The following is a 223,405-nucleotide window of genomic DNA, read 5'->3' on the forward strand; positions in this document are numbered from 1 at the left end:
GGCTGCGGGCAGCGCCTTAACCGCGCGGCTTCGGGGTGCTTGCCCTCCCGCCGGATCGCGGCTATCGAGACGGCCGACGCTCCCTTCGTCTAGCGGTCTAGGACGCGGCCCTCTCAAGGCTGAAACACGGGTTCGATTCCCGTAGGGAGCGCCATTCCTCCGCTACGCTGCATTTGGACCCCGCGCCGCAGGTCGGCCGGCGATCCTCCCTCATTTCCCGTGTATTTCGGGGCCGAGGAACAGGTCGGGCACCCAGGTCGAAATCCACGGCACATAGGTCACCAGCATCAGGAAGGCCAGCAGCAGCGCCAGCCACGGCAGCGAGGCGCGCGCCACCGTCAGGATGTTCATGCCGGTGATGCCGGAGGTGACGAACAGGTTGAGCCCCACCGGCGGCGTGATCATGCCGATTTCCATGTTCACGACAAAGACGATGCCGAGGTGGATCGGATCGATGCCGAGCTGCGCCGCAACCGGCACGATGACCGGCGACAGGATGAGAATGATGGCGACCGGCTCCATGAAGTTGCCGGCGATCAGCAGCAGGACGTTCAGCAGGACGAGGAAAAGCCACGGCTCGAGATTGACCGAGATCAGTTTCATCGCCAGCGCTTCGGGAATCCGTTCCGACGTCAGCACATGCGCGAACAGGAACGCATTGCCGACGATGAACAGCAGCATCACCGTTACCTTGCCGGCTTCCAGCAGGACCTTCGGTGAATCCTTCAGCGGGCAGTCCTTGTAGACCCAGGTGGCGACGATGAAGGCGTAGACGGCGGAAACCGCCGCGGCCTCGGTCGGCGTGAACGCGCCGCCATAGATGCCGCCCATGATGATGAAGATCAGCAGGATACCCCAGATCGACTTGCGCGCCTGGACCATCAGCTCGCGCCACGACGCCTTAGGCAGCCGCGGCAGCCCGATCCAGCGCGCATAGATGTAGACCGTCACCATCAGCAGGACGCTGAGCAGGATGCCGGGGAAGAAACCCGCGAGGAACAGGCGGCCGACCGAGCTTTCGGTGGTCGCCGAATAGGCGATCATCGGAATCGACGGCGGAATCAGGATGCCGAGCGTACCGGCGCAGCAGATGACGCCCGCCGCGAATGTTGGCGGGTAGCCGGTGCGGATCATGCCGGCGATGACGATCGAGCCGATCGCCGCCACGGTAGCCGGCGACGAACCGGAAATCGCCGCGAACAGCATGCAGGCAAACACCGAGCCGACGGCGAGTCCACCCGGCACATGGCCCACGGCGGCGGTCGCGAAATCGATCAGCCGCCGCGCGATGCCGCCGCTCGTCATGTAGGCGCTGGCGAGGATGAAAAACGGCATCGACATCAGCGTGTAGTGCTCCATCGTCGCGAAGAACTTCAGCGCGATCGAGGCCAGCGATGTCGGCGTGAAAAGCAGGATGGTCAGAACGCTCGCGAGGCCGAGCGAGATCGCGATCGGCACGCCAAGCAGCAGCAACGCGAACAGGGACGTGATCAGGAAGATTGTGGTCATGAATGGCGCGCTCCCCGGCGCGAGCAAGTCCTGCGCGCAGGCATTACGACGTGCCCTTGTCCTGGTATTGCCGGATCGACTCTGCCGCCTCGTCGCCGAGCTTGAAGCCTGCTTCCTCGCCGCGCACGATGCGCCATGTCATCTGGATCAGGCGGTACAGCAGCAGCAGGAATCCGACCGGCAGGATGATGATGAGAATCCAGCGCTGGATCGGGATGTCTTCGCCGGTCACGCCGATGTCGTAGACCGTCTCGAAGTAGTTCCAGCTGCCGATCAGCATGAGGATGGCATAGACGATGCAGAGCAGGCCCGAGATCACGCCCGCGATTCGCTTGCCGTTCTTGGGGAGCGTATTGACCAGCGCGTCGACGCCGATGTGGGAGCCGACCTTGATCCCGTAGGAAATCCCGATCAGCACCAGCCAGCCGAACAGATAGGTCGTGGCTTCGATGCCCCACAGGATCGAGCTGTTGAAGACATAGCGCATGACCACCTGAACGACGGTGATCAGCGTCATCGCGGCAAGGAGGAAGGCGATCGCGCCTTCCTCCAGCCTGTCGATAATCCTTGGATTCATTGACGAGGTCCGCGCGCCGTCAGCCCGAATTGGCCTTGCGGGCGGCCTCGATCAGATCCTTGCCGATCGCCTTCTCGAACTTCGTCCAGACCGGCGACATCGCTTTCTGCCAGGCGTCGTGTTCCTTGTCGGACAGGGTGATGATCTGCGACTTGCCCGACTCGACGATCTTCTTCTTGTTGTCCTGGTGCATCTTGTTCGCCATGTTGTTGGCTTCGGCGGACGACTCCTTGATGGCGCGGGCGAGGCCCTCGCGGACATCCGGCGGCAGCTTGTCCCACCAGCGCGTCGAAACCGTCACCATGAAGCTCATCATGCCGTGGTTGCTTTCGACGATGTAGGGCTGCACCTCGTAGAACTTCATCGTGTAGATGCTGGTCCAGCTGTTTTCCTGGCCGTTGACCACGCCGGTCTGCAGCGCCTGGTAGACTTCGGAGAAGGCGAGCTTCTGCGGCACGGCGCCGACCGCCTGGTACTGCGCTTCGATAACCTTGGACGGCTGGATGCGGATGCGCAGGCCCTTTGCATCGACCGGCATGTGAATCTCGCGGTTGGCCGACATCTGCTTCATCCCGTTCTGGATGTAGCCGAGGCCGGTGTAGCCGCGGTTGCGGATCGAGTTGAGCAGTTCCTGGCCTTCCTTGCCCTGCTGGAAGCGGGTGACCGCGTCCACGTTCTTGAACAGGAACGGAAGATCGAACAGCTGCAGCTTGTCGGTGTAACGCTCGAATTTCGAGAGCGACGGCGCGATGATCTGCACGTCGTTCAGCAGCAACGCTTCCATTTCCTGTGCGTCGCCGAACAGCGTCGAGTTCGGGAAGACCTCGACCTTCACCTTGTTGCCGAGATACTTCTCCGCAAGCTCCTTGAATTTGAGCGCGGCCACGCCCTTGGGCGTGTTGTCGGTGTTCACATGGCTGTACTTGATGACGATCGGCTGCTGCGCCTGCGCAGGAGTCGACAAGATCATGAGGGCGCATGCTGACGCGAGAAGGAGGTGACGCATCGGTTTCCCCTTTTGGCATTGGGACAATGGGCCGGCGAAGGCATCAGCATGGTCCGAGGGTCGAACGGTTGTCAATAAAATTTCGAATATTTTGCGAAGCGCGACACTTGCAGAAAATATCGACGGCGAGGCGATTGCAGCGATCGCGCCGGCATTATGGGTCATCTCGTCGCATCGGCGGCCGCGATGTCGCGGCAGACGACAGCGCCGCTACGTTCGCGCCGGGTTCAAAGAGATTGCATTGCAACACGAACGGAACAGGCGCGCGGTCCACTAGGCGCGTGCCGGCCGGCGCCGCTAGACGTCGCGTCCCGCGATCCGCCACGTCGTCATCGGGAAATGGGTGTTGCCGACCGTGAACGGCGGGAACTGCGCCATGTCCGCACGCATCTCGGCCATCACCGGCGAGGCGAGCGCGGCAATGAGATCGGCCAGCGACGCGAACACCACCTTGTTCCGCTGCAGCGAGCCTGCGCGCGCGTAAGGCAGGCCGCTCGTCCATTCCATCGGGCGATAGGTTTCGACTTCGCGGATTCCCGGAAACCGCACCATGATCGGCGGGTGATGCTGGTCGTAGTGATCGAGCCACGCCTGCGGATCTTGCGCCGGGCCGCGATAGCTGACGAAGAATGTCAGGAACGGATCGACGGGCGGCGGCGCGCCGGTCGGGAACACGCGCGCTGTCATCAGTTCATGCGCGACGTTGTCCGGTGGCAGGTCTCGCAACACCGGCAGACGGGCAAGCGGACTGTCCGCCCGCAGCGCCGCCTGCGCCGCCGCGGGCGCGTCGAAGGTAAGCTGGAGCGCGAGATCGGGCCCGCTGCCGTCCTTGGCGAAAGGCTGGTCCGCCGGCGTGCGGTCCGGCGTCATCAGGCGGGCGCGGGTGAGGCCGGCGATACCGTCCAGCGCAGCGGCGATGCCGGCACGGTCGCTCGCGGTGACCGTCAATCCCGGCGCGCGGGAGAGGATAAAGAGCGTCGTGAGCGGGGAAGCGGTCATGCGGTTTCGCTGCGGTCAATGAGCGGTTCTCGACCCTAGCGGCCATGGGGCCGCCGCGAAAGCGCGAGCCGCCGCCCTTGTCATTTGCCCGGATTTTGCCGATCCTGAAAACGCTGCAAACAGACGCAGGCGTAAGCAGGTTTTGAAGCGATGGAATTGCTGACCACCTCGGAAGCGGCCGACTATCTCCGCCTCAAGGAGCGCAAGATCTACGAGATGGTCGCGGAAGGCAGCGTGCCCTGCACCAAGGTGACCGGGCGCTGGCTGTTTCCCAAGGACGAACTCGACCAGTGGCTCGCGGCCAGCGTGGTGCGGCCGGACGGCATGGCGCCGCGCCAGGCGCCGCCGATTGTCGGCGGCAGCCACGACCCGCTGCTTGAATGGGCGCTGCGCGAAAGCGGTTGCGGGCTTGCCTCCTTGCCGGTCGGCAGCGAAGCCGGCCTCGAACGGTTCGCCGGCGGCGGCGTGATGGCGGCCGGCATTCATCTGCATGCGCTCGACGATATCGAGGCCGACGCCAATGTGGCGGCGATCCGCGCGCAAGGGCGTTTCCATGACGCGGTGCTGATCGCATTCTGCCGGCGCGAGCAGGGGCTTCTGCTGGCGCGCGGCAACCCGCTGAAGATCAAGACCATCGACGATGCGGTCAAAGGCAACGCGCGCATGGCGGTGCGGCCGAAAGGCGCCGGCGCGCAGCTTCTGCTGCTCGGCCTGCTGCGGCGCGCCGGGATCGCCTTCGAGCGGCTGAACGCGGCCGACACGCCGGCCGCCACCGGCCCCGATCTCGCTCAGGTGGTCCGCGCCGGACGCGCCGATTGCGGCATTGCCACCCGCGCGGTCGCCGACGCGGCTGGGCTGCATTTCGTGCCGCTGATCTGGGAGCGGTTCGACCTTGTCATGCGGCAGCGCGATTATTTCGGCGTGCCGGTGCAGACGCTGATGGCGTTCCTGCGCTCGAGCGCCTTCGCCGCGCAGGCCGGCGAGATGGGCGGCTACGACATCGCCGGCAGCGGCGCGGTGCGTTTCGTGAACTAGGTGGAAGTGAAATGACGACGTCCGAACAGGCTTGGCCGACCGAATTGCGGCTGCACAAGGACCGCAAGACTTTGACGATCGCCTTCGACAACGGCGAGAGCTTCGACCTGCCGGCCGAATATCTGCGGGTGAAAAGCCCGAGCGCGGAAGTGCAGGGCCATTCGCCGGACGAGCGCAAGACCGTGCCCGGCAAGAAGAACGTGATGATCCTCGAGGTCATTCCGGTCGGCAATTACGCCGTGCGGCTCGGTTTCGACGACATGCATTCGACCGGCATTTTCGACTGGCCGTATCTGCGCGAGCTCGGCCGCAACCACGCTCAGTACTGGCAGGACTATCTCGACGAGCTTGCGTCGAAAAACCTCACGCGCGAAGCGCCGGCAATACGCCGCCACTAGTGGCGTTCAGAACGGCAGCGCGGCCGAGTTCTTGACCTCTTCCATCACCGCGAAGGTGTGCGTTTCGCGCACACCCGGCAGCGACAGCAGCACGTCGGCGAGGAAGGTGCGGTAGGCCGTCATGTCGGCGACGCGGGTCTTGACCAGATAGTCGAAGCCGCCGGCGACCATGTGGCACTCCATGACCTCCGGCGCGCGCACGACCGCGCGGGCGAACCGCTCGAACACATCGGGCGTGGTGCGGTCGAGCTTCACCTCGATGAAGACGAGCAACCCGCGCGCGAGCTTCTCCGGGTTCAGCCGCGCGTGATAGCCGAGGATGTAGTTGTCGCGGGTCAAGCGGCGCAACCGTTCGGTCGCCGCGGTCGGCGACAGGCCAAGTTTCTCCGCAAGGTCGACCACGGTGATGCGGCCGTCCTCCTGCAGCAGCGACAGCAGCCGTCGGTCCGTTTTATCGATAGTGATTTCAGCCATGAAAACTTCTATAGTAGTGGAATTCACTAATTTTATCACAAAAATATGGATGGTGTCACTATCGGGGTCGGCGTAACGGAGTGCTGCAACCAGGGAAAAATCCGATGCGGATGGATTTCGCGCCTCCGGACGACAAGCTTGCCGCCGAATTTCTCAAGAGCGGCGCTGGCCCAAGCGACCGCGCGCAGGCGGAAGCGGTCCGCCTGATCGAGGCGATCCGCGCCTCCGTGCATCTGGTGCCTGACGTCGAAGCCGTGCTGCACGCCTATTCGCTCTCGACCGACGAGGGCTTGGCGCTGATGTCGCTCGCCGAAGCGTTGCTGCGCGTGCCCGATGGCGCGACCTCCGACCTGCTGATTGCCGACAAGCTGCGCGCCGGCGACTGGACGCGCGACACGGAACATTCCTCCACGGTGCTGGCGGCGCTGTCATGGACGCTGGGCGCGACCGCCCGCGTGGTCGAAAGCGCCGACGAGCCGCACAGCATCGTCTCCGGCATGATCCGGCGGCTCGGCTTTCCGGCGGTGCGCGCCGCCGCGCGGCAGTTGATGCGGTTGCTCGGCGCGCATTTCGTGCTCGGCGAGACGATCGGGGATGCGCTGGCGCGGGCGGCCGATGCGCCGCGCTACCGCTATTCGTTCGACATGCTGGGCGAGGGGGCGCGCACGGCGGCGGACGCCGCGCGCTATTTCGACGCCTATGCGTCGGCCATCGCGGCGGTGGGCGCCGCCGCCGCACCGGGCGCGGCGACCGCGCGCGCCAGCGTGTCGGTGAAACTCTCCGCGCTGCATCCGCGCTACGAGCCGCTGTCGCGCGAGCGCGTGCTGCGCGAACTGACGCCGAAGGTGATCGAACTGGCGCAGCTTGCGAAGCGCCACGACATCAACCTGACCATCGACGCGGAGGAAGCCGACCGTCTCGAACTCTCGCTCGACGTGATCGGCGGCGTGCTGGCGGACTCCTCGCTTGCGGGCTGGGAGGGCTTCGGCCTCGCGGTGCAGGCCTATCAGAAGCGCGCGGTCGATGTGGTGGCCTGGGCCGACGAACAGGCGCGGGCCACAAACCGCAAGCTGTCCGTGCGCCTGGTGAAGGGCGCCTATTGGGATACCGAGATCAAGCGCGCGCAGGAACGCGGCCTTGCCGACTATCCGGTGTTCAGCCGCAAGGCGATGACGGATCTGTCTTATGAGGCCTGCGCGCACCGTTTGCTCGCGGCGCGGCCGCGGCTGTTTCCGCAATTCGCCACCCACAACGCGCTCACCGTTGCGACGGTCGCGGAGATGGCCGGCGGCTACGAGGGCTACGAATTCCAGCGGCTGCAGGGCATGGGCGAGGCGCTCTACGAGGCGCTGCTCGACGCGCACCGCGAAGCCGCGTGCCGCATCTATGCGCCGGTCGGCAGCCACAAGGATCTGCTCGCCTATCTGGTGCGCCGGCTGCTGGAGAACGGCGCGAATTCCTCTTTCGTCGCGCAGGTGTCGGACGCGGGCATTCCGCCCGCGCAGCTTGTGGTCCCGCCCCGCGAGATTATCCGTTCCGCCGGCGAGGCCCGCCATCCACGTCTGCCGATGCCGCGCGATCTTTATGCGCCGGCGCGCAAAGGCTCGCGCGGCGTCGAGTTCGGCGACCGCGCGGCGCTCGATGAACTGCTCGGCAGCGTTGCCGGCGCGGTGAAACCGGGCCTTGCTGCGCCATTGATCGGCGGCAAGGCGGAGACCGCGCGTCCAAGCCGCCCGGTGCTGTCGCCCATTGACGGCAAGGCGATCGGCACGGTGCATGAGGGCGATGACGAGACGGCCCGCCGCGCGGTTGCTGCGGCGCTTGCGGGCTTTGCCGCGTGGAACGCGACGCCGCTCAACCGGCGAGCCGCGATCCTCGAACGCGCCGCCGACGCCATCGAGGACGAACGCGCGCGGCTGATCGCGCTGTTGCAGGCGGAAGGCGGCAAGACGCTCGACGATGCGCTGGCCGAGGTGCGCGAGGCCGCCGACTTCTGCCGTTACTATGCGGTGCAGGCGCGCGAGACGCTGGCGCCGCGCGCACTGCCGGGGCCGACCGGCGAGGCCAACGAACTGCGCAGCCGCGGCCGCGGCGTGTTCGTCTGCATCAGCCCGTGGAATTTTCCGCTGGCGATCTTCACCGGGCAGGTCGCCGCGGCGCTGGTCGCCGGCAACGCGGTGATCGCGAAGCCCGCCGAACAGACACCGCTGATCGCCGCGGAGGTGGTCCCGCTGCTGCATCACTGCGGTATTCCTGTCTCGGCGCTTCATCTTGTGCCCGGTGACGGCAAGGTGGGCGCGGCGCTCACCGCCGATCCGCGCATCGCCGGCGTCGCTTTCACCGGCTCGACCGAGGTGGCGCAGGCCATTAACCGCGCGCTTGCGGCCAAGTCCGGACCTATCGTGCCGCTGATCGCAGAAACCGGCGGCATCAATGCGATGATCGTCGATGCCTCTGCGCTGCCGGAACAGGTGACCGACGATGTCATCATCTCGGCGTTCCGGTCGGCCGGACAGCGTTGCTCCGCGCTGCGATTGCTCTGCGTGCAGGATGACATCGCGGATCATGTCCTCGCGATGATCGCGGGCGCGGCCGCCGAGCTTGCCGTGGGCGATCCGCGCGACATCGGCACCCATGTCGGCCCGGTGATCGACCGCGAGGCCAAAGACAGGCTCGAGGCCTGGCTTGCCGCGATGGAGAAGGCGGGGCGGGTGCGTTTCCGCTGGGACGCCGCGCGCAAGCTGCCGCTCGCGGGAACCTATGTCGCGCCGGCGATTATCGAGCTTGGCGCAGCAGGCGATCTCACCGAAGAAGTGTTCGGCCCTATGCTCCATGTGGTGCGCTGGCGCGCGAACGAACTCGATGTCCTGCTCGACGGCATCGCCGCCAACGGCACGGCGCTCACGCTCGGCATCCAGTCGCGCATCGACCGGACGGCGGACCGCGTCGTCGCGCGCCTGGCCAACGGCAATGTCTATGTGAACCGCAACATGATCGGGGCGGTGGTCGGCACCCAGCCGTTCGGCGGCGCCGGCCTGTCCGGCACCGGCCCGAAAGCCGGCGGGCCGCATTACCTGCCGCGCTTTGCCGCCGAGCAGACGGTGACGACCAACACTGCCGCCGCCGGCGGCAATGCCAGCCTCTTGGTGCAGATCGCGTAAACTCAGCGGGCGAGGCGTTCGAGCGCAGCGGTCAGCTTGCCGTCGGGCCGCGCCAGCTCCTCCATGATCGAATAATGATCGTGGCCGTCGAGCGCCAGCAGCTCGGACGGCAGCCCCGCGGCGCGGCGTGCGGCGTGATAGTCGCGGGCCTGGCGCTGGAACTCCGGCAGCTCGCCAAGGCCATGCGCGACGATCAGCGGCGGCGAGTGGCGCGGCAGTTGCCGTTGCGGACTGAGTTGCTCGACGTCGCCGGCTGTCAGCTTCAGCGTATCGTTGACGTAGATCAGCCGGCACGGCTCCAACTCGTACAGTCCGCTGATCGAGAGGCCGGCGTCGGCACCGGTTTCCGTGAGCAGGAGCGATGCGAGATGCCCGCCCGCCGACCAGCCGGCGAGGATCGTTTTGCCGGTGGCAATGTTGTTGTCGCGCAGCCAGCGCATCGCGGCGCGGATCTCGTCGGCGATGTCGGCGAGCGAGGCCTGCGGGGCGAGCGTATAGCCGACCATCGCAACGTCGATGCCGCGCGCCAGTGGGCCTTCGGCCATGCAGCCGAACACCTCCTTGCTGTTGCGCATCCAGTAGCCGCCGTGGACGAACACCATCAGCGGCGCGCCGGGCCGGCCGCAGCGATAAATGTCGATCTTGTTGCGGGGTTTCGGCCCATAGGGCCGGTCGAGCAGGGTGGGATCGCTGTGCGCGCGCAACCGGGCCGTGCGGGCCTCCCAGCCGGCGAGCCGCTCCTCGCTGTCGGTAAAGGCCGCGCCATTATTATAAGCCGCGCCGAGCTGATCGCGCGTCATGCCGCCCCAGGCGACCCCGCCCATGATGTTGCTCCCGCCGTTCCGGCCCCGCTGACAAGCCTGTTTCGGTCGTTCATAATGCGCCGGGGGCAAATGTCACTCGAATCGCCATCGCCCGCCAGGGGCGACAGACAATCGACGGGTTTGCGGGCGCGACTCTTCACACGATTCGCGTTGCGGATGATTCCGGTGCCCCAGCGAGGCCGCCTGCGTATCGTCCTGCCTTCGGGCGAGGTCGTAGAGCGCGCCGGCGCGGCCGGCGGGCCGGAGACGGCGATCGAGGTTCATCGCTGGCGCGGCCTCTGGCGCATCCTGCGCGACGGCGAAACCGGCTTCATCGACGGCTATCTGGATGGCGACTGGTCGACGCCCGATCTCGTTCGCCTCTTCGAGTTTTTCATGGAGAACGAGGCGGCTTTTGCGGCGCAGGCGGCGCCGTCCTGGCTCTCCTTTGTCCGGTCGCGGCTGCAGCACTGGTCGCGCGCCAACACGCGCCGCGGCTCGCGGCGCAATATCGCCGCGCACTACGATCTCGGCAACGCGTTCTATCAGCAGTGGCTCGACCGCGGCATGAACTATTCGTCGGCACGTTTCGACGGCGCCAACAGCCTCGAAGCCGCGCAGGAGGCGAAACTCGCCCGCATCGTCGAACTGATGGAGCTTGCCGGCGGCGAAAAGGTGCTGGAGATCGGCTGCGGCTGGGGCGCGCTGGCCGAGCAGATGCTCAAGGTTGCGGATTGCAGCGTCGTCGGTCTGACGCTGTCGACCGAACAACTGGCCTATGCGCAGCAGCGCCTCGCCGCGGAAGCGCCGCGGGCGGATTTGCGTTTGCAGGATTATCGCGACGTGGGCGGCCGGTTCGACCGCATCGCGTCCATCGAGATGTTCGAGGCGGTCGGCGAGCGCTACTGGCCGGTCTATTTCGACAAGATCAAGTCGTCGCTGACCGAGACCGGCTCGGCGGTGCTGCAGATCATCACCATCGACGAAAAACGCTTTACGGCCTACCGCCGGACGCCGGACTTCATCCAGCGCTACATTTTCCCCGGCGGCATGCTGCCGACCCTCTCGATCATCGAGAAGGAGGTCCGCCGCGCCGGCCTCAGGCTCGTGCATTGCGAGTCGTTCGGCGACAGCTATGCCGAGACGCTGCGCGAATGGCGCAGCCGTTTCCTGCAGGCCTGGCCCAAAATCGAGCCGCTGGGCTTCGACCAGCACTTTCGCCGGATGTGGGAGTACTACCTGGCCTATTGCGAGGTCGGCTTCCGCTTCGGATCGATCAATGTGCGCCTCGTGAAGCTCGCGCCCTGACCTCCGGGCTGTCTAAATAAAATCAATGGGTTAGCTGGGCTGCCGTTTGGGCCGGCTGCGCTCGCGCGCCGGCGGCGAATATTTTTCCGGAATGAGGGAACTTTTTCCGCGCGGGCGTATTTGCACCTTTGCGGCCGATTGTGAGGGAAACGCGTCAAAAAAACGGCTGTGGGGCACCGGCATCTCTCAAAGACAAATGCCCGGCTTCTCGCGGGTGCGAGCCCGCCTTTTGACTGCGCAATGAGCGTTTGACTGGCAGCCGGCAGCGATCCGCCGAAGCAATCGGAGAGACCTATGCAGTCGTCGAAGGCGGTGGCCGGGCGCGCGAACGGGACGCGGGGGAAGAAGCCGCCGGCCCCGGTGGTGGACGAGGCCCTCAGGCAGCAACAGGACCTTCAGGATCTGCTGCGCAGCATGCAGGCGATGCGCGCCGGCGATTTTTCCGTGCGCATGGCAAGCGACCATGTCGGCCTGTTCGGCAAGATTGCGGATGCCTTCAACGACATCGTCTCGGCGAACCAGCGCATGGCCCACCAGCTCGAGCGGGTCGGCCAGACCGTCGGCCGCGAGGGCAAGACGCGCCAGCGCGTCAAGTTCGGCCTGTCGAGCGGGTCCTGGGATGAAATGGAAAGCTCGGTCAACACCCTGATCGACGATCTGGTGTGGCCGACCACGGAGGTGACGCGGGTGATCACCGCCGTCGCGCAGGGCGACCTGCGGGAAACGGTGCGGCTTGAAGTCGACGGCCGGCCGCTGCGCGGCGAGTTCCTGCGCTCCGCCGACATCGTCAACAAGATGATCAAGCAGCTCGGCGTCTTCACCTCGGAAGTGACGCGCGTGGCGCGCGAGGTCGGCACCGAAGGCAAGCTCGGCGGCCAGGCGAAGGTGCGCGAGGTCAGCGGCGTGTGGAAAGAGCTGACCGACAGCGTGAACTCGATGGCCAGCAACCTGACCGACCAGGTGCGCAACATCGCGGAGGTGACGATCGCGGTCGCCAACGGCGACCTGTCGAAGAAGATCACGGTCGACGTGCGCGGCGAAATTCTCCAGCTCAAGGAGGCCATCAACACGATGGTCGATCAGCTGCGCGCCTTCGCCTCCGAGGTGACGCGCGTGGCGCGCGAGGTGGGCACCGAGGGCAAGCTCGGCGGTCAGGCGATCGTGCCGGGCGTCGCGGGAACGTGGAAGGACCTGACCGACAACGTCAACTCGATGGCCAGCAATCTGACCGATCAGGTGCGCAGTATCGCGGAAGTCACGACCGCGGTGGCGCGCGGCGACCTGTCGCGCAAGATCACGGTCGACGTGCGCGGCGAAATTCTCGAGCTGAAGGACACCATCAATACGATGGTCGATCAGCTCAACGCCTTCGCCTGGGAGGTGACGCGCGTTGCGCGCGAAGTCGGCACCGAAGGCAAGCTCGGCGGTCAGGCACAGGTGCCGGGCGTCGCCGGAACGTGGAAAGACCTGACCGACAACGTCAACCTGATGGCGAGCAACCTGACCGGCCAGGTCCGCAACATCGCGGAGGTCGCGACCGCCATCGCCAATGGCGACCTGTCGAAGAAGATCACGGTGGACGTGCGCGGCGAGCTGCTGCTGCTGAAGGACACGCTCAATACGATGGTCGAGCAGTTGCGCTCCTTCGCGGCGGAAGTCACGCGCGTGGCGCGCGAGGTCGGCACCGACGGCAAGCTCGGCGGTCAGGCCCATGTGCCCGGCGTCGCCGGCACCTGGAAAGACCTGACCGACAACGTCAATCTGCTCGGCGCCAACCTCACCACGCAGGTGCGTAACATCGCGGAAGTGACGACGGCGGTGGCGCGCGGCGATCTGTCGCGCAAGATCACGGTCGACGTGAAGGGCGAAATTCTCGAGCTGAAAAACACCATCAATACGATGGTGGACCAGCTCAACGCCTTCGCCTCGGAAGTGACGCGCGTGGCGCGCGAGGTCGGCACCGACGGCAAGCTCGGCGGTCAGGCGCAGGTGCCTGGCGCCGGCGGCACATGGAAGGACTTGACCGACACCGTCAACGTCATGGCGGCGAACCTGACCGAGCAGGTCCGCGGCATCGTCAAGGTGGTGACCGCGGTCGCGAACGGCGACCTCAAACAAGAGTTGACGGTGCAGTCGAAGGGCGAGGTCGCGGCGCTTGCCGAAACCATCAACAACATGATGGAGACGCTCGCGACCTTCGCTGATCAGGTGACGACCGTGGCGCGCGAGGTCGGCGTGGAAGGCCGGCTTGGCGGCCAGGCCAACGTGCCGGGCGCGTCCGGCACCTGGAAGGATCTGACCGGCAACGTGAATCTGCTGGCGGCGAACCTCACGACGCAGGTCCGTGCCATCGCCGAGGTGGCGACCGCCGTCACCAAGGGCGATCTGACGCGCTCGATTCAGGTCGAGGCGCGCGGCGAGGTGGCCGAACTCAAAGACTACATCAATACTATGATCGGCAACCTGCGCCTGACGACCGAGCGCAACACCGAGCAGGATTGGCTCAAGACCAATCTCGCGAAGTTCACCACCATGCTGCAGGGACAGCGTGACTTCTCGACCGTCGGACGCTTGTTGCTGACCGAGCTGACGCCGCTGATCGGCGCGCAGCTCGGCGTCATTTATCGCGTCGACAATTCGGAAGCCGGCTGCCTCCGCTTCATGGCGAGCTATGCCGACGACGCCGAGAACAGCCACCCCGAAACGCTCAATTTCGGCGACGGCCTGATCGGGCAGTGCGCCATCGACAAGCGCCGGCTGCTGATCAGCGAATTGACTTCCGCCGGAACCGCGATCAGTTCGGCGCTGTTCACCGCGACCCCGAAGAACGTCATCATTCTGCCCGTCCTGTTCGAGAACCAGCTCCGCGCGGTGATCGAACTGTCGTCGCTCAACACGTTCAACACGCTGCAGATCGCCTTTCTGGAGCAACTCACCGACAGCTTCGGCACGGTGCTCAACAGCATCGCGGCGACGACTCAGACCGAGGGACTGCTCAAGCAGTCGCAGCAGCTCGCGGCGGAGCTGCAGTCCCAGCAGAGCGAATTGCAGCAGACCAACGACCAGCTCGAGCAGAAGGCACAGCAGCTGGCCGAAAGTAACGTCGAAATCGAGCAGGCGCGTCTCGCGCTGGAGGAGAAGGCGGGCGAACTGGCGCTGACGTCGAAGTACAAATCGGACTTCCTCGCCAACATGTCGCACGAGCTGCGCACGCCGCTGAATAGTATCCTGATCCTCAGTCAGCAGCTCGCCGACAACAGCGACGGCAATCTGGTTTCCAAGCAAGTCGAGTTTTCACGCACGATCCATGCGGCGGGCACCGACCTTTTGCATCTCATCACCGACATTCTCGACCTGTCGAAGATCGAGTCCGGAACCGTGACAGTCGAGGCCGAGGAGGTGCCGCTCGCCGGCGTCGTCGACGCGGTGTCGCGCCAGTTCCACCATGAATCGGAACGCCGTCATCTCGCATTCGACGTGACGATCGACCAGTCGGTTGGCCGCAACATCATCACGGATGCGAAGCGGTTGCAGCAGGTTCTGAAGAACCTGATGTCGAATGCGTTCAAGTTTACCGACGAGGGCAATGTCCGCCTGTCGGTCTATGCGGCGGTCGGCGGCTGGAATCCGCACAACGCCTCGCTCAATCAGGCGCCGATGGTAGTCGCCTTCGAGGTCAGCGACACCGGCATCGGCATCCCGGCCGAGAAGCAGCGCATCATCTTCGAAGCGTTCCAGCAGGCCGACGCCGGCACCAGCCGGAAATACGGCGGCACCGGTCTCGGCCTCGCCATCTGCCGCGAGCTTGCGAGCCTGCTGGGCGGCGAGTTGACGCTGAAGAGCGCGCCGGGCGAGGGCAGCGTCTTCACGCTTTATCTGCCGAACGCCTTCACGGGTCCGGCGACGACTCCGGGTCTCGCGCCTCCGATGGCGCCGCAGATCATCAGCCAGTTCGAAGTGAAGCGGATGCCGGACCGTTCGGTCGAACCGCCGCCGGACGACCGGTTGAAAATCCAGCCCGGCGACCCCGTTCTGCTGATCGCCGAGGACGACCCGCATTACGCGCGCATCCTGATGGATCTCGCCCGTGACGAGGGCTTCCGGGTGCTGGTCACTGCACGCGGCGCGGATGTCGCGGGGCTGGTGAGCCAGTATCAGCCGAGCGCCATTTCGCTCGATATCTTCCTGCAGGACTCGCTCGGCTGGAACGTTCTCAGCCAGCTCAAGCGCGATCCGGCGACGCGGCATATCCCGGTTCAGATCGTCACGGCGGACGAGGGGCACCAGCACGGGCTCGCGCGCGGCGCGTTCTCGTTCCTGACGAAGGGAGCGGATTCCGAGCGCCTGGAAGCGGCCTTCTCGCGCATTCATCACTACATCAAGAAGCCGAAAAAGCGCCTGCTGGTCGTCGAGGACAATGTCGGCGAACAGATGAGCATCCAGGCGCTGCTCGGCCACGACGACATCGAAATCGAAATGGCCTCGACCGGCGCCGAATGTCTCGCGCAGCTGCGCGACGAGGCGTTCGACTGCATCGTTCTCGACCTGCGTTTGCCGGACATGTCCGGCTTCGATCTCCTGAAGGACATCAGCGCCAACGACGATCTCTCCGGCATTCCGATCGTGGTCTTCACGGGACGCGAGTTGTCGGCGGAAGAACAGACCGGGCTGCAGTCGATCGCGCGCAGCATCGTGGTGAAGGGGGTCGAATCGCCGGAGCGGCTGCTGGACGAGACGGCGCTGTTCCTGCACCGCGTGATCGCGGACCTGCCCACCGAAAAACGGCGCATGCTGGAGAATCTGCACGATTCAAACGAGCAACTCGCCGGGCGCACCGTGCTGATCGTCGACGACGACGCGCGTAACGTGTTTGCGCTCAGCAGCGTGCTTGAGCGGCGCGGCATGAAGGTCAAGGCGGCGACCACGGGCACCGAGGCGATCCAGATGCTCGAATCCGGTCTCGAGCCGGCGATGGTGCTGATGGACATCATGATGCCGGGGATGGATGGCTATCAGGCGATGTCGTTGATCCGCAAGAAGCCGGAGTGGCGCCGCCTGCCGATCATCGCGCTGACTGCGAAGGCGATGAAGGGCGATCGCGAGAAGTGCCTCGATGCCGGCGCTTCGGACTATCTCGCCAAGCCCGTCGATACCGAGCAGTTGCTATCGACGCTGCGAAGCTGGCTGCACCGCTAGGCCGACATCGAGATGAACGAACAGCAGGTCAATGTTCTTCTGGTGGACGATCAGCCGGCCAAGCTGCTGACCTATGAGACCATCCTGAGCGAGCTTGGCGAGAACCTGATCACGGCAAGGAACGCCCGCGAGGCGCTCGAAATCCTGCTCAAGAACGAGATCGCGGTCGTTCTGATCGACGTCTACATGCCGGAAACGGACGGCTTCGAACTCGCCGCGATGATCCGCGATCATCCGCGCTTCGAGAAGATCGCGATCATCTTCATCTCGGCGATCCTGCTGACCGACGTCGACCGCCTGCGCGGCTACGAAATGGGCGCGGTCGACTATGTGCCGGTCCCTGTCGTTCCCGAGGTGCTACGCGCCAAGGTCCGGGTTTTCACCGAGCTCTATCGGAAGACGCGCGAACTCGAGCAGCTGAATCGCGAGCTTGAGGCCCGCGTCGAGGAACGCACTGCCGCGCTGGTCGCTTCGACCTCGCAACTGCGCTACAGCCAGCAATTGCAAAGCCTGGCGCTGGCCGCCGGAAAAATGGGGTCGTGGCGGTGGAACGCGGCGGATGACACGCTCGTCTGCGACGAAGGGCTGCGCGACATTTTCGGTGTCGACGCTGCCGACCCGCAGCCTTCGCGGGCGGCTCTCCAGGGCATGATGCATGCGAAGGACCGCGCGAAACTGATCGCCGAGTTGCGGCGGCTGTCGCCCGAGGCCAATACGTCGCAACTGGAATTCCGGATTCGCCGGCCGAACGGCGATATCCGCTGGTGCGCCGGCGCGGTGGCCGCGAGTTTCGGGGACGCCGGCGCGCTGGAGCGGCTGAGCGGCATCACGGTGGACCTGACCGAACGGAAAATGGCGGAAGAGCGCCAGATGCTGCTCGCGGGGGAGGTCGACCACCGTGCCCGCAACGTCGTCTCGGTGATCCAGTCGATCGTCCGCAGCACGCAGGCCGACAGCATCGCGGACTATGTCGCTGCGCTGGAAGGCCGCATCCAGGCATTGTCGACCGCGCACAAGCTGCTGGCGAAATCACGCTGGGAAGGCGCGGATTTGATGCGGCTCGCGGTCGAGGAATTCGCGCCCTATCTCGATACCAACCGCGAGCGGATTTCGATTTCCGGCGCCGACGTCATGCTGTCGCCGGCGATGGCGCAGACCATCGCGCTGGCGTTTCACGAGCTTGCGACCAACGCGGCGAAGTACGGATCGCTCGGTTCGGAAAACGGTCGCGTTGCGCTGAGCTGGCAGATCAAGTCGGAACGCCTCGCCATCGACTGGTCGGAGAGCGGCGGACCCGATGTCACGACGCCGACGCGGCAGGGTTACGGCACCCGTGTGCTGAAGGCCGGCATCGAGCGCCAACTGCAGGGGCGCGTGGACTTCGACTGGCACCGCAGCGGTTTGAAATGTAGGCTGGTCGTGCCGTACGACAACGTGCCGGGTTTCGTGACCCGAATTCCGAATGAAACGCAAATGATCGACGTTCCGCCTGACCTCTCGGATTCACAGAGTCGGAAATCCGACTCTGGCAACGCCATTCTGCTGGTCGAGGACGAGCCGTTGGTGTCGATGATGCTGGCCGACATGCTGTCGGATCTCGGCCACACCGTCGACGGCCCCTATAACCGCATCGGCGATGCGTTGCGGTCGGCGGAGAACAACGCGCTGCAGGCCGGCGTGCTGGATGTGAATGTCGGCGGCGAGAACATCTATGGTCTCGCGGGCGTTCTCACACGACGAAACATTCCGTTCGTGTTCGTCACCGGCTACAGCTCGACCAGCATCGATCCGCGCTTCACGCATGTTCCGATCGTTCAGAAACCGATCGAACCCACCTCGCTGCGCAACGCCTTGCTGGCGACAAAACGCAGCGAGTAATTTTCCGGTTGGCGGCCCACGAGCTGCTGCCGCGTCGAGGCGAACGGCGATGCGCGCCCGTTATAAACCGCTGCAATTAAACGATAAAATCCGCCATTAAAAATCGGCACGGCGGCACTTTTTTGTCGCCCGCCGAACTTTTTCCGATGCCGTGCGTTGTCAGGGGCAGAGGACGGATTGTTGCTCTCCGCAATTCGATCAGCGGCAGGGGAATTCATATGATGCCTTCGATTTCATCAAGCCTGCTCGGTGGTGTGGTTGTTTTTTCCGCAGTCGCCGGCCTCATCGGCGGTGTCGACCGCGGTGTCTCAAGCACCGTGTTCCTGCCGGCCGATACGGCAAGTTACTCCATCGCCGCTGCTCCGCTCGCGGATGCCGGGCGCGTCTCGGTCGCCGACCTGGCCTTTTCGGCCAGCCCGGCTGCTTCGCGCGCTGTCTTTTCGACTCCTCAGGGTACCGCCGAGCATTTTTCCGCCAAGGACGTGAGCAAGCTCTATTTCGATCCGAGCCCGCTCACCAATGTCGAATTGCCGGTGTGGAACGTTTTTCGGGTCGGGGCTCAATTTCAGCACGTGAGCAAATTCAAGAAGGCTCCGGCCCACGCTGTCGACAAGCCCACGGCGCCGTCGATCACCGAGAGGTTGCCGGTCGGCTGCGATCCGATGGTCAGCCCGGTCGCCAACCGCATGCTGGCGCGGATTCCGGTGAGCTGCGTTTCCTAGGGAGGTTTCGACCATGCGACGCGCCTTCAGCTATTGCATGCTGGATCCGGGCTACCGTTCGAAATATCTCATCGGCATGAGCGCGGCGGCGGCGTACACCGCGGCCGCTGTCGTGATCATTGCGATGGGCTACAGCGGACCATCGAAGGCAGCCGATCCCGACCAGACATTCGACCAGGCGATCGTGTCGTGGAACAGGGCGTGCCAGGATCAGGTCTGGCCCTATCTCGACGATAAATGCATGAAGGGCGCCAAGGTCGGAACGGTGCGCGTGATCGGCGGCCCGCGAATTCCGGTTGAGTTCTATCGGGATGCCGAAGGGCTGGAGCCCTCGAAGGCCGGAAAACCTTGCCTGCGCGCCGGCAAATCCTGCGTGACCTCGATCCCGAGCCGGCACAACGACCGGGTCTAGGCCTGCGCCTCCAGACATATCGGAACGAACGGTAATTTGTTCGCCAACCCCGGCCGATCAGCCGGTGACGTCCGACTGATATTCAATCAGGACGGCTTCCGGCGAGACGATTTCCCAAGACACGCCCGACGCCGCGAATTCGAGGCTTGCCTCTCCGTCGAGCGAACGCGCCACCATGTCCCGGATAATGCTGTGGCCAAAACCGGTGGTTTCCGGCTTCTGCACCGTCGGGCCGCCGCTTTCCCGCCAGGACATGTTGAACAGCCGCCGGCCGTCGGGCTGGTTGACGCTCCATTGAATGTCGACGCGGCCGGAGGCCGTGGATAAAGCGCCGTATTTGAGGGCGTTGGCGGTCAATTCGAAGATCGCCATGCTGAGCGCCTGCGCCGCCGCCGGCGCGGCGACGAGTGGCGGGCCGTCGAACGTGACGCGCGACGGCATATCCTCGAGCAGCGCCGAGATCTGCGAACGCACGATGTCGGAAATGGCCGCCCCCCGCCAGTTGCGCTCGATCAGCAAATCCTGATTGACCGACAGCGCGTAGAGACGGCGGCTGACGCGGCTGACAAGCTCGGACGGTTCGCACTTCTTGGCGGTCTGGCGGACGATGGCGTCGGCGATCGCCAGCACGTTCTTGGAGCGATGGTTGAGTTCGCGCATCAGGAGCATCTGCGTCTCCTGAGCGACCTTCCGTTCGGTGATATCGCGCGCGATCTTGGAGACGCCGACGATCTCGCCATTGTTGCCGCGGATCGGCGATATCGTCAGCGACACATTCAGAAGCCGGCCATCCTTGCAGCGGCGCACGGTGTCATAGTTGCGGATTATTTCGCCACGGCGCGTCATCGACAGGATTAGCGTTTCTTCGCCGTGCCGGTCGGGCGGGATCAGCGTCAGGATCGAGGTTCCAACCATTTCGTCGGCGGTATAGCCGAAGATGCGCTCGGCAGCCGCATTCCACGAGGTGATGATGCCGTTGAGGTCCTTGCTCACGATTGCGTCGTTGGAGGATTCAACGATCGCGGCGAGCCAGGATTTGGGATCATGTGGAACTGTCATGTTAAGGATTGCGCTTGACGAAATTTCGGTGCGCCGGCGGGCTTCTCACGATGGCTATGCCGCGTCGCCTTTGGGAACGGACGGCTGATCGTCCTGCTGGTCGACAGCCTCCATCGCCAGCGATTTGGCGAGTTGCGTCCTTGCGCGAAATACCCGGCTTTTGACCGTGCCGACCGCGCAGCCGCAGATTTGCGCCGCTTCCTCATAGGAGAACCCGGACGCGCCGATCAGAATGAGCGCATCGCGCTGGTCTTCCGGCAGCTTGGTCAGCGCCGTGCGGAACTCTTGCATCTCGACGCGGCCGGTCTGCTCCGGCAGTGCGACCAGACGTTCGGCGTGGACGCCGTTGACGTCCTCGACCTCGCGCCGGCGCTTGCGGTACTCGGAGCGGTAGAGGTTGCGCAGGATCGTGAAGAGCCAGGCCGGCATGTTGGTGCCGGGGTCGAACTTGTCGAGATGCGTCCAGGCGCGCAGCAGCGTTTCCTGCACCAGATCGTCTGCCCGGTCGACATTGCCAGCCAACGACACCGCGAAGGCGCGGAGCCTTGGGACCGTCGCCAGCATTTCCTCGCGAACGGATTCGGGCGCTTTCATTATTCTGGCTCGTTGCTCTTGTTTTTGGCTTGCCCCTCCGGCTGGCTTTTCTGCGCCTGGCCGTCGGGCATGTCGGGAGCGTTGTTCTTGGCCGGTCCTTCCAGCTGATTAATCAGCTTGGCAAAGCGGTCCGGAACGCCTTCGTCGACGATGTCGGAAAAGACGGCGCGCAGCTGCTGGCCAATTTTGTTTTGAATATCGGGCGTCATTGTCCAATTCTGTCGTGCCGTTCCACGCGACATGGTGTCCGTCGGCTTTTCTGACGGCTGCTTTTTGCTGCCGCCCTTTCCAGTGAATTTCGACAGGCCATTGTCCTGTCCGTCGTGATCGTCCATTTTCGGCCCCGCAGCCCAATTCCCGCGATGTCGTAGAGATATAAAACCCCGCATAAAATTTGGTTCCCGGCGATGGAACTTTATTTGTCAGGGCGCGTTAAACTGGCATAGATCGCGGTCGAAAGCGGACCGCGGAGGGGTAAAATATGGTTGTTTCACAAGAGGTTAGCACGGCTTTGCCGTCCCTGCGCCGCTATGCGCGCGCGCTGACGGGGAGCCAAGAATCCGGCGATGCCTATGTCGTTGCCGCGATCGAAACACTGATCAAGCAGCCCGACCTGCTGGATGGCGCCAGCGACATCCGGGTCGAACTGTTCCGGGTCTTTTCGAAGATCTGGAATTCGGTGTCGGCCAACCAAGCCGCCGATCAGCGCGATGCGCTGCCGATCGAGCGGCGGCTCAGTCAGATCGCGGCGATGCCGCGCCAGGCCTTCCTGCTGGTCTCGCTCGAGGCCTTCACCGAGGAGCAGGGCGCCTACATTCTCGATATCGATGTTTCGGAGTTGCGCCGCCTGATCGAATTGTGCGGCCGCGAAGTCGCCGACCAGATCGCGACCAACGTGCTGATCATCGAGGACGAATCCCTGATCGCGTTCGACTTGCAGTCGCTGGTCGAAGGCCTTGGTCACACGGTCCAGGGCGTCGCCCGCACCCGTACCGAGGCGATCGATCTGGCCAAGAAACGCAAGCCGGGTCTCGTGCTGGCCGACATCAAGCTGGCCGATGGCAGTTCGGGGCTCGACGCGGTCAACGACATCCTCAATTCTTTCGAGGTGCCGGTCATTTTCATCACCGCTTATCCGGAGCGCTTCCTCACCGGGACGCGGCCTGAGCCCGCCTTCCTCATCACCAAGCCCTATCAGCCGGCGACGGTGTCCGCGGTTCTGAGCCAGGCGCTGTTCTTCGAGCAGAAGGCCAGGCGAAAGGCCGACCAGGCCGCCGGTTAGCGCGCCCAAGCTGCGAGCGTTCCCACGACACTAAAAGGCGCCGTCCCTGTCCTGCGGGCGGCGCCTTTTCATGTGGCCTGTCTGATAAAAACAAGGGCTTACAAAATAAGGGGGCGCCGGCCAGGGAGGGGTGACCTGGCGGCGCCCGAAGACCGGTCGCGTTTGCGGGGGGCGGGGGACGCTCCCGGTTATGACCTGACAACGCGCCGCCGAGCGGTTTGGTTCAGCGCCGCCGATATTATTTTTAAGATTTGTGGCGGCGGAAAATCCGCGGCCCGCAAACGCTGTCGCAATCAAGGCAATTGCCCGCCTGCGAAAGACCCCTTAGGCTCGATCCTTGCAACGCGGGCAAATTTCACTTCGAAGGACGGAATTCGTGTCGATACGTCATGTTGCGGCCCTGGCTGCGATCGCGGCCTTGCTCGGCCCTGTCGGTCTCGCAAAAGCGCAAGTCGACAAAGAGCGGATGGAGATGCTGCGCGGCGGCGCGACCAAGAAAGGCGTCTACAACATCTTCGGCCTCGACGGCACCGGTCTCGGCCGCACCACGGTGAGCTATCAGAACAAGTACAAGCCGGGCACCATCGTCGTCGATACGGCGGCGCGGCGGCTCTATCTTATTCAGAACGGCAGTACGGCGCTGCAATACGGCATCGGCGTTGGGCGCGCCGGCTTCCAGTGGAAGGGCACGCACAAGATCACCGCGAAGAAAGTGAACCCGTCCTGGACGCCGCCGCCGGAGATGATCGCGCGGCAACCGGACGTGCCACGGCACATGAAGGGCGGCGATCCGGACAATCCGCTCGGCACGCATGCGATGTATCTCGGCAGCACGCTCTACCGGATTCACGGCTCGCCCGATGCGGACTCGGTCGGCGAAGCGGAGTCGTCAGGCTGCTTCCGGATGAGAAACACGGACGTCGCCGATCTCTATCAGCGCGTGCCGGTCGGCACGACCGTGGTGGTGAAGTAGCAGACGGCGAGATCAGGAATGGTGGGCGCGACAGGGATTGAACCTGTGACCCCTCCCGTGTGAAGGGAGTGCTCTCCCGCTGAGCTACGCGCCCGTCCAGGCCGATCATAAGACTGATCGGCAAACCGTCATCGGCGGATCGCGACGGCAAATCGATATCGAGGCGGATATAAAGAGCGGCCCGCTTGACCTGTCAAGCAAGGCCGCCATTTTGCTGTCCGGAAGCGGCGGAAATCAGTTGTGCGTCGAGGGTTCCTCGCCGCGCGGCACCCGCGAGGCGCGCGACTGCAGCGCGCGAATGCGGTCGGCGAGATTGCCGCCGGCCTCGCCCGGTTCGCCCATCTCGGCCGTGGCCGTTGCAACGCCCGCCACCTTGTCGCGCGCCGCCTCGGCGGCGAGGATGGCGTCGATCGGCGAATTCGGCCCTTCGAGCGCGGAGGCGAGCCGCGCGACTTCCGCGGCGACGTCGTTGATGCGTTCGCGCAGCAGCGAGTTTTCCACCCGCTCGGACGACCAGACCTGCTCGGTCTCGCGCTTCAATTCCGCAAGCTCGCGGGCGAGGCGCGATTTCTCGTCGTTGGCGCGGTCGAGATCGGCCTGAAGCTGCTGCTTCTCGGCTTTGAGCGTCTGAGTCGCGGAGCTGGAGCGGCCGTCGATCTCGGCGATCGCCTCGCGCAGATCGCCTTCGGTCTTCTTCGCGGTGTCGAGTTCCTTGCGGATGTGGTCGATCTCGACCTCGCTCTGCGTCAGCAGGCGGGACTGTTCGGTGAGGCGGGTTTCGAGGTCCTGCGCGCGGCGGCCGAGGATTTCGGCTTCGGTGGTCTGCGCGACGAGCTGCTGCTCGAGGTCGGAAACGCGGCGGCTCAGGCTTTCGATCTTGCCGCGCTCGCCGGCGAGTTCCTGCGTCGCGACCTTGAGTTCGGTGCGCGCGTCTTCCATGCGGTCTTCGGCAAGCTTGACGTCGTTCTCGGCGCCGATGAGACGGTCCTTCAGCGCGTCGATCTGCGTCGTCAGCGCGACGAGTTCGATCTTCTGGCTGTCGGCCAGCGTCGCCTGCTCGTCGAGCGCGCCGGTGACGCGGTTGAGTTCGGCTTCCTTGTCGGCCAGCGCGCGCTCGGCCTCATGCACGGCGGCGAGCTTGGCGGCGAATTCTTCCTCGCTCGCGCGCAACTGGTCGCGCAGCGCCTTGTCGCGCGCTTCCAGCGCAAAAATGGTGGCGGTCTTTTCGCCGAGTTCGGCTTTCAGCCGGTTGATGGCGTCGCTCTTCTTGCCGAGTTCGGCGAGTTGATTGGTGGTCTTGCCCTTGAGCTGCTCGACGCTCATCTCGAGGCGCCGCGTCGACATCGCGAATTCGGCGCGCAGCTGATCCTTGTCGGCCTGGATTTCCGCCATCGACAGCGGCGTCGCGGCTTCGAGCCGGCGCATCGTCAGGCGGACGGCGCGGTTATGAACCAGAGGAATGATGACGAGGGCGATCAGGCTCGCGACCAGAAAGCCGATCCCCGAATACATCAGCGGTTCGATCATGAACGACGTCTCCGATACGCAGGACGCGCAAGAATGTCTCAATAGACAATGACATGGCGCGCCAGCCCCGGCCAGCGTGACCCCGGATTAACCTAAACCTTTACTGATTTTCGCGACGGGCCGGCAGGCAAACCGGTCGGCAAGCCCGGATCAGAACGGGTTCCAGGTAGGCTTCGGCGTAAACTTGAGATAGCCGATATTGGCGCCGAGCCGGAAGCCGACGCCGGTGCGGATCGGCACCACGACGATGTCGCCGATCATCAGAGCCGTCATGCCGAAGCCGCCGATGAAATAGGCGGAACCGTCGACGCCGACGAAACGCTGGTAGATCGCGTCGGTGGCCGGCAGCTTGTAGACCAGCATCATGGTGCGGGCGCCGTCGCCGCCATAATCGATGCCGATCGAGGGGCCTTCCCAGAACACCCGGCGGTCGCCGGCGTTCTTGGTGTAGAGCGTGCCGTCGCCATAGCGCAGGCCGACGATGAAGGCGCCGCCGCCTTCCTGCCCGAGAATGTAGCCGTTCGGTTGCCCCCAGCGGCTGACCGCCCGCTCGATCAGCTGCGCCAGTTCCCGCGAGACCGTGCCGAAGAACTTGTGCCCGGTGCGGACCAGTTCGTCCGGCGAATAGGTGCTGGGGCGCGACGATTGCGCCGCGGCCGGCATGGCGGCGGCCGTCAGCAGGATCAGGATCGCGGCGGCGAGGCGGGAAACGAAGCGCATCAATGGCTCCATTTTGGGCTCCATCGTGAGGCGTTGTCGAAACGGCTTAACCGGATACTCACGCGGGCCCGATTAGGGTGGTGTTGGCGCGCGTATAGCGCGAATCGAGGCCAGTCTGATGACGACTATGTCCATTGCTGGGCGATTTCGGAAGGCATGGATGTGCGTCACAGTTCTGGTGGCGGCCCTTGGCTTCGGCCTGTCAGGTATTTTGTTACCTCAGGCCGGATGGGGCGCCACGACCGAACGGGTCGTCAGCGATCCGGCCTCGGGCCTCGCCATCAGCGGATTCGACCCGGTCGGCTATTTTACCGATGCGGCGGCCAAGTTCGGCCGGCCCGACATCGAGGAGCGCTACGCCGGCGCGGTGTGGCGCTTCCGCAATGCCGGCAACCGGGCGGCCTTCGTCGCGCATCCGGCTGTCTATATGCCGCAGTTCGGTGGCTACGACCCGGTCGGGATTGCCGCCGGCAAGTCCGTGGCCGGCCATCCCCTGCACTGGGCAATCAAGGATCAGCGGCTTTATCTGTTCTACGATGCACAGACGCGCGCGGCGTTCCTCGCCGACACTGCCCGGATCCTCGGCGATGCCGAACGGCGCTGGCCTGCGGTCGAAAAAACCCTGACGCCCTGAGCCATCAACCGGCGCGCGCCGGATCGCCCCAGGCAACAAACCCCGGCACGATGAAGCCATCGCCGGCGCGGCCGTAACGCAGTGGCGTGCCGTCCGGCGCGGTCACCGTACCGCCCGCGGCCGCGACCAGCGCGTGACCGGCGGCGACGTCCCACTCGCAGGTTGGCGAAAGGCGCGGATAGACGTCGGCGCCGCCTTCCGCGAGCAATGCGAATTTCAGCGCGGACCCCATCGGCCGCCGCTGGGCCAGATTGAGCCGGTCTAGAAATGCTTGCGTGCCGGGATCGAGATGGGAGTGGCTGATCGTGGCCACCGCATCGGCGTCCGGCCAGCGTCGGGTGTGGATCGGTTCTGCGGCGCCCAATGCGTCGTTGTCGATCCTCAGGCGCTCCGCGCCCTGGCCGACGATGCCGCGCCACAGCAGGTTGCGGGCCGGCGAGGCGATGATGCCGAGCACCGGCACGCCGTTCGCGATCAGCGCGAGATTGACTGCGAAGGTATCGCGGCCGGCCACATATTCGCGCGTGCCGTCGAGCGGATCGACCACGAAGAACCGGTCGCCGAGCCGCGGCGGCGCCTCGCGCGTCATCAGCTCTTCCGAGACGACGGGGATGTTCGGCGCCAGCGCCGCCAGTGCTTGGAGGATGACGCGTTCCGACGCTTCGTCGGCGGCAGTGACGGTGGTGTCGTCGGCCTTGATGCGGCGCGCGACGGTGTCGGCCGGCATGGCGCGGATTGCCGCAGCCGCCTTCGCGACAATCTCGCTCAGCGGCTGAAGCAGCGCGGAAAGTTCCGCGATCGCGCCGTCCGCCATCGCTATTGCGCTCCTCGAATGCAGGCCGGCGGCCGCCACAGTGTCCTTGGTCGCTTCTTGGCGGTCGGCCGGGTGCGGTGTATCACGCCCCGGTCCGGCATGTCGCGTGATTCGCCGGTTTTGCCGTCATCCTCGCGCAACGGAAGGCAGACACCATGTCCGGCCAGTCCATTCAGGCTCTCGATCTCGCCGCGCTGCTCTGCTCGCGCGTCTGTCACGACCTCATCAGCCCGGTCGGGGCGATCGTCAACGGGCTCGAAGTGCTCGAGGAGGACAAGGACGAGGAGACGCGGCAGTTTGCGCTCGACCTCATCAAGAAGAGCGCCGGCACCGCCTCGGCCAAGCTCCAGTTTTGCCGCATCGCCTTTGGCGCGGCGGGCTCGGCCGGCGCCCAGATCGACCTCGGCGACGCCGAGAAAATCTCGCGCGGCTTCCTGGAAGACGACAAGACAAAGATCGCCTGGAACCTGCCGCGGCTGCTGCTTGCCAAGAACCGGGTGAAGCTTCTGCTCAACATGCTGTTGATCGCCGGGCAGGTCATCCCGCGCGGCGGCCAGATGAAGGTCGATCCGATCGGCGAGGGCGATGCGCTGGGATTCAAGATCACGGTCACCGGCACCAACGCCAAAATTCCCGCCGCGATCCCGCCGCTGCTCGCCGCCGAGGGCGGGATCGAAGGCGTAGACGCCCACAAGATTCAGCCGTTCTACGCCGGCCTGCTGGCGCGGGATTGCGGGTTAACGGTCGGCATGGCAACCGCGGGCGATGCGGTGGTGGTCGCGACCGCCTGAGAGCCTGCGGCTCGCATTGGCGCGGAATTTCTGCGGTTAACGAACCGTTAATCGCGGGATTGTTGGGTAAATTCCGCAACCAAAATTAAACGCTTCACCGACACACTGGCACCTGCTCGCTGGCATGCGCGACGGGCGGCTTTTCGCCCGTCGGTGAAGGCATTTCCATGGACGATCTGCTCCGCGAATTCGTGACCGAAACCCACGAAAGCCTCAGCGTCGTTGACGCCGAGCTGGTGCGGTTTGAGCAGAACCCGACCAATACCGACCTGCTCGCCAGGATTTTCCGGCTCGTCCACACCATCAAGGGCACCTGCGGTTTCCTCGGCCTGCCGCGCCTCGAGGCGCTGGCGCATGCCGCCGAAACGCTGATGGGCAAGTTCCGCGACGGCGCGCAGCCGACCGCGGAGGCCGTCACCGTCATTCTCGCGTCCATCGACCGGATCAAGGGCATTCTCGACGCGCTCGACCGTGAACAGCGCGAGCCGGACGGCAGCGACCAGGATCTGATCGACAACCTCGGCAGGATCGTCGAGGGCCTCGCCCATTCCGCCGCCGCGCCGAAGATCGAGCAGGCCGCCGAGGTGATCGAAACCCTCGCCGAAGAAACGCCCGCCACCTTGGCCCCGTCTGAGCCGTCCGAGACCGAGGCCGCATCCGACCCGTCGGCCGACTCCAACCCCTCGCTGCACTCATCGTCGCGCGGCGATGAAGGCGCGCGCAGCGGCCAGACCATTCGCGTTTCCGTCGATACGCTCGAAAGCCTGATGACGATGGTTTCGGAGCTGGTGCTCACCCGCAACCAGCTGCTCGAAATCGTGCGCAGCCAAGATGAGTCCGAATTCAAGCAGCCGCTTCAGCGCCTGTCGAATGTCACCGCCGAGCTGCAGGACGGCGTGATGAAGACGCGCATGCAGCCGATCGGCAATGCGTGGCAGAAGCTGCCGCGGATCGTGCGCGACCTGTCGAACGAACTCGGCAAACTGATCGATCTGGAGATGCATGGCGCCGAGACCGAACTCGACCGTCAGGTGCTCGACGTCATCAAGGATCCGCTGACGCATATGGTGCGCAACGCGGCCGATCACGGGCTGGAAATGCCCGCCGAGCGGCGCGCCGCCGGCAAGCCGGAACGCGGCCAGATCAGGCTGTCCGCCTATCATGGCGGCGGTCAGATCGTGATCGAGGTGTCGGACGACGGCCGCGGCCTCGATATCGCGCGCATCAAGGCGAAGGCCGTCGCGCGCGGCCTGGTCGGCCCGGCCGAAATCGAGAAGATGCCGGCGTCGCAGATTTACCGCTTCATCTTCGTGCCCGGCTTCTCGACGGCCGATACCGTCACCAACATTTCGGGCCGCGGCGTCGGCATGGATGTCGTGCGCACCAATATCGACGAGATCGGCGGCACCATCGACGTGCGCTCGGTGCCCGGCGCCGGCGTGAGCTTCCTGATCCGGATTCCGCTGACGCTTGCCATCGTCTCGGCGCTGATCGTCGAGGTCGGCGATAACCGCTTCGCGATACCGCAGATGTCGGTGGTCGAGCTTGTCCGCGCGCGCGACCGCAGCGACAGCCGCATCGAGCGCATCAAGGACACGCCGGTACTGCGCCTGCGCAACAAGCTGCTGCCGATCATCCGGTTGTCGGACCTGCTCGGCATCGAGGCCGGCGAGAAGACGGCGTCAGGCAACGGTTACGTCGTTGTCATGCAATACGGCAGCCAGGTGTTCGGCGTCGTCGTCGACGCGGTCATCCACACCGAGGAAATCGTCGTCAAGCCACTGTCGAGCCGGCTGCGGTCGATTGCGATGTTCTCCGGCAACACGATTCTCGGCGACGGCTCGGTCATCATGATCGTCGACCCCAACGGCGTCGCGCGCGCGATCGGCAATTCGACGGTGAGCCGGATTGCGGCCGAGGAGGCTGCCGGCAACGTCAATCTGTCCCGCACCGGCGGCTTCGACGACGAAGGGATCACCTCGCTTCTCGTGTTCCGCGCCGGCTCGCCGCAGCCCAAGGCCGTGCCGCTGTCTTTGGTGACGCGGCTCGAGGAGATCGACGCAACGACGATCGAGCTCTCTAACGGCCGTCATATGGTTCAGTATCGCGGCACGCTGATGCCGCTGATCAACATGAACGACAAGGTGGCGATCCGGGGCGAAGGTTCGCAGCCGCTTCTCGTGTTCTCCGACGGCCGCCGCTCGGTCGCGCTGGTGGTCGACGAGATCATCGATATCGTCGAAGACCGGCTCGACATCCAGGTGCAGAGCGAGACGCCGGGCGTTCTCGGCTCGGCGGTGGTCAAGGGACAGGCGACCGAGATCGTCGATGTCGGACATTTCCTGCCGATCGCGGTTGCCGACTGGTTCCGCAGCAAGGAGACGGTCGCCGGCAAGGTGCCCGCCGTGCTGCTGGTCGACGACTCGCCGTTCTTCCTCGACATGCTGGCGCCAGTGCTGCAGGTCGCCGGCTTCAGCGTCGCGACGGCATCGAGCGCCGGACAGGCGCTCGACATGCTGCGGTCGGGTCTCCGGTTCGACGCCGTGGTGACGGATGTCGACATGCCGGTGATGGACGGCTTCCAGTTCGCGCAAACGATGGCGGCGGATCCGGCGCTGTCGCCGACGCCGGTGATCGCGCTGACCTCGATGGTGTCGCCCGACGCGGTGGAACGCGGCCGCGACGCCGGCTTCCATGACTTTGTCGCCAAATTCGACCGTGAGGGCCTGATCGCGGCGCTGCGCGAGCAGACCGATGTCGAGCGGGCGGCGTAGATGATGGAACAGGCAACCCACACGGACGCGAGCGAACTCGTCACCGCGACGATCGGCGGCCAGTTGTTCGGCCTGCCGATTCTGCAGGTGCAGGACGTCTTTGCGGTGACGCGGCTGACCCGCGTGCCGCTGGCGCCGCCGGAGATCGCCGGCCTTCTGAACCTGCGCGGTCGCGTCGTCACGCTGATCGACCTGCGCCGCCGGTTCGGTTTCGACACCGTGGCGGGCGGCGGCCAGCAGATGGCCGTCGGCATCGAATCGAAGGGCGAATCCTACGGGCTGCTGATCGACAGCATCGGCGAAGTCATGCGGTTCGATGCGAGCGAGCGCGAGCCGGTGCCGGTCAATCTCGATCCGCAGATCGCCGCGATTGCGGTCGGGATCTATCGTCTCGACGGGCGGCTGCTGGTGGTCGCCGACGTCGAGCGGATTCTCGACATTGGAAACTGGGAAATGGCGGCGTGACGCGCCATATGAGGTGATGACATGAGAACCTGTCTGGTGGTCGACGACTCAAGCGTGATCCGTAAGGTCGCGCGACGCATCCTCGAGACGCTGAATTTTCAAATTCTCGAAGCGGAAGACGGCGAGCAGGCGATCGAGGCATGCCGGCGCGAGCTGCCGGACGTGATCCTGCTCGACTGGAACATGCCGCGGATGGACGGCTACGAATTCCTGCGCGCGCTGCGGCGCATGCCGGGCGGCGACACCCCCAAGGTCGTGTTCTGCACGACGGAGAACGACGTCGCGCACATCGCGCGGGCGCTGCATGCGGGTGCGAACGAGTACATCATGAAGCCGTTCGACAAGGACATCGTGGAGGCCAAGTTCCAGGAAGTCGGCCTGATCTGACCGCCAGCAGACGCGCCGCCATTCCCGACCCGCGACCGACCCGCCACGCATGTCCGCCATCATGAATCCCGGCGCCGCCGGCAAGACAGCCGCTCAATCGATCCGCGTCATGATCGTCGATGACGCCGTGGTCGTGCGCGGCGTGCTCGGCCGCTGGATCGAAGCCGAGCCGGACATGCAGATCGTCGCCTCGCTGCGCAACGGGCGCGAGGCGGTCGACCATGTCGAGCGCGTGCGGCCCGATGTTGTCGTGCTCGACATCGACATGCCGGAACTCGACGGCCTTCATGCGCTGCCGCTGCTGCTTGCCCGCAAGCGCGACCTCGTCGTCATCATGGCCTCGACGCTGACGCGGCGAAACGCGGAGATCAGCCTGCGCGCGCTCACGCTCGGCGCCAAGGACTACATCGCCAAGCCCAATGCCTATGGCGACTTCGCCGGCGCCGACGAATTTCACCGCCAGTTGATCGAGAAAATCCGCCAGCTCAGCGCACGCTTTCACCGGCGCGTGCCGGCCGTCGGTGCTGCGCCGCCGCCGAAACCGCCTGCCGTCTGGCCCGCCAAACCGGCCGAGACCGCGGCCGCGCGGATCGAGACGCCGCCGCTCGCGCCCCACCACCCCGACGATATCGTGCTGCGGGCGTTTCCGGCCTGCGTGCCGAAGGTGCTGGTGATCGGCGCGTCGACCGGCGGGCCGCAGGCCCTGATGTCGGTGATCGGCAAGCTGAACGGTGTGTTCGATCGCGTGCCGATCCTCATCACGCAGCATATGCCGCCGACCTTTACCGCGATCATCGCTGAGCACCTGACGCAGGCGACCGGACGCAAGGCGCGCGAGGGGCGCGACGGCGAGCCGGTCACCGGCGGCCATGTTTATGTCGCGCCCGGCGGCAAGCACATGCGCGTCGTGCACCGCGACGGCGGTCCCGTGATCGAGATCAACGACCAGCCGCCGGTGAATTTCTGCAAGCCCGCGGTCGATCCGCTGTTCGAATCCGCCGCGCGGGTCTGGCCGCAGGGCGTCTGCGCGCTGGTGCTGACCGGCATGGGGTCCGACGGTCTGCGCGGCGGTCGCGCAATCGTCGCGGCTGGCGGCAGTGTCGTCGCGCAGGACGAAGCGACCAGCGTGGTCTGGGGAATGCCCGGACAAGTTGCGCATGCCGGTATCTGCTCGGCGGTGCTGCCGGTCCATGAAATCGCGCCGCGTCTCAACAGGTTGTTTTCCGGGGAGGGTGCATGACCCCGGACGATTTTGACTGGCTGCGCGGCTTCTTCAAGGAGCGTTCCGGTCTCGCGCTGTCCGCCGAGAAGCAGTATCTGGTGGACACGCGGCTCGCACCGATCGTTCGCGCGAAGGGGTTCGCAAACCTCGCCGCGCTGGTGCGCGCCGTGCGCAGCGACCCGCGCTCGGGTCTGGCGACGCTCGTTCTCGAAACCATGACGACCAACGAGTCGCTGTTCTTCCGCGACAAGGTGCCGTTCGAGAATTTCCGCGACGTGATCGCACCGGCGCTGCGGACCTCGCGCGCGAAGGAGCGGAAGGTGCGAATCTGGTGCGCCGCTTGCTCCGCGGGCCAGGAGCCTTATTCGCTGGCGATCGCGATCAAGGAATACCTGTTGTTTCCGGCCGACTGGACGATCGAGATCGTTGCTACCGATCTCTGCACCGCGGTGCTCGAGCGCGCGAGCCGCGGTCTCTACACCCAGTTCGAGGTGCAACGCGGGCTGCCTATTCAACTTCTGGTCAAATACTTCGCCAAGGTCGGCGAAAGCTGGCAGGTGAATTCCTTCATCCGCGATATGGTGACCTACAGCCGCTTCAATCTGCTCGAGCCTTACGGGCGGCTCGGCCGCTTCGACGTCATTTTCTGCCGCAACGTTCTGATCTATTTCGACCTCGCCACCAAGACCGGCGTGCTGGACCGGCTTGCCCGGCAGATCGCGCCGGACGGTTATCTTTCGCTCGGCGCCGCCGAAACCGTCATCGGTCTTACTCAGGCCTTCATGCCGCTGCCCGACCATCGCGGGCTCTACGTGCCGGCTCGCGGCGGGCGTCCGTTGCCGCAGGGCGCAACGGCGACGGTTGCCTCGCCGCCGCTCGCGCCGCGCGCTGTCTCGCCGGCCAAGATCGTCTCGCCGATCTAGTGTCCTGACGCGCAAAAGCCCCGGACCGAGGTCCGGGGCCCGCTTCGCATCCGCCCAGGGTGGCTCCAGAGAACGAATGCGAATTTCAAAATCGAATAATTCATCGCGTCGCGCAGCGACGTTTGGCGCCTTGACGCGATTGGATGCGATGTGGCGGATAGCGGCAATTGGAGAAAATTGGGATAAATCGAGATGAATTCGGCGTTCTGCCGGTATTCATCGAAAGCGCGTCAAATGACGCGATGGCAGGGGTGGCAACCATGACACTGCAGGACGAGGCGCCGATGCGCGCCGCGTCGCGCCGTAGCGCCAGCGCTGGGTTTTCCGCCGCTGAAGTGGCACGTTTGCGTGAGCATCAGAAATTCGCGGCGGCCTGCCGGCAGGGCGTTGTTTCCACCGTCGCGCTCTATGACGGCAACCGCCTGACCAATCTTCTGCTCGGCGATCGCGGCCGATCCACGATCAGCTTCTTCTGCCTCTATCTGCATGCGCTGCGCGATCCGAACGACGCGCGCTCCGGCCTTACGCTGACGCGTTTGAAGGCGGTGTGCGCCGACCAGAACGTCGCGAGCCCCGGCCGCATCGAAGCCTTCACGGTGCTGATGCGCGTACTGGGGTTCCTGCAGAAGTCGCCCGGCGATAATGACCGCAGGGTACGTCAATTGACGCCCACCGAGCGGATGTTCGCCGCCTATCGCAGCCGCTGGTCCGCTTTTATCGACGCGCTCTCGATCGTTCAGCCGCAGGCGGCGCGGCTGCATGAGGACTTCAAGGATCCGGCGTTCACGCGCGCTTTCCTGCGCAGCTCCGGCGACCGTTTTCTTTCCGGCTTCCGCCCGATCTCCGACCCGAAAGCGCGCGCGCTGTTCGGTGAGCGCAATGCCGGTCTCGTCATCGCGGGAAGCCTGCTGATGGCCGGGGCTGCGGATGATTTTCCGCCGCGGCATCCCGTCTCGGTATCGATCTCGGCGCTGGCGCGGCAGTTCGGCGTCTCGCGCGTGCACGTTCGCAAGCTGTTGCGCGACGCCGCGCAGGCCGGTTTCATCGCGCGGCCGGAGGGCGACAATGCCGGCATTGTGGTGCTGCCGCCTTTGACCGAGGCGATCTCCGATATGTTCGCCAATCTGTTTCTGGTGATGCTCCGCTCCGCGGAGGAGGCGCGCGCGGAAATCGGCGAGCCGCGCCGGGCGCATTCGGCCTGAGGCGGCGATCCGCCCAAAAATCCCCAATTGAGCGTGTGGCCCGTTTCGTTATTCACGGCACCTGACGGGTGGCTCCCCGCTGCCGGCAGCGTCCGGCCAATTTTTCGGAGGGCTTCGATGGTTCGTTTCGCTCAAGTCATTGTCGTGTTCGCCGGCATCGCCACTGCGGCATTGCTCGCGCCGGCCCCGGCGGCTGCGCAGGCGCAGTCCCCGGCCAAGACGAATGTCGCCAAACAGGTGCAGGACCGCATCGACAGGGTCGCGAAGAAGGTCCAGGCCGCCTGCAAGACCGACATTCAGCGCCGCTGCAAGAACGTGACGCCGGGCGAAGGGCGCATCCTGTATTGCATCCTCGCCTATGGCGACAAGCTGACGCCGACCTGCGCCGGCACCATGATCGAGGTCGGCCGCGATGTTTCGATGGCGATGAACGACGCCGCACGCACGGCGGACGCCTGTTACGACGACATCGAGAAGCTCTGCCCGAACGTGCCGGAAGGTGAGGGGCGGATCGCGCAGTGCCTGATCGACAACAAGCCGAAGCTCGCGTCGGCTTGCGCCGGTGAATTGGACAAGCTGCAGGCGCGGGTGAAGAAAAAATAAGCGGCCTCGCGCGCCGCTTTGCTGCCGTTACGACCCCCGGCCCGCCGGCCGGGGGTTGACCTTGCCGGGCGGTGCATCATGCTCGGCGCATGCCGAGCCACGAGCCTCCGCTGCCCGCCTTCCCGATGTCCCCGCACGAGACGACGCGGTTCAAGCTGCGGCCGGACCAGCTCGTCACCCGCATCACGCCGGCGGAGCACATCTACGTGCTGGCGCATTTCGGCATTCCGCAGATCGATGTAGCGAACTGGCGGCTGGAGGTCGGCGGCCTTGTCGCCAGGCCGCTGTCGCTGTCGCTCGACGACATCAAACGCTTTCCAAAGGTCGAGATCGAATCCTTCATCAAATGCGCCGGCTTTCCGCACGACAACACCATCAACACCCGCGCGGTGTCGAATGCGGTGTGGGGCGGGGCGCGGCTTGCCGACGTGCTCGACGCCGCCGGCCTCTCCGGCGAGGCACGCTATCTCTGGGCGCTTGCGCCCGACCACGGCACCTACGCGCGCTGGAGCGCGCCGCGCTACGCCAAGGATCTGACCGTGGAACGCGGCCGGGCGGGCGACGTATTGCTCGCCTATGAGGTCAATGGCGGTGCCTTGCCGGTCGCGCACGGCTTTCCGCTGCGGCTGTTCGTGCCGGGCTACTACGGCACCAACAGCGTGAAGTGGCTGTGCCGGATCGAGGCGGCGGATGCGCGCGTGCCGCATGTCTTCACCACCGAGCTTTACAACGATCCGGCCGGCGATGGCACGACCGCGCCGGTGTGGCAGGCCGCGCCCGAGGCGCTGATCGTGGAGCCAGCCGACCACGGCGAGATCGCCGCTGGCGACATCGATGTCTGGGGCTGGTGCTGGGGCGCCGACGCGATCGTCGCGGTCGATGTCAGCCTCGACGGCGGCAAGACCTGGCGCGCGGCCAGGGTCGCACCGCGCCGGCAGTGGGAGTGGCAATCCTTCGAGGTGGAATGCGAACTGCCGCCGGGTCAGCACGTCATCATGGCGCGGGCACGCGATGCGGCGGGCCGCGTCCAGCCGGAACGCGCGGCGCGCAACGCGATCCACAGCATCGGCGTGACGGCGGATTAGCTCCGCCGCCGGTTTGACTACATCCTTGCCTGGAACTCGCGGCGCGGCATGAGATCCGGCATCTCGGGGAGACCGGGCAGCCGGACGCGCTCGATCACGCCGCCGGTGACCTTGGCCCACGCCGACACGGCGGCGTCGCGCGTGCCGGTGACGATGCCGCGCACGGTGTCGCCGACGCCGTGCTTGCGCGGGGCGGCGGCAACGACAGGCATTGGCTGGAGCGGCGGCTGTGGCACGATGGTCTGGGTCAGGACCTGACCGGCCAGCACCTGCTGCGTCAGCGGCTGCGCGGTCTGGGCGAGCTTCGCCTCGGCGCGAGACTGCTCGGCGGCGAGCCGCATCGCGGTCGCGCGCGGTACCGGCAGCGGCACGGTCTCGGTTTGCGCGATCTGACGGCTGGCGGCGGCCTTCTCGGCAGCGGCGTCCATTTTCTGCGCCATGTCCTGTCCCTTGGCCTCGGCCTCCTGCTTGCGGGCCTGCTGGCGCAGGAAGTCGACGATCAGACCGTGCTCCTCGTGCACCAGCCGGACCATCTCCTCGCCGGCGGCGCTGTGGGCTGCGGGCTGCGGCTGATCGTTGCGGACCGCGTAGGTCAGCGCGAGCGCGCCGAGCAGGCTGGCGAACGCGACGGGCAGGGCGTCGTGGAAGAACTTCTTCGAGAACGAGGCAAGGAATTCGCGCGCGTGGCGCATGACGAAATCTCCAGAACGGGAGCGCTCAGAGACCAAGCCATCGCGGCAAAATAAGGCAGGAAAAACGGCAAAATCGGCGCGAAACCGGTGCGAAGTGACGTCGGCTGGCGCGCCGCTTCATGGGCTTCACGGTTGTGTTGTCCCCAGTGGCTTGCGTCACATCCGCGCGGCGCTCCGCAAAGGCATTCAATCGGTGTGGTCGATGCGTCAAAGATATCGTCATCGTTTTTCTGCGACGCATTTCGATTGCGAGGTTTTTGATGATGCGGTTTCGTTTCTGGTTGTCAGCCGCTCTGGTTCTGGGATTTGCAGCGCCCGATGCCGACGCACTCGCGGCCGAGCATCCGCTCACCTTGATGCAGCAGATTTATCGGCTTCCCGATCCCGACTTCGACGTGTTCTATGACAAGAAGCGGCGCCGGCAATTCTATACGGCGCGGATTGTTCGACTGATTGAAAAGAAGGAAGCCTGCTTCCGTCAAAAGTTCAAAATGGATGAACTTGACTTCAATTATATTGTACCGGGGCAGGACTACAAAATTCACTCACTGACGCTGTCGCTCATCGCGCACGATGAAGGATCGGCGCGTGTGCGCGTCGAATTGTCCGGACCGGATACCAAGGCGGGGCTTGATTATCGTCTTGAGAACGACGCAGGCCGCTGGCTGGTCGACGATGTCGTGATTGACGCCGACAATACATTGTCCAAGTCGCTCGATGGGCCGTGTTGAGACGGCGAAAATTTTTTCTTGAAACGATTTTGATCTCGTCGCCGCTGCGCGAACTGTTTCTCATGCTGCGTCATTTTGACACTTGAGAGTGCGACGCCGCATGTTGTTTCAAGGTTCATCGCCGGTTCAGTTGGGGGCTGATACCAGAAGAAATCATCCAAGGTGAAATGGGGGCGAATTGATGTTTACAAAAATTTTGATGTCCGCATCGATATTTTGCGTGATGGCTGCAGGCCCGGCTTATGCCGAACGATTTACGGTCTCGGTCAAGAAAAACGGAAAACAGAGTTGGGGCATGGGCGCTTCGGATCGCCGCGGCGGCGGCTGCGGCATGAACGGCAGGGTCGAGCCGTTTAGAGTCTGCGGGCGGACTTTCTATGCGTGCAGCAAGCACATCGGCAGACTTAGCAGGGAAATGCGCGGCGGCCATGTGGAGGTCCGTTCGGTGGACCGGCGCGGATTTCCGCGCGTCTGCTGAGTTCTTTCGGCCGGATGGCAGCTTTTCCGCCGGCCGTGAGACGCCGCAGTTCGCATCCAGCACATGACAAATCGTGGTTCACGCTTGTCCGGTATCGCCATCGCATTGACGGCCGCGTTTGGCCATGCGGCGGTCTTTGCCGCTGTTGCGTTGCTCTACGCCATGATCGTCGGCGAGCACGATACATGGCGCGGCGCGCCGGCGATTGCCATTGGCGCTTTCGTAAGCTGGCTTGTGCTGGCTGGTTCGCGGCTCGACGTGCCGGTCTGGCTGACCCTGATCGCCGGTTTCGTCACCATCGCGTTGAGTACCTTACTCGTCGTCCTGGCGACGGTGATGGTGTCGATGGGCCGCTTCGACGGCTGGCTCGCGTTTTCGATGGCGATGAACGTGCTTCCCTTCGCGCTGCTCGGCGGTGGCACGGTCGCTGCGATTGTTTCGCTGGTTTACGGGCTTGCGCTGCGGCGGTTCGCGGCGAAGCCGTAAACGGGTCGTTGGATTTGGAGGCTGCGTCATGATCCTGCGTACATCTATTTTGGCCCTGGCCAGCGTGCTCTCTCTGACATTTGGACACGTCGATGGGGCGCCTGCTCAATCGGTGGTCGAAGCATTCAAGGGCTGGACGGACAAATTCTGCGCGCGCGATCGGGCTTGCACGCGCTACACGCTGCGAAAGCAGGGCGGGACCTACCGCGCGTCAGGCGGCGAGTTCGTCAATGTCGCGCGCACCATTGTCGATGGTCCCAACGGTTATCTCATGATCGATGATGAGGGTAGCGGCGGTGGCAACGCCGTCACCGAAGCGGCGATCTTTCGTCCCGATGCAGGACCGGCGCTTTTCGTTGTGGCAAGGCGCAGCTACGAAGGCCCGAAACCCGTCGACGGGACGATCCGCGCCTTTTACTGGTTCGACGAAGGCAAGCTCACGGCGATCGAGAACGAGGCGCTCAAGATTGGGCCGCGCGATTTCGTGCCCGGCGCTGCGACGCAAGAGTCGTCAGGCTATTTCCGCAAGCCGGACGAGGCGGGGCCGGTCATTTTCCACCTGCCGCGCAAGGGAACGACGATCGCAGCCTATCTGCCGGCATTCGACCGGCGCGCATGCGTGAGCCAGGACTGGATGGGCGTCGAAGAAAGCCGGCGCGCGGCAGCCTGCGCGCAGGCAGCGCGCAGCCACAAAACCAGCCGATCGATTGTGTTCGACCGCGGCGAGGGACGTTTTATCGATGGCCCATGGGGCGAGCGGTCGCCGCCGACGTTGCGCTGACGGCGAGCCGGAAGGAAATACCCATGAGCGTGAGAAGATGCGCGGTATCGGCGGCTTTTGCAGGCGCCCTCGGTTTTGTTGCGTGGACGGCAGCGCATTCCGAGCCGTTGAAAACCGACGGCCTTCGTCCCTTCAGAACTGCCGATTGCCCTGGCTACTGCGAGAAGAGCAGCCCGGATGATGTCGAGAAATGCACGAACCGCTGCGTCAAGCGCATCAAGCGAATGAGGGCGTCGTGGCCCGATCGCTGCTGGAGGCTTTGTCCGCCGGACCGCCGTCGGCCGTCGGGCAAATCAAGAGGCCTGGATCATCAGGCAGACGATCTCGTGAAGAGAAAAAGGAGGTACCAATGACATTTCGTGCAATGATTTTTGCGCTCGGTTTTGCGTTGTCGGCTATGCTGGGCTTGTCCAGCGCACAAGCTGCCAATTTCGGGCCGTTGTCCCTGCTTGCGCAGGGGGCGCCGAGTCTCGTGGAGAAGGTGCGCTGCCGCACGGTCTCCGAGCCGCGGCGGACCTGCAAGCCTCGGCGTAACGGCATCATGGCGTGCGGCACAACCTATGTGCGCCGCACGGTCTGCACGCCACGCGCCCAGTGCCGCAGGGTGCGGACCTGTCACACGCGCTATTACGCCGGCAAGCGGAGCAGCCCGTACCGGGTTTGCAGCACCCGCCGCGTTTGCTGATCGATCGCGCGGCGCCGACGTGCCTTGGGGCCAATCGGCGCCGCGCTCGCGTTAAGATGCAAGCGCACGCACTAAAAAACCCCCGGTCTAACGACCGGGGGTTCAAGTTGGGAGGAGAGAGCCCGAGCAGGGTCAGCTCAGGCCATCAAGATGTACGCAGACGCTACGCGGGGGCCTCAACCCGCGGCCGCGGATGACACCGCGGCTAGCGCACTTACGTTTGGCGCGTGATCTGATCCGAAAACCGCTTCGCACTTTTCGGGATCACGCGCACGCGGGAATCCTTTCGCAGCCGGCGGTTACGCCGGAATTCTTTCATCGGCGTCGCTCGGCTCGCGCAGAACGTAACCGCGGCCCCACACCGTCTCGATGTAGTTCTTGCCCTGCGGCCAATCCTGCGCCTTGGAAGCGTTGGCGAGCTTCTTGCGCAGCTTGCAGATGAAGACGTCGATGATCTTCAGCTCCGGCTCGTCCATGCCGCCGTAGAGATGATTGAGAAACATCTCCTTGGTCAGCGTGGTGCCCTTGCGGAGCGAGAGCAGCTCGAGCATCTGATATTCCTTGCCCGTCAGGTGCACGCGCTGGCCGTCGACTTCGACCGTCTTGGTGTCGAGGTTGACGACGAGATCGCCGGTGTTGATGACCGACTGGGCGTGACCCTTGGAGCGGCGCACGATCGCGTGGATGCGCGCGATCAGCTCGTCCTTGTGGAAGGGCTTGGTCATGTAGTCGTCGGCGCCGAAGCCGAGACCGCGGACCTTGTCCTCGATGCCGGCAAGGCCGGAGAGGATCAGAATGGGGGTTTTGACCTTGGAAACCCGCAGGGAGCGCAGCACCTCGAAACCCGACATGTCGGGGAGGTTCAGGTCCAAGAGGATGATGTCGTAGTCGTAGAGCTTTCCGAGGTCGACGCCTTCCTCGCCCAGATCGGTGGTGTAGACGTTAAACGCCTCCGATTTGAGCATCAGCTCGATCGACTGTGCGGTCGCGCTGTCGTCTTCAATGAGCAATACGCGCATGCCAGTCCCTTTCCTCGCCGCGTCGGCCTCAATATCGGGCCAGCCCCAGTGGCGGCCTCAAGAAAACGCTTTGGGACAAACTGATTCGGACACTAGCCGCGTATGGTTAACAAAACCTGATTCCCGGTGGCAAGCACGGACTGGGCTTTCTGGCCCGAATCGTCCTAAACTGTTGCCCCGGAGTGGTTTTTTAGCCACGCGCAGGTTCATGTACCGCGTTAAGAGTCAGGCCTAACCGACTCCCACGACTCGCCACTCCGTCCTGGACCCGGCGAGCTCGGTCCCTTGTCCCAATCGTTCGGTTACTTGGACGCTACGCAATGATTAACGACGCGGGTAAACACGAGGTTAAAGCAACGCTTTATTCGGTAATCCTAAGCGCGGGTGAATTTTCGCTGCCCGTCAGGCTTATCGATCTGCGCCTTGCCATTATTTGGCCGTCTCACGGGCCTGACTTTTTATGAAAGCTCTCGCCGAACAGATAACCGACCTCGACGGCGTCGAGATCTACGGCCGGGTCATCGGCATCCGCGGCCTGATGGTCGAGATCGCAGGCCCCATCTACGCCATGCCGATGGGCGCGCGGCTCACCATCGAGACCGGCGGGGCGAAGGGCATCTCCTGCGAGGTCGTCGGCTTCTCCGGCGACAACGCGCTCGCCATGCCGTTCGGCTCGCTGGAGGGCGTGCGGCGGGGCTGCCGGGCGGTCGTCAGCTCGTCGGCGAGCGCGGTGCGCCCCTCCGACGGCTGGCTTGGCCGCGTCGTCAACGCGATGGGCGAGCCGATCGACGGCCTCGGGCCGCTGCCGCCGGGTCCGGCGCCTTATCCGTTCCGCAACGAGCCGCCGGCCGCGCATGCGCGCCAGCGCGTCGGCGCCGCGCTCGACCTCGGCGTGCGGGCGCTCAACACCTTCATCACCACCTGCCGCGGCCAGCGCATGGGCATCTTCGCCGGCTCCGGCGTCGGCAAGTCGGTGCTGTTGTCGATGCTCGCCCGCAACGTCGCCGCCGACGTGTCGGTCATTGGCCTTGTCGGCGAGCGCGGCCGCGAGGTGCAGGAATTCCTGCAGGACGATCTCGGCCCGGCCGGCCTCGCGCGCTCGGTCGTGGTGGTGTCGACCTCCGACGAGCCGGCGCTGATGCGCCGCCAGGCGGCTTACCTCACGCTCTCCATCGCCGAATATTTCCGCGACGACGGCAAGGACGTGCTGGTGCTGATGGACTCGGTGACTCGCTTTGCGATGGCGCAGCGCGAGATCGGCCTGTCGGCCGGTGAACCACCGACCGCCAAGGGCTACACGCCGACCGTCTTCACCGAACTGCCGCGGCTGCTGGAGCGCGCGGGGCCGGGGCCGGAGCAGGGCACCATCACCGGCATCTTCACGGTGCTCGTCGACGGCGACGATCACAACGAGCCGGTGGCCGACGCGGTGCGCGGCATTCTCGACGGCCATATCGTGATGGAGCGCGCGATCGCCGAGCGCGGACGTTTCCCCGCGATCAATATTCTCAAATCGATCTCGCGCACCATGCCGCGCTCGGCCGACCCGGCCTATCTGCCGGCGATCACCCATGCCAAGCAGGTGATGGCGACCTATGCCGACATGGAAGAGCTGATCCGGCTCGGCGCCTACCGCCCCGGCACCAGCGCCGAAGTGGACGCGGCGATCGGTTTCCACGAGCCGCTCGAGGACTTCCTGCGCCAGGGTAAGGAAGAAGCAACGAGTATGGCGGAGGGCTATGCCCGGTTGGCGGAGATTCTCGCCGCTAACGGCCAGTCCTGAGCCGGTTTGCGCGATTTGCCGCCGATGCGCCCACCCTTCCGCAATCTGGGGAAAGCGCACGACACCGCCCAATTTGGAAACCGAAAACTAACGTTATTGCGTCAGCTTGTCCCTGAAGGAAGGGTCTACCGCGCGCTCCTTTGCGCCCGCTGTATGTCGGGCCGCGGATCGCGTCATACGGACTTCGGGGGAGTATGAGTCGATGAAGTCACGCGAAACCTTGATCCGCCTGAAGAAATTTCAGGTCGACGAGAAACGGCGCAAGGTCGCCCAGATCGAGGCGATGATCGCCGAGTTCGATCGCATGTGCGCGGATCTCGATCGCGAGATCAAGACCGAGCAGGAGCGCGCCGGCATCCACGATCCGTCGCATTTCGCCTATCCGACCTATGCCAAGGCCGCGATCACCCGCCGCGACAATCTCCTGCGCTCGGCCGGCGAATTGAAGATGCAGCTCGACGACGCCCAGGCCGCGCTCGGCGAAGCTTTCGAGGAATTGAAGAAGGTCGAGATGCTCGAGCAGCGCGACCAGCAGCGCGAGCGCACCGAGCAGAACGCCCGCGAGCAGGCCGAACTGGATCGCATCGGCGCGCTCAACTATCAGCGCGCCCGCGCGTAAGTTTTTTTATCGCTGGATGGATTGCAAACGGCGCCTTCGCGGGCGCCGTTTTCATTTGCGGACCGTCTGCTCTGCTGCCGTTACCGCCCGGCGAAGACCGGCCGCCGCTTGCCGAGCCAGGCGGCGATGCCTTCCTGGAAATCGGCGGTCGGCACCATGCGGGCGAAGAAGCCTGCCTCGATGGCGAGCGCTTCGTCGATCGGCACGTTGATGCCGCGCGTCACGCTGCCGAGCGCGGCGGCGAGCGCGAGAGGTGATTTTTCGGCGATGCGCTCGGCGAGATCGAACGCCGCGTCGCGCAGCCTGTCGTGCGGCACCACCTCGTTGACGAGGCCGCAGTCGCGCGCCTGTTTGGCGCCAATCGGCTCGCCGGTGAGGATCATTGCGAGCGCCCGCTTGCGCCCGATCAGGCGCGGCAGCCGCTGCGTGCCGCCGAAGGGCGGCGCGAAGCCGAGATTGATCTCGGCCTTGGAGAAGCGCGCGCTTTCGCTGGCGAGCGCGATGTGGGTTGCCTCGGTGATTTCCGAGCCGCCGCCGAAGGCGAGGCCGTTCACCGCCGCGATCACCGGCTTCGAAAAATTCTCGATGCGCGCGGTCATGCGCTGGCCGGGACTGACGAAGTCGCGCAGTGCGACGGCCGCGCCCTGCGCGACGATGGGCGCGAAGTCGGCAATGTCGGCGCCGGCGGAAAAGGCGCGGCCCGCGCCGGTGAGGATGACGACGCGGACGGCGTCGTCGCGTTCGATGGCGTCGAGCCGGGCCATCATGCAGTCGATCATGTCCATGTTGATGGCGTTGAGCTTGTCGGGCCGATTCAGCGTCAGCAGCGCGACCGCGCCGCGGGTCTGGCACAGCACGGTGTCGGAGGCGGCGGGGTCGGCGGCGCGGCCGGGTTTTTTCGGGGCAGGTTTAGGCGCGGGCGAAGCGGGGGTCTCGCTGAGTTTCAGAACGGTCATGAGCGGGCTTTCCTGGCTGATGCGGCTTGCTCCGGGGCGCGGCCGCGGAGCGAAGCGATTGCCGCCATGCTGGGTTTGTCTCCGCCTTGTGTATACTCACTAGACAGTATACTTTGCGGCATGCCGCGCGACGCCGACGTGACCCGCCAACGCATCATCCAGGCCGCCCAGAAGCTCTATTACGGGCAGGGCATCCGCAGTGCGAGCGTCGACGCCATCGCCGCGCGGGCCGGTGTCACCAAGAAGACCTTCTATTATCACTTCCGCAGCAAGGACGATGTGATCGCGGTGTCGCTCGACTCGCGCGATCAGCCGACGCTCGACATCGTTTCCGGCTGGCTGAACGGCCCCGGCCCGCTGGCGCAGCGCCTTGTCGCGGTGTTTGACGGCATCGCGCCGCTCGCGGCCAATCCGCGCTGGAAGGGCTGCGGTTTCCTGCGCACGGTGGCCGAGCTTGCGAGCACGCCGGGCCATCCGGCGGTCAAGGCCGGAGCGGCGCACAAGAAAAGGATGGAGGCGATGTTCGCCGCAGCCTTCCGTGCCGAGGGTCTGTCGAAACCGGAAGAACGGGCGCTGCAGGTGATGATCCTGTTCGACGGCGCGCTGACCGAGATGTTCGTGCACCGCGACCCGGTCTACGCCAGGTCCGCCGGACGCATGGCGGCGATGCTGGCGAGCTGACGCCTATTTCTTCCCCGGCGCGGGCTTGGGCTTCATCAATGCCAATTCGTGTTCGAGCTTGGCGAGCGCCGATTTCAGCGCGGCGACTTCGGCGCGCGCCGCGGCAAGTTCACGGTTGGCGGTCTGCTGCTCGCGGGTGAGCTTCGTCAAAGCTTGCTGGAGAAACTGCGTGTTGGCCTGCAGGCAGCCGGTGCGCCGCTCCATCGACTTTTCGGCGGTGCAGACTTCGAGGCCGCGGATGTCCTGCGCGACGGTCACCGCGGCCGAGGCGGCCAGCAGCAGCAAGGCGGGCAAAAGGCGCTTGATCATGGGCAGACGCTCCGGTTTCGGCGCGCACTATAGCGCGAACCGGCGCGGCAAATCGCACCTCGCGGGTGCTTGTTTCCGGGGCGGAACGGGGCGATCCTTGACGCCAACCGCGCGAGAAGACGCGGCCCGAGGACACGCCCCGAGGATTTTTGATGTCGAACGCCGCGCCGAACCGCCGCTCGTTTCCGCTCAACGCCTGGTATGTCGCGGCGTGGAGCCGCGAGGTCACCCACGCGCTCGCGCCGCGCACGATCTGCGACAAGAAAATCGTGATGTACCGCACCGGCGAGGGCAAGCCGGTCGCGCTCGAAGACGCCTGCTGGCACCGCCTCGCGCCCTTGTCGAAGGGTTGGCTCGAGGGCGATCAGGTCGTGTGCGGCTATCACGGCCTCGTCTTCAACGCGCAGGGGCGCTGCACGCACATGCCCTCGCAGGAGACGATCAATCCGTCCGCCTGCGTGCGCGTGTTCCCGGCGGTCGAGAAACACGGCTTCATCTGGCTGTGGCCGGGCGAGCCGGCGCTGGCGGACCCGGCGACCATCCCCGACATGCACTGGGTCAACGATCCCGAATGGGCGGGCGAGGGCGTCGTCACGCCGATGGCCTGCAACTACCGGCTGATCGTCGACAACCTCATGGACCTCACGCACGAGACTTTCGTGCACAAGACATCCATTGGAAATTCGGCGGTCGCCGAAGCGCCGTTCGAGGTGACGCATGGCGAGCGCACCGCGCAGCTCACGCGCTGGATGCTCGGCATCGAGCCTCCGCCGTTCTGGGCGTTCCAACTCGGCAGCAGGCTCGGCATCGAGGGCAAGGTCAATGTCGACCGCTGGCAGTACATCAACTTCGAGGCGCCGGCGGCGGTGGTGCTCGACGTCGGCGTGGCGCTTGCCGGCACCGGCGCGCCGCAAGGCGATCGCTCCAAGGGCGTCAACCTGCGCATCTGCCATTTCATCACTCCGGAGACCGAGCGCACCTGTCATTTCTTCTGGGTGCTGCGGCGGAATTTCAAGCTCGACGACGCCGAGCTGACGGTCGCGACGCGTGAGCGCAACGCCGCCATCGTCGCCGAGGACAAGGACGTGCTGATCGCCCAGCAGCAGGCGATGGAGGCCGCGCCGGACGCGGTGTTCTACAACCTCAACATCGACGCCGGCGCGATGTGGGCGCGGCGCATTCAGGAGCGCATGATCGACGCCGAGGCGCCGCCTGTGCTGCGCGCGGCGGAGTAGCCTCATGCGGACGGTAGAGACTTGGACGCCGGCCATCGTGCGGGCCGTGACGCAACTGACGCCGACCATCAGGCTGATCGACCTCGTGCCGGAAGGTCTCTCCGTGCGCGGCTATCCGCTCGGCGGACACCTCAACGTGGGTGTGATGATCGGCGGCAAGCCCGATACGCGGTCCTATTCCATCGTCGGCGCGGACGGCTGCTACCGGATCGCGGTCAAGCGCGCGCCCGACAGCCGCGGCGGTTCGGAGTATATGTGGACGCTCGGCGAGGGATCGCGGCTCAGCGTGTCGAACGCGCGGTCGAGCTTCCCGCTCGATATCGGCTATCGCGGCTATCACCTGATCGCGGCCGGTATCGGCATCACGCCGATCCTCGGCATGGCGCTGGCACTCGCGGCGCGCGGCGAAAACCTGCGGCTCGCCTATGCGGCGCGCAGCGCGGACGAACTTGCTTTCGCAGATGAGCTGAAAGCGGCGCTGGGCGCGCGGCTGACGCCGCATATTTCAGGCGAGGGCCGGCGGCTCGATGTCGATGCATTTCTCGCGGCGGTGCCGCCCGGCGATCTGGTGATGATCTGCGGGCCGCTGCCGATGATCGACGCCGCGCGGCGGATATGGAAAGCAATGGGGCGACCCGCGACGGATCTGCGCTTCGAAACCTTCGGCTCCAGCGGCGCCCATGCGCCGGAACAATTCAAGGTGAAGCTGCCGCAGTTCGACACCGAGATCGTGGTTGCCGAAAACCAGTCGATGCTCGATGCGTTGAACGCCGCCGGCTACGAGGTCATCTCCGATTGCCGGCGCGGCGAATGCGGCGTCTGCGCGGTCAATATCCTTGGCGTCGAGGGCGAGGTCGACCATCGCGATGTGTTCTTCAGCGAGCACCAGCGCGGTGAAAACCGCAAGATGTGCGTCTGCGTCTCGCGCGCGGTCGGTACGGTCAGCATCGACGCGATGATCCGGCCGGACCCGGCGCGGATCTGAGCCCATCAATCAGTCATTCCGGGGCGTCCGCCCAACGGGTCCGCGTAAAGCGCGGCCCGATGGGCGTGACGAACCCGGAATCCAGCTTAGCCGATGGCCTTTGTGGTTCTGGATTCCGGATCGCCGCTGCGCGGCGTCCGGAATGACGCAGAGGGGTTTGACTATACCACCTTCGCCGCGCCCTTGCGCAGCGCGGCCTCGGCTTCCGTGACCATCGACGTGACGATCTTTGCCGCCGGCTCGCGGGCGTGGATGAGGCCGGTCGCTTCGCCGACCACCGTGAGCGCCATGTCGTAGTCGCCGCGCGCGCGCGCCTGCGCGTAAGCCTCTTTCAGCTTGCCGAATTGCGCGCGGGCTTCGGCGTCGCGGCCCTGCCATTCGCTGGCGAACCTGTTGCGCAACACCCGGAAGGAATATTCCGCCGGCCAGTCGACGCCGCGCAGCGGGTCGAGCGCGGCGGTGCGCACCGTCGCGTCGCCGTCGGCTTCGATGCCGCGCGCGACCGCGTCCGGATGGGTGAGGGCTTCCTCCGCCGCCCAGAAGCGCGAGCCGACCAGCACGCCGTCGGCGCCGAGCGTCAGCGCGGCGGCAAGGCCACGCCCGTCGCCGACGCCGCCGGCCGCGAGCAAGATGACGTCAGGCGCGTGTTTCGCGAGATAGTCGGCGGCTTCCGGCACGAAGGGCAGCGTCGAGCGCGCGCCGCCGTGGCCGCCGGCCTCGGCGCCCTGCGCGATCACGACCGCCGCGCCGGCATCGACCGCCGTGCGGACATCGGCCAGTGTTTGCGCCTGCGCGAACAGCGGCACGCCGGCGTCATGTGCCTGCCGCGCGAAGGGCTGGAGTTCGCCGAAGGACAGGAACAGGCAGGCCGGCTTCTTCGACAGCGCCCATTCGACCATCTGCGGCGCGTGATGCACGGCCCAGGAGATGAAGCCGATGCCGATCGGCGTGTTGCCGGCGGCGTGGTATTCCTCGTCGAGATCGGGTTCGCCGCCGTGGGTCCCGGCATAGCCGCCGCCGAGAATGCCGAGCCCGCCCGCCGCCGTTACGGCCGCCGCCAGTTTCCCGCCGGTCACCAGCGCCATCGGCGCGCAGACGATGGGATGCTGCAGCTTGAAGCGTTCGGTCAGGCGCGTCGCGATCATGGAAAACTCCCGGCGAGGATGCCGGCAAGTCTAGCAGGGCAAAGGCGACTGGTGCCGATGTGAGTGACGAAGTTTCAATTCGTGCGGCGCGAAACCAAAAACCGCCTTCGCCCAACTCTTTCTGTCATGCCTCCGCGTAGGCGGGGCATCCAGTAAACATTTGAATCGTTTGCGTGTACTGGATCGCCCGCCTTCGCGGGCGATGACGTTCGGAGACTGTTGCGGTTGTTTAGCCCGCGCGCCGATAGGGCAGATAACGCGGCGTCCACATCTTGGCGCGTACGGCGGCTTCGACGTCGCCGGTGTAGCCGGCAAGCCCCTCGGCCTGCGCCTGCTTGCCGACCGCGATGGCGACAGCGACGGCGACCTCGTGCAGTGCCGTCACCGGCGGCAGCAGATTGGCTTTCGGGTCGTGGCGCGATGGCGACAGCGCGGCGAGCGCCTTGGCGGCGGCCATGAACATCGCGTCGCTGATGCGGCGCGACTTCGTGGCGATTGCGCCGAGGCCGACGCCGGGGAAAATGTAGGAATTGTTGGTCTGGTCGACACGGAACGGCGCGCCGCCCCGCGTGATCGGCGGGAACGGGCTGCCGCAGCCGATCAGCGCGCGGCCCTCGCTCCAGCGCTCGACATCGGCGGGCTTGGCCTCCGCGCAGGAGATCGGGTTCGACAGCGGGAAGATGATCGGCCGCGCGTTGTGCTTCGCCATCGCGCGCACCGCGGTCTCGGTGAAGGCGCCGCTCTGCCCGGACACGCCGATCAGCGCGGTGGGCTTCGCGTTGTAGATGACTTCGAGCAGGCTGACACGGTCGCCGCCGCCGAGCGCCCAGCCCTCGAGCGCCGCGCGCGGCTGCGCGAACGGCCGCTGGAACGGCGCGAGGTCGTTCATGCCGTCGAGCAGCAGGCCGTCCTTGTCGACGAGATAGAAGCGCCGCGCGGCTTCCTTTGGGTCGACGCCGGCGTCGATCATCGCGGCCATCAGCAGCGAGGCGATGCCGCAGCCGGCCGAACCCGCGCCGAAGATCGCGATGCGCTGCTCGGAAAACGGCGCGCCGGTGACGTTGATGGCGGACAACAGCGTGCCGGTCGCGACCGCCGCAGTGCCCTGGATGTCGTCGTTGAAGGTGCAGAGCCGGTCGCGATAGCGGTCCAAGAGCCGCGTCGCGTTCGCCTTGGCGAAATCTTCCCATTGCAGCAGCACATGCGGCCAGCGTTCATGCGCCGCGCTGACGAATTCCTCGACGAAGCTGTCGTATTCTTCGCCCCGGCTGCGCCCGCGCCGCCAGCCGATATAGAGCGGGTCGTCGAGGCAGTCCGGATTGTCGGTGCCGACGTCGAGCAGCACCGGCAGCGTGGTCGCCGGGTCGATGCCGCCGCAGGCGGTGTAGAGCGCGAGCTTGCCGATCGGGATGCCCATGCCGCCGGCGCCCTGGTCGCCGAGGCCGAGGATGCGCTCGCCGTCGGTGACGACGATCACCTCGGTGCGGTCGAACAGCGGATTGGCGAGAATTTCGCGGATGCGCTGGCGATGCGGGATCGAGAGGAACAGACCGTGGGCGCGGCGGAACAGTCCGCTGAAATGCGCGCAGCCGGCGCCGACCGTCGGGGTGTAGACGATCGGCAGCAGTTCCTCGAGGTTCTGCTCGAGCATCGCGAAGAACAGCGTCTCGTTGGTGTCCTGCAGGTCGCGCAGGAAGGCGTAGCGCTCGAGGTCGCTGCCGAAGGCGCGGAACGCCTGCAGGCGGCGGCCGATCTGCTCCTCGATGGTGGTGACGCGCGGCGGCAGCAGGCCGTGCAGGCCGAAGGCGTCGCGCTCGGCGTCGGTGAAGGCGGTGCCTTTGTTGAGCCGTGCGTCGGACAGCAGATGATGGCCGGCAAGGCTCGGCGGAATGGCAATGGTGTGGTCGGAGGAGCTGGACAAGGAGGCCGCCGCGGCAGGTCGTTGGTGTCGATACGGCCGGTCTATAGCACGCCGGTTAAAATGCGTTGACCGCACTGAGCGCAGGACGCCGCAGCAAAAACACAAGCGTTTCGCTAAAAAAACGCGCCCCTTAAGGGCGCGCTGGAAGTCGGGGAGGTTCAATGCAGAGACGGGGAGTTCACTGCAAGGAATTCGAAAAAACCGGAACCTAGCGGATGGTCACCGGCATGTCGGCGGCGGCAAAGCCGGTCACCGGGGTCACGACGCTCGGCGCCTGCCGGGCGAAAATCTCGGGGCCGGGGTTCGACACCCGCAACGCCACCGCGAGGGTGGTAATGACGGTTGCGAGCGCGAGGCCGACAACCACAATCTTCAAATGAGTGACGCGATCCGCGGAATACAGCGTGGAATTCATGTTGCGCTCCCGAAATTCCTTCGACCGTTTGGTCCTTCGACCGTTGGTCGCCCGGCGGGGCAAACAGGTTCAAAGCTTCCTTCTGACAACAAACCTCGGCACGAGACGTTCCACTCACACGCAAAAATACGATTGAGCGGGGAGGGTAGGATCGCACCCGGCAGCCCCGATGACCGAAAATGGCCAAATCCGGGGTATTTCCGGGGTTTGAGTGCGGATTTTGCCGAAAAACCCTGATATTTCAGCGAGGGCTCAGGCAGCTCCGCGGCGGGGCCGCCCAATTGTGGCAGCCTCCCGGGGACCCGGCGGGCATCGCTTCTTCTAGATGCTGTCGACCGTCTTCAGGCGCGCCCGCGGATGGATTTCCGACTGGCTCATCACCGGTGTCTGCGCCCGGAACCGCTCGACGATGCTGCGCACGAAGGTGCGGATACCGGCCGAACAGACGAGGACCGGCGCTTCGCCCTCGCGGGCGGCCGCCTCGAATTTCTCACGCACCAGCGTGATGAATTCCGACAGCAGCGAGGGTTGCATGGCGAGATGGCGGTCGTCGCCCTGGCCGACGATCGAATCCATGAAGGCCTGCTCCCATTTCGCGGTCAGCGCGATGATCGGAAGCTGCCCGCTGGCCGAGGTGTGCTGCGCGCAGATCTGGCGCGCGAGCCGCGAGCGCACATGCTCGGCCAGCATCACCGGATTGCGCGAGAAGGCGAGGCCGTCGGCGATGCCTTCCAGGATGGTGGCGAGATCGCGGATCGAGACGCGCTCGCCGAGTAGCAGTTGCAGCACGCGCTGGATGCCGGAATTGGTGATCTGCGCCGGCACGATGTCCTTCAGCAGCTCGGCCTGATCCTTCGGCAGTTCCTTCAGGAGCTTCTGCACCTCGCCATAGGACAGGAGCTCCGCGGTGTTGCCCTTCAGCAATTCGGTGAGGTGCGTCGACAGCACGGTCGCGGCGTCGACGACGGTGTAACCCTTGAGCGAGGCTTCTTCCTTGAGCGCGGCATCGACCCAGGTGGCGGGCAGGCCGAAGGTCGGCTCGGTGGTGTGATGGCCCGGCATCTCGACCTGCGCGCCAGCCGGGTCCATGACCATGTACTGGTTCGGCCAGATGCGGCCGCCGCCGGCGTCCACTTCCTTGATCTTGATGACATACGCATTGGCTTCGAGCTGCACGTTGTCGAGAATGCGCACGGCGGGCATGACGAAGCCCATTTCGATGGCGAGCGAACGGCGCAGCGCCTTGATCTGCTCGGTCAGGCGGTCGTTGCCGTCCGGCGAGTTGACCAGCGGCAGCAGCGCGTAGCCGAGTTCGATCTTGAGGTCGTCGATCTTGAGCGCGGTCGAGATCGGCTCTTCCGCGGTCTGGGCTTTCGCGGCGACGGTCGCCTTCTGCTGCGCGGCGGCGACCTTGGCCGCCTTGACGCGCTTGTCGGCGTAATAAGCGAGCGCGCCGGCGCCGCCGCCGAGCGCGAGGAACGGGATCATCGGAATGCCGGGCAGCAGCGCGAGGCAGACCATGACCGCGCTCGACATGCCCAGCGCCTTCGGATAGCCGGACAGTTGCGTGACGAAGGCCTTGTCGGCGGCGCCGGAGACGCCGGCCTTCGAGACGAGAAGGCCCGCGGCGGTCGAGACCACCAGCGCCGGAATCTGCGTGACGAGGCCGTCGCCGACGGTGAGCAGCGTGTAGGAGCGGGCGGCTTCCGCGAAGCTCAGGTTCTGCTGCACGATGCCGATGATCATGCCGCCGATCACGTTGATGAAGACGACGAGCAGGCCGGCGATGGCGTCGCCGCGCACGAATTTCGAAGCGCCGTCCATCGCGCCGAAGAAGCCGCCCTCGGCTTCCAGCGTCAGGCGGCGGGCGCGGGCCTCCTTTTCGTCGATCAGTCCGGCGGACAGGTCGGCGTCGATCGCCATCTGCTTGCCGGGCATGGAGTCGAGGTGGAAGCGCGCCGCGACTTCGGCGATGCGGCCCGAACCCTTGGTGATGACGACGAAGTTGACGATGATCAGGATCGTGAAGACGATGATGCCGATCACGAAATTGCCGCTCATCACGAAGTTGCCGAACGCCTGAATGACGTGGCCGGCGGCGTCGGTGCCCTCGTGGCCGTGGCTGAGGATCAGCCGCGTCGAGGCGAGGTTGAGCGACAGCCGCAACATCGTCGAGATCAGCAGGATGGTCGGGAAGGCGGAGAATTCGAGCGGCGTGTGGATGAACAGCGCCGTCATCAGGATCAGCACCGAGAAGATGATCGAGATGGCGAGCGCGAAATCGAGCAGCAGCGGCGGCAGCGGCAGGATCAGGACGACGAGGATCGCCAGCACGCCGATCGCAAGCGTCAGATCGCCCTGTTTCAGGACGTCGCTGAGCTTGCCGAATTTGGGGAGCCTGAAGCCCGATGCCGTCGGCGCTGCCGCGCCGGCGGCCGGAGGCATCTCTCCAGCGGTGACGTCGCTCATAAAACCAGGTTGGTCGCCACCCCAGTCCCCCGGTGGCCCGGACGCGCCGCTACAAACGTCCGGCAGCCCGCCAGACCGGCAATTTTTGCCCGGTTTATGGTTAGCGTCGGGTTAACGCCCCGGAATCCGGCCTTTTTGACGCAGCCTCCGGCCCCTGTGACGCGAATTCAGGGCGCCCGCACATCCGCTGCACCGCCTCGGGCCGGCCAATGACCAGCGGATGCCGCCAGAACCGCAGGTCGGCGACCCCGGCGGCGGTCGCCTCCGGCACGAAACGCTCGAACGGCCGCCAGCCATCCTCGCCGTGCTGGCGAATGTCGCCGCCTGCCGCCTGCACCAGCGCGAGGCCGCCGGCGACGTCCCAGATGTTCGGTGCGTTGAAGCGGGCGACCCGCAGGATGCCGGCCGCTGTGAGCGCGCATTCGATGGCCGCCGAGCCGGTCTTGCGGCCATCCCAGCCGCCGTCGGACGGCTGGGCATCCGGTATGCCGGCGAGGCCGGTGCGCACCGCGGGGTTGATCCTGGGCGTGACGTCCTCGCCGTCGAAACGGAGCCGGCCGCCGTGCCTCGCATGATAGACGCCGCTGCGCAGCGCATGGCTCGCCGAGCACCACAGCGCGCCGGCAACCGGGCGTCCGCGATGCAGCACGCCGATCGAGGCCGCGAACATCGGAAAGCCGTTGATGAAATTGGAGGTGCCGTCGATCGGGTCGACCGCCCAGACGATGTCGTGGTCGCGGGCCGGCCGGTCGTCCATCTCCTCACCGATCACGTCATGAGCGGGAAAGCGCTCCGCCACGCGGGCGCGGATCAGCGTCTCGACGTTGTGGTCGACCTCGGACACCGGATCGCGCCAAAGCTCGTCGCCGGTCGCCGCCGTCTTGTAACGGATGGTGAGCAGGCCGCCGAGCGCGTTGACGATCTCCGCGCCGGCGAGCCGCGCCAGCTCCACCGCCAGATCCTCGACTTGCGCCAGGTCGCCGGCCGCTATCGTCGCTTCCGGTTTCGCCATGATTTGGAAACCGGCGACCGCGTCGATGGTTCCGGCGTGAGCCAGCATTTGAGGATCCGCACCGGTTCCGGCTCGAACGACAGATGCACGGTTTGTTCGTCGGTTTGCGCCGGCTTCAATTCGTCGTCGAGCCGCTGCGGCGCGGCGCGCCAGCGCAGCGAGACGTTGCGGCCGCGATAGACCGAGGCGGGCGGGGCGCCGCGCGGCGCCTCCACCCAGTCCATCATCGCCTTGCGTCGGCCGGCATCGAAGCAGACGACGTCGAACATCCGGTCGTCCGCCGCTGCGGCCGGCGCGAGTTTTAGCGCCGGGCCGGTATAGGCGATGTTCATGACCTCGACGCCGAGCACCGATTTCGTCACTCGTTTTCTGTCGACCGTGATGTCGACGCGAAACGGCTTTGCGGTTTTCAGAATTCGCCGCAGCACTTTCCGGCCATAGGCGAGGGCGGCGGCGCCGATCAGGCCGGTGCCGTCCTTGTCGCCGTCGCTCATCAGGCGCGGCATTGCGCCGAGGCCGAAGGTTTCGAGAAAGGTCGCGCTGCCCCAAAGACCTTCCGCCTTGCCGACGTCGAGCTTGAGCAGCTCGTGCGGATGCCAGCTTTCGCAGAGGACATGAGGCAGGCCCGCGGTGCCGAAGGCGCGGCCGATGTTGTTGGCGGTGCCGAGCGGTATCAGTGCGACCGGCACCGCGCGGTCCTTGAGCGCGCCGATCACCTTGCCGATGGTGCCGTCGCCGCCGGCGATCACCAGGATGTCGGCGTCGCGCGCCCTGAATTTTGCAAGATCGCGCGCGAAGGATTTCTTCCTGGTCGAATGATATTCGGTGTCATAGCCGGCGAGACGTAGCGCGTCCTTGATGGCTTTCTTGTCGTGACTGTCTTCGATTCCCGCGTCCGGGTTGTGGCAGATATAGGCGCGCATGGCTCACCATAACGTGGCCGTGCCTCCGTCGGTTCCCGGCCAAAGCGCCGCACGCGCAAGCCTCCCCCGGACAAGGCCCGGGGGAGGGTGCGCGTCAGCTCACGAGGAGCGGGGATTGGCGCGCGTCAGCCCGGCAGCAGCACGGTGTCGACGACATGGATGACGCCGTTCGACTGCTTGACGTTGGCGATGGTGACGGTGGCGACGTCGCCCTTCTCGTCGATCACCTCGATCTTGTCGCCCTTGAGCTTCGCGGTCAGCGTGCAGCCGCCGACGGTCTTGATCTTGTGCGCGCCGCCGTCATCCTTGATCATCTTCTTGATCGCGGAGGCCATCGCATCGGCGGCGACGACATGGCATGTCAGAATCTTGGTGAGCTTGTCCTTGTTTTCCGGCTTGAGCAGGGTCTCGACGGTGCCGGGCGGCAGTTTCTTGAAGGCCGCGTTGGTCGGCGCGAACACCGTGAACGGGCCTTTGCCCGACAGCGTGTCGACGAGGCCGGCCGCCTTCACGGCGGCGACCAGCGTGGTGTGGTCCTTCGAGTTCACCGCGTTCTGAATGATGTTCTTCGACGGATACATCGCCGCGCCGCCGACCATCTTGGTGTCTTCCGCGTAAGCGGCCGATGCGATGGCGCCGATCGCAAACGAAATCGCTACAGCTCCCGCGAGAGCCGTCTGGGATAGGCGTTTCATGGTGCTCCGTTTCCTCTGTGTGACCGTCTCTGACTGGAGACACGAGGTTTACGGAGCCTGCGCCGCGCTGGATCGTTCCAGCGCGTCACAAATTTGTGAGACGGTCTTGTGATCCGTTTGCGCGCGTGCTTTTCAGCGCACGATCTTCACCGAAAACCGGATTCCACTTTTCGGGACCGCGCGCTATTGCCGCTGCCAGCGTTCGGTGCCGATCTGCTTGCCGCCGGAATAGGTCCACACGCCCTGCCAGTTGCCGCCGTCGGAGCCGTAGAGCGCGAGGCCGCTCGAGTCGCCGGAGCGATAGGAGACCGCGATGAAGTTACGGTCGCCGATGCCGGTGCCGACATAGCGCGTGCTGCCGACGACCCAGACAACGCGATAGGTCTCGCCGGTTTTCTCGACCGTCACGGTGCCGGAATAGGCCGAGCCGTTGCCGGGATTGGTGCCCTGCACGGCGTAGCGGCCGGAAGGATCGGCGGCGAAGGCGGTGGTGAAGGTCAGCAGCATGAGAGCGGCGAATGCCGCGATGAAGCGCATGGATTGTCTCCCGATATGAATGTTGCGTCGATGCCGGACGGTCAGGCCGCGAGCGGGTCCGGCCCGTAACGATTGGTGCCGATGGTGCCGCGCAGGAAGCCGAGTTCGACGATGCCCCAGATCGACACCGCAAGGCCGACCAGCGACAGGATGAAGCCGAAGCTCCCCATGCCGTGGCTGATGGCGTTGAGTGCGAGCGGCAGCAGATAAAACAGCGCGAGCCACCAGCCGCTTCGGTCGCGGTCGTGCAGCCGCTTGATGCCGACCATCACGCCGGACACCATCAGCGGAATATAGACGACGAGCAGCACCACGAAGAACGCGCTGCCGAGCGCGAGCAGGAAAGCCAGCGCGGCAACGATAAGCATGGCGACGACGTAGATCGCGATCGCGGTCCAGTACGGCGCGCGGTTGAGCCGCCCCTGATACGTGAACAGGAGCGTCTTGAAATCGATGTTGTTCATGAGTTCGCCCCGCAATGTCTGTGACAGACGGGGACAAGCTTAGGGCTTTGCGGTGCGGCCGGTAAGGGGAGGCGGCCCTTTCTACAACGGCGGAAAGACGTGGCGGCCGTCCGGACCGAGCGGTAACGGTTCAACTTTGGTCACGGCCGCGAGCGTCAACGGCGCATAAAGATGCGGGAACAGCGCGCCGCCGCGCGACGGCTCCCATTTCAGCTTGTCGCCGAGTTTTGCCGTATCGACCGACACCAGCAGCAGGTCGCTCTGGCCGGCGAAGTGTTTCGCGGCCGTCTCGGCGGCCTGCGCGGCGGTCGAGAAGTGGATATAGCCGTCCGCGATATCGACCGGCGCGCCGGTGAAGACGCCGGCCTGCTCGGCCGCGCGCCACAGCGGCGCGGGGCAGATTTTGTAGATGGTCGCCACGCCGGCGGCGGTTACGCCGCGCCGCGCAGTTCCGGCCCGCCGTTCGAGGGCGGCGGGATCGGCGCGCCGTCGGCGGCGTATTCGTTGAGCTTGTTGCGCAGCGTGCGGATCGATATGCCGAGAATGTTCGCCGCGTGGGTGCGGTTGCCGAAGCAGTGCTTGAGCGTCTCGAGGATCAGGTCGCGCTCGACCTCGGCGACCGTGCGACCGACAAGGTTGCGGGTGACCTGCTCGGCGGCGAGTGCCGCCTGCGCGGCGACGCCCGAGCGCTGCTGGTCGAGCCGCGCGCCGTCCGGCGTGCGGATGTCTTCCGCGCCGATCTCCGCGCCGGTCGACAGCAGCACCGCGCGGTGCAGCGTGTTTTCCAGCTCGCGGACATTGCCCGGCCAGCGATTGGTGGTGAGCGCGCGCTGCGCCTCGGCCGAGAGCGGGCGCGCCGACAGGCCATTGCCGTCCGAATATTTCTTCACGAAATACTGCGCCAGTTCGATGATGTCGGCCGGACGTTCGCGCAGCGGCGGGATCTTCAGGTTCACGACGTTGAGGCGGAACAGGAGATCCTCGCGGAACGTGCCCTCGCGCACGGCGTCCGCCAGCACGCGGTTCGACGTCGCGATGATGCGGATATCGACGGCGACCGGCTTGGTGCCGCCGACGCGGTCGATCAGCCGTTCCTGGATGGCGCGCAGGAGCTTCGCCTGCAGCCGCACGTCCATCTCGGAGATTTCATCGAGCAGCAGCGTGCCGCCGTTGGCTTCCTCGAACTTGCCGATGCGGCGGGCGAGCGCGCCGGTGAAGGAGCCTTTCTCGTGGCCGAACAGCTCGGACTCGAGAAGGTTCTCGGGGATCGCCGCGCAATTGACCGAAATGAAAGGCTTCTTGGCACGGCTCGACTTGGCGTGAACGTAGCGCGCCAGCACTTCCTTGCCGGTGCCGCTTTCGCCGGTGATCAGGATGGAGGCTTCCGAGCCCGCGACCTGTTGGGCGAGCTTGACGACGCGGGCCATCGCGTCGTCGCGGAAGATCATGTCGCGCGCGTCGTCGGCGACGGCCGACAGCACTGCTGCGATCAGCTCGGCGTCCGGCGGCAGCGGGATGTACTCCTTGGCGCCGGCATGGATGGCGTCGACCGCGGCGCGGGCGTCGTTGGTGACGCCGCAGGCGACGATCGGCACATGGATGCGCTCGGCCTCGAGCTTCGCCAGCAGCGCGCGGATGTCGATCGCGACTTCGACCATCAGCAGGTCGGCGCCGCGTCCGGAGCGCAGCACCGCGAGCGCCTGGTCGATGGTGTCGGCCTGGGTGACGGCCGCGCCCTTGTCCATCGCGATCTTGGTCGCGACGGTCAACTGGCCCTTCAGGGTTCCGACGATCAGCAGTCGCATGGCTCTACTCCCTTATTTCTCGGCCTTGATGATTTCCGTCATCGTGACGCCGAGCTTGTCCTCAACCAGCACGACCTCGCCGCGCGCGACCAGCCGGTTGTTGACGTAGATATCGATCGCTTCGCCGACCTTGCGGTCGAGTTCGAGCACGGTGCCAGGCCCGAGCTTCAGCAGATTGCCGACGTCCATCCTGGCGCGGCCGAGCACGGCGGAAACCTGCACCGGAACGTCGAAGAGGGCTTCGAGGTCGGCGGCGCTGCGGTCGATGTCGTCGCCGCCCGGCGCCAACGGGCCGGCGTCGTCGACCTGCGTGACCTCCGCGCCCTGCTCGAGGTCCGGCAGCGGGACGCCTGCTTCGGGATTCTGCGTTTCTTGTTCGCTCATTGCTTGGACCTCCAAAACCTATTCCACGTCGGCGGCGCGCGCCGTGACGTAACGCTCGACCGCTTCGGCAATCGCGGCCTCGGTCGCCGCGCGATCGCGATTGACGCCGCCGTCCGCCCATTCGATCCGGCAGTCGCCGGCGGCGACCGCTGCATCCGACATCACCATGAGCCGGCCCGCGAAGCCGCGCGCCTGCGCGATGTCGTCGAGTTTGGCCTTGGCAGCGTCGAAAATCGTGTCGTTGACGCGCACACTGATGTGCGGCGTCGACGCGAGATGCTGGAAGCACTCGGTGGCAAGCGCGGTGATTTCCGTGAGCGGCTGCCGTGCGACCAGTTCCGGCGCGAGCTTGCGGGCGACCGCGACGGCGACCTCGACGGCCTCGATCTCGAGGCGGGCTTCGACGCCGTAAAGGCCGCGGCTCAGCCGTTCCAGCGTGTCGCCGACGACGCCGAGCGTGTTGGCGATCTGCTGCTCGATCTCGGTGCGTGCCTGCGCCTGGCCGGCGCCGAAGCCGTTGCGATAGGCGACCGCTTCCGCGTCGGCGCTGCGGCGCTCGTGCTCGACCACGGTCATGGTCGGCGTTTCGCCCTTGGCGAAGTCGGTCTCGAACAGGAATTTTGCTGCGGCTGCCATGATTATCCAATTGCTCGCATGAACTTTTCCGAAAACCGGTTCCCACTTTTCGGGTTCATGCTCAGTACACCAGCTCGTCGTCGCCGCGGCTCTTGGCGATGATGATTTCGCCCTTGGCGGCGAGGTCTTTGGCGAGATTGACCATGAGGCCCTGCGCCTCGTCGACGTCGCGCAGCCGCACCGGCCCCATCGCCTGCATGTCGTCGACCAGCATCTTGGCGGCGCGGCTCGACATCGCCTTGAAGAAGAATTCGCGGATCGTGTCGTTGGAGCCCTTGAGCGCGATCGCGAGCTTGTCCTTGTCGACATGGCGCATGAGGGTCTGCGCCGAGCCGGAATCGAGCTTCACGAGATCGTCGAAGGTGAACATCAGCGACTTGATGCGCTCGGCGGCGTCGCGGTTGTCGGATTCGAGCGCGGTGATGAAGCGGGTTTCGGTCTGGCGGTCGAAATTGTTGAAGATTTCCGCCATCACCTCGTGGGCGTCGCGGCGGCGCGTCTGCGACAGGTTCGACATGAATTCGGTACGCAGCGTCTGCTCGACGCGCTCGATGACTTCCTTCTGCACCGACTCCATCTTCAGCATGCGGTTGACGACGTCGAGCGCGAAGTCTTCGGGCATGATGCCGAGCACGCGCGCGGCGTGTTCCGGCCGCAGCTTGGAGAGCACGACGGCGACGGTCTGCGGGTATTCGTTCTTCAGGTAGTTGGCGAGCACCTCTTCCTGGACGTTTCCGAGCTTCTCCCACATGTTGCGTCCGGCCGGCCCGCGGATTTCGTCCATGATGCCGTGGACGCGCTCCGGCGGCAGATATTGCTGCAGCAGGCGTTCGGTGGCGTCGTAGTTGCCGAGCAGCGCGCCGGAGGCCGACATGCGGCCGACGAACTCGAGCAGCAGCTCCTCGACCATCTCGGCATCGACGGTGCCGAGCGTCGACATGATGATCGAAATCTCGCGCAGCTCGTCGTCGTCGAGCATGTTGAAGATTTTCGAGCCGTATTTGTCGCCGAGCGCGAGCATCAGCACGGCGGCGCGTTCCGGTCCGGTCAGCCTCCGACGGCCGCTGGCGCTCGCGCCCTGCGAACGATGCGCGAGCTGGGCGACCAGCGCGCCGATGTCTTCGTTCTGGGTTGCTTCCTGCACCGTCGCCATGATTTACGCCGCGTCCTCGTGGAGCCAGCTGCGGATGATGGAGACCGCTTCGTGCGGGTTCTTGTCGGCCAGTTCGCCGACCTTCTGCACCGACTCGGCGTGGACCTTGCCCTGCACCTGGGCGACGTCGATCATCGCCGAGGTGCGGTTGGAGATCGCGACCGCCTCGTCGCTGCCGACCAGCGAGACCGTCGGTCCGCCGGCCGATGAAATGCCGCCGCCGGAAATCGCCTGGCCGTCCGGGCCGACCAGCACGGCGGCGCGGCCGGTGGCCTGCGGACCGTCCGGCGTGACGATGCGGCGCACCAGCGGGCGCACCACCATGAACATCACGACAAGACCGAGCAGCGCCATGACGCCGAGTTCGGCGCCGCGCATGATGTCGTCCTTGGTGAACTGAAGAAACTTGGCGTACCACGGCCCCGGTTCGCCGACGGGAAGCGACGGCGTTTCGGCGAAGCGCAGGTTGACGACCTCGACCTGGTCGCCGCGCTTCTGGTCGAAGCCGATGGCGGAGCGCACCAGCGCGGCGATGCGGTCGAGCTCTTCCTTGCTGCGCGGCTGATAGGTCGGCTCGCCCTTGTCGTTCTTGGCGTAGCTGCCGTCCACCAGCACGGCGACCGAGATGCGGTTGACGCGGCCGGCTTCGGTCACTTCGGTCTTGGTGATGCGGGAGATCTCGTAATTGACGATTTCCTCGGTCTTCTTGCTTGCCTCGCGCGGCGTGCTGTCGTTGGCGCCGCCCTGCTGGTTGGCGCCGCCCGGCAGTTCGTTGCCGACCGACACCGGGCCCTGCTTGGCGTCGCCCGAGGTCGACTGTTCCTCGCGGGTCTGGCTGGAGCGCACCACGCGGCTTTCCGGGTCGTATTTGTCGGAGGTCTGCGTCACGCGATTGACGTCGAAATCCGCGGTCAGTTCGACGCGGGCGCGGTTCGGCCCGACCACGGAATTGACGATCTGCTCGACGCGGTCGCGCAGCCGCCGCTCATAAGCCGTTTTGCGTTCGTCGGCGGCCATGCCGGTGAGGGGATCGGCGGTCTCGGCGCCGTCGGCGAGCAGCCGGCCGGTCTCGTCGACCACCGAGACGCGTTCGGGCTTGAGACCGTTGACGGCCGTGGCGGCCAGATGGCGGATGGCGCGGACCTGCTGGTGTTCGAGCGAGCCGCGCACGCGCAGCACGATCGATGCCGAGGGCTCGATCTTGTCGCGCGAGAAGAGGGGGCGGTCCGGCAGCACGAGATGCACGCGCGCGGCCTGGACGCGGTCGAGGCTGCGGATGGTGCGGGCAAGCTCGCCTTCGAGCGCGCGCAGCTTGTTGATGTTCTGAATGAAGCTCGTGGCGCCGAGCGCGTCCGACTTGTCGAAGATCTCGTAGCCGACGCCGCCGCCCTTGGGCAGTCCGGCCTCGGCGAGCTTCATGCGCAGCCGGGCAACCTGGTCCTTCGGCGCCATGATGATCGCGCCGTCGGCCTTGACCGAATAGGCGATGCCCTGCCGCTCGAGGTCTTTCACGATGGAGGCGGAGTCTTCGACGGAAAGGTCGGTGAACAGCGGCACCATCGCCGGCTGGGTCACCTGCATCATCAGCACCGCGAAAAATCCGACCAGCGCCAGCGTAACCGCGAGCATTGCCGCGATGCGGGCCGCGCCAAATGCTTTCAGAAAGTCGAAAAATGCCTGCACCGGACCCATGCCTTTGCGATCAGGCGCGACGCACGCCCGACGCGGCAAAATTTGCCCAGTTTATGGTTAGCAGCCGGTTAACGACCGGCGTCTGCGCAAACGAAAACGCCGGCCCAGCGGCCGGCGTTTCGGAATTCGGTAAGGATCGTCTTAAGGACGGTACTGCTGGATGCGCGTGGTGCGCAGGCCGGCGAGGCCGTGCTGATCGATCGAATACTGCCAGGAGAGGAATTCCTCGACGGTCAGCGTGTAGCGGCCGCACGCCTCTTCGAGGGAGAGAAGGCCCCCGCGAACGGCGGCAACGACTTCCGCTTTACGCCGGATCACCCAGCGTTTCGTGGAGGGCGGCGGCAGGTCCGCGATGGTGAGCGGGCTGCCATCTGGCCCGATGACATACTTGACCCTCGGGCGGTGGGGTTCGGTCATTGTTTGAACTCACAACTCAACTGACAAATGCCAGTGCAAACTAGCGGCCCCAGCTTAAAATTTACCTAAGTCCGGCGCCCGATTGCGGGAAAAAATTGCCGGAAATGCGCATTAAACAGTTGGTGACGAATTGCGGCGCCCGCCGGACGGGGCTAGCCGGTGAAGCCGATAATACGCTTGATCTTGTCGAAACTGTAGGTCTGTCCGCCGATCGTGAGCACCGGCGGGGTGGTCGAGACATCGACCGACTGGACCTGGCCCTGAACCTCGGTGGTCACCGCGGTGGACTGGCCGCTCGAATCCACGGCCGAGATCGTCATCGTGTAGTCGCCGTCCGGCCAAAGCGCGCCGTTGTTGCCGCGGCCGTCCCAGGAGAAGGCCTGGGTGCCGGTATTGATGGCAAAGCTGCCGCTGTAGGCGGTTTCGCCGTTGGCGGCCTTGATGGTGAAGGTCGCGCTCGCCGGCTTGGTCGAGGAGAAGCTCCATTCGGCGCTGCCGTTGGCGAGCTTGGCGGTCGAGCCGTCGATCGCCACCGTCGCGCCGACATAGGCGAGCGCGGCCGTCGTCTGCGCGGTCTTTTCCAGCGAGACGAGCTGGGTCAACTGGTCGTTCGCCTTCATCTGCTGTTCGACCTGCGAGAACTGCACGAGCTGCTGGGTGAACTGGTTGGTGTCCAGCGGATCGAGCGGGTTCTGGTTCTTGAGCTGCGTGGTCAGCAGCGTCAGGAAGGTCTGGAAGTTGTTGGCGATGCTGCCGTTCTTGTTGACCGCGGCGGCGGCCGCCGAAGCCTGCGCGGCCGAAACCGGGGTCGAGCCAATCGTGGACGGTGAGGTGGCGGTGGTAGCCATGATGTTTTCCCCTAGACGCGAATATCGACGCCGCCGCGCGAGCCGGCGAGCGTGCGATAGCCGCGTTGCATGGTTTCGACCGGCGGCAGCGCATCGTCCCTGACGATCACTTCAGCCGTGTCGCGCGATTGACGGAACGCCTGCTGCTGCATGCTCTGGTCGCGCAGCGAGAACTGCATGCCGTTGTCCGAGGTTTTCAGGCCGGCATCCTGCAGCGCGCGCTCGAGGCCGTTGGCGTCGCGGCGCAGCAGGTCGAGCGTTTCCGGCCGGTCGACGACAAGCCGCGACGTGACATGGCCGTGGCGGTCGACATCGAGCCGCACGTCGATGCGGCCGAGTTCCGGCGGATCGAGGCGAATTTCGAACGAGTGCTTGCCGGCCTTGGCCTGCGCGGTGAGCTGGACTGCGACGCCTTCGACCGGAACGGCCGGCGCCTGCGGCGCGGCGGCGACATTGGCCTGCGCGGTGGCCGGCTGCGTGTGCTGCACGGCATTGGGGCCTTGCGGCCCCTGCGGCTGGTTTTGCGGACCTTGGGTCTGCGCGGTGTTCGAATTGGCGTTGCCCGGCACCTCGGTGGCCTTGTCGGCGCCGCCGGCATGATGGGTTTTCTGCTCGGCCGCCGCGTTGGCGTCGCCGTCGGCGGGCTTGGCATTGGCGGCGTCTGCCGGCTTGGCGTCGTGCGTGTTGCCGTCGTGCTGCGCCTTGAGCGCGTCGTGGAACGTCTTGTCGTCCGGCACATCAGCCGTGTCGGCGGGCTTGGCCGCGTCGCTCTTGCCGTCCGTCTTGGCCGTCTCGCCGGCAGCGGCTTTGAGATCGGCGGTGAACAGGGCGGGCGTCGCGGGCTTGTCGCCGCCGATGACAGGGTCGGCCTCCGCCGGCGTCTCGCTGGCCTCCGCCGTCACCTGCGCGGTCACGACCGGTGCGGCAGCAACCTTGATGTCGGCCGGCTTGGCGGCATCGGCCTGCGACGGATCGGCCGCAACCTGAACGCCATCGGCGAGCACAGCATCGGCATCCGGGTCGGCGCCGTCCGTGGTTTCCTTGCTGTCGTCGCCGGCAATGACGGTGGTGTCCTCGTCGCCCTCGGTGGCGTTGCTTTCGTCCGCGGCCTTGGCGTCGGTCTTCGTGTCCTTGGTCTCGGCGGGTTCGGCGTCGTTGTCGGCCCGGTCCGCCTTGTCGCTCCGGTGCACCGGTTTGTCGTCGCGGTTGGCTGCGCGTCCGGCACCGCGGCGATCCTGATGACTGCGTTCGGCGCGCGAGGCTTCCGGCTGCTTCACGGCCTCGGCCGGCTGGTCGGGGCGAGCCGCGATGTCGCCGTCGCCCGCCGAGGCCCGATCGATCAGCGACGCAAACGGCGCAGCCGGCGCATCGGCATGAGCATTCGCCGGCCGGTTCCGCTGGCCGGAACGGGCGCTGGCGTGGCTCGTGGCATGAGCTTCGGACGCAACCTGGGGCACGAAACACCTCTTGCTGGATATCCGGCGAAAGCGGTGCAAGCCGCAGGCCAATCGCGCGGGCTTTGCGTTGTTGAGTTAAATCAAAGACTTACTGCCATCCTGTGCCAGTTTAGAAAGGTTCCGGCCGCCGGCGCCGGGAAAAATTTGCCGGTCCGTCCGGTGGACGTGGCAGCGCGGGATTATTCGGTCTATCTAACCAGCATCGGCCGGCGGTTTTGCCGGCGTCGCAGCAGGCTTTCAGCGGACTTTCGATGCGTAACAGTCTCGATCTCGACGGCCGCCCGCAGGACACCCGCGTCGTTGTCGCGATGTCCGGCGGCGTCGATTCGTCCGTCACCGCGGCGCTGCTGAAGGCCGAGGGCTACGACGTCGTCGGCGTGACCTTGCAGCTTTACGATCACGGCGCGGCGACCCACCGCAAGGGCGCCTGCTGCGCGGGTCAGGATATCTACGACGCCCGCGCGGTCGCCGACCGCATCGGCATTCCGCACTACGTGCTCGACTACGAGGACCGTTTCCGCGAGGCGGTGATCGAACGCTTTGCCGAAAGCTATGTGCATGGCGAGACGCCGGTGCCCTGCATCGACTGCAACCAGACCATCAAGTTCACCGAGTTGCTGTCGACCGCGCGCGACCTCGGCGCGCAGGTGATGGCGACCGGGCACTACGTCGTGTCGCGCGGCTTGCCGAACGGCGCGCGAGCGATCTATCGCGCCCGCGAGGAAGACCGCGACCAGAGCTATTTCCTGTTCAACACCACGCCGGCGCAACTCGACGCGCTGCGCTTCCCGCTCGGCAACCTCACCAAGCTCGAGACGCGGGACATCGCGCGGCAGTACGGCCTCGTCGTCGCCGAGAAGCACGACAGTCAGGACATCTGCTTCGTGCCGTCGGGCAAATATACCGACGTGATCGAGCGGCTGAAGCCGGGCGCGGCCGAGCCCGGCGAGATCGTCGATCTCTCGGGCAAGGTGCTGGGTAAGCATTCCGGCATCATCCATTTCACCATCGGCCAGCGGCGCGGCCTCGGTGTTTCGACCGGCGCGCCGCTCTATGTGGTTCGGCTCGATGCCGACCGCGGCCGTGTCGTGGTCGGTCCGCGCGATGCCTTGCGCACACGGCGCATCCGGCTGCGTGACGTCAACTGGCTCGGCGACGGCACCGTCAAACAGGCGTTGGCTGACGACCGTTTCGAGGTTTTCGTGAAAGTGCGCTCGACCCGGCCGCCCCAGGCGGCCTGGCTCCGTCACGCCGACGGCGCTTATGAAGTCGAGCTGATCGACGGCGAGGATGGCGTGTCGCCGGGGCAGGCCTGCGTGTTCTACGATGCACGCGAAGGTCAGGCGCGCATGCTCGGCGGCGGCTTCATCGCGAGCGCGCAAAGCGCCGCCGATGTCGCAACGCGGCCCGGCACGGCCGCTGTGACCGCTACCGCACGAGGCTGATCGCAATCATGGGCGCGGAAGCGTTCAACCGCGACAGTATCGCGCGGGCTTATGGTCGCTGGGCGCCGATTTACGATTTCGTGTTCGGCAAGGTGTTCGCGCCCGGGCGCGCAGCGGCGATTGCCGCGGCCGAGCGGGTCGGGGGCCGCATTCTCGATGTCGGCGTCGGCACCGGTATTTCGCTGCCGGCCTATGCGCGCACCAACCGCATCACCGGCATCGACATTTCCGCACCGATGCTGCGCAAGGCCTGCGAGCGGGTGAGGGAGCACAAGCTCGACAATGTCGAGGCACTTGCGGTGATGGACGCCGCCAATCTCGCCTTTGCCGACGCGACGTTCGACGTGGTGATGGCGCAGTTCCTGATCACCGCGGTGCCGGATCCCGAAGGCACACTCGACGAGTTCGCGCGGGTAACGCGCCCGGGCGGCGAGATCGTTCTGGTCAATCACATCGGCGCCGACAGCGGGTTGCGCTGGTGGTTCGAACTTGCTTTCTCGCCGCTCGCGCAGCGGCTCGGCTGGCGGCCGGAATTCAAGTTCGCCCGCATCGCGGAGTGGGCGACGAAGAACGGCGGCGTCGAACTGATCGAGCGTCGCGCGATCCAGCCACTCGGCCAGTTTTCCCTCATCCGATACCGCCGGACATAGTCGCGGGAACTTCGCCGCGCGCGGCGCGTTTTCCCGTCATGAGAACATCCGTGACGACAGCGGCAGCGCTTGCCATGAGCGCCATCGCATTCGCCGCCTCGGCGCAATCGCCGCCGGCGCCGAAGCCCGTCGAGCCGCAGCAGGAAACGCGCGACCCCAAGGCCTGCGCCAATGCCCGCGCCGAAGTCGACAGGAAGGGCGCTGTCGATGTGCGCGATCCCAAGGACCGCACCCTGAGCGAGCAACTGGCGAAGTCCGACGGCGTGATCTGCCCGCCGGCAGCGATCGACCCGGCCATCAAGGCGCCGACGCCGGAAACCGGCAGCACCACGCCGGTGATCCCGCCGCCCGGCAGCAACGACCCGACGATCCGCCCGAAATAAGCGTCGGGCAGGGCAAGCCTTGCTTGACAGGTTTTCGCTGGCGTCCCTATATCCGGCCCCGTGTGGCGGGGTAGCTCAGCTGGTTAGAGCAGCGGAATCATAATCCGGAGGTCGGGGGTTCGAGTCCCTCCCCCGCTACCACACACTCCCCAGAACCAGATTTGTTGGCCGGGCCGGTGGGGCCGCCGACAAGCTTGCACGCCAAGACACTGAATTTCCTCGGCTTTGTTGCTGTAAGAATTCGTGATCGCGCGCGTTGCGGCACTTGATTGCGAATGAACGTTCATTCTCTTATTGTGCGCCGCCGCAATGATGGGCAAAGGCCCGTCGTGCGTGTTCGACAAGCACCTTCAAGGATCACTCGATCGATGCCGCGCATTAGCGCCCAGCAGCAGAGCGACCGTCGCAACGAAATCCTCGCCGCCGCGCAGCGGTGTTTCGTGCGTTCCGGATTTCATGGCGCCTCGATGCAGGACATCTGCGCCGAGGCCGGCATGAGCCCCGGCAATCTCTATCGCTATTTCCCCTCGAAGGAGGCGCTGATCGCCGGCATCGCCGAGCGCGACCGCGCCGAGGTGGCGCACAGCTTTGCCGAAGCCGATCTCTCGCAAGGCGTCTTCAAGGTGCTCGAGGGCCTCGCGCATTATCATTTCGCCCAGCGTCCGATCGAGGACGTCCTGCTCTGCACCGAAGTGATGGGGCAGGCGCGGCGTCATCCCGACATCGGCGAGATTTCGCGGTCGTTCGACGTCGACGTGCGGCGCTGGCTGCGCGACCTGCTCGATGCCGGCGTCGCGCGCGGCGATATTCCGGGCGACGTCGATCTCGACGGCGCCATCACCATGCTGATGACCATCGCCGACGGGATGTGGTGGCGCCGCGCGCTCGATCCCGATTTCGATCCGGAAAAGATCGTGCCGATCTTCATCGACATCATGCGTCATCTGTTGCGGAGCCGGCCGAAGCAGGCCGGGGAAAGTTCGTCATGAAAGCCAGCCGTATCGTTGCCGTCGGTCTCGTCGCGGTCGCCGCGTTGTGGATCGGTTCGGGTTACATCATCGGCAGTCACGAGACGAACAGCGAGGCGGCGATCCGCACGCCGGACGCCGCGCACAAGCCGTTCCGCGTCGCCGTCATCGCGACGGAGCGCGTGCAGCACAGCCGCAAGCTGGTGCTGTCGGGCCGCACCGAGGCGATCCACAAGATGATGGCGATCGCGCGCACCAACGGCACCATCGAGCAACTCAACGTTCGCCGCGGCTCCACCGTCAAGGAAGGCGACGTCATCGCCCGGCTGTCCGACGAGGCGCGCGTGGCGCAGGTTGCGCAGGCGCGCGCGCTGGTCGCGCAGCGCAAGTCCGAACTCGACGCCAAGCGCCGGCTGATCGAAACCGGCGCGCTGCCGCGGCTCGATCTCGTCAATCTGGAAGCGCAATACAAGGCCGCCGAGGCGACGCTCGCGGCAGCCGAAGCCGAGGCCGACCGTGGCGCGGTGAAGGCGCCGTGGTCCGGCGTCGTGACCGACGTTCCGGTCGAGCCGGGGCAGGCGGTGACGGCGACGAAGGAGATCGCGCAGATCGTCGCGCTCGATCCCATGCTGGTGGTCGTCGAGGTGTCCGAGCGCAAGCTGCCCGGCGTCAAGGTCGGCGCGGAAGTGAACGTTCGCCTCATCACCGGCGGCGACGCCAGGGGCCGCATCCGCTTCGTGTCGAAATCCGCGAGCCAGACGACGCGCACCTATCGCGTCGAGGTCGAAGTCGCGAACCCCGAGGGTGCGATTCCCGACGGCATCACATCGGAGGTTGCGATCTCGCTCGCACCCGAGCCTGCGACGCGGGTGCCGCGTTCGGCGCTGACATTCTCCTCGGCTGGCGATCTCGGCGTGCGCATCGTCGATGCGCAGAACAAGGTCGCCTTCGTGCCGGTGACCGTCTCGGAAGACGAGCAGACGCACATGTGGGTCGCCGGCGTCGAGAACGGCGCCAAGGTCATCGTGCAGGGCCAGGACTTCGTGCGCGAAGGGCAGACCGTCGAGGCGGTGCCGGCGAGCGCCGCGCCGCAGGCGCTGTCGTCGGCGAAGTAAAACAGGGAAGGGCGGCCGCTCATGCGCGCCATCGTCAACTATGCCGTCAGCCACGCGCGACTGACCCTCGCGCTGCTCGCCTTTCTGCTGATCGCGGGCTTCATCTCCTATGTGACGATCCCGAAGGAAGCCGAGCCGGATGTGCGCATCCCGATCATTTATGTGCAGCTGTCCCAGCGCGGCATCAGCCCGGAAGATAGCGAGCGGCTTTTGTTGAGGCCGGTCGAGACCCAGCTGAAGTCGGTCAACAACGTCAAGGAAATGCGCTCGACCGCCTTCGAGGGCGGCGGCTTCGTGCTGCTCGAATTCGAGGCCGGCTTCAACTCGACGGCCGCGCTTGCCGACGTGCGCGCCAAGGTCGACCAGGCCAAGCACGACATGCCGCGCGACATGGACGAGCCGCAGGTGCTGGAGGTCAACCTTTCGCTCTATCCGGTGCTGGTGGTCGCGCTCTCCGGCGACGTGCCGGAGCGCACCATGCTCGGCATCGCGCGCGAGGCGAAGAACCAGATCGAGCAGGTGCCGGGCGTCTTGTCCGCCGAATTGCGCGGTTCGCGCGACGAGGCCGTCGAGATCATCGCCGAACCGATGCTGATGAAGAGCTACGGCGTCACGCTCGATCAGATCACCTCGATCATGCAGTCGTCGAACACGCTGGTCGCCGCCGGCGCGCTCGAGGGCGAGACCGGGCGCTTCTCGGTGAAAATCCCGTCGCTGATCGAGAAATCGCAGGACGTGCTGAACATTCCCGTCACCGCGACCAACAAGGCGGTGGTGACGCTGGGCGACGTCGCGACGGTGAAGCCGACCTTCAAGGACGCCACCTCCGTCACCCGCGTGAACGGCCGTCCGGCCATGACCATTGAAGTCTCCAAGCGCACCGGCGCCAACCTGATCGAGACGGTCGACGGCGTGAAGAAGCTGGTCGAGCAATTGCATAAGCGCTGGCCCAGCGCCGTGCAGGTGTCTTTCACGCAGGACAAGTCGAAGGACATCCGCAGCATGCTCGCGGACCTGCAGAATTCTGTGGTGATGGGCGTGCTGCTCGTCGTCGTCATCATCCTGTTCGTGCTCGGCTTCCGCGCCTCGCTGTTCATCGGCATCGCCATTCCCGTGTCGTTCCTGACCGGCGTGCTCGCGCTGCAGCTCGCGGGCCTGACCGTCAATATCGTCGTGCTGTTTTCGCTCATTCTTGCCGTGGGCATGCTGGTCGATGACGCCATCATCGTGTCGGAATATGCCGAGCGGCGAATGTCCGAGGGCATGTCGCCGCGTGAGGCCTACACGACCGCCGCGTCGCGCATGGCGGGCCCGGTGGTGGCTGCGACCGCGACGCGCGTCGCGGCGTTCTCGCCCTTGCTGTTCTGGCCGGGCATCGTCGGCGAGTTCATGAAGTACCTGCCGATCACGCTGATCGCGACGCTGTCGGCGTCGCTCGTCGTCGCGCTGATCTTCACGCCGACGCTCGGCTCGCTGCTCGGCAAGGCGGCGCCGATCCCGCATGACGAACGCATGGCCGACCGCGGCCCCTATATGCGTTTCGTGCGCTTCGCGCTGCGCCGGCCCGGCATGGTGCTGATTTCGGCCGCGGCGCTGCTCGTCGTGGTGCAGGTCGCCTATGCCAAGCTCGGCAATGGCGTCGAGTTCTTCCCCAATGTCGAGCCGGACTACGGCCAGGTCATCGTCCACGCCCGCGGCAATCTCTCGCTCGACGAAAAGAACCGGCTGGTCGGGCAGGTCGAAAAGCGGGTGCTCGCGTTCGACTCGCTCAAGACCGTCTACACCCGCATCGGCGAGCAGCCGCGTGGCTCCAACGAGATTACCGAGGACACCATCGGCGTGATCCAGTTCGAATTCGTCGACTGGAAGCAGCGGCCGAAGGCCCATACGATCATGGACGCGATCCGTGAAAAGACCGCGGACATTCCCGGCATCATGGTCGAGGTGACGGCGCCGCGCGGCGGACCGCCGACCGGCAAACCGATCCAGGTGCAGCTCGCCGCCGTCGATGCGGCGAACCTCGAGCCGGCGGCGAAGAAGGTCGCGGCGATCCTCGCCAAGCGCAGCGACATTCGCGACCTCGACGACGGCCTGCCGCTGCCGGGCATCGACTGGCGCATCACGGTCGACAAGGCCGAAGCGGCGAAATACGGCGCGGCAGTCTCGACCGTCGGCAACGCGGTGCAACTCGTCACCAACGGCATGAAGGTCAGCGAGTACCGGCCGGCCGAAAGCGACAAGCCGGTCGATATCATCGTGCGGTTTCCGCCGGAGCGGCGCAGCCTCGACCAGATCGACGAGCTGCGCGTCAATCTCAACGGCGGCAGCGTGCCGATCGGCAATTTCGTCAAGCGGGAGCCGGCTCCGCGCGTCGGCTACCTGAACCGGGTGGACGGGCATCGCGTCATGACGGTCGCCTCCAACGTCGCCGAGGGCGTGCCGACCGCCAAGGTGCAGCAGGAGATCACCGCGGAACTTGGCCAGACCGATCTCGGCCCCGGCGTGACGTTCAAGCTCAAGGGCGAGGACGAGGAGCGCGAGAAGGCCTCGGCCTTCCTGATGAAGGCGTTCGGCACCGCGCTGTTCCTGATCTTCGCGATCCTGCTTGCGCAGTTCAACCGGCTGACCTCGGTCGGGCTGGTGATGACCGCGGTGATCCTCTCCACCATCGGCGTGATGATCGGCCTACTCATCATGGGTCAGGCGTTCGGCGTGGTGATGACCGGCATCGGTGTCATCGCCAACGCGGGCGTGATCGTGAACAACAACATCGTGCTGATCGACACCTACGACCGGCTGCGACGGGAAGGGCAGAGCGCCTACGACGCGGTGATCGAAACCTGTCGCGAGCGTACCCGGCCGGTGCTCCTGACCGCCGTGACGGCGATCCTCGGCGTGCTGCCGATCGCCTTCGGCGTCAATCTCGATTTCTTCATGCGCGAGGTGACGGTCGGCGCGCCGTCGACGCAGTGGTGGATCCATCTGTCCACCGCGATCGTGTTCGGTCTCGGCTTCGCGACGGTGTTGACGCTGATCGTGACGCCGGCGGCGCTGCTGCTGATCGAGCGCATGGCGGAGTGGCGGCGGCGCAACCTCGCGCGGTTGCGCGAGACGCCGTTGCGTGACTGGCCGCGCGCGATGTTGCGGCGGTTCACGCCGAAGTGGAGCCGCTAGGCTTCGTCGGCTACCGGACGGAACTCGCCGGCATCAAAATTCGTCCACGTCTTCGCCGCGAATGCGCCATCTCCGCGCGTCTGCGGGGGTGTCGTCGTTGACATTTGCGTGAACGGTAGGCATTGCGCAAATGCCGGCACAGATGGGTTGCTCCTTGCGGCCGAGGATGAAACAATCGAATCGAAACCGGCCTTGAGAACGAGAATCCCTGGCCGGAGCAATAGATAGCAATCCATCCGCCGGGACTTATATGTCCCCCTGAATTATCCGGGGCGTGCAAAGGCCCCAGCAGGAGTGCAGGGCCAATGGCGAGATTCTCGGCGCAATCCACAGCGACCGTTTTGCGCGGCGCGCAAGCCCAACCGGCGGCGCGGCCGGCCGCGGTTTCGCTTGAGGAACAGCGCGCCTTCTGGCGTGAGGCGTTTCGGATCGTCCGCGCGGAGACCGAGGCGCGTGCCGCGCCGTTATCGTCGGAAGACCAAATCGTCCAGTCGATGCCGGATGCGAGCCCGACCAAGTGGCATCGCGCTCATGTGACGTGGTTTTTCGAGACGTTTCTGGTGAAGCCGAACGCTCCCTCCTATCGGGAATTCGACGAGCGTTTCCCGTTCCTGTTCAATTCCTACTATGTCGCCGCCGGACCTCGCCACGCGCGGCCGCAGCGCGGGCTGATCACCCGCCCGAACCACGCCGACGTCACTGCCTACCGCGCGCATGTCGATGCCGCGATCGAGGCGCTGATCGACACGATCCCGGCTGCGCAAGCGGGAGAGTTTTTTCGTATTCTCGAAATCGGCCTGCATCACGAGCATCAGCATCAGGAATTGCTGCTGACCGACATCCTGCACGCCTTTGCGCAGAACCCGACCTATCCGGCTTATGACGCCGGCTGGCAGGCGCCAAAGCGCGCGCTGTCGCAGGGCGGCTACGTGGATTTGCCCGGCGGCATTCACGAGATCGGCCATGAGGGCGATGGCTACGGCTTCGACAACGAATATCCGCGCCACCAGACGCTGCTGCAGGACATTCGCATCGCGCGGCAGATGGTGAGCAATGCGGAGTGGCTCGATTTCATCGCCGACGGCGGCTACGCGAATGCCGCGCTCTGGCTGTCCGACGGCTGGGCGGCGGTACAGAACGAGGGTTGGCAGGCGCCGGGCTACTGGATCGAGCGCGACGGCGGATGGCATGCGATGTCGCTTGCCGGTCTGATGCCGGTCGATCCGGCCGATCCGGTCCGTCATGTCAGCTACTACGAAGCCGACGCCTTCGCGCGCTGGGCCGGCAAGCATCTGCCGAGCGAGCAGGAGTGGGAGGTCGCGGCGCGCATGGGCTTGCTCGACGACGCCTTCGGCCTGCTGTGGCAATGGACGCGCAGCGCCTATCTGCCCTATCCGGGCTATCGCGCCGCCGACGGCGCGCTCGGCGAATACAACGGCAAGTTCATGGTCAGTCAGATGGTGCTTCGCGGCTCCTCGCTTGCGACGCCGGCCGGTCATGAGCGCGTGAGCTATCGCAATTTCTTTTACCCGCCGTCACGCTGGCAGTTCAGCGGCGTGCGGCTCGTCGAATTTCCCTGACCAGTGAATTGAAGAGGCTTTGATATGACAGCAGCCGCGCGTGCCTTGCGCCAGAAGGCGTCCGCTTCCACGACCGATCCCGCGCTGGCGGAGTTCGAGGCCGACGTGATCGCCGGCTTCCGCAAGCCGCAGAAAGCATTGTCGCCGAAATATCTCTATGACGAAGCCGGTTCCATCCTGTTCGAAGAGATCACCGACACGCCGGAATATTATCCGACGCGCACCGAGATGAGCATCCTGCGCGAGCGGGCGAAGGAGATCGCGGCGCTGATTCCGGAAGGGGCGGCGATCGTGGAATTCGGCAGCGGTTCGAGCAAGAAGGCGCGTATTCTCCTTCAGGCGGTCGGTCCGCTCAGCGCCTATGTGTCGGTCGACATCAGCGCCGAGATGCTGGTGGAGGAAGCGAAGACGCTGCGGCGCGATTTTCCGGGACTGAACGTGGTGCCGGTGGTGGCGGATTTCACGCAAGGCTTCGAGTTGCCGCGAGAGGCGGCCGACGCGCCGGTGCGGGTCGGGTTCTTTCCGGGCTCGACCATCGGCAATTTTGAGCCGCACGCGGCGGCGGCATTCCTGCGCAACGCGGCGGATATTCTCGGAGACGGCGCGCTGATGATCGTCGGCGCCGATCTCGTCAAGCCGGCGGGTATCCTCAACGCCGCCTATAACGACAATCAGGGCGTGACCGCGCGCTTCAACCTAAATCTGCTGACGCGGATCAACCGCGAGCTGGGCGGCAATTTCGATCCGTCGGCCTTCGAGCATCACGCCTTCTTCAACCGCGAGCGCAGCCGGATTGAAATGCACCTCGCCAGCCTGAAGAAGCAGAAGGTGAGGATCGCCGGCGAGACGTTCGATTTTCGGATGGGCGAAACCATCCATACCGAATGCAGTTACAAATATTCGATCGAGTCGCTGGCGGCTCTGGCGCGCGGCGTGGGCTGGGCTCCGGTCAAGGCCTGGACCGACCGGCAAGGGCTGTTTTCCATTCAGGCGTTCCGGTTCGACGCCGGAACCGGCGTGCGGCAGAAAAACGCGCAATAAGTTTGCCTAATCGGCTCTCGCCATCATCGATGGATTGCGATAACGCTTGCCTGCCGTCGCGCCGCAAGCCGGCGGTTTTTGTTCGCACAAGCAGGATCATTCGATGAAAATTGTCGGCTTTGAAAAAGGCAATGCATTGCACCTCGGCGTGGTCGAGGGCGACAGCGTGATCGACCTCCAGGCGGTCGATTCCAAGGTGCCGGGCGATCTCGGCGAATGGCTGCGCGCCAACAACGGCGACATCAAGCCGCTGGCGGAACTGGCCAAAAAGGCGCCGGCCTCGGCCAGGCTGCCGCTCGCGAGCGTCAAGTTCGGCCTGCCGGTCGCGCGGCCGGGCAAGATCATCTGCCTCGGCCTCAATTATCTCGACCACGTCAAGGAAGGCCCGCAGAAGGACAATATCCCGAAGTTCCAGTCGATCTTCTTCCGCATGCTGTCGTCGCTGGTGCCGCACAAGCACCCGCTGATCCGCCCCAAGAAGTCGATCCAGTTCGACTACGAAGGCGAGCTGGTCGTGGTGATCGGCAAGCGCGCCAAGCACCTGACGCTGGAGAACGCCGCCGACTGCGTCGCCGGCTACACCGTCGGTAACGAAGGCTCGATCCGCGAATATCAGCGCCACACCACGCAGTGGGGCATGGGCAAGAATTTCGACGAGTCGGGCAGCATCGGCCCGTGGATGGTGACGGCCGATGAACTGCCGCGCGGCGGCAAGAGCCTCAAGATCGAAACGCGCCTTAACGGCAAGACCATGCAGTCGTCGAACACCGACCTGTTCATGTTCCCGGTCGCGGAGTCGCTGGTCTATCTCAGCGAGGGCATCACGCTCGAGCCCGGCGATATCCTGTTCACCGGCACGCCGTCCGGCGTCGGCCATGCGCGCAAGCCGGAGCCAGTGTGGATGAAGGCCGGCGACACCGCCGAGGTCGAGATCCAGGGCATCGGCGTGCTGAGCAACACGATCGAAGACGAGAAGTAAAACTGATCGCGTCGCCTGCGACGCGAACCTCTCTTGACAGCACAAGGGTTCCAAGTCCTGCTAGCAGCACAACAATGAAAAGGCCCGCCGGCCAACGGCGGGCCGATGCTGCCAACAGGGGAGGATACTCATGAAATTCGCGCGCATGATTGCGGCGGCCGCACTGGCCGCCGCCGTTCCGACGATCGCCGCAAGCGTCTCCGCTTCGGCCGACACCTGGCCGTCGCGGCCGATCCGGATCATGGTCGGCTTCGGTGCCGGCGGCGGCACCGACATTGCGGCGCGCATCGTCGCGCAGCCCTTGTCCGAGAAGCTCGGCCAGCCCGTGGTGGTCGAGAACAAGCCCGGCGCCGGCGGCACCATCGCCTCGAACCAGGTCGCCCATGCCGACAAGAACGGTTACACCGCCTTGGTGATTTCGACCGGCCACACGGTCTCGGCGGCGATGTTCAAGTCGCTGCCCTATGACTCGGTGAAGGACTTCGCGCCGGTCGGCATGGTCGCCAACTCCACCTATGTGGTGGTGGCGCGTGGCGACCTGCCGGTAAAGAACCTGCGGGACCTGATTGCGCTCGCCAAGGCAAAGCCCGGCGACCTGAAATTCGCCAGCGTCGGCGTCGGATCGACCCAGCATCTCGCCGGCGAATTGCTGCACCAGAAGGCCGGCATGAAGGTGCTCAACGTGCCGTATCGCGGCACGCCCGCGCTCGTCACCGCACTGATCGCGGGCGAGGTCGATTACGGCGTCGAGCTGCTGCACGCCGTGAAAGGCAATGCCGAGGCGGGCAAGCTGAAAATCCTCGCGGTCGGCTCGCCGGAGCGGTCGCCCGCCGCGCCGGACATTCCGACGGTCGCGGAGCAGGGCGTGCCGGGCTATGCGGCAATCGCGTGGTACGGCATGGTCTATCCGGCCGGGACGCCGGCCGAGGTGGTCGGCAAGACCAGCGCCGCGCTGCGCGAGATCCTTGCCCGCAAGGACATCCAGGCCCAGCTCGAGAAAATCGGGGCTTCGGCGAAGTCATCGACGCCGGAGGAGTTCGGCAAGCATCTTGCCGCCGAGGTCGAGACCTGGAAAGCGGTTCGCGAGGCCGCGGGGATCGAGCAGAAATAGCAGGCTGCGAAAAGCCGAAAGACAAGGAGAAACCGGCGCGATGGCTGAAAGTCTCAATATCCTGGTGATCTGCGGTTCGCTGCGGAAAGGCTCCTATAACGCCGCGCTTGCGCGGGCGTTGCCGGAACTTGCGCCGCCGGGCGTGACCTTCACCACCGCGCCGGCCTACGAAACGATGCCGTTGTACAACGAGGATCTTCAAAACGCATCGGGCTTTCCGCCGGCGGCGGAGGCTTTCGCCGCCGCGATCCGCGGCGCGGACGGCGTGATCATCGTGTCGCCGGAATACAACTGGACCATTCCGGGAGCGTTGAAGAACGCGCTCGACTGGGTGTCGCGGATGAAGGATCAGCCCTTCGTCAACAAGCCGGTGGCGATCCAGTCCTGCTCGCAGGGGCCGATGGGCGGCTCACGCATGCAGTATCACCTGCGCCAGTCGCTCGTGTACCTGAAGGCCTTTACCTTCGGCGTGCCGGAAGTGATCGTGAGCGTGGCGCAGAACAAGTTCGACAAGGATATGAAGCTGACCGACGAGACGACGCGGAAGTTTGTCCAGCAGCAGCTCGAAGGCTTCGCGAAATTCATCGCGCGGGTAAGGGATTAAAAGAGCGTGTCATGCCCGGCCTCGTGCCGGGCATCTACGTCTTCATTAACGCCAAAGACGTGGATGGCCGGGACAAGCCCGGCCATGACTACGTTTTCTCTCGGTATCTGCGGCGCCCCGTTCACGCCGCCGGCTTGTAGTCCGGGAAAATCATCGGCCGCATCTTGGGATGCGCGGGCATCATCCGCGGCGCGAAGGGCGGCTCGGCGCCGAGTTCCATGGCGGCGTGGATCGGCCAGCGCGGATCGTACATCGCGCCGCGCGCCAGCGCCACCATGTCGGCCTTGCCGGACGACACGATCGCTTCGGCCTCGCGCGCGCCGGTGATGAGGCCGACCGACATGGTCGCCAACCCGCTGTCCTTCTTCACCCGCTCGGCGAACGGCACGTTGAAGGCGGGAGCGAACGGGATCTTTTGCCGCGCGTCGAGCTGGCCGGACGACACGTCCATGTAGTCGCAGCCGAGCGCCTTGAGCGCCTTGGCGAACGCGACTGTGTCCTCGATGGTGGTGCCGCCATCGACCCAGTCGACGGCGGAGACGCGGATGCCGAGCGGCTTGTCCTTCGGCCAGGCGGCGCGGATCGCCTCGAACACTTCGAGCGGATAGCGCATGCGCTTCTCGAGTGAGCCGCCGTATTCGTCGGTGCGCTGGTTCGACAGCGGCGACAGGAACTGGTGGAGCAGATAGCCGTGCGCGGCGTGCAGCTCGAGCAGGTCGTAGCCGACGCGCTCGGCGCGCTTGACCGAGGCAATGTAGTCGGCGAGCGTCGCCTTCATGTCCTCCTTGGTCATGGCGCGCGGCACATGCCAGCCCTCGCCATAGGGGATCGCGGAGGGGGCGACCGTTTCCCAGGCGTTTTCCTCCTTGGTCAGCGGCTTGGCGCCGAGCGCCGGCGGCTGTGTCGAGCCCTTGCGGCCGGCATGGCCGATCTGCAGGCCGTGCTTCGACGGGCCGTACTGCTTGGCGAAATCGATGACGCGCTTCAGCGCCTTCTCGTTGTCGTCCGAATAAAGCCCCGCGCATTTGTAGGTGATGCGGCCGACCGGATTGATGTCCGTCATCTCCGCGATGATGAGGCCGAAGCCGCCGAGCGCAAACTGGCCGATATGCATCAGGTGCCAGTCGGTGGCCGACCCGTCGTTGGAGTTGTACTGGCACATCGGCGAAACCGCGATGCGGTTCGGGATTGTCAGGCCGCGAAAGGTGATCGGCGTGAACAACGCGCTGGACATTTGCAGTCTTTCCTCTCGATGAATGGATTGGCGAAGGGTTAGCCGTGCATGGCGATGACGAGGCACATCAGCGCCCAGAACACGCAGTATTCGATGCCGCCGATCACCCAGATCCAGCTGCGCGACAGCTTGTAGGTCGCGCCGGCGGCAACCAGCAGATGGATGAAACCGATGAAGCCAGCATATCGGGTGTAAAGTCCGAAAAGAAGGCAGATGGTGAGCAGGGTCTCGATCACGCCGGCAAGGTACATCCAGAACGCCGGCGGCTTGAAGCCGACATCGACGAAGAATTTCAACGTGGCGGGAACGGTGAACTTCGCGACGATGTGGGGAATAAAAAACAGCGCGCAGACGATGCGCAGGACATTGAACTCGTTCAGGAGATTGAATTTGTCTGCAAGCGACATCGTTCTACCCCTATTGCCGTCTCGGCTCGGCAGCGGAAGAGTTGCATGCCGCGTCAGGGCCGCCAACCCCCCGCTATGACGAACCCGTGAGTTGGGCACGGAAGGGCCGCCGCGCTTGTCGCGAGGCGGCGCGTGTTGCTAGATGCGGGACAACAAGCTTGCGGCGATCGAGCACAAGCCCGACGGCAACGAGAACGTTCAGGGAGTGAAAAACATGATGCGTCTCAGCGGAAAGACGGCGATCGTGACCGGCGGGGCGAAGGGGATCGGAGCGCATTATTCGCGGGCGCTGGCGCAGGCCGGCGCCCGGATCATGATCGCCGACATCGAGGATGGCGGGCCGCTCGCCACCGAACTCGCCGGCAAGCACGGCGAGGGCAGCGCGGTCGCCGCCACCTGCGACGTCAGCGACGAAGCATCGGTCAAGGCGCTGGTCGCCGACACCATGAAGCGGTTCGGGCAGATCGATATCCTCGTCAACAACGCCGCACTCTACGCCAAGCTCAACCCGCGCAACTACGACGAGTGGGACATCGCGGTGTGGGACAAGGTGATGGCGGTGAATGTCCGCGGGCCGTATCTGATGGTCCGCCACGTCGCGCCGCACATGATCGCGCGCAAGAGCGGCAAGATCATCAACATCGCCTCCGGCGCGCCCTACAAGGGCATCCCGCGCATGCTGCCCTACGTCACCTCGAAGGGCGCGATGATCGCCTTCACCCGCTCGCTGTCGCGCGAGCTGGGGGCTCACGGCATCAACGTCAATACGCTGTCGCCGGGCTATATCCTGAGCGACACCGGCCTTGCCAACACCACGCATGTCGAGGAGGAGCGGGCACCGGTGCGCAACAGCCGCGCCTTCAAGCGCGACGCCTTCCCGGAAGACCTGACCGGCACGCTGGTGTTTCTGGCCTCGGCGGACAGCGATTTCATCACCGGACAGTCGATCGTGGTCGACGGCGGTTCGGTCAATAACTAAGGCTGATCGCTGCCTGGAACGGCTCTGAACGATAGCGCATAGCTGCCCTTGCGGCGTTTTTCCGCCGTTCCGGCACGGGATTTCCTGCGGTATAGTCGGGACAACGAACAATCACGCGAGACGGAGGAATATTCATGGCGGTTGCGACCACCGAGGCAGCCGGCGCCAAGCACAATATCGAGGGCGCCCGGCAGGCCTATTACGACAAGATTTCCAAGTACCACCTCGCGCCGCTGTGGGAGGTGCTCCGCGGCCTCGTCACGCCCGAGCCGAAGACGCAGATGGTGCCGACGCTGTGGAAGTTCCCGGAAGTCGAGAAGCTGATGCTCGAGGCCGGCGACGTCATCACCGCGGAGGAGGCCGAGCGCCGCGTGCTGGTGCTCGAGAATCCCGGCGACCCCGGCAAGTCGCGCATCACCAATTCGCTGTTCGCCGGCATCCAGTTGATCCTGCCGGGTGAAGTTGCCGACGCACATCAGCACGTCGCCTCCGCGATCCGCTTCGTGCTCAAGGGCAACGGCGCCTACACGGCGGTCGAGGGCGAGAAGTCGATGATGGAGCATGGCGATTTCATCATCACCGCGAACTGGGCGCCGCACGATCACGGCAATCCCGGCAAGGAGCCGGTGATGTGGCTCGACGTGCTCGATATGCCGACCATCAATCACTTCCAGGCCTCGTTCGCGCATCACTTCGACGAGAAGATGCAGAACGTGGACCACGAGGACGGTGACTCGTTCGAGCGTTTCGCCACCGGCGTGCTGCCGGACGGCATGCCGGCGATCCAGAACCGCTCGCCGGTCATCAACTACCCCTACAAGAAGATGAAGCCGATCCTCGACCGGCTGAAAAAGACCGGTGACGTCGACAAGCGGTTCGGCGCGCGCGTGCGTTATGCCAACCCGATCAACGGCGGCCCGGTGCTGCCGACGATGGGGGCGAACCTCGCGTTGCTGCCGAAGGGCTTCAAGGGCGAGCCCTACCGCTCGACCGACGGCATGGTGTTCGCGGTGGCCGAAGGCCAGGGCAAGACCATCGTCGACGGCAAGGCGCTCGACTGGAACGTCAACGACGTGTTCGTGGTGCCGCCGTGGAAGCGCTACCACCACGAGGTGACGGGTTCGGGCGATGCCGTGCTGTTCTCGATCTCGGATCGCCCGGCGCAGGAAGCGCTCGGCATCTGGCGCGAAGGGCACTGAGCCGGCGACGGTTCCGGCCGATCAGCCTGACGGGGCAGGCGTTACAACGGGGCAGTTTTGCGCTGCCCCGTTTTCTTTTGCAGGTAGTGAACGACGATTCCGGCGATCGAGCCGCCGAGGCCGAACCAGTCAAGCAGCTCCGCTCCCGGGAAGACGTGCGGCGGGATCAGGATGGCGATGCCGGTCGCAATGAAGAAGGCGCGGAACGGCCACGACAGCGGGGCCAGGAAGTAGCCGACAATGCCCGCGGTGCCGACGACGATGCCGAAGACGTTGCGCGTCAGATCCCAGATCACCTGATACCAGGTGTCCGCGAGCAGCATGCTCGGCTCGGTGACGAACAGGAAGGGGATGAAGAAGGTGCTCCAGCCGATCGCCACCGCCACCCAGCCGGTGTTCCAGCCCGGCACCCGCGCGATGTTGGCGGCCGCGTAGGCGGCGATCGCCACCGGCGGTGTGATCATCGACAGCATGCCGAAATACATCACGAACATATGCGCGGCCATCGGCTGGACGCCGAGCTTGATGATCGAAGGCGCGAGCAGCGAGGCGGTGAGCACATAGACGCTGACGGTCGGCATGCCCATGCCGAGCACGATGCTGATGAGGGCAGTCAGCACCAGCAGCACGAACAGGTTCTCGCCGCTGGCCGCGATCAACTGGAGCGTCAGGCCGAACGAAATGCCGGAAATGTTGAGCGCGCCGACCACCATGCCGGCGGCGGCGCCGATCAGCAGGATGTCGAGCGCCGCCTTGCCGGTATCGAGCACGGCGCGGCCCATTTCGCGGGGCGTGACCCGCGTGCCGCGATACCCGAAGACGAGGCTCAGCACGATGAGCAGCGCGGTCGCATAGACCGCCGCGCGCTCGATCGGAATCTGGAAGAACTCCGGCCAGGCGAGCGTTGCGATCAGGAAGGCGATCGGGATCGCGAAGTGCCAGCCCGAGCGAAGAATCTCGAAGAACGGCGGGATATTTTCGACCTGCGCGGCGCCGATCTTGTCGCGCGCGGCGACGAGGTCGACGCTGATGAAAAGCGCGGCGTAGTAGAGCGCGGCGGGGATGATCGCGGCGATCACGACGGCGCTGTAGGGAACCTGCAGGAACTCCGCCATGATGAAGGCGGCCGCGCCCATCACCGGCGGCATCAACTGCCCGCCGGTCGAGCCGACTGCCTCGATGGCCGCGGCGCGGGTGCGGCTGAAGCCGGAGCGCGACATCAGCGGAATGGTGACGATGCCGACCGCGACGACGTTGCTGACCGCGGCGCCGGAAATCATGCCGAACAGCGCGGAGCCGACCACCGCGATCTTGGCTGCGCCGCCGCGGAAGGCGCCCATCGCAGACATGGCGAGATCGGCGAACCAGGCCGCGCCACCGGTGCGGCCGAGCACCTGGCCCATCAGCGTGAAGGGAATGACGATCAGCACCGCGACGGCGAGGATGTTGCCGATCACCCCGTTGCCGTCGAGGCCGAGATAGACGAGGAGCCGCGCGACCGACACCGGGCGGGTGGCGAAGTCGCCCGGCATGTACGGGCCGATGAACACATAGGCGCAGATGGCGAGGATGATGACGACCAGCACGCCGCCGGCGGAGCGGCGCGTGCCTTCGAGCACCAGCAGGAGAAGGATCGCGCTGCCGATGATGCCCTCGGTCGGCAGCAGCGCGATCTCGTAGGTAAACACCTCGTAGCGAAAGGTAATGAAGCCGCAAATCGCGACCGCCGCCACCGCGCCGGCCCAGCCGATCCAGCGGTAGGGAAATTTCGACGTCAGGAACGACAGCGCAAGGCCAAGGCCGAGGCATACGGCGAGCAACTGCTCGGTATAGAACGCAAGGCCGAACAGCCGGCGCGGCAGGTCGATTACCCAGCCAACGACGCAGGCGATCAGCAAGCCCTGCAGAAGGTCGATCGCAATCGCGACCGGCCGCGGCGGCGCGGCGGCGGGACCCGCCGCGCCGGTATCGGCCATCGTCTCGCTCACTCTTACGACTTCGGCTGGATGTTGTGGTCCTTGAAGTATTTCAAGGCGCCGGGGTGGTAGGGAATATCATAGGTCTTGTAGAGACCCGCCGCGGAGAATTCACGCAGCGCCGGCTGCACGGCCACGAGGTCCGCCTTGTTCTTCTCCATCGTCTCGATGATTTTGTAGATCACCTCGTCCTTCACCTTGGCATTGGTGAAAATCATGTTGTCCCAGGTGTAGACGCCCATCGGCTTTTCGACGCCGACGAAGAACGGTCCCGGTTTCGCCGGGCTGAGATAGCCCTGCGGCAGAAGCTTCTTCGCCGCCGCCATGCCGCTCTCCGGGATTTCGAGCGCCCTGATGCCGCCGACGCTCGCCTCCACCTCGCGCACCTTCGGCGCGCCGAAGGCGAAGAAGAACATGTCCGTCGATCCCGCGATGAAGTCGTCGGCGCCGCGCACCACGCTCGGCACCAGCACCGGCTTGATGTCCGAAGGCTTGAGTCCGCCGGCCGCCAGAATAGCGTCCATCATCGGTGCGATGGTTCGCATCGCCGAATAGCCCATGGTGACGCGCTTGCCCTTGAGATCGGCAATGGTCTTCATGTCGGTGTCCTTGCGGACCCAGAACGCGCCGCGCAGCGAGTGCAGCGAGCCGATCAGGCGGATGTCCGGGCTGGCCTTTCTCGCATTCTCGACCTCAAAGATGTTGGCGATGCCGACATCGGCCTCCGCGCGCGACACCAGCGGGATCAGCGTCGACTCGCCCTGGCTCGGCTGGACGAGCATGTTCATGCCGCCCTTTTCCTTCAGGACCTTGGCGATGGCCGAGCCCGAAGTGTGGCTGAGCGTGCCCGGCTGCATGGTGGCGAGGCCGTAGGTTTGCGCGGCAGCAATACCGGCGCCGAGCGCCCACACGGCAAGACCCGCCGCCGTCATGGCGGCACAGCGGCGAACGGTTTGTTTCAGAGTTGCCCTCACGTCGTCCTCCCTCAGGTATTTTATGTTTTATTTGCTGCGGCACTTTTGCACAGGACGGCGGGCAAGGCGAGCCTGCAGCGCCGGTGCGATCGCGCGGCGGGGCCTTTGCCCACCCGTTATTTCTTCACAGTTCGGGAATAAAGTCCGAGTCCTGAACCAGCAAGACAAGTTCTGAACCAGGGAGAGTTGCATGCAGCTTGAACAACTCACGGCAGGTCACGGCGCCGTCACGGCGGTGCGCGCCGGCCAGGGCCGCGATCTGGTGCTGCTGCACTCGCTGCTCGCCGACCGGCACGCCTTCGATCCGGTTCTGCCGGCGCTGACCGGCAAATTTCGCGTCACGCTGTTCAACCTGCCGGGGTTTCACGGTTCGGAGCCGGCGGTTGCGCCGCTGATGGACGCCTATGTTGCGCGCATCGAGGATGGCTTCGACGAATTCGGCATCGAGAAAGACGCGATCCTGCTCGGCAACGGTTTCGGCGGCACCGTGGCGCTGGCCTTCGCCATCGCGCATGGGGATCGCATCGGCAAGCTGGTGGTGTGCGATGCGGCGGCCGGCTTTCCCGAGGAGGGCCGCAAGGCTTTCGCCGTGATGGCAGAAAAGGTGAGCGAAGCGGGTCTCGCCGCGGTCGCGGAGATCGCCGCGAAGCGGGTCTATTCGCCGGCCTACCTCGCGGCCAACCCCGGCAAGGTCGAGGAGCGCAAGACGTCGCTGCTGGCGGTCGACGCCAAGGCGTTCCAGCACGCCTGCACGATCCTGCAGAAAGCGGATTACGGGCCGCTGCTGCACAAGCTCGACGTGCCGACGCTGGTGGTCTGCGGCGAGCACGATCAGGCGACGCCGGTCGCGCTCAACAAGGCGCTCGTGGAGAAGGTGCCCGGCGCGAAATATGTCGAGCTGCCCGGCTGCGGCCATTGCCCGCCGCTCGAGCAGCCGGACGCCTTCCTGAAGGCGATCAAGGAATTCGTGGGGCTTTAACGGAGACGGAGCGCGTCATGGCGGTGAACCCGACGATTGCGCGGATCTGGCGCGGCCGGACCACCAAGGCGAGGGCCGACGAATACGCCGGCTATCTCTATGAGGTCGGCATCAGGCCGCTGGAGGAGAAGGCGCTCGCCGTCATCCAGTTGCGCGAGGACCGCGACGCGGAGAGCGAGTTCATCACGATTTCGTTCTGGGAGGATGTCGCGGCGATGTCGCGCTTCACCGGCGCCGACCCCCGCCAGATTCATCACCTGCCACGCGACGCGGAGTTCCTGATCGAACTGCCGCGCGCGGTGCAGGTGTTGAACATCTCGGCCACGAAAGGCCTGTTCGGCCTTTGAGCGGCGCGTAGCGATCAGCGCTGAGCGGGGCTCTTCGCCCAGTAGTCGGACGCGGCCTTGCTCTGCTTGAGCGTGGCCATGTCCTCGTAGCCCGGCGCCATCGAGGCGTCGCCGCCGGCCAGCACTTCATGGTGCTCGATGTTGAGCAGGCGCAGCCAGCTCTGCTGGCCGAGCGTCAGGCCGATCATGCAGCCGAGCTCGACGAGCTCCGGCTCGCTGAAGTTCTTGTGCATGCGGTCCCAGAACGCATCGTCGGTGTTGAGATGCCAGGTGATCGCCTCGGCATAGGCGAGCGCGGCCTTCTGGCGTTCGTTGAAGCGGGTGGACTTCTCGAAGTTCAGGAGGTCCATGACGTGATCCTCGACCAGTCCGCCGTTGACGACCGACTTGATCGAACGCTGGTTGCCGCAATATTCGCACTTCACCGAGCGCGAGACGTAGAGGCGGCACAGCTCCTTGATCGCGTGGTCGAGCACGCCGTTGTGGAACAGGTTCTTCCAGCTGTCGGCGAAGAACCAGAAGGCGGCCGGGACGTGGGCGCGCACCGCGGTGCTCTCCGGGCGCGGTGTGCCTTCGCGCTGGCAGCGCTCCATCTCGACGCGCATCTTGGCGTCCATCTTCTCCAGCGGGACGTAAGAGATCCGTTGCTTGGCCATGGGTTCCTCCGTGGAATGGCGTGTTCCGAATTCGTGGCCGAAATCCTAGGCGCGGCCGGCCGGCTATGGTATCGTGAATATCAAATAGGGGTATCGGGATATCCGATGGCTAAAGCCAGTGGCGCCGAGCCGGACTGGGACAACAGGCTCGGCCAGCGCCTGAAACTGCGCGATCTGCACGTCCTCACCACGGTCGCCCGCTGGGGCAGCATGGCGAAGGCGGCGACGCATTTGTCCACATCGCAGTCGGTCGTGTCCGAGGCGATCGCCAATCTGGAAAGCGCGCTCGGCGTCCGGCTCCTGGACCGCACGCCGCGCGGCGTCGAATTGACCGTCTATGCCGAGGCGCTCTTGAAGCGCGGCCACGTCGTGTTCGACGAGCTGCGCGAGGGCATCAAGGACATCAAGGCGCTGGCTGGCGCGACGGCGGGCGAGGTGCGGATCGCCTGCGCGGAGTTTCTCGCCGCCGGTCTCATCATGGATACGGTCGACGCCTTTTCGCGGCGCTACACCGACACGGTTTGTCACGTCAGCGAGGCGGACGTCACCTCGCTCGACTTCCACCAGCTTCACCGCCGCGACGTCGACCTGATGGTGACGCGGGTGCCGAACGGCTTCGCCGACGACGACCTCGTCATCGAGCCGCTGTTCGACGACCCGCATCTCGTGGTGGCCGGCGCGAAAAGCCCGTGGGCCGGCCGGCGCAACCTGACGTTGGCGGATCTCGCCGGCGCGCCGTGGATCGTGCCGCCGTCGCCGATCGTGTACGCCATTCTGGCCGAAGCCTTCGAGGAGCAGGGCCTGAAGATGCCGACCGAGCGGGTTGTGTCGTCCTTCATCCTGATGCGCAATCATCTGCTCGCGACCGGCCGCTTCGTCACCGTGCTGCCGGAGTCGACCTTCCGCTACAACGCGCGGCAATGGGCGCTGCGCGACCTGCCGGTGCGCCTGAGCGGCAAGCAGCAGCCGATCGCGATCGTCAGCCTGAAAAGCCGTACCGTCGGTCCGGTCGTGCAGCTGTTCATCGAGCAGTTGCGAGCGGCCGCGAAGGCTTTCGACCGCACGCGGCGCTGATTTAACCCAGCGCCTTCATCACCGCCGTGGCGACAGCTGCCGTGCCGTCGCTGCCGCCGTATTCCATCGGCCTGATGCCGGAACGATAGGCGTCATCGACCGCGCGCTCGATGCGCTCGCCCGCCTGCGCCGCCGCCGGCATGTCGTGCCTGTCGGCGAGCCAGTCGAGCATCATCGCGGCGGACAGGATCATCGCGGTCGGGTTCGCCTTGCCCTGGCCCATGATGTCCGGCGCGGTGCCGTGGCAGGGCTGGAACACCGCGTGCTTGTCGCCGATATCGGCGGAGGGCGCGATGCCAAGCCCGCCGATCAGCCCGGCGGCGAGATCGGAGAGAATGTCGCCGAACATGTTTTCCATCACCATCACGTCGAAGTCCCATGGCTTCTTGACCATGATGGCGGCGCAGGCGTCGACATAGAGCATGTCGGTCGAAACGCCCGCCAGCTTCGACGCGCGCTCGCGGAAGATGTCGCGCTGCCAGTTGAACGCCTTGAAGACATTGGCCTTGTCGACCAGCGTGAGCTGGCCTTTGCGCCCGCGGGCCTTGCGGCGCTGGGCGAGCCGCAGCGAGAAGTCGAACAGCTTTTCGGTCTTGGCCCGCGTCACAACCAGCGTCTCGCGCGCCTCGTCCTGAGTGACGACGCCCTTGCCGCGCGAGGCGAACAGGCCTTCGGTCGACTCGCGGATCAGCACGAAGTCGATGCCTTTCTCTGCTGCGCCGACGATCGGACTTGGCACGCCGGGAATGAGCCGCGCCGGCCGCACGCCGGCATAAAGGTCGAAGATGAAGCGCAGCTCGACCTGCGGCATGATCTCGGTGTCGTCGGGATAGCGCACGCTGGGCAGGCCACAGGCGCCGAGCAGGATGGCGTCGGCCTCCTCGCAGAGCCGCACGGTCGCGTCCGACATCGATTTGCCGGTCGCCTGATATTCCTCCGCGCCAGCCGGCGCGGTGGTGAAGCGGAATGTGAGCCCCGGCGTCGTTTCTGCGACGCGATTGAGCACGTCGAGCGCCGGCGTCATCACTTCATGGCCGATGCCGTCGCCCGGCAGCACTGCGATGTGGAAGGCGTCGTTGGCGCTCATGGGATAAGGCCCGGCTGGTGTTGCGGTTGGCGGGCCGCTAATGAATACGTCTGTGCGCCGGCGCGCAAGGCGTCACGGCGGGACTGGCGAGAGGAAGTGGAATGCCCCGGTTTTCGGCCCATGTCGGCTATCTGTTCACCGACCGTTCGCTGCTCGAGCGGTTCGACGCGGTGGCGGCGGCCGGCTTCACGGCGATCGACATGCCGGCCTGCTACGAAGCGCCGGCAGCGGTCATCGCCGAAGCGGTGAAGCGCAACGGCCTGACGCCGCTCGGCATCAACACGCCGCGCCATTTCGACAAGGCGCCGCACGGGCTGGCCGCGCTGCCGGGCCGCGAGAAGGAGTGGGACACCTCGTTCGCGATGGCGCTCGACTATGCGACGGCCATCGGCAACAGCGCGATCCACTGCATGGCCGGCATCGTCGATGACGGCGAGCGCGCCGCGGCGGAAAAGACATTTATCGCCAACCTGAAGCGCGCTGCCGATCTCGCGCTCGAGAAGAACATCAGGCTCAATCTCGAGCCGCTCAATCCTTATGACGCGCCGGGTTATTTCCTGCGCAGCGTCGAGCAGGCCGCCGAGATCATCGCCAAGGTCGGCAAGCCGAACCTGCAGATCCAGTACGATTTCTATCACGTGCAGATCGTCAGCGGAGACGTGGTGCGGCGGCTGGAAAAACACCTCGCGTTGGTGGGTCACCTGCAATGCGCGCAGGTGCCGGTGCGTCACGAGCCGAACGGCGGCGGCGAGATCAATTATCCCTTCGTGTTCGAGCAAGTTGACCGGCTCGGCTACAAGGGCTGGATCGGCGCGGAGTATCATCCGCGCGGCAAGACCGAGGATGGCTTGGGCTGGGCGCGGCCTTACGGCGTCGTGCCGAAAGGATGACGGTCATGGGTGAGAGATTGAAAGACAAGGTCGCCATCGTCACCGGCGCGGGCTCCGGCATGGGCGAGGCGATTGCGCACACCTACGCGCGCGAGGGCGCGAAGGTCGCGGTGCTCGACGTCAACGAACAGGCGGCGCAGCGCGTCGCGGCCGCCATCGGCGCGAACGCTGCGCCGATCGCCTGCGACGTGACACGGCACGATGACCTCGACCGCGCGGTGGCCGCGACGCTCAAGGCGTTCGGCAGGGTCGATATCCTCGTCAACAATGCCGGCGTCACCCACGTCAACAAGCCGCTGATGGACATCGGCGAGGACGAGTTCGACCGCGTCTTCGCGGTGAACGTGAAGGGCGTGTTCCTCGGCATCCAGGCGGTGGTGCCGCAGATGCGCAAGACGGGCGGCGGCGTCATCGTCACCATCGGCTCGACGGCTGGCCTGCGGCCGCGGCCCGGCCTGTCGGCCTACAACGCGACCAAGGGCGCGGTGCATAATCTCACCAAGACGCTCGCGGTCGAGCTTGCGCCGGACAAGATCCGCGTCTGCGCCATCGCGCCGGTCGCGACCGACACGCCGCTGCTGCCGACCTTCCTTGGTCCTGCGCCGGGCCAGCGCGAGAAGTTCATCGCGACCGTGCCGCTCGGCCGGCTCGCCGAGTCGCAGGACATCGCCGACACCGCGCTGTTTCTTGCATCCCACGAGGCGCGCTTCCTGACCGGCAACATCGTCGAGGTGGACGGCGGCCGCTGCGTCTGAAACGCGCCCGGTGCCCGGAAAGCGGCGCATTTAGCTCTGATTAACCATCAAAGGCATTGAAAATACGCCTTTTTTCGCTTTGCGCCGTGCCGGGGCGTTGCTAACGTGCCTCCCGACAGGCGAGACAACAATGGCAGAAACGGAAAAAGCCGAAGCTCAGGCCCGGGCGGCGCAGCCGCTCAAGGACGCGATCCGGGACGCGCGCATCGAGGCGGCGGAGCGCTCCGCCGTGGTCGTCGACATGCGCGACGCCGATCTGGCGCGGCTCGAAATCCTCAACGATGCGCTCGATCCGGTGTTTGCCGAAGTGCCGGCGGGGGTCGATCTTTTCGACCGCGGCATCAGCCGGGGCGACACGCCGCGGCTGTGGATCGACGTGCTGGCTCACGTCACGATGGGCCGCGACAAGCGGCTCTATCGCTTTGTGCAGGACACCCGCTACGGCCGCACCACGCTCGCGGAATCCTACGAGACCCGCGATATCGCCGAAGCCGTGACGCGCTATGTCGCGCGCCGGCTGGTCGAGCGCGAACGCGCGTTGTCGGACGACGCGGCGCAGGGCGAGGTGGTGGCGCGGCGCAACGCGGTGCACGCGAAGCGCGCGCGGCGCTGGCGCTCGTTCCGCGCCTTCCTGCTCGGCATCGTCATCGGCGTGATCGGCCTCGTCGCGCTGGCGATCCTGTATCCGAATCTTTAGTGCCGAACGTCATGGCCGGGCTTGTCCCGGCCATCCACGTCTTGCTTTGATCAAAGTCGTGGATGCCCGGCACAAGGCCGGGCATGACAGAGAAAATTTTCTTATCCGACCAACACCGTCTTGCCGAGCGTGACCACCTCGCCGTCGCGCGTCATGCCGCGCGTTTCGAGTTCGCAGGTCCACGCGCCGGTTGCGCCGCCGATCCGGTAGAGATTGTAGGAGGCGTCGGTCTTACTCGTGCCCGGCGCGGCGGACGCCGAGGCAACGCCGACCGCGGGCACTTGCGTGCCGTCCGGCCCCGTGAGCGGCTCGATCATGTTGAGATGATCGTGGCCGTGGATGACAAGCTCGGCGCCATGCGCGGCGATGACGCGCTTGAAGATATCGGCGTCGAGCAACCGTTTGTGCCGGCCGGCATGGCTGACCGGGGGATGGTGGATCATCACCACGCGGAACAGGTTTTCGTCTTTCAGTCTTTTCAGCGCCGCCGCCAGTTCGGCGAGCTGCTTGGCGCCGAGCCAGCCGGTCGCGAGGAACGGCGCGGTCGGCACGCCGGAATTGACCCCGACCAGCCCGAGCGGTCCGCGCCGCCGCACATAGGGAAAGCCGGCGCTGCCGTCGTCCGCCGCCATGAAGGCGCCCCATTGCCGCGCGGCGAGAGCCCCGCCGGCCGCGACATAGATGTCGTGATTGCCGGGCACGAAGCTGACATCGTGCGGGCTGCCCAGGCTTTCCAGCCAGTCGCGGCCGCGGGGAAACTCCTCGGGCAACGCGAGATTGGCGATATCGCCGGTGACGGCGATGTGGTCGGGCGAGTGAGTCTTCATGTCCACGACGATGCGGGCGAGCGTCTTGGGATCGTGGATCAGGTGGCGCTTGCGGCGCCAGTTGATGTAGCCGGTGATGCGCTTGCCGATCAGCTGCGTCCAGTGCGGCTGCGGCAACGGTGCAAGATGCGGGTCCGACAGATGCGCCAGCGTGACCATGCGCCAGTCATGCCCGGCCCGACGCGAATTGTCACGAACTCCCGATCAGGATGCCGGCGAGAAACACCAGCACGCCGCCGACCACGACCTGAAACGCCGCGCTGAGGAACGGCGTGTCCATGTAGCGCATGCGGATCCACGAGATCGCCGCAAGCTCGACGGCGACCACCGCCACCGACACGATGGTGGCGATCCAGAAATCCGGGATGAGATAGGGCAGGGTATGACCGAGGCCGCCGATCGCGGTCATCAGGCCGCAAACCGAGCCGCGCAGCCACGGCGTGCCGCGTCCGGTCAACGAGCCGTCGTCGGACAGCGCTTCCGCAAAACCCATCGAGATGCCGGCGCCGACCGACGCCGCCATGCCGACGAGGAAGGTTTCCCAGGTGTTGTGAGTGGCGAAGGCGGCGGCGAACAGCGGCGCGAGTGTCGACACCGAGCCGTCCATCAGTCCGGCGAGACCCGGCTGAATATACTGGAGCACGAACATGCGCCGCGCGGTCTCGTCTTCCTTCTCGCGGGCGCCTTCGGTGAGGATCGTCTCGGTGAGCTTGTGCGCGAGACTTTCGTGGCCGGCCTCGGCCTCCGCCAGTTCGATCAGCAACTGGCGCACGGAGGCGTCGCGCGCGCTTTCAGCCGCCTTGCGGTAGAAGCGCTCCGCCTCGAATTCCATGTCCTCGGCATATTTGCGAACGGCGTCGAGATTGAGCGGCCGCATCAGCCAGAGCGTCGGCTTGTCCTTGATGAAGCCCCTGACGTCCTGTCGGCGCACCAGCGGCAAATACTCGCCGAACTTCTCGCGATAGAGGTCGTAGAGCATCGTGCGGTGATGCACTTCCTCCGCGGCCATCTCGTCGAACACCTTGGCGGAGGCTGGAAACTCGCCGCGCAGGCCCTCGGCGAAGCCCTGATAGATGCGGCTGTCCTCTTCCTCGTTGGTGATGGCGAGGGCGAGCACTTCCTGTTCGGAGAGGTCTGAAAAACGCTTCAAGGCAGGGCCTTTCGGGAACGTATGCGATCGGCTTTATATATTAGAATAATTCTAATCTGAAAAGCGGCCGTCCGGCATGGGGTGGATGCGGACGAGGAAAGGCTGGCGGGACCGGCGGCTGGCTGGCACATCTCGCGGATGGCCCTGAATGCCTTTCGCCGCGCCTGCGAGCCGCTGATCCGCCGTGTCCTGCATGCTTACTGGCGGGTATCCCGCGGGATGACGCTCGGCGTGCGCGCCGCGGTGATCGACGGCGAGGGCCGTGTGCTGCTCATCAAACATTCCTATGTCGACGGCTGGCACTTCCCCGGCGGCGGCGTCGAGCCGGGCGAGACGTTCCTCGAGGCGCTCGCGCGCGAACTGCACGAGGAGGGCGGCGTCGCGCTCGACGGTCCGCCGGCGCTGCATGGCATGTTCTTCAACGGCCGCGTTTCGCGGCGCGATCACGTCGTGCTCTATGTGGTGCGCAGCTTTCGTCAAGCTGTGACGCCGAAGCCGAATTTCGAAATCGTCGACCACGGATTCTTCGCGCGCGACGCCTTGCCGGACGGCACGACAGCCGCGACGCGCGCACGGCTCGCGGAAATTCTCGACGGCGTGCCGGTCAGCGCGACCTGGTAGCTAACCCAAACGCGCGCGGTCGTGCGGCCGGTTGTAGTCAAGCTCCGGCCCGATCGGCACCACGCCGGTCGGGTTCACCTTGAGCTGGCTCGCATAGTAGTGGAACTTGATCTCGCCGAGCTTCACCGTGTCGGCGACACCGGGCTGCTGGTAGAGATCGCGCAGGTAGTTCGAGAGATTGGGATAGTCCTCGATCCGCTTCCAGTTGCACTTGAAATGGCCGTGATAGACGGCGTCGAAGCGGATCAGCGTGCAGAACAGCCGGATGTCGGCTTCGGTGATGTCGCTGCCCGTGAGGTACCGCTGCTTCGACAGTATCTGCTCGAGATCGTCCAGCGTGTCGAACACGCTCCGCGCCGCCGCCTCGTAGGCTCCTTGCGAGGTCGCGAAGCCGGCGCGGTACACGCCGTTGTTGATGTTGGGATAGATGATGTCGTTGAGGCGGTCGATCTCGGCGCGGTTCGCTTCGGGGTAATAATCGTTGCGGACATTGGTGAAGGCGTCGAACGACGAATTGAGCATCCGGATAATTTCGGACGACTCGTTGTTGACGATCGTTGCCGTCTTCTTGTCCCACAGCACCGGCACGGTGACGCGGCCGGTGTAGCGCGGATCGGCCTTCACATAGATGTCGGAGAGCTTCGCCGCGCCGTTGATGTCGTCGCCGGTCGAGCCTTCGTCCTTGTTGAAGGTCCAGCCGTCCTTCAGCATCAGCGGCGAGACGGCGGACAGCGAGATCACGCTGTCGAGGCCCTTGAGCTTGCGCATAATAATGGTGCGGTGCGCCCAGGGACATGAGTAGGAGACGTAGAGGTGGTAGCGGCCGGCTTCGGCCGCAAAGCCGCCCTTGCCGGAAGGGCCGGGGCCGCCGTCGGGCGTCACCCAGTTACGGTACTGGGTGGTCGGGCGGACGAACTGGCCATCCTTGGCCGTGCGCACGCCGTCCTCGGTCCAGACGCCATCGACAAGATGTCCCATCGAGCACTCCTTCGGTCCGCGGTCCGGCCGCAATCTAGCGGCCTCACACGGATTAGGTAGGTCAAATCCGCATGATTGCGAGGCGCGTGGATGTCTTGTGCGGACGATTGGACCGGAATCCTGCGAAATGCTAATCGCGGGACACGCCGGCTTGCCGATGGATTTGGCCGCCGGAGGTTTTGGGGCCCGATGAGCGAACTTGCACTGACCATCCAGCCGGAGACCGCCGACGACGCGGCGGCGATCGAGCGGCTGCACGAGCGCACCTTCGGGCCCGGCCGCTTCGCCCGCTCGGCCTATCGGCTGCGCGAGGCGCGCGATCATCTGCTCGCGCTGTCCTTCACCGCGCGGGTCGGCACGCTGATGGTCGGTTCGGTGCGGCTGACGCCGGTTCTGATCGACATCACGCCGGCCCTGCTGCTCGGGCCTTTGACCATCGAGCCGCCGTTTCGCGACCGCGGCATCGGCAAGGCGTTGATCGCGCGCGCGCTCGACGACGCGAAAAACCAGGGCCACAGACTGGTGCTGCTGGTTGGCGACGAGCCTTATTACGGCAAGCACGGTTTCCGCACGATCCCGAAGGGGCAGGTGAAGCTGACCGGGCCGGTCGATCCGGCGCGAATGCTGGTGGCCGAGCTTGCGCCGGGCGCCTTCGACGGCGTGAGCGGGCTGATCCGCCCGTTGTGGGAAAAAGCCTAGCGGCCTTCGCGCGCCATCGAAGGTCGAGTCAGCGGCCTTCGCGCGCCCAAGTGAGCGCCAGCGCGCCGACCAGCAGCAACAGGCCGATCAGCCCGGCGAAGATCGGCAGCACGCCGATGCCGCGCACCACGCTGGCGTCGCGCATCTTCAGGCCGATCCAGTCGTCGCCCTTGTAGGTCGTCGAGGTGCGCACCGGCACCACGCGCGGAATTGCGAGTGAATTGCCGTCGGCGAGGCGTCGCGCGCCGCCGCCGGTCGCTTCCGCCAGCGCGCGCACACCGTCCGTCGTCGAGGTAACTTCGGTGAACTCGCGCGGGTTGGCCGGCCCGACATTGCCGAGCGCGGTCAGCTTGCCGTCGGTCGCGCGCCACAGGCCAAGCTCGTCGGCCTTGATGGTGGCGTTCCACACGCCCGGCTCCTTGCTCTGCAAGGTGAGTTTGCGCTCCGCGCCGCCCGGCGTCGTCAGCGTGATCTCGTTGACGCTGTCGCTCATGGTCTGGCGCTGCACCGTGAGGTCGCGGCCGCGCACCAGAATGCGCAGCGCCTCTTCCTCGAGGTCGGGCTGCTTCATCAGCCAGTGCGACAGCCGCCGCAGCAGATCGAGATGCGGACCGCCGTCCTCGTAGCCGCGTGCCCAGAGCCAGATATGGTCGGACAGCAGCAGCGCGACGCGCCCGGCGTCCTGCCGGCCGAGCACCAGCAGAGGCTTGCCGTTGCCGCCTTCCATCACCGCGGTGCCGGTGGTGCGCCTCGTGTCGACGAGGCGGAACCAGCGGCTCCAGTGCGGTGGATCGCTCTGCGAGCCTTCGAGCCCGCGCGTCACCGGGTGTCGTTTGCCGAGATCGGTGAGGCGGGCGCGGAACGGCGTTTCGCTCATCGCGCCCGACGGCTCCGCGGGCAGGATGGCATCGAGCGGTGTGCGCCAGATGCTGGTCGGGCTGGCGTAATCGGGACCGGCGGCGATCAGCACCGCGCCGCCGTCGCGGACGTAATTGGCGATGTTGTCGAAATAAACCAGCGGCAGCACGCCTTGCCGCGCGTAGCGGTCGAAGATGATGAGCTGGAATTCGGAAATCTTCTGCTGGAACAGCTCGCGGGTCGGGAAGGCGATCAGCGACAGCTCGTTGATCGGCGTGCCGTCCTGTTTTTCTGGCGGGCGCAGAATGGTGAAGTGAACGAGATCGACCGAGGCATCCGACTTCAGGAGGTTGCGCCAGGTGCGCTCGCCGGCATGCGGTTCGCCGGAGACGAGCAGCACGCGCAGCTTGTCGCGCACGCCGTCGATCGACACGACCGCGCGGTTGTTGACCAGCGTCAGTTCGTTGTCGAGCGGCGAGGCCTCGATCTCGATGATGTTCTGCCCGGCGTGCTTGATCGGTACGTTGACCTTGAGGTCGGTGTGCACGGTGGCGGTCCGCCGCTCGATTTCCTCGCCGTCGCGCCGCACGGTGATCTGCACGGCGCCCGACGACGCGCCCTGATCCTCGATGCGGAAGCTGATGGTCTGCGGCTGGTTGACGATGCCGAAGCGCGGCGCATTGGTCAGCACCACGCGGCGGTCGCGCTCGTTCGGCTGGCCGGTGATCAGCGCGTGCAGAGGCGCGGCGAAGCCGAGCGCAGCCGCGTCGGCCGGAATGTCGTGAATGCGCCCGTCGGTGATCATGATCGCGCCGGCGACGCGATCGGGCGGTACGTCGGCGAGCGCGGAAGACAGGGCCGAGAACAGCCGCGTGCCGTCGTGTTCGCCGTCCGGCTCGCTGGCCTCGACGGTGCGCAGTTCGAGGCCCGGAATACGATTGAGCCGTTCGGTCAGCGCGGCGCGCGCGGCCTCGGTCTGCTTGGCGCGGTCGCCGAAGTCCTGGCTCGGACTTTTGTCGACGATGAGCGCGGCCACCGAGGGGATCGGATCGCGGTCCTCGCGGGTAAACGAAGGATTGGCCAGCGCCAGCACCATGAGGGCAAGCGCGATGGCGCGCATCCAGGCGCCGCGGCTGCGCGCGGCAAACAGCATCAGCACCAGCACGGCCGTCACGGCGATGCCCGCCCAGATCACGTAGGGCGGAACGAGCGGCGCGAAGGAGATGCCGAGGTTCATGGCGCGCTCCTACTGCCCCAGCCGTTCGAGCAGCGCCGGGATGTGCACCTGATCGGCCTTGTAGTTGCCGGTCAGCACATACATCACGATGTTGACGCCGGCGCGGAACGCCATTTCACGCTGGCGCGGCTCGCCCGACACCATCGGCAGATAGGGCTGGCCGTCGGGGTGCATCGCCCAGGCGCCCGCCATGTCGTTCGAGGTGATGAGGATCGAGGACACGCCGTCGCCGGCGCGGGCCGGGCGCTGCGGGTCTTCCTCGCTGTCCGGCGGCAACGCCTCGACCCAGAGCTGGCCCTCGGCGAAGCGGCCCGGGAAGTCGTGCAGCAGGAAGAAGGTCTTGGTCAGCACGTGGTCGCGCGGCACCGGCTCGAGTTCGGGAACGTCGAGCGAGGAGAGGATGGTGCGCAGCGCCACCATGCCGGGGGACTGCGCCGGCCCGCCATTGCCGGGCGTGACGTTGATGGCGTCGCGGGTGTCGAACAGGATGGTGCCGCCGCGCTTCATGTAAGTGCCGATGCGCTCCAGCGCCTGCGGCGACGGTTTCGTCGCGTTCGGAAGCACCGGCCAGTACAGCAGCGGAAAGAAGGCCAGTTCGTCGCGGCCGGGATCGATGCCGATCGGTTCTCCGGCTTCGAGCGCGGTGCGCTGGCCGAGGAACAGCGTCAGGCTACGCAAGCCGGCCTTGCTGATCGCGTCGACCTCGCTGTCGCCGGTGACGACGTAGGCAAGGCGCGTTTGCAGGGTCGCGGCTTCCGCGAATTGGTCCTTCTGCGACAACGCGGCATTCGGCGGTTTGGCGGGGGCGTTGCGCGGCGACTGCGCATGGCCGGCGGTGGTTGCGAGGACAAGGCCGAGCGCGGCGGCGAGAACGAGCGCGGTTGTCGCCGCGCGGCGGCGGCGCGCCAGCAGGCCCAATCCTCCCGCGAGCCAGAACACGACGAGCGCATCGAGCGCGAGCAGCGCCAGCGCTAAGGTGAAGACCGGCCCGCGCAGGTCGAGCGGTTCGCCGAACCGGTAGACGTCGCGCCGCGCGTTGAGCGGCGCGTAGTCGATGGCGGCGGGGCGGTCGGCGGCGGTGAGGGTGTTCACCGCGACAAGCCCTTCCGGCGGACCGTAGAAGCCGGGCGGATGATCGAGCGTGGCGCGCGCGGCGAAGCCGGCCGGCACCGGCCGCGCGGTCGAGGGCGGCGGGATGAAGGCGCCGAAGCCGTCGAGCACGCGGGTCGGCGGCACGGCCTGCGCCGCGCCGTTACCGGCAGCCTGCGCATTGCCGCCATCGGTGGCGATCGTGGAGCCGGCGAGACCGACGATGCGGCGAAGCATGTCGACGAAGGAGCCGGACAGCGGCAGGTCCGACCAGCGGGTATCGGCGGTGACGTGGAACAGCACGATCTCGCCCTTGCCGCGGCGCTGCGCGGTGACGAGCGGCGTGCCGTCGGCGAGCGAGGCCCAGGTCCGCTCGGTCAGGCTTGCATCCGGCTCGGCGAGTACCTGCCGCGTCACGGTGACGTCGTTGGGCACCGGCATGCCGGCGAACGGGCTTTCGCGGGAGAACGAGGTGAGCGGTTGCGGCTTTTCCCAGCTCAGCGAGCCGCCGAGAATGCGGCCGCCGCGGCGTAGCTTCACCGGAACGAGGTCGTCGTCGGTCGCCGCGAGATGCGGGCCGGCGAAACGCACCAGCACGCCGCCGCCGTCGATCCAGGCATTGAGGCGCTCGCGCACTTCCGGCGCGACGTTGCCGACATCGGCCATGATCAGCATCGGCAGGTTCTGATCGAGGAATTGTTCGACGGCCTGCGTCGGCGACACGCCTTCGGCAAGGCGGATGTCGGCGAACGGATTGAGCGCGCGCGACAGATAGTAGGTCGCGCCGATCAGCGGCTGCGAACGATCCGAAGCAGAGCCGGAGATGACGCCGACGGTGCGCCGCCGCCATCGCTTGTCGAGCAACTGGACCGCTCCGGAGGAGCGCTCGCCGACGATCTCGAGCCGCGCTACGTCGTTGCGGATCTCGACCGGCAGGTCGATCATCGCTTCGGCTTCGAGGTCGTTGCCCTTGAAGGTGAAGGGAGCCTGTCCGAGCGGCAGGCCCTTGAGGTCGATGGCGTTGACGACGCCTGTTGCCGGGCCGTCGGCGCGGGTGCGCAGCACCTTCACCGTGAGGGCGCCGGCGGCGTTGTCGGCGGCGGCGAGCGCGCGCGGCGAGGCGATGCCGCCGTCGATCACGGTGATCTGACGGCTGCCGGTCGCCGTTTTCAGGTCCTGCACGAATTGCGCGGCCTTGCCGAGGTCGACGCCATCGGCGAGCCACACGATCTCGGCGTCCGGCGTCTTGGCGAGGAAACGCGTCAGCGCCGGCAGGCTCTCGCCGCGATCGGGCGTGTGCGGCGCGGGCTTCAGTTGTTGCACCTGCACGCGCAGCGCGCCGGCCGGCTGCAATGAAATATCCCGGTTCGGATCGGCAAAGGTGAGCATGGCGACGCCGCGGCCATCGGCATCGGCGCGCGCGATCATCTCGTCCGCGGTGCGCAGCCGCGCGTCCCACGACGACGCAGCGGCCCAGCCGTTGTCGAGCATCAGAAGCAGCGGCGCGGCGCGGTTGGTGCCGGCGAGCGGCGGATTCCACAGCGGTCCCGCCGCGGCGATGATGACGAGCGCCGCAAGCATCAGCCGCAGCAGCGTCAGCCACCACGGCGTGCGCGACGGCGTTTCTTCCTTCGGCGCGATTTCGAACAGCAGCCGCGTCGGCGGGAAGTTGACCTGGCGCGGGCGGGGCGGCACCAGCCGCAACAGCCACCACAGCACCGGCAGCGACAGCAGGCCAAGCAGCACCAGCGGCTGCGCGAAGGCGAGCGGAAGGCCGGGGATCATGCGAAACCTGCCGCGCCGGTGCGCGCCGGCTGATGATCCTTCGTGAAGGTCTGCGCGCCCTGACCCATGCGGGCGTGGACGGCGAACAGGAGTTCGGTGGGGCCGCGGTCGGTGTGATGGACCGTGAAGCTCCAGCCGAACTGCTCGCACTCGCTGCGCAGCGCGGCGCGATGGCTTGCGACCAGGTTCCGGTAGTCGTTGCGCCACGTCTCGGCGCGGCCGGCCGTGATGCTGCCGAGCCCTTCCGGCTCGATGAATTCGACGCGGCCGGAATAGGGGAAGGTTTCCTCAGCCGGATCGACGATCTGTACAACATGGCCGCGCGCGCCGTTGGCGGCGAGCTGGCCGATGATCTTGCGGAAGTCGGCAATCGGGCTCCAGAAGTCCGACACCAGCAGCACCTCGGAAAACGGGGCCGGCGAGAAGTTCGGCGGCAGGCTCGGCCGCTCGGTCTCATCGTGAATCAGCACTTCGGCCATCTTCTCGATGATGTTGTGGTGCGCTGTCGGCCGCATCAGGTCGGGAATGCCGACGCGCTCGCCGCCTTGCACCAGCACCTCGGCAAAGGCGAAGGACATCACCAGCGCGCGGTCGAGCTTCGACCATTCGGTGAGATGCGAATTGAAATCCATCGACGGCGAGCGGTCCGGCCACAGCCAGATGGTGTGCGAGGCCTCCCATTCGCGCTCGCGCACATAGAGATGGTCGTCGCGCGCCGAGCGGCGCCAGTCCACGTTGCTCGCGGGCTCGCCGGACGTGAAGCGGCGATATTGCCAGAAGTTCTCGCCGGCGCCGGCGCGGCGTCGACCATGCAGACCGTGCAGGATGGTGGCGGCGACGCGGCGCGCCTCGAGGATGAGGCGCGGCACCCGCGCGGCGAGCTTGCGGCTCTTGCCGACGGCGTCGCGGATCGCTTCCCGTTCGATGTCGCTGCGTGGAAGCTCGGCCATCCGGACTATCCGATGCGCCCCTTCAGCCGTGTGACGACGCCGGAGATCGTCTCGCCTTCGGCGCGCGCCGAGAAGGTGAGCGCCATGCGGTGCTTCAGCACCGGCTCGGCGAGTTCGATCACGTCGTCGATCGACGGCGCAAGCCGGCCTTCGAGCAGGGCGCGGGCGCGCACGGCAAGCATCAGCGCCTGACTCGCGCGCGGACCCGGACCCCACAGGATCAGCCGGCCGGCGTCGCCGGCCTCGGGGCCGGGACGTGCGGAACGCACCAGTTCGAGGATCGCGTTGACGACGGATTCACCGACCGGCAGACGGCGCACGAGCCGCTGCGCGGAGAGCAGATCGTCCGCAGTCATCGCAGCCTTGGCTTTGGTCTCTTCGGCGCCGGTGGTGTCGAACAGGATGCGGCGTTCGGATTCGAGATCGGGATAGTCGACGTCGATTTCCATGATGAAGCGGTCCAACTGCGCTTCGGGGAGCGGGTAGGTGCCTTCCTGCTCGAGCGGGTTCTGCGTCGCGAGCACATGGAAGGGCTTGGGCAGGTCGTGGCGCGCGCCGGCCACCGTGATGTGCTGCTCCTGCATCGCCTGCAACAGCGCCGACTGCGTGCGCGGGCTTGCGCGATTGATCTCGTCGGCCATCAGCAGTTGCGCGAAGACCGGGCCCGGAATGAAACGGAAGTTGCGCTTGCCGCCGGCGTTCTCCTCCAGCACCTCGGAGCCGAGAATGTCGGAGGGCATCAGGTCCGGCGTGAACTGTACGCGCCGCGCGTCGAGGCCGAGCGCGATGCCCATCGTCTCGACGAGCTTGGTCTTGGCGAGGCCGGGCACGCCGACCAGGAGCGCGTGGCCGCCGGACAACACGGTGACGAGTGCCCGCTCGACGACCTTGTCCTGTCCGAAGATGACGGTGGAGATCGCGGCCTTGGCGGCCCTCACATTGGCGGCGGTGGTTTCCGCCGCGCGAACGATCATGTCTTCCAGTTTTTCGATGCTTTCGCCGCTTGGCGCCGCCATGAGCTTCCTGCTCCTTCCGAGCGTGTCATCCCGAGCGCATCACCGGCCGTTTCGGACTGCGGTCGATCCGCGCGATCCGGCCGATTCTGGCTGAATATCAAGGCGATCTTACGCTATCTTGCGTCGCCGGTCCGGCTCATCACGAAGATGCGAACAGGCCCCTGAGTTGCGGATTCGGCGGGAGAACAATGGCAAACAAAGGGCAGGGCGGCCTCGAGGCGATCGTCGCGTCTCTGCCGCGCGCGGGCGACAAGGGGCCGGCACCGGTCGAGCGCTGGAATCCCCCCTATTGCGGGGATATCGACATGCGGATCGCCTCCGACGGCACGTGGTTCTATATGAAGACCCCGATCGGCCGGCCGGCGCTGGTCAGGCTGTTTGCCTCCGTGCTCAAACGCGAGGCGGACAGCTACTTCCTGGTCACGCCGGTCGAAAAGATCGGCATTTCGGTCGATGATGCGCCATTCCTGGCGGTCGAAATGAAGACGGACGAGGCGGACGACACATTGACCTTCCGCACCAATGTCGACGAGTGGGTGGCCTGCGGGCCGGGCCACGCGCTGCGCTTCGAGCCGGAAGCCGATACCGGAGGCCTCAAGCCCTACCTGCATGTCAGGCGCGGACTGTGGGCGAAGGTGACGCGTGCGCTGTTCTACGATCTGGTCGAGCGCGGCGAGGAGCGCGAGGTCGATGGCACGCTGAAATTCGGCGTCGCCTCCGGCGGCGCATTTTTTCCGATGGCGGATGCCAGCACGGTGCGGAATTGGGTGTGATGGACCAGGCGGCGGTGGATCGGGTGTTGTCGGCGCAGGAGTTCTTCGCGCGCGCGCGGTCGCGGCTGACGCTCGACGTGCCCGCGGGACTGACCGATCCGAAGATCGTGCCCAAGCGCGGCGACCACGACGCCGATCCGGTGATGGCGAAGATCGCCGACGTGCGGCCCATTCGCCCGGCGGCGGTGCTGGTGCCGGTGATCGAGCGCGACGAGCCGGTCGTGCTGCTGACGCAGCGCGCCGCGCATCTGCCGGCGCATCCGGGACAGATCTCGTTTCCCGGCGGCAAGATCGACAAGACCGACAAGGACCCGAGCGACTCCGCGCTGCGCGAAGCGGAAGAGGAGATCGGCCTCGACCGCTCCTTCGTCGAGCCGCTCGGCTATCTCGATCTTTACATGACGACGCTCGGCTATCGCATCGTGCCGGTGATCGCGCGCGTCAAGGAAGGCTTCGCGCTGACGCTCAACGCCGCCGAAGTCGACAGCGCCTTCGAGGTGCCGCTGTCGTTCCTGATGTCGCTGAAGAACCATCAGCGTCATTCGCGCGAATGGCAGGGCCTGACCCGGCACTACTACGCGATTTCCTATGGCGAGCGTTACATCTGGGGCGTCACCGCCGGCATCCTGCGCAATCTCTACGACCGGATTTATTCCTCATGATCCGTCCCGTTCTGACCGAGCTGATTCTGTTCCTGATGCCGTTCGCGGTCTATGCGGTGTTCCTGTGGACGACCAGGGCCGGCGTGTTCCATCCGGACTCCTGGCCGGTGTCGCGCATCCTGACGCTTGCGATTATCGCGGCGCTGCTGGTGGTCGGCAGCTTCATCTACTTCGCGCAGTTCGGCGGTGCGCCGGTCGGCTCGACCTATGTTCCGGCCCATGTCGAAGACGGCAAGTTCGTGCCGGGGCAGTTCCGCTGATGGCAGCGAGCGGCGCAACGGACAAGACCATCGACGCCGCGTGGCTCAAAGGCGGCGCGCTGCCGCGTCTGCTTGCGGCGCTCGATACGAACGGCGAAGAGGCGCGCGCGGTCGGCGGCGCGGTGCGCAATGCGCTGCTGGCCGAGCCTGTGCACGAGATCGATGTCGCGACGACGGCGATGCCCGACGAGGTGACGCGACGCGTCACGGCGGCCGGCTTCAAGGCGGTGCCGACCGGCATCGCGCACGGCACCGTGACGGTGGTGATCGACGGTGCGCCCTATGAAGTCACCACGCTGCGCAAGGATGTCGAGACCTTCGGCCGTCATGCGACGGTGGAATTCGGCCGCGACTGGGAGGGCGACGCGCACCGCCGTGACTTCACGATCAACGCGCTGTCGGTGACGCGCGACGGCAAGGTTCACGACTATACCGGAGGGCTTGCCGATCTCGGCGACCGCCGTATCCGCTTCATCGGCGAGGCGAAGGCGCGCATCGAAGAAGACTATCTGCGAATCCTGCGGTTCTTCCGCTTCCACGCTACCTATGGTGCCGGCGAGCCGGATGCCGAAGGCGTCGCCGCCTGCATCGCCGCGCGCGCCGGTCTTGCGCAGCTGTCGCGCGAACGGGTGCGTACGGAGATGATGAAACTGCTCGCCGCGCGCCGCGCCGTTCCGGCGCTGCAGGTGATGGCCGAGATCGGCCTGCTGCTCGACGTGATCGGCGGCGTGCCGAATGTCGTGCATGCCGCGCGAATGGCGGAGCTCGAGCAAGCGTTGGCGTTGCCGGCCGATCCCGTTCGCAGGCTCGCCGCGCTCGCCGTCGTTGTCGCGGAGGACGCCGAGCGGTTGTGGCAGCGGCTGCGGCTCGCCAACAAGGAATACGAGCGGCTTGCTGGAATGGCCGAAGGCTGGCGGCGCATTTCGCCGGACTTGAGCGGGCAGGCGCAGCGCGTGTTGATCTACCGGCTCGGGCCTGAACTGTTTGCCGATCAGGCGTTGCTCGGCTTCGCACGCGCGCAGGCGCAAGCAAACGACGCGGCATGGCAGGCGCTTGCGACCCTGCCGCAGCGCTGGAGCGCGCCGGCTTTTCCGCTCAAGGCGGCGGATTTCATCAAGCGCGGCGTCGCGCAGGGGCCGGCGCTGGGCGCAGCGCTGCGCGCGGCCGAAAGCGCCTGGCTGGCGGCGGATTTTCCGTCCGATGCCGCGGCGGTCGGGCGCATCGCCGACCAGGCCGCAAAATCATGAGCGCTGCAATCTGACGCAGACGTGACGAAGCGTGATGACGCTTCGCCGCGCGGCGCATTAGTCTTTGCTCCGAGGATTCGGCGGGGAGGGCGGCATGCGCGGCTTCTGGCGTGGACTGGCGATTTTCTGCCTTGGCGGCATTCTCGGCACCGGCTTCGGTGTCGCGCTCGGCTTTTTCTTTTTTCCGTTCGTGTTTCCGCCACCGCCCGCGGCCGAGCAACTGACCGAGGCCGACCGCTCCGCGATCTACGCCACCGGCACGTTCATTCACGCCAATCCGTCCGATCCGGTCCATTACGGCAAGGGCAAGGTCAGCGTCTATCAGCGCACGGTATTTCTGGAGCCGGATTTCGAGGTCGGGCCGGGGCCGAAATATCACGTCTATCTCGTGCCGAATGCGAACATCCGCAACGAGGTGGCTGTGAAGGATGCGATGTTCGTCGATCTTGGCCGGCTGCGCTCGTTCAAGGGCAGCCAGCGCTATCCGATTCCGGCGGGCGTCGATCTCGCGAAGTATCCGAGCGTCGTCATCTGGTGCGAGGCGTTCGGCGTGCTGATCTCGCCGGCGGATCTGCAGCCGGCGAAGCCATAGCGAGTCAAGGCCACTTCACCACTGGCGGCATCGAGGACAGGATCGACTCGACATTGCCGCCGGTCTTGAGGCCGAAGATCGTGCCGCGGTCATACAGCAGATTGTATTCAACATAGCGGCCGCGGCGCACGAGTTGTTCCTCGCGCTCCTTGTCGCTCCACGGCGTCGCGAAATTCGCGCGCACCAGTTTCGGATAGATGCCGAGAAAGGCGCGGCCGACATCCTGCGTGAAGGCGAAGGTCTTGTCCCAATCGCTTTCTAGATAGTCGTAGAAGATGCCGCCGATGCCGCGCGGCTCGTTGCGGTGCTTGAGGAAGAAATACTCGTCGCACCATGTCTTGAACCTTCCGTAGTCGGCGACCGCCTGGTGGGCGTCGCAGGGCGCCCGCATTGCGGCGTGGAAGGCGAGGGTGTCGGGATCGCTCTGCGTGCGCCGCGCATCGAGCACCGGCGTCAGGTCAGCGCCGCCGCCGAACCACGCTTTCGTGGTGACGACGAAACGGGTGTTCATGTGCACCGCCGGAATGTTCGGGTTGTGCAGGTGCGCGATCAGCGAGATGCCGGACGCCCAGAAGCGCGGGTCATCCGCCGCGCCGGGAATCTGCGCGCGGAACTCCGGCGCGAACTCGCCATGCACGGTCGAGCAGTGCACGCCGACCTTCTCGAACAGCCGGCCGTGCATCATCGACATCACCCCTCCGCCACCGGCTTCGCCGTTGTGGTCGGTGCGCTGCCATGGCGTGCGCACGAAACGGCCTGCGGGCAGGGCCGCGGTCTGCGGCATCGCCGGCGCCTCGTCCTCGAGCCGTTCGAAGGCGGCGCAAATCTCGTCGCGCAGGCTCTCGAACCAGGCGCGGGCCTGCGCTTTGCGCTTATCGAGTGTGTCGTCGGTCATGTTGGCAGGCATGGGCTCACTCTAGCTTTTTTTGTTTTGTCGCGTTTTCTTTACGCGAACCGGCTTCCACTTCGCTCGAAAACGCTCCGTCGCCGGGGGTCAGCCGGGCGGAAATCCGCCGGTTTGCCGCAGCGCTTCACCGGATACGATGGCGGCGGCCATCGCGACGTTGATCGAGCGCAAACCCGGCCGCATCGGGATGCGAAGCCGCAGGTCGGCGGCGGCATGGACCTCGGCCGGCACGCCGGCGCTCTCGCGGCCGAACAGCAGGATGTCGCCGGCGGCATAGCGGTGGTCGAGATAGCCCGCCGTCGCAGCGGTGGTCATCAGCAGCAGGCGAGCCGCCTCGGCGCGCCGCCAGGCCTCGAAGGCGGTCCAGTCGACATGCCGCGTCAGCCTGACCTGATCCATGTAGTCCATGCCGGCCCGGCGGAAGGCGCGGTCGGAGACCGGGAAGCCGGCCGGCTCGATGATGTGCGCCTCGATGCCGAGGCACGCGCAAAGCCGGAGAATCGTTCCGGTATTGGGCGCGATGTCGGGCTGGTAGAGGGCGATCCGGATCATGGTGGCGCGGCCGGCGGGGCGGTTTAGAGGCAGTAAAATGCAGTAGCCAAATGACTTGTGCGACAAGGCTTAATTGGCGCGATAGCGGGCTTGCGCTTGCACCGCAAGGGTGCCAATAGAACCTCGCCGGCGCCATCCTGCCTTGACCGGGAATGTTGCGGCGGTCCACCCGCCGCCGGCCCCCGACTTCAGCCGGCTCCCGAGCCGCGGGCGGGATTCTCAACGTCAGCCGGACGCCAGCCGGAGGAGAGGGATCCAGACGTGACGACCGTGTCTTCGGCGGAGCACTCGCGCCGCGATTTCCTTTACATCGCCACCGCAGCCGTCGGCGCGGTCGGTGCCGTCGCGGCCGCCGTGCCGCTCGTTTCACAGATGAACCCGGACGCCTCGACGATCGCGGCCGGCGCGCCGATCGAGGTCGATCTCGGCCCGATCGCGGAAGGCCAGGTCATCAAGGTGTTCTGGCGCGGCAAGCCGATCTTCATCTCGCACCGGACCAAGAAGGAGATCGAAGAGGCGCAGAACGTGCAGGTCGCGAGCCTGCCCGATCCGCAGTCCGACGCCGATCGCGTCAAGAAGGGACACGACCAGTGGCTGGTGCTGATCGGCATCTGCACCCACCTCGGCTGCATCCCGCTCGCCCACCAGGGCGACTATGACGGCTTCTTCTGCCCCTGCCATGGTTCGCAGTACGACAGTTCCGGCCGTATCCGCCGCGGCCCGGCGCCGAAGAACCTGCCGCTCCCGCCATACGAATTCGTTTCCGACAGCAAGATCCGGATCGGCTGATCCGCGCGCATCCGCATTGAAGGTTCGACCATGACCGGGCATTCCACCTATCAGCCGACAAACGGTTTCATGAAGTGGCTTGAACGCCGCCTGCCGATTGCCGGCCTTGTTCATTCCTCGTTCGTTGCCTACCCGACGCCGCGTAACCTGAACTACTGGTGGACCTTCGGCGGCATTCTCTCCTTCATGCTCGGCGTGCAGATCGTCACCGGCATCGTGCTGGCGATGCACTACACTCCCCATGTCGATCTCGCCTTCAAGTCGGTCGAGACGATCATGCGCGACGTCAACTACGGCTGGCTCTTGCGCTACGTCCACGCCAACGGCGCGGCGATGTTCTTCCTCGCGGTCTATGTCCACATCTTCCGCGGCATGTATTACGGCTCCTACAAGGAGCCGCGCGAGGTGCTCTGGATCCTCGGCGTGATCATTTACCTGCTGATGATGGCGACCGGCTTCATGGGCTACGTGCTGCCGTGGGGCCAGATGAGCTTCTGGGCCGCGACCGTCATCACCAACCTGTTCTCCGCCATTCCCGGCGTCGGCGACCTCATCGTCACCTGGCTGTGGGGCGGCTATTCGGTCGGCAACCCGACGCTGAACCGCTTCTTCTCGCTGCACTACCTGCTGCCCTTCGTCATCGCGGGCGTCGTGGTGCTGCACGTCTGGGCGCTGCACGTCGCGGGCCAGAACAACCCGACCGGCGTCGAGCCGAAATCGGATCAGGACACCGTGCCCTTCACGCCCTACGCGACGGTGAAGGACGGCTTCATGATGGCCGTCTACTGCATCCTGTTCGCCTGGTTCGTGTTCTACATGCCGAACTATCTCGGCCACGCCGACAACTACATCCCGGCGAACCCGGCGGTGACCCCGGCGCACATCGTGCCCGAATGGTACTACCTGCCGTTCTACGCGATCCTGCGCGCGATCCCTGACAAGCTGCTCGGCGTCTGCGCGCTGATCGGCTCGATCGCGATCCTCGCCTTCCTGCCGTGGCTCGACACCTCGAAGGTGAAGTCGGCCCGCTACCGTCCGCTGTACCGCCAGTTCTTCTGGCTGTTCGTCGCGACCTGCATCGGCCTCGGCTGGCTCGGCGCGAAGCCGGCGGAGGGCCTTTACGTGATCGCGGCGCGGCTCTTGACCGTCTACTACTTCGGTTACTTCATCGTCGTGCTGCCGCTGCTCGGCATTTTCGAGAAAACCAAACCGCTGCCGAATTCGATTTCGGAATCGGTTCTGGGCGCGAAGGCGTGAGAGGGCGGGCCATGAAAAAAGATCTGTCCAACAATCGCGCCATGTACCGCAACCTGCTCACCCTCGTCGCCGCCGGCTCGATGCTGGCGCTGTCGTCGTCGGCGTTTTCCGCCGACGAGGGCGGCTCTCACGGCGCGCCGCAGCCGCCGCGCCAGTCGTGGTCGTTCGCCGGCCCGTTCGGCAAGTTCGATCAGGCGCAGCTGCAGCGCGGCTTCAAGGTCTACAAGGAAGTCTGCTCGGCCTGTCACTCGCTGTCCTATGTCAGCTTCCGCAACCTCGCCGAGCCGGGCGGTCCGGGCTACACGCCCGCGCAGGCCGCGCAGGTCGCCAAGGAATACAAGATCAAGGACGGCCCCAACGATGCCGGCGAGATGTTCGAGCGCGAGGGCCGTGTGGCGGATTACTTCCCGGCGCCGTTCCCGAACGAGCAGGCCGCCCGCGCCGCGAACGGCGGCGCCGCTCCGCCGGATCTGTCGGTGATCGCCAAGGCGCGCACCTATGAGCGCGGCTTCCCGTGGTTCGTGATCGACATGGTCACGCAGTTCCAGGAGCAGGGGCCGGACTACATCACCGCGCTGCTGCATGGCTACGAGGAAGCGCCCAAGGGCTTCGCCCTGCCGCCGGGCGCGCACTACAACAAATATTTCCCCGGCCATGCGCTCGGCATGCCGCCGCCGCTGTCGAAGGATCAGGTGACCTTCGACGACGGCACGCCGGCCACCGTCGAGCAGATGGCGAAGGACGTCTCGGCGTTCCTGATGTGGACCGCGGAGCCGCACATGACCGCGCGCAAGCGGCTCGGCTTCCAGGTCATGATCTTCCTGATCGTGCTGTCGGGCCTCCTGTACTTCACCAAGAAGAAGGTCTGGGCCGCGGTGCACTGACGCCGCGCACGGCATCGTGACTATGTGAAGGGCCCCTTGCGGGGCCCTTTGCTGTTTTCGGCCCTGCCGTTTTCTGGCATGTCAGTTCCTGCACGGCACGCAACGGCGCGGGGCACATGACGAAGACGGTTCTCGGCATCATCGGCGGGTCGGGCATCTACGACCTGCCGGGCCTCACCAATCTGCGCGAGCAGCGTATCGAGAGCCCGTGGGGCGAGCCGTCGGGCCCGCTGCGCATCGGCGAGCTCGCGGGGCTTCCGGTCGTGTTCCTGTCGCGGCATGACAAGGGCCACCGGCTGTCGCCGTCCGACGTCAACTATCGCGCCAATATCGATGTGCTGAAGCGCGCGGGCGTCACCGATCTCGTCTCGCTGTCGGCTTGCGGCTCCTTCAGGGAGGAACTGCCGCCGGGCACCTTCGTGATCGTCGACCAATTCGTCGACCGCACCTTCGGCCGCGCCGGCTCGTTCTTCGGCAAGGGCTGCGTCGCGCATGTCTCGATGGCGCATCCGGTCGCTCCGCTGCTCGCCGGCCATATCGAGCAGGCCGCGCAGGCGGAAGGGATCCGCCATGTGCGCGGCGGCACCTACATCTGCATGGAAGGGCCGCAGTTCTCCACTTACGCGGAGAGCATGACCTACAAGCAGCTCGGCTATTCGGTGATCGGCATGACCAACATGCCGGAGGCGAAGCTCGCCCGCGAGGCGGAGCTTTGCTACGCCAGCGTTGCCATGGTGACCGACTTCGACTGCTGGCACCCGGATCACGACGCGGTGCAGGTCGCCGACATCATCAAGGTGCTGATGGAGAACGCCGCCAACGCGCAGCGGTTGGTGGCGCGGCTGGCGCGCGATTTCCCGCGCGAGCACGAGCCTTGCCCGATCGGCTCGGATCGCGCGCTCGATGCCGCGCTCATCACCGCGCCGGAAGCGCGCGATCCCGCATTGCTGCGGAAGCTCGACGCCGTGGCGGGACGGGTGCTCGGCCACCCGAAATGAAAAACGGCGGCGCGTCACGCGCCGCCGCAGTTTTTCTTTGCCGGTCAGTTCTGGTGCAAAGCCGCCGCCAGTTCTTCGTAACGACCCGGATAGAAGACGACGTTGTGCCAGGGCCGGTGGCTCATGTAGTCGGCGAATTTGCGCGCGTCTTTGCCGTCCGCGCCGAACAGGACGATTCGGCGGTTGAAGTCGTCGAGCGGGAAGGGCGGCTTTTTCATCTTGCCGCTCACCACCTGGTCGAGCGGGGCATTCACGGCGCCGGCAACGGTGCCCTTCGAGAAGTCCATTTGCGGCCGGACGTCGATGAAAACGGCGGTACGGTCATGGTCGAAGATACGGGTAAGGCCGGCGTCTTCGATGACCAGCGGTTCGCCGAGCGCCCGCCAAACCGGGATGCCGAGCTGATACCGGCGGACATTCGAATAGCCGGCCTCCGTGAGCGCCGTTGCAAACCGGCGGCTGGCCTGACAGTGCGGGCCGTTGCAGTACAGCACGAGCGGCGCGGCCTTGTCACCGTTCGCGAGCTTGTCGACCACCGCGAGACGCGCCTCCGGCGCGCCGTCGACCACGTGAGCATTCGGAAGGTGGCCGGCGTCGAATTCCGCGTGGGTCCGGGTGTCGAGAATAATGGCGCTGCCATCGCGAACGATGCGCCGCATCTCGTCGGTCGTTACCTGAGGGGAAACGGGCTTGGATTCGGCGGTGATCGCCATCGTGATATCGGGTGCCTCGCCACGTGCCATGCCTGTAAAAGCGAGGCCGAGCGAAAACGCTGCGAATAGCGTCGTCAGTTTCCGGTAATTCATGGTTTGTCCCTCATTGTTGGTCTGCGCGGATGCGGACATATGAGGGAGCGGGCGCCGGCAAATCCAATATGATCGGCAGAGGGCAGGCAGCGGAAAATCCGCTGGTGAGATATGGCCCCACGCTAGTCGAGTTTGTTCCAGAGCGGATAGGCCAGTGGACCGAGTGTTTCGATCAACCCGGTGAGTGCCGTGCGGACGGCGCCGGCGATGCCTATCTCGTTGCGGATCGAGGGGCGCTGCGCCGATGACGCGAGAAATAACGTTCGTCGAATTGGCGGCATGGCGATGGGCTGCGCGTCGAGCGTCCCCGCGCGAACGTCGTCGACGACGGAAAAATACGGCAGGATGCTGGCTGCGAGGCCGCGGTTGACCAGGCTTTTCATGGCAGAGACCGAACGAACCTCGTAGGCGACTTTGAGTTCAAGGCCGAGATCGCGGGCCACGCGCGATACCGCGCTGCGTACGGTGTCGCCTTCCTCCGGCATAGCAAAATTCCGCTCGAGCGCATCGGCAAACGGGATCGGCCTGCCGTTACGGCCGTCCGGTTGAGTGACGAGAACCAGTTCGTCCTGCAGGAAGGCAGTGCGTGACACCTGTGGCAGGTCCGGAATATCGTAACAGAGGATCAGGTCGACCTCGCCACGCGACAGCATTTCGACAAGAACGTGACTCATCGCTTCGACCATGCTGAGCGAGACGCCCGGGACCCGTTCGCGAACTGCGATGGCGATGTCGGAGCCGCAAGCGAGCATCAGGGCGGGGGTTATGCCGAGGCGGACTGCTTCGACATCGTCGCCTTCGCAGGCGGAAACCTCACGGCGGGTTTCTTCGATAAGCCGCAGGATGTCGCGGGCGCGGGAATAAAGCAGCTTGCCGGCCGCGGTCGGTTCGACACCGCGCGAGTGGCGAACCAGCAGCGAAATGCCGAGATCTTCTTCGATCTGCCTGATCTGCATTCCCAGCGCTGTCTGCGCGACATGAAGCTGCTCCGCGGCCCGCGTCATGTTTCCGGCGTCGACGACACCGACGAAGTATTTCAGTTGCCGGAAGTTCATAGGTCCGTCCGCTCCGCTGGCGGCACAATTCTAGCCGATCTCCGTACCGGGCGGCACTCTTGCGTGGTGTACCGGAGTTCGCCAAGGTGCGGTTTCGGTCAATTCCTACTCTCAATCACTCGGCGATGATCTCCACCACGCTTGAAAACGATCTCCGCGCCGCGATCCGCTCGATCCCGGACTATCCCAAGCCCGGCATCGTGTTCCGCGACATCACCACGCTGTTGGGCAACGCACGGGCGTTCCGCCGCGCGGTGGACGAGCTGGTGCAGCCCTGGGCCGGCATGAAGATCGACAAGGTCGCCGGCATGGAAGCGCGCGGCTTCATCCTTGGCGGCGCGGTGGCGCATCAGGTTTCGGCCGGCTTCGTGCCGATCCGCAAGAAGGGCAAGCTGCCGCACGCTACGGTGCGCATCGCCTATTCGCTCGAATACGGCATCGACGAGATGGAGGTTCACAAGGACGCGGTCGAGAAGGGCGAGCGCGTCATTCTGGTCGACGATCTGATCGCGACCGGCGGAACCGCGGAAGGCGCCGTGAAGCTGATGCGGCAGCTCGGCGCCGAGGTGCTGGCCGCCTGTTTCGTGATCGACCTGCCGGAACTCGGCGGCGCCGATAAGCTGCGCAAGATGGACGTGCCGGTGCGCACGCTGATCTCGTTCGACGGGCATTAGCGCGTGATCCCGAAAAGTGGGAACCGGTTTTCGGATCGGATCAGGCGCAAAACAAAATAAGATGACTATCGCCGCGGCCCCCACGGCCCGGGCGGCAGGCCGGGCAGGAACGGCGTGTCGCCGCCCTGTTGCGGCTGGCTCGGCTCCCCCGGCGCGTCGCCCCAGGGACCGTGTGTTGGTCCGTGTGTTGTTCCGTGTATTGATCCCTGCGTCGGGCTTTGCGGCGGCTCCACCGGCGGAAACGGATCGTCCTGCGGCAACTCTCCTGGCGGCGGCAGCGAGAGTGGTCCCGGGTCGTGTCCGCCGGCGAACTGCACCAGCGCCGCGACGCGCGCCTCGACCGAGGGGTGGGTGGCGAACAGATCGGAGAAGCCCGAACGCGGATTGTCGATGCACATCTCCATCACCGCGGAGGTCGCGCCGGGCATCTCGCTGCGGTTCTCGATCTTGCGCAGCGCGGAGATCATGGCGTCCGGGTTTTTCGTGAGTTCGACCGCGCCGGCATCGGCGAGGAATTCGCGCTTGCGCGACAGCGAGAAGCGGATGACGGCCGACAAGAGCCATGCCACGGCGATCAGCACCATCGCGATGACGATGACGAGAAAGGCGCCGCCCTTGCGGTCGCCGTCGGAGCGGCCGCCGACGCGGAAACCGCGATAGAACATGCTGCGGAACACGAATTCCGCGACAAAGCCGATCACGCCGGCGATGATGACGGCGATCACCATCATGCGCACGTCGCCGTTGCGGATGTGGGTCAACTCGTGGCCGAGCACTGCTTCAAGCTCGGCGTCGTCAAGGCTGTCGATCAGTCCGCGCGTCACCGTGATCGAATATTGCTTCGGATTGAGGCCGGTGGCGAAGGCGTTCAGCACCGGCTCCTCGGCAATGCGCAGGGAGGGCATCGGAATGCCGCGCGAGATGCAGAGGTTCTCGAGCAGATTGTAGAGGCGGGGCGCCTCGGCCCGCGTGACTTCGTGGCCGCCGGTCAGGGCGTCGATTATCGACTGGTGGAATTTCCAGGCGATGAAGATCCAGACCAGCGTGCCGATCGTTGCGACCGGCAGCGCGACGATCAGATCGTTGAGCGCCTTCGCGACGAGGAAATCGAGCGGCGCATTGCCGTATTGCCAGGCCTCCGCGACCAGCGCGCCGGCGAACACCATCACATAGACCAGGAAGAACAGGCCGATCAGCAACAGCGCCGAGCGGCGCTTGTTCGCCTGGATATGGGTATAGAGACCGTAGGCGGCCATTCCGTTTCCTCTACCTCTCCCTGCAAGGGGGAGGTCGCCCGCCGGAGTGGAACGGAGGCGGGCGGGTGGGGGTCACGTTGCGGCGGGGGCAGCGAAATGACCCCACCTCGGACCGCCTGCGGCGGCCCGACCCTCCCCTTTCAGGGGAGGGTAAAGCGAGTTTCAAAATTTCACGCTCGGCGCCTGCTCGAGTTGCGGGCGCGCATCGCCGAGATCGAAGAAGGTGTGCTCGCGGAAACCGAAACTCGCGGCGAACAGCGCAGCCGGGAACTGCTGGATGCCGGTGTTGTACTCCTGCACCGCGTTGTTGAAGAAGCGCCGCGCGGCCGCGAGCTTGTTCTCGATGTCCGACAGTTCGGTCTGCAACTGCTGGAAGTTCTGGTTCGCCTTGAGGTCGGGATAGGCTTCCGACAGCGCGAACAGCTGGCGCAGCGCGCCGGTCAGCGCGTTTTCCGCCTGCACCTTCTGGTCGAGGCCGGGCGCGGCGACCGCGGCGTTGCGCGCGCGTACCACGGCATCGAGCGTCGATTTCTCGTGCGCGGCATAACCCTTCACCGTCTCGACGAGGTTGGGGATCAGGTCGCTGCGCTGCTTCAGCTGCACGTCGACGTCGGCGAAGGCCTGGTTGACCCGTTGCCGCATGGCGACCAGGCCGTTGTAGATCGAGATCGCCCAGAGAGCGACGACGACGATGACGCCAAGGACAATCCAACCGGTCGTGGACATCGAATTCCTCCCGAATGACGCGGCACAGAAACGCTCGCGCCGGCGAAGCCTATCCTAGATAGGTCCGCCGCGGCATTCGGCAATGGAATACCGGCCGCCGGCAAACGGAATTTTGTCTGCTGGCAAATCTCTGATTTCGTTATGGAATTAGCTCGCCTCGCGGAAGCGGACGGCCGCCTCGAGATCGACCGAGACGAGTTGCGACACGCCGCGCTCGGCCATCGTCACGCCGAACAGCCGGTTCATCCGCGCCATCGTGATCGGATTGTGGGTGATGATCACGAAGCGGGTGTCGGTCGACTTGGTCATCTCGTCGAGCAGGCTGCAGAAGCGCTCGACGTTGTGGTCGTCGAGCGGCGCGTCCACTTCGTCCAGCACGCAGATCGGCGCCGGATTGGTGAGGAACACCGCGAAGATCAGCGCCAGCGCGGTCAATGCCTGCTCGCCGCCCGACAGCAGCGAGAGCGTCGAGGGCTTCTTGCCCGGCGGCTTGGCGAGGATTTCGAGGCCGGCTTCGAGCGGATCGTCGCTCTCGATCAATTGCAGTTCCGCGCTGCCGCCGCCGAACAGCTGCGTGAACAGCCGCTGGAAGTGCTCGTTGACGCTGGCGAACGACGAGAGCAGGCGCTCGCGCGCCTCGCGGTTGAGGCTCTGGATGCCCTGACGCAGCTTCTTGATCGCCTCGATCAGGTCGTCGCGCTCGGTGGTGAGCGCCGTGTGCTTGCCCTCGATCTCGCGCAGCTCTTCCTCGGCGCGCAGGTTGACCGCGCCAAGCCGCTCGCGCTCGCGGCGCAGCCGTTCGAGCGAGGTTTCGATGTCCGCGATATCGGGCGGCGTCTCGTGGGCCTTCAGTTCCGCGAGTTCGGCGAGCGCGGTCGGCTCGCATTCCAGCATGTCGTGGATCTCGCGCTCGATCTCGGTGGCGCGGCGCTGCGCGGCGCCGAGTTTTTCCTCGGCGCGGGCGAGTTCCTCGCGGGCGGCGCTGGCGGCTTCGAGCGCAGCGCGGGCCTCCTTGTCGGCCTCGGCCAGCGCATTTTCGCCTTCGGCCAGCCGGTCGGCGGCGGCGCGGCGGTTGGCTTCCGCGCTCTCGACCTCGGTGATGAGCGCCGAGCGCTTCTCGGCGAACAGCTGCGGCGCGTTCTCGAGTTCGGTGCGCTCGCGGCGGGCGTCGGTGACGCGCTGGTCGAGCGTGGCGATCTGGCCCGCCGCGCCGTCGCGGCGCGCGCTCCAGTCATTGCGCTCGTTGCCGATCGCCTGCAGGCGGCGGTCGGCCAATTCGGCCTCGCGGACGATGGCCTGCTGCTCGGCGCGGATTTCCGCGAGCTTGGCGCGCTTGGCGGTGATGTCCTCACGCACCGCGGCGAGCTTCTGCTCGGTGTCGGCGACGGGTGCGAGGGCGGCGAGACCGGCCTCGGCTTCGGCCTTGGCGGCTTCGGCTTCGTCGCGGCTCGTGGTGAGGCGGCTTCGCGCTTCCGACAGCGCGGAGAGGCGCGCGGCCTGGCGGTTGAGGTCGCGTTCGCGCGAGCGGGTCTCGACCTGCGTTGCGCCGGCGGCAACGAAGGCGGCCTGCGCCGTTTCGAGGGCCTGACGTTTGGTCTCGACCTCGGCACGGGCCGGGGCCAGTTCGCTTTCGATTTCGGTGAGCCGGTTGCGCTGGGCAAGGCGGCGGGCGGCGCCGGTCTGCGCATGGGCCGCGGCGGTGAAACCGTCCCAGCGCCACAGGTCGCCCTCGGTGGACACGAGCCGCTGGCCGGGCTTCAGCGCGGCGGCGAGACGATTGCCGGTGTCGCGATCCACGACGCCGATCTGGGCGAGGCGGCGGGCGAGCGCGGCGGGCGCCTGAACGTGGCGGGCGAGCGGGGTGACGCCATCCGGCAGCGCCGGATCGGCCGGATCGACCGGCACTTCCGACCAGCGCATCGGCGAGGAGGGGTCGGTCGGCGCGTCGAGATCGTCGCCGAGCGCGGCGCCGAGCGCCTTTTCGTAACCCTTCTCGACCGAGATGTTGTCGATCACTGGCGGCCACAGGTTCTTGGTCTCGACGGCCAGCACCTTCGACAGCGTCTTGGCTTCGGTGTCGAGCCGTTGCGCGCTGCGTTCGGCTTCGGCGAGCGCGTTGCGCGCGGTCTCGACTGCGTCGCGGGCATTGTTGTGCGCGGCCTCGGCGGCGACGGCCGCCGCTTCCGCTTCGCTCAGCGCGGCCTGCGCGCCTTCGACGGCGGCGGCGAGCGGCGTGTCGTCGGAGGTGCGCAGCGTCGCAAGCTCGCGTTCGATGTCGGCGATCTCGCTGGCGTGACGCTGCGCGCGCTCGGCATGGCCGCGCGCGGCGTTTTCAAGCTGCTGGCGGCGCGCCGACAGATCGGCGAGTTCGGCGGTCAGTTCCGAGAACACTTTTTCGACCGCGTTCAGGTCGCTGTCGGCTTCCGCGACACGGGCGTCGACGCCGCTGCGGCGGCCGGCGCTTTCCTGCGCCTCGCGGCGCAACGTTTCTTCCTCGCCGGTGAGGCGGGCCAGCGCGGCTTCCGCGTCGTCCGCGAGCTTCTTCTCGCGTTCGGCGTCGGCGGCGAACTGCACGAGGCGGGTGTCGAGTTCGGCGATGCGGTCCTTGGCGCGGGTTTCCTCGCGCTCGAGTTCCTGCACGGCGAGGTTGATCCGGTGCAGCGCGGCGGCGGCCTTGGCCTCGGCGTCGCGTAGCGCGGGAAGCCCGGCCTGTGCGTTGGTCTGTCGGGTTGCGGTGGCAGCCTGCGCCGCGACCCGCTCGGCCACCAGCGCGGTGCCGGCGACCTTGGCATGCTCGGCCTCGACCACTTCGGCATTGGCGCCGGTCCAGCGCAGGTGGAACAGCATGGCCTCCTGCTTACGCACCTGCTGCGACACGGTGCGGTAGCGGATCGCCTGCTTGGCCTGCTTTTTCAGGCCGTCCATCTGGGCGGCGAGCTGGCCGATCACGTCCTCGACGCGCTGCAGGTTGCTTTCGGCAGCCTTGAGCCGCAGTTCCGCCTCGTGGCGGCGCGCATGCAGGCCGGAAATGCCGGCGGCTTCTTCCAGCACGCGGCGGCGCTGCTCGGGTTTCGCCTGGATGATCTCGCCGATGCGGCCCTGATGGACGAGGGCGGGCGAGCGGGCGCCGGTCGAGGCATCCGCGAACACGATCTGCACGTCGCGGGCGCGGACTTCCTTGCCGTTGATGCGGTAGGTCGAGCCGGCCTCGCGCTCGATGCGGCGCGCGATCTCGATCTCGTCAGTGTCGTTGAAGGAGGCGGGTGCGGAGCGGTCGGAATTGTCGGCGAGCAGTGCGACTTCCGCGGTGTTGCGCGCGGGCCGCGTGTTGGAGCCGGAGAAGATCACGTCGTCCATGTTCGAGGCGCGCATGGACTTGTAGGAGGACTCGCCCATCACCCAGCGCAGCGCTTCGACAAGGTTCGACTTGCCGCAACCGTTCGGCCCGACCACGCCGGTCAGGCCCGGCTCGATCAGAAAGTCGGTCGGTTCGACGAAGGATTTGAATCCGAGCAGCCGCAGCCGCGTGAGCTTCATACTGTTGGCCTCGACCCGCGCCCGAAAGCGCCGTGGTTGATCGTTGGAAATCGCGTCAAGACTCGCGTCCCGTTCCGGGCAACGCCCCGGTCAGTCTTGCTGTGACGCCGCATCGGGCCGGAGAATGAATCGGGCGCGGTCCGGTAGCAACCGCCGCGTATTCTTTTCCAGACGATTCCGCTGGCCGGGCGCGGCTCAAGGGGTGCCGGAACGCCGCCGGGCCGCCGCTCGGAGGCGAAAAAGCCTTATCCCGCCTTGAGATAGGGCTCGACCAGCTTCGCCAGCTCGTCGATCGGCAGGTCGCCGGCGTGACGTTTTCCGTTGATAAAGAAGGTCGGCGTCGAATTGATCTTGAGTTTGTCGATCGCCTGCTTGCGGTTGGTTTCGATGCCGTTGAGCATCTCCTGATTCGCAAGGCATTTCTCGAAATCCTGCTCCGAGAGGCCCGCCTGTTTGGAGATTGTCTTCAGCGGTTCGAGCGGCTGACGCACCACCCACGTCGTCTGCTGGTGGAACAGCGTGTCGACCATCGCATAGTATTTGTTCGCGTCGCCGTTCGCCGCGCAGCGCGCGAGCATGAAGCCGGCGGCGGCCAGCGGATCGAGCGGAAATTCGCGCAGGATGTAACGCACCTTGCCGGTGTCGATGTAGCGCTTCTTCAGTTCGGGAAACGTCGTGACCGCGAAGTGCGCGCAGTGGCTGCAGGTCATCGACGCATATTCGTGGATCGTCACCGGCGCCTTGGCGTCGCCGAGCACCATGTCGCCGAGCGGGCCGGTGACCGCGAGGTCGGCGGCGGAGGCATCCTGCGCCATCGCGGGCGCGCTCCAGGGCGACAGTCCGGCGAAGGCGGTGGCGAGGGCGATTGCTGCGGTGCCTTCGCAGAATTGGCGGCGGGTAATCGTCACGTTTGGCTCCTTTGATGGCCGGCGGCCATGGGGCTGATCTTGAACCTCGCTATCGCGAAACCGATAGCATGGCAATTGTGCGCCTTTTGCGGCTTTGACGGTGCGGCGGGGTCAATTTCGCTTGATCCCTGGGTGATTTCAGCGGCTTTTCAGGCTGGCGCCGAGGCGGGCCAGCGCCGCCTTCAACCCCTCGTCGGTGCCCTCGGGAATGGTGCCGGCGACCTGTTCCACCAGCGCCGGATCGGGGGGAGCCGGCGGCTCATGTTTTTCCGGATGGTGCAACGGCGCCTGCCGCAGCGCGAGCTTGCCGATCGCCTGCCAGCCGAAGAAACGGTTGACCCGCTCCAGGATCACCGCCGACTGATGCTGGATTTCGAGCGCCATCGGCCCGTCGACCCGCAGCACCAGCGTTGCCGGTTCGGGATCGTTCTCATCCGTCTGCCGCGGCCAGGTGATCTTGATCGGTTGGGAATGCGCGGCGATCTCGTCGCCGGCGATGTCCGCCCAGCGGGTCACGAGTTCGGTCGAGGCAAAGCCCTGCTGCGCGAAACGCTCGCTGATCGTCCGGTGCAGCAGGTCCGAGAGCGGCCGGGGAAAACTGCGCGAGGGCTTGGTCAAAGGCTTGGTCTTCGATGCGGGGGCTGTGCCATCGTCGGCCCATGACCGTAGCAGCCCGCAAGGCGCCCCGAAAGAAAGCCGCCGGCCTTGTCCGCGCTATCCCACGTGGCCTGCCGGACGCGGCCGACCTGCTCGCCTGGTACGACCGCCATCGCCGCATTCTGCCGTGGCGGGCGCGGCGCGGCGAGCGGGCCGAGCCTTACCGGGTCTGGCTCTCCGAGATCATGCTGCAGCAGACCACCGTGAAGGCGGTCGCGCCTTATTACGCGCGGTTCCTGTCGCGCTGGCCGACGGTCGGGGATTTGGCGGCGGCCGCGCTCGACGACGTGCTGCGCGAATGGGCGGGGCTCGGCTACTACGCCCGCGCGCGCAACCTGCACGCCTGCGCGATCGCGGTCGCGCGCGAGCACGAAGGCATGTTCCCGCGCGACGAGGCGGGCTTGCGCGAACTGCCCGGCGTCGGGGCCTATACGGCGGCGGCGATCGCGGCGATCGCCTATGACGTGCCGGCAGTGCCGGTCGACGGCAATATCGAGCGCGTCATCGCGCGGCTCTTCGCCGTGGAGGACGAACTGCCGAAAGCGAAGCCGGAGATTTCCCGGCTCGCATTGTCGTTGCTTCCGCCGGAACGCTCGGGCGATTTCGCGCAGGCGATGATGGATCTCGGCGCGACGATCTGCACGCCGAAGAAGCCGGCCTGCGCGCTGTGTCCGTGGATGGATAAATGCGAGGCGCGCAAGCGCGGCGATCAGGAAACGTTCCCGCGCAAGACGCGCAAGCGCGCGGGCGACCTGCGGCGCGGCGCGGCCTTCGTTGCGCTGCGCGCCGACGGCGCGGTGCTGGCGCGCAACCGGCCGCCGCGCGGCCTGCTCGGCGGCATGGCGGAGGTGCCGGGCAGCGAATGGTCGAAGGACTTTGACATTACCGATGCGCTCGCCGCCGCGCCGAAGCTCGGCAAACCACAATCCAACAAGACGTCATGGCAAAAGCTGCGCGGCACGGTCAGCCATGTGTTCACGCATTTTCCGCTGGAACTGACGGTGTTTCTCGCCCGCGTGCCGCAGGGCACCAAAGCCCCGGCCGGGATGCGCTGGGTCGCCGGCGAGCAGCTCGCCGGCGAGGCCTTTCCCAATGTGATGCGCAAAGTTCTCCTTCATGCTTTAGATGACGCCGCGCAAGATCAGGCGGGGAAACCTCATGGCCGCAAACGCACCCGAAGCTGAGTGGAAGCCGAGCACGCGCTATCCCGATCCGTCCATCGTTTCGCTCGACGCCAAGTTCGACAAATACAAACTGCCGCTGTCGAACGTCGAACGGCTCGCGACCGGCACGCGCTGGGGCGAGGGGCCGGTGTGGTTCGGCGACGCGCGCTGCCTGATCTGGAGCGACGTGCCCGGCAACCGGATGCTGCGCTGGGACGAGGAAACCGGCGCGGTGTCGGCGTTCCGCAAGCCATCCAACAATTCCAACGGCAACACCCGCGACCGGCAGGGCAGGCTCATCACCTGCGAGCACCTGACGCGCCGCGTCACGCGCACCGAATATGACGGCGCGATCACGGTGATCTGCGACAATTATCAAGGCAAGCGACTGAACTCGCCGAACGACGTGGTGGTGAAGTCGGACGGCTCGATCTGGTTCACCGATCCGATGTTCGGCATTCACGGGTTCTACGAAGGTGAGAAGGCGGACTCCGAACTGCCGATGAATGTCTATCGCGTCGACGGCAAGACCGGCGCGGTGACGGTGGCGGCCGACGGCATCAATGCGCCGAACGGGCTTGCGTTCTCGCCGGACGAGAAGACGCTCTACATCGTGGAGTCGCGCAGCGCGCCGCGCACCATTCTCAGATTCGACGTGACCGGCAACGGCGACAGGCTGGCCAACCGCAAGCTGTTGATCGATTCAGGTCCGCACGGCACGCCGGACGGTTTCCGCGTCGACATCGACGGTAACCTGTGGTGCGGCTGGGGCATGACGCCGGCGCTCGACGGCGTGCGCGTCTTCACCGCCCAAGGCGAGCCGATCGGGCACATCTCGTTGCCCGAACGCTGCGCCAATGTCTGCTTCGGTGGACGCCACCGCAACCGCCTGTTCATGGCGGCTGCGCATTCGCTGTATTCGCTCTACGTCAACACGCAGGGCGTGGCCGGCGGTTAAACCACCGGGATGCCGGCCTGCGCGGTGAGCAGCGCGTTGCGCTGATCCTGCGTCATCGGCTTCGGCTTTCGGTTGACCGCCTTCTTGTTGATCTTGCGCTTGGCGATGCCGTTGAGCTTCTTGTCCGTCGCCTTCTCTTCCTTGAGGTTCGCGGCGAGCAGGCGGGCGACCTGCGTGTGGCCGAGCGCTTTCGCCCAGGCGACCAGCGTGCCGTAGCGGGTCATCTCGTAATGCTCGACGGCCTGCGCGGCGCCGATCAGCGCGGCGTTTAGCACCACCTTGTCGGAGACGTCGCTGGCGATGTCGTTGGCTTCTTCGAGAATGCCGTCGATCGCGGGGCATTTGGTGCCCTGCGGCTTTTCCTTGAGCAGCTTGAAGGCGCGCTCAAGCCGCTTCACCTGGCCGCGGGTCTGCTTGAGGTGCGCCTGAAAGCCGCGCTTCAATTCGCTGTCGCTGGCCTTCTTGATCATGTCCGGCAGCGACTTCTCGATCTGCCGTTCGGCATAATAAATGTCCTGCAAGCTATGCAGAAATAGGTCTTTCATCGTCGCGATATCTGCGGAAAACCAACCCATGGCACCCTCCTGTTGGCGCGCTGCCTTTTGTGGTTGCCATCAATAAGCTTTTGCCCGCCGAAAAGTTCCGGCAAACTCCGCGGACTTGCCCAATTCAGAACCCAAACGAGGACTTTCAATGACTATTCAGCGCCACGACGTCGCCGCCCGCATGAGCAAGGCGGTGGTCCACGGCAACACTGTCTATCTTGCCGGCATCGTCGCCAACGACCCCAAGGGCAAGGACACCACGGCGCAGACCAAGGACATCCTGGCGCAGATCGACGGCTTTCTGGCCAAGTGCGGCACCGACAAGTCGAAGCTGCTGACCGCGAATATCTGGATCACCGACATGAAGAACTTTGCGGCGATGAACGCGGTGTGGGACGCCTGGGTGTCGCAGGGCAATACGCCGGCGCGTGCGACCGTCGAGGCGAAGCTCGCGACCCCGGATTATCTGGTCGAGATCATGTTGGTGGCGGCGAAATAGCCGCGGGAGCCGGGAATGGCCTTCGACTTCGAAACTCTGGTGCCGGCGGGTTCGCCGGCGCCGGCGGTGCGCTGGACCGGCGCGCCGCGCTTCAATTTCACTGGCGGCAACAACGATCCGGCCGGCGTACCGGTCGAGGGGCTTAAACGCGCGGCCGATGCGGTGCTGACGCGGGAGGGGCGCACGCTTGCGACCTACGGTCTCGAGAGCGGGCCGCAGGGCTATCGCCCCTTGCGCGAGTTCCTCGTCGGCAAGCTCAAGCGCGATGCCGGCATGACCTGCACGGCGGACGACATTCTCATCGTCTCAGGCTCGCTGCAGGCGCTCGATCTCGTCAACGGCGCGCTCGCTGCGCGCGGCGACACCATCATCTGCGAGCGCGACTGCTACGAGGGCACGCTCAACCGCTACACCCGCATGGGCCTCAACGTCGTCGGTATCCCGACCGACGGCGACGGCATGCTGATGGACGCGCTCGAGACGGCACTGGCCGATCTTAAAGCGCGCGGCGTGCGGCCGAAATTCGTCTACACCATTCCGACCGTGCAGAACCCGACCGCCACCATTCTCTCGATGGAGCGGCGCGAGACGCTGCTGGCGCTGGCCGATCAATACGGCGTGCCGATCTTCGAGGACGACTGCTACGCCGACCTGATCTGGTCGGGCGAACGCCCGCCCGCGCTCCACGCCATGAGCAAGTCGGCGAACGTCATTCACATCGGCTCGTTCTCGAAGTCGATCGCGCCGGCCTTGCGCGTCGGCTTCATCGTCGCGCCGTGGCAGATCATGGCGCGGATGCTGGCGCTCAAGACCGACGCCGGCTCCGGCGCGCTGGAGCAGATGGTGCTGGCCGAATACTGCGTGGCGCATTTCGCCACCCATGTGCCGCAGATCCGCAAGAACCTGCAGGCGAAGCTCGACACGCTGGTGGAGTCGCTCGGCGAGCAGTTCGGCACCGCGGCCGAGTTCGACTATCCGCCCGGCGGCATCTTCCTCTGGGTTAAGCTGCCGGACCAGGTCGACACCATGAAGCTTTACAACGCGGCGCTGGCCGAGGGCGTCGCCATCAATCCGGGGCCGAACTGGTCGGCCGACAAGGCGTGGAGCAAAAGCCGGATGCGCCTGTGCTTCGCCAGCCCAAGCCACGAGGACATTCGCGCCGGCATCAAGGTGCTGGCCGATGTCTGCAGCCGCGAGTTCGGCGTGCCGGTGCGGAGCGCCAACAAGGCGAGGTGAAGTCATGTCCGACCACGGCATCCTTGCGATCTGGAACGACGCGCGGCCCGGCCGCGAAGGCGATTTCGAGACCTGGTTTCAGGGCGAGCATATCGAGGAGCGGCTTGCGGTGCCCGGCTTCCTGTTCGGCCGCCGCCACCGCGCGATCTCCGGGTCCAACGGCTATTTCAATTTCTATCTGACGCAGACGCCGGCGACGCTGACGTCCAGGCCCTATCTCGAACGCCTCGACAATCCGACGCCGATGACGCGGATGATCATGGAGGAGGTGTTCGCCAATATGAATCGCACGGTGTGCCGGCGGGCCTACCGGCATGCCGGTTTCCGCGGCGCTTATGCCGTTACGGCGCGTTTCAGCGCGGCACCGGACGAAGCGGCGCTGAAGGCCGAAATCGCGCGGCTCGCCGCCGACCCGGCGCGCGTCGTCAACGGCGAAATCTGGATCGCGCTCGATCCGACAGGCATGCCGGTCTCGAAGGAAGAGCAGCTGCGCGGCGGCGATAAAAAGATCGCCGGCTGCCTGATGATCGACACGCTGCAGCAGAAAGACGCCGAGGCGATTGGCGTGGAGCTTGCGCAGAAATTCCCCGACACGGAAGTCGGCGTGTTCCGCGTGCTGTGCCAGCTCGGGCGCGGCGACCTTTAGCTAGCCGACCCGCGCTTCCGCCGGCACGATCGGCGGCTTGGCGTTGAGCGCATCGACCTGAAAGCCGGCGACGCGCTTGTAGTTCGCCGCGATGCCTTCCAGTTCCTGCTGCGACAGCACTTCGGTGACGACGTTGTAGCCGTTCGGCGCGCGCTCCTCGACGAGCTGCATCACCTGTTCCGGCCCGTTGCCGCGATTGAGCAGCACGAGCTGTGTCGTCGCGGGCCGGCGCTCGGCCTCATAGGCCTCCAAGGCGGCCTGCGTCTCGCCCTTCGCCGCGATCTCGCGCGTCAGCACGCGGGCATCGAGGATCGCCTGCGACGCACCGTTCGAGCCGATCGGATACATCGGGTGCGCGGCATCGCCCAGAAGCGTGACGCGGCCGAAGGTCCAGCGGTCGAGCGGGTCGCGGTCGACCAGCGGATATTCGAAGCAATAGCGCGCGTTGCGGATGAGGCCCGGCACGTCGAGCCAGTCGAAACGCCAGTCCGTAAACCACGGCAAAAACTCTTCGAGCTTGCCCTGCCGGTTGTAGTCCTCGCGCCGCCACTGGTAGTCCGGCGGCAGATGCCGCTCGGCGATCCAGTTGATGACCGGCTTGCCGCGCTCGGTTGCGGCGTTGTCGATCGGGTAGCAGACGAATTTCAGCGTCTCGTGGCCGGCCATGATCATGGTGCGGCCGGACAGGAACGGCGCGCCATCGGTCACGCCGCGCCACAGGATACGGCCGTTCCAGATCGGCGGGCCTTCCTGCGGGTAGAGCTTGCCGCGCATCGCGGAGTGGATGCCGTCGGCGCCGATCAGCAGCGCGCCCTGATATTCGCCGGCGCTCTTGCCGTCGCGGCCGGTGAAACGCGCGGTCACGCCGTCCGCGGTCTCGGTCCAGTCGGTCAGGTGATGGCCGGTGAGGATGTTGTCCGAGCCGATCCGCTCGCGCGCGGCGTCGAGCAGCAGCTGGTGCAGCGTGCCGCGGTGGATCGAGATTTGCGGCCACCTGTAGCCGGCCTCGATACCGCGCGGCTCGCTCCAGATCGGCTTGCCGTGCTTGGAGAAGTAGGCGAGCTCCTTGGTGCGGATGCCGGTTTCCTCGAGCCGGTCCAGCAGGCCGAGGTCGATCAGCTCGCGGCAGGCATGCGGCAGCACGTTGATGCCGACGCCGACCGCCTTCAGCTCCGTCACGCTTTCGAAGACGCGGACCGGCACGCCGATCTGATGCAGGCTGAGCGCAACGGTCAGTCCGCCGATGCCGCCGCCGGCGACGAGAACAGTCATTCAGAAACCCCCACAGCACGCAGTACTTGCGGGGTTTTTCTCACAAACGGCGGGGAGTGACAATTGCGGCCAGGGCTGCGGGTAAAGGCCGCGAGCCGGCTCAGACCGTGGCCATCTCGGCGCGGATTTTCGCCCGCAGTTCGTCGATCAGCGTCAGGCCCTTCGGCGTTTCGAGGTGCCAGAAGGTCCAGCCGTTGCAGGCGTCGAGCCCCTGCGCCACCGCGCCCATGCGGTGGATCGAGCCGACCTTGTCGCCGAGGGTGATGGCGCCATCGGCACGCACCAGCGCCTTGTGGCGCTTCTTGGCGTCGGTGAGCTTCGCGCCCGGATTGATCAACCCGCGCTCGATCAGCGCGGTGAACGGCACGCGCGGTGCGTCGCGCGCGGTCATGAACGGCGCGAGCGTCGGCGCTTCCAGCGGCTGGACGTCCGCGATGCGCCTTTCGGCGGCCTTGATATAGGCTTCTTCACGCTCGAAGCCGACGAAACGGCGGCCGAGATGCTTGGCCACGGCGCCGGTGGTGCCGGTGCCGCAGAACGGGTCGAGCACGAGGTCGTCGACGCGCGAGCTGGAGAGGATGACGCGGGCGAGCAGCGCCTCCGGCTTCTGGGTCGGGTGCAGCTTCTTGCCGTCGCGGCCCTTCAGCCGCTCGTCGCCGGTGCAGAGCGGCAGCGTCCAGTCGGAGCGCACCTGCACGTCCTCGTTGCCGGCTTTCAGAACTTCGTAGTTGAAGGTGTAGCCCTTGGCGTTCGGCTCGCGCGCGGCCCAGATCATCGTCTCGTGCGCGTTGGTGAAACGGCGGCCGCGGAAATTCGGCATCGGATTGGTCTTGCGCCAGATCACGTCGTTGAGGATCCAGAAGCCCATGTCCTGCAGGATCGTGCCGACGCGGAAAATGTTGTGATAGCTGCCGATCACCCACAGCGTTCCGGCGGGCTTCAGGACGCGGCGGCAGGCGGCAAGCCAGTCTCGCGTGAACTCGTCATAGACCTTGAAGCTGGCGAACTGATCCCAGTGATCGGTGACGGCGTCGACATGGCTGTCGTCCGGCCGTTTCAGGTCGCCCTGAAGCTGGAGATTGTAGGGAGGATCGGCGAACACGAGGTCGACCGACTCGGCGGGCAAGGCGTTCATCCCGGCGACGCAGTCACCGGCGACAACACGATGCGCACTCTCTGAAACTCCACGGGGCGCCCGTGAGGGCGCCCCGCGACGCGACACTACCATGACTCAGGACTCTGACTCAGGCGACGCGGTCGGCGACGCGGGACCTACAACCGACAGGCCTGCACTATGGCGGCGCACGGTTAAAAATAAGTGCATAAAAGCAATGGCTTAGTGGGCAAGAATTGCCTAGCGGCGGCGTTGATGAAGCATGTCGTATAGTTTTTCTTCCGCGATGAAACGGCGCCAATTGAATTGGCGTTTAGGCTTCGGCAATGATTGAGGCGGACAGCACGGGACGGCATCAATGCGTTGGGATGATTTTCGCCGCAGCGACAACATCGAGGATGACCGAGACAGCGGTGGCGGCTTCGGCGGCGGTCCGGGCGGCGGTTTCCAGATTCCGATCGGCGGCGGCCGCGGCGGTCTCGGGATCGGCACCGTCGTGGTGCTCGGCCTGATCGGCTGGGCGCTCGGCATCGACCCGTCGATCCTGATCGGCGGCGCGGAGATGATCAACAACTCGACGCGCCCGAGCATCGAGCAGACGCAAACGAATCGTCAGACCGGCAAGCCGACCGACCAGACCGGCGACTTCGTTGCCGCCGTGCTCGGCAACACCGAGGATGTGTGGACCGAGGTGTTCAAGCAGGGCGGGCAGACCTATCGTCCGCCGCGGCTGCGGCTGTTCCGCGGCGCGGTGCAGGGCGGTTGCGGCTTCGCGCAGGCCGCGATGGGGCCGTTCTATTGCCCGACCGATCGCCGCGTTTATCTCGACACCGCATTCTTCACCGAGATCGAGCAGCGCTTCCGCGGCTGCACCGGCAAGGCGTGCAAATTCTCGCAGGCCTATGTCATCGCGCACGAGATCGGCCATCACGTCCAGAACTCGCTCGGCATTCTCGACAAGGCGCATCAGGCGCAGCAGGCCGCGGGCAACCGCACGGCGGCGAACCGCATTCAGGTGCGCGTCGAATTGCAGGCCGACTGCTTCGCCGGCATCTGGGCGAACCGCTCGGAAGCGCGCAAGAGTTTCCTTGATGCCGGCGATATCGACGCCGCGCTGCAGACTACGACGGCGATCGGCGACGACACGCTGCAAAGAAAATCGCAGGGGCGGGTGGTGCCGGATGCTTTCACCCACGGCTCGGCGGAGCAGCGCAAGCGCTGGTTCATGACCGGCTTCCAGTCCGGCAAGGTGTCGTCCTGCAATACGTTTGCGGCGTCGGATTTGTAATGAGTTCGTCGTCATGGCCGGGCTTGTCCCGGCCATCCACGACTTTTTTGATCTTGCGTCAGTAAGACGTGGATGCCCGGCACAGGGCCGGGCATGACGGAGTGAGCGATGGCCGGCATCGACGAGGCAAGACAGTTCATTCCGCTGCGGATCGCGGTGCTCACCGTGTCGGACACCCGCAAGCTCGCGGACGACAAGTCCGGCACGACGCTGGTCGAGCGTCTCGAGAAGGCCGGCCATGCGCTCGCGGACCGCAAGATCGTCACCGACGACGTGCGGAAAATCCGCGCGCAGGTGAAAAAGTGGATCGCGGACAAGAAGATCGACGTGGTGATCTCGACCGGCGGCACCGGCTTCACCGGCCGCGATGTGACGCCGGAAGCCGTCGAGCCGCTGTTCGAAAAGAAAATGGACGGCTTTGCGACGATGTTCCTGCTGGTCAGCGAGCGGAAAATCGGCACCAGCGCGATCCAGACCCGCGCCACCGCGGGCGTTGCGAAGTCGACCTACATCTTCTGCCTGCCCGGCTCGCCCGGCGCCTGCAAGGATGCCTGGGACGACATCCTCGTGCATCAGCTCGACTATCGCTACCGACCCTGCAACTTCGTCGAGATACTGCCGCGGCTCGACGAGCATCTGCGGCGGGCCAAGGCGCGCGGCGCGACGGCCTAGGCATGGTCAGCGCCGCGGAATTCCGAAAGCTGGCGCTCCAGTTCGAGGGCGTTGAGGAGAGGCCGCACTTCGACCGGGCGGCGTTTCGCGTCGTCCGCAATTTTGCGACGCTCGCGCCGGACAAGAAGTCGGTGAACTTCAAATTCGCGCCCGACGAGCAGGCAATGAAATGCGCGGTGCATCCGCAGGCGTTTTCCCCGGTACCGAATGCCTGGGGCGCGCAGGGCTGGACCACCGCCGTCTTGTCGAAGCTGACGGCGGCGGAGGCGCGCGATGCGCTCGCGCTCGCGTTCCGGCACGCGCAACCGAAGCCGAAAAAACGCAGCCTCGGCAAATCCCGTCGCTGACGTCGAAACAACGAGGTTCCGATGCCCGAGAAGGTTCTGAAAGGCGGCTGCCTGTGCGGGGCGGTGCGCTACGAGGCGACCGCCGAGCCGCTGTTCGAAGGTTTTTGCCACTGCCGCGACTGCCAGCGCGTGTCGGGGACCGGCCATGTTCCGGTGATCGGCGTGCCGAAAGCGGCGTTCTCGTTCTCCGGCAAGACGACAGCCTATGCCGCGCCGGGCACCACCGGCGGCCGTCACTTCTGCCCGGTCTGCGGCGGGCAGCTGTTCGGCATGCCCGGTAGCGCGCCGGAGATGGTGACGATCTATATCGGGAGCCTCGACGACCCGTCGGTGTTTGCGCCGACCGTCGCGATCTTCACCCGGTCGCGTCATGCCTGGGACAGGAATGCGATGACGCTTGCCGAGTTCGAGGCGTTGCCGCCGGGCTGACGGTTACAGCGTCAAATCCCAGTATTCCGCGACGACATCCTTGCCCCAGCTTTTCTTCGTCTCGCTGGAGGTGAGGGTGAAACCGGCCTTCTCATAAATGTGCCGTGCGGCGCCGAGCACCGAGTGGGTCCACAGCGTGACCTGTTTGTAGCCGGCGGCGCGGGCGAACCTGACGCACTCCTCGGTCAGCTTCTTGCCGAGGCCCAGCCCGCGCGCCTTCGGATGCACGAGCAGCAGACGCAGACGCGCCACCCGCGGCGTTGCCTCTTCCGGCTTGTCCTTCACCAGCATCACCGAGCCGACATTCTCGCCGTTGAGGTCGGCGATCCAGCAGGCCTCCCACTTCGGGTCGTGGTTGTTGACGTAGTCGGCGACGATGCCGGCGCACAGTCCCTCGAACGGTTCGGTCCAGCCGTATTCGTGCGCATAGAGTTCGCCATGCGCGGCGACGATCCCGCCGAAGTCGCCGTGACGCGGGGCGCGCAGGGTCACGTAGGGCTTGTTCGGGGTTTGCCCGGCGCCGCCGACGAGTTGCTGAACCTCGTCCATCGCCGCGATCAGCCGGCGTTGGTCGTTCGCCGGCATGGTCTTCAGCATCGCCGTGATGTCGTCGATTGTCTTGCGCTCCATCGGGGCGAAGGCCTTGCTGCCGCGCGCGGTCAGCGAGATCAGGCTCTGCCGCCTGTCCTTCAGGGAAGGCTTGCGCGAGACGAGCCCGCGTTTCTCGAAGGCGCGCAGGATGCGGGAGAGGTAGCCGGCATCGAGCCCGAGCGCGGCGATCAGGTCGGTCGCCGTCGCGGTGCCGAGCCGGGACAACTCATAGAGCACGCGCGCTTCCGCGAGCGAAAACGGGCTGTCGAGCCAGCCCTCGTGCAGCACGCCGATCGCCTGGGTGTAGAAGCGGTTGAAACGCCGCACCGCAGCGATCCGCTCGGTCGTCTCCGTCATGCTTGACACTGTCAACTAATTACTTGACGGAGTCAATAACCTGCGAAGCTCACCGGAAGCCGAAGAGATGCGGCAGCCACAGCACCGTGCCGGGGACATAGGTGGTGATCGCCAGCGCCACCAGCAGCGCCGCCACGAACGGCCAAATTTCGCGGACCACGGCGTTGATCGGCGTGTCGCTCAGCTTGGCCAGCGTGAACAGCAGCAGGCCGAACGGCGGGGTGATCAGCCCGATCATGATGTTGATGGTGATGACGACGCCGAAATGCACGAGGTCGATGCCGAGCGCCTTGATGGTCGGCAGCAGCAGCGGCACGAGGATCAGGATCAGCGTGCCGGTGTCGATCAGGCAGCCGAGCACGAGGAACAAGAGATTGACCGCGAGCAGGAATTCCGGCCCCGACAGGTTGAGCCCGAGAATCCAGTCGGCCAGCGTGCGGTCGAGTTTCTCGGCGGTCACCGCGTAGTTGATGAGGAAGGCTCCGGCGATCAGCAGCATCACCACCGCCGAGGAGCGCATCGACTCGGTGAGCACTGCCCACAGCGTCGCCCAGTCATAGGCTCGGTAGACGAGGGCCGAGACCGCAAGCGAGTAGATCGCGGCGACGGCGGCCGCTTCGGTCGGCGTGAAGGCGCCGGTCCAGATGCCGCCGAGCAGCACGACCGGGATCGTCATCGGGATCGCCGCGCCGGCGGCGGCACGGCCGAATTCGCTCCAGCCCCGCCAGTCGCGGCAGGCAAGCCCGGTGCGCCGCGCCACGGTCGTCACCGTCGCCATCAGCGCCAGCGCCATGATGAGGCCGGGGACGACCCCGCCGAGGAACAGCGCGCCGACCGAGGCATTCGAATTGAGCGCGTAAAGCACGAGGGGGATCGAAGGCGGGATGATCGGCGCGATGGTCGCGGCGGCGGCGGTCAGCGCGGCGGCGAAGCCGGGCCGGAAACCGCCGACCTCGCGCATCATCTTCAGCGCGACGAGGCCGGGACCGGCGGCGTCGGCGAGCGCGCTGCCGCTCATCGAGGAGAAGATCACCGAGACGAGCACGGTGACGTGGCCGAGCCCGCCATGCAGGTGGCCGACCGCGGCGTCGGCGGCCGACCACAGCCGGCGGCTGATGGTGCCGGCGTTCATGACGTTGGCGGCGAGGATGAACATCGGCACCGCCAGCAGGATGTAGCTGTTGTAGAGCGAGTTCATGATCTGGTCGGCGGCGATGCCCAGATCCTGATGCGACGACATCAGATAGACGAAGCCGGCGACCAGCATCGACAGCGCGAGCGGAACGCGGGCGAGCGACAGGCCGACAAAGATCGCAAGCAGCAGCAGGAACGGTGTGCTCACGATGCGCTCCGCCCGGCGTCCGGTCCCGCGTTGCGGCCCGCGCCGATGCCGAACAGGCATTGCGCGGCGCGCGTGAGCAGCATCGCGGCCGAGGCGGCCTGGAACACGACGAAGCAGAAATAGACCTTGTCGAGCGACAGTTCGAAGGCCGGCGTCTTCTCACGCCACAGGAACAGGATGTAGTCGATCGTGGTCGGCAGCGCGTAGAGCAGGACGCCGCCGGCGATCGCCATGCCGATGCCCTCGACGATGCGGTTGGCGGGCGGGCGCATGCGGTCGACCAGAAGGTCGAAGCTGATCTGTTCCTTCAGGGTCACGGCGAGCGAGCCGCCGATCATGATGGTCCAGATGTAAAGAATGATCGCGGCTTCGCCGGCGCGGTCGGACGGATCATGCAGGCCGTAGCGCGCGATCACGCCGTAGCCGAAAGCCAGCACGACCGCCGCGAAGGCGAGCGTCGCGAGGATCGTCGCGACGCTGCGCACCAGCGCGGCGGCTCGTGCCAGCAGGATCACGGCTTCATCGCCTCGGCCATCAGCTTCGCATCCCACTTCTTGGCGAGATCGGAGGAAGCATAGACCTTGTCGGCGTTGGCGCGGAACAGCGCGAGGTCGACGGCGTCGACCTTGAGGCCCTTCGACTTCAGAAGTTCGGCGACCTGCTGCTCGTTGCCGTGGCGGCCCTTGTTGTTCTCGTCGGCGGCTTTGACGGCGGCGTCCTTCACCACCTTCTTCTGCGCGGCGGTGAGCTTGTCCCAGAACGGCTTGCTGATCGCGTAGAACACCGGCTGCACGAGATGCGAGGTCAGCACGACCTGCTCGGTCACCTCGTTGAACTTCGCGGCATACATGATGGTGAGCGGGTTTTCCTGGCCGTCGATCGCGCCGGTCTGCAGCGCGACATAGACCTCCGGCATCGCCATCGGGGTCGGCTCGACATTGAGCGTGCGGCCGAGCAGCAGCCACTCCGGCGTCGCCGGCATGCGCAGCTTCACGCCCTTGAGGTCGTCGGGGCCTTTCACCGCGCGCGCCTTGCGCAGGTTGAGCTGGCGGGTGCCGAGATAGGCGACCGAGAGGATCTCGATGCCCATGTCCTTGGCGACGGCGTCATGCACCGCCTTGCCGACCGGACCGGCCATGCTCTTGATCATGTGGTCGTAGTCGCGGAACAGGTAGGCGCGGTTGAGGAAGCCGAAGCTCGGCACCTGCTGCGACACCTCGAAGGTCGTCATCGTGCTCATTTCGAGGTTGCCGCGCTGGATCGCCGGCACCTCGGTGCCCTGGCGGAACAGCTTCGAGCCCGGATAGGTCTCGACCTTCACCCCGGCATTGGCCTTCTCGACCTCGGCCTTGAAGGTTTCCATCGACTTCGCAAGGAAGTCGGCCGGCGGTCCGGCGGTCGAAAAGCGGATCGTTACATCGGCGGCATTCGCGGCGCCGATGCCGACGAGCGCGGCGATGGCCGGTCCCGCGAGGCAGCGCGCCACTGTCCGAAACATCTGCATCACAACTCTCCTTGGTTTCGCCCGCGCGGGGCGCGACTAGTTCCTGATGGTCACCGAGAGGCGGCCAATGCCGTCGACTTCCGCGTCGATCTTGTCGCCTGGTTTGAGAAAGGTTCCCTTCGGCACGCCGACGCCGGCCGGCGTTCCGGTGAGGATCACGTCGCCGGGATCGAGCGTCATGATGTTGGACGCGAGCGCGATCTGCTCGGCGACCGAAAAGATCATCTGGCTCGTGTTGCTGTCCTGCTTCATCTCGCCGTTGACGGCGAGGCGCAGCTTGACGTTCTGCGGATCGGGCAGGGCGGCGGCCGGCACGATCCACGGGCCGAGCGGGCAGCCCATGTCGGTCGCTTTGCCGGCGACCCAGTCGAGCTTGTAGAACTGGTCCGGCGCCTGATTGAAATCGCGCGCCGACATGTCGATGCCGATGGTGTAGCCGGCGATGTGATCGAGCGCCTTGTCGGCGGTGACGTAGCGCGCGGTCTTGCCGATCACGGCGGCGAGTTCGATTTCCCAGTCGTATTTCTGCGTGCCGCGCGGCATCGCGATCTCCGCGCCGGGACCGACCACCGCGTTGCGTGGCGGCTTGAAGAAGAAGAACAGCCGCTGCGTCTCCTTCTTGACGCCGGGGAAGCCCATCTCGGCCATGTGGTCGTAGTAGTTGGCGCCGGCGCACAGGATCTTGCCGGGATAGAGCAGCGGCGCGAGCAGGTCCGCGCCTGCGGCGTCGATACCAATATTCGCACTTTGCGCGGCATTGATCTTCTTCGCGGCATCGTCGAGCCGCGACTTGTTGCGCGCCCAGTCGTCGAACAGCGCCATGGCGGTCGCCGGCAGGTCGGGCGCGAGCGCGGGGAAGGGAAAGAGTTTTTGATTCACCCGCAGGCAGGGTGTCGCCTTGCCGCCAATACGCGCCGTCGCCAAAGCCCACATGGAAGTCCGGTCTCCGTTTTCAGTGCGGGGTCATCGTCGGTCCGCGTTTCGGCCGAGTCAATGAATTTTGGAAAATTTAATCTGAATTGGAAAACTTGACCCCTAATCCAAATCCCGGCAGACAGGGCGGCATGGTGGCTATCGATTCATCGGGACGGTCCGCCGTCGGCCGCACGGTGGCGGCGCAGATCTACGATCAGCTCAAGACCGATCTGCTCGCCGGCGCCTTCACGCCGGGGGCGGCCTTGCTGACGCGCGAACTGCTCGCGCGCTACGGCTGCGGCATCAGCCCGCTGCGCGAGGCGCTGGCGCGTCTGGTCGGCGAGGGTTTTCTCGCGGCGAGCGGGCATCGCGGCGTTCGCGTGCCGGTGCCCTCGCTCGCCGATCTCGACGAGCTTTACCGCATCCGCATCCTGCTCGAATGCGAGGCGCTCGGCCTTGCGATGGAGCATGGCGACGATGTGTGGGAGGCGAATGCGCTCGCCGCCTGTCACCGGCTCGAACGCGCGGCATTGCCGGGCGCCGGACCGGAAGACGAACGCGGCGCGCGCACCGCGAGCTGGGAGGAGCGCCACCGCGCGTTTCATCTCGCGCTTGTCGCGGCCGCGCCGGCGCCGCGCCTGCTGCGCCTCGTCGAGCAGATGATGCAGCAGACCGAACGCTATCGCGCGCTGCGGCTGCTGCAGAGCCCGTCGGAGAAGCTGGTGCGCGACGTTACCGCCGAGCACCGCGCGCTGCTTGATGCCACGGTGGCGCGCGATCCGGCGGCGACGCAATTGCTGCGCGATCACCTGACGCGGACCTGGCGTTTCGTCGCCGATCTCGTCGAGCGCGGCAAGACGCCGGGTAACAAGACGCCGGACGGCAAGACGCAGCCGAAAAAACCGAAACGCTAGGATGCCGTCCGCAGCCTGACGGTCGCGCCGAGCAGCGCGATGCGCCTGGCCCCGAGCTTGCGCATCAGCGCGGCTTCCGGGTCGCCGCCGTCGGCATGGCCGCCCAATTCGTCATAGAAGCGGCGGTGGATCATCAGGCCGTTTTCGGGCCGGCGCGCCGTGCGCATCAATGCGCGCAACGCATCGCCCAGCGCGGAGCCTGCCGGCATGGCGCGGAACGTCGCCGCGTTTCGATAAGCACCGTCGCTCTCCTCGGCGAAGCGTTCGACAGCGCCGATCCATGTCGGGTCCGGCACCGCGCCCGCGCGCAGGAACATCAGCCATGGCGACCGCGCGGCCAGCGAGGCTTCGCGCAGCCGCGTGCCAAGCGGCGCGTCCGACTTGAGGAACTTGCAGCCGGCGATATCGGCCACCCGCTCGGTGTCGTCACGCGAATTGGCGTCGGCGACGATCACGTCGGTCAGCACGCCGGCGGTCGCACCCGGAACCAGCGCGGCGAGGGTCGGCACCAGCAGACGCTCCGATTCTCGCGTGGAAATAATCGCGGTCAGCATGAACCCCAGCCCGCTGAAGGCGTTGCCCCAGATCATGGGGTGTCACCACCGAACCCCCACGAGATCAAGCCTGGAAATGCCTGAATTTCGGACTATTTGTTTGTTCTTGTTATGTTCACATTTCAGCGCTAGGACGTGAACCATGGCTCGATCCCCGACAGCCCTGAGAAACCCGCCGGCGGGCGACCCGGCGTCCCGGCCGGATTCCCGGCCGAAGGACGATGCCGGTCTGCGCCCGGCCGACGAGATTTCCGGCCTGCTCGGCGTCGCTGTCGACTTCGAACGGCGGCGCGGCCGCGGCGCGGTGTCGAACGCCGCCGGCCGCTACGAGCCGACCGCGCGGATCGCCTTTGATGACGGCTGGCGCAGCCTCGACGACCTGCCGCCGTTCAAGACCACGGTGGCGCTCGACGCCACCCGCAAGATCATCACCCGCAACCAGTCGCCCGATATCGGCTTCGACCGTTCGATCAACCCGTATCGCGGCTGCGAGCACGGCTGCATCTACTGCTTCGCCCGGCCGACCCACGCTTATCTCGGTCTGTCGCCGGGTCTCGATTTCGAATCGCGGCTGTTTGCCAAGCCCGACGCGCCCGAACTGCTCGAGCGCGAACTGGCGTTGCCGAGCTACGAGCCGAAGGTGATCGCGATCGGTACCAACACCGACCCGTATCAGCCGATCGAGCGCCGCTACCAGATCATGCGGCGCATTCTCGAAGTGCTCGACCGCGCTTCGCACCCGGTCGGCATCGTGACGAAGTCGGCGCTGGTGCTGCGCGATATAGACATTCTCGCCCGCATGGCGCAACGCAATCTCGTCAAGGTCGCGCTGTCGGTGACGACGCTCGATCCGCAGCTCGCGCGCGTCATGGAGCCGCGCGCGGCAACGCCGATGCGACGGCTCGAAACGCTGCGCCGTCTCAATCAGGCCGGCATTCCGACCACGGTGATGGTCGCGCCGATCATTCCTGCGATCAACGACATGGAAATCGAGCGCATTCTCGACGCCGCCGTGCTCGCGGGCGTGAAAGAGGCGGGCTATGTGCTGCTGCGCCTGCCGCTCGAGGTGCGCGACCTGTTCCGCCAGTGGCTCGACGCCAATTTCCCCGACCGCGCCGACAAGGTGTTCAAGCTGATCCGCGAGACGCGTGGCGGCAAGGATTACGACGCCAATTGGGGTGCGCGCATGAGCGGCAAGGGGCCTTACGCCTGGTTGATCGGCCGCCGTTTCCAGCTCGCCTGCGAAAAGCGCGGCATCAACGCGCGCAAGCTGAAACTTTCGGTCGACAGCTATCGCCCGCCGAAGCCGGCGACCGAGCAACTCAGCCTGTTCGGAGACTGACGGGGCATTCATGCCGGAACACCACGACGCGCACCTCACGCTTGTCACGCTCGGCGTCGGCAATCTCGAACGCAGCATCGCCTTCTACGAGACGATGGGCTTCCGCCGGAAAAGCCGGGCCGCCGAAGGCGTCGGGTTCTTTCAGGCCGGCGCCTGCGCGATCGCGGTGTGGCGGTCGGACGAACTGGCAAAGGACGCGAATTTCGCATCCGAGGGCATGGCGCCCGCCTTCCGCGGCGTCGCGCTCGCATGGAACTGTAATACGCCGGAGGAGGCCGACGCCGTGATGACGCGGGCGGCCAAGGCGGGCGCGAAAATCCAGAAACCGGCGGAGGCGACCTTCTGGGGCGGCTATGTCGGCTACTTTACCGACCCGGACGGTCATCTCTGGGAGATCGCGCATAATCCGGCGTGGCCGCTGGACGACGAGGGCCGGGCGCAGATCCCGGACTGATTTCGCTCCTTTGATTTCTCCCCGCGATCCACCGACGCAACACGATACGAGTCGCTTGGACGGTTGACTTGAAACGGCCGCCGCGCACTGTTCGCGCATGCCTCCGTCCCCGACTCGACGAACCGCGACTCGCAAGGCCGTTTCCGCGCGCCTGCTCATCGACGAACCGGTGCTGCGCCCGACTTTCACGCGCGAGCGCCGCGCGCTGAAGAAGGGCATCTGGCCGGTCGCCGGCTGTGACGAGGCGGGTCGGGGGCCGCTCGCCGGGCCGGTGGTCGCCGCCGCCGTCATCCTCGATCCTGCCCGCGTGCCGCGCGGGCTGAACGATTCCAAGAAACTCGACGAGGACGAGCGCGAGAAGCTCTACGAGAAGATTTGCGCGACCGCCGAAGTCGCCGTCGCATTCGGTTCCACCGCACGAATCGACCGCGACAACATCCTGCGCGCCTCGCTGTGGGCGCTGGCGCGCGCGGTCGCGGCGCTGCCGTCGCGTCCTCGCCTCGTTTACGTCGACGGGCGTGACCGCATCGATGTCGCCTGCGATTGCGAGGCGGTCATCAAGGGTGATGCGCTGGTCGCCTCCGTTGCAGCGGCGTCCATTGTCGCCAAGGTGACGCGCGACCGGCTGATGGCGCGGGTCGGCGCGGCATGCCCCGGCTACGGTTTCGAGCGCCACCGCGGCTATGGCGTGCCGGAGCATCGCGCGGCTCTCGAGCGCCACGGGCCGACCGGGTTCCATCGGCGCAGTTTCGCGCCGGTCTTTGCCCGGCTGGCGAGCGTGGAGGAAGAGGCCGAGGACGACGCGCTTCTGGCAAGCTTGTTGCCACGCTGAGCGGCCTTCTCTATCTCTGACGGGCTGAGGGAACTCACCGGTCGGGCCGAACGCCGCTTCCATGCATTACGTCTCGCTCATCGTCGAGTTCCTGCGCGGCCGCCCGACGCTGGTGTTCTGGGGCGCCGCGCTGTCGCAGGCCGCGCTGTGGGTGGTCTTTCCCTGGCTGTTTTTCAGTTCGCCGCCGGGTGACGTGCCGATCCTGCTCGCGGTCGGTCATGAGTTGCGGCTCGGCAGTTATCTCGGCCCGCCGCTCGCCTTCTGGTTCGGCGACGTTGCGTTTCGCCTCGCCGGCGAGTTCGGCCTCTATGTTCTGGCGCAGGCCTGCGTCGTCACCGCGTTCTGGGCGGTGTTCGATCTCGGCCGCATGATCGTCGGCACCCGGCACGCCGCGCTAGCCGTTCTGCTGATGACCGGCATCGCCGCCTTCAGCCTGCCGAGCGTCGAGTTCGGCCCGGCGGTGCTGGCGATGCCGCTGTGGGCGCTGGCGCTCAATTATTACTGGCGCGCCAGCGGCGACGACGGCCGCGGCTACTGGTATCTGCTGGCGCTCGATCTTGGCCTGTTGCTGCTCACGACCTATGCCGGCGTGATTCTGCTCGCGCTGCTGCTGATCTATTCGCTGGCGACGCAGCGTGGCCGCCAGGCCTTCACGCAAGCCGAGCCCTGGCTCGCGGCGGTACTGCTGCTGATCGTGGTGTTTCCGCATGGCGTCTGGCTCGTGGACCGCTGGCCGGCGGTGCTGCCGACTTTGATGGGAGCAAGCGGCGGCGACTGGTGGACCTCCTCGGCGATGCGCTTCGTCAGCATCGTCGTCGTCGTTCATCTCGGCCTGGTGCTGCTCACCGTGCTGGCGAGCCGCTGGCGCGCGCCGCGCAACGAGCGGGTGCCGGAAATCGACCGTAGCCCGGCGCCGCGGTCGGCGCGTTACTTCGTCTACTTCTTTGCGCTGGCGCCCGCGTTGGCCGCCGTTGCGCTGCTGATCGGGCTCGGCCGCGCCGCGCCGCTCGAACGCGCGGCGCCGTTCGTCCTGCTGTCGGGCCTCATGGTCATCACGCTCGCGGGCGACCGCGTGCTGATCTTCCGCGAACGCATCGTGAGTTTTTCATGGCTCGGCCTGCTCGTGCTGCCGCCGGCGCTGACGTTCCTCTCGCTGATCTTCCTGCCCTGGACCGTGGCGACCAACCTGCAGACCGCGCAGCCGGCCGCCAGCATGGGGCGTTTCTTCGCCGACAGTTTCCAGCGCCGCACCGGCAAGCCGCTCGCCATCGTCGCGGGCGACGATCATCTCGCGAGCCTGATCGCGCTCGCCGCGCCGAGCCGGCCGACGGTGTATTTCGACCGCACGCCCGAACACAGCCCGTGGGTTAATGCCGACCTCATTCGCAAGAACGGTGCGGTGCTGGTCTGGCGCGCGAGCGAAAGCGACGCTGCGCCGCCGGCCGCGCTCAAGGCGCAGTTTCCCGAATTGTCGCCGGAAGTGCCGCGCGCCTTCGCGCGCACGATCCAGGGCCGTCTGCCGTTGATCCGCGTCGGCTGGGCGATGATCCGCCCGCAGGCGGAGCCTGCAAAGTAAGTAGCCCGCGCCGGGTCAGTGATAGCTTTCGCCTTCGGCAACCTTGCCGCGGAACACCCAGTAGATCATCGCGGTATAGCCAAGGATGACCGGCAGCAGCACCAGCGTTCCGACCAGCATGAAGATCTGGCTCGCCGGCGCGGCGGCGGCGTCCCATACGGTGAGCGAGGGCGGCACCAGATAAGGGAAATTCGAGATCACGATGCCGAGATAGCCGAGCAGGAACAGCATGATCGACGCGAAGAAGGGCAGGATCTCGCGGCCTTTCTCGATCCAGCGCCAGAGCGCGAGCGCGACGAGACCGGTCACCGCCGGCACCGGCCACAGGAAATAGAAATTCGGCAGCGAGAACCAGCGCGCGAAAATGCGTTCCGACATCATGGGGGTCCACAGGCTGACGATCCCCATGAACACCAGCACGGCGAGCAGCAACAGCTTCGCCTGGCTGCGCCCGCGCTGACCGACCGGCCCTTCGGCCTTCATGTTGAGCCAGGTCGCGCCGAGCAGGCCGTAACCCGACACGAGCGCCAGCCCGCACAGCGCGGAAAACGGCGTCGCCCACTCGAACGGGCCGCCGGCAAAGGCGCCGTTCTCGATTTTGATGCCCTGGATCATGCCGCCGAGGATGACGCCTTGCGAAAACGCGGCGATCGTCGAGCCTGCGGCGAAGGCGAAATTCCATTTCGCCTTGGTCTCGGCGACGCTGCGGAATTCGAACGCGACGCCGCGGAAGATCAGGCCGAGCAACATCACGATCACCGGCAGGTAGAGCGCCGGCATGATGATCGCATAGGCTTGCGGAAAGGCGACGAACAGACCGCCGCCGCCCAGCACCAGCCAGGTCTCGTTGCCGTCCCAGAACGGTTTGACGGTCGCCATCATCTGGTCGCGCTCGCGGTCGTCCTTGGCGAACGGAAACAGGATGCCGATGCCGAGGTCGAAACCGTCGAGGATGACATAGAGCGAAACGGCGGTGCCGATCAGCGCCGCCCACATCACCGGGAGATACCACTCCATTCCCATGGCCGCCTCCCTTTACCGGTTGCCGATGGCTTCGCGGGCGGCTTTGCCCGCCGCGCTCAGCGGATTATTGGCGGTGCCTGAATCGTCGCTCACCGCGCTGCCTTGCGGGCCGCGATTGATCAGCCGGTTGATGTAGTAGATGCCCATCGAGAAGATGATGCCGTAGGTGACGACGAACAGCGCCAGCGTGCCGGCGATGGTCGCGCCCGGCACCGGCGAGGTGGCGTCCGCCGTGCGCAGGATGCCGTGAGCGATCCACGGCTGCCGCCCGCTTTCGGTGACAACCCAGCCGGCGATCACCGCGACGAAGCCGGTCCACCAGGTCTGCGAAACGATGCGCAGGTACCAGCGCGTGTCTTCGAGCCGCCCGCGCCACCACAGGAACGCGCCGTAGAGCGCGGCCGCGATCATGAAGAAGCCGATCGCCAGCATGATGCGGAAGGCGAAGAACACGGTGACGACCGGCGGGCGGTCCTGCGGCGGCACACTCTTGAGGCCGGGAAACAGGCCGTCGACCTTGTGCGTCAGGATCAGCGAGGAGCCGCGCGGGATCGAGATTGCGAAGCGGTTCATTTCCGCTTTCTCGTCGGGCCAGGCGAAGATGTGGAAATCGCCCGGCTTGCTGCCGTCCCAATGCGCCTCCATCGCCGCGACCTTGATCGGCTGATGTTCGAGCGTGTTGAGGCCGTGCTGGTCGCCGATGAAGAGCTGCAGCGGCGCAAGCACCGCCATCAGGCCGATGGCCATGCGCACCATCGTGCGCCCCTGCGCGACATGCGTGCCGGCGATGAGATAGCGCGCGCCGACTGCGAGCACGACGAAGCCGGTCGTCAGATAGGCCGCGTTCAGCATGTGCGCGAAGCGGTAGGGGAAGCTCGGGTTGAACACCACCGCGATCCAGTCGACCGGGTAGGCGATGCCGTTGCGGATCTCGTGGCCGGCCGGCGTCTGCATCCAGCTGTTGGCGGACAGGATCCAGAACGCCGAAATCGCGGTGCCGACCGCGACGATCGCCGCCGACAGGACATAGAGCCAGTCCGGCACGCGGTTGAAGCCGAACAGCATGATGCCGAGGAAGGTCGCTTCGAGGAAGAAGGCGGTCAGCACCTCGTAGCCGATCAGCGGCCCGATCACGTTGCCGACGACGACCGAGAAACGGCTCCAGTTGGTGCCGAACTGGTAGGACAGCACGATCCCCGACACCACACCCATCGCGAAGGAGACCGCGAAGATCTTGGTCCAGAACCGCATCAGCAGGTGATAGCGCTCGGTGCCGCTGCGCAGCCACATCGCGCCGAGCGTCGCGATATAGGCGGACAGGCCGATCGTGAAGCTCGGAAAGATGATGTGAAAGATGATGGTGAAGGCGAACTGCAGCCGGGCAAGCATGACCGGATCGAGTTCCAAGGCGAAATTCACGGTTATGGCTCCTTCCGGAAATGCCGTTTGGTTCCAATTGGATTTTCAATTGCGAGCCGAAATCGGATCGGGTGCCTCCGTTTGGCGAAGATCAAGCCAACGGATCGATACTATCACCCCCGGTCGCCGCGCGCAGATGCTTTCTGCCGCACGGCTCTGCGCGTCGCGCCGGGATCGCGCAGGGGCAGCGGTCCGGCGGTTGGCGGCCATGCAAGTTTTTGCGGTGAACAACCTGCTTCCCCCGGGGTTTTGCGCGCGCCTGCGCGCTAGTGTTGCCCCGGGGCAAGGAGCGGTCTGCGACAGTTACGCGGCCTGCGGAGTCCTGTGAGCGCAAACGGGGGTTGCGATGGCTCGGAAAACCAAGACACCGGCGAAATCCGCGGGTTCCACCGGCGGCGGCGTGGAGGCGATGCTCGACCGTTACTTCGGGCTGACGCAATCCGGCACCAATGTGCGCACCGAATTCATCGCCGGCATCACGACCTTCCTGACGATGGTCTACATCGTTTTCGTCAACCCCGCGATCCTGAGCAAGACCGGCATGGATCACGGCGCGGTATTCGTCGCGACCTGCATCGCCGCCGCCGTGTCGACGTTGGTGATGGCGCTTTATGCGAATTATCCCATCGCGCTCGCGCCCGGCATGGGGCTCAACGCCTTCTTCGCCTTCACCGTGGTGCTGACCTACAAATACACGTGGCAGCAGGGACTCGCCGCCGTGTTCTGCTCGGGCGTGATCTTCTTTCTGATCTCGGTGTTCCGCATCCGGCAATACGTCATCGATGCGATCCCGCAGAATTTGAAGTTCGCGGTGTCTGCGGGCGTCGGATTGTTCCTCGGCATCATCGCGCTCGAGGAAGCCAAGATCATCGTCGACCACCCGGCGACGCTGGTGACGCTCGGCGACCTGCGGCACTGGGAGCCGGCGCTGATGCTGATCGGCTTCGTCCTGATCGCGGCGCTCAATTACCGGCGCATCATGGGCGGCACGCTGATCGGCGTTCTCGTGGTGGCCCTGATCGGCATCCCGCTCGGCCTGTCGAAGTTCACCGGCGTCGTCTCGATGCCGCCCTCGATCTCGCCGACCCTGTTGCAACTCGATTTCTCGCGGGTTGGTGAGGCGACGTTCCTCATCGTGGTGTTCTCGATCCTGTTCGTCGATGTGTTCGACAATGCCGGCACGCTGATCGGCGTCACCCATCGCACCGGGCTGATGAAGGACGGCAAGCTCGCGCGCATGAAGGAGGCTCTGATCTCCGACAGCTTCGCGGCGATGTTCGGCTCGCTGATCGGCACCTCGACGACGACCAGCTATATCGAGAGCGCTGCCGGCGTGTCGGCGGGCGGGCGCACCGGCCTGACCGCGGTGTTCGTCGCGATCTTCTTCCTGCTCGCGCTGTTCTTCGCGCCGCTCGCCGGCATGATCCCGGCCTATGCTTCGGCTGCTGCGCTCTTGTTCGTCGCCTGCGTGATGGCGCGGGGCCTCTCGGAAATCGACTGGGAGGACGTGACCGAATACGCGCCGGCGGTGGTGACGGCCGTCACCATGCCGCTGACCTATTCGATCGCGACCGGCATCGGCCTCGGTTTCATCACCTACGCCGTGATCAAGATCATCGCCGGGCGGGTCAAGGACGCTTCGCCGGCGGTGATGGTGCTGGCTGCGCTGTTCGCCATCAAGTTCGCGGTGGCTGGATAGGCGGCCGGCAAGGGGGAGGCGATTTGGGCGCGTTCCCGTTTGCGAGCTGGCAGATCTGGGCTGTCGGCGCCGCGGTGTTCGCGGCGCTGACGGCGATCTTTGCCAAGGTCGGGGTCGAGAACGTCAACTCGGACTTCGCCACCTTCGTCCGCACCATCGTCATTCTGGTGTCGCTCGCCTTTATTCTGTTGGCGACGGGGCAGTTCCAGTCGCCCGGATCGGTGTCGGCGCGCAGCTACGTCTTCCTCGTGCTGTCGGGCCTGGCGACCGGCGCGTCCTGGGTTTGTTATTTCCGTGCGCTGAAGATCGGACAGGCGGCGCAGGTCGCGCCGATCGACAAGCTGTCGGTGGCGCTGGTCGCGCTGTTCGGCGCCGTCTTTCTCGGCGAGTCGCTGACGTTGCCGAACTGGCTCGGTGTCGCGCTGATTGTGGTTGGCGCGATACTGGTTGCCTATCGCTAGTCCGGTTGCGGACCGTCTAGTTGGTCGGCGCGGTCAGCTTGAGGCCGAAATAGTCCGGCACCACCTTCTGCGAATTGTTGGGCCGCAAGGTCTTCGACAGGTTCGACCCGTCGCTGCTGTCGACGCCGGGCTGCCGGTTGACGTCGCGGGTGCGCGCGGCGTCGAAATTGAGCTGGTACTTGTCGTAGCGGCCGATTTCGACGCCGGACGGCGTTTGCGGCTTGCGGTCGCCGGAGGTGACGAGATCCTGCTGGTTGGCGCCGCGCCGCTCGGGCTGCGGCGCAAACACTTCGGGGTCGAGCTTCGGCGTTTCGACCGGCTTGAACGGCGTCGGGTCCGATTGCTGGGCAACGGCCGAAAGCGGTCCGAGCAGCGAAACGGCAAGAGTCACAGCAAGCGTTGCGGCGAGCGTCAATCGCACGAGAGCCTCCTGCGGGCGAACGCGATCCTTTATTCGTCCAGCGCCTTTTTTATGGCGAGGAAGTCGCGCCAGGCGAGCCGCTTCTGCAGCGGCGAGCGCAGCAGGAAGGCCGGATGGAAGGTCGGCAGCGCGCGAATCTGGCGCTTGCCGGTGTCGTAGTCGTACCAGCGCCCGCGCGACTTGGTGATGCCTTCCTTGATGCCGAGCAGCGTCTGCGACGACGGGCCGCCGAGGCATACCACGATATCGGGATCGACTAGTTCGATCTGCCGCCGGATGAACGGCAGGCAGATCGCGGACTCCTGCGGCGTCGGCGTGCGGTTGCCGGGCGGCCGCCACGGAATGATGTTGGCGATGTAGACGCCGCTGCGGTCGAGACCGATCGCGGCGAGCATGCGGTCGAGCAGCTTGCCGGAGCGGCCGACGAAGGGCAGGCCTTCGATGTCCTCGTCGCGGCCGGGCGCCTCGCCGACGAACATCACGCGCGTGCCCGGCGCGCCGTCCGAAAACACGAGTTGCGTCGCGGTCTGCTTCAGCGCGCAGCCCTCGAAGCCGCGCAGCAGCTCCTTGAGTTCGTCGAGCGTGTTGGCGCTGCGCGCAAGCTCGCGCGCCGACATGGCAGCCTCTTCGGGCGCCGCCGGGGCACTTGACGCCGCGACCGGCATCGGTGCCGGACTTGCCGCGGGCCGCGCGGTCGCGCTGCGAGCCGGGGCGGCGGCCTGCGTCGGCGTGTCGTCGGCGAAGCGGTCGACCGGCGTTTCCTGCACCGGCGCGTCGACGCCCGCCTCCGTATAGAAGGCGAGCAGATCGCGGGCGGATTTTTCAGTTTCGACGTTCATGGCAGCCGTTTTTCTGATCATCGAATGTAGCATCCCGATGGCGCGGCGCGGACCGTCATTCGCCGCCGCCCACAGGCGCGCGCCGCTGGTATGCCACGAAACGCGCTGGCGGATTGTCACACATTGGAATTCGTGGAAAACCTGTCCGGGACCGCAAACGACCGCCGTTCAGAGGACCGCATGAGCCAGCAAGATCTTCCAGCTCGCGAGGCGATGGAATTCGACGTCGTGATCGTCGGCGCCGGGCCGGCGGGGCTCGCCGCCGCGATCGCGCTGAAAGAGGCCAATTCCGAGATTTCCGTCGTCGTGGTCGAGAAGGGCTCCGAGGTCGGCGCACACATCCTCTCCGGTGCGGTGATCGACCCGGTCGGTCTCGACCGTCTGCTGCCGGACTGGCGCGGCGACGAGACCGCGCCGATCAAGACCAAGGTGACCGACGACCGCTTCTATTATCTCGGCCACAACGGCGCGTTGCGGCTGCCGAACATCATGATGCCGCCGCTGATGAGCAATCACGGCAATTACATCGTCTCGCTCGGCAGCGTGTGCCGCTGGCTCGCCACCAAGGCGGAGGCGCTGGGCGTCGAAATCTATCCGGGCTTCGCGGCGGCGGAGGTGCTTTACGGCGAGGGCGGCGCGGTCGAAGGCGTCGCCACCGGCGACATGGGCATCGGCAAAAGCGGCGCGCCGAAAGACTCGTTCACGCGCGGCATGGAGCTGCGCGCCAAATACACGCTGTTCGCCGAAGGCGCGCGCGGCAATCTCGGCAAGCAATTGATCGCGAAATTCAATCTCGCGGACGGCCGCGAGCCGCAGAAGTTCGGCCTCGGCCTGAAGGAGCTCTGGCAGGTCGCGCCGGACAAGCATCGCAAGGGCATGGTGCAGCATTCGTTCGGCTGGCCGCTCGACAACTCCACCGGCGGCGGTTCGTTCCTCTATCACTTCGACGACAATCTGGTGTCGGTCGGCTTCGTCGTTCACCTGAACTACAAGAACCCTTATCTGTCGCCGTTCGAGGAATTCCAGCGCTTCAAGACGCATCCGCTGGTGCGTGGCACGTTCGAAGGCGGCAAGCGGCTCGCCTACGGCGCGCGCGCGCTGACCGAAGGCGGCTGGCAGTCGGTGCCGAAGCTGACCTTCCCCGGCGGCGCGCTGATCGGCTGCGACGCCGGCTTCATGAACGTGCCGCGCATCAAGGGCAGCCATAACGCCATGCTGTCCGGCATGCTCGCCGCCGAGCAGGTCGCGCTGGCGCTTGCCGCCGGCCGTGCTCATGACGAACTGACGATGTATGACGAGGCTTGGCGCGGCTCGCTGATCGGCCGCGACCTCAAGCGCGTGCGCAACGCCAAGCCGCTGTGGTCGAAATACGGCACGCTCGCCGGCATCGCGCTCGGCGGCCTCGACATGTGGACCAACACGCTCGGCTTCTCGCTGTTCGGCACCGTCTCGCACGGCAAGCCGGACTATGCCTCGCTCAAACCCGCGGCGCAGTGCAAGCCGATCGCGTATCCGAAGCCCGACGGCAAGCTCACCTTCGACCGGCTGTCCTCGGTGTTCCTGTCGAACACCAATCACGAGGAAGACCAGCCGCCGCATCTGAAGGTCGCCGACATGGCACTGCAGAAGGCGTCGGAGCATGACGTCTTTGCCGGACCGTCATCGCGCTATTGCCCCGCGGGCGTCTACGAGTGGGTAGACGAGGGCAGCGACCCGAAGTTTGTCATCAACGCGCAGAACTGCGTCCACTGCAAAACCTGCGATATCAAGGATCCAAATCAGAACATCACCTGGGTGCCGCCGGAAGGCGCCGGCGGTCCGAACTACCAGGAGATGTGACCCTTAAAAGTCGATCAGGTCGGCGAGCGCCTGTGGCGCCGTCACCATCGCGTCGTGGCCGGTCGCAAGCTCGGTCATCGTCATGCCGAGCGCCGCGCCTTTCGTCTTCGCCCAGTCGCGCGAGGATTGCAGCGGCGCGTAGACCGGGTCGGTGCAGGCGATATAGGTCGCCGGCAGTCCGTTGCCGACCGGCCCCTTGATGTTCAATGGCGACTGATAGGTGCCGACCGGGTGCGGCGTCAGCCGCTCCTCCACCATCTTCGCCAGCGCCGGATCGACGATGCCGAACGCCTTGCCCGGCGGCGCGGGGATGCTGACGCCGCCCGACGGCTCCGCAAGCTTCAGCCGCGAGGCGACCACGTCATCGGGCAGGATGCTGAACGGGCTTTGGCCGCCTTCGATGATCAGCGAGTCGAGATAGATCAGTTGCCGGATGCGTCCACGCATGCGGTCGGCGACGCCGGAGATCGTGTTGCCGCCGAAGCTGTGCCCGACCAGAACGATGTCATCGAGCCGCTCGAAGTCGATGACATTCGTAATGTCCTCGATGAATGTGTCGAGCGTGATCGCCTTCGAAATCAGGTGGCGGCGTTCGCCCAGCCCCGTCTGGGTCGGGGTCAAAACGCTGTGGCCGCGGCTGCGCAAAATTGCGGCAACGGCACTCCAGCACCACCCGCCATGCCAGGCGCCGTGGACGAGGACGAAGGTCTTGTTCTGCGACATTCCGGCGTTCCGTTGCGAGTGATGGGCGATGCTTTTTGTGCCGATCAAAGGGCATAGATTTTCCCGATCCGGATTCCAAGGCCGCGACCGATGCACTCAAAAAATGCCCACAGCGCCGCGCTTTTGCCGTACTGGCTTGGCAGTGCTGTTCTTGCGGTGCAGCGACAAACAGGCCATGCTGCCCGAATCCGGCGCTGGCGGTGATTTCCACCGCCGCAATCAGGTTTGGACCTTGTTCCGACCGTTTGGAGCATAACCAGTGACGACTTCGAGATTTCGCCGAACCGCCGCGACAGCCGTTGTGGCGGCTGCGGTCGTGGCAGCGCCGTTTACGATTTCGGCCCAGATCCCGACGCAGCAGGAACTCTCGCATGTGTCGGCCTCCGGCAGTTATCTCGCCGCGCGTCACGCCGGCCAGATGCGCGACGCTTCCGCCGCCGCCGCCTATTACCGCGCCGCCATCAAGCGCGATCCGAAGAACACCGAACTGATCGAGCGCGCATTCCTGTCGCTGCTGATCGGGGGCGACGTCGAGGAGTCCGTCAAGCTCTCCGATCGCGTGTTGAAGCTCGACAAGAACGATCGCGTCGCGCGCCTCGTCGCCGGCGTGCACAATCTCAAGCAGAAACATTATGCATCGGCGCGCCGCAACGTGGCGCAGTCGGTGCGCGGGCCGATCACCGACCTCACCGCGACGCTGCTGTCGGCCTGGGCGCTGCAGGGCGCCGGCGACACCAAGGACGCCATCGCCGCGATCGACCGCCTGCAGGGGCCAGACTGGTACGGAATCTTCAAGGAACTGCATGCCGGTCTCATCCTCGACGTCGCCGGCAAGCAGAAGGACGCCGGCAAGCGGCTGGCCGACGCCTACAAGCTCGACTCCAACGCGCTGCGGGTGGTCGAGGCCTATGGCAGCTGGTTGTCCCGCAACGGCAAGGCGGAGCAGGCGAAGGAAGTTTACGAAGGCTTCGAGAAGACCATTCCGCGTCATCCGCTGACGCAGGCCGCGCTGGCGAAAATCAAGGCGGGCGAGAAGGTGCCGCAGATCGTGGCGACGGCGCAGGCCGGCGCGGCGGAGTCGCTGTACGGTCTCGGCGCGTCGCTTGGCCGCCGCGGCGGCGAGGATCTCGGCCTCGTCTACCTGCAACTCGGTCTTTATCTCGCGCCGACGCATCCGCTCGCGCTCCTGTCGCTCGCCGATCTCTACGAGACGCTCAAGAAGCCGGAACTGGCGATCAAGGCTTACGAGCGCATCCCGGCGAATTCGCCGCTGCATCGCAACGCCGCGATCCAGATGGCGGCCAACCTCGACAGTCTCGAGCGCACCGACGAAGCCAAAAAGCACCTGCGCGAGCTCATCACGGAAAACCCGAAGGATTCCGAAGCCATCATGGCGCTCGGCACCGTGCTGCGCGCGCACAAGGAATTCGCCGAGTGTGCCGACACCTATTCCAAGGCGGTGGACCTGATCCAGCAGCCGGCGACCAAGGCGAACTGGCTGGTCTTCTATTTCCGCGGCATCTGTTACGAGCGCGCCAAGCAATGGCCGAAGGCGGAAGCCGATCTCAAGAAAGCGCTGGAGCTGTTCCCGGACCAGCCGCACGTCCTGAACTATCTCGGCTATTCGTGGATCGACCAGGGCGTCAATCTCGACGAAGGCATGGACATGATCAAGCGCGCGGTCGCCGCGCGCTCCGACGACGGCTACATCGTCGATTCGCTCGGCTGGGCCTATTACCGCCTCGGCAACTACGAGGAGGCGGTCAAGCAGCTTGAGCGCGCCATCGAATTGAAGCCGCAGGACCCGACCATCAACGACCATCTCGGCGACGCCTATTGGCGGGTCGGCCGCAAGCTCGAGGCGACCTTCCAGTGGTCGCACGCGCGCGACCTGAAGCCGGAGCCGGAAGACCTGCCGAAGATCCTCGAGAAGCTGAAATCCGGTCTGCCGGAAGAAACCTCCTCCCAGGCCAAGGCGGTCAAGAAAGACAAGGACAACGGCGGCTGAGCGAACCGCCGTTGCGGCGTTTGTCGTGCCCGATGCCTTATCCGAGACGCTGACGGAACGCGCCCCCGCGAAGGTCAATCTGACGCTGCGTGTGCTCGGACGGCGCGCCGACGGCTATCACCGCCTCGAAAGCCTCGTTGCCTTCGCCGATCTCTGCGATGATCTGACGCTCGTGCCGGACGGCGACATCTGGCTCGATGTCGAAGGCCCGTTCGCGGCTCAATGCGGCGCGACGCAGGGCAACCTCGTGACGCGCGCGGCGGCCGCGCTCGCGGCCGGTGTCGGCGAATTGAAACAGGGCCGCTTCCGCCTCACCAAGCGCATTCCGGTGGCCGCCGGTCTCGGCGGCGGTTCGGCGGACGCCGCCGCCGCGTTGCGACTGCTGGCGCGCGCCAACGGCATGGCCGGGGACGACCGCCGGCTTGCGCAGGCGGCCGCGACAGTCGGCGCCGACGTGCCGGTCTGTCTCGATCCGCGTGCGCGGTTCATGCGCGGCGTGGGGGAGGAACTGTCGCCGCCGCTCGATCTGCCGCCGTTGCCGGCGCTGTTGGTCAATCCGGGCGTGCCGCTGGCGACGCGCGATGTCTTCGCGCGGTTCGATCTCAGCCGGGCGTCGCCGGAGGGCGCGACGCAGGTGCCGCGGGACCGTGACGCGTTTTTTGGCTGGCTGGAAAACGAGGGCAACGATCTCACCGAAGCGGCGACCGCCTGCGCGCCGGTCGTCGGCGAGGTGCTCGGCGTGCTGGCCAAGCTTTCAGGCTGCCGCGTTGCCCGCATGTCGGGTTCCGGCGCGACCTGCTTTGCGCTGTTCGACAACGCCGACGACGTCACGGCGGCGGCGAAGGCGCTCGCCGCCGGCCGCGCCGGCTGGTGGGTGCAGGCGGTGACGCTGCGCTGAACCGCACTCCGCTCATTCCCGCGAAATTCCTTGCTGTCATGCCCCGCGCATGCGGGGCATCCAGTAAACGACTGAAAGATTTGTGTGTACTGGATCGCCCGCCTTCGCGGGCGATGACAGCCGAGTGAGAGCGACAGAGGACTTTAATGCGTCCGCGCGACGCAGAAGTCGATTGTCTCTTCCAGCGCCTGTTTCATCGGCGAATTGGCCGCGAGCGCCAGCGCATCCTTGGCGATCTGCCCGTAATGGCGAGCGCGGCCGATGGTGTCCTCGATGGCGTGGTGCTTTGCGAGCAGCGCCATCGCGGTGTCGAGATCGCCGTCCTTGATCTCGCCGCGCGCCAGCGTGCGGTTCCAGAACTCGCGCTCGCTTTCCGAGCCGCGGCGGAACGACAGCACCACCGGCAGCGTGATCTTGCCTTCGCGGAAATCGTCGCCGACATTCTTGCCGAGCTTGGCGGATTTGCCGCCGTAGTCGAGCGCGTCGTCGACGAGCTGGAACACGACGCCGAGATTCATGCCATAGCTGCGGCAAGCCGCCTGCTGCGACTTCGAGGCCCCGGCGAGCACCGGCCCGACCTCGCAGGCCGCGGCGAACAGTTCCGCGGTCTTGGCGCGGATCACGCTCAGATATTCGTCCTCGTTGGTCGCCGTGTTCTTGGCGGCGGCGAGCTGCATCACCTCGCCCTCCGCGATCACCGCGGCGGCGGAGGAGAGGATTTCGAGCGACTGCAGGTTGCCGACCTCGGTCATCATCTTGAAGGCCTGGCCGAGCAGGAAGTCGCCGACCAGCACGCTCGCCTCGTTGCCCCAGACCATGCGGGCGGCCGGCTTGCCGCGCCGCATGTCGCTTTCGTCGACCACGTCGTCATGCAGCAGCGTCGCGGTGTGCATGAATTCGACCGCGGCGGCGAGCTTGACGTGGCCGTCGCCGCCATAGCCGCAGAGCTGCGCCATCGCGAGCGTCAGCATCGGCCGCAGCCGCTTGCCGCCCGACGAGATCAGGTGGTTGGCGACTTCGGGGATCATCGTCACGTCGGAACCCGTGCGCGACAGGATCGTTTCGTTGACGCGCGCCATGTCGGGGGCGGTCAGCCCAACCAGCCGCTCGATCGACGGTTGGGACGGATTTTCGAAGGGAACGACGACGGCCACGCGGCACTCCGGAGCGGGAACGGAAACCAGACAACAACAATAGAAACGCCGGGCGCGTGGAGCAAGTGTAACCGGGCGGTATCCATGCCGCACCAAAGCGGGCGTATGGCGCGCGAAAAACGCGGCGGCTTCCTGTACGATGACGAATCAGCGCCCCACAGCGGGCAACGCGCGGAAACCGACGCGGGGGAGCGACGTGAAGCGTGCCAGCGCCAAGAGGGTCGGGGAGAGGATCGCAGCGAGGTCCGCCGCGCCGGAGGCCGCACCGGCTGGTCCGCCCGTAGCCATCGACATCGCGGTGCTGGTGCCCTGCTACAACGAGGAGCGATCGGTCGGCAAGGTGGTGCAGGATTTCCAGGCCGCGCTGCCGGACGCGACCGTTTACGTCTACGACAACAATTCGAGCGATGGCACCGCCGAGATCGCACGCGCCGCCGGCGCGCAGGTGTTCCACGAGCCGCATCAGGGCAAGGGCTATGTGGTGCGCCGCATGTTCACCGACATCGACGCCGACGTCTATGTGCTGGTCGACGGCGACGCCACCTATGACGCGCCGAGCGCGCGCAAGATGATCGACCGGCTTTTGACCGAGCGGCTCGATATGGTGGTCGCGGCGCGCGTCGACCGCGAGGTCGCCGCCTATCGCGCCGGTCACCGCGCCGGCAACCGGCTGCTGACCGGCTTCGTCGCCAATACCTTCGGCAACGTCTTCACCGACATCCTGTCCGGCTATCGGGTGTTCTCGCGGCGCTTCGTCAAGTCGTTCCCGGTGCTGTCGGGCGGTTTCGAGATCGAAACGGAACTGACGATCCACGCGCTCGAGCTCGACCTGCCGGTCGGCGAGATCGAGACGCCCTATTACGCGCGGCTCGAAGGCTCGGCGTCGAAGCTCAACACCTGGCGCGACGGTTTCCGTATCCTGTTCACCATCGTCAATCTCTACCGCGCCGAGCGGCCGCTGCCGTTTTTCAGCGGCATCGCCGTCGCGCTGGCCGCGATTTCGGTCGGCCTTGCCGTTCCGGTCTTCATCACCTTCGTCGAGACGGGCCTCGTGCCGCGGCTGCCGACCGCGGTGCTGTCGACCGGCCTGATGCTGCTCGCGTTCCTTGCGTTCTCGGTCGGCATGGTGCTCGACACCGTGACGCGGGGGCGTCGCGAGGCGAAGCTGTTCGCCTATCTCGCGCAGCGCGCGCCGGGGCAGAACAGGCGCAGGTCCGCGCCGGAGCGAGGAAAGCGGTAGCACCGATGCGCGAACTGGTCCGCGCCAACGATCCGGTGCTCATCTCCGCGATCGTGGCTTTGCTCGACGGCGCCCGCATTCATCACATGGTGCTCGACCAGAACATGAGCGTGCTGGAAGGCTCGCTCGGCGTGCTGCCGCGCCGGGTGCTGGTGCCGGGCGAAGACTTTGCCAGGGCGCGGCGTCTCCTGCAGGATGCGGGGCTCGGCCACGAGTTGCGCCCCGATGACGGCACCTGACATCACATTCGAAACGACCGAAGACCGCGCGCTCGGCGGCAGGCTGACGCTGCGGCAGCCAAAGCGCGGGCATCGCTTCGGCCATGACGCGATCCTGCTCGCGGCGGCGACGCCGGCCGCGGGCGGCGAAACCGCCGTCGAGCTTGGCGCCGGCGTCGGTGCGGCGGGGCTCGCGCTCGCGCATCGGGTGCCCGGTCTGCGCGTGGTGCTGGCCGAGATCGACCCCGCGCTGGCCGCGCTCGCGCAGCACAACGCCGCGCGCAACGCCATGGCGGACCGCGTGCGCGCGGTGGCCTGCGACGTGACGGCGCCCGATCTCGCCGCGCGGCTCGGCCTTGCGCCTGCAAGCGTCGATGCCGTGCTGATGAACCCGCCGTTCAACGACGCCGAACGGCAGAATATGTCGCCGTATGCCGCGCGGCGGCGCGCCCATGTGGGTGACGCGCAGACGCTGCCGCACTGGGTCGCGGCGGCGGCCGGCCTGCTCAGGCTGCAGGGGACACTGAGTTTGATCTGGCGCGCCGACGGGCTCGATGCCGTCCGTGCGGCGCTATCCGGCGCGTTCGGCGACCTTGCCGTACGGGAGGTCTATCCGCGGCCCGGCAAGCCGGCGATCCGGGTGCTGGTGCGTGCCGTCAAGGGTGGCGGGGCCGTCGCCGCGGCGCTTCCCGGCCTGACGCTGGCCGACGACGAGGGCCGTCCGTCCGATGCGGCCGAGGCGGTGCTCCGCCACGGTGCTGCTTTGATCTGATGTCTCTGTCTGCGCGCGCCCGCGTGCGGCTGGTCAGGATTTGAGCTGCACGCCGGACGGTTTGCGTCGCCGCCACAGGGCAAGCTGACGCTTCACGCGGGAGACGCGGTCGTCATCGAGGTGCGACAATGCAATGATGACGCCGATCAAGGCGAACAACAAAGCGAGTTTGGGTTCCATGTTCCACGTCCTCGGACACAACCATCTTCGCCGCATTGGCCGCATCGAAGCACCGCGACGAATTGTTTCCGAGCAAGAAGCAGGCCAATGGTAAAAGTTGGGCAAACGCGGTCCGGATTAATGTCCGAAGCTTTCACATCTTCGTCATCGCCAACGCTGGAATTCTGAACATATGACAACAAGCGAAACCAACCCGCGGAAGCCGGGATTGCTTGCCGAATTTTTCGGCCCGCTGCTGCCGGCGCGGTTCCGCGCCGACATTCCGACCGTGCCGGTGGTGCGGCTTGCCGGCGTCATCGGTGCGGGCGTACCGCTGCGGCCGGGGCTGACGCTCGGGACAGTGGCGCGGTCGCTCGACAAGGCGTTCGGCATGCGCGGCGCGCGGGCGGTCGCGCTGCTGATCAATTCACCGGGCGGTTCGCCGGCGCAGTCGCATCTGATCTACCGCCGCATCCGCCAGCTGGCCGAGGAAAAGAAGCTCCCGGTTTTCGCCTTCGTCGAGGATCTCGCGGCGTCGGGCGGCTACATGATCGCCTGCGCCGCCGACGAGATCGTCTGCGACACTTTCTCGATCGCCGGCTCGATCGGCGTGGTCGGCGGCTCGTTCGGTTTCGTCAATCTGATCGAGAAGATCGGCGTCGAACGGCGAGTTTACACCTCGGGCGACCGCAAGGTGATGCTCGACCCATTCCTGCCGGAGAAGCCGGAAGACGTGCAGCGGATCAAGGCGCTGCAGAAGAAAATCCACGACGACTTCATTGCGCTGGTGAAGGAGCGACGCGGCACGCGGCTCAAGGGCGATGACGCCACGCTGTTCTCCGGCGAGTTCTGGACCGCCGCGGTCGCCCGCGACCTCGGACTGGTCGACGCCATCGGCGACCTCCGCTCGGTGCTGCGCGCCCGCTACGGCGACAAGGTTCGCACGCCCCTGATCGAAATGAGCCGCGGCTTGCTTGGGCGGCGAATTCCCGGCCTCAGCCGCATGGCCGCGACGCTGGAGAGTCACGGCGACGACATGATCTCCTTGCTCGAAGCGCGGGCCTGGTGGTCGCGTTATGGCTTTTAGGCTGGCTCCTGATCGTCGTCTGACATAGCCTGCCGCGCTTTGCAGGTTCGGGGTCCATGCCGACAATTTCCATCGAAGGCGCTACCATCAACTACGCGCTGTCCGGCGTGGGGCCGGACTGGCTGGTGCTGCTGCACGAGATCGGCGGCACGCTGGAGACCTGGTCGCCTCTGGTGCCGCATCTCGAAAAGCATTTCCGCGTGCTGCGCTACGACCAGCGCGGGGCGGGGGGCTCCTCGCGGATCGAAGGCGCATTCTCGATCGATCGGCAGGTCGAAGACATTGCCGCGCTCACCGCGGCGCTCGGCACGCCCGCGCCATATCATGTCGCCGGCGTCGCGATCGGCGCGGCGCTCGCGATCCGCCACGCCGCGCGCCATCCGGACAGCGTGAAGACGCTGGTGCTGGCCTGTCCCGCGCCCGGCGTCAGCGCCGACCGGATCGACTACCTCGCCGTGCGCGCCGGACAGGTCGAGCGCGAGGGCATGGCGGCGACGGTGGACAATACGCTTGGCAATTCCTGGCCGCCGGAGACGATCCGCGACCGTGCCGTCTACGACGCCTACCGGGCGCGCTTCCTCGCCAACGATCCGGCGAGCTATGCCGCGATCAACCGGGCCTTCGCGAAATTCGACGCCGTGCCGGACCTCGGAGCGATCCGCTGCCCGACGCTCGTTCTTGCCGGCCGCCATGATCGGCTGCGGCCGCCGGATTATGTGCGGGGCATCGCCGCGCAAATCCCAGGTGCTCAACTGAAAGAGGTCGACAGCGGCCACATCATGCCGATGCAGGCGCCGGAGGCGCTGGCCGCCGCGATGGAGGCGTTTTACGGCGAGAATCGACCGCAGAATCCCTAAAATGCGGGCTGTCGTGAAATCGCCTTGTTTACGGCAACACTCGATACCGTCCTGAACCGGAGACGTTCGCCATGCCGCCTTTCGTCATTCCGCCGCTGGTCAAGTGGGCGCTGGCTGCCGCCGGCGGCGCCATGGTCGTGCATTGGGTGGTGCGCGAGGTTCGCCGCATCAACGCGGAGCTGGACCGTGAGCAGGCGCTCAAGGTCCAGATCGCGAAGCATCGGCCGCTGCCGACGCTGCGGCGCGATCCGGCGACCGGCGAATACCGGCTCTGAATCGTCGATTTTTCGAGCATATCGAACGCGCCGGGCAGGAACGCCCGGCGTTGCCGTTTTAGCGGTGGGCCTGCGCGTGGGTGGTCACGGTTGCGCCGAAAAACAGCGCCACGAACAGCCAGCCCAGAATCTGGAACGTCAGCATTTGGCAATCTCCCTGGACGCACCGTGTTTGCCTCGGCGTCCTTGATTATTGGTCGCGAGACTAGCGGCTGAGGTTCAAAACCCCGTAAATCCGGCTGGCTTGACCCCTCGCGGGGGCCGCGAATAGGGTCCCTTTCGATTCCCGTCCTTAACAACTGTTTGCGGACATTGGACGAATTGGTCCGTCGTGCCGCGGGGGCCTGCCGTGTTGGATAACCTCGATCCCGCCCATTCGTTCCAGGGCCTGATCCTCGCCCTCCAGCGTTACTGGGCGGAATGGGGCTGCGTGATCCTGCAGCCCTACGACATGGAGGTCGGCGCCGGCACCTTCCACCCGGCGACCACCCTGCGGGCCTTGGGGCCGAAGCCGTGGAACGCGGCTTACGTCCAGCCTTCGCGGCGTCCGAAGGACGGCCGCTACGGCGAGAACCCGAACCGGCTGCAGCACTACTACCAGTTCCAGGTGATCCTGAAGCCGTCGCCGGGCGACATTCAGGAGCTTTACCTGAAGTCGCTCGCCGCCATCGGCATCGACTCCAAGGTTCACGACATTCGCTTCGTCGAGGACGACTGGGAAAGCCCGACGCTCGGCGCGTGGGGGCTTGGCTGGGAGTGCTGGTGCGACGGCATGGAAGTCTCGCAGTTCACGTATTTCCAGCAGGTCGCCGGCATCGAGTGCGCGCCGGTCGCGGGCGAGCTCACCTACGGCCTCGAGCGCCTCGCGATGTATGTGCAGGGCGTCGATAACGTCTACGACCTCAACTTCAACGGCCTCCAGGGCGACCGCAAGGTGACCTATGGCGATGTGTTCCTGCAGGCCGAACAGGAATATTCCCGCCACAACTTCGAACATGCCGACACCGCGATGCTGTTCGAGCAGTTCAAGATGGCGGAAGCCGCCTGCAGGAAATATCTCGAGGCGGGCTGGCAAAAAAACGAAAAGAGTTCGGACAAGGCCAAGCACCTGATGGTGCTGCCGGCTTACGACCAGTGCATCAAGGCGAGCCACGTCTTCAATCTGCTCGACGCGCGCGGCGTCATTTCCGTCACGGAGCGCCAGAGTTACATCCTGCGCGTGCGCGAACTCGCCAAGGCCTGCGGCGAAGCGTGGCTGAAGACGGCTGCGGGCGGCGCAGCCTGAGATCTCGCCGATGCGCGCCTTCACCGGCGGCGAATTGCGGCTATAGTTGAACCTTCTGCCGCGGGGCTGCGACCCATCCTCATGTCGATCTGGATCATCCTCCTCGTCGTTGTCGTGGCGCTTGTCGCCATTGCGTTCCTTTACAACCGGCTGGTCGGCACCGCGCAGATGGCCGACGAGGCCTGGAGCGGCATCGACGTGCAGTTGAAGCGCCGCGCCGCGCTGGTGCCCAATCTGGTCGAGGTGGTGAAGGGCTATGCCGCGCATGAGCGCGGCCTGCTCGAGCAGCTCACGCAGATGCGCGCCACCGCGCAGGCGGTGCCAGCGGGCGACGTCGCCGGCCGCGCGCAGGCCGAAGGCGCGCTTGGCGTTGCACTCGGCCGGCTGATGGCGGTGGCCGAGGGTTATCCCGACCTGAAGGCCAGCGCGAATTTCCTCGAATTGCAGCGTGAATTATCGAAGCTCGAAAACGACCTGCAGATGTCGCGGCGCTATTACAACGGCGCGGTGCGCAACCAGAACACCCTGGTGCAGACCTTCCCGGTCAACCTGATCGCCGGCGCATTCGGCTTTCGTCCGCGCGCCTATTTCGAGATCGGTGACGCCGCCGAGCGCAACGCGCCGGCGCTGTCGCTTTAGAGCATGATCCCGAAAAGTGGGGACCGGTTTTCGGAAAAGATCATGCTCAAACAAATAAGTTCGATGCGCTGGCTTGCTCTCCTTGTCATCGCGCTTCTCGCCGGTGCGCCGCAGGCGCGCGCCGCGGAACAGATCCTGCGGTTCGACTCCACGGCGAAACTCGCGTCCGATGGCGTGTTGATCGTCACCGAGACGATCCGCGTGCGCGCCGAAGGCCGCGAGATCAGGCGCGGCATTTTCCGGGACTTTCCGCTCACCTTCCGCGACAGGGCAGGCGACCTGCGCACGGTGCCGTTCGCCTTGCTCGACGTGACGCGCGACGGCCGGCCAGAGCCGCATTTCACCGAAAGCCACGGCAATCGCATCCGCATCTATGCCGGCAGCAAAAACGTGACGGTCGCGCCCGGCGAACACACTTACGTCTTCCGCTATCGCACCGCGCGGCAGGTGCGCTGGTTCGACGGCAGGCCGGAACTGAACTGGAACGTCACCGGCAATTTCTGGAACTTCCCGATCCTTGCCGCGAACTACCGGCTCGAACTGCCCGACAGGACGCGCCCGCTGCGCTGGACGGCTTTCACCGGGCGCCTCGGTGCGCGCGGCACGGATTTCAGCGGCGCGGTCGGCAACGACAACGTCCTCACCGTCACGACGACGCGGGCGCTTGCGCCCGGCGAGGGGCTGACCGTGGTTGCGGAAATTCCGCAGGGCGCGGTCAGCGCGCCGAGCGGCGCCGATGAGCTGTATTACGGCTATCTCGATTACAAGCGCTGGATCTTCGGCGGGCTCGGCTTCCTCGCCGTTCTGATCTACTACCTGTTCGCGTGGAGCGCGGTCGGCCGCGACCCGAAGCGCGGCGTCGTCATCCCGCAGTTCGATCCGCCGGGCAATGTGTCGCCGGCGCTCGCCAATTACATCAGCGACTGGGGCTTCAGCGACCGCTGGCGCGCTTTCACGGCCGCTTCGCTGTCGCTCGCGGTCAAGGGCCTGCTGCTGTTCAATCAGGAGGAGGGCAAGGACCTCTCCTACAAGCTGACCGGCAAGCGGCCCGGCACCTCGCCGCAAACCGGCGCGGCCGTGCTGCCGGCCGGCGAGCGCGCGATCTACGACTGGGTCGAAGGACAGGGCGGCGAGGCGACGATCGACAAGGCGCATGGCGCCTCGGTCGCGACCGTCGGCGGCAGTTTCACCAAGGCGATCGAAAGCGAGAGCAAGAACAAGTTTTTCCGCCGCAATCTCGGCTATGCGCTGGCCGGCATTGCGATGACGGTCGCCGTCGTCATCGGCCTGTTCGTCTTCGGCGGGTTGCGTGACGAGGACATCGCCATCGTCGCGGCGACCGGCTTCGGCGGGCTCTGGCTCGGCATGTTCCTGGTGCCGATTGCCATGTCGATCTTCAGCGGCCGCGCCTTTGCGTCCGTGGTGCGCGGCGCGATCCTCGTCGTGATCCTCGGCGCGTTCGTGTCGATCTTCTTCAACATCGCGAACGCCGCGCTGCCGGGCGGCATTTCCGCGCTCGGCGGAATTCTGCTCAAGCTCGGCATCGACAATCCTTACCCGCTGCTGCTGATCGGCGCGTTCACGACGCTCAACGGGTTGTTCCTGTATCTGATGCGCGCGCCGACGGCGCTCGGCCGCCCGATCATGGATCACCTCGAGGGTTTGAAGCTCTATCTCGAGACCGCCGAATCCGACCGCATGAATTATCAGGCGCCGAAAATCACCACCGAGCGCTTCGAGGCGCTGCTGCCTTACGCGGTGGCGCTCGGCGTCGAGAAGCCGTGGGCCGAGGCCTTCAGCGCGGCGCTCGCGCGGGCGCATCCGGACGAGCCCGAGCCGTCCCGCGTCTATGCCCCGTCATGGGGCAGCGGCTGGCGCGGCGGCAACCTCGGCAGCGCGGTGGCGGCGAGCGTCGCCGGCGCCAATGCGGCCTTTGCGAGCGCCGTGCCGGCCTCGTCCGGCTCGTCGGGCTTTTCCTCCGGCGGCGGTGGCGGCTCCGGCGGTGGGGGCGGCGGCGGAGGCGGCGGGGGGTGGTAGCGGGTGACTTCGCGGCGGCGGCTTGCTAGGCAAGCCGCACATCGCGCGCAAAGAGTGCTGCCATGACCGACAAGACCGCCAAGACGCTGCTGCAGATGGCCGGCGCGAACCCCGCGCCCGGCAAGCTCACCGAGGCCGCCGTCGTCATCATCGACGCGCAGAACGAATATGTGACCGGCAAGCTGCCGCTCGAGGGCGTCGACGCCGCGCTGGCCCAGGTCGCCGCGTTGCTCGCCGCCGCGCGCGCCGCCAAGGCCCCCATCATTCACATCGCCCAGCGTGGCCGCCCCGGTGGCCTGTTCGACCCGGAAGGGCCGTCGTTCAAGTTCGCCGCACCCGCCGCGCCGCAGGCCGGCGAGACGGTGATCGAGAAGCCGCTGCCGAACTCCTTCGCCAAGACCACGCTGCACGAGGCTTTGCAGGCCACGGGGCGCAAGCATCTCGTCGTCGCCGGCTTCATGACGCATATGTGCGTGTCCGCCACCGCGCGCTCGGCAGTCGATCACGGCTACGGCGTCACCGTCGTGTCCGACGCGGTCGCGACCCGCAGCCTGCCGGACCCGCTCGGCGGCGCGGACCTCACCGCGGCGCAGGTGCATCGCACCGCGCTCGCCGAGCTGGCCGACCGTTTCGCAACAATAGCCCGCGTCGCCGACATCAAAGCCTGATCCCGAAGACCTACTCCAAAGACCGCCAATGCCCGACCTTCTGCTTGAATTCTTCTCCGAGGAAATCCCGGCCCGCATGCAGCCGCGCGCGGCCGACGACCTGAAAAAGCTCGTCACCGACGCGCTGGTCGATGCCGGTCTCGTCTATGAGGGCGCCAAGGCGTTCGCGACGCCTCGTCGCCTCGCGCTGTCGGTGCACGGCCTGCCGGTGCGCTCGCCGGACACCAAGGAAGAGCGCAAGGGTCCGAAGGTCGGCGCGCCGGAACAGGCGATTGCCGGTTTCGTCAAGGCGGCGGGCCTGAAGTCGATTAGCGATGCGAAGGTCCAGCAGGACAAGAAGGGCGATTTCTATCTCGCGGTGATCGAGAAGCCGGGCCGCCCGGCCATCGAGGTGATTTCCGACATCGTGCCGAAGGTCGTGCGCGGCTTCCCGTGGCCGAAGTCGATGCGCTGGGGCGAGGCCTCCGCGAAGGAGGGCGCGCTCAACTGGGTGCGGCCGCTGCATTCGATCATCGCGACCTTCGGGCCGGAAACCGAAGACCCGGAGATCGTGCCGATCGCGGTCGATGGCGTCGCTTCGGGCAACACCACGCACGGCCACCGCTTCATGGCGCCGGCGCAGATCACGGTGAAACGTTTCGACGACTATGTGTCGAAGCTCGAAGCTGCCAAGGTCGTGCTCGATCCCGCGCGCCGCAAGGAGATGATCCTGACCGACGCGCGCAATCTCGCTTTCGCGCAAGGCTACGAGCTGGTCGAGGACGAGGGGCTGCTGACGGAGGTGGCGGGGCTGACCGAATGGCCGGTGCCGCTGATGGGCGAATTCGACAAGGCGTTCCTTGCGATCCCCGACGAGGTGATCCGCGCCACCATCCGCATCAACCAGAAATGCTTTGTGCTGCGCGATCCGCAAACATCGAAGCTGGTCAATAAATTCATTCTGGTGGCGAACGAGGAAGCCTCGGACGGCGGCCAGAAGATCGTCGCCGGCAACGAGCGCGTGATCCGCGCGCGGCTGTCCGACGCGAAGTTTTTCTACGACACCGACCTCAAGACCAGGCTCGAGGCGCGGCTGCCGAAGTTCGAGCACATCGTGTTCCACGAGAAGCTTGGCACGCAGGCGGAACATGTGATGCGCATAATGTCAGTCGCACGCATAGTGGGCGATAAAATCGAAGCACAGTTTCAAGCCGGCGAGAAATATAAAGGAAGTTCTGCGCTTTTTCATAATCACGTTCAGCGAGCCGCTTACCTCTGTAAAGCTGATTTACTTACAGAGATCGTTGGCGAGTTTCCCGAAGTGCAAGGTCTAATGGGCCGCTATTATGCCGAAGCGCAGGGTGAGGACGAGGCCGTTGCTCATGCGATTGAAGATCATTGGAAGCCGCAAGGGGCTGATGATCTTGTGCCGTCTGATCCAGTTGCGATCGCTGTCGCGCTGGCTGACAAGATCGACATGCTACGGTGTTTTTGGGCCATTCCTGAAAAGCCGTCGGGCTCAAAAGATCCATACGCTCTTCGGCGGGCGGCTCTCGGCGTCTTAAGAATCATTTTGGAAAATGGCGTTCGTCTTCCATTTGTTGAATTTTTGACATTGCTACTTGGTGAAATGCTGGACAAGATTCGTCCAATCGAACAAGAGCCTTCGGATGCTCTAGAGCAACTTTTTGCGTCGGTTAGTCCAGTATTACTTGAGGATATTAGCAAGAGAGTTGAAATCTTCCCTGACCCGAATGAGAGGCTTCGAGCTGCTAGGTCGCTCATCGCGTACTTTGACCTTATCGCTTTCATGGCGGAAAGGCTGAAGTTCTATCTGCGTAGTCGTGGTGCTCGGCATGATCTGGTGGATGCTGTCTTTGCGCTTGGTGGGTTGTTTGGCGATGATTTTTTGATGGTGACACGCCGCGTCGAGGCGCTCGGCAAATTCCTCGAGACCGACGACGGCAAGAACCTGCTCGCCGGTTTCAAGCGCGCCGCCAACATTCTCCGCATCGAGGAGAAGAAGGACGGCAAGGCCTATGACGGCGCGCCGGATGCCGCGCTCTACCAGCAGGCCGAGGAGAAGGCGCTGGCCGCTGCCGTCGACAGTGCCGGCAAGGACGCCGCCGGGGCGGTCGCCAGGGAAGACTTCGCCGCCGCCATGAGCGCGATGGCGAAACTGCGCCCGGCGGTCGATTTCTTCTTCGACAAGGTGACGGTGAACGCGGACGACAAACCCGTGCGCGAGAATCGCCTCAAGCTCCTGAACCGGATTCGCGAGGCGACCCGCGCGGTGGCGGATTTCTCAAGGATCGAGGGTTGAGACCTTCTCTCAGCCGTCATCGCCCGCGAAGGCGGGCGATCCAGTACACACCAATGCAGGCAGTCGTTTACTGGATGCCCCGCTTTCGCGGGGCATGACAGCCAGGGAGTGGATAGCGGGAACTAAGCGGCCGCGAATCCGTTATTCCCCGCAGGCGTCAATTCCGGCGCTTCCGCGAGGGGAAATTGCCATGGTCGTCAGCGTTGCCAATCTGTCGCCGATTATCGCGATTGTCGCCGGGGTCCTTATTTTGGTCATGCCCCGGCTGCTCAATTACATCGTGGCGATCTACCTGATCCTGGTCGGCATCCTCGGGCTCGGCATCATCCGCTGACGTCCGAAAGTTATCCCGCCGGGAGGGGGCGGTGGGCTTGCACCGGCAGGCCCGCCCGTGTTTTTTGACGCCACCGAAACCCAAGGTGCGCGTCGTCATGGCCAAACGCTCGTCCGTTAAGTCCGCGTCGAAGAAGGCGAAATCCCGCAAATCTCTGCCGAAAAAGGCGCGGCGCTCCGCCGCGAAAGCCGCTCCGCGCAAGGGGCAGGCCAAGGCTTCCGGCAAGAATGCCGGCAAGGCCGGCAAGTGGGTCTATGCCTTCGGCGGCGGCAAGGCGGAAGGCCGCTCCGGCATGAAGGACCTGCTCGGCGGCAAGGGCGCGAACCTCGCCGAGATGGCGAACCTCGGCCTGCCGGTGCCGCCCGGCTTCACCATCACCACCGGCGTCTGCACCTATTATTACGCCAACAGCAACAAATACCCGAAAGAGCTGAAAGCCCAGGTCGAAGCCGCGCTCGCCCGCGTCGGCAAGATCACCGGCAAGGCGTTCGGTGACGCGAAGAACCCGCTGCTCGTCTCGGTGCGCTCCGGCGCCCGCGCGTCGATGCCGGGCATGATGGACACCGTCCTCAACCTCGGCCTCAACGACCGGACGGTGGAGGCGCTCGCCGCCAAGTCGGGCGACCGCCGTTTCGCCTATGACAGCTATCGCCGCTTCATCACGATGTATTCGGACGTGGTGCTCGGCGTCGGCCACGATCATTTCGAGGAACTGCTCGACCACCACAAGGAGCAGAAAGGCTACGCCAACGACACCGACTTGACCGCCGACGACTGGGCGGAGCTGGTCGTGCGCTACAAGAAGCGCGTGCAGGACGAGCGCGGCAAGCCGTTCCCGCAGGACCCGCACGAACAGTTGTGGGGCGCGATCGGCGCGGTGTTCGGTTCGTGGATGAACCAGCGCGCCATCACCTATCGCCGGCTGCACAGCATCCCGGAAAGCTGGGGCACCGCCGTCAACGTGCAGGCGATGGTGTTCGGCAACATGGGCGAGACATCGGCCACCGGCGTCGCCTTCACGCGCAATCCCTCGACCGGCGAGAAGAAGCTCTACGGCGAATTCCTCATCAACGCGCAGGGCGAGGATGTCGTCGCCGGCATCCGCACGCCGCAGGAAATCAGCGAGGACGCGCGCAAGGAAGCCGGTTCCGACAAGCCGTCGATGGAGCAGGCGCTGCCCGCCGCCTACAAGGAACTCACCCGCATCTACAACCTGCTGGAGCGGCACTACCGCGACATGCAGGACCTCGAATTCACCGTCGAGCAGGGCAAGCTGTGGATGCTGCAGACCCGCTCCGGCAAGCGCACCGCGAAGGCCGCGCTGCGCATCGCGGTGGAGCTTGCGAGCGAAAAGCTCATCACGAAGAACGAGGCGGTGCTGCGCGTCGATCCGGCCTCGCTCGACCAGTTGCTGCATCCGACCATCGACCCGAAGGCCGAACGCAAGATCGTCGCCACCGGTCTGCCGGCCTCGCCCGGCGCCGCGACCGGCGAGATCGTCTTCACCGCCGACGAGGCGACGCAACTCAAGGCCGACGGCCGCAAGGTCATTCTGGTGCGCGTCGAGACCTCGCCGGAAGACATTCACGGCATGCATGCCGCCGAAGGCATCCTGACGACGCGCGGCGGCATGACCTCGCATGCGGCGGTGGTCGCGCGTGGCATGGGCAAACCCTGCGTCTCCGGCGCCGGATCGATCCGCGTCGATACGGCGGGCCGCACGATGACGGTCGCCGGCCAGCAGTTCAAGCAGGGCGACTATATCACGGTCGACGGTTCGACCGGTCAGGTGCTCGCCGGCAAGGTCGACATGGTCGAGCCGCAGCTGTCCGGCGAATTCGCCACGCTGATCGGCTGGGCCGACAGCGTGCGCAAGCTCGGCGTGCGCGCCAATGCCGATACGCCGGCCGACGCGCGGGCCGCCGTGCGGTTCGGCGCCGAAGGCATCGGTTTGTGCCGCACCGAGCACATGTTCTTCGACGAGGAGCGCATCCAGGCGGTGCGCGAGATGATCCTCGCCAACGACTCCGAAGCGCGCCGTGCCGCGCTCGCGAAAATCCTGCCGATGCAGCGCGGCGACTTCGTCGAGCTGTTCGAGATCATGGCGGGCCGGCCGGTCACCATCCGCCTGCTGGATCCGCCGCTGCACGAGTTCCTGCCGCATGGCGACAAGGAAATCGCGGAAGTGGCCGCCGCGATGGGCGCCGACCCGCGCCGCCTGAAAGATCGCGCCGAGGAACTGGCCGAGTTCAACCCGATGCTCGGCTTCCGCGGCTGCCGCATTGCCATTGCGTACCCGGAAATCGCCGAGATGCAGGCCCGCGCCATCTTCGAGGCGGCGGTCGAGGCGGCGAAGCGCACCGGCAAGCCCGTTGTGCCCGAAGTCATGGTACCGCTGATCGCGACCAAGGCCGAGCTCGATCTCGTCAAGGCCCGCATCGACGACGCCGCGAAAGCCGTGAAGAAGGAAACCGGCGCGAAGCTCAACTATCAGGTCGGCACCATGATCGAGCTGCCGCGGGCCTCGCTGATGGCCGGCGAGATCGCCGAAAGCGCCGAGTTCTTCTCGTTCGGCACCAACGATCTGACCCAGACCACCTTCGGCATCTCGCGCGACGACGCCGCGAGCTTCCTCGGCACCTATACGGCGCGCGGCATCCTGCCGGGCGATCCCTTCGTGTCGATCGACCCCGAGGGCGTCGGCGAACTGGTGCGGATCGGCGTCGAGCGCGGCCGCAAGGTGCGGCCGAAGCTTAAAGTGGGCATCTGCGGCGAGCATGGCGGCGACCCCGCCTCGGTCGCGTTCTGTCACCGCACCGATCTCGATTATGTGTCGTGTTCGCCGTTCCGCGTGCCGATCGCGCGGCTTGCCGCCGCGCAGGCCGCGCTCGGCGAGGACGCCGCCAGCCAGGCGTAACTCCCGTAGTCGTCCCGGCCGAGCCATAAGCGCGCGTCTGCGCGCGTTGGCGAGGGCCGGGACCCATAGCCTCCGCTTCAAAGATTACGACGGGCGATGGTGATTATGGGTCCCCGCCTTCGCGGGGACGACGAGAAACCTAGACCGCCACCTTGCGCAGGAAGGTCTCGACCTCGGACCGCAGCTCAGAGACCGCGCTTTCGACCGTCTCCGAGGCGGTGAGCACCGTCTCGGCGGCGTTGCGGGTGTCGTTGGCTGCGTTGCTGACGTCGCTCAGCACCGCGACGACATTGCCGGTGCCCTGCGCCGCGTTGGCGACGCTCTGCGAAATCTCTCCGGTCGCCGCGCTCTGTTCGTCGATCGCCGCGGCGACGCCGGTGGTCGCTTCGTTGATGCCCTGCATGCGCGCCGCGATCTGGCGGATCGCCGCGACCGCGCTGGTGGTCGAGTTCTGCACCGCCTCGACATAGCTCGCGATGTCCTCGGTCGCCTTGGCAGTCTGCACCGCGAGCGATTTCACTTCCGAGGCGACCACCGCGAAGCCGCGGCCGGCTTCGCCCGCGCGCGCCGCCTCGATGGTGGCGTTGAGCGCGAGCAGGTTGGTCTGTCCGGCGATGTCGCGGATCAGCTTGATGACGTCGCCGATCTTCTGCGCGTCGTCAGCCAGCGCGCCGATCTGGCCGTCGGTTTTCTGCGCCTCGCCGGCGGCGAGGCGGATCGTCTCACTCGCGCTGTTGAGCTGCACGCAAATCTCGCCGATCGAGCGGGACAGTTCCTCGGCCGCGATCGCGGCCGCTTCGACGTTCATCGAGGCTTCGTTGAAGGAGCCGACGGCGCTCTCGGCGCGCTGCCTCGTGTGGTCGGATGACCCGAACAGCGTCCTGGCGGTCGCCCGCATCGCCTCGGCATTCGCCCCGACGCTCGACAGCAGCCGCTCGGCGAGCGGGCGGAAGCCGGCGATGGCCTTGTCGATGGCGGCGCGGCGGCCCTCCATCTCGCGGATCGCGATGCGCTCCTGCTCGGCCTTGCGCTGCTCGGTGACGTCTTCGTGAGTGGACACCCAGCCGCCGTCGGGCAACGGCACATTGATGACGTGGACGAGGCGTCCGTCGCTCGCCTCGACCACCTTCGGCGCGGTGTCGCCGGTGCGCACGGTCTCGAGGATCTGCTTGCAGTAGGTATCGACGTCGCCTTTCAGCAGGCCGGTGTCCTTGCGGTGCTGCATCACGTCGCGCAGCAGCGCACCCGGCTTCACGATCTTGTCGGAGAGGCCGTACATCTCGAGATAGCGCCGATTGATGAGGGCGATGCGATGATTGGCGTCGTAGGTGCACAGGCCCTGCGACATATTGTTGATCGAGGTTTCGATCTGCTCGACATGGCGGCGCAGGCGGCGGACCAGCACGGCGCACATCGTCAGCGCGGCGGCGGCGACGCCGGCAGCGAGATAGGTCTCGGATGCGAGTCCGTTGAGAAGGTCGGAAATCATCGCTCCCAGCCGCCGGAAAGGTGCGTGGCCAATATCCCGGCCAGCGGTTGCGATAGGGTTAACGGTTCTTGACCGTTGCTCGCGTGCGCCGAGGTGACGGACGGACCAAGCCGCCCGTGCGCCGTGGTTCATGCGGGTTAACGGCTTCGCAAGGTTAATGAGACCATAAAGGAAAGGGCGGCATTCTCATCGTCCGTGCGTAAGTGCGGATGCGGACAGCGTTTGTAGCGTGGCGTAGGCGTAGCAATGTGGACCTCGCGTAACAGGCGCCGGCGTGCGCTCTCGGTCTTTGCCGCCGGCACCGTCCTGCTGACGTTGCAGCCCAACCCCATCGGCTATCAGGATCTCGGTGCGCTGATCGCGCGCCGCCAGTCGGTCAGCGACAGCTGGCGGCGCCACATCATCGCTTCGCCGTTCGGCACCATCCACGCCGCGACCTTCTCGATGCCGCGCCCGCTCGGCGCCACGGTGCCGCGTCCGCCGCTCTACGTGCTGGCGAGCGTCGATCCGAACGGCATCACCGGCGCGATCGGCCGCGAACTGTTCGGCGATGCCGATGCGCCGTTGCAGTTCCCGCACGTCAATCGCGCCGCCAAGCGCGATGCACTGATCGGCCGCAAGCGCCTTCCGCTGCCGCCGATGCCGTTCCCGCCTGCGCCGGCCGCGCCCGTGGGCGGCGATCTGCTCGCCAAGCTCAAGGACGGCAAGATCGACGACCGCTTCGGCAAGTTCACCGATGTCGAGGCGCCGTCTCCGCCGGACAGCGCGACGGTGCCGGAGATCGACCTGTCGCATGTCGATCTGCCTTACGTCGATATGCCGCCGACCGATCTTGCCGCGACCGACAAGAGGGCCGGCAAGGGCGGCAGCGACAAGGACGACGACATCTATTTCGGGATCGATCCGGTCGGCACGCTGAACGCCGCGATCGCGCCCTATGCGCCGGGCGCCGCGCCGATCGTTGTCGCTCCCTCGGGCGATCCGGACATCAAGCAGGCAGCGCTGACGCCGGGCGCGAATGCCGCCGACAAGGAAGAGGGCGAGTCGGTCGCGCGCAAGGGCGTCGTCACCGGCGAGAACCAGCGGCCGATGTCTCCGGCGGAGCGTCTGAAGATCGCCGGTGCGTCGCGCGCCAAGGCCGAGAAGTGCCTCGCCAATGCCGTCTACTTCGAGTCGCGCGGCGAGCCGGTGAAGGGTCAGATCGCCGTCGCGCAGGTGGTGATGAACCGCGTCTTCTCGCCGTTCTATCCCAACGACGTCTGCGGCGTCGTTTACCAGAACGCGCACCGCCATCTCGCCTGCCAGTTCACCTTCGCCTGCGACGGCATTCCCGATGTCGTCACCGAACCGGACGCCTGGGCGCGGGCCAAGCGCATCGCCCGCGACACGCTGGACGGCAAGCTGTGGATGCCGGAGATCGCCAAGGCGACGCACTACCACGCCTATTGGGTTCGGCCGAGCTGGGTCGGCGAGATGCGCCGCGTCTACAAGCTCGGCGTCCACACCTTCTACCGCCCGCGCAACTGGGGTGACGGCTCCGACGAGCCGACCTGGGGCGACGCCGCCGCGACCCGGATCGCCGCGGAAAAAATGTAGGGAATTCAATCGGCTGGTTGCCGAGCCATGCAGGCTGCAAATGGCTCGGATCACGAATATTCGTTGTCGCCGGTGCGACGGCCTCTATATGTTGCCTGCCTCACGCTGCGCCGCACTTCATTTCCGATTCGACGCCGCGCATCCCTGGAGATGGCTCTCATGTCGGCGCAATCGTCCGCGGCTTCCCCGCAGTCCACGCTCGGCTGGCGCACGCCGGTCATCATTCTGGTCGGCGGCTGTCTGATCGCGTTGTTGAGCTTCGGCCCGCGTTCGGCGCTCGGCTTTTTCCTCACGCCGTTGTCGCAGACCCACGGCTGGGGCCGTGACGTCTTCGGCCTTGCGCTGGCGATCCAGAATCTTCTCTGGGGCGTCGGCCAGCCGTTTGCCGGCGCGGTCGCCGACCGCTATGGCGCGGCGCGCGTGCTGACGGTCGGCGCGGTGCTCTATGCGCTCGGCCTTGCCATGATGGCGCATGCCTCGACGCCGGCGGCGCTCGACCTCACCGCCGGCGTGCTGATCGGCTTCGGCCTGTCGGGCTGTTCCTTCACGATCGTGATCGGCGCCTTCGGCAAGCTGCTGCCACCGCAGTGGCGCACCACGGCGTTCGGCGTCGGCACCGCGGCCGGCTCGTTCGGCCAGTTTCTCTATTCGCCGCTCTGCGTCGCGCTGATGGACAGCTATGGCTGGCACACTGCGCTATTGATCTTCGCGGCGGTGACGATGCTCATCGTGCCGCTGTCTTTCATCGTGATGACGCCGCGCGTGCCGGTATCGGCGGCCGCTGCGCCGGTCGCCGACCAGTCGGCACGTCAGGCGCTGACGGAAGCCTTCGGCCACCGCAGCTACGTTCTGCTGGTGCTCGGCTTCTTCACCTGCGGCTTCCAGCTCGCCTTCGTCACCGTCCACTTGCCGTCCTATCTGGTGGATCGCGGCCTGTCGGCCGAGATCGGCGGCTGGACGCTCGCCATCATCGGCCTGTTCAACATCATCGGCTCGATGTCGTCGGGCTGGCTCGCGGCCCGCATGCCCAAGCGTTATGTGCTGTCGGTCATCTATTTCGGCCGCGCGCTGTCGATCGTTGCCTTCATCCTGCTGCCCGCGACGCCGTTCGTCACGCTGGTGTTCGGCGCGGTGACGGGCCTGTTGTGGCTGTCGACCGTGCCGCCGACCTCCGGCCTCGTTGCTTTGATGTTCGGCACCAAATGGCTGACCATGCTGTTCGGCTTCGCCTTCTTCAGCCACCAGGTCGGCGGCTTCCTCGGCGTCTGGCTCGGCGGCGTCGTGTTCGAGGCGACCGGCTCCTACAATCCGGTGTGGTGGCTGTCGGTGTTCTTCGGCGTGATGTCGGCGATCATCAATCTGCCGATCGTGGAAAAGCCGATCGAGCGGCTGGCGCCGATCCCCGCGAACTGAGGGCGGCGTTCGCGCCGGCCTGCGAGAAGGGGCCTTGCACCGTCCCGCCTGCCGCGCGACAACTCTCCGGACAAAAGCCGGAGAGGGACCGTGGCGACATTCAAGGCGATGGTGATCGATAAGAGCGAGAGCGGCACGCAGGCCGCGCTCAAGGACTTCGACGAAGCGAACCTGATGGACGGCGACGTCACCGTCCGCATCGATTACTCCACCGTCAATTACAAGGACGGCCTCGCGCTCACCGGCAAGGCGCCGGTGGTGCGCCGCTTTCCGATGATCGCCGGCATCGACTTCGCGGGCACGGTCGAAAGCTCCTCGCACCCGGACTGGAAGGCTGGCGACAAGGTCGTCCTCAACGGCTGGGGTCTCGGCGAAACCCATCTCGGCGCTTACGCGGAAAAGGCGCGGGTGAACGGCGACTGGCTGGTGCGGCGGCCGGACGGCATCGGCGCGCGCGACGCGATGGCCATCGGCACCGCCGGCTACACCGCGATGCTCTGCGTGATGGCGCTCGAGCGCCACGGCCTGACACCGCAGAGCGGCCCCATCGTTGTCACCGGCGCTGCCGGCGGCGTCGGCTCGGTCGCCATCGCCATTCTGGCGAAGCTCGGCTTCCAGGTGATCGCGGTCACCGGCCGCACCGGCGAGGCGGACTATCTCAAGGGCCTCGGCGCGACGGACATCCTCGACCGCAAGGAACTGGCCGGGCCGGGCAAGCCGCTCGCCAAGGAGCGCTGGGCCGGCGGCGTCGATGCGGTCGGTTCCACCACGCTCGCCAACATGCTGTCGATGACCCGTTATGGCGGCGCGGTAGCGGCGTGCGGTTTGGCCGGCGGTATGGACCTGCCGGGCTCGGTCGCGCCCTTCATTTTGCGCGGCGTGTGTCTTTATGGCATCGACTCGGTGATGTGCCCTATCGGCAAACGCCGGGAGGCGTGGAAAAGACTGGAAAAAGACCTCGACCTGCAAAAATTGGCCGCAATGACCACGGAAATCGGCCTCACGGATCTGCCGGAGGCGGCCCGCCGGATTGTGGCGGGTGAAGTCAGGGGTAGGATCGTGGTCAAGATCGGTTAAGGTCGTTCAGACTTTAGCGACGAAGTTTGTCCATAGTCCGCTAACCTTGTGCCTGTTGCGTCAGGTTGCGTTTGGAGTTCGGGGATGGCGCGTAAATCAACAATCGCGGCAGCGATACTGTCTGCTATGGCGGCGGTCGCGCCGGCCGGAAGTCTTGCCTTGGCCGGCGATGTGATGTCGGCGGACGAGGCGCGGGCTTTCGTCGTCGGCAAGATGTTCTCCTACAACTGTTTCGAAGGCACCAAGGGCGCGGGCCGCATCCACGCCGACGGCTCGGTCGTCGGTACGGTGCAGTTCCAGGGCGCCGGTCCGGTGCGCAACGCTTTCCTTCCCGCCGGCACGCTGCGCGTGAAGGGCGGCGCGGTCTGCGCCACGCTGCGCGGCCTGCCGATCGAACCCTGCTTCAACCTGCAGCGCATCGACGACAACTCGTTCAGCGGCTCGATCTCCGGCCTCGGCTTCGCGTCGTGTCAGTTCACGCGCATGCATTCGCGCCGGGTCAACGTCGCCGCGCGCGCGCGGGTGGCAAAGCCGCGTGAGGAAGCCTCCGCCGCGCGTGCCGAGGCGCCGGCCGCGCCGCTCGCTCTGCGACCGTCGATCACCGCGGTGCCGTAACCATAGCGTTTTCGAGCGAAGTGGCCTCCGGTTCGCGTGAAGAAAACGCGTCAAAACTAAAAAGACGCCGTTCTCAGCCTTTCATCGGAAAGATCATGCACGTCGTCGTGGCGTGCGCGTAAAGCTTGCCGGCGCGATCCTTCAGGTCGCCCTCGGCCGTCGCGAGGCTGCGGCCGCGATGAATGATCCGGCCTTCAGCGCGCAGCACGCCGAGTTCCTTCACGATCGGCCGCACCATGTTCAGCTTCAATTCGACGGTGGTCGAGCCATCGCCCGCCTTCACGGTGCTCCAGATCGCGCAGGCGAGCGCGGAATCGAGCAGCGTCGCCGCGAAGCCGCCATGCACGGTGCCGACCGGATTGTAGATTGCCTCGGTCGGTTCGCCCTCGAAGGCGACGAAGCCTTCGCGGGCCTCGACGAGATGGAAGTTCAGCGTCTTGGCAATGGGAGGGTTGGGAGCCTTGCCGGCGATGATGGCCTTGAGGATGTCGACGCCGTCGTGAGTCCGCTGAAAATCCGGCGGCACGATGCCGTATTGTCTGTCGCTCACATTCGCCCCCAGTTTCGTCCCCAACGTCGTCCCGAATTTCGTCCTCAATGGTGTCGTCTTGCGCGGCCGGCCGCGCAACCCCGTCATGGGAGTTGCGATGCTACTCGAGATCGAGGCGGAACGGCGTGCCTTCCGCTGCGAAGGAGCCGGGACCGATCGCCTCGACAGCGCGGACCATGCGGCCCTTCCGTTTCAGCAGCCTGTCGGCGAGCGCGACGATGCGCGCGTTCGGCGTCGCGGTCGGCGAGGCGCGGCGCAACGCCTGCGCGATCTGCATCTCGTCGCGCGCCGGGTTGAGCGCGCAGGCCGCCACATAGGCGCTGGCGGTCGAGCGGCTGATGCCGGCGAAGCAATGCACCACCATCGGCGCGGCGCGGTCCCAGCCGGACACGAAGTCGACCAGCCGGGCGACGTGCTCGTCGCCGGGCGCGACCTGACCCTCCATCGCATCGACGACATCGTCGAGGCTGAGGATCAGGTGATTGTCGGCGACGATGCAGGCCGGCCGCGTCAGCCGCGTGGTGTCGCGCAAGAGCGTCACCAGATGGCGCGCGCCGGTCGCGGTGACGGTTTCATGGACGCGGGGCAGGGAGCAGACGTGGATCATTGTATCTCATATCTAGCAGTTGCCGGCGGCGGTTTCGTGACTGCCGCCGGAGGGGTCTTATGCGTCCACAAGTTTGCGGAAGCGCTCGCGGTAGCGTTCGGCGGCGGTTTCCGCCGGCCAGGGCGTGAGATAATCGCGTTCGAGCGCGGCGGAGAATTTCGGCGGCGGTCCGAAGAAGGCCTTGGCCTCGGCGCGCTCGAAACCGGCGAGCCGGGTCGCCTCGAGAAAGGCCGCCGCGCGGTCGGCGGTCTTGATCAGTTTCGTCAGCGGGTCGGGCAACGTTGCGGGCAATCCGAAGCGCAGATGAATGGCGCCGAGCAGCCGCTTCTCCACCGCCTTGTAGCTGTCACCGATCACCGCCTTGAATGGCGAGATCATGTCGCCGATCACGTATTCCGGCGCGTCGTGCAGCAGCACGGCGATGCGCGCCTTGGCGTCGAGCCGCGGCGATTTCTGCCGCGCCAGCGCCTCGACCAGCAGCGAGTGCTGCGCCACCGAGAAAATATGCGCGCCGGTGGTCTGCCCGTTCCAGCGCGCGACGCGGGCAAGCCCATGCGCGATATCCTCGACCTCGACATCGAGCGGCGAAGGGTCGAGCAGGTCGAGCCGGCGGCCCGACAGCATGCGCTGCCACGCGCGCGGCTTCGTTCGTGTCGCGGGCCGTTTCGCGGTCTTGCGCGCGGTCACGCCGGCCTCACCGCTTTTTCTTGCGATGCGCGAGCTTGCCGCAGGTCGCGTGGCAATGGCACGTCACCAGATGATCGTTGACCATGCCGGTCGCCTGCATGAAGGCGTAAACAATCGTCGGCCCGCAGAACTTGAAGCCGCGCGCCGAAAGTTCTTTCGACATCGCCCGCGAAATATCGGTCTCGGCCGGCACCTGCTTCGTCGTGCGGAAGGCGTTCTGTGTTGGCTTGCCGTCGAGGAAGCCCCACAACAGGTTCGAGAAACCGGGGCCGTCCTCCATGATCTTGAGATAGGCGCGCGCCGAGTTCACGGTGCCTTCGATCTTGGCGCGATTGCGCACGATGCCGGCGTCCTGCATCAGCGCTTCGATCTTTTTCGGCGTGAAGCGGGCGATCTTGTCGGGCGCGAAGCCGACGAAGGCGCGGCGGAAGTTTTCGCGCTTGCGCAGGATGGTGATCCACGACAGGCCGGCCTGGAAGCCGTCGAGGATCAGCTTTTCGAACAGCGCGCGGTCGTCATATTCGGGCACGCCCCATTCGTCGTCATGATAGGCGACATAGAACGGGTCTTCGCCGGGCCACGGGCAGCGATGCAGGCCGTCCTGATGGAGGATCGCGCTGCGCGGGCGCTTCATGGTTTCACCGTCACGCCTTGGCTTCGCCCGGCCAGGCGAATGTCGCCCAGTCCGGCTTCGCCGGTGCGAGCGCAATCGGCACGCCGCCGGCGGTGAGTGGCGTCGCGTCGGCGATCGCGTCGGCCACGCGGTCGAGCCGCAGCAGCGCCAGTCCGCGGCCGTCGGCGGATGATCCGAACATGCCGATGTCCTTCTCGCCGGCCATCACCGGCAGGCCGTCCATCGGCGCGGCGCCGTCATAGGTCACCGGCACCACGCGGCTGCGCGCGGTCGCGCGATGCTGGACCCGCGAGACGACCTCCTGGCCGATATAGCAGCCCTTGTCGAAGTCGACGCCGTGCAACTGGTCCATGTTGGCTTCGTGCGGGAAGGTGTTCTCGTAGTTGAAATCCTGCCCGCCCTGCGGAACGCCGAGCGCGATGCGGTGGCGGTGATAGGCCGCAGCGTCCGTCAGCGTCGCGCCGAGATCGGCCGCCGCTTCGGCGGCGACGTCCGGCGGCAGCATCACGCGCGCGCCGAGCGCCGGCAGCCGGGGGTCGGGGTAGCTCAGGCCGAATTCGCTTGCCGCGCCAGGCCACACCGCCAGCACGCCGAGCCGGTCGGACAGGTCCTCGATCGCGACCTTGGCGCGCAGCTTGTAGAATTTCAGCTTCGCGGCGAGCGGGTCGGCGAACGCCCGTGGGCAGTCGAGATAGAACCCGCCGCCGTCGTCGGCCGCCGCCTCGGTGATGAAAAAGTCGACGATGATCTTGCCCTGCGGCGTCAGCAGCGCCGCAAAGCGCGCGGCGCCGGGCCTGAGCGCCTCGATATCGGCGGTAATGATGTTGTCGAGGAAGTTCCGGCTGTCCTCGCCGGTGATCCGGACGACGCCGCGGTCGGAAAGAAAGGCTGCCTGCATGTCGATTCCCGTGAGCGGTGTCTTGCCAGAACCTGAAGTGAAACGGTAGCGCCCCGCGGCCGGAACCGGTGGTCCGAGGCTGCCGGTATTATAGTAGGAGCGCCTGCATTCAAGAGCGGGCAGGCCGCGGATGCCGGCGCAATGAACCGGTTGGGTGCTTATCCCCAATACTGTCGGCCAACAGACCGCATCGGCAATTGCCTTCTCTTTATAAGCGATGATTATCCGGGACTGCGAAGAGTAATGCTTGCGCGCTTTCTCGAGGACCGTTGATCGCTGACGTATGACCGCGGATCTCATCTCCCTCAAATTCCTGGTGGTGTCGGGCCATGAGCCGTTCTTCGCGCTGTGGCGCGAAAGCGCGCGGCTCGCCTCGGTGCCGGTCGAGTTCGTCGGCGCGGCCTGCACGGCCGCCGGCGACGAACTCGCCAAGGGCGACATCGACATGATGATCCTCGACGGCGCGATGATCGACGCGCGCCGCGAGGTGGTGATCGCCGCCGCGCGTCAATGCGAGCCGGCGCCGCTGATCGTCATCGCGGCCGCGGACGGCGCCGCCGCGATGGACGGCGCCGATCTCGTCGTTCCGGCGCCGGGCGATCTCAATGCGGCGCGTGCCGTCGTCGAGCGTCTCATTCGCTGCTGCATTCCGGCGCGGGTGCTGATCGTCGACGACTCCGGCACCATGCGCAGCATCGTCAAAAAGGTGTTGTCGGCGAGCCGTTACACATTCGACATCGGCGAGGCGACCAACGGCCACGAGGCGATCACCGAACTGAAGAACGGCGCCTTCGATGTCGTCATTCTCGACTACCATATGCCGGGCCTCAACGGCCTCGACATCCTGCGTGCGATCGTCAAGATGGAAATGAGGATCGGCGTGGTGATGATGACGACAACGGTCGACGACAGCGTCGCCAAAGCGGCGATCGCGGAGGGCGCGACGGGATTTCTCAAGAAGCCGTTTTATCCCGCCGACATCGACCAGGTGCTGGACCGCTATTTCGAGTCCGGCGAGGCGCGCTGAGCGGCGCGCGGTTCCCGATTACTGGCGGGACTGATCGAGCGAGAATTCGCCGTTGCGGATGCGGCGCGACAGCCCGTTGGTGAATTCCGCCGCCGCATCTTCGCCATAGGTGGTGACGAATTCCGCGAGCGCGGCGAACAGGCATGCCTGCGCCAGGCAATCGCCGTCGACTCCGTCGAGCCGGGCTTCGGCCCAGGCTTCCTGAAGATAGCCGAGCGCGACCCGCTTCTGCTCGCGGTCGTTCGCTGCATCGACCATGTGTCCCTGCCGCCCCATAGAAGTCATGTATTGCCGATCCGGCTATTGCCTGTTTGCTTGACGCGATTGTTTGCAGCGCTTGTTGATTGCTGTCCCCAGTGACGCGGACGTTATCACGCGATTCCCGAAGCGACAGGCGCAGCTTGTGGAAAGGTTAACCTCGGAAGGGAGACGTAAACCTAATTCGCGTAGCGCGCGGTGATGTCGCGCGAAATTCTCGCGCCCTCTTCGAGATACCGCCGCACGGCAATATCGGCGGCCGGGGTGCAGGTGCGATAGGTCTGCTGGAAGCCGCGGTAACCACGATTGAAGCTGGCGACGATCTTCTCGCGGCGCTCGCCGGACGGCGCTTCGGCGTCGATCAGCTCCTGCATCTCGTTCCGCCATTTCGCGCCCTCGTTGGCGCCGCACAGCGCGCGAAGATAGTGCAGCGCGCCCATGATTTCCGCGAGCCGCTGCAGGTCGCCGTCGAACGGCGCGGTCGCGCCTTCGGTGGCGCGTCCGGTTTCGGGTTCCGGAGGCGTCTTGCGGGTTTGTGCTGCGGCTGTGCCGGCAAGCCCGGTGATGGCCAGCACAATGGCGAGAACGAGCGCCGCTAACGGCCTGCGTGAGTTGGTTGGCGGGATCATGGTTGTCAGGACATATGCGCCGCGTCGGGGTGATCCGCAAGGCGTGCCGTCATCCCCGGTTTCGCGGTTCATCATGAATGGGACGCGAGCAAATTCACGGCGGCGGCGACGATTTCGGCGAGGCCTTCGGTGGTTTTGAGGCCGGCGATCTCGGCTGGGTCGCGCCAGCGGGCTTCGGACAGTTCGTCGTTCGGAGCCGGTTCGCCGGCGACCCAGCGCGCCGCAAAACATATCACCACGAAATGCCGGGCGACCCGCCCGCCGGGATCGCGAATGACGACGTCGCGGTGGCCGGCCAGCGCGACCGGCGCGATGGTCAGTCCGGTTTCCTCCAGCACCTCGCGGACGGCGGCCTGCTCGAGCGTCTCGCCGAGTTCGACGCCGCCGCCGGGCAGCGTGTAGATGCCGCGGCCAGGCGAGCGCGCGCGTTGCACGATCAGCACCTTGCCGTCGCGGAAGATCGCGGCGCTGACGGCGAGGAAGGGGCGGTCGGGATAGCTGCGCGGATCGGACAAGGAGCGCGCCGCCGGTTTACGCCACCATGAGGCGGTCGACTTCCGCCTGCGGTGGGGCTGCGTGCTGCTCGTCGATCGGCACGCCGTTGATGACGGCGCCGGCGCGGGCGATGAGCGGTTTCAGCATCGCCACGATGTGCTGCGCGGTTGCGGCGGTCTGCGCCAACGACGGTTCGCCGCGCAGCGCGATGCGGGTCGCTTCGAGCATCGTCGTCATCGCGGTCGCCAGTGCTTCGAGACCGCGGCGTGCATCGGGGTTGGCGTCCTCATAGGCCGCGATGATGGCGTCGCGGTCTTTCAGGCGTGAGGCGGCGAAGTGGTCGCGATAGCTCATTGGCGTCCAGGCCAGAAAATCCTCGAGCAGATCCGGACACTGCGCGAGCATGTCCAGCAGCATGATCGCTTCATTGAAGTGATTGAGATAGTCGGTCGCAAGGCCCGTCGCGGGGTTAATCGTCGTCGGGTGGAACGCGCCGGCTGCAGGAGGCATGGGCTGTCGTCTTGGTCGAGCGATTTGCGGGTTGCGGGGGCGGCAGAGCCAGGCTTTATTCGCCATTACAGATACCAATGAGCCGGTTAACCGGCGATTAAGGTCCAAGGCACACGGGCGCTTTCGCAGCACGACAGGGATCGCAGCGCAAATGTGTGGCCGTTATTCGATGACCAAGGCTCCGGAGGCGATCCGGCAACTGTTTCGCTATCCCGAGCAGCCGAATTTCCCGTCCCGCTACAACATCGCCCCGTCGCAGCCGATCGCGGTGGTGCGGCTGGCCGAGGGCGGGCGTCACTTCGCGCTGATGCGCTGGGGCCTGCTGCCGTCCTGGGTGAAAGACCCGGCGAACTTCGCGCTGCTGTTCAATGCGCGCGGCGAAACCGCGGCGGAGAAGCCGGCCTTCCGCGCCGCGATGAAGCGGCGGCGTTGCCTCATTCCAGCCGACGGGTTCTACGAATGGCACCGCGAAGGCTCGCGCAACCGGCCGTTCTTCATCCGCCAGCGGTCGCAGGAGCCGTTCGCCTTCGCCGGCCTGTGGGAGACTTGGGCAGGGCCGAACGGCGAGGAACTCGACACCGCGGCGATCGTCACCACCGATGCCAACGCGACGCTGCGGCCGATCCATCACCGCATGCCGGTGATCGTGCCGGCGTCGGCGTTCGATCTCTGGCTCGATCCCAACGCGGATGCGAAGCTCGTGCAGTCGCTGATCGCGCCGGCGCCCGACGATCTGCTGGAGGCTTATGCGATTTCCACGGCGGTCAACCGCGCCGCCAATGACGGCCCGGCGCTGATCGTGCCGGCTCCCGATACGCCCGCCGAAGAAGAAGCGCCGAAACCGAAACGCGCGCCCCGGCGCAAGGCAGGCGCGGGGAACGGCGGGCAGGGCAGCCTTTTCTAAAAATCAGGGCGTCGGCTCGCGGCCGTCGAGCCAGCGCGCCAGCACGGTGCGCGGCTGATCGAAATAGCCGAGCTTCTCGTAGAACGCCCGCACGGCCGCGTTGTCGGGCCGGATCATCAGCATCGCCTTGTCGATGCCGCGCGCGGCGAGCCAGCGTTCGGCCGCTTCGACCAGTGCGCGGCCGTGGCCGCGACGCTGCGCGTCCGGGTGGACGGACAGGTAGTAGAACCAGCCGCGGTGGCCGTCATGGCCGACCATCACCGAGCCGACGACTACGCCCTTGTCGCGGCCGATCAGGATTGCGGAACCTGCGCCGCCGCGCGCGCGGGCGATGTCGCCTGTCGGGTCGTTCCAGTCGCGGACGAGGCCGCAGGCGCGCCACAGCGCGACGATCGCGTCGACATCGGCGTCGGCCGCTTCACCGATCATCAACGCGCTCATGGATCACAGCACTTTGCCGGGATTGAGGATGTTGTTGGGATCGAGCGTCTTCTTGAGCGTGCGCATCAGGTCGAGCGCCACCGGGTCTTTGAATTCGGGGAGGATGTCGCGCTTCATCACGCCGACGCCGTGCTCGGCGGAGATCGAGCCGTTGTATTTGCGCACGACCTCGAACACGACGGCATTCACCTCATCCCAGCGGGCGAGGAACGCCTTGCCGTCGGCGCCGACCGGCTGCGTCAGGTTGTAGTGGATGTTGCCGTCGCCGGCATGGCCGAACGGCAGCGGCCGGCTGCCGGGGATGAGCTTCACCACCGCGGCATTGGCCTCCTCGATGAAGGCCGGCACGGCGGCGACCGGCACCGAGACGTCGTGCTTGATCGAGGCGCCGATCCGCCGCTGCACCTCGCCGAAGAATTCGCGGATGAACCAGAAGGCCTTCGCCTGTTCGAGGCTGTCGGCAATCGTGGCGTCGAGCACGATGCCCTGTTCGATGGCGTCGGAAAGCAGGCTCTCCATGGTGTCGCGCAGGCCCTCGCTGTCCTGTGAGGCGAGTTCGATCAGCGCATACCAGGGATAGGGCTTCGCCAGCGGGTCGCGCACGTTCGGGCCGTGTTCGATCACGGCTTCGATGCCCATCCGCGTCATGATCTCGAAGCTCGTCACGCCGTCGCCGGCGCGCTGCTCGGCGAGCTTCAGGAGCTTCAGCGTGGCGTCGGGCGAGGCGAGGCCGGCGTAAGCCGTCTCCCGCGCGCGCGGGCGCGGCACCAGCCGCAACACCGCGGCGGTGATGACGCCGAGCGTGCCTTCGGCACCGATGAACAGGTTCTTCAGGTCGTAGCCGGTGTTGTCTTTCTTCAGCTTGTTGAGGTTGTTCAGCACGCGGCCGTCGGCCAGCACGACTTCGAGGCCGAGCGCATGCGAGCGCGCGGTGCCGTGCACCAGCGCGGCGGTGCCGCCGGCATTGGTCGAGAGATTGCCGCCGATGGTGCAGGTGCCTTCGGACGGCAATAGCTGCGGATAGAGCCGGTCGGCCGCGTCCGCCGCCTCGCGCACCTTCTGCAAAGTGCAGCCGGCTTCGACGGTGATCGTGTTCGACAGCGGGTCGATTTCGCGGATTTTGTCGAGCCGGTTGAGCGACAGCACCACCTCGCCACGGTGCGGGATCTGCCCGCCGACAAGTCCGGTGTTGCCGCCTTGCGGCACGATCGCCGTGCGCGTCTCGTTGGCGAGCTTGAGGATCGCCGAAACCTCCGCGACCGAGCCGGGCCGTAGCACCACGGAGGTGCGGCCATGATAGAGGTCGCGCATCTCGACCAGATAAGGCTGCTGCGCGTCCTTGTCGGTGATCGCGTATTTGTCGCCGACGATCGTCGCAAACCGCGCCAGCAGGTCGGGCGCGAGTGCGGGAACGGTTCCGGCCGGCTCATGGATATTCATGCGGGCACTTCCTTAACGCCGCGGCGCTGCCGCGCGCGCGAGCCGGTCGTTGATCGCTTCGCCGAGGCCGTCGCGGGGGATCGGCGACACCGCGATGGCGCGTGCGCCCGCGGCGTCGAGCGCGCGCAGGTGCGAGAACAAGTTGGCGGCCGCCTCGATCAGGTCGCCGCCCGGCGACAGGTTCATCGCCGCGCCGGCATGCGGTCCGAAAGCGAGCAGCGTTTCGCCCTCGCGCGGCTCGCGCGCGTTCAGGCGCAGCGCTGCCTTCGGCGCGTAATGCGAGGTCATCATGCCGGGCGCGAGCGGCGCGTCGTCGTCCGGCGTCTCGTCGCTCTCGAGTGATTGTCCCAGGACGCGCGCGATGTCCTCGCGCGCGACGCCGCCCGGCCGCAGCAGGGTCGGCGTGCCGAGGCAGGCGACGATGGTGGACTCGACGCCGACGGGCGCGGCGCCGCCGTCGACGATGAGGTCGATGCGTCCGCGCAGGTCGCCCATCGCATGCTGCGCCGTGGTCGGCGAGACATGGCCGGAACGGTTGGCGGAGGGCGCGACGATGGGCTTGCCGAAGGCCGCCAGCAGCGCGTGGGCGGTCGGATGCGCCGGGACGCGCAACGCAATGGTGTCGAGGCCGGCCAGCGCGAGATCGCTCACCGGGCAGCCGGGCGCTTTGGGCAGCACCAGCGTGAGCGGGCCCGGCCAGAACGCGGCGGCGAGGCGGCGGGCGTCGTCATTGAAAACGGCGAGCCGTTCCGCCGCCCCGGCATCGGCGACGTGGGAGATCAGGGGATTGAAGGCGGGCCGGCCCTTGGCGGCATAGAGGCGGGCGACCGCCGGTCCGTTGGTGGCGTCGGCGCCGAGGCCGTAGACCGTCTCGGTCGGAAAGGCGACGAGGCCGCCCGCCCGCAGGCAGTCCGCCGCGGCGGCGATCGCCTCGGGTCCGGCCTCGATCATGCGGGTGCGCGGCTCTGCGGTCATTCTGACGCCTGTATAGGCCGTTCCAGCCGGGCTTGCCGGCAATTTTGCGGCCAACCTTGCGACCTTGGAGGGGTGGGGTTATAAGCCGCCCCGCAGTCGGAGTGTAGCGCAGTCTGGTAGCGCACCACGTTCGGGACGTGGGGGTCGCAGGTTCAAATCCTGCCACTCCGACCAGCCGCCTTGGAGCTTCGGCTCGTCGAATTTGCGTCCCTTCCGAAGAAAAGCAAACGTGTGCCTCGGCCGCCTTTGGTGCGCCTCGGACCTGCCGTCAACTGCAGTTGACATCTCGCGTTCTGTAAACTATAGTTTACAGATGGTCGAGATCAGCAAGACCGATGATTTCGATGGCTGGCTCAGGTCCCTCAAGGACAGCCGGGCGCGAGCAAAGATTTTGATCCGGATTGATCGCCTTGCTGATGGCAATGCCGGTGACGTTGCTCCGATCGGCAGCGGCGCCAGCGAAATGCGGATCCATTACGGCCCCGGCTATCGCGTTTATTACAAGCTGGTCGGGAACGCGGCGACCATTCTTTGTGCTGGCGACAAGAGCACCCAATCGGCCGACATCGCGAAAGCACTCGAAATCGCGAAGGAATTGGAGATTTAAAAATGACGAAAGCGACAAAGTTCGATGCTGCCGACTATCTCAGCACGCGCGAGGATGTCGCGGCCTATCTGAGCGAGGCTTTCGAAACCGGCGACGAGAAGCTGATCGCTGTCGCGCTTGGAAATGTAGCGCGCGCTGAAGGTTTCGCGGCGGTCGCGGAACAAACCGGACTGACCCGGCAGGGGCTCTACAAATCTCTCAGTGCCGGCGGCCACCCGGAATTCTCGACGATCCTCAAGGTCATGGACGCCCTCGATCTTCAACTCGTCGCCCAGCCGAAGCCCGAAGCCGCATAACCGGGCAGGCCGGCTGCGGGCGCGGGGCGGCCTCCACCGCCCCCTTGGACATCCCGTCCGCGACCCTGTTCAATGCGTCCGGAACAGGGAAGGGCCATGCTCATGAAACTGCCGCTGACCGGGGGCTGCCAGTGCGGCCAGGTCCGCTATGAAATCCGCGCCGAGCCGGTCGCGGTCTGGGCCTGCCATTGCACCGAATGCCAGCGGCAGAGCGGGGCGGCCTACGCGCTGTCGATGCCGACGCCGCGCGACGCCATCGCGGTCACGCAAGGGCGGACCGCGCGATGGGAGCGCACTGCGGACTCGGGCCGTAAAATGATGTGCGTTTATTGCCCGGACTGCGGCACGCGGCTTTGGCACGAGCCGGCGGCGCTCGCGGCCATCAGCATCGTCAAGCCGGGCACGCTCGACGACACGAGCTGGCTCTACCCGGTCGGCCACATCTGGACCAAAAGCAAGCAGCCCTGGGTCGAGATCCCCGCCGAGGCCATCGTGTTCGAAGGCCACCCCGCCGATACGGCGCCGATGGTCGCGGCCTGGAAGGCCCGGCAGGCCGGCTAGCTGCGCCGTTCCTCCCCAACGGTCCCCGAGCCTTCTTGTGCGGCGAGGGGCAAGCCCGCTACGCTGTCGGTCTAATGAAAAGATCGGGCCGCAGGCGGAGATGCCGCCGAGACGGGCCGCACAGTGGAGGAAACCTGATGACTCGCGAATTGAAAGCGCTCGGGCTTGCCGTGGCGTTGAGCGTCGGCATGGCGGCGTCGGCGCCGGCCGCCGACGTCAAGATGATGACAGGCCCGCAAGGCGGCTCGTGGATTCCGCTCGGCGGCCAGTTGAAGGACATGTGGGAGAAATCGATCCCCGGCCTTGCGGTTCAGGCGGCGCCCGGTGCCGGCATCGCCAATGTCCGCGCTGTGCAGGAGGGCAAGGCGGATATCGGCTTCGGCAATTCGATCTCGACGGTCGACGCGGTCGCCGGCAAGGCGCCGTTCAACAAGCCGCATGACAATGTGTGCAACGTCGCGACGCTCTACCCGCAATATTACCAGCTCGTCGTCAACGCCGACTCCGGCGTCGACAAGATCAAGGATCTGAAGGGCAAGAGCATCACCACACAGCAGCGCGGCAATACCGGCGAGCTGATCACGCGGCAGATTCTGGAAGTGAACGGCATCAAATACAGCGACGTGAAAGTGTCCTTCGTCGGCTATACCGACTCCGTCAACCAGATGAAGGACGGCCATGCCGTCGCCTTCGGCCTTGGCACAACCATTCCGGCCGGCTCCATCATGGACCTCGCCGCCGGCCGTGACATCAAGATGGTGGACCAGTCTGACAGCATCGCCGGGATGAAGAAGCTCAATCCCGGCTACAACCTGATCACGATCCCGAAGGGCACCTATCCCAAGCAGGACAAGGACGTTCATGTGATCGGCTACGCCACGCATATCGTCGTGTCGTGCAAGCTCCCGGCCGACATGGTCTACACCATGACCAAGGCGATCTCGACCCATACCAAGGATCTGGCCACCGTCGCCAAGGCGATCGGCGGCCTCGACCCGAAGGGCATGGCGATCGATATCGGCGTGCCGTTCCACCCCGGCGCGGCGAAGTTCTACAAGGAAGCCGGCATCACGGTTCAATCGCACTGATGCCTCGAACCGGCGGCCGCCAGCGGCCGCCGGTTTCGTTTCCGCCGCGGCCCTCCGATTCCCGCAGTTTCTAGGCGACACGCATGGCTTTGACGTTCGAGCGAAATTACGCCGGCGCGGTGCGCCTTGCCGTGACGCTGATTTCGGTCGCGATGGCGCTGTATCACATGTGGGCTATCGCCTTCGGCTCGCCGGAGGCGGTGTGGTATCGCGGCACGCATCTGCTGTTTGCGATGGTGCTGCTGTTCCTGATCCATCGCCGCTCCGGCGTGGCGGAAGGCCTGCCGACGCCGTTCGATTACGTCTGCCTCGTGCTGGCGGCGGCGCCGATCCTGCACCTGTTCATCAACTACGACTACATCATCAACCGCATCTTCTACGTCGACGACCTCACGACCATGGACACGATCATGGGCGTGCTGATGACGGTGATGGTGCTCGAAGGCACCCGCCGCATCATCGGCTGGCCGTTGCCGCTCACCGCGATCATTTTCCTCGTCTATGGGCTGTTCGTCGCGCATCTCAAGCCGCAGGACATGCTCGATCAGCTCTACATGACGACGGAAGGCATCTTCGGCATTCCGCTGTCGGTTTCGGCGTCCTATGTGCTGATCTTCGTGCTGTTCGGCTCGTTCATGGAGCGCACCGGCACCGGGCAGCTGTTCATGGACTTCGCGCTGGCCATCACCGGCTCGGCGGCCGGCGGGCCCGGCAAGGTCTCGGTGTTCTCGTCGAGCCTGTTCGGCACCATTTCCGGCAGCGCGGTCGCCAACGTGATGGTCGACGGGCCGATCACCATTCCGCTGATGAAGCGGTCGGGCTTCTCGCCGCATTTCGCCGCCGGCGTCGAGGCTGTGGCCTCGACCGGCGGGCAGATCATGCCGCCAATCATGGGCGCGGCCGCCTTCGTGATGGCGGAATTCATGGGCGTGTCCTACGGGCAGGTCGTCATCTGGGCGCTGATCCCGGCGATCCTCTATTACGTCGCCTGCTTTTTCGCGGTGCATTTCGAGGCCAAGCGCCGCGGTCTCGTCGGCGTGCCGCGTTCGCAATTGCCCCGCATGGGTGCGGTGCTGAGGGAGCGGGGGCACCTGTTTCTTCCGGTCCTTGCCATTCTGCTGGTGATGTACAGCGGCTATTCGGCGCCGCTGGCGGCGCTGGCCGGCACGCTCGCCTGCTTCCCGGTCGCGCTGCTGCGCAAGTCGACGCGCGGCAACGTCACCTTCGCGAACATCATCGAGGCCTGTGTCGACGGCGCGCGCAACGCGCTGCCGGTCGCGCTTGCCTGCGCCTGTGCCGGTATTGTCATCGCGGTGGTGACGCTCGCTGGCCTTGGCATCGTGTTCACGCAGTTCGTCGTGGATCTCGCCTCGCAGACGCTGCTGGTCGCGCTGCTGCTGACCATGTGCGCCGGTATCATCCTCGGCATGGGCATGCCGACGACGCCCGCCTACATCATCATGACGGCGCTGCTGGTGCCGGCCATCATGAAGCTCGGCGTCGTCGAGCCGGCCGCGCATATGTTCGCCTTCTACTTCGCGATCCTGTCGGCGATCACGCCGCCGGTCGCGCTCGCGGTGTTTGCCGCCGCCGGCCTCGCCAAGGCCGACCTGTGGTCGGCCGGCTGGGCGGCGGTGAAGATCGGCTTTGCCGGTTTCATCGTGCCCTTCATGTTCGTCTACGAGCCGGCGCTGCTGATGATCGGCGACTGGCCGACGATCGTTCTGAGCTTCATCGCCGCCACGCTGGGCATCATCCTGTTCGCCTCCGGCCTGCACGGCTATCTGGTGGCGCGCGCGGGGCTTTGGGAGCGCGCGGCGCTGCTTGTCGCCGGCCTGTTGCTCATCAAGCCCGGCCTCTATACGGATGTCGCGGGTCTGGTGCTGGGCGGGGGAGTCTTCGCGTACCAGCTCGCCACGCGCCGGGCCGAGGCTGCCGCGCCGGTTGCCGCCGCCGCGGCCGAAGAGGCGAACTAGCCACAGCGGGCGAGCCGGCGCCCTCGATCAGACACTGGAATGCCCGTGAAAAAACGTCCGCAAGATCTCCGCAGCCACCGCTGGATCGGAACCAGCGATCTTCGCGCCTTCGGCCACCGGTCGCGGCTGCGCCAGGGCGGCTACGACGCGCACGACTGGGAGGGCAAGCCGGTCATCGGCATCATCAATACCTGGAGCGACATCAACCTCTGCCACACCCATCTGCGCTCGCGCGCCGAGGACGTGAAGCGCGGCGTGCTGCAGGCCGGCGGCTTCCCGATCGAGATCCCGGTGATGTCGCTGTCGGAAGTTTTCCAGAAGCCGACCACGATGCTCTACCGCAATCTGCTGGCGATGGAGGTCGAGGAGTCGCTGCGCTCGCATCCGATCGACGGCGCGGTTCTGCTGGGCGGCTGCGACAAGACCACGCCGGGCCTCCTGATGGGTGCGATCAGCATGGGCGTGCCGGCGATCTACGTGCCGGCCGGTCCGATGCTGCGCGGCAACTGGCACGGCGAGGTGCTCGGCTCCGGCTCCGACGCCTGGAAATACTGGGACGAGAAGCGCGCCGGCAACATCACCGAGGAACAGTGGCAGGAGATCGAGGGCGGCATCGCGCGCTCCTACGGCACCTGCATGGTGATGGGCACGGCGGCGACCATGATGGCGATCGCCGAGGCGATGGGCTTCACGCTGCCGGGCGCGTCGTCGATCCCGGCCGCCGATGCCGGCCATCCGCGCATGGCGGCGGCTGCCGGCCGGCGCATCGTCGACATGGTGTGGGACGACCTCACGCCGCAGAAGATTCTGACGAAAGAGTCCTTCGACAACGCGATCCGCGTCCACATGGCGATGGGCGGTTCCACCAACGCCATTATCCACGTCGTAGCGATGGCGCGCCGCGCCGGTATCCCGATGGACATGAACCGGTTCGACGAGATTTCCCGCGAGGTTCCGGTGCTCGCCAATATCCGTCCGTCCGGCGAGGCGCTGATGGAGGACTTCTTCTATGCCGGCGGCCTGCGCGCGCTGATGAACGAGCTGCGCGACACGCTCGATCTCGGCTGCATGACGGTGACCGGCAAGACCGTCGGCGACAACATCAAGGGCGGACAGGTCTACAAGCCCGACATCATCCGCTCGCTGAACAATCCGGTGTCGCGCGACGGCGCGACCGCGGTGCTGACCGGCAACGTCGCGCCGCGCGGCTGTGTGATGAAACCGTCGGCGGCCGAGAAGCGGCTGCACCGGCATCGCGGCAAGGTGATCGCCTTCGAGGACTACAACCACATGGCGCGCGAGGTCGAGCGCGACGACCTCGACGTCACGCCCGACCACATTCTCGTGCTGAAGAACGGCGGGCCGAAGGGCGGCCCCGGCATGCCGGAATGGGGCATGCTGCCGATTCCGAAAAAGCTCGTGAAGATGGGCGTACGCGACATGCTGCGCATCTCAGACGCGCGCATGAGCGGCACCTCATATGGTGCTTGCATCCTGCACGTCGCGCCGGAAAGTTTCGTCGGCGGCCCGCTGGCGCTGGTGCAGACTGGCGACGAGATCGAGGTCGATGTGCCGGCGCGGCGCATCCACCTGCATGTGTCGGACGAGGAACTCGCGCGCCGCAAGGCGGCCTGGCAGGCGCCGAGCCCGCGCTATCCGCGCGGCTACGGTGCGATGTTCTCCGAGCACATCGGCCAGGCTGACGAGGGCTGCGACTTCGACTTCCTTGCGCCGTTGGGGCCGGTCCCGGAGCCGGAGATTCATTGATCAAACTGTCATGCCTGGCCTTGTGCCGGGCATCCACGTCTTCAGGGCTCGATGATAAGCAAAGACGTGGATGGCCGGGACAGGCCCGGCCATGACGAGCATCATCTGTCGTTCATGTAATACATCGCCGCGCTGGTCGCGCCGCCGCCGATCACGCAGGGCAGGCCGAGTTCGACATGGCCGGTCACCGCGGCCGCCACGCAGCCGACCGCGATGGCGCCTTGCCCGACCTTGGCCCAGGTTGACATCTCCTGCTTGTAGGCCGGGCCTTTCATTTTCAGTTTCTCGATCGCCGCCAATTGCTCCTTGCGCAGCGTTCCGGTGTCGGCGGTCTCGGCCGCCGCGATCACGGCGTCGAGCACCTTGACGTTGCCGGCGCTGGCCGCGCGCGTGCGGCGGATGCCGCGCAGCCGCTCGAGCAGTTGCGGATCGCGCGAGGCGTTCACGGCGAGGGTGTATTTCGCCATGCTGCCGAGCGTGAGCTTGTCGGCGTCGTCGCGGTCCTCCGCCCAGGGCAGCAGATCGACGATGCGCAGCAGCGGGCGGTAGGAGCCGGTCGCGAGATAGTTGCCCCACAATGTGTCGAGCAGCGCCTGCGTCGGCTCCAGCGCGCGCGGCTTGTTTTTCCGGCTGGAGAAGTCGATGGCGAGCGAGGCGCGGATGCGCTGCCATGTCGTGGGGCTCGGTTTGATTGAGAGGTCGTCGAGTACCGGCAGCCGGCCACTGATATAGGCTTCGATCATCACCGCGCGCGACGGCATGCGCTGCGCCGCGCGTTTGAGAACGAAACGCCAGTTCGGCAGGCCGGAATAGGCGATGCCGCGCACCACCGCCCAGTGGTCGCTCTCGCTGACGGGAAACATCTGCGCGACCAGCTCATCCGCCTTGCCGGGATTGGCGCCGATCACGCCGGCGATGAAGCCGACATAGAGCCCGGCGGCGTCCGGCTCCTTGAACGCGCCATAGCGGCTTGCCGCCTTGATGGCGTCGCCGAAGCGCGCGACGTCCTGCGTCACGCGATAGTTGTCGATCCAGGCGCTCACCTCGGCGAGCGAACGAAACGGCGTCGCGCCGGGTGAGTATTTCGCCATGACGATGGGCGCCGATGCGAGCGACAGCACCGACGCAAGGGCAAGCCGGCGCATCAGCGCCGCGATCCGATGTTTCATGTCCCCTCCCAGGGAGCCGTGCCGCCGGCCGTGCCGGCGCAGCGAGGCCCCAGCGGAGCCAACCAACGGGCCGGGCCGTTTTCGCGGGCGGAGCGCGGCAAAGTCGTGGCGCAACCGGGGCGGACTGGAGCGCAGGCGTTAACGGCCGGTCTCGTCAGGCATGCGCCGGGCGGGGCTGAAACGCATTGACGGGCGCGCCGGAAACGGCCAATTGGCGGGCCTGATGTCACGCTTCAGGCGGCATGACCGCGAGGCTTTACACGCATGGCCGACGACATTCCGTTCAACAAGAAACTGGACCTCAAGCCCGGCGTGGTGGACGAGGTCGCCCCCGGCGTGCGGCGCATCCTGGTCAACAATCCGGGGCCGTTCACCTTCACCGGCACGCTGTCCTACATCCTTGGTAAGGGCCAGGTGGCCATCGTCGATCCCGGTCCCGCCGACGAGGCGCATATCGGCGTGCTGCTCGACGCCGTGCGCAACGAGACCGTGACCCATATCTTCGTCACCCACACCCATCGCGATCATTCGCCGGCGGTGCCCGCGGTCAAGCATGCGACCGGCGCCACCGTCTATGCCGAGGGCATACATCGCCCGGCGCGGGCGCTGCATATCGGCGAACTTAATCCGCTCGATTCCTCCGGCGATCACGACTTCAAGCCGGACGTCATGCTGCGCGACGGCGAGGTGGTGACGGGGAAGGGCTGGACCGTCGAGGCGGTGACGACGCCGGGCCACACCGCAAACCACATGGCTTACGCCTACCGCGAGGGCAATCTCCTGTTCGCCGGCGATCATGTCATGGGCTGGTCGACCTCGATCGTCGCGCCGCCCGATGGCGCGATGAGCGATTACATGGCGTCGCTCCACAAGCTCGAGAAGCGCTCCGAGCAGCTTTATCTGTCCGGGCACGGCCCGGCGATCCCGGATGCGCCGCGTTTCGTCAAATCCTACATCGCGCATCGCAAGGCGCGCGAGGACTCGATCCTGCACCGTCTTGCGAAAGGCGCCTGCGATATCCCGACGCTGGTGCGCGCGATCTATATCGGCATCGATCCGCGGCTGACCGGCGCGGCGGGCCTCTCGGTGCTGGCGCATCTGGAAGACCTCGTCGCGCGCGGCGTGGTCGCGACTGAGGGCACGCCGTCGATCGACGGCGTTTACCGGCTGGCCGGCTGAGCGGCGCGCGGCTTGGTCTGCGCCTCGTCGGGCCGCTTCGTCGTTTCGGTTTTGGCCGACGCGACGTTGCGCAGCGTATTGATCAGCCCGATATGCGAAAAGGCCTGCGGAAAATTGCCGAGCTGACGCCGCGCGTTCGGGTCGTATTCCTCCGCCAGCAGGCCGAGATCGTTGCGCAGCGCCATCAGGCGGCGGAGAAGGGCGCGGGCCTCGTCGAGCCATCCGCACATCACATAGGCGTCGGCCAGCCAGAAACTGCACACCAGAAACGCGCCTTCCTCGCCGCCGAGGCCGTCGTCGGTCTCGGCGGTCGAATAGCGCAGCACCAGGCCGTCGCGCATCAGGCCGCGCTCGATCGCGGCAATGGTGCCGAGAATGCGCGGATCGCTCGCCGGCAGGAAGCCGACCTGCGGCATCATCAGCAGGCTCGCGTCGAGCGCCTTGCTGCCATAGGCCTGCACGAAGCTGTTCAGTTCGGGGTCGAAACCGTTTTTGCAGACGTCGGCATGAACGGCCTCGCGCAGCGCGCGCCAGCGGTCGACCGGGCCGTCGAGGCCGTAGCGTTCGGCGTTGTCGACCGCGCGGTCGAACGCCACCCAGCACATCATCCGTGAATGGGTGAAGGCGCGCGGTTCGCCGCGCACCTCCCAGATGCCGCGGTCCGGCGTCTGCCAGCACTCCGCGAGCTTCGCCAGCAGCACTTTTTGCAGGCTCCAGGCTTCGTCCCGCGTCTGCAGATCGGCCGCGCGCGCGACATGCAGCACGTTGACGATCTCGCCATAGACGTCGAGCTGCATCTGGTTCGACGCGGCATTGCCGACCCGGACCGGCCGGCTGCCTTCGAAGCCGGCGAGCCAGGGCACCTCGTGTTCGGGCAGCCAGCGGTCACCGGCGATGCCGTAGAGGATCTGCAGTTGTTCCGGCGCGCCGGCGATAGCGCCGAGCAGCCATTGCCGCCATGCCTCGGCCTCGCCACGAAAGCCGGTGCGCAGCAGGGCCTGCAGCGTCAGCGAGGAATCGCGCAGCCAGCAGCAGCGATAGTCCCAGTTGCGGTCGCCGCCGATGCGCTCGGGCAGCGCCATGGTCGGCGCGGCGACGATCGCGCCGGTCGGCGCATAGGTCAAAAGCTTGAGCGTGATGGCGGACCGCACGATGGCCTCGCGCCATCGTTCGTCGAGGTCGTCGATCCGGCTGGACTTGATCCATTCGCGCCACCAGTTTGTCGTTCGCTGCAGGCTTTCCATGCAGTCGGGCACGAATTGCGGCGAGCTGGTGGTGGGATGATAGGAGAGCGTCATGCGGACCCGGTCGCCCTTTTTCACCGTGAAGGCCGAGCGGGTCTTCATGTCGCGATTGTCGAGCGGGATGTCGGTGTGAAGCTGCACCGCGTTAGGGCCGGCCACTGCGCTCAATCCGTAGTCGCGCCGGCGCACCCACGGCACGGCGTGGCCGTATTCGAACCGCAGCACCAGTTCCATCTCCATGTCCACGCTGCCGGCGACGCCGGTGACGATGCGCACCACGTTGACCTTGTCGGATTCCGAGGCGAGCGGCATGAAATCGGTCAGCGTGACGACGCCGGTCGCGGTCTCGAACCGCGTTTCGAGCACGGCGCTGTCGGGCAGATAGCGCCGCGACATCGTATGAACGCCGCCCGCGGGCTTCACCCGCCAGCGCCCGTTGTCCGTCGTGCCGATCAGCGCGGCAAAGCAGGCCGGCGAGTCGAAACGTGGCAGGCACAGCCAGTCGATCGAGCCGTCGCGTCCGACCAGCGCCGCCGAGTGCATGTTGCCGATCAGGCCGTAGTCCTCGATGCGGCGGGACGGGGCGGCCTGCGCCTGTTCGTCCCGGCTTTCCGGCGAAAGAGGTTCAGCCACCATGCGCGAAGTCCGGATAATCGGTCATGCCGCCGTCGACGAACACCGTGGTGCCGGTCACATAGCCGGCGCGGTCGGATGCGAGCATGACGGCGAGGCTCGCCACGTCCTCCGGCGTGCCGATCCGCCCCATCGGGATCTTCCGGAGCAGATCGCGCAAGCCCTCCGGGTCGCTCCAGACCTCGCGGTTGATCGGCGTCTTGATCGCGCCGGGCGCGATGCACAGCACGCGCACGCCGTGGGGCGCCGCCTCCTGCGCCAGCGTTCGCGCCAGCATCGACAGGCCGGCCTTGCTTGCCGCGTAGGCGCTGTAGCCGCCCCACGGGATGCGCTCGTGAACGCTCGAGGTGTTGATGATGACGCCGGCGCGCTGCGGCACCATGCGCCGCAGCGCCTCGCGCGCGCACAGAAACGCTCCGGTCAGGTTGACGCCGAGGACTTTGCTCCATGCGGCGACGTCGGTCTCCCACGCCAGCGCCCGGTGGCCGTCGATCCCGGCATTGTTGACGAGAATGTCGACGCCGCCGAAGGCGCGGTCGAGTGCCTCGTACATCGCCGCGACCGAGGCCGGATCGCTGACATCGCCCTGGACGGCGAAAGCGTCGCCGCCGCGCCCGGCGATCGTATCGACCACGGCCTTGGCCTTGTCCGGCCCCGATCGATAATTCACCGCGACGCGCGCGCCCGCGGCCGCAAAGGCCTCGCACAAGGCAGCGCCGAGGCCGCCATTGCCGCCGGTGACGAGAACCCGTTTGCCGGAAAGCTCGATCCGCATCAGCGCGTCCAATCGACAGCGCCGCCCGGAGGGGAAACCGGCGCGGGGCGGAATGGTTCCACCGCCTCGTCCGGCATGTCCGATTTGTAACGGGAAGCCCGGGTTTTCAGCGCCGCGGCTGCTGCGGCGGCCGCTGGGGCTGCCGTTGCGCCGGCTGCCGGCGGTCCGGCGGCATCGCGCTGATCGCGTCGTCGAGGTCGCTCAGGAACGACACGATGCGCGCGGCATTGGCGCCGAAGTCGTGCTTGCCGTAGCGGGAGGCGGAGCGCATGTCGATCTGCGCGCCGCCGCCGGCGGGGCTGACGCGAATGGCGATGTCGTCGCGAAATCCCATCAGCATGGTCTGCGCGATCGCCTCGATGGTGCCGTTGCGCCGCGCGGGCGACGGCGCCAGCGCGTCGACGACGCGCCATTTGCGTTTCTGAACGAGCGCGAGCGTCGCTTCATAGGCGACCTGCGGCGTCGCCGACACCTGCAGCGGCTCGATGACGGAATAGGCCTGGCGTTGCATGGCCGCGGCCGCCGCGCCCGGGTAATCGGACGAGCCGCGCGGCCGCAGCCGCGCCAGCACGGCAAAGCGCGGCGGGTCGGCAGGGTTGGTGGTGATGTCGTTGATCGCCGGCAACTTCAGCGCGCGGCTGCCGAGATAGGCCGGATAGGCGAGCAGCGCCGCGCCGAGAAACATGCCGAGCACGGCGCGGCCGATGCCGGTCTTGCCCTGCCGCCAGATCGGGATGCTGCTGGCGAGCGCGAGCAGTACGGCGAGCGCCGCGCAGACGAGTGCCGCCGCGAAGGTTGCGAGCGCCGGGCCGATCTCCAGCAGGCCGGTGCGTACGACAATGGCCGACAGCGCCGCGACGACCAGCGCGAAAATGCCGAGCCGCCCCGACCACGCCGCGAGCGCGGAGCGTTCCTCGCCGAAATAGGGCCGCCGGGCCATGCGTGCCGTCTCCACCGGTCGCGCGGCAGGAGCGCGACGAGCGCATGGGAATAAAGGGAAGCGGCAGCGCAGGCAATCGCCTTGGCGGCCGGTTGAAAGATTGGGGATGAAAGATTGGGCGTCCGCGGCGGGAATGGGTTAGACGGCGGCGCGTACCGATGCGCTGATGTCGCAGTTAGAAACCGGCAAAATCGACTGCGTCCGACGTCCCCATTGCGGCCGGTTGTCACCCGCCGCGAACGTGCCGGAATAACGCGGGCCTTCCCGGTTGGTTCCGGGGCTCCGTGCGATTTTTTGGCCTATTCTGCCGCCTCGACGGTCGGCAGCCGGTAGTCGCGGAACTGCTTGCGCAGCGTGGTCTTCTGGATCTTGCCGGTCGCGGTGTGCGGAATGTCCTCGACGAACGCGACGTCGTCCGGCAGCCACCATTTGGCGACCTTGCCCTGCATGAAACCGAGAATGTCGTCCTTGGTCGCGGTCTCGCCCTTCTTCAGAACGATGACAAGGAGCGGCCGCTCATCCCATTTCGGGTGCGCGATGCCGATCACCGCGGCCTCCGCCACCTTGGGATGGCCGACCGCAAGGTTTTCGAGGTCGATCGAGGAAATCCATTCGCCGCCGGACTTGATGACGTCCTTGGCGCGGTCGGTCACCTGCATGTAGCCGTACTGGTCGATGGTCGCGACGTCGCCGGTGTCGAAGAAGCCCTCGGCGTCGAGAATGTTGTCCTTGTTCTTGAAGTAGGCCTTCGCCACCGCCGGCCCGCGCACCTTGAGGCGGCCGAACACCTTGCCGTCCCAGGCGAGCCGCTTGCCTTCGTCGTCGGTGATCTTCATTTCCACGCCGAACGGCGGATGGCCCTGCTTCTGCTGGATATCGAGCCGCGCGTCGCCGGTCAGCGCCGCATATTCCGGCTTCATGGTGCAGAGCGAGCCGAGCGGACTCATCTCGGTCATGCCCCAGGCATGCACCACCTCGACGTCGTATTTTTCCTCGAATGTCTTTGCCATGGCGCGCGGGCAGGCCGAGCCGCCGATCACCACGCGCTTGAGGTGCGGGAGTTTTGCGCCTGTCTTTTCGAGATCCTGCAGCAGCATCAGCCACACCGTCGGCACCGCGGCGGTGAAGCTGACCTTGTAGGTGTCGAGCAGTTCGTAGATCGAGGCGCCGTCCATCTTGGCGCCTGGCAGCACCAGCGAGGCGCCGACCATCGGCGTCGAGAAGGCGAGCGACCAGCCGTTGGCGTGGAAGAACGGCACCACCGGCAGGCAGACATCGGTGGCGGAGAGGTTCTTGGAATCCGGCAGCGCCGCCATGAAGGCGTGCAGCGTGTTGGAGCGGTGCGAATAGAGTACGCCCTTGGGATCGCCGGTGGTGCCGGAGGTGTAGCACATGCCGGCCGCGGTATTTTCGTCGAACTGCTTCCAGGCGAAATCGCCGTCGGCCTCCGCGATCCAGTCTTCGTAAGCCACCGCGTTCTTGAGCGTGGTCTGCGGCATATGCGCGGCGTCGGTCAGGATGATGTAGCGCTCGATGGTCGGCAGCTTGTCGGCGAGCTTTTCCATCAGCGGCACGAAGGTGAGATCGAGCATCATCACCTTGTCTTCGGCGTGGTTGATGATCCAGACGATCTGGTCGGGAAACAGCCGCGGGTTGACGGTGTGGTAGACCGCGCCGGTGCCGAGGATGCCGTACCAGCATTCGAGGTGCCGCCAGGTGTTCCAGGCGAGCGTCGCCACCCGGTCTCCCAGTTTGACGCCGTCGCGTTCGAGCCGCTGCGCGACCTTGAGCGCGCGGGCGCGGATCTCCGCGTAATTGGTTTCGACGATCGGGCCTTCGACCGAGCGGGTGATCACCGGCCGCGTGCCGTGGTAGATCGCGGCATGGTCGATGATGCGGTGGAGCAGCAGCGGCCAGTCCTGCATCAGTCCGAGCATCGGCATTGTCCTCTCAAAAGCGTCCCCACCGTTTATTCTTTGTTTGCTCTAGGTTAGCGGCTCCGTGGCGGGGTGCAACGGCGGCAAGCGATCCGAGTTGTTGCAGTGCGGCCAGCGCGAAAATGCCGTAATGGTGACAATCGTAGTGAGCGCAATGGCGGGTGCGATGGCGATGAGGGCGGGTGTTGCGGCGGCGCTGGCGGTTGCCGCGTGCGGCGGCTTTGCATGGGCGGAACCCGTGCCGCGCTCCGACGTTCCCGCCATCACGGGCCGCATCCCGCTGCCGGAAGCACGGCCGCCGATCGAGTTGCGATTGAAGTACGGCCCCAGGGCGATCTTCGTGCCCGACGATCATCTGGTGAACGAGCCGTCGCGCTGTCTGGTCGAGGTGCAGAAGGTCGCGGTGGTCGAATCGATCGCGCTCGTCACTGGACCGGACATGTGCGGCTCGCCGGACATGGTTCGCCTCAAGGCGGTGCGGATGCCGGACGGCCGCGAGGTCGAGATCGCGCCGGCCGCCGAGCTGCGCTGCACGATGGCGGTCTCGCTCGCCGCCTGGCTGCGTGACGAACTGCCCGGTGCGATCGGCAGCGAGATCAAGAAGGTGGTCGCCTACAATTCCTATGAGTGCCGGCCGCGCAATCGCGTGTTCGGCGCCAATGTGAAGGTGAGCGAGCATGGCAAGGGCAACGCACTCGACATCCGCGCCTTCGTGCGTGCCGACGGCTCGACCATCGACCCGACGAGCATCAAGGAGAGCCGGCCGCTGCGCGAGGCGATCCGCAAGAGCGCCTGCGAGCGTTTCGCCACCGTGCTCGGTCCCGGATCGGACGGCTATCACGAGGAGCATATCCATGTGGATGCCGCCGAGCGGCACAACAACTACAAGATCTGCCACTGGGTGGTGAAGGAGCCGAAGCCGGTGGTCGCGGCGGTCACGCCGAACACCTCCGCCCCGGCGGCTACCGCGCCCGCCGCCGTGCCGTTGCCGCCGCCCAAACCGGCCATTCCGGAACATTCCGGCAAGCGGTTGCGGCGCCGGTAACGATGACGGCAGGTTTTTCGAAGGCCCGCCCGATTTGCGCCATGCCGGCCGCTATAACGGGGCTTCCAAAGAAGCACCCATGTCGATCTCCCGCAGCGAAGCCGCTTTCGTCCGCCAGCCGGCGCCCAAATCGCCGCGCCTGTCGCGACGCGCCGTTCTGAAAACCGGCTTCGGCCTTGCGGGACTTGCCGGTCTCGCGGGCGGCGGCACCGGGGCCTATGCGGCGGCCGAAGCTGCGTTCGATCTCGTCGTCACCGATTATCGTCCCGTTCCGCCGCGCTGGCCGGCGGGGCGCAAACTCTCGATCGCCGTCATCGCCGATCTTCATGCCGGCGGCCCCAACATGGGCGTCGAGCGTGTGGCGCAGGTGGTCGACACCACCAACAAGCTTGGCTGCGATCTCGTCGTGCTGCTCGGCGATTTCTTCGCCACGCATCCTTTCGTCACCGCGCGCGTGCCGCATGCCGCCTGGGCCGGCGAGTTGGCGCGGCTGAAGGCGCCGCTCGGCGTCCACGCCATCCTCGGCAATCATGACTGGTGGTACGACGTCGCCGGCGTGCGCAAGGCACTGGCTGACGTGCGCATCCCGCTGATGGAAAACGGCGCGGTGCCGCTCGGTCCCGCCGGCAACCGGTTCTGGCTCGCCGGGCTCGGCGACCAGATCGCCTACCGGCTCGGCCACAACAAGTTCCGCGGCGTCGATGATCTGCCGGGCACGCTGGCGCGCGTGCGCACGGACGATCCGGTCATCCTGCTCGTCCATGAGCCGGATATTTTCCCCGAGGTGCCGGACCGCGTGGCGCTCACGCTCGCCGGTCACACCCATGGCGGACAGATCCGCGTGCCCGGCCTGTGGCACCGCTGGGTGCCGTCGCGCTACGGCGCGCGCTACGCCTATGGCCATGTCGTCGAGACCAACCGCCATCTGATCGTGTCCGGCGGTCTCGGCACCAGCAAGGTGCCGCTGCGCCTCGGCGTGCCGCCGGAAGTGGTGCGCGTGACGTTGGGCGCGTGATCTGCCTTACCCTCCCCTGGAGGGGGAGGGTCGGCGAGCAAAGCGAGCCGGGGTGGGGTGACATCCAAACAATTAAATCGCGGGTGCTGTTGTGGATGCTTGCGATCCACCCCCTCCCGATCGCGCTGTCGCGCGATCGACCTCCCCCCTCCAGGGGGAGGTGAAGAAGTCGCATGCGCATCCATTCAAAACAAAACGGCGCCGGATTGCTCCGGCGCCGCTGTAATCTCAAATCTCGTTCGGCTCAGAGGCCCGGCCGCATCGACGCGATCTTGCGCGTCGGGTTGAACGGCGAGTCGCCCTGGTTCGGCGCCAGCACCACGACCACCGCGCCCGGCTTCACCCGGTTGTAGAGGTCGATGACGTCCTCGTTGGTCATGCGGATGCAGCCCGAGGAAATCGCCTGGCCGATATATTCCGGCTGGTTGGTGCCGTGGATGCGATAGAGCGTGTCGCGGTTTCCTTCATAGAGGTACATCGCGCGCGCGCCGAGCGGATTGTGCGGGCCGCCGCCGACGAAGTTCGGCACGTCCATACGTTTCTTGATGTCCGCGGTCGGCGTCCAGCTCGGCCATTCTTCCTTGCGGCCGACCTTGGCGACGCCGGTGAAGGCGAGGGCTTCCTCGCCGACGGTGATGCCGTAGCGGATCGCCTTGCCGTTATCGAGCACATAGTAGAGATAGCGCGCATCGGAATCGACCACGATCGAGCCGGGCGCTTCCTTGCGGTGATAGCTGACGATGTGCCGCTTGTACGGCTCGGGAATATTGACGTCGCCATAAGGCGCGCGGGCGAGCAGCTGCTTGTCGCGCGGTTTCAGGTTGGCCTCGGATGCGGGCTCCAGCGTGCCCTGCATGCAGCCACCCAGCGTCAGACCGATCAGAACGAAAACGACACCCCGAAGTCCCATCGTTGCCTCTTGTTTTTGTCGCTTTATCCGGTCGTTTCGCGTGGCCGTGTCGACGGTTTTTTTGACCGGCGGCCTGGCCGATGACGCCCCGAGAACCGCATTGCGGCCGGAATCCTGCCAGCGAATTAACCGAAAAAGCCTCTCATTTGCCACGGTTTCCAGGGGTCCGGACCGGCTTCCTGTGGATGTGTTGCAGGAATGTCTCAGGCCGGAAGGGTGCGCCGAACCGCCGAGCCACCCGGCCCGCAGTGTTGCCCCAAAGACGTTAAGCAGGGGTTTACCATAACCGTCCTACCGCTCGTGTCGCGGCGATCATCCGCGCGGCCGGTAACACCTTGCCGTTTTTACCAAAGGTCGCGAAATCGCAGGGACGGAGCGCATTTTCGCCGCGCTCCTCGGCTAAGGGTGTCGTCGTGAGGAAGCACCAAAGTTAGAGGCCCGAAATGCAAGCGACGAAGACCGCGGATGCCGGCTCAGGCCGACGCGGCAAAGGTCCGGAACTCGACGAGCGTTATGCCGAAATCGGCATCTCGGCAGTGGCCGCCGCGATTCGCTATCAGGGTGACTGCCAGCGCAATCCGGCCCGGCCGTCGGTATCGTCCGGCCGCGACGAAGACGAATAGTCCCGAAGGGGATTTGTCGTCCCGAAGCGGGAGGGAGACCTGGCGGGAGGTTGAAGGACAAGCCGGCGCGGTCGGCGCGCGCGACGCGGCCTCCCTTGTGTCTTTGATTTAAACTGTTGCGGGCCGGATGCATCCGGGCCAAAGAAGGCCCGGTCGAGCCGGTGATCCCGCATGTTGTCCGTCTATGTTCCCAACGGCACCTCGCTTGAGCGCGTTGCGGTCGAACCCGGCGCGCCGCTGCCGGACTCCGCCATCTGGGTGGACCTGATTTCCCCGACCGTTCCGGAAGACAAGACCGTCGAGGATCTGCTCGGTGTCGCCATCCCGACGCGCGAGGAGATGCAGGAGATCGAGGTGTCGAGCCGTCTCTATGTCGAGAACGGCGGCCGCTACATGACGGCGACGCTGATGTGCCAGTCCGACACCGCCTCACCGAAGACGACGCCGGTCACCTTCATCCTCGCCAAGCACCGTCTCGTCACCGTGCGCTACGACGAGCCGCGGCCCTTCGTCATCATCGAGCACAAGCTCGCGCGCTCGTGCCCGGCCGGCATCAAGGGCGAGCAGGTGCTGATGGATTTGCTGGACGCCATCATCGACCGCACCGCCGACATTCTCGAGCGCATCGGCGCCGAGGTCGACCAGATCTCGCACACCATCTTCGAGCCCGACGAGGACGTCGAGCAGCCGCCCTATGACGACATTCTCAAGGCGCTGGGGCGCAAAGGCGACCTGACCTCAAAAGTGCGCGAGAGCCAGGTCTCGATCGCGCGGCTTCTCCTGTTCCTGTCGAACGAAGCGGAGAACATGCGCTGGGCCAAGGACACCCGCGCGCAGCTCAAGACGATGGTGCGCGACGTCGGCTCGCTGTCGGACCATGCCACCTACATTTCCAACAAGGTGACCTTCCTGCTCGACGCGCTCCTGGGCATCGTCAGCATCCAGCAGAACGACATCATCAAGATCTTCTCGATCGCCGCGGTGGTGTTCATGCCGCCGACGCTGGTGGCCTCGATCTACGGCATGAATTTTCACAAGAACATGATCGAGCTGGAATGGGATTACGGCTATCCCTTCGCGCTCGTGCTGATGGTGCTCGCCGCCGTGGTGCCCTACCTCATCTTCAAGTGGAAGAAGTGGATTTGACCGCGCCGGCATGCCGGCTGCGCGAATTGGGAATGTCGCCCTCCCGATAATCGTAAAATTTACGCGCCTTGCGCCACGGGCTCGGCTAGGGTCGGCCGTCCCACTCACGGGACTTTGGGGGATTTGTTGTGAAAACTCTTGTTGCCGCCGTCGTCGCCGCTGCTGTGTTCCTGCCGGCTTCGTCCTTCGCGCAGAAAATGAACGCGGACGACATGAAGTGGGTCAATCAGTGCATCGACGACAACAAGAACGAGAAGGGCGCGACTCCCGCGATCGTGCGCGCCTATTGCGTCTGCATGAACGAGAAGATGGACGACAACGAGACACGCTCGATCACGCAGTGGGAAAAGGCCAATCCGGCCGCCCGCCGCGCCTGCGACAGGCAGGCGGGCTGGCGCTGAGTCTTTCCCGCCTCATGGACTCCGAAGGCCGCCGCGAGGCGGCCTTTTTGTTGCGTATGTCGCCGTCTGCGCGACGGCAAATCGCCTTGACAAAATCCGTTCAAGGAATTAAATCCCAATTATATACTTGACAAAGCAGCCCCGGTTCGGCCAGAATCGCCAAATCAAAGGGGCAACCGATGAAACTGACCGACACCATCTTTCAGGACGCCGACGAGGCCCGCGCCTTCATGGAGCGCGAACGCTGGCCTAACGGTCCCGTTTGCCCTCACTGCGGCAACGTCGATCAGACCAAGATCACCGCTCTTGAAGGCCGCAAGCATCGTGCGGGCCTCTACCAGTGCGCCGAGTGCCGCGACCAGTTCACCGTTACGGTTGGCACCGTCTATGAGCGGTCCAAAATCCCTCTCAACAAGTGGCTCGCCGCGATCTTCCTGCTCAATTCAGGCAAGAAGGGTGTCTCCGCTCACCAAATCCACCGCATGCTCGGCGTGACGTACAAGACCGCTTGGTTCATGTGCCACCGCATCCGCGAGTCCATGCGCGAGGAAGGCTTGGAACCTCTCGGTGGCACCGGCAAGATCGTGGAAGCCGATGAAACCTACCACGGCAAGGTTGCCAAGCCTCGCCCCCGTTCGCGTGGTCGTATTCCGAAGCCCACCAAGGGCGGCAAGTCTGGTCCCGCTGACAAGCGCGCTATCGTTGCTCTTATCGAGCGCGGCGGTCGCGTCCGCACGTTCCATGTTGCCGTGGCTGATAAAGTGACGGTGCAGAAGATCGTGGTTGATAACATTGCCCGCGAGTCTCGACTGCACACCGATGAAAGCCGTCTCTACACCGGCGCCGAGGCTCACTTTGCTTCACATGAGACCGTGAAGCACTCTGCGAAAGAGTATGTTCGCGGCGACGTGCACACGAATACCGCGGAAGGCTACTTCTCAATCTTCAAGCGCGGCATGAAGGGCGTCTATCAGCACTGTGCTGAGAAGCACCTGCACCGCTACCTCGCGGAATTCGACTTCCGCTACAATCACCGCGCCGCCCTCGGCTTTACCGATGGGGAACGTGCGGCCGCTGCCATCCGTAATTCAGTTGGCAAGCGGCTGACGTACCGGCCGACTCATTAAGCCCGATTTCAGCAAGCAGGCCGGTCGCTTCTTGCGCTGGCGTCGCAAAAAGAAGCGGTAGCCGCCGCAGCGCAGCGTGAATTGGTGCAGCGGTTGTGGTAATGAGGCGAGGTTGAATCAAGCAAAGTTAGCCATCATTATCAGCTTTTAGCTATAAATGGCTAAATTGGGTTGGTAACGATGGATCCCGTTCGGAATCCCTACGCGCCCGGCGCTGGCAGTCCACCGCCGGAACTAGCCGGACGAGCCGATCTCATCAACAACGCCGAAGTGGCGTTGCGCCGGTGCCAACTTCTTAAACCGGTCCAGAGCCCAATTCTCGTTGGGCTGCGCGGCGTCGGCAAAACAGTCTTGCTTGTCAAAATCAAGGACATCGCCGAGCGCGAAGGCTTTCACACGATTTCAATTGAAGCGCACGAGGGCAAGAGTCTGCCGGAGCTTTTAGTTCCTGGTATACGACAAGCCCTGCTGAAAATGAGTTTGATTGAAAACGCAAAGGAGAAAGCGCGACGCGGACTTCGGGTGTTTCAGAGCTTCGTCAACGGCGCGAAGGTTGTCATCAATGATGTAGAGATTGGCCTTTCAATCAGCGCAGAACCAGGCGCTGCTGATAGCGGCGATCTCGAGGACGATTTGCCACGGCTGTTTATTGCACTTGGCGAGGCGGCGCGCGCTTCAAAAAAAGCCGTCATCTTTTTGATTGACGAACTTCAGTATTTAAGCACGAAAGAATTTAGCGCGCTGATCATGGCTATTCATCAAATTAATCAGCAGTCGCTACCTGTCGTCCTAGTTGGAGCCGGACTTCCGCAAATTATCGGCCTTGCCGGAAACTCAAAATCCTACGCGGAGCGTTTATTTTCGTTTCCTTCCATCGGCGCGCTACACGCTTTGGACGCGCGAAACGCAATCGTCAATCCTGCGAAAGCGGAGGGCGTTACGTTTGAGCGTGGCGCCGTCGAACAAATTCTAAAAGTCACGGAACAATATCCATATTTTTTGCAACAGTGGGCGCACGAAGCTTGGAACATTGCCGAGGGAGCTACGATAGAAGCGAAAGACGTTTTGGCGGCGCATAACAATGCAATTGCCGTGTTGGACGGCAGTTTTTTCAAAGTACGATTTGATCGGTGCACTCCTTCCGAAAAGAAGTACATGCGCGCGCTGGCCGAACTAGGCGCAGGTTCGCATCGGTCTGGCGATATTGCCTACGAGTTGAAAGTCAAAACAGCTAGCGTGGCTCCGACGCGCAGCAACCTAATAAAAAAAGGCATGATTTATTCGCCCTCGCATGGCGATACGGAATTTACGGTGCCTTTGTTTGATCAATTCATGAAACGAGCGATGCCGCGTAAGGCCTAGCGGCCAGTTTTCCCGCGCGGAGAATCTTTTGTTGTCGAGCCGTGTCGAAGGCTTTTACCCAGCGAAGCAAATCTATCTGGACTCTGACTTCTCGCAGCGACATCCTTGTTAGTCGCCGGCTTACCGCGCAACATATTTCGCAGCGTTTTTTTGAATCCGGTTTCTTGCTTGGATTTTGTCATGGGTGACGACGAGCCTTGGAAGTTCTGGTATCCAGAAGTTTCTCGCGAATTTGGGCGTGCGATCGGCGATTTTTTCATCGCGTGGGGTGTACTTGAACGCGAGCTTGATGCGGCATTCCCGGTGCTTCTAAAAACTGACCCGACTCTTGCTGCTTGCATCTATGCAAACCTTACCACGAAAGCGAAGCTCGATATCCTCAGCTCTGCCCTCAGCATGTGGGAAAAAGCGTTGCCGAGCGAGATTGTCGAAGATGTTCGCTACATTCTCGCAAGAGTTCGGGAATATAGTGATACAGCTAGAAATGTTCTTGCTCACGCCCAGCCTACAGGAGTGGGCGGCCCAAAAGACGGCGAATTATACTGGCAATTTGCTCGAAGCATCGCCCGCAAAAAACATGAAATCGTTTACTATCCTACCGACACTGACCATTGGCGGATGGAAGCCAGTATGGTGGCCATGTTCGCAGAAACATGGATGAGGAATATAGAAAAAATTTATCGGATACTCTCGAAACTCACGCCTGATGAGGTTGAAGAAATTTGCGTGACGTCTGTTCGAGAGATCGAACCAAAGTATCAACGTCCCCGTAAGCCCCAGCCTCCAAAGAAAGCCGGTTTAAAGGATCGTCGGCCCAGTCGCGGAAAACCTCGGCCATCGCCGTAAGCGTGGCTTCGTCATACTGCCGCTGCTTGCTTATCTCGCGCATGACGCTCTTTGAATCACGGCATGTAGAAGTGCTCAACTGAGGCAAAAAAACTAAACATTTTCAATATGTTACTTGTATGGCGCCCGCTTTGTCAAGTATATAATTGGGAATTAAATCCTAGTCATCCCGCCCATCGACAAGGGGCGCAATCGCGATCGTCACGGTTCGCGGGGCGGGCTCGCCGGACGGCGGCTCGCCCGCTGTTCGTGCGAGGCCGGAATGGCGCAAGCGCCAAGCCGGCACGCGGTGGCCGTCGTTGCGCGCAAGACGAAGCGCGGGCGGCGGCAGACAGGGCGCGAAGCCCTGCGCTTTCCCAGCCGGCAGGCGGCCGGCACAGCGGCGGGTATAACGCTCCCCCGCCGGGGCGTGCAGGGACGAGGCTCTCCAACACCGCGCGCGGGACGCCGGATGGTTCCGGCGGCTGCGGTGACTTTGCCTGTGTGCTTTTGCTTTCGCACGCAGGGCCGTGGACGCGGTGAAACGTCCGGCGTTCCGCGCGCCCTTCTTCGTGAAGGGTTACGGGGCGAGGGGAATGGGAAGTCGGCGTATCCGGCGCCGTTAAAAAATGCGGGCGACCGCGCACATCCGTTCTCCGCTCACCCCCGCGTAAGCGGGGGTCCATATGGATTCCCGCTTGCGCGGGAATGAACGGGAGTTTCGGATGCTTCCATGCAAAGGACGATGCACATTCGTATTGTTGATCGTCGATTCAGAATCTTTATCGCGAGAGGCAAGCGCTGCCGGATTTTGAGTCATCGCGCGCATAATCGAGTCATTGCCGCCTCGCATCGAGTCAATCTGCCGCAGTCACTGCGGCATCGCGGCAACGTCACATTGAAAAAATCCGGCCGCGGAAAAATTTTCGAACGATCGATGCTGGCGCGGATTCCGCGAATCAAGTGAACTGCATTCACGATCCGAATCATCGCTATCGCTGCAACAACCCAACCAGAAGAAGGGCGCGCCCATGATTCCGTCGGTATCAGGTTCCGTGCGTACTCCCCGTATCGTCGTTGTCGCCAACGAGAAGGGCGGCTCCGGAAAATCGACCATCGCCATGCATGTCACGGTCGCCTTGACGAAGGCCGGCGAGCGTGTCGGCAGCATCGATCTCGATCCGCGGCAACAGAGTTTCACGCAATATGTCGAAAACCGGCGGCGCTGGGGCGAATTGATCGGCCGCGATCTCGGGCTGCCCGAGCATCTTTGCCTCGACAACCTGTCCGACACGGATGCCGGCGCGGCGCTCACCGACGCCATCGGTCGGCTGTCCTCCACCTGCAGCACCATCGTCATCGACACGCCCGGCCATGACGCGGCCGCCGGCCGCATCGCCCATTCGCTCGCGACCACGCTGGTGACGCCGCTGAACGACAGCTTCGTCGATCTCGCGGTGTTCGCCGATGTCGATCCGGAAACCTTCGCGGTCGGTGATGTGAGCCACTATGCGGCGATGGTCGCGGAGGTGCGGTCGCGGCGGCGTCACGCCGGCGAGGCGCCGCTCGACTGGATCGTGCTGCGCAACCGGCTGTCGAGTTTCGGCACCACGCGCAACAGGAAGCTGATGGGCGCGGCGCTCGCCGACCTGTCGCGGACGCTCGATTTCACGCTGGTCGAGGGGCTCGCCGAGCGCATGATCTTCCGCGAATTCTTCCCGCGCGGGCTGACCGCGCTCGATGACTTCGACGAGAAGACGCTGGCGACACGGCCGACCATGTCGCACGCCACCGCGCGGCTCGAGATCGAAAGCCTCATCACGGCGATCCTGCTCGGCCGGCCGGGCGTCGCCGCCAACGACGCGGACCGGCAGATCGCCAGCGTCGCATAACCGGCGTTTTCCGCCAGGGTGGCCCGGCCTCGCGGCCGGGCTATACTGGCGGCCGTGCCTGTTGGGGGCGCGGAGAGGGTCTGAATGCGCGCCGTTGGGTGTCTTGTCGTCGCGGCGTCTTGCGCGGCTATGTGCGGGGCCATCGTCTCTCCCGTCATGGCGCAGTCCGGCGGCGGCACGGCGGCGTTCTGGAAGGCCGTGCAGGCGCGTTGCGACGCGACCGCCGCGCAGCCTTCCGGCGAGATCGGCGCGCGCGTCGCGGCTGTCGCGCTCGACGAGTTCCACCGCTTCGACGGTCACCGCATCGACGCCGACGGCCGTCTGGTCGGTTTCGGCCAGACCGAGGCCGAGCAATCGCTTCGCCCGACCGCGCAGATGCAAAGCAAGGTCGGCAGTCTCGCCTGGTGGCGGGTGATGCAATACTGGCAGGCTCTCTACGGCAAGGACGCCCCGTCGAAGCTCGAAGTGCTCGGCTTCGGCGATGCCGTGACCACAGGCGATGGCGCCACCGAAGCGCCGCTGATCCGCACCACCACGGCGCGGCTCCTCCAGGCGGCGGAGAACGAGCCGGATCCCGAAACCCGCGAGGTGCTGCGCGAGGCGGCGTGGCGGCTCGCTATCATCGACACGCCGTGGTCGGCCGCCTTCGTCAGTTATGTCGTGCGCAAGGCTGGCGCCGCCGACAAGACGTTCCGCTTCTCCAACGCGCATTGGGGCTACATCTACGACGCCTTCGCGACCAGCAGCGCCGAGGTCGAAGGCAAGGACGATGCGCATCTCTACCGCGCCTGTCCGCTGGAGACGACGGTGCCGCGCCCCGGCGACATCGTCTGCCGTCAGCGCGACCGCAAGCTCGACGGCGCGAGCGACCGCGCGGTGCGCGACCGCATCGTCGGTGAACTCGCCGGCGGGCCGCTCGGCTATACGGTGCGCGCGACGCATTGCGAGGTGGTGGCCTTTATCGACGCTCCGGCGCGAAAGCTCTACACCGTCAGCGGCAATGTCGAGCAGGCGGTGACGGCGCGAAAACTCAACCTGCGCGCCGACATGAAATTCTCGGCCGCGCAGGGCCGCTGCGAGGGTAACGGTCATTGGAACCTGCCGAAACCGCAGGACACATCTGGCGCGCAGCGCGCGTCCATGCCGCATGGCAATTGCTCGCTCAACGACAAAAACTGGTTCGTGCTGTTGCAGGTCCGGTCAGGAAAGGACGCGCGATGAATCGTTCGCTCGCTCTGCTCGTTGCGCTCTGCGCGGTCGCGCTGCCGGTGGCGTCGCAGGCGCAGACCTGTGAAAGCAACGCGGAGATCGCGGTGCTGGCCTCGCCCGTCGCGCCGTGGCACGGCGCGCCGCTGCGCGTCGTCGTCGCGCTGGAAAAGCCGGCCGACGGCGAGCTGGCGCTGATCGCGCCGGACGGCAGCGTTGCCGTCACCGCGCCGCGCCGCTACGCCGGCATTCCTTATGTCTGGTATGCCGAGGTGAAGTCGCCCGCCGCCGGCAACTGGCAGGCAAAGCTCACGCGCGGCGGCTGCCCGGTCGCGGGCTGGACCATCGCGGTCGCCGCCGGCAAGCCGGCGTCTCCGGGCGGGGCCGCCGGCAGCGTCTGGCCGGTGCGGCAGAACTGGAGCCGCGCCACCGAAAACCTGTTCTCGGCCTGGGTCGAGAAACTGTTCGACGCGCCGCTCGATCAGGATTTGTCGTGGCCGGCGCTGCATGTCGGCCTGCGCGACGCCTCGCGCAATTTCCTGTTCGATCATCTCGGCCTCGGCGAAGACCGCATGAAGATCACGCTGCGGCCCGACTGCGCCGACCTGCCGTATTTCCTGCGCGCCTATTTCGCCTTCAAGATGGGCCTGCCGTTCGGCTATTCGAAATGCTCGCGCGGCGGCGGCGGCAAGCCGCCGCAGTGTTTCGCGTGGGACAGCATCCAGACCGATGCGCCGGCCTCGTCGAATCTCGCAGCCTCGTTCGGCTCCTTCACGCGCAAGCTTGCCGACGTTGTGCATTCCGGCACCGGCCGCACGCCGGCCGCGAGCAACAAGACCGACTATTATCCCGTGCCGCTGTCGCAGGAGACGCTGCGGCCCGGCACCATCTATGCCGATCCATACGGCCACATCCTGATGCTGACGCGCCGAGTGCCGCAGACCGAGAGCACCGCCGGCGTGTTTCTCGCGGTGGACGGCCAGCCGGACGGCACCGTGGCCCGCAAGCGCTTCTGGCGCGGCAACTTCCTGTTCGCGCAGGACGCTGCGCTCGGCAGCCCCGGCTTCAAGCGGTTCCGCCCGATCGTGCGCGATCGCTCCGGGCGCCTGCGTCCGCTTTCCAACGATGAGATCGCCAAAAGCCCCGACTATGGCGACTTCTCGCTCGAGCAGACCAAACTGTCGGTCGAGGATTTCTACGACAAGATGGACGATGTGATGTCGCCGTCGCCGCTCGATCCGCTCGGCGCGATGAAGGAGGCGATCACCTCGTTCGAGGAGCAGGTGCGCACCCGCGTCAATTCGGTCGAGAACGGCCGCAAATATCAGGCGCGCGCCAAGGGCGAGATATCGATGCCGAACGGCGCGGCGATCTTCGAGACGACCGGCGCGTGGGAGGACTTCTCCACGCCCGCGCGCGACCTGCGCATCCTGATCGCGCTCGACGTGGTGACGCATTTCCCGGAGCGCGTCGCGCGGCGCACCGACCGCTACGCGATGCCGGCGGGCCGCAGCGCGTCCGACGTCAAGGCGCAGTTGCAGGACGTGCTGTTGCAGGAACTCGCGACACGCAAATTCTCCTATCCGCGCAGCGACGGCTCGCAGTGGACGCTGACGCTGAAGGATGTGGTCGATCGCGCGCAGGCGCTGGAGATGGCCTACAATCCGAATGACTGCGCCGAGTTGCGCTGGGCGGCGCCGGCCAACAGCCAGGAAGCCTCGACCTGCCGGGCGCATGCGCCGTCCGCGCAGCGCGCGAAGATGGCGCAATACCGGCCCTGGTTCCACGAGCGGCGGCGTCCGCCGCGGCCGTGAGCCGCTTTATGTCATCGCCCGCGAAGGCGGGCGATCCAGTACACGCTGATTGTCAGTAGTTTACTGGATGCCCCGCCTACGCGGGGCATGACAGTGAAAGTGGCTTGCCCGTCGTTATTCTGGCAACGACCTAAACGTGCTGGCCGCCGTTGATGTGGATCTCGGCGCCGTTCACGTAGGAGCCGGTCTCCGTGCACAGCACGTAGATGATCTTGGCGACCTCGTCGGGCGTGCCGAGCCGCTGCAGCGGAATCTGCTCGACGATCTTCTCGGTGCCCGGTGACAGGATCGCGGTGTCGATCTCGCCGGGCGCGATGGCGTTGACGCGGATGCCGAGCCGGCCGAAATCGGCGGCCATCTCGCGGGTCAGCGCGGCGAGCGCCGCTTTCGACGTCGCGTAAGCCGTGCCGGCGAACGGATGCACGCGCGAGCCGGCGATCGAGGTCACGTTCACCACCGAACCCTTGGTGTGAGCGAGCTCCTCGACCAGTCCGCGCGCCAGCATGATCGGCGCAAAGAAGTTGACCTGAAACACGCGGTGCCAGTCGTCCACCGTGGTCTCGAGCGAACCGAGGCGTTTGCCGCCCTCCGCCTTCGGCGAGATCGCCGCGTTGTTCACGAGCGCATGCAACTCGTGGCCTTCGAGCCGCCGCTTGATTTCGTCGATTGCTTCTTCGGTGTTGGCGACGTTGCCGAGATCGACCTGGATGTGATCTTCGGGGCCGGCTTCCCACGGACAATTTTCCGGGAAGGGATGGCGCGAGCAGGTGATGACGCGCCAGCCCGCGGCGGAGAAACGTTTCACGGTTGCGTGGCCGATGCCGCGGCTTGCGCCGGTGAGGAGCAGCGTGCGGCGCGGTTGATTGCTGGCGGTCGTCGGCATTGGCCGTGCTCTTTCGAACGATTACAGAGTGGGAGTCAATGTCGTGCGGCCGGATGCTATCTCAAGGATAGAGCCGCGTCTTGCGCCAAGGTTTGTCGCCCGCATCGCGCGCAAACACGATCCTGTCATGCAGGCGGAACGGACGATCCTGCCAGAACTCGATCTGCTTCGGCACCACGCGATAGCCCGACCAATGCGGTGGCCGCGGTACCGGCGCGTCGCCGAATTTCGCGGTGTAGTCGGCAACCGCCTGTTCGAACACCTTGCGGCTCTCGAGCGGTTGCGACTGCAGGCTCGCCCATGCGCCGATCTGCGCGCCGCGCGGGCGGCTGGCGAAATAGGCGTCGGCCTCGGCCGGCGTCACCGTCTCGACGGCGCCGCGGACGCGGATCTGCCGGTTCAGCGACTTCCAGTAGAAGACGAGGGCGGCGGTCTTCGCCGCGCCCAACTCGCGCCCCTTTTGGCTGGTGGTGTTCGTGTAGAAAACGAATCCTTGGGCATCGACGCCCTTGAGAAGCACGATCCGGGCGTTCGGCAGGCCGTCGGAATCGATCGTCGCCACGGTCATGGCGGTCGGGTCGCGCGGCTCGGAGGCGGCGGCCTCCTTCAGCCAGGCGGAAAACAGCGCGAAAGGCTCTTCGGCCTGCGTGAAATCACCAGTCGTTAACCAACTTGGGTGTTCAATCGGTCCGGGTTGGGACATTCGGAGCACGCTTTCTTGGACGGTCTTGTCACCGGTATCGGCCGGCCGCGTCTTTATAGTCCAGCGGTGAGGTTGCGCCTATGGCGGTCGATGGCGCGTCGGGCGCCGCTCGCCGGCGTGCTGGCGCTCGGTTTCGCCTGCGGCGGTTGCAGCCTGTCGTGGCAGCTCGATACGCTGTTCGGCAAGGAGACGAGCGAGCCGGCCAACACCGCCTCGATCACCCCGCCGCCCGGCGCCAAGCCGGCCGAGGCGCTGCCGCCGGAACACGATCTCGTCTACACGCGCGCGGCGGCCCAGGAGGTGCTGACGCGCGGCGGCAAGGACACCAGCCTGCCGTGGGAAAACCCGAAGACCGGCGCGCGCGGAACCGTCACCCCGCTCGCCACCGCCTATACCCATAACGGCTCGACCTGCCGCGACTTCCTGGCGAGCTATGTGTTCTCCGGCATCGAATCCTGGCTGCAGGGCGAAGCCTGCAAGGAGAACCGCGGCCGCTGGGAAATCCGCAATATGAAGCCCTGGAAGCGGTCCTGAACCGCCTTTCCGGCCCGCTTTCGCGCCCGCCACGTTGCATCGCGCGCTCTGTCCCCCCACATTCACGGCAGTATGACGAGTCGCCGCGCGGGCGGCTCGTCGTGATTTCGTTCTGGGGCTTAACCGGAGAAGGCCTGAATGCGTGACCCCTACGACGTTCTGGGGGTGTCGAAGACTGCGAGCGAGGCCGAGGTCAAATCGGCCTATCGCAAGCTTGCGAAGAAGCTGCACCCGGACGCCAACAAGTCGGATCCGAAGGCGGCGTCGCGCTTTGCCGAACTGAATTCTGCCTACGAAATTCTCGGCGAAGGCGACAAGCGCAAGGCATTCGACCGCGGCGAGATCGATGCCGAAGGCAAGCCGCGCTTCCGCGGCTTCGAAGGCTTTGGCGCGCGGCCCGGTGCAGGCGCAGGCGCGGGCGGTCCGCACGACTCGCAGTTTGAATCCTTCACCTGGGGTCCGAGCGGGTTCCAGCGCGAACGCCACAGCTCAGGCGGTCCGGGCTTCGGCGGCGGCGCGTTCGAAGATGTGCTGCGCAGCATGTTCGGCGGCGCGCGTGGCGGCGCGGCTGGCGCGGGTCAGCGCGAGCATTTCGAGACCCAGGATTTCGGCGGTGCGCCGTCCGGGCAGGACGTCGCGGCCTCGGTCACCATCTCGCTCGACGAAGCGGCAAAGGGCGGCAGCCGCCGCGTGCATCTGCCGAACGGCAAGGATCTCGAAGTCAAGATTCCGGCGGGTCTGTCGAGCGGTCAGCAGATCAGGCTCAAGGGGCAGGGCATGCCGGGGCCGGGCGGCGCCGGCGACGTGCTGATCACCGTCACGGTGGCGAGGCATCCGTTCTTCACGGTCGACGGCGACGACCTGCGGCTCGATCTGCCGGTGACGCTCTATGAGGCCGTGCTTGGCGGCAAGGTGCGGGTGCCGACGCTCGACGGCGCGGTCGAGCTTGCGATCCCGCCGAAGACCAATGCGGGCCGTACATTCCGTCTCAAGGGCAAGGGGCTGAAGCGCAAGGGTGGCGCCAAGGCCGGCCACGGCGATCTGCTCGCCACCGTGCGCATCGTGCTGCCGGAGGGCGGCGACGACGCGCTGACCGAGCTGATGCAGAAGTGGCGCGACACCAAGCCTTACGATCCGCGCAAGGATCTGAAATAACGGATCGTAAGTAGACGCGCTTACAGCTTGCGCACGTCCGCCTTCTCGACCTGATCGTAGATCGCCCGCGTGATCTTCTCGAGCTTGGCGCGATCGGCCGGGCCGCTCACCACATAGGCGACATCCTTGTCGACCCAGTAGAACGCCGCGACATTGCCCTCGCCCTTGTAGTGCAGGGCGGAAGCCGGCGTCGTCGCCTTGGCGCAATACATCGTGAAGCGTTCGCCCGCCGCATTCTCGTACATGTAGAAGGCCGCGGCTCCGGTCGCGCCCGGCAGCAGCCGGCCGCCGACCAGCTTCAATCCGAAGTCCTGCAGGTCGGGCACCAGAAGCCGATAGCCGAGCCGCTTCGACAGCCAGGTGGTGATGTGCGGCTTCTCGTTGCCATTCACCTCGACCGCATGACGGACCTCGACGACGTAAAGCTTGTGCGCGTCGAGCGCCTCCATCGTCAGTGCGGCGATGCCGTTTCGCGAAGCCGCGGTCGCGCCATGCGCGAACCAGCCGGCGGTGCCGCCGATGACGAAAGCGCCGATGCAGGCCGCGGCGGCGATCGCGGTCCACGACCGGCCGCGCTGCAACAGGCGGTCCACCTTCAGCCGCTGCGGCACCGGCTCATCGCCGACCGATCCATAGCGGGCGCGGATCGCATCGGCCTGCGCGCGCCATGCCGTCACCAGCGCGGCGGCTTCCGCATGGGTCGATAGCCATGCGGTCACCGCGTCGATGCGGTCGGCCGGCAGTTCGCCGTCCACATAGGCGTGGAGTTCATCCTCGGTTACGGGTGAATTGTCGGGAGCCATTGTTCCACCTTCGCCTCATTTCACGCGGCGCAGCGCCGGGCGCTCGCCGTCGAGATAGGATTTGATCTGGCTGCGGGCACGCGCCAGACGCGACATCACGGTTCCGATCGGTACGCCCTGGACTTCGGCGACCTCGCGGTAGGACAACCCTTCGAGCACGACGAGCAGCAGCGCCGAGCGCTGCTCCTCGACCAGCGTGGCCAACGCCCGCTCGATGTCGCGGGCGCCTGATTCCGGCCCCGCCATGTCGGGCGCGTCGTTATCCTCGATCGGCGACAGGATCGGCCGCCGCGCCAGCGTGCGCAGGCGGTTGCGGTTGAGGTTGGTCAGGATGGTGTAGAGCCAGCTTCTGATGTCGCCGCCGTGGAACAGATGTTCCGAGCGCAGCGCGCGCACCAGGGTGTCCTGCACGAGATCGTCGGCAATGTCGGCATTGCGCGTCAGCGCCCGCGCGTAGCGGCGCAGCGCCGGGATCGTCGCCTCGACATTCTGACCAAAGCTCGGCATCGGCCTGTTTACCATCCAGCGCCGTCCGCCCTGTCACCGGGTTCCGCGGACGGAACAGCCTCGTTGTACGCTGAACAACACCGGGGCATTCACGTTATTCCCAAAAGCCCCCGTTAACCGGGGGTTTTCCGGCAGGCTTCGCTTGCTGGCCGCCCCGGCCCTATGCCATAGGGAGCGGCCGGATTCGATCCGGCACGGTGGAGAAAGTTAATGCCGGACTCGCCGGGATTGCTCAAAGGCAAGCGTGGCCTGATTCTCGGGGTTGCCAACCAGCGCTCGATCGCCTGGGGCATCGCCAGGGCGTGCCGCGAGCAGGGCGCCGAGCTTGCGCTGACCTATCAGAGCGACGCGCTGAAGAAGCGGGTCGAGCCGCTCGCGCAGGAGATCGGCGCCTCGATCCTCGGCCACTGCGATGTCACCGATCCCGCGACCATCGACGCGATTTTCGAGACCATCGGCAAGACCTGGGGCTCGCTCGACTTCCTCGTTCATGCGGTCGCCTTTTCCGACCGGGACCAGCTGACCGGCCGCTATGTCGATACCACGCAGGAGAATTTCAGCCGCACCCTGCTGGTGAGCTGCTACTCGCTCACCGCGGTGACGCAGCGCGCCGAAAAGCTGATGACCAACGGCGGCTCGATCCTCACGCTCAGCTATTACGGCGCCGAAAAATGGCTGCCGCATTACAACGTGATGGGCGTCGCCAAGGCGGCGCTCGAAGCGTCGGTCCGTTACATGGCGGCCGATCTCGGCGTGAAGAACATCCGCGTCAACGCGATCTCGTCGGGTCCGATCAAGACGCTCGCCGCCTCCGGCATCGGCGACTTCCGCTACATTTTGAAATGGAACGAGCACAACGCACCGCTGCGCCGCTCGGTCTCGATCGAAGAGGTCGGTTCCTCGGCGGTTTATCTGTTGTCCGACATGTCGCGCGGCGTGACCGGCGAGGTCCAGCATGTCGATGCCGGCTATCACATCGTCGGCATGAAGCATCCCGACGCGCCGGATATCGCGGTCAACGGCAATAACGGCGACTAGCAGGGCCGTTACCGCACGTCGCTGCCTTGCTTCAAGCAAAACGGCCGGACCTGAGGTCCGGCCGTTGCAGCGCCTGCGGGGCGCTCATTCCGTCGAAGGGAAATCAGGCAGCGATCTGGTAGATCACTTCCGACTTCTTCATCTTCTTGGCCTTGGCCTTCTTCTTCTTGGCGGCCGAGAGGTCCGAGGTCAGCTCGGACTTCTTCATCTTCTTGGCCTTGGCCTTCTTCTTCTTGGCGGCCGAGAGGTCCGAGGTCAGCTCGGACTTCTTCATCTTCTTGGCCTTGGCCTTCTTCTTCTTGGCGGCCGAGAGGTCGGAAGTCAGTTCGGACTTCTTCATCTTCTTGGCCTTGGCCTTTTTCTTCTTGGCAGCCGAGAGGTCGGAAGTCAGTTCGGACTTCTTCATCTTCTTGGCCTTGGCCTTCTTCTTCTTGGCGGCCGAGAGGTCGGAAGTCAGTTCGGACTTCTTCATCTTCTTGGCCTTGGCCTTCTTCTTCTTGGCAGCCGAGAGGTCCGAGGTCAGCTCGGACTTCTTTTCCATCTTCTTCTTGGCTTTCGCCTTCTTCTTTTTCGCGGCCGAAAGGTCGGTCTTCACGACGCCGTTGACGACCGGGGCCGAGGTGGCCGGCAGGGTCGTGAAGGCGAGGAAGCCGAGCGCCGCAGCGATCGCAGTGATCTTGAGCATGGTAAGCCCTCGTTGGATCCAATGAACCGGCAGGAACGACAGATCATCTGTCCGGTTGACGGCGACGGTTGCCCGGCCTTTCACCGCTCCTGTCAGAGCGGAATCCGGATACGGCAAGTTGCCGCACCCCGCAATGGTAAAAACGGAAATTCTCGTTATATTTCGGTGGCTTAACGCGCATTCAGCTATTCATTAACCGGCGTTCAGCGACCTGAATAAACGTTCAGGCGGCTGTGTCGGGGCGGGACCGTGGTGCCGCCTGAGCTCATGCCTTCCGGTCGGACGGGCTTTCGCCGCGGGTTATTTGACGGTATCCGGCGCGCGGGCTACCAGACGGACCAACAGCAGAACCTCCATGTCCTTCAATACTTTCGGCCAGCTTTTCCGGTTCACCAGCTTCGGCGAAAGCCACGGGCCCGCTATCGGCTGCGTGGTCGACGGCTGTCCGCCGCGCATCCCGCTGACCGTCGAGGACATCCAGCGCGATCTCGACCGGCGCCGCCCGGGACAGTCGCGCTTCACGACGCAGCGGCAGGAGCCCGATGCGGTGAAGATCCTGTCCGGGGTTTTCACCGACGAGGCGACCGGCCAGCAGGTGACGACCGGAACGCCGATCGCGTTGCTGATCGAGAATGTCGATCAGCGTTCGAAGGACTATTCGGACATCAAGGACAAGTACCGGCCCGGCCACGCCGGTTACACCTACGACATCAAATACGGCCTGCACGACTATCGTGGCGGCGGCCGTGCGTCGGCGCGCGAAACCGCGGCGCGCGTCGCGGCCGGCGCGGTGGCGCGCAAGGTGGTGCCGGGTCTCGTGGTGCGCGCCGCGCTCGTCCAGATGGGCCCGCACAAGATCGATCGCTCGCGCTGGGACTGGCGCGAGGTCGATCGCAATCCGTTTTTCTGCCCCGACGCCGAGCAGGCGAAATTCTTCGAAGGCTATCTCGACGGCGTGCGCAAGTCGGGCTCGTCGGTCGGCGCAGTGATCGAGGTGGTCGCGGATGGCGTGCCGCCTGGGCTCGGCGCCCCGGTCTACGGCAAGCTCGATGCGGATATCGCCTCGGCGCTGATGGGCATCAATGCGGTCAAGGGTGTCGAGATCGGCGACGGCTTCGCCACCGCCGCGATGAGCGGCGAGGACAATGCCGACGAGATGCGCAAACCTGATCCGACTCTGGGGAACGACGGCAAGCCGGTGTTCCTGTCGAATCATGCGGGCGGCATTCTCGGCGGCATTTCGACCGGCCAGTTGATCGTCGCGCGTTTTGCGGTGAAGCCGACCTCGTCGATCCTGACGCCCCGCCAGACGGTCGACAGCCACGGCAACGATACCGAGGTCATGACCAAGGGCCGCCATGACCCTTGCGTCGGAATTCGCGCGGTGCCGATCGGCGAGGCGATGCTGGCATGCGTGCTGGCCGATCACTATCTGCGTCACCGGGGCCAGGTCGGCGAACCGGCGGCCTGGCCGAAACCGGCCGTCTGAAACCGTTTTTCGAGGATCGTTGTCCCGTGTCCGACAGTCACAAGCGCGTCGATGCCGTCGTTGCCGCCTTCGCCCGCGGCGAAATGGTCGTGGTGACCGACGATGATGACCGTGAGAACGAGGGCGACCTGTTCGTCGCCGCCTCCGCCTGCACGCCGGAAAAGATGGCGTTCATCATTCGCCACACCTCCGGCATCGTCTGCGCGCCGGTGTCCGGCGATTACGCGCGCCGGCTGCATCTCGACCCGATGGTCGCCCATAACGACGCGCCGCTCGGCACCGCCTTCACGGTGTCGGTCGACGTCAAGCACGGCCTCACCACCGGCATTTCGGCGGAAGAGCGCAGCAATACCGTGCGCGCGATGGCCAACCACAACGCCGGTCCGGGCGACTTCGTGCGGCCGGGCCATGTGTTTCCGCTGATTGCGCGGCAGGGCGGGGTGCTGATGCGCACCGGCCATACCGAGGCTTGCGTCGACCTGTGCCGGCTGGCCGGTCTCGAGCCGGTCGGCGTACTGGCGGAACTGATGAACGAGAACGGCACCGTGATGCGCGGGCCGGAAGTTTCGAAGTTCGCCGCGGACCACAAGCTGCAGCAATTATCGATCGCGGATCTGATCGCCTACCGTCAGGCGCGCGAGAAGCTCGTCGAGCGCGTCGGCGAGTTCACGCTGGCCTCGGATATCGGACAACTCAACGGCTATGCCTATGTGACGCCGTTCGACAAGGTGCACCACATGGCCTTCGTCTACGGCCGCGTCGGCGACGGCGAGAATGTGCTCGCCCGGTTGCACCGCGCCGACGTGATCGGCGATGTGTTCGGCGGCGCTCACACCATTCGCGCGGCGCTGCAACGCTTCAAGACCGACGGCCGCGGCGTCATCATTTATCTGCGTGATGGCACCGCCGGTGTCCCTGTCGCCGAAATTCCGCAGGAAGGCGCAACCGGTACCGAACAGGCGCGCACACAGCAGTGGCGCGAGATCGGCGTCGGTGCGCAGATTCTGAAGGACCTCGGCATTTCCTCGATCCGGCTTTTGACCACAAGCCGCCGTACTTATGTCGGTCTTGGTGGCTTCGGCATCGAAATTACCTCCCACGAGACGCTGGATAGCTGACAGCCCGGCCTTCCGCCCGCCACACCGGCATGCCACCATTTGCGGATGGAGGCGGCCATGCTTCGGCGCGGTTTTGCTCTCGTCGGACTTTCCGTTCTGGCCGTTCTCGGTTGCGCCGCCGGATTTGCCGCGCCGATCCCCCAGCTTTTTGCAGACAAGCGTCCGAGCGCGGTGCCTGTCGACGTCGAATTGGTGCTCGCCGTCGACATTTCGTTTTCGATGGACCCGGAAGAGCAGGCGCTGCAGCGCGACGGCTATGTCCAGGCGCTGCGGTCGCGCGAATTCCTGCGGGCGCTGCGCGAAGGGCCGAACGGCAAGATCGCCATCACTTACGTCGAATGGGCCGGCGAGCATCAGCAGCAGATTGTGATGCCGTGGCGATTGATCGACGGGCCGGAAAGTGCCGACGCGGTCGCCGGTGAACTCGCGATGGCGCCGATCCGCCGCGCGACGCGGACCTCGATTTCCGGTGCGCTCCGCTTCTCCAAGCCGCTGTTCGACGCGAGCGGCTTTCGCGGACTGCGCCGCGTGATCGACGTATCGGGCGACGGGGCCAACAACAGCGGCCCGTTGGTCGCGCCGATGCGCGACGAGGTGGTGGCCGCCGGTATCACCATCAACGGCCTGCCGATCATGCTGAAGCGGCCGAACCCGAACACGATGGATATCGACATCCTCGACATCTACTACGAGGACTGCGTGATCGGCGGGCCCGGCGCCTTCGTCATCCCGATCCGCGAGCGCGAGAAATTCACCGAGGCGACCCGCACCAAGCTGGTGCTGGAGATTGCCGGCCGCGAACCGGAAGCCAAAGTGATTCCGGCAAGATCCGACAAGCCGCGGGTGTCCTGCACCGTCGGCGAGCGGCTGTGGCAGGAGCGGT

General features: G+C 65.8%; 217 protein-coding genes, 4 tRNA genes and 2 pseudogenes (1 of these 223 cut by a window edge). 125 read left to right on the forward strand and 98 right to left on the reverse strand.

Translation table 11 applies throughout. The annotated features are described in order from the left end of the window. Window positions 1–78: 78 nt before the first annotated feature. Window positions 79–154, forward strand: a tRNA-Glu gene (locus AB7F10_RS05280). A 56-nt stretch (window positions 155–210) separates the two neighbouring features. Here AB7F10_RS05280 and AB7F10_RS05285 read toward each other — a convergent pair. The 4 genes from AB7F10_RS05285 to AB7F10_RS05300 form a co-directional block, all read right to left on the reverse strand. Then, a complete protein-coding gene (locus tag AB7F10_RS05285; RefSeq protein WP_428559973.1) occupies window positions 211–1,509 on the reverse strand; it encodes a TRAP transporter large permease in 1,299 nt (432 codons plus the stop codon). 43 nt (window positions 1,510–1,552) lie between these two features. After that, the gene (locus tag AB7F10_RS05290; protein ID WP_428559971.1) at window positions 1,553–2,086 is read right to left on the reverse strand and encodes a TRAP transporter small permease; all 534 of its coding nucleotides are present in this window, start codon (window positions 2,084–2,086) and stop codon (window positions 1,553–1,555) included. Window positions 2,087–2,105: 19 nt separating this feature from the next. Then, on the reverse strand, window positions 2,106–3,056 hold the full coding sequence (locus AB7F10_RS05295) for a TRAP transporter substrate-binding protein (protein WP_428559969.1): 951 nt from the start codon (window positions 3,054–3,056) through the stop codon (window positions 2,106–2,108). A gap of 333 nt (window positions 3,057–3,389) precedes the next feature. After that, on the reverse strand, window positions 3,390–4,091 hold the full coding sequence (locus AB7F10_RS05300) for an EthD family reductase (protein ID WP_428559967.1): 702 nt from the start codon (window positions 4,089–4,091) through the stop codon (window positions 3,390–3,392). Between the two features lie 150 nt (window positions 4,092–4,241). Between AB7F10_RS05300 and AB7F10_RS05305 the strand changes: the two genes are divergently transcribed. Then, complete coding sequence (locus tag AB7F10_RS05305; RefSeq protein ID WP_428559965.1) at window positions 4,242–5,126, forward strand: substrate-binding domain-containing protein; 885 nt, start codon at window positions 4,242–4,244, stop codon at window positions 5,124–5,126. Between the two features lie 11 nt (window positions 5,127–5,137). After that, a complete protein-coding gene (locus AB7F10_RS05310; RefSeq protein WP_428559963.1) occupies window positions 5,138–5,524 on the forward strand; it encodes a gamma-butyrobetaine hydroxylase-like domain-containing protein in 387 nt (128 codons plus the stop codon). Between the two features lie 6 nt (window positions 5,525–5,530). On the opposite strand, the gene AB7F10_RS05315 is transcribed toward AB7F10_RS05310, so the two are convergent. Then, complete coding sequence (locus AB7F10_RS05315; protein WP_428559961.1) at window positions 5,531–5,998, reverse strand: Lrp/AsnC ligand binding domain-containing protein; 468 nt, start codon at window positions 5,996–5,998, stop codon at window positions 5,531–5,533. A gap of 104 nt (window positions 5,999–6,102) precedes the next feature. Between AB7F10_RS05315 and putA the strand changes: the two genes are divergently transcribed. After that, entirely contained in the window at window positions 6,103–9,159 is a 3,057-nt protein-coding gene (gene putA, locus AB7F10_RS05320; protein WP_428559959.1) for a bifunctional proline dehydrogenase/L-glutamate gamma-semialdehyde dehydrogenase PutA, read from the forward strand. Window positions 9,160–9,161: 2 nt separating this feature from the next. On the opposite strand, the gene AB7F10_RS05325 is transcribed toward putA, so the two are convergent. After that, a complete protein-coding gene (locus AB7F10_RS05325; protein WP_428559957.1) occupies window positions 9,162–9,983 on the reverse strand; it encodes an alpha/beta hydrolase in 822 nt (273 codons plus the stop codon). 156 nt (window positions 9,984–10,139) lie between these two features. Here AB7F10_RS05325 and AB7F10_RS05330 point away from each other — a divergent pair, with 156 nt between their 5' ends. The 3 genes from AB7F10_RS05330 to AB7F10_RS05340 all read left to right on the forward strand — a co-directional run bounded on the left by AB7F10_RS05330 (window position 10,140) and on the right by AB7F10_RS05340 (window position 18,344). After that, window positions 10,140–11,270, forward strand: a complete 1,131-nt coding sequence (locus AB7F10_RS05330) for a class I SAM-dependent methyltransferase (RefSeq protein ID WP_428559954.1) — start codon at window positions 10,140–10,142, stop codon at window positions 11,268–11,270. Window positions 11,271–11,564: 294 nt separating this feature from the next. Then, window positions 11,565–16,466 carry a response regulator gene (locus AB7F10_RS05335; RefSeq protein ID WP_428559952.1) on the forward strand — a complete coding sequence of 1,634 codons (4,902 nt, stop codon included), beginning with the start codon at window positions 11,565–11,567 and terminating at the stop codon, window positions 16,464–16,466. Window positions 16,467–16,478: 12 nt separating this feature from the next. Next, the gene (locus AB7F10_RS05340) at window positions 16,479–18,344 is read left to right on the forward strand and encodes a response regulator (RefSeq protein ID WP_428559950.1); all 1,866 of its coding nucleotides are present in this window, start codon (window positions 16,479–16,481) and stop codon (window positions 18,342–18,344) included. Here AB7F10_RS05340 and AB7F10_RS05345 read toward each other — a convergent pair. Then, a complete protein-coding gene (locus tag AB7F10_RS05345) occupies window positions 18,281–18,562 on the reverse strand; it encodes a hypothetical protein (RefSeq protein ID WP_428559948.1) in 282 nt (93 codons plus the stop codon). The two genes, AB7F10_RS05340 and AB7F10_RS05345, sit on opposite strands and share 64 nt — an antisense overlap. Here AB7F10_RS05345 and AB7F10_RS05350 point away from each other — a divergent pair, their 5' ends adjacent. Continuing rightward, window positions 18,563–19,066, forward strand: a complete 504-nt coding sequence (locus AB7F10_RS05350) for a hypothetical protein (protein WP_428559946.1) — start codon at window positions 18,563–18,565, stop codon at window positions 19,064–19,066. Window positions 19,067–19,079: 13 nt separating this feature from the next. After that, on the forward strand, window positions 19,080–19,478 hold the full coding sequence (locus AB7F10_RS05355; RefSeq protein ID WP_428559944.1) for a hypothetical protein: 399 nt from the start codon (window positions 19,080–19,082) through the stop codon (window positions 19,476–19,478). Window positions 19,479–19,535: 57 nt separating this feature from the next. On the opposite strand, the gene AB7F10_RS05360 is transcribed toward AB7F10_RS05355, so the two are convergent. The 3 genes from AB7F10_RS05360 to AB7F10_RS05370 are packed head-to-tail and all read right to left on the reverse strand — an operon-like array spanning window position 19,536 to window position 21,466. After that, window positions 19,536–20,537: a PAS domain S-box protein gene (locus AB7F10_RS05360; RefSeq protein WP_428559942.1), complete on the reverse strand. Its 1,002-nt coding sequence runs from the start codon at window positions 20,535–20,537 to the stop codon at window positions 19,536–19,538. A gap of 54 nt (window positions 20,538–20,591) precedes the next feature. Beyond that, entirely contained in the window at window positions 20,592–21,131 is a 540-nt protein-coding gene (locus AB7F10_RS05365; RefSeq protein WP_428559940.1) for a sigma-70 family RNA polymerase sigma factor, read from the reverse strand. After that, entirely contained in the window at window positions 21,131–21,466 is a 336-nt protein-coding gene (locus AB7F10_RS05370) for a NepR family anti-sigma factor (RefSeq protein ID WP_428559938.1), read from the reverse strand. Before AB7F10_RS05370 ends, AB7F10_RS05365 begins: the two co-directional genes overlap by 1 nt. A 146-nt stretch (window positions 21,467–21,612) precedes the next feature. On the opposite strand from AB7F10_RS05370, the gene AB7F10_RS05375 reads away from it, so the two are divergent. Further along, window positions 21,613–22,413, forward strand: coding sequence for a response regulator (locus tag AB7F10_RS05375; protein WP_428559936.1), 801 nt, complete (start codon window positions 21,613–21,615; stop codon window positions 22,411–22,413). Window positions 22,414–22,795: 382 nt separating this feature from the next. After that, window positions 22,796–23,386 (forward strand): L,D-transpeptidase, encoded by a 591-nt coding sequence (locus tag AB7F10_RS05380; protein WP_428560056.1) that lies wholly within the window; start codon window positions 22,796–22,798, stop codon window positions 23,384–23,386. A gap of 19 nt (window positions 23,387–23,405) precedes the next feature. Here the strand turns inward: AB7F10_RS05380 and AB7F10_RS05385 are convergent. The 3 genes from AB7F10_RS05385 to AB7F10_RS05395 form a co-directional block, all read right to left on the reverse strand. After that, window positions 23,406–23,480, reverse strand: a tRNA-Val gene (locus tag AB7F10_RS05385). A 140-nt stretch (window positions 23,481–23,620) separates the two neighbouring features. Continuing rightward, on the reverse strand, window positions 23,621–24,913 hold the full coding sequence (locus AB7F10_RS05390) for a hypothetical protein (RefSeq protein ID WP_428559934.1): 1,293 nt from the start codon (window positions 24,911–24,913) through the stop codon (window positions 23,621–23,623). A gap of 150 nt (window positions 24,914–25,063) precedes the next feature. Beyond that, the gene (locus AB7F10_RS05395) at window positions 25,064–25,576 is read right to left on the reverse strand and encodes a DUF1134 domain-containing protein (protein WP_428560055.1); all 513 of its coding nucleotides are present in this window, start codon (window positions 25,574–25,576) and stop codon (window positions 25,064–25,066) included. Window positions 25,577–25,793: 217 nt separating this feature from the next. On the opposite strand from AB7F10_RS05395, the gene AB7F10_RS05400 reads away from it, so the two are divergent. Beyond that, window positions 25,794–26,267 (forward strand): YHS domain-containing (seleno)protein, encoded by a 474-nt coding sequence (locus tag AB7F10_RS05400; RefSeq protein ID WP_428587129.1) that lies wholly within the window; start codon window positions 25,794–25,796, stop codon window positions 26,265–26,267. Between the two features lie 4 nt (window positions 26,268–26,271). Here the strand turns inward: AB7F10_RS05400 and cysQ are convergent, their stop codons facing one another. Continuing rightward, window positions 26,272–27,081, reverse strand: coding sequence for a 3'(2'),5'-bisphosphate nucleotidase CysQ (gene cysQ, locus AB7F10_RS05405; RefSeq protein WP_428559930.1), 810 nt, complete (start codon window positions 27,079–27,081; stop codon window positions 26,272–26,274). Between the two features lie 155 nt (window positions 27,082–27,236). On the opposite strand from cysQ, the gene chpT reads away from it, so the two are divergent. From chpT to AB7F10_RS05450, 9 genes are all read left to right on the forward strand, one after another. Further along, window positions 27,237–27,872, forward strand: a complete 636-nt coding sequence (gene chpT / locus AB7F10_RS05410) for a histidine phosphotransferase ChpT (RefSeq protein WP_428559927.1) — start codon at window positions 27,237–27,239, stop codon at window positions 27,870–27,872. A 167-nt stretch (window positions 27,873–28,039) separates the two neighbouring features. Next, window positions 28,040–30,646 (forward strand): chemotaxis protein CheW, encoded by a 2,607-nt coding sequence (locus AB7F10_RS05415; protein WP_428559924.1) that lies wholly within the window; start codon window positions 28,040–28,042, stop codon window positions 30,644–30,646. Next, the gene (locus AB7F10_RS05420) at window positions 30,647–31,111 is read left to right on the forward strand and encodes a chemotaxis protein CheW (protein WP_428559921.1); all 465 of its coding nucleotides are present in this window, start codon (window positions 30,647–30,649) and stop codon (window positions 31,109–31,111) included. Window positions 31,112–31,132: 21 nt separating this feature from the next. Beyond that, a complete protein-coding gene (locus tag AB7F10_RS05425; protein WP_428559919.1) occupies window positions 31,133–31,498 on the forward strand; it encodes a response regulator in 366 nt (121 codons plus the stop codon). A 61-nt stretch (window positions 31,499–31,559) separates the two neighbouring features. Continuing rightward, window positions 31,560–32,738 (forward strand): protein-glutamate methylesterase/protein-glutamine glutaminase, encoded by a 1,179-nt coding sequence (locus AB7F10_RS05430; protein WP_428560053.1) that lies wholly within the window; start codon window positions 31,560–31,562, stop codon window positions 32,736–32,738. Next, a complete protein-coding gene (locus AB7F10_RS05435) occupies window positions 32,735–33,643 on the forward strand; it encodes a CheR family methyltransferase (protein WP_428559917.1) in 909 nt (302 codons plus the stop codon). The genes AB7F10_RS05430 and AB7F10_RS05435 overlap by 4 nt, the downstream gene beginning before the upstream one ends. Before the next feature lie 260 nt (window positions 33,644–33,903). Further along, window positions 33,904–34,845, forward strand: coding sequence for a hypothetical protein (locus AB7F10_RS05440; RefSeq protein ID WP_428559914.1), 942 nt, complete (start codon window positions 33,904–33,906; stop codon window positions 34,843–34,845). Window positions 34,846–34,962: 117 nt separating this feature from the next. Further along, window positions 34,963–35,448, forward strand: a complete 486-nt coding sequence (locus AB7F10_RS05445) for a cysteine rich repeat-containing protein (protein ID WP_428559912.1) — start codon at window positions 34,963–34,965, stop codon at window positions 35,446–35,448. Window positions 35,449–35,537: 89 nt separating this feature from the next. Next, window positions 35,538–36,533, forward strand: coding sequence for a molybdopterin-dependent oxidoreductase (locus tag AB7F10_RS05450; RefSeq protein ID WP_428559910.1), 996 nt, complete (start codon window positions 35,538–35,540; stop codon window positions 36,531–36,533). Between the two features lie 17 nt (window positions 36,534–36,550). Here the strand turns inward: AB7F10_RS05450 and AB7F10_RS05455 are convergent, their stop codons facing one another. Next, entirely contained in the window at window positions 36,551–37,225 is a 675-nt protein-coding gene (locus AB7F10_RS05455; RefSeq protein ID WP_428559907.1) for a hypothetical protein, read from the reverse strand. 260 nt (window positions 37,226–37,485) lie between these two features. On the opposite strand from AB7F10_RS05455, the gene AB7F10_RS05460 reads away from it, so the two are divergent. The 4 genes from AB7F10_RS05460 to AB7F10_RS05475 all read left to right on the forward strand — a co-directional run bounded on the left by AB7F10_RS05460 (window position 37,486) and on the right by AB7F10_RS05475 (window position 39,701). Continuing rightward, entirely contained in the window at window positions 37,486–37,956 is a 471-nt protein-coding gene (locus AB7F10_RS05460) for a hypothetical protein (RefSeq protein ID WP_428559904.1), read from the forward strand. Window positions 37,957–38,137: 181 nt separating this feature from the next. Further along, window positions 38,138–38,434: a hypothetical protein gene (locus tag AB7F10_RS05465; protein ID WP_428559902.1), complete on the forward strand. Its 297-nt coding sequence runs from the start codon at window positions 38,138–38,140 to the stop codon at window positions 38,432–38,434. 63 nt (window positions 38,435–38,497) lie between these two features. Next, window positions 38,498–38,920, forward strand: a complete 423-nt coding sequence (locus AB7F10_RS05470) for a hypothetical protein (protein ID WP_428587131.1) — start codon at window positions 38,498–38,500, stop codon at window positions 38,918–38,920. Between the two features lie 28 nt (window positions 38,921–38,948). Next, window positions 38,949–39,701 (forward strand): hypothetical protein, encoded by a 753-nt coding sequence (locus AB7F10_RS05475; RefSeq protein WP_428559897.1) that lies wholly within the window; start codon window positions 38,949–38,951, stop codon window positions 39,699–39,701. 984 nt (window positions 39,702–40,685) lie between these two features. Here AB7F10_RS05475 and ctrA read toward each other — a convergent pair. Continuing rightward, complete coding sequence (gene ctrA, locus AB7F10_RS05480; protein ID WP_428559895.1) at window positions 40,686–41,405, reverse strand: response regulator transcription factor CtrA; 720 nt, start codon at window positions 41,403–41,405, stop codon at window positions 40,686–40,688. A 460-nt stretch (window positions 41,406–41,865) separates the two neighbouring features. Here ctrA and fliI point away from each other — a divergent pair, with 460 nt between their 5' ends. Both fliI and fliJ read left to right on the forward strand, forming a co-directional pair. Further along, the gene (fliI, locus tag AB7F10_RS05485; RefSeq protein WP_428559893.1) at window positions 41,866–43,188 is read left to right on the forward strand and encodes a flagellar protein export ATPase FliI; all 1,323 of its coding nucleotides are present in this window, start codon (window positions 41,866–41,868) and stop codon (window positions 43,186–43,188) included. A gap of 202 nt (window positions 43,189–43,390) precedes the next feature. Next, window positions 43,391–43,807 (forward strand): flagellar export protein FliJ, encoded by a 417-nt coding sequence (fliJ, locus tag AB7F10_RS05490; RefSeq protein ID WP_428559890.1) that lies wholly within the window; start codon window positions 43,391–43,393, stop codon window positions 43,805–43,807. 80 nt (window positions 43,808–43,887) lie between these two features. Here the strand turns inward: fliJ and AB7F10_RS05495 are convergent, their stop codons facing one another. Then, window positions 43,888–44,763: a crotonase/enoyl-CoA hydratase family protein gene (locus AB7F10_RS05495; RefSeq protein WP_428559888.1), complete on the reverse strand. Its 876-nt coding sequence runs from the start codon at window positions 44,761–44,763 to the stop codon at window positions 43,888–43,890. A 120-nt stretch (window positions 44,764–44,883) separates the two neighbouring features. Between AB7F10_RS05495 and AB7F10_RS05500 the strand changes: the two genes are divergently transcribed. Next, complete coding sequence (locus tag AB7F10_RS05500) at window positions 44,884–45,444, forward strand: TetR/AcrR family transcriptional regulator (protein WP_428559886.1); 561 nt, start codon at window positions 44,884–44,886, stop codon at window positions 45,442–45,444. A 3-nt stretch (window positions 45,445–45,447) separates the two neighbouring features. Here AB7F10_RS05500 and AB7F10_RS05505 read toward each other — a convergent pair whose 3' ends face one another. Beyond that, window positions 45,448–45,753, reverse strand: a complete 306-nt coding sequence (locus tag AB7F10_RS05505; RefSeq protein WP_428559884.1) for a hypothetical protein — start codon at window positions 45,751–45,753, stop codon at window positions 45,448–45,450. Window positions 45,754–45,905: 152 nt separating this feature from the next. Between AB7F10_RS05505 and AB7F10_RS05510 the strand changes: the two genes are divergently transcribed. Both AB7F10_RS05510 and AB7F10_RS05515 read left to right on the forward strand, forming a co-directional pair. Beyond that, complete coding sequence (locus AB7F10_RS05510) at window positions 45,906–46,988, forward strand: Rieske 2Fe-2S domain-containing protein (protein ID WP_428559882.1); 1,083 nt, start codon at window positions 45,906–45,908, stop codon at window positions 46,986–46,988. A gap of 4 nt (window positions 46,989–46,992) precedes the next feature. Then, window positions 46,993–47,973 carry a PDR/VanB family oxidoreductase gene (locus tag AB7F10_RS05515; protein WP_428559880.1) on the forward strand — a complete coding sequence of 327 codons (981 nt, stop codon included), beginning with the start codon at window positions 46,993–46,995 and terminating at the stop codon, window positions 47,971–47,973. Between the two features lie 161 nt (window positions 47,974–48,134). Here AB7F10_RS05515 and AB7F10_RS05520 read toward each other — a convergent pair whose 3' ends face one another. From AB7F10_RS05520 to AB7F10_RS05605, 18 genes are all read right to left on the reverse strand, one after another. Beyond that, window positions 48,135–49,118 carry an NAD(P)H-dependent flavin oxidoreductase gene (locus AB7F10_RS05520; protein ID WP_428559877.1) on the reverse strand — a complete coding sequence of 328 codons (984 nt, stop codon included), beginning with the start codon at window positions 49,116–49,118 and terminating at the stop codon, window positions 48,135–48,137. Between the two features lie 229 nt (window positions 49,119–49,347). Further along, on the reverse strand, window positions 49,348–51,039 hold the full coding sequence (locus AB7F10_RS05525; RefSeq protein ID WP_428559874.1) for an NAD-dependent malic enzyme: 1,692 nt from the start codon (window positions 51,037–51,039) through the stop codon (window positions 49,348–49,350). A 208-nt stretch (window positions 51,040–51,247) separates the two neighbouring features. Next, window positions 51,248–51,454 carry a hypothetical protein gene (locus AB7F10_RS05530; RefSeq protein WP_428559872.1) on the reverse strand — a complete coding sequence of 69 codons (207 nt, stop codon included), beginning with the start codon at window positions 51,452–51,454 and terminating at the stop codon, window positions 51,248–51,250. Between the two features lie 321 nt (window positions 51,455–51,775). Next, complete coding sequence (gene flhA, locus AB7F10_RS05535; RefSeq protein ID WP_428559870.1) at window positions 51,776–53,923, reverse strand: flagellar biosynthesis protein FlhA; 2,148 nt, start codon at window positions 53,921–53,923, stop codon at window positions 51,776–51,778. A 100-nt stretch (window positions 53,924–54,023) separates the two neighbouring features. Continuing rightward, the gene (locus AB7F10_RS05540) at window positions 54,024–54,983 is read right to left on the reverse strand and encodes an inositol monophosphatase family protein (protein WP_428559868.1); all 960 of its coding nucleotides are present in this window, start codon (window positions 54,981–54,983) and stop codon (window positions 54,024–54,026) included. Continuing rightward, complete coding sequence (locus tag AB7F10_RS05545) at window positions 54,911–55,858, reverse strand: diacylglycerol/lipid kinase family protein (protein WP_428559866.1); 948 nt, start codon at window positions 55,856–55,858, stop codon at window positions 54,911–54,913. Before AB7F10_RS05545 ends, AB7F10_RS05540 begins: the two co-directional genes overlap by 73 nt. A 125-nt stretch (window positions 55,859–55,983) precedes the next feature. After that, window positions 55,984–56,553, reverse strand: coding sequence for a fasciclin domain-containing protein (locus AB7F10_RS05550; protein WP_428559863.1), 570 nt, complete (start codon window positions 56,551–56,553; stop codon window positions 55,984–55,986). Between the two features lie 183 nt (window positions 56,554–56,736). Next, window positions 56,737–57,090: a hypothetical protein gene (locus tag AB7F10_RS05555; RefSeq protein ID WP_428559861.1), complete on the reverse strand. Its 354-nt coding sequence runs from the start codon at window positions 57,088–57,090 to the stop codon at window positions 56,737–56,739. Window positions 57,091–57,131: 41 nt separating this feature from the next. Continuing rightward, window positions 57,132–57,554: a DUF805 domain-containing protein gene (locus AB7F10_RS05560; RefSeq protein WP_428559858.1), complete on the reverse strand. Its 423-nt coding sequence runs from the start codon at window positions 57,552–57,554 to the stop codon at window positions 57,132–57,134. Between the two features lie 81 nt (window positions 57,555–57,635). Next, entirely contained in the window at window positions 57,636–57,974 is a 339-nt protein-coding gene (locus tag AB7F10_RS05565; protein ID WP_428559856.1) for a DUF952 domain-containing protein, read from the reverse strand. 11 nt (window positions 57,975–57,985) lie between these two features. Continuing rightward, a complete protein-coding gene (locus AB7F10_RS05570) occupies window positions 57,986–59,359 on the reverse strand; it encodes a sigma-54-dependent transcriptional regulator (protein ID WP_428559854.1) in 1,374 nt (457 codons plus the stop codon). A 12-nt stretch (window positions 59,360–59,371) separates the two neighbouring features. Further along, the gene (gene fliN, locus AB7F10_RS05575; protein ID WP_428559852.1) at window positions 59,372–59,743 is read right to left on the reverse strand and encodes a flagellar motor switch protein FliN; all 372 of its coding nucleotides are present in this window, start codon (window positions 59,741–59,743) and stop codon (window positions 59,372–59,374) included. 18 nt (window positions 59,744–59,761) lie between these two features. Then, window positions 59,762–60,379: a FliH/SctL family protein gene (locus tag AB7F10_RS05580; protein WP_428559850.1), complete on the reverse strand. Its 618-nt coding sequence runs from the start codon at window positions 60,377–60,379 to the stop codon at window positions 59,762–59,764. Between the two features lie 61 nt (window positions 60,380–60,440). Further along, window positions 60,441–61,532 carry a flagellar motor switch protein FliG gene (gene fliG, locus AB7F10_RS05585; protein WP_428559848.1) on the reverse strand — a complete coding sequence of 364 codons (1,092 nt, stop codon included), beginning with the start codon at window positions 61,530–61,532 and terminating at the stop codon, window positions 60,441–60,443. A gap of 3 nt (window positions 61,533–61,535) precedes the next feature. After that, complete coding sequence (gene fliF, locus AB7F10_RS05590) at window positions 61,536–63,215, reverse strand: flagellar basal-body MS-ring/collar protein FliF (protein WP_428559846.1); 1,680 nt, start codon at window positions 63,213–63,215, stop codon at window positions 61,536–61,538. Between the two features lie 150 nt (window positions 63,216–63,365). Next, window positions 63,366–63,641 (reverse strand): DUF1153 domain-containing protein, encoded by a 276-nt coding sequence (locus AB7F10_RS05595; protein WP_428559844.1) that lies wholly within the window; start codon window positions 63,639–63,641, stop codon window positions 63,366–63,368. 152 nt (window positions 63,642–63,793) lie between these two features. Then, window positions 63,794–64,489, reverse strand: coding sequence for a flagellar hook assembly protein FlgD (locus AB7F10_RS05600; RefSeq protein WP_428559842.1), 696 nt, complete (start codon window positions 64,487–64,489; stop codon window positions 63,794–63,796). Between the two features lie 11 nt (window positions 64,490–64,500). Next, window positions 64,501–65,946, reverse strand: a complete 1,446-nt coding sequence (locus tag AB7F10_RS05605) for a flagellar hook-length control protein FliK (protein ID WP_428559840.1) — start codon at window positions 65,944–65,946, stop codon at window positions 64,501–64,503. A gap of 251 nt (window positions 65,947–66,197) precedes the next feature. Between AB7F10_RS05605 and mnmA the strand changes: the two genes are divergently transcribed. The 12 genes from mnmA to AB7F10_RS05665 all read left to right on the forward strand — a co-directional run bounded on the left by mnmA (window position 66,198) and on the right by AB7F10_RS05665 (window position 78,996). Continuing rightward, window positions 66,198–67,391, forward strand: coding sequence for a tRNA 2-thiouridine(34) synthase MnmA (mnmA, locus tag AB7F10_RS05610; RefSeq protein ID WP_428559838.1), 1,194 nt, complete (start codon window positions 66,198–66,200; stop codon window positions 67,389–67,391). 8 nt (window positions 67,392–67,399) lie between these two features. Beyond that, window positions 67,400–68,041, forward strand: coding sequence for a class I SAM-dependent methyltransferase (locus AB7F10_RS05615; protein WP_428559836.1), 642 nt, complete (start codon window positions 67,400–67,402; stop codon window positions 68,039–68,041). Between the two features lie 50 nt (window positions 68,042–68,091). Beyond that, on the forward strand, window positions 68,092–68,424 hold the full coding sequence (locus AB7F10_RS05620) for a hypothetical protein (RefSeq protein WP_428559834.1): 333 nt from the start codon (window positions 68,092–68,094) through the stop codon (window positions 68,422–68,424). A 64-nt stretch (window positions 68,425–68,488) separates the two neighbouring features. After that, window positions 68,489–68,565: transfer RNA gene (locus AB7F10_RS05625), tRNA-Met, on the forward strand. 227 nt (window positions 68,566–68,792) lie between these two features. Beyond that, entirely contained in the window at window positions 68,793–69,413 is a 621-nt protein-coding gene (locus AB7F10_RS05630; RefSeq protein WP_428559831.1) for a TetR/AcrR family transcriptional regulator, read from the forward strand. After that, entirely contained in the window at window positions 69,410–70,507 is a 1,098-nt protein-coding gene (locus AB7F10_RS05635) for an efflux RND transporter periplasmic adaptor subunit (RefSeq protein WP_428559828.1), read from the forward strand. Before AB7F10_RS05630 ends, AB7F10_RS05635 begins: the two co-directional genes overlap by 4 nt. Window positions 70,508–70,528: 21 nt before the next feature. After that, window positions 70,529–73,681, forward strand: a complete 3,153-nt coding sequence (locus tag AB7F10_RS05640; protein ID WP_428559826.1) for an efflux RND transporter permease subunit — start codon at window positions 70,529–70,531, stop codon at window positions 73,679–73,681. Window positions 73,682–73,986: 305 nt separating this feature from the next. Beyond that, complete coding sequence (gene egtB, locus AB7F10_RS05645) at window positions 73,987–75,261, forward strand: ergothioneine biosynthesis protein EgtB (protein WP_428559824.1); 1,275 nt, start codon at window positions 73,987–73,989, stop codon at window positions 75,259–75,261. Window positions 75,262–75,285: 24 nt separating this feature from the next. Then, complete coding sequence (egtD, locus tag AB7F10_RS05650; protein WP_428559822.1) at window positions 75,286–76,302, forward strand: L-histidine N(alpha)-methyltransferase; 1,017 nt, start codon at window positions 75,286–75,288, stop codon at window positions 76,300–76,302. 103 nt (window positions 76,303–76,405) lie between these two features. Beyond that, window positions 76,406–77,281 carry a fumarylacetoacetate hydrolase family protein gene (locus AB7F10_RS05655; protein WP_428559820.1) on the forward strand — a complete coding sequence of 292 codons (876 nt, stop codon included), beginning with the start codon at window positions 76,406–76,408 and terminating at the stop codon, window positions 77,279–77,281. A gap of 130 nt (window positions 77,282–77,411) precedes the next feature. Then, on the forward strand, window positions 77,412–78,392 hold the full coding sequence (locus tag AB7F10_RS05660) for a Bug family tripartite tricarboxylate transporter substrate binding protein (RefSeq protein ID WP_428559818.1): 981 nt from the start codon (window positions 77,412–77,414) through the stop codon (window positions 78,390–78,392). A gap of 40 nt (window positions 78,393–78,432) precedes the next feature. Next, complete coding sequence (locus AB7F10_RS05665; RefSeq protein ID WP_428559816.1) at window positions 78,433–78,996, forward strand: NADPH-dependent FMN reductase; 564 nt, start codon at window positions 78,433–78,435, stop codon at window positions 78,994–78,996. A 121-nt stretch (window positions 78,997–79,117) separates the two neighbouring features. Here AB7F10_RS05665 and AB7F10_RS05670 read toward each other — a convergent pair whose 3' ends face one another. Both AB7F10_RS05670 and AB7F10_RS05675 read right to left on the reverse strand, forming a co-directional pair. Then, window positions 79,118–80,230 (reverse strand): NADH:flavin oxidoreductase/NADH oxidase, encoded by a 1,113-nt coding sequence (locus AB7F10_RS05670; RefSeq protein WP_428559814.1) that lies wholly within the window; start codon window positions 80,228–80,230, stop codon window positions 79,118–79,120. Window positions 80,231–80,268: 38 nt separating this feature from the next. Further along, complete coding sequence (locus AB7F10_RS05675) at window positions 80,269–80,637, reverse strand: DoxX family protein (protein ID WP_428559812.1); 369 nt, start codon at window positions 80,635–80,637, stop codon at window positions 80,269–80,271. Window positions 80,638–80,779: 142 nt separating this feature from the next. Here AB7F10_RS05675 and AB7F10_RS05680 point away from each other — a divergent pair, with 142 nt between their 5' ends. Both AB7F10_RS05680 and AB7F10_RS05685 read left to right on the forward strand, forming a co-directional pair. Continuing rightward, the gene (locus AB7F10_RS05680; protein WP_428559810.1) at window positions 80,780–81,616 is read left to right on the forward strand and encodes an SDR family NAD(P)-dependent oxidoreductase; all 837 of its coding nucleotides are present in this window, start codon (window positions 80,780–80,782) and stop codon (window positions 81,614–81,616) included. A 134-nt stretch (window positions 81,617–81,750) separates the two neighbouring features. Next, on the forward strand, window positions 81,751–82,815 hold the full coding sequence (locus AB7F10_RS05685) for a cupin domain-containing protein (RefSeq protein ID WP_428559808.1): 1,065 nt from the start codon (window positions 81,751–81,753) through the stop codon (window positions 82,813–82,815). Window positions 82,816–82,856: 41 nt separating this feature from the next. Here AB7F10_RS05685 and AB7F10_RS05690 read toward each other — a convergent pair whose 3' ends face one another. Both AB7F10_RS05690 and AB7F10_RS05695 read right to left on the reverse strand, forming a co-directional pair. Next, a complete protein-coding gene (locus tag AB7F10_RS05690) occupies window positions 82,857–84,803 on the reverse strand; it encodes a TRAP transporter permease (protein WP_428559806.1) in 1,947 nt (648 codons plus the stop codon). A 2-nt stretch (window positions 84,804–84,805) separates the two neighbouring features. After that, a complete protein-coding gene (locus AB7F10_RS05695) occupies window positions 84,806–85,765 on the reverse strand; it encodes a TAXI family TRAP transporter solute-binding subunit (RefSeq protein ID WP_428559803.1) in 960 nt (319 codons plus the stop codon). 190 nt (window positions 85,766–85,955) lie between these two features. On the opposite strand from AB7F10_RS05695, the gene AB7F10_RS05700 reads away from it, so the two are divergent. Both AB7F10_RS05700 and AB7F10_RS05705 read left to right on the forward strand, forming a co-directional pair. After that, a complete protein-coding gene (locus tag AB7F10_RS05700) occupies window positions 85,956–86,744 on the forward strand; it encodes an alpha/beta fold hydrolase (RefSeq protein ID WP_428559801.1) in 789 nt (262 codons plus the stop codon). A 17-nt stretch (window positions 86,745–86,761) separates the two neighbouring features. Next, window positions 86,762–87,091, forward strand: a complete 330-nt coding sequence (locus AB7F10_RS05705; protein ID WP_428559798.1) for a hypothetical protein — start codon at window positions 86,762–86,764, stop codon at window positions 87,089–87,091. 14 nt (window positions 87,092–87,105) lie between these two features. Here the strand turns inward: AB7F10_RS05705 and AB7F10_RS05710 are convergent, their stop codons facing one another. Further along, window positions 87,106–87,747, reverse strand: a complete 642-nt coding sequence (locus tag AB7F10_RS05710) for a carboxymuconolactone decarboxylase family protein (protein WP_428559795.1) — start codon at window positions 87,745–87,747, stop codon at window positions 87,106–87,108. Between the two features lie 105 nt (window positions 87,748–87,852). Between AB7F10_RS05710 and AB7F10_RS05715 the strand changes: the two genes are divergently transcribed. Further along, window positions 87,853–88,821 (forward strand): LysR family transcriptional regulator, encoded by a 969-nt coding sequence (locus AB7F10_RS05715; protein WP_428559793.1) that lies wholly within the window; start codon window positions 87,853–87,855, stop codon window positions 88,819–88,821. A gap of 1 nt (window position 88,822) precedes the next feature. Here AB7F10_RS05715 and AB7F10_RS05720 read toward each other — a convergent pair whose 3' ends face one another. Continuing rightward, window positions 88,823–89,908 carry an isocitrate/isopropylmalate dehydrogenase family protein gene (locus AB7F10_RS05720; protein WP_428559791.1) on the reverse strand — a complete coding sequence of 362 codons (1,086 nt, stop codon included), beginning with the start codon at window positions 89,906–89,908 and terminating at the stop codon, window positions 88,823–88,825. Between the two features lie 101 nt (window positions 89,909–90,009). On the opposite strand from AB7F10_RS05720, the gene AB7F10_RS05725 reads away from it, so the two are divergent. From AB7F10_RS05725 to AB7F10_RS05735, 3 genes are all read left to right on the forward strand, one after another. Then, window positions 90,010–90,798 (forward strand): hydroxypyruvate isomerase family protein, encoded by a 789-nt coding sequence (locus AB7F10_RS05725; RefSeq protein ID WP_428559789.1) that lies wholly within the window; start codon window positions 90,010–90,012, stop codon window positions 90,796–90,798. A gap of 5 nt (window positions 90,799–90,803) precedes the next feature. After that, window positions 90,804–91,553 (forward strand): SDR family oxidoreductase, encoded by a 750-nt coding sequence (locus AB7F10_RS05730; protein ID WP_428559787.1) that lies wholly within the window; start codon window positions 90,804–90,806, stop codon window positions 91,551–91,553. A 130-nt stretch (window positions 91,554–91,683) separates the two neighbouring features. Next, window positions 91,684–92,250: a hypothetical protein gene (locus AB7F10_RS05735; protein ID WP_428559785.1), complete on the forward strand. Its 567-nt coding sequence runs from the start codon at window positions 91,684–91,686 to the stop codon at window positions 92,248–92,250. Between the two features lie 101 nt (window positions 92,251–92,351). Here AB7F10_RS05735 and AB7F10_RS05740 read toward each other — a convergent pair whose 3' ends face one another. After that, window positions 92,352–93,236 carry a metallophosphoesterase family protein gene (locus tag AB7F10_RS05740; RefSeq protein ID WP_428559783.1) on the reverse strand — a complete coding sequence of 295 codons (885 nt, stop codon included), beginning with the start codon at window positions 93,234–93,236 and terminating at the stop codon, window positions 92,352–92,354. A gap of 31 nt (window positions 93,237–93,267) precedes the next feature. Next, the gene (mbfA, locus tag AB7F10_RS05745) at window positions 93,268–94,227 is read right to left on the reverse strand and encodes an iron exporter MbfA (protein WP_428559781.1); all 960 of its coding nucleotides are present in this window, start codon (window positions 94,225–94,227) and stop codon (window positions 93,268–93,270) included. Window positions 94,228–94,365: 138 nt separating this feature from the next. Here mbfA and AB7F10_RS05750 point away from each other — a divergent pair, with 138 nt between their 5' ends. Beyond that, a complete protein-coding gene (locus tag AB7F10_RS05750) occupies window positions 94,366–94,848 on the forward strand; it encodes an NUDIX domain-containing protein (protein ID WP_428559779.1) in 483 nt (160 codons plus the stop codon). Here the strand turns inward: AB7F10_RS05750 and AB7F10_RS05755 are convergent, their stop codons facing one another. After that, window positions 94,849–95,826, reverse strand: coding sequence for a glutathione S-transferase family protein (locus AB7F10_RS05755; protein ID WP_428559777.1), 978 nt, complete (start codon window positions 95,824–95,826; stop codon window positions 94,849–94,851). Between the two features lie 189 nt (window positions 95,827–96,015). Here AB7F10_RS05755 and AB7F10_RS05760 point away from each other — a divergent pair, with 189 nt between their 5' ends. Beyond that, the gene (locus AB7F10_RS05760) at window positions 96,016–96,525 is read left to right on the forward strand and encodes a GNAT family N-acetyltransferase (RefSeq protein WP_428559774.1); all 510 of its coding nucleotides are present in this window, start codon (window positions 96,016–96,018) and stop codon (window positions 96,523–96,525) included. Window positions 96,526–96,553: 28 nt separating this feature from the next. Here the strand turns inward: AB7F10_RS05760 and AB7F10_RS05765 are convergent, their stop codons facing one another. Genes AB7F10_RS05765 through AB7F10_RS05780 form a run of 4 tightly spaced genes read right to left on the reverse strand, consistent with a single transcriptional unit; the run spans window position 96,554 to window position 103,460 of the window. After that, window positions 96,554–98,620, reverse strand: a complete 2,067-nt coding sequence (locus tag AB7F10_RS05765) for a hypothetical protein (protein WP_428559771.1) — start codon at window positions 98,618–98,620, stop codon at window positions 96,554–96,556. 9 nt (window positions 98,621–98,629) lie between these two features. Then, window positions 98,630–101,491: a DUF4159 domain-containing protein gene (locus AB7F10_RS05770; protein ID WP_428560050.1), complete on the reverse strand. Its 2,862-nt coding sequence runs from the start codon at window positions 101,489–101,491 to the stop codon at window positions 98,630–98,632. Next, window positions 101,491–102,444 (reverse strand): DUF58 domain-containing protein, encoded by a 954-nt coding sequence (locus AB7F10_RS05775; protein WP_428559769.1) that lies wholly within the window; start codon window positions 102,442–102,444, stop codon window positions 101,491–101,493. Before AB7F10_RS05775 ends, AB7F10_RS05770 begins: the two co-directional genes overlap by 1 nt. A 5-nt stretch (window positions 102,445–102,449) precedes the next feature. Further along, complete coding sequence (locus tag AB7F10_RS05780; protein WP_428559767.1) at window positions 102,450–103,460, reverse strand: AAA family ATPase; 1,011 nt, start codon at window positions 103,458–103,460, stop codon at window positions 102,450–102,452. 188 nt (window positions 103,461–103,648) lie between these two features. Between AB7F10_RS05780 and AB7F10_RS05785 the strand changes: the two genes are divergently transcribed. From AB7F10_RS05785 to AB7F10_RS05805, 5 genes are all read left to right on the forward strand, one after another. After that, window positions 103,649–104,233 carry a DUF1285 domain-containing protein gene (locus AB7F10_RS05785; RefSeq protein ID WP_428559765.1) on the forward strand — a complete coding sequence of 195 codons (585 nt, stop codon included), beginning with the start codon at window positions 103,649–103,651 and terminating at the stop codon, window positions 104,231–104,233. Then, window positions 104,233–104,895: a CoA pyrophosphatase gene (locus AB7F10_RS05790; protein ID WP_428560048.1), complete on the forward strand. Its 663-nt coding sequence runs from the start codon at window positions 104,233–104,235 to the stop codon at window positions 104,893–104,895. The genes AB7F10_RS05785 and AB7F10_RS05790 overlap by 1 nt, the downstream gene beginning before the upstream one ends. Next, entirely contained in the window at window positions 104,892–105,155 is a 264-nt protein-coding gene (locus AB7F10_RS05795; protein ID WP_428559763.1) for a DUF6111 family protein, read from the forward strand. The genes AB7F10_RS05790 and AB7F10_RS05795 overlap by 4 nt, the downstream gene beginning before the upstream one ends. Continuing rightward, window positions 105,155–106,402 (forward strand): CCA tRNA nucleotidyltransferase, encoded by a 1,248-nt coding sequence (locus AB7F10_RS05800; protein WP_428559761.1) that lies wholly within the window; start codon window positions 105,155–105,157, stop codon window positions 106,400–106,402. Before AB7F10_RS05795 ends, AB7F10_RS05800 begins: the two co-directional genes overlap by 1 nt. 94 nt (window positions 106,403–106,496) lie before the next feature. Continuing rightward, the gene (locus tag AB7F10_RS05805; RefSeq protein WP_428559759.1) at window positions 106,497–106,994 is read left to right on the forward strand and encodes a DM13 domain-containing protein; all 498 of its coding nucleotides are present in this window, start codon (window positions 106,497–106,499) and stop codon (window positions 106,992–106,994) included. A gap of 4 nt (window positions 106,995–106,998) precedes the next feature. Here AB7F10_RS05805 and hemF read toward each other — a convergent pair whose 3' ends face one another. Together hemF and AB7F10_RS05815 are read right to left on the reverse strand one after the other, a co-directional pair. Next, window positions 106,999–107,901, reverse strand: coding sequence for an oxygen-dependent coproporphyrinogen oxidase (hemF, locus tag AB7F10_RS05810; protein ID WP_428559757.1), 903 nt, complete (start codon window positions 107,899–107,901; stop codon window positions 106,999–107,001). An 87-nt stretch (window positions 107,902–107,988) separates the two neighbouring features. Next, complete coding sequence (locus tag AB7F10_RS05815; protein ID WP_428560046.1) at window positions 107,989–108,450, reverse strand: tRNA (cytidine(34)-2'-O)-methyltransferase; 462 nt, start codon at window positions 108,448–108,450, stop codon at window positions 107,989–107,991. Between the two features lie 264 nt (window positions 108,451–108,714). On the opposite strand from AB7F10_RS05815, the gene petA reads away from it, so the two are divergent. From petA to AB7F10_RS05830, 3 genes and pseudogenes are all read left to right on the forward strand, one after another. After that, on the forward strand, window positions 108,715–109,242 hold the full coding sequence (gene petA / locus AB7F10_RS05820) for a ubiquinol-cytochrome c reductase iron-sulfur subunit (protein ID WP_428559755.1): 528 nt from the start codon (window positions 108,715–108,717) through the stop codon (window positions 109,240–109,242). 30 nt (window positions 109,243–109,272) lie between these two features. Then, window positions 109,273–111,383, forward strand: a pseudogene (locus AB7F10_RS05825) (cytochrome c1). A gap of 116 nt (window positions 111,384–111,499) precedes the next feature. Further along, window positions 111,500–112,381, forward strand: coding sequence for an S-methyl-5'-thioadenosine phosphorylase (locus AB7F10_RS05830; RefSeq protein WP_428559753.1), 882 nt, complete (start codon window positions 111,500–111,502; stop codon window positions 112,379–112,381). Window positions 112,382–112,425: 44 nt separating this feature from the next. Here AB7F10_RS05830 and AB7F10_RS05835 read toward each other — a convergent pair whose 3' ends face one another. Beyond that, window positions 112,426–113,094 carry a rhodanese-like domain-containing protein gene (locus AB7F10_RS05835; RefSeq protein WP_428559750.1) on the reverse strand — a complete coding sequence of 223 codons (669 nt, stop codon included), beginning with the start codon at window positions 113,092–113,094 and terminating at the stop codon, window positions 112,426–112,428. Between the two features lie 215 nt (window positions 113,095–113,309). Next, window positions 113,310–114,242 carry a LysR family transcriptional regulator gene (locus AB7F10_RS05840; RefSeq protein ID WP_428559748.1) on the reverse strand — a complete coding sequence of 311 codons (933 nt, stop codon included), beginning with the start codon at window positions 114,240–114,242 and terminating at the stop codon, window positions 113,310–113,312. Between the two features lie 125 nt (window positions 114,243–114,367). Between AB7F10_RS05840 and AB7F10_RS05845 the strand changes: the two genes are divergently transcribed. Next, entirely contained in the window at window positions 114,368–114,916 is a 549-nt protein-coding gene (locus tag AB7F10_RS05845) for an adenine phosphoribosyltransferase (protein ID WP_428560044.1), read from the forward strand. 65 nt (window positions 114,917–114,981) lie between these two features. Here AB7F10_RS05845 and AB7F10_RS05850 read toward each other — a convergent pair whose 3' ends face one another. The 5 genes from AB7F10_RS05850 to AB7F10_RS05870 all read right to left on the reverse strand — a co-directional run bounded on the left by AB7F10_RS05850 (window position 114,982) and on the right by AB7F10_RS05870 (window position 121,961). Next, window positions 114,982–116,172: a M48 family metallopeptidase gene (locus AB7F10_RS05850; RefSeq protein ID WP_428559746.1), complete on the reverse strand. Its 1,191-nt coding sequence runs from the start codon at window positions 116,170–116,172 to the stop codon at window positions 114,982–114,984. A gap of 162 nt (window positions 116,173–116,334) precedes the next feature. Then, on the reverse strand, window positions 116,335–116,898 hold the full coding sequence (locus AB7F10_RS05855; protein WP_428559743.1) for a LemA family protein: 564 nt from the start codon (window positions 116,896–116,898) through the stop codon (window positions 116,335–116,337). A 147-nt stretch (window positions 116,899–117,045) separates the two neighbouring features. After that, window positions 117,046–120,435, reverse strand: a complete 3,390-nt coding sequence (gene smc, locus AB7F10_RS05860) for a chromosome segregation protein SMC (RefSeq protein ID WP_428559741.1) — start codon at window positions 120,433–120,435, stop codon at window positions 117,046–117,048. 245 nt (window positions 120,436–120,680) lie between these two features. Further along, entirely contained in the window at window positions 120,681–121,343 is a 663-nt protein-coding gene (locus tag AB7F10_RS05865) for a DsbA family protein (RefSeq protein WP_428559739.1), read from the reverse strand. 138 nt (window positions 121,344–121,481) lie between these two features. Continuing rightward, on the reverse strand, window positions 121,482–121,961 hold the full coding sequence (locus tag AB7F10_RS05870) for a DUF721 domain-containing protein (RefSeq protein ID WP_428559737.1): 480 nt from the start codon (window positions 121,959–121,961) through the stop codon (window positions 121,482–121,484). Between the two features lie 41 nt (window positions 121,962–122,002). Here AB7F10_RS05870 and mutY point away from each other — a divergent pair, with 41 nt between their 5' ends. Then, complete coding sequence (gene mutY / locus AB7F10_RS05875) at window positions 122,003–123,184, forward strand: A/G-specific adenine glycosylase (RefSeq protein WP_428559735.1); 1,182 nt, start codon at window positions 122,003–122,005, stop codon at window positions 123,182–123,184. Continuing rightward, window positions 123,159–124,121, forward strand: coding sequence for an SMP-30/gluconolactonase/LRE family protein (locus AB7F10_RS05880; protein WP_428559733.1), 963 nt, complete (start codon window positions 123,159–123,161; stop codon window positions 124,119–124,121). The genes mutY and AB7F10_RS05880 overlap by 26 nt, the downstream gene beginning before the upstream one ends. 77 nt (window positions 124,122–124,198) lie before the next feature. Here AB7F10_RS05880 and AB7F10_RS05885 read toward each other — a convergent pair. Continuing rightward, window positions 124,199–124,696: pseudogene (locus tag AB7F10_RS05885) on the reverse strand (ferritin-like domain-containing protein); the annotation flags it as partial. A 118-nt stretch (window positions 124,697–124,814) separates the two neighbouring features. Here AB7F10_RS05885 and AB7F10_RS05890 point away from each other — a divergent pair. From AB7F10_RS05890 to AB7F10_RS05900, 3 genes are read left to right on the forward strand one after another with little or no spacing between them, the layout of a single operon-like run. Continuing rightward, window positions 124,815–125,165, forward strand: coding sequence for a RidA family protein (locus tag AB7F10_RS05890; RefSeq protein WP_428559729.1), 351 nt, complete (start codon window positions 124,815–124,817; stop codon window positions 125,163–125,165). Window positions 125,166–125,180: 15 nt separating this feature from the next. Next, entirely contained in the window at window positions 125,181–126,401 is a 1,221-nt protein-coding gene (locus AB7F10_RS05895) for a PLP-dependent aminotransferase family protein (protein ID WP_428559727.1), read from the forward strand. Window positions 126,402–126,405: 4 nt separating this feature from the next. Next, window positions 126,406–127,047, forward strand: a complete 642-nt coding sequence (locus tag AB7F10_RS05900) for a hypothetical protein (RefSeq protein WP_428559725.1) — start codon at window positions 126,406–126,408, stop codon at window positions 127,045–127,047. Here AB7F10_RS05900 and AB7F10_RS05905 read toward each other — a convergent pair whose 3' ends face one another. Both AB7F10_RS05905 and AB7F10_RS05910 read right to left on the reverse strand, forming a co-directional pair. Beyond that, on the reverse strand, window positions 127,048–128,319 hold the full coding sequence (locus AB7F10_RS05905; RefSeq protein WP_428559723.1) for a flavin-dependent oxidoreductase: 1,272 nt from the start codon (window positions 128,317–128,319) through the stop codon (window positions 127,048–127,050). It abuts the gene before it with no gap. Window positions 128,320–128,419: 100 nt separating this feature from the next. Beyond that, entirely contained in the window at window positions 128,420–129,547 is a 1,128-nt protein-coding gene (locus tag AB7F10_RS05910; protein WP_428559721.1) for a site-specific DNA-methyltransferase, read from the reverse strand. 244 nt (window positions 129,548–129,791) lie between these two features. Here AB7F10_RS05910 and ypfJ point away from each other — a divergent pair, with 244 nt between their 5' ends. The 4 genes from ypfJ to AB7F10_RS05930 all read left to right on the forward strand — a co-directional run bounded on the left by ypfJ (window position 129,792) and on the right by AB7F10_RS05930 (window position 132,169). Beyond that, complete coding sequence (ypfJ, locus tag AB7F10_RS05915; protein WP_428559718.1) at window positions 129,792–130,721, forward strand: KPN_02809 family neutral zinc metallopeptidase; 930 nt, start codon at window positions 129,792–129,794, stop codon at window positions 130,719–130,721. Between the two features lie 108 nt (window positions 130,722–130,829). Then, window positions 130,830–131,393, forward strand: a complete 564-nt coding sequence (gene moaB / locus AB7F10_RS05920) for a molybdenum cofactor biosynthesis protein B (RefSeq protein WP_428559716.1) — start codon at window positions 130,830–130,832, stop codon at window positions 131,391–131,393. Between the two features lie 2 nt (window positions 131,394–131,395). Next, window positions 131,396–131,740: an MmcQ/YjbR family DNA-binding protein gene (locus AB7F10_RS05925; protein WP_428559714.1), complete on the forward strand. Its 345-nt coding sequence runs from the start codon at window positions 131,396–131,398 to the stop codon at window positions 131,738–131,740. Between the two features lie 21 nt (window positions 131,741–131,761). Continuing rightward, window positions 131,762–132,169 (forward strand): GFA family protein, encoded by a 408-nt coding sequence (locus tag AB7F10_RS05930; RefSeq protein ID WP_428559712.1) that lies wholly within the window; start codon window positions 131,762–131,764, stop codon window positions 132,167–132,169. Window positions 132,170–132,172: 3 nt separating this feature from the next. Here the strand turns inward: AB7F10_RS05930 and AB7F10_RS05935 are convergent, their stop codons facing one another. From AB7F10_RS05935 to AB7F10_RS05955, 5 genes are read right to left on the reverse strand one after another with little or no spacing between them, the layout of a single operon-like run. Continuing rightward, window positions 132,173–133,117 carry a bifunctional helix-turn-helix transcriptional regulator/GNAT family N-acetyltransferase gene (locus AB7F10_RS05935; RefSeq protein ID WP_428559709.1) on the reverse strand — a complete coding sequence of 315 codons (945 nt, stop codon included), beginning with the start codon at window positions 133,115–133,117 and terminating at the stop codon, window positions 132,173–132,175. Window positions 133,118–133,166: 49 nt separating this feature from the next. Next, entirely contained in the window at window positions 133,167–134,459 is a 1,293-nt protein-coding gene (locus AB7F10_RS05940) for a TRAP transporter large permease (RefSeq protein WP_428559707.1), read from the reverse strand. Continuing rightward, window positions 134,456–134,974, reverse strand: coding sequence for a TRAP transporter small permease (locus AB7F10_RS05945; RefSeq protein ID WP_428559705.1), 519 nt, complete (start codon window positions 134,972–134,974; stop codon window positions 134,456–134,458). The genes AB7F10_RS05940 and AB7F10_RS05945 overlap by 4 nt, the downstream gene beginning before the upstream one ends. After that, on the reverse strand, window positions 134,971–135,963 hold the full coding sequence (locus AB7F10_RS05950; protein ID WP_428559703.1) for a DctP family TRAP transporter solute-binding subunit: 993 nt from the start codon (window positions 135,961–135,963) through the stop codon (window positions 134,971–134,973). The genes AB7F10_RS05945 and AB7F10_RS05950 overlap by 4 nt, the downstream gene beginning before the upstream one ends. Before the next feature lie 36 nt (window positions 135,964–135,999). Further along, window positions 136,000–136,896: a fumarylacetoacetate hydrolase family protein gene (locus AB7F10_RS05955; RefSeq protein WP_428559701.1), complete on the reverse strand. Its 897-nt coding sequence runs from the start codon at window positions 136,894–136,896 to the stop codon at window positions 136,000–136,002. Between the two features lie 131 nt (window positions 136,897–137,027). Here AB7F10_RS05955 and AB7F10_RS05960 point away from each other — a divergent pair, with 131 nt between their 5' ends. Next, window positions 137,028–137,792, forward strand: a complete 765-nt coding sequence (locus tag AB7F10_RS05960; protein ID WP_428559699.1) for a GntR family transcriptional regulator — start codon at window positions 137,028–137,030, stop codon at window positions 137,790–137,792. Here the strand turns inward: AB7F10_RS05960 and AB7F10_RS05965 are convergent. After that, window positions 137,789–138,382 (reverse strand): glycosyl transferase, encoded by a 594-nt coding sequence (locus tag AB7F10_RS05965; RefSeq protein WP_428559697.1) that lies wholly within the window; start codon window positions 138,380–138,382, stop codon window positions 137,789–137,791. The two genes, AB7F10_RS05960 and AB7F10_RS05965, sit on opposite strands and share 4 nt — an antisense overlap. Window positions 138,383–138,488: 106 nt before the next feature. On the opposite strand from AB7F10_RS05965, the gene AB7F10_RS05970 reads away from it, so the two are divergent. The 4 genes from AB7F10_RS05970 (at window position 138,489) to AB7F10_RS05985 (ending at window position 142,550) form a co-directional block, all read left to right on the forward strand. Further along, window positions 138,489–139,688, forward strand: a complete 1,200-nt coding sequence (locus AB7F10_RS05970; protein WP_428559695.1) for a PA0069 family radical SAM protein — start codon at window positions 138,489–138,491, stop codon at window positions 139,686–139,688. A gap of 10 nt (window positions 139,689–139,698) precedes the next feature. Next, entirely contained in the window at window positions 139,699–140,142 is a 444-nt protein-coding gene (locus tag AB7F10_RS05975) for a VOC family protein (RefSeq protein WP_428559693.1), read from the forward strand. 97 nt (window positions 140,143–140,239) lie between these two features. Further along, window positions 140,240–140,974 carry a ribonuclease HII gene (locus AB7F10_RS05980; RefSeq protein WP_428559690.1) on the forward strand — a complete coding sequence of 245 codons (735 nt, stop codon included), beginning with the start codon at window positions 140,240–140,242 and terminating at the stop codon, window positions 140,972–140,974. Between the two features lie 61 nt (window positions 140,975–141,035). Further along, window positions 141,036–142,550: a glycosyltransferase family 39 protein gene (locus AB7F10_RS05985; RefSeq protein WP_428559687.1), complete on the forward strand. Its 1,515-nt coding sequence runs from the start codon at window positions 141,036–141,038 to the stop codon at window positions 142,548–142,550. A gap of 15 nt (window positions 142,551–142,565) precedes the next feature. Here the strand turns inward: AB7F10_RS05985 and cydB are convergent, their stop codons facing one another. Both cydB and AB7F10_RS05995 read right to left on the reverse strand, forming a co-directional pair. Further along, entirely contained in the window at window positions 142,566–143,567 is a 1,002-nt protein-coding gene (gene cydB, locus AB7F10_RS05990) for a cytochrome d ubiquinol oxidase subunit II (protein ID WP_428559685.1), read from the reverse strand. Window positions 143,568–143,585: 18 nt separating this feature from the next. Next, window positions 143,586–144,980, reverse strand: coding sequence for a cytochrome ubiquinol oxidase subunit I (locus AB7F10_RS05995; protein ID WP_428560042.1), 1,395 nt, complete (start codon window positions 144,978–144,980; stop codon window positions 143,586–143,588). 421 nt (window positions 144,981–145,401) lie between these two features. Between AB7F10_RS05995 and AB7F10_RS06000 the strand changes: the two genes are divergently transcribed. Continuing rightward, window positions 145,402–146,691 (forward strand): NCS2 family permease, encoded by a 1,290-nt coding sequence (locus tag AB7F10_RS06000; protein WP_428560040.1) that lies wholly within the window; start codon window positions 145,402–145,404, stop codon window positions 146,689–146,691. A 23-nt stretch (window positions 146,692–146,714) separates the two neighbouring features. Then, on the forward strand, window positions 146,715–147,152 hold the full coding sequence (locus AB7F10_RS06005) for an EamA family transporter (RefSeq protein ID WP_428559682.1): 438 nt from the start codon (window positions 146,715–146,717) through the stop codon (window positions 147,150–147,152). A 16-nt stretch (window positions 147,153–147,168) separates the two neighbouring features. Here the strand turns inward: AB7F10_RS06005 and AB7F10_RS06010 are convergent, their stop codons facing one another. Continuing rightward, the gene (locus AB7F10_RS06010; protein WP_428559680.1) at window positions 147,169–147,573 is read right to left on the reverse strand and encodes a hypothetical protein; all 405 of its coding nucleotides are present in this window, start codon (window positions 147,571–147,573) and stop codon (window positions 147,169–147,171) included. 29 nt (window positions 147,574–147,602) lie between these two features. Then, complete coding sequence (locus AB7F10_RS06015; RefSeq protein WP_428559677.1) at window positions 147,603–148,412, reverse strand: uracil-DNA glycosylase; 810 nt, start codon at window positions 148,410–148,412, stop codon at window positions 147,603–147,605. A 180-nt stretch (window positions 148,413–148,592) separates the two neighbouring features. Here AB7F10_RS06015 and AB7F10_RS06020 point away from each other — a divergent pair, with 180 nt between their 5' ends. Then, window positions 148,593–150,251 carry an electron transfer flavoprotein-ubiquinone oxidoreductase gene (locus tag AB7F10_RS06020; protein ID WP_428559674.1) on the forward strand — a complete coding sequence of 553 codons (1,659 nt, stop codon included), beginning with the start codon at window positions 148,593–148,595 and terminating at the stop codon, window positions 150,249–150,251. 3 nt (window positions 150,252–150,254) lie between these two features. Here AB7F10_RS06020 and AB7F10_RS06025 read toward each other — a convergent pair whose 3' ends face one another. Further along, a complete protein-coding gene (locus AB7F10_RS06025) occupies window positions 150,255–150,974 on the reverse strand; it encodes an alpha/beta fold hydrolase (protein WP_428559671.1) in 720 nt (239 codons plus the stop codon). 259 nt (window positions 150,975–151,233) lie between these two features. Here AB7F10_RS06025 and AB7F10_RS06030 point away from each other — a divergent pair, with 259 nt between their 5' ends. Together AB7F10_RS06030 and AB7F10_RS06035 are read left to right on the forward strand one after the other, a co-directional pair. Then, complete coding sequence (locus tag AB7F10_RS06030) at window positions 151,234–152,982, forward strand: tetratricopeptide repeat protein (RefSeq protein WP_428559669.1); 1,749 nt, start codon at window positions 151,234–151,236, stop codon at window positions 152,980–152,982. A 25-nt stretch (window positions 152,983–153,007) separates the two neighbouring features. Further along, the gene (locus AB7F10_RS06035) at window positions 153,008–153,880 is read left to right on the forward strand and encodes a 4-(cytidine 5'-diphospho)-2-C-methyl-D-erythritol kinase (protein WP_428559667.1); all 873 of its coding nucleotides are present in this window, start codon (window positions 153,008–153,010) and stop codon (window positions 153,878–153,880) included. A gap of 143 nt (window positions 153,881–154,023) precedes the next feature. Here AB7F10_RS06035 and AB7F10_RS06040 read toward each other — a convergent pair whose 3' ends face one another. Then, on the reverse strand, window positions 154,024–155,034 hold the full coding sequence (locus AB7F10_RS06040; protein ID WP_428559665.1) for a polyprenyl synthetase family protein: 1,011 nt from the start codon (window positions 155,032–155,034) through the stop codon (window positions 154,024–154,026). A 196-nt stretch (window positions 155,035–155,230) separates the two neighbouring features. Between AB7F10_RS06040 and AB7F10_RS06045 the strand changes: the two genes are divergently transcribed. Genes AB7F10_RS06045 through AB7F10_RS06055 form a run of 3 tightly spaced genes read left to right on the forward strand, consistent with a single transcriptional unit; the run spans window position 155,231 to window position 157,264 of the window. Further along, window positions 155,231–156,274 (forward strand): glycosyltransferase, encoded by a 1,044-nt coding sequence (locus AB7F10_RS06045; RefSeq protein WP_428559663.1) that lies wholly within the window; start codon window positions 155,231–155,233, stop codon window positions 156,272–156,274. A 5-nt stretch (window positions 156,275–156,279) separates the two neighbouring features. Beyond that, a complete protein-coding gene (locus AB7F10_RS06050; protein WP_428559660.1) occupies window positions 156,280–156,513 on the forward strand; it encodes a DUF2007 domain-containing protein in 234 nt (77 codons plus the stop codon). After that, complete coding sequence (locus tag AB7F10_RS06055) at window positions 156,500–157,264, forward strand: tRNA1(Val) (adenine(37)-N6)-methyltransferase (RefSeq protein WP_428559657.1); 765 nt, start codon at window positions 156,500–156,502, stop codon at window positions 157,262–157,264. The genes AB7F10_RS06050 and AB7F10_RS06055 overlap by 14 nt, the downstream gene beginning before the upstream one ends. Window positions 157,265–157,297: 33 nt before the next feature. Here the strand turns inward: AB7F10_RS06055 and AB7F10_RS06060 are convergent, their stop codons facing one another. Next, window positions 157,298–157,444, reverse strand: a complete 147-nt coding sequence (locus AB7F10_RS06060; RefSeq protein ID WP_428559655.1) for a hypothetical protein — start codon at window positions 157,442–157,444, stop codon at window positions 157,298–157,300. 172 nt (window positions 157,445–157,616) lie between these two features. Between AB7F10_RS06060 and AB7F10_RS06065 the strand changes: the two genes are divergently transcribed. From AB7F10_RS06065 to ppdK, 10 genes are all read left to right on the forward strand, one after another. Further along, on the forward strand, window positions 157,617–158,510 hold the full coding sequence (locus AB7F10_RS06065) for a S49 family peptidase (protein ID WP_428559652.1): 894 nt from the start codon (window positions 157,617–157,619) through the stop codon (window positions 158,508–158,510). Between the two features lie 56 nt (window positions 158,511–158,566). Next, the gene (locus tag AB7F10_RS06070; RefSeq protein ID WP_428559650.1) at window positions 158,567–159,367 is read left to right on the forward strand and encodes an alpha/beta fold hydrolase; all 801 of its coding nucleotides are present in this window, start codon (window positions 158,567–158,569) and stop codon (window positions 159,365–159,367) included. Between the two features lie 71 nt (window positions 159,368–159,438). Beyond that, complete coding sequence (locus AB7F10_RS06075; RefSeq protein ID WP_428559648.1) at window positions 159,439–159,642, forward strand: hypothetical protein; 204 nt, start codon at window positions 159,439–159,441, stop codon at window positions 159,640–159,642. Window positions 159,643–159,994: 352 nt separating this feature from the next. Beyond that, window positions 159,995–160,927 carry a glycine--tRNA ligase subunit alpha gene (locus AB7F10_RS06080; RefSeq protein WP_428560038.1) on the forward strand — a complete coding sequence of 311 codons (933 nt, stop codon included), beginning with the start codon at window positions 159,995–159,997 and terminating at the stop codon, window positions 160,925–160,927. 87 nt (window positions 160,928–161,014) lie between these two features. Then, window positions 161,015–161,566, forward strand: a complete 552-nt coding sequence (locus tag AB7F10_RS06085) for a LemA family protein (protein ID WP_428560035.1) — start codon at window positions 161,015–161,017, stop codon at window positions 161,564–161,566. A gap of 42 nt (window positions 161,567–161,608) precedes the next feature. Beyond that, on the forward strand, window positions 161,609–163,603 hold the full coding sequence (locus tag AB7F10_RS06090) for a DUF2207 domain-containing protein (protein ID WP_428559645.1): 1,995 nt from the start codon (window positions 161,609–161,611) through the stop codon (window positions 163,601–163,603). Window positions 163,604–163,665: 62 nt separating this feature from the next. Beyond that, the gene (locus AB7F10_RS06095; RefSeq protein ID WP_428559643.1) at window positions 163,666–164,271 is read left to right on the forward strand and encodes a cysteine hydrolase family protein; all 606 of its coding nucleotides are present in this window, start codon (window positions 163,666–163,668) and stop codon (window positions 164,269–164,271) included. A gap of 28 nt (window positions 164,272–164,299) precedes the next feature. Then, window positions 164,300–166,573: a glycine--tRNA ligase subunit beta gene (gene glyS, locus AB7F10_RS06100; RefSeq protein WP_428559640.1), complete on the forward strand. Its 2,274-nt coding sequence runs from the start codon at window positions 164,300–164,302 to the stop codon at window positions 166,571–166,573. 190 nt (window positions 166,574–166,763) lie between these two features. Further along, window positions 166,764–166,907: a DUF3096 domain-containing protein gene (locus tag AB7F10_RS06105; RefSeq protein WP_428559638.1), complete on the forward strand. Its 144-nt coding sequence runs from the start codon at window positions 166,764–166,766 to the stop codon at window positions 166,905–166,907. A 97-nt stretch (window positions 166,908–167,004) separates the two neighbouring features. Further along, window positions 167,005–169,824, forward strand: coding sequence for a pyruvate, phosphate dikinase (ppdK, locus tag AB7F10_RS06110; protein ID WP_428559636.1), 2,820 nt, complete (start codon window positions 167,005–167,007; stop codon window positions 169,822–169,824). Window positions 169,825–169,963: 139 nt separating this feature from the next. Here the strand turns inward: ppdK and AB7F10_RS06115 are convergent, their stop codons facing one another. Further along, a complete protein-coding gene (locus AB7F10_RS06115; RefSeq protein ID WP_428559634.1) occupies window positions 169,964–171,313 on the reverse strand; it encodes a PAS-domain containing protein in 1,350 nt (449 codons plus the stop codon). Window positions 171,314–171,559: 246 nt separating this feature from the next. Between AB7F10_RS06115 and AB7F10_RS06120 the strand changes: the two genes are divergently transcribed. The 4 genes from AB7F10_RS06120 (at window position 171,560) to AB7F10_RS06135 (ending at window position 176,014) form a co-directional block, all read left to right on the forward strand. Further along, complete coding sequence (locus AB7F10_RS06120; protein WP_428559631.1) at window positions 171,560–172,909, forward strand: cell wall hydrolase; 1,350 nt, start codon at window positions 171,560–171,562, stop codon at window positions 172,907–172,909. A 159-nt stretch (window positions 172,910–173,068) separates the two neighbouring features. Next, window positions 173,069–174,322: an MFS transporter gene (locus AB7F10_RS06125; protein ID WP_428559628.1), complete on the forward strand. Its 1,254-nt coding sequence runs from the start codon at window positions 173,069–173,071 to the stop codon at window positions 174,320–174,322. 90 nt (window positions 174,323–174,412) lie between these two features. After that, the gene (locus AB7F10_RS06130) at window positions 174,413–175,399 is read left to right on the forward strand and encodes an MDR family oxidoreductase (protein WP_428559625.1); all 987 of its coding nucleotides are present in this window, start codon (window positions 174,413–174,415) and stop codon (window positions 175,397–175,399) included. An 84-nt stretch (window positions 175,400–175,483) separates the two neighbouring features. Next, entirely contained in the window at window positions 175,484–176,014 is a 531-nt protein-coding gene (locus AB7F10_RS06135) for a hypothetical protein (protein WP_428587133.1), read from the forward strand. Window positions 176,015–176,087: 73 nt separating this feature from the next. On the opposite strand, the gene AB7F10_RS06140 is transcribed toward AB7F10_RS06135, so the two are convergent. From AB7F10_RS06140 to AB7F10_RS06160, 5 genes are all read right to left on the reverse strand, one after another. Beyond that, entirely contained in the window at window positions 176,088–176,564 is a 477-nt protein-coding gene (locus AB7F10_RS06140; RefSeq protein WP_428559620.1) for a PaaI family thioesterase, read from the reverse strand. A gap of 100 nt (window positions 176,565–176,664) precedes the next feature. After that, a complete protein-coding gene (locus AB7F10_RS06145; protein ID WP_428559618.1) occupies window positions 176,665–177,171 on the reverse strand; it encodes a tyrosine phosphatase family protein in 507 nt (168 codons plus the stop codon). Window positions 177,172–177,228: 57 nt separating this feature from the next. After that, complete coding sequence (locus AB7F10_RS06150) at window positions 177,229–177,795, reverse strand: YfbR-like 5'-deoxynucleotidase (RefSeq protein WP_428560033.1); 567 nt, start codon at window positions 177,793–177,795, stop codon at window positions 177,229–177,231. A gap of 70 nt (window positions 177,796–177,865) precedes the next feature. Next, window positions 177,866–178,492 (reverse strand): DNA-3-methyladenine glycosylase I, encoded by a 627-nt coding sequence (locus tag AB7F10_RS06155; protein WP_428559616.1) that lies wholly within the window; start codon window positions 178,490–178,492, stop codon window positions 177,866–177,868. A gap of 10 nt (window positions 178,493–178,502) precedes the next feature. After that, window positions 178,503–179,390, reverse strand: a complete 888-nt coding sequence (locus AB7F10_RS06160) for a YgfZ/GcvT domain-containing protein (RefSeq protein WP_428559614.1) — start codon at window positions 179,388–179,390, stop codon at window positions 178,503–178,505. Between the two features lie 283 nt (window positions 179,391–179,673). Between AB7F10_RS06160 and AB7F10_RS06165 the strand changes: the two genes are divergently transcribed. Then, entirely contained in the window at window positions 179,674–180,417 is a 744-nt protein-coding gene (locus tag AB7F10_RS06165) for a response regulator (protein WP_428559612.1), read from the forward strand. A gap of 18 nt (window positions 180,418–180,435) precedes the next feature. Here the strand turns inward: AB7F10_RS06165 and AB7F10_RS06170 are convergent, their stop codons facing one another. The 4 genes from AB7F10_RS06170 to AB7F10_RS06185 form a co-directional block, all read right to left on the reverse strand. Continuing rightward, on the reverse strand, window positions 180,436–180,675 hold the full coding sequence (locus AB7F10_RS06170) for a hypothetical protein (protein WP_428559610.1): 240 nt from the start codon (window positions 180,673–180,675) through the stop codon (window positions 180,436–180,438). 179 nt (window positions 180,676–180,854) lie between these two features. Then, a complete protein-coding gene (locus AB7F10_RS06175) occupies window positions 180,855–181,304 on the reverse strand; it encodes a TIGR02301 family protein (protein WP_428560031.1) in 450 nt (149 codons plus the stop codon). Window positions 181,305–181,375: 71 nt separating this feature from the next. Next, window positions 181,376–181,819 (reverse strand): NUDIX hydrolase, encoded by a 444-nt coding sequence (locus AB7F10_RS06180; protein ID WP_428559607.1) that lies wholly within the window; start codon window positions 181,817–181,819, stop codon window positions 181,376–181,378. Between the two features lie 16 nt (window positions 181,820–181,835). Next, window positions 181,836–182,309 carry a hypothetical protein gene (locus tag AB7F10_RS06185; RefSeq protein WP_428559605.1) on the reverse strand — a complete coding sequence of 158 codons (474 nt, stop codon included), beginning with the start codon at window positions 182,307–182,309 and terminating at the stop codon, window positions 181,836–181,838. Window positions 182,310–182,460: 151 nt separating this feature from the next. Here AB7F10_RS06185 and AB7F10_RS06190 point away from each other — a divergent pair, with 151 nt between their 5' ends. Further along, window positions 182,461–183,213, forward strand: coding sequence for an SOS response-associated peptidase (locus AB7F10_RS06190; RefSeq protein ID WP_428559603.1), 753 nt, complete (start codon window positions 182,461–182,463; stop codon window positions 183,211–183,213). 3 nt (window positions 183,214–183,216) lie between these two features. On the opposite strand, the gene AB7F10_RS06195 is transcribed toward AB7F10_RS06190, so the two are convergent. From AB7F10_RS06195 to AB7F10_RS06205, 3 genes are read right to left on the reverse strand one after another with little or no spacing between them, the layout of a single operon-like run. Further along, window positions 183,217–183,642 (reverse strand): GNAT family acetyltransferase, encoded by a 426-nt coding sequence (locus tag AB7F10_RS06195; protein ID WP_428559601.1) that lies wholly within the window; start codon window positions 183,640–183,642, stop codon window positions 183,217–183,219. Window positions 183,643–183,657: 15 nt separating this feature from the next. Beyond that, window positions 183,658–185,094, reverse strand: coding sequence for an FAD-binding oxidoreductase (locus AB7F10_RS06200; RefSeq protein WP_428559599.1), 1,437 nt, complete (start codon window positions 185,092–185,094; stop codon window positions 183,658–183,660). Between the two features lie 12 nt (window positions 185,095–185,106). Beyond that, window positions 185,107–186,069: an L-threonylcarbamoyladenylate synthase gene (locus AB7F10_RS06205; protein ID WP_428559597.1), complete on the reverse strand. Its 963-nt coding sequence runs from the start codon at window positions 186,067–186,069 to the stop codon at window positions 185,107–185,109. Window positions 186,070–186,166: 97 nt separating this feature from the next. Here AB7F10_RS06205 and AB7F10_RS06210 point away from each other — a divergent pair. The 7 genes from AB7F10_RS06210 (at window position 186,167) to araD (ending at window position 192,364) form a co-directional block, all read left to right on the forward strand. Next, window positions 186,167–186,243 (forward strand) — tRNA-Pro (locus AB7F10_RS06210). 139 nt (window positions 186,244–186,382) lie between these two features. Beyond that, entirely contained in the window at window positions 186,383–186,676 is a 294-nt protein-coding gene (locus tag AB7F10_RS06215; RefSeq protein ID WP_428559594.1) for a type II toxin-antitoxin system RelE/ParE family toxin, read from the forward strand. A gap of 2 nt (window positions 186,677–186,678) precedes the next feature. Beyond that, on the forward strand, window positions 186,679–186,972 hold the full coding sequence (locus AB7F10_RS06220) for an addiction module antidote protein (RefSeq protein ID WP_428559591.1): 294 nt from the start codon (window positions 186,679–186,681) through the stop codon (window positions 186,970–186,972). A 96-nt stretch (window positions 186,973–187,068) separates the two neighbouring features. Continuing rightward, window positions 187,069–187,533 carry a GFA family protein gene (locus AB7F10_RS06225; RefSeq protein WP_428559588.1) on the forward strand — a complete coding sequence of 155 codons (465 nt, stop codon included), beginning with the start codon at window positions 187,069–187,071 and terminating at the stop codon, window positions 187,531–187,533. Window positions 187,534–187,670: 137 nt separating this feature from the next. Further along, a complete protein-coding gene (locus tag AB7F10_RS06230) occupies window positions 187,671–188,621 on the forward strand; it encodes a TAXI family TRAP transporter solute-binding subunit (RefSeq protein ID WP_428559585.1) in 951 nt (316 codons plus the stop codon). An 83-nt stretch (window positions 188,622–188,704) separates the two neighbouring features. Further along, on the forward strand, window positions 188,705–190,597 hold the full coding sequence (locus AB7F10_RS06235) for a TRAP transporter permease (protein WP_428559582.1): 1,893 nt from the start codon (window positions 188,705–188,707) through the stop codon (window positions 190,595–190,597). Window positions 190,598–190,636: 39 nt separating this feature from the next. After that, complete coding sequence (gene araD, locus AB7F10_RS06240) at window positions 190,637–192,364, forward strand: L-arabinonate dehydratase (RefSeq protein WP_428559579.1); 1,728 nt, start codon at window positions 190,637–190,639, stop codon at window positions 192,362–192,364. Window positions 192,365–192,465: 101 nt separating this feature from the next. On the opposite strand, the gene AB7F10_RS06245 is transcribed toward araD, so the two are convergent. Beyond that, a complete protein-coding gene (locus tag AB7F10_RS06245; RefSeq protein WP_428559576.1) occupies window positions 192,466–193,533 on the reverse strand; it encodes a hypothetical protein in 1,068 nt (355 codons plus the stop codon). 264 nt (window positions 193,534–193,797) lie between these two features. On the opposite strand from AB7F10_RS06245, the gene AB7F10_RS06250 reads away from it, so the two are divergent. Beyond that, window positions 193,798–194,712: an MBL fold metallo-hydrolase gene (locus AB7F10_RS06250; protein ID WP_428559573.1), complete on the forward strand. Its 915-nt coding sequence runs from the start codon at window positions 193,798–193,800 to the stop codon at window positions 194,710–194,712. Here AB7F10_RS06250 and AB7F10_RS06255 read toward each other — a convergent pair. From AB7F10_RS06255 to AB7F10_RS06270, 4 genes are all read right to left on the reverse strand, one after another. Continuing rightward, window positions 194,694–196,592: a glycoside hydrolase family 15 protein gene (locus AB7F10_RS06255; protein ID WP_428559570.1), complete on the reverse strand. Its 1,899-nt coding sequence runs from the start codon at window positions 196,590–196,592 to the stop codon at window positions 194,694–194,696. The genes AB7F10_RS06250 and AB7F10_RS06255 overlap by 19 nt on opposite strands. Continuing rightward, complete coding sequence (locus AB7F10_RS06260) at window positions 196,582–197,364, reverse strand: glucose 1-dehydrogenase (protein ID WP_428559567.1); 783 nt, start codon at window positions 197,362–197,364, stop codon at window positions 196,582–196,584. Before AB7F10_RS06260 ends, AB7F10_RS06255 begins: the two co-directional genes overlap by 11 nt. Window positions 197,365–197,470: 106 nt before the next feature. Further along, complete coding sequence (locus AB7F10_RS06265; RefSeq protein WP_428559564.1) at window positions 197,471–198,304, reverse strand: DUF1499 domain-containing protein; 834 nt, start codon at window positions 198,302–198,304, stop codon at window positions 197,471–197,473. 299 nt (window positions 198,305–198,603) lie between these two features. Further along, on the reverse strand, window positions 198,604–200,241 hold the full coding sequence (locus AB7F10_RS06270; protein WP_428560029.1) for a fatty-acid--CoA ligase: 1,638 nt from the start codon (window positions 200,239–200,241) through the stop codon (window positions 198,604–198,606). 130 nt (window positions 200,242–200,371) lie between these two features. Here AB7F10_RS06270 and AB7F10_RS06275 point away from each other — a divergent pair, with 130 nt between their 5' ends. Both AB7F10_RS06275 and AB7F10_RS06280 read left to right on the forward strand, forming a co-directional pair. Continuing rightward, a complete protein-coding gene (locus tag AB7F10_RS06275; RefSeq protein WP_428559562.1) occupies window positions 200,372–201,286 on the forward strand; it encodes an extensin family protein in 915 nt (304 codons plus the stop codon). A 79-nt stretch (window positions 201,287–201,365) separates the two neighbouring features. Next, the gene (locus AB7F10_RS06280; protein WP_428559560.1) at window positions 201,366–202,301 is read left to right on the forward strand and encodes a metallophosphoesterase; all 936 of its coding nucleotides are present in this window, start codon (window positions 201,366–201,368) and stop codon (window positions 202,299–202,301) included. A gap of 244 nt (window positions 202,302–202,545) precedes the next feature. Here the strand turns inward: AB7F10_RS06280 and AB7F10_RS06285 are convergent, their stop codons facing one another. Next, window positions 202,546–203,211 (reverse strand): L,D-transpeptidase, encoded by a 666-nt coding sequence (locus AB7F10_RS06285; protein ID WP_428559558.1) that lies wholly within the window; start codon window positions 203,209–203,211, stop codon window positions 202,546–202,548. 443 nt (window positions 203,212–203,654) lie between these two features. On the opposite strand from AB7F10_RS06285, the gene AB7F10_RS06290 reads away from it, so the two are divergent. The 10 genes from AB7F10_RS06290 to AB7F10_RS06335 all read left to right on the forward strand — a co-directional run bounded on the left by AB7F10_RS06290 (window position 203,655) and on the right by AB7F10_RS06335 (window position 213,607). Continuing rightward, the gene (locus tag AB7F10_RS06290; protein ID WP_428559556.1) at window positions 203,655–203,834 is read left to right on the forward strand and encodes a hypothetical protein; all 180 of its coding nucleotides are present in this window, start codon (window positions 203,655–203,657) and stop codon (window positions 203,832–203,834) included. A gap of 171 nt (window positions 203,835–204,005) precedes the next feature. Continuing rightward, window positions 204,006–204,980, forward strand: a complete 975-nt coding sequence (locus tag AB7F10_RS06295; RefSeq protein ID WP_428559554.1) for a magnesium transporter CorA family protein — start codon at window positions 204,006–204,008, stop codon at window positions 204,978–204,980. Window positions 204,981–205,108: 128 nt separating this feature from the next. Beyond that, window positions 205,109–205,381, forward strand: a complete 273-nt coding sequence (locus tag AB7F10_RS06300) for a hypothetical protein (RefSeq protein WP_428559552.1) — start codon at window positions 205,109–205,111, stop codon at window positions 205,379–205,381. Window positions 205,382–205,560: 179 nt separating this feature from the next. Continuing rightward, window positions 205,561–206,508: an IS1595 family transposase gene (locus AB7F10_RS06305; protein WP_428559550.1), complete on the forward strand. Its 948-nt coding sequence runs from the start codon at window positions 205,561–205,563 to the stop codon at window positions 206,506–206,508. A 180-nt stretch (window positions 206,509–206,688) separates the two neighbouring features. Next, on the forward strand, window positions 206,689–207,870 hold the full coding sequence (locus AB7F10_RS06310; protein WP_428559547.1) for an AAA family ATPase: 1,182 nt from the start codon (window positions 206,689–206,691) through the stop codon (window positions 207,868–207,870). A 180-nt stretch (window positions 207,871–208,050) separates the two neighbouring features. Further along, window positions 208,051–208,716 (forward strand): hypothetical protein, encoded by a 666-nt coding sequence (locus AB7F10_RS06315; RefSeq protein ID WP_428559545.1) that lies wholly within the window; start codon window positions 208,051–208,053, stop codon window positions 208,714–208,716. 712 nt (window positions 208,717–209,428) lie between these two features. Beyond that, complete coding sequence (locus AB7F10_RS06320; protein WP_428559542.1) at window positions 209,429–209,662, forward strand: hypothetical protein; 234 nt, start codon at window positions 209,429–209,431, stop codon at window positions 209,660–209,662. A gap of 88 nt (window positions 209,663–209,750) precedes the next feature. Then, a complete protein-coding gene (locus AB7F10_RS06325) occupies window positions 209,751–210,587 on the forward strand; it encodes a division plane positioning ATPase MipZ (RefSeq protein WP_428559540.1) in 837 nt (278 codons plus the stop codon). A gap of 84 nt (window positions 210,588–210,671) precedes the next feature. Continuing rightward, entirely contained in the window at window positions 210,672–211,808 is a 1,137-nt protein-coding gene (locus AB7F10_RS06330) for a DUF2272 domain-containing protein (RefSeq protein WP_428559538.1), read from the forward strand. Next, complete coding sequence (locus AB7F10_RS06335; RefSeq protein WP_428559535.1) at window positions 211,805–213,607, forward strand: hypothetical protein; 1,803 nt, start codon at window positions 211,805–211,807, stop codon at window positions 213,605–213,607. Before AB7F10_RS06330 ends, AB7F10_RS06335 begins: the two co-directional genes overlap by 4 nt. Before the next feature lie 130 nt (window positions 213,608–213,737). Here the strand turns inward: AB7F10_RS06335 and AB7F10_RS06340 are convergent, their stop codons facing one another. Beyond that, window positions 213,738–214,490 carry an SDR family NAD(P)-dependent oxidoreductase gene (locus tag AB7F10_RS06340; protein WP_428559533.1) on the reverse strand — a complete coding sequence of 251 codons (753 nt, stop codon included), beginning with the start codon at window positions 214,488–214,490 and terminating at the stop codon, window positions 213,738–213,740. A gap of 61 nt (window positions 214,491–214,551) precedes the next feature. Further along, on the reverse strand, window positions 214,552–215,193 hold the full coding sequence (gene pdxH / locus AB7F10_RS06345; RefSeq protein WP_428559531.1) for a pyridoxamine 5'-phosphate oxidase: 642 nt from the start codon (window positions 215,191–215,193) through the stop codon (window positions 214,552–214,554). Between the two features lie 90 nt (window positions 215,194–215,283). Between pdxH and AB7F10_RS06350 the strand changes: the two genes are divergently transcribed. Next, window positions 215,284–215,727 (forward strand): RT0821/Lpp0805 family surface protein, encoded by a 444-nt coding sequence (locus tag AB7F10_RS06350; protein ID WP_428559529.1) that lies wholly within the window; start codon window positions 215,284–215,286, stop codon window positions 215,725–215,727. Between the two features lie 138 nt (window positions 215,728–215,865). Next, complete coding sequence (locus AB7F10_RS06355; protein WP_428559527.1) at window positions 215,866–216,882, forward strand: DnaJ C-terminal domain-containing protein; 1,017 nt, start codon at window positions 215,866–215,868, stop codon at window positions 216,880–216,882. A gap of 20 nt (window positions 216,883–216,902) precedes the next feature. Here AB7F10_RS06355 and AB7F10_RS06360 read toward each other — a convergent pair whose 3' ends face one another. Next, window positions 216,903–217,685: an anti-sigma factor family protein gene (locus AB7F10_RS06360; RefSeq protein ID WP_428559525.1), complete on the reverse strand. Its 783-nt coding sequence runs from the start codon at window positions 217,683–217,685 to the stop codon at window positions 216,903–216,905. A gap of 15 nt (window positions 217,686–217,700) precedes the next feature. Continuing rightward, window positions 217,701–218,192, reverse strand: a complete 492-nt coding sequence (locus AB7F10_RS06365; RefSeq protein ID WP_428559523.1) for a sigma-70 family RNA polymerase sigma factor — start codon at window positions 218,190–218,192, stop codon at window positions 217,701–217,703. Between the two features lie 210 nt (window positions 218,193–218,402). On the opposite strand from AB7F10_RS06365, the gene fabI reads away from it, so the two are divergent. Next, entirely contained in the window at window positions 218,403–219,230 is an 828-nt protein-coding gene (gene fabI, locus AB7F10_RS06370) for an enoyl-ACP reductase FabI (RefSeq protein ID WP_428559521.1), read from the forward strand. Window positions 219,231–219,333: 103 nt separating this feature from the next. On the opposite strand, the gene AB7F10_RS06375 is transcribed toward fabI, so the two are convergent. Next, window positions 219,334–219,915, reverse strand: a complete 582-nt coding sequence (locus AB7F10_RS06375) for a hypothetical protein (RefSeq protein WP_428559519.1) — start codon at window positions 219,913–219,915, stop codon at window positions 219,334–219,336. Between the two features lie 355 nt (window positions 219,916–220,270). Here AB7F10_RS06375 and aroC point away from each other — a divergent pair, with 355 nt between their 5' ends. The 3 genes in view from aroC to AB7F10_RS06390 are tightly spaced (at most 57 nt apart) and all read left to right on the forward strand, a layout consistent with a single transcriptional unit that may run on beyond the window. Then, window positions 220,271–221,404 carry a chorismate synthase gene (aroC, locus tag AB7F10_RS06380; RefSeq protein WP_428559517.1) on the forward strand — a complete coding sequence of 378 codons (1,134 nt, stop codon included), beginning with the start codon at window positions 220,271–220,273 and terminating at the stop codon, window positions 221,402–221,404. Then, window positions 221,326–222,522 (forward strand): 3,4-dihydroxy-2-butanone-4-phosphate synthase, encoded by a 1,197-nt coding sequence (gene ribB, locus AB7F10_RS06385; protein WP_428559515.1) that lies wholly within the window; start codon window positions 221,326–221,328, stop codon window positions 222,520–222,522. The genes aroC and ribB overlap by 79 nt, the downstream gene beginning before the upstream one ends. A gap of 57 nt (window positions 222,523–222,579) precedes the next feature. After that, on the forward strand, window positions 222,580–223,405 hold the 5' portion of the coding sequence (locus AB7F10_RS06390; protein ID WP_428559513.1) for a DUF1194 domain-containing protein. 29 nt of this gene lie beyond the right edge of the window; 826 of the gene's 855 nt are visible here — the first part of the coding sequence; it begins with the start codon at window positions 222,580–222,582; the stop codon falls past the right edge of the window.

Origin of the sequence: Pseudolabrys sp. (genome assembly GCF_050250095.1) — a bacterium.
Taxonomy (GTDB): domain Bacteria; phylum Pseudomonadota; class Alphaproteobacteria; order Rhizobiales; family Xanthobacteraceae; genus Pseudolabrys.

Excerpts from the sequence above, each read along its gene's own strand:
- AB7F10_RS05285 (WP_428559973.1), bottom strand. The coding sequence starts at position 1,509 with ATGACCACAATCTTCCTGATCACGTCCCTGTTCGCGTTGCTGCTGCTT.
- AB7F10_RS05290 (WP_428559971.1), bottom strand. The coding sequence starts at position 2,086 with ATGAATCCAAGGATTATCGACAGGCTGGAGGAAGGCGCGATCGCCTTC.
- AB7F10_RS05295 (WP_428559969.1), bottom strand. The coding sequence starts at position 3,056 with ATGATCTTGTCGACTCCTGCGCAGGCGCAGCAGCCGATCGTCATCAAG.
- AB7F10_RS05300 (WP_428559967.1), bottom strand. The coding sequence starts at position 4,091 with ATGACCGCTTCCCCGCTCACGACGCTCTTTATCCTCTCCCGCGCGCCG.
- AB7F10_RS05305 (WP_428559965.1), top strand. The coding sequence starts at position 4,242 with ATGGAATTGCTGACCACCTCGGAAGCGGCCGACTATCTCCGCCTCAAG.
- AB7F10_RS05310 (WP_428559963.1), top strand. The coding sequence starts at position 5,138 with ATGACGACGTCCGAACAGGCTTGGCCGACCGAATTGCGGCTGCACAAG.
- AB7F10_RS05315 (WP_428559961.1), bottom strand. The coding sequence starts at position 5,998 with ATGGCTGAAATCACTATCGATAAAACGGACCGACGGCTGCTGTCGCTG.
- putA (WP_428559959.1), top strand. The coding sequence starts at position 6,103 with ATGCGGATGGATTTCGCGCCTCCGGACGACAAGCTTGCCGCCGAATTT.
- AB7F10_RS05325 (WP_428559957.1), bottom strand. The coding sequence starts at position 9,983 with ATGGGCGGGGTCGCCTGGGGCGGCATGACGCGCGATCAGCTCGGCGCG.
- AB7F10_RS05330 (WP_428559954.1), top strand. The coding sequence starts at position 10,140 with ATGATTCCGGTGCCCCAGCGAGGCCGCCTGCGTATCGTCCTGCCTTCG.
- AB7F10_RS05335 (WP_428559952.1), top strand. The coding sequence starts at position 11,565 with ATGCAGTCGTCGAAGGCGGTGGCCGGGCGCGCGAACGGGACGCGGGGG.
- AB7F10_RS05340 (WP_428559950.1), top strand. The coding sequence starts at position 16,479 with ATGAACGAACAGCAGGTCAATGTTCTTCTGGTGGACGATCAGCCGGCC.
- AB7F10_RS05345 (WP_428559948.1), bottom strand. The coding sequence starts at position 18,562 with ATGAATTCCCCTGCCGCTGATCGAATTGCGGAGAGCAACAATCCGTCC.
- AB7F10_RS05350 (WP_428559946.1), top strand. The coding sequence starts at position 18,563 with ATGATGCCTTCGATTTCATCAAGCCTGCTCGGTGGTGTGGTTGTTTTT.
- AB7F10_RS05355 (WP_428559944.1), top strand. The coding sequence starts at position 19,080 with ATGCGACGCGCCTTCAGCTATTGCATGCTGGATCCGGGCTACCGTTCG.
- AB7F10_RS05360 (WP_428559942.1), bottom strand. The coding sequence starts at position 20,537 with ATGACAGTTCCACATGATCCCAAATCCTGGCTCGCCGCGATCGTTGAA.
- AB7F10_RS05365 (WP_428559940.1), bottom strand. The coding sequence starts at position 21,131 with ATGAAAGCGCCCGAATCCGTTCGCGAGGAAATGCTGGCGACGGTCCCA.
- AB7F10_RS05370 (WP_428559938.1), bottom strand. The coding sequence starts at position 21,466 with ATGGACGATCACGACGGACAGGACAATGGCCTGTCGAAATTCACTGGA.
- AB7F10_RS05375 (WP_428559936.1), top strand. The coding sequence starts at position 21,613 with ATGGTTGTTTCACAAGAGGTTAGCACGGCTTTGCCGTCCCTGCGCCGC.
- AB7F10_RS05390 (WP_428559934.1), bottom strand. The coding sequence starts at position 24,913 with ATGATCGAACCGCTGATGTATTCGGGGATCGGCTTTCTGGTCGCGAGC.
- AB7F10_RS05395 (WP_428560055.1), bottom strand. The coding sequence starts at position 25,576 with ATGCCGGCCGCGGCGCAATCGTCGCGCCCCAGCACCTATTCGCCGGAC.
- AB7F10_RS05400 (WP_428587129.1), top strand. The coding sequence starts at position 25,794 with ATGTGCGTCACAGTTCTGGTGGCGGCCCTTGGCTTCGGCCTGTCAGGT.
- cysQ (WP_428559930.1), bottom strand. The coding sequence starts at position 27,081 with ATGGCGGACGGCGCGATCGCGGAACTTTCCGCGCTGCTTCAGCCGCTG.
- chpT (WP_428559927.1), top strand. The coding sequence starts at position 27,237 with ATGTCCGGCCAGTCCATTCAGGCTCTCGATCTCGCCGCGCTGCTCTGC.
- AB7F10_RS05415 (WP_428559924.1), top strand. The coding sequence starts at position 28,040 with ATGGACGATCTGCTCCGCGAATTCGTGACCGAAACCCACGAAAGCCTC.
- AB7F10_RS05420 (WP_428559921.1), top strand. The coding sequence starts at position 30,647 with ATGATGGAACAGGCAACCCACACGGACGCGAGCGAACTCGTCACCGCG.
- AB7F10_RS05425 (WP_428559919.1), top strand. The coding sequence starts at position 31,133 with ATGAGAACCTGTCTGGTGGTCGACGACTCAAGCGTGATCCGTAAGGTC.
- AB7F10_RS05430 (WP_428560053.1), top strand. The coding sequence starts at position 31,560 with ATGAATCCCGGCGCCGCCGGCAAGACAGCCGCTCAATCGATCCGCGTC.
- AB7F10_RS05435 (WP_428559917.1), top strand. The coding sequence starts at position 32,735 with ATGACCCCGGACGATTTTGACTGGCTGCGCGGCTTCTTCAAGGAGCGT.
- AB7F10_RS05440 (WP_428559914.1), top strand. The coding sequence starts at position 33,904 with ATGACACTGCAGGACGAGGCGCCGATGCGCGCCGCGTCGCGCCGTAGC.
- AB7F10_RS05445 (WP_428559912.1), top strand. The coding sequence starts at position 34,963 with ATGGTTCGTTTCGCTCAAGTCATTGTCGTGTTCGCCGGCATCGCCACT.
- AB7F10_RS05450 (WP_428559910.1), top strand. The coding sequence starts at position 35,538 with ATGCCGAGCCACGAGCCTCCGCTGCCCGCCTTCCCGATGTCCCCGCAC.
- AB7F10_RS05455 (WP_428559907.1), bottom strand. The coding sequence starts at position 37,225 with ATGCGCCACGCGCGCGAATTCCTTGCCTCGTTCTCGAAGAAGTTCTTC.
- AB7F10_RS05460 (WP_428559904.1), top strand. The coding sequence starts at position 37,486 with ATGATGCGGTTTCGTTTCTGGTTGTCAGCCGCTCTGGTTCTGGGATTT.
- AB7F10_RS05465 (WP_428559902.1), top strand. The coding sequence starts at position 38,138 with ATGTTTACAAAAATTTTGATGTCCGCATCGATATTTTGCGTGATGGCT.
- AB7F10_RS05470 (WP_428587131.1), top strand. The coding sequence starts at position 38,498 with ATGACAAATCGTGGTTCACGCTTGTCCGGTATCGCCATCGCATTGACG.
- AB7F10_RS05475 (WP_428559897.1), top strand. The coding sequence starts at position 38,949 with ATGATCCTGCGTACATCTATTTTGGCCCTGGCCAGCGTGCTCTCTCTG.
- ctrA (WP_428559895.1), bottom strand. The coding sequence starts at position 41,405 with ATGCGCGTATTGCTCATTGAAGACGACAGCGCGACCGCACAGTCGATC.
- fliI (WP_428559893.1), top strand. The coding sequence starts at position 41,866 with ATGAAAGCTCTCGCCGAACAGATAACCGACCTCGACGGCGTCGAGATC.
- fliJ (WP_428559890.1), top strand. The coding sequence starts at position 43,391 with ATGAAGTCACGCGAAACCTTGATCCGCCTGAAGAAATTTCAGGTCGAC.
- AB7F10_RS05495 (WP_428559888.1), bottom strand. The coding sequence starts at position 44,763 with ATGACCGTTCTGAAACTCAGCGAGACCCCCGCTTCGCCCGCGCCTAAA.
- AB7F10_RS05500 (WP_428559886.1), top strand. The coding sequence starts at position 44,884 with ATGCCGCGCGACGCCGACGTGACCCGCCAACGCATCATCCAGGCCGCC.
- AB7F10_RS05505 (WP_428559884.1), bottom strand. The coding sequence starts at position 45,753 with ATGATCAAGCGCCTTTTGCCCGCCTTGCTGCTGCTGGCCGCCTCGGCC.
- AB7F10_RS05510 (WP_428559882.1), top strand. The coding sequence starts at position 45,906 with ATGTCGAACGCCGCGCCGAACCGCCGCTCGTTTCCGCTCAACGCCTGG.
- AB7F10_RS05515 (WP_428559880.1), top strand. The coding sequence starts at position 46,993 with ATGCGGACGGTAGAGACTTGGACGCCGGCCATCGTGCGGGCCGTGACG.
- AB7F10_RS05520 (WP_428559877.1), bottom strand. The coding sequence starts at position 49,118 with ATGATCGCGACGCGCCTGACCGAACGCTTCAAGCTGCAGCATCCCATC.
- AB7F10_RS05530 (WP_428559872.1), bottom strand. The coding sequence starts at position 51,454 with ATGAATTCCACGCTGTATTCCGCGGATCGCGTCACTCATTTGAAGATT.
- flhA (WP_428559870.1), bottom strand. The coding sequence starts at position 53,923 with ATGAGCGACGTCACCGCTGGAGAGATGCCTCCGGCCGCCGGCGCGGCA.
- AB7F10_RS05540 (WP_428559868.1), bottom strand. The coding sequence starts at position 54,983 with ATGCTGGCTCACGCCGGAACCATCGACGCGGTCGCCGGTTTCCAAATC.
- AB7F10_RS05545 (WP_428559866.1), bottom strand. The coding sequence starts at position 55,858 with ATGCGCGCCTATATCTGCCACAACCCGGACGCGGGAATCGAAGACAGT.
- AB7F10_RS05550 (WP_428559863.1), bottom strand. The coding sequence starts at position 56,553 with ATGAAACGCCTATCCCAGACGGCTCTCGCGGGAGCTGTAGCGATTTCG.
- AB7F10_RS05555 (WP_428559861.1), bottom strand. The coding sequence starts at position 57,090 with ATGCGCTTCATCGCGGCATTCGCCGCTCTCATGCTGCTGACCTTCACC.
- AB7F10_RS05560 (WP_428559858.1), bottom strand. The coding sequence starts at position 57,554 with ATGAACAACATCGATTTCAAGACGCTCCTGTTCACGTATCAGGGGCGG.
- AB7F10_RS05570 (WP_428559854.1), bottom strand. The coding sequence starts at position 59,359 with ATGCGACTGCTGATCGTCGGAACCCTGAAGGGCCAGTTGACCGTCGCG.
- fliN (WP_428559852.1), bottom strand. The coding sequence starts at position 59,743 with ATGAGCGAACAAGAAACGCAGAATCCCGAAGCAGGCGTCCCGCTGCCG.
- AB7F10_RS05580 (WP_428559850.1), bottom strand. The coding sequence starts at position 60,379 with ATGGCAGCCGCAGCAAAATTCCTGTTCGAGACCGACTTCGCCAAGGGC.
- fliG (WP_428559848.1), bottom strand. The coding sequence starts at position 61,532 with ATGGCGACGGTGCAGGAAGCAACCCAGAACGAAGACATCGGCGCGCTG.
- AB7F10_RS05595 (WP_428559844.1), bottom strand. The coding sequence starts at position 63,641 with ATGACCGAACCCCACCGCCCGAGGGTCAAGTATGTCATCGGGCCAGAT.
- AB7F10_RS05600 (WP_428559842.1), bottom strand. The coding sequence starts at position 64,489 with ATGGCTACCACCGCCACCTCACCGTCCACGATTGGCTCGACCCCGGTT.
- mnmA (WP_428559838.1), top strand. The coding sequence starts at position 66,198 with ATGCGTAACAGTCTCGATCTCGACGGCCGCCCGCAGGACACCCGCGTC.
- AB7F10_RS05615 (WP_428559836.1), top strand. The coding sequence starts at position 67,400 with ATGGGCGCGGAAGCGTTCAACCGCGACAGTATCGCGCGGGCTTATGGT.
- AB7F10_RS05630 (WP_428559831.1), top strand. The coding sequence starts at position 68,793 with ATGCCGCGCATTAGCGCCCAGCAGCAGAGCGACCGTCGCAACGAAATC.
- AB7F10_RS05635 (WP_428559828.1), top strand. The coding sequence starts at position 69,410 with ATGAAAGCCAGCCGTATCGTTGCCGTCGGTCTCGTCGCGGTCGCCGCG.
- AB7F10_RS05640 (WP_428559826.1), top strand. The coding sequence starts at position 70,529 with ATGCGCGCCATCGTCAACTATGCCGTCAGCCACGCGCGACTGACCCTC.
- egtB (WP_428559824.1), top strand. The coding sequence starts at position 73,987 with ATGGCGAGATTCTCGGCGCAATCCACAGCGACCGTTTTGCGCGGCGCG.
- egtD (WP_428559822.1), top strand. The coding sequence starts at position 75,286 with ATGACAGCAGCCGCGCGTGCCTTGCGCCAGAAGGCGTCCGCTTCCACG.
- AB7F10_RS05655 (WP_428559820.1), top strand. The coding sequence starts at position 76,406 with ATGAAAATTGTCGGCTTTGAAAAAGGCAATGCATTGCACCTCGGCGTG.
- AB7F10_RS05660 (WP_428559818.1), top strand. The coding sequence starts at position 77,412 with ATGAAATTCGCGCGCATGATTGCGGCGGCCGCACTGGCCGCCGCCGTT.
- AB7F10_RS05665 (WP_428559816.1), top strand. The coding sequence starts at position 78,433 with ATGGCTGAAAGTCTCAATATCCTGGTGATCTGCGGTTCGCTGCGGAAA.
- AB7F10_RS05670 (WP_428559814.1), bottom strand. The coding sequence starts at position 80,230 with ATGTCCAGCGCGTTGTTCACGCCGATCACCTTTCGCGGCCTGACAATC.
- AB7F10_RS05675 (WP_428559812.1), bottom strand. The coding sequence starts at position 80,637 with ATGTCGCTTGCAGACAAATTCAATCTCCTGAACGAGTTCAATGTCCTG.
- AB7F10_RS05680 (WP_428559810.1), top strand. The coding sequence starts at position 80,780 with ATGCGGGACAACAAGCTTGCGGCGATCGAGCACAAGCCCGACGGCAAC.
- AB7F10_RS05685 (WP_428559808.1), top strand. The coding sequence starts at position 81,751 with ATGGCGGTTGCGACCACCGAGGCAGCCGGCGCCAAGCACAATATCGAG.
- AB7F10_RS05700 (WP_428559801.1), top strand. The coding sequence starts at position 85,956 with ATGCAGCTTGAACAACTCACGGCAGGTCACGGCGCCGTCACGGCGGTG.
- AB7F10_RS05705 (WP_428559798.1), top strand. The coding sequence starts at position 86,762 with ATGGCGGTGAACCCGACGATTGCGCGGATCTGGCGCGGCCGGACCACC.
- AB7F10_RS05710 (WP_428559795.1), bottom strand. The coding sequence starts at position 87,747 with ATGGCCAAGCAACGGATCTCTTACGTCCCGCTGGAGAAGATGGACGCC.
- AB7F10_RS05715 (WP_428559793.1), top strand. The coding sequence starts at position 87,853 with ATGGCTAAAGCCAGTGGCGCCGAGCCGGACTGGGACAACAGGCTCGGC.
- AB7F10_RS05720 (WP_428559791.1), bottom strand. The coding sequence starts at position 89,908 with ATGAGCGCCAACGACGCCTTCCACATCGCAGTGCTGCCGGGCGACGGC.
- AB7F10_RS05725 (WP_428559789.1), top strand. The coding sequence starts at position 90,010 with ATGCCCCGGTTTTCGGCCCATGTCGGCTATCTGTTCACCGACCGTTCG.
- AB7F10_RS05730 (WP_428559787.1), top strand. The coding sequence starts at position 90,804 with ATGGGTGAGAGATTGAAAGACAAGGTCGCCATCGTCACCGGCGCGGGC.
- AB7F10_RS05735 (WP_428559785.1), top strand. The coding sequence starts at position 91,684 with ATGGCAGAAACGGAAAAAGCCGAAGCTCAGGCCCGGGCGGCGCAGCCG.
- AB7F10_RS05740 (WP_428559783.1), bottom strand. The coding sequence starts at position 93,236 with ATGGTCACGCTGGCGCATCTGTCGGACCCGCATCTTGCACCGTTGCCG.
- AB7F10_RS05750 (WP_428559779.1), top strand. The coding sequence starts at position 94,366 with ATGGCCCTGAATGCCTTTCGCCGCGCCTGCGAGCCGCTGATCCGCCGT.
- AB7F10_RS05755 (WP_428559777.1), bottom strand. The coding sequence starts at position 95,826 with ATGGGACATCTTGTCGATGGCGTCTGGACCGAGGACGGCGTGCGCACG.
- AB7F10_RS05760 (WP_428559774.1), top strand. The coding sequence starts at position 96,016 with ATGAGCGAACTTGCACTGACCATCCAGCCGGAGACCGCCGACGACGCG.
- AB7F10_RS05765 (WP_428559771.1), bottom strand. The coding sequence starts at position 98,620 with ATGAACCTCGGCATCTCCTTCGCGCCGCTCGTTCCGCCCTACGTGATC.
- AB7F10_RS05775 (WP_428559769.1), bottom strand. The coding sequence starts at position 102,444 with ATGGCCGAGCTTCCACGCAGCGACATCGAACGGGAAGCGATCCGCGAC.
- AB7F10_RS05780 (WP_428559767.1), bottom strand. The coding sequence starts at position 103,460 with ATGGCGGCGCCAAGCGGCGAAAGCATCGAAAAACTGGAAGACATGATC.
- AB7F10_RS05785 (WP_428559765.1), top strand. The coding sequence starts at position 103,649 with ATGGCAAACAAAGGGCAGGGCGGCCTCGAGGCGATCGTCGCGTCTCTG.
- AB7F10_RS05790 (WP_428560048.1), top strand. The coding sequence starts at position 104,233 with ATGGACCAGGCGGCGGTGGATCGGGTGTTGTCGGCGCAGGAGTTCTTC.
- AB7F10_RS05795 (WP_428559763.1), top strand. The coding sequence starts at position 104,892 with ATGATCCGTCCCGTTCTGACCGAGCTGATTCTGTTCCTGATGCCGTTC.
- AB7F10_RS05800 (WP_428559761.1), top strand. The coding sequence starts at position 105,155 with ATGGCAGCGAGCGGCGCAACGGACAAGACCATCGACGCCGCGTGGCTC.
- AB7F10_RS05805 (WP_428559759.1), top strand. The coding sequence starts at position 106,497 with ATGCGCGGCTTCTGGCGTGGACTGGCGATTTTCTGCCTTGGCGGCATT.
- hemF (WP_428559757.1), bottom strand. The coding sequence starts at position 107,901 with ATGCCTGCCAACATGACCGACGACACACTCGATAAGCGCAAAGCGCAG.
- AB7F10_RS05830 (WP_428559753.1), top strand. The coding sequence starts at position 111,500 with ATGACGAAGACGGTTCTCGGCATCATCGGCGGGTCGGGCATCTACGAC.
- AB7F10_RS05835 (WP_428559750.1), bottom strand. The coding sequence starts at position 113,094 with ATGGCGATCACCGCCGAATCCAAGCCCGTTTCCCCTCAGGTAACGACC.
- AB7F10_RS05840 (WP_428559748.1), bottom strand. The coding sequence starts at position 114,242 with ATGAACTTCCGGCAACTGAAATACTTCGTCGGTGTCGTCGACGCCGGA.
- AB7F10_RS05845 (WP_428560044.1), top strand. The coding sequence starts at position 114,368 with ATGATCTCCACCACGCTTGAAAACGATCTCCGCGCCGCGATCCGCTCG.
- AB7F10_RS05850 (WP_428559746.1), bottom strand. The coding sequence starts at position 116,172 with ATGGCCGCCTACGGTCTCTATACCCATATCCAGGCGAACAAGCGCCGC.
- AB7F10_RS05855 (WP_428559743.1), bottom strand. The coding sequence starts at position 116,898 with ATGTCCACGACCGGTTGGATTGTCCTTGGCGTCATCGTCGTCGTCGCT.
- smc (WP_428559741.1), bottom strand. The coding sequence starts at position 120,435 with ATGAAGCTCACGCGGCTGCGGCTGCTCGGATTCAAATCCTTCGTCGAA.
- mutY (WP_428559735.1), top strand. The coding sequence starts at position 122,003 with ATGACCGTAGCAGCCCGCAAGGCGCCCCGAAAGAAAGCCGCCGGCCTT.
- AB7F10_RS05880 (WP_428559733.1), top strand. The coding sequence starts at position 123,159 with ATGGCCGCAAACGCACCCGAAGCTGAGTGGAAGCCGAGCACGCGCTAT.
- AB7F10_RS05890 (WP_428559729.1), top strand. The coding sequence starts at position 124,815 with ATGACTATTCAGCGCCACGACGTCGCCGCCCGCATGAGCAAGGCGGTG.
- AB7F10_RS05895 (WP_428559727.1), top strand. The coding sequence starts at position 125,181 with ATGGCCTTCGACTTCGAAACTCTGGTGCCGGCGGGTTCGCCGGCGCCG.
- AB7F10_RS05900 (WP_428559725.1), top strand. The coding sequence starts at position 126,406 with ATGTCCGACCACGGCATCCTTGCGATCTGGAACGACGCGCGGCCCGGC.
- AB7F10_RS05905 (WP_428559723.1), bottom strand. The coding sequence starts at position 128,319 with ATGACTGTTCTCGTCGCCGGCGGCGGCATCGGCGGACTGACCGTTGCG.
- AB7F10_RS05910 (WP_428559721.1), bottom strand. The coding sequence starts at position 129,547 with ATGGTAGTGTCGCGTCGCGGGGCGCCCTCACGGGCGCCCCGTGGAGTT.
- ypfJ (WP_428559718.1), top strand. The coding sequence starts at position 129,792 with ATGCGTTGGGATGATTTTCGCCGCAGCGACAACATCGAGGATGACCGA.
- moaB (WP_428559716.1), top strand. The coding sequence starts at position 130,830 with ATGGCCGGCATCGACGAGGCAAGACAGTTCATTCCGCTGCGGATCGCG.
- AB7F10_RS05925 (WP_428559714.1), top strand. The coding sequence starts at position 131,396 with ATGGTCAGCGCCGCGGAATTCCGAAAGCTGGCGCTCCAGTTCGAGGGC.
- AB7F10_RS05930 (WP_428559712.1), top strand. The coding sequence starts at position 131,762 with ATGCCCGAGAAGGTTCTGAAAGGCGGCTGCCTGTGCGGGGCGGTGCGC.
- AB7F10_RS05935 (WP_428559709.1), bottom strand. The coding sequence starts at position 133,117 with ATGACGGAGACGACCGAGCGGATCGCTGCGGTGCGGCGTTTCAACCGC.
- AB7F10_RS05950 (WP_428559703.1), bottom strand. The coding sequence starts at position 135,963 with ATGCAGATGTTTCGGACAGTGGCGCGCTGCCTCGCGGGACCGGCCATC.
- AB7F10_RS05955 (WP_428559701.1), bottom strand. The coding sequence starts at position 136,896 with ATGTGGGCTTTGGCGACGGCGCGTATTGGCGGCAAGGCGACACCCTGC.
- AB7F10_RS05960 (WP_428559699.1), top strand. The coding sequence starts at position 137,028 with ATGGTGGCTATCGATTCATCGGGACGGTCCGCCGTCGGCCGCACGGTG.
- AB7F10_RS05965 (WP_428559697.1), bottom strand. The coding sequence starts at position 138,382 with ATGATCTGGGGCAACGCCTTCAGCGGGCTGGGGTTCATGCTGACCGCG.
- AB7F10_RS05970 (WP_428559695.1), top strand. The coding sequence starts at position 138,489 with ATGGCTCGATCCCCGACAGCCCTGAGAAACCCGCCGGCGGGCGACCCG.
- AB7F10_RS05975 (WP_428559693.1), top strand. The coding sequence starts at position 139,699 with ATGCCGGAACACCACGACGCGCACCTCACGCTTGTCACGCTCGGCGTC.
- AB7F10_RS05980 (WP_428559690.1), top strand. The coding sequence starts at position 140,240 with ATGCCTCCGTCCCCGACTCGACGAACCGCGACTCGCAAGGCCGTTTCC.
- AB7F10_RS05985 (WP_428559687.1), top strand. The coding sequence starts at position 141,036 with ATGCATTACGTCTCGCTCATCGTCGAGTTCCTGCGCGGCCGCCCGACG.
- cydB (WP_428559685.1), bottom strand. The coding sequence starts at position 143,567 with ATGGAGTGGTATCTCCCGGTGATGTGGGCGGCGCTGATCGGCACCGCC.
- AB7F10_RS06000 (WP_428560040.1), top strand. The coding sequence starts at position 145,402 with ATGCTCGACCGTTACTTCGGGCTGACGCAATCCGGCACCAATGTGCGC.
- AB7F10_RS06015 (WP_428559677.1), bottom strand. The coding sequence starts at position 148,412 with ATGAACGTCGAAACTGAAAAATCCGCCCGCGATCTGCTCGCCTTCTAT.
- AB7F10_RS06020 (WP_428559674.1), top strand. The coding sequence starts at position 148,593 with ATGAGCCAGCAAGATCTTCCAGCTCGCGAGGCGATGGAATTCGACGTC.
- AB7F10_RS06025 (WP_428559671.1), bottom strand. The coding sequence starts at position 150,974 with ATGTCGCAGAACAAGACCTTCGTCCTCGTCCACGGCGCCTGGCATGGC.
- AB7F10_RS06050 (WP_428559660.1), top strand. The coding sequence starts at position 156,280 with ATGCGCGAACTGGTCCGCGCCAACGATCCGGTGCTCATCTCCGCGATC.
- AB7F10_RS06055 (WP_428559657.1), top strand. The coding sequence starts at position 156,500 with ATGACGGCACCTGACATCACATTCGAAACGACCGAAGACCGCGCGCTC.
- AB7F10_RS06060 (WP_428559655.1), bottom strand. The coding sequence starts at position 157,444 with ATGGAACCCAAACTCGCTTTGTTGTTCGCCTTGATCGGCGTCATCATT.
- AB7F10_RS06065 (WP_428559652.1), top strand. The coding sequence starts at position 157,617 with ATGACAACAAGCGAAACCAACCCGCGGAAGCCGGGATTGCTTGCCGAA.
- AB7F10_RS06070 (WP_428559650.1), top strand. The coding sequence starts at position 158,567 with ATGCCGACAATTTCCATCGAAGGCGCTACCATCAACTACGCGCTGTCC.
- AB7F10_RS06075 (WP_428559648.1), top strand. The coding sequence starts at position 159,439 with ATGCCGCCTTTCGTCATTCCGCCGCTGGTCAAGTGGGCGCTGGCTGCC.
- AB7F10_RS06090 (WP_428559645.1), top strand. The coding sequence starts at position 161,609 with ATGCTCAAACAAATAAGTTCGATGCGCTGGCTTGCTCTCCTTGTCATC.
- AB7F10_RS06095 (WP_428559643.1), top strand. The coding sequence starts at position 163,666 with ATGACCGACAAGACCGCCAAGACGCTGCTGCAGATGGCCGGCGCGAAC.
- glyS (WP_428559640.1), top strand. The coding sequence starts at position 164,300 with ATGCCCGACCTTCTGCTTGAATTCTTCTCCGAGGAAATCCCGGCCCGC.
- AB7F10_RS06105 (WP_428559638.1), top strand. The coding sequence starts at position 166,764 with ATGGTCGTCAGCGTTGCCAATCTGTCGCCGATTATCGCGATTGTCGCC.
- ppdK (WP_428559636.1), top strand. The coding sequence starts at position 167,005 with ATGGCCAAACGCTCGTCCGTTAAGTCCGCGTCGAAGAAGGCGAAATCC.
- AB7F10_RS06115 (WP_428559634.1), bottom strand. The coding sequence starts at position 171,313 with ATGATTTCCGACCTTCTCAACGGACTCGCATCCGAGACCTATCTCGCT.
- AB7F10_RS06120 (WP_428559631.1), top strand. The coding sequence starts at position 171,560 with ATGTGGACCTCGCGTAACAGGCGCCGGCGTGCGCTCTCGGTCTTTGCC.
- AB7F10_RS06125 (WP_428559628.1), top strand. The coding sequence starts at position 173,069 with ATGTCGGCGCAATCGTCCGCGGCTTCCCCGCAGTCCACGCTCGGCTGG.
- AB7F10_RS06135 (WP_428587133.1), top strand. The coding sequence starts at position 175,484 with ATGGCGCGTAAATCAACAATCGCGGCAGCGATACTGTCTGCTATGGCG.
- AB7F10_RS06145 (WP_428559618.1), bottom strand. The coding sequence starts at position 177,171 with ATGATCCACGTCTGCTCCCTGCCCCGCGTCCATGAAACCGTCACCGCG.
- AB7F10_RS06150 (WP_428560033.1), bottom strand. The coding sequence starts at position 177,795 with ATGCTGTCGGGCCGCCGGCTCGACCTGCTCGACCCTTCGCCGCTCGAT.
- AB7F10_RS06155 (WP_428559616.1), bottom strand. The coding sequence starts at position 178,492 with ATGAAGCGCCCGCGCAGCGCGATCCTCCATCAGGACGGCCTGCATCGC.
- AB7F10_RS06160 (WP_428559614.1), bottom strand. The coding sequence starts at position 179,390 with ATGCAGGCAGCCTTTCTTTCCGACCGCGGCGTCGTCCGGATCACCGGC.
- AB7F10_RS06165 (WP_428559612.1), top strand. The coding sequence starts at position 179,674 with ATGACCGCGGATCTCATCTCCCTCAAATTCCTGGTGGTGTCGGGCCAT.
- AB7F10_RS06170 (WP_428559610.1), bottom strand. The coding sequence starts at position 180,675 with ATGGTCGATGCAGCGAACGACCGCGAGCAGAAGCGGGTCGCGCTCGGC.
- AB7F10_RS06175 (WP_428560031.1), bottom strand. The coding sequence starts at position 181,304 with ATGATCCCGCCAACCAACTCACGCAGGCCGTTAGCGGCGCTCGTTCTC.
- AB7F10_RS06185 (WP_428559605.1), bottom strand. The coding sequence starts at position 182,309 with ATGCCTCCTGCAGCCGGCGCGTTCCACCCGACGACGATTAACCCCGCG.
- AB7F10_RS06190 (WP_428559603.1), top strand. The coding sequence starts at position 182,461 with ATGTGTGGCCGTTATTCGATGACCAAGGCTCCGGAGGCGATCCGGCAA.
- AB7F10_RS06195 (WP_428559601.1), bottom strand. The coding sequence starts at position 183,642 with ATGATCGGTGAAGCGGCCGACGCCGATGTCGACGCGATCGTCGCGCTG.
- AB7F10_RS06200 (WP_428559599.1), bottom strand. The coding sequence starts at position 185,094 with ATGAATATCCATGAGCCGGCCGGAACCGTTCCCGCACTCGCGCCCGAC.
- AB7F10_RS06205 (WP_428559597.1), bottom strand. The coding sequence starts at position 186,069 with ATGACCGCAGAGCCGCGCACCCGCATGATCGAGGCCGGACCCGAGGCG.
- AB7F10_RS06215 (WP_428559594.1), top strand. The coding sequence starts at position 186,383 with ATGGTCGAGATCAGCAAGACCGATGATTTCGATGGCTGGCTCAGGTCC.
- AB7F10_RS06220 (WP_428559591.1), top strand. The coding sequence starts at position 186,679 with ATGACGAAAGCGACAAAGTTCGATGCTGCCGACTATCTCAGCACGCGC.
- AB7F10_RS06225 (WP_428559588.1), top strand. The coding sequence starts at position 187,069 with ATGCTCATGAAACTGCCGCTGACCGGGGGCTGCCAGTGCGGCCAGGTC.
- AB7F10_RS06230 (WP_428559585.1), top strand. The coding sequence starts at position 187,671 with ATGACTCGCGAATTGAAAGCGCTCGGGCTTGCCGTGGCGTTGAGCGTC.
- AB7F10_RS06235 (WP_428559582.1), top strand. The coding sequence starts at position 188,705 with ATGGCTTTGACGTTCGAGCGAAATTACGCCGGCGCGGTGCGCCTTGCC.
- araD (WP_428559579.1), top strand. The coding sequence starts at position 190,637 with ATGCCCGTGAAAAAACGTCCGCAAGATCTCCGCAGCCACCGCTGGATC.
- AB7F10_RS06245 (WP_428559576.1), bottom strand. The coding sequence starts at position 193,533 with ATGAAACATCGGATCGCGGCGCTGATGCGCCGGCTTGCCCTTGCGTCG.
- AB7F10_RS06250 (WP_428559573.1), top strand. The coding sequence starts at position 193,798 with ATGGCCGACGACATTCCGTTCAACAAGAAACTGGACCTCAAGCCCGGC.
- AB7F10_RS06255 (WP_428559570.1), bottom strand. The coding sequence starts at position 196,592 with ATGGTGGCTGAACCTCTTTCGCCGGAAAGCCGGGACGAACAGGCGCAG.
- AB7F10_RS06260 (WP_428559567.1), bottom strand. The coding sequence starts at position 197,364 with ATGCGGATCGAGCTTTCCGGCAAACGGGTTCTCGTCACCGGCGGCAAT.
- AB7F10_RS06265 (WP_428559564.1), bottom strand. The coding sequence starts at position 198,304 with ATGGCCCGGCGGCCCTATTTCGGCGAGGAACGCTCCGCGCTCGCGGCG.
- AB7F10_RS06270 (WP_428560029.1), bottom strand. The coding sequence starts at position 200,241 with ATGCTCGGACTGATGCAGGACTGGCCGCTGCTGCTCCACCGCATCATC.
- AB7F10_RS06275 (WP_428559562.1), top strand. The coding sequence starts at position 200,372 with ATGGTGACAATCGTAGTGAGCGCAATGGCGGGTGCGATGGCGATGAGG.
- AB7F10_RS06280 (WP_428559560.1), top strand. The coding sequence starts at position 201,366 with ATGTCGATCTCCCGCAGCGAAGCCGCTTTCGTCCGCCAGCCGGCGCCC.
- AB7F10_RS06285 (WP_428559558.1), bottom strand. The coding sequence starts at position 203,211 with ATGGGACTTCGGGGTGTCGTTTTCGTTCTGATCGGTCTGACGCTGGGT.
- AB7F10_RS06290 (WP_428559556.1), top strand. The coding sequence starts at position 203,655 with ATGCAAGCGACGAAGACCGCGGATGCCGGCTCAGGCCGACGCGGCAAA.
- AB7F10_RS06295 (WP_428559554.1), top strand. The coding sequence starts at position 204,006 with ATGTTGTCCGTCTATGTTCCCAACGGCACCTCGCTTGAGCGCGTTGCG.
- AB7F10_RS06305 (WP_428559550.1), top strand. The coding sequence starts at position 205,561 with ATGAAACTGACCGACACCATCTTTCAGGACGCCGACGAGGCCCGCGCC.
- AB7F10_RS06310 (WP_428559547.1), top strand. The coding sequence starts at position 206,689 with ATGGATCCCGTTCGGAATCCCTACGCGCCCGGCGCTGGCAGTCCACCG.
- AB7F10_RS06315 (WP_428559545.1), top strand. The coding sequence starts at position 208,051 with ATGGGTGACGACGAGCCTTGGAAGTTCTGGTATCCAGAAGTTTCTCGC.
- AB7F10_RS06320 (WP_428559542.1), top strand. The coding sequence starts at position 209,429 with ATGCAAAGGACGATGCACATTCGTATTGTTGATCGTCGATTCAGAATC.
- AB7F10_RS06330 (WP_428559538.1), top strand. The coding sequence starts at position 210,672 with ATGCGCGCCGTTGGGTGTCTTGTCGTCGCGGCGTCTTGCGCGGCTATG.
- AB7F10_RS06335 (WP_428559535.1), top strand. The coding sequence starts at position 211,805 with ATGAATCGTTCGCTCGCTCTGCTCGTTGCGCTCTGCGCGGTCGCGCTG.
- AB7F10_RS06340 (WP_428559533.1), bottom strand. The coding sequence starts at position 214,490 with ATGCCGACGACCGCCAGCAATCAACCGCGCCGCACGCTGCTCCTCACC.
- pdxH (WP_428559531.1), bottom strand. The coding sequence starts at position 215,193 with ATGTCCCAACCCGGACCGATTGAACACCCAAGTTGGTTAACGACTGGT.
- AB7F10_RS06350 (WP_428559529.1), top strand. The coding sequence starts at position 215,284 with ATGGCGCGTCGGGCGCCGCTCGCCGGCGTGCTGGCGCTCGGTTTCGCC.
- AB7F10_RS06355 (WP_428559527.1), top strand. The coding sequence starts at position 215,866 with ATGCGTGACCCCTACGACGTTCTGGGGGTGTCGAAGACTGCGAGCGAG.
- AB7F10_RS06360 (WP_428559525.1), bottom strand. The coding sequence starts at position 217,685 with ATGGCTCCCGACAATTCACCCGTAACCGAGGATGAACTCCACGCCTAT.
- AB7F10_RS06365 (WP_428559523.1), bottom strand. The coding sequence starts at position 218,192 with ATGCCGAGCTTTGGTCAGAATGTCGAGGCGACGATCCCGGCGCTGCGC.
- fabI (WP_428559521.1), top strand. The coding sequence starts at position 218,403 with ATGCCGGACTCGCCGGGATTGCTCAAAGGCAAGCGTGGCCTGATTCTC.
- AB7F10_RS06375 (WP_428559519.1), bottom strand. The coding sequence starts at position 219,915 with ATGCTCAAGATCACTGCGATCGCTGCGGCGCTCGGCTTCCTCGCCTTC.
- aroC (WP_428559517.1), top strand. The coding sequence starts at position 220,271 with ATGTCCTTCAATACTTTCGGCCAGCTTTTCCGGTTCACCAGCTTCGGC.
- ribB (WP_428559515.1), top strand. The coding sequence starts at position 221,326 with ATGCGTGCTGGCCGATCACTATCTGCGTCACCGGGGCCAGGTCGGCGA.